The sequence below is a fragment of the Cytobacillus gottheilii genome (genome assembly GCF_001636345.1).
Taxonomy (GTDB): domain Bacteria; phylum Bacillota; class Bacilli; order Bacillales; family Cytobacillaceae; genus Cytobacillus; species Cytobacillus gottheilii.
Genome location: NZ_KV440945.1, coordinates 2,179,014 through 2,409,699, shown reverse-complemented (window position 1 = coordinate 2,409,699; position 230,686 = coordinate 2,179,014). Strand labels below are relative to the sequence as shown.

Annotated in this window: 221 protein-coding genes, 1 other RNA gene, 2 pseudogenes and 7 riboswitches (1 of these 231 running past the window's edge); of the genes and pseudogenes, 68 read left to right on the top strand and 156 right to left on the bottom strand. The window is 37.7% G+C overall.

Annotation, left to right across the window (positions count from 1 at the left end):
- Positions 1-1,006, top strand: partial view of an NAD(P)-dependent oxidoreductase gene (locus A6754_RS11660; protein ID WP_066445501.1) — the 3' portion only. It extends 11 nt beyond the left edge of the window; only the last 1,006 of its 1,017 coding nucleotides appear in the window; its start codon lies beyond the left edge, outside the window; it ends in the stop codon at positions 1,004-1,006.
- Between the two features lie 262 nt (positions 1,007-1,268).
- Here A6754_RS11660 and A6754_RS11655 read toward each other — a convergent pair whose 3' ends face one another.
- The 9 genes and pseudogenes from A6754_RS11655 to A6754_RS11615 form a co-directional block, all read right to left on the bottom strand.
- Entirely contained in the window at positions 1,269-1,994 is a 726-nt protein-coding gene (locus A6754_RS11655; RefSeq protein ID WP_066445499.1) for a response regulator, read from the bottom strand.
- The gene (locus A6754_RS11650; protein WP_082851672.1) at positions 1,991-3,619 is read right to left on the bottom strand and encodes an ATP-binding protein; all 1,629 of its coding nucleotides are present in this window, start codon (positions 3,617-3,619) and stop codon (positions 1,991-1,993) included. Before A6754_RS11650 ends, A6754_RS11655 begins: the two co-directional genes overlap by 4 nt.
- 361 nt (positions 3,620-3,980) lie before the next feature.
- On the bottom strand, positions 3,981-4,730 hold the full coding sequence (nfsA, locus tag A6754_RS11645) for an oxygen-insensitive NADPH nitroreductase (protein WP_066445486.1): 750 nt from the start codon (positions 4,728-4,730) through the stop codon (positions 3,981-3,983).
- Positions 4,731-5,147: 417 nt separating this feature from the next.
- A pseudogene (locus tag A6754_RS11640) lies at positions 5,148-5,456 on the bottom strand (cation diffusion facilitator family transporter); the annotation flags it as partial.
- A gap of 4 nt (positions 5,457-5,460) precedes the next feature.
- Positions 5,461-5,697, bottom strand: a pseudogene (locus A6754_RS11635) (MFS transporter); the annotation flags it as partial.
- Between the two features lie 89 nt (positions 5,698-5,786).
- Positions 5,787-6,749 (bottom strand): sensor histidine kinase, encoded by a 963-nt coding sequence (locus A6754_RS11630; RefSeq protein ID WP_066445480.1) that lies wholly within the window; start codon positions 6,747-6,749, stop codon positions 5,787-5,789.
- 1 nt (position 6,750) lies between these two features.
- Entirely contained in the window at positions 6,751-7,449 is a 699-nt protein-coding gene (locus A6754_RS11625) for a response regulator transcription factor (protein ID WP_066445477.1), read from the bottom strand.
- Between the two features lie 1,276 nt (positions 7,450-8,725).
- The gene (locus A6754_RS11620; protein WP_066445464.1) at positions 8,726-8,944 is read right to left on the bottom strand and encodes a hypothetical protein; all 219 of its coding nucleotides are present in this window, start codon (positions 8,942-8,944) and stop codon (positions 8,726-8,728) included.
- 168 nt (positions 8,945-9,112) lie between these two features.
- The gene (locus A6754_RS11615) at positions 9,113-9,412 is read right to left on the bottom strand and encodes a hypothetical protein (RefSeq protein WP_066445461.1); all 300 of its coding nucleotides are present in this window, start codon (positions 9,410-9,412) and stop codon (positions 9,113-9,115) included.
- Between the two features lie 552 nt (positions 9,413-9,964).
- Here A6754_RS11615 and istA (A6754_RS11610) point away from each other — a divergent pair.
- A complete protein-coding gene (gene istA, locus A6754_RS11610) occupies positions 9,965-11,527 on the top strand; it encodes an IS21 family transposase (RefSeq protein ID WP_016205450.1) in 1,563 nt (520 codons plus the stop codon).
- 2 nt (positions 11,528-11,529) lie between these two features.
- Positions 11,530-12,294 carry an IS21-like element helper ATPase IstB gene (gene istB / locus A6754_RS11605; RefSeq protein ID WP_025909801.1) on the top strand — a complete coding sequence of 255 codons (765 nt, stop codon included), beginning with the start codon at positions 11,530-11,532 and terminating at the stop codon, positions 12,292-12,294.
- 241 nt (positions 12,295-12,535) lie between these two features.
- Here istB (A6754_RS11605) and A6754_RS11600 read toward each other — a convergent pair whose 3' ends face one another.
- From A6754_RS11600 to dapA, 6 genes are all read right to left on the bottom strand, one after another.
- A complete protein-coding gene (locus A6754_RS11600) occupies positions 12,536-12,727 on the bottom strand; it encodes a hypothetical protein (RefSeq protein ID WP_066445458.1) in 192 nt (63 codons plus the stop codon).
- Positions 12,728-13,055: 328 nt separating this feature from the next.
- On the bottom strand, positions 13,056-14,216 hold the full coding sequence (locus A6754_RS11595; protein ID WP_066445455.1) for a glycerate kinase family protein: 1,161 nt from the start codon (positions 14,214-14,216) through the stop codon (positions 13,056-13,058).
- Positions 14,217-14,313: 97 nt separating this feature from the next.
- Entirely contained in the window at positions 14,314-15,663 is a 1,350-nt protein-coding gene (gene gudD / locus A6754_RS11590) for a glucarate dehydratase (RefSeq protein ID WP_066445449.1), read from the bottom strand.
- A 69-nt stretch (positions 15,664-15,732) separates the two neighbouring features.
- On the bottom strand, positions 15,733-16,620 hold the full coding sequence (gene garR / locus A6754_RS11585; protein WP_066445445.1) for a 2-hydroxy-3-oxopropionate reductase: 888 nt from the start codon (positions 16,618-16,620) through the stop codon (positions 15,733-15,735).
- Between the two features lie 76 nt (positions 16,621-16,696).
- Entirely contained in the window at positions 16,697-18,022 is a 1,326-nt protein-coding gene (locus A6754_RS11580) for a gluconate:H+ symporter (protein WP_066445442.1), read from the bottom strand.
- Between the two features lie 31 nt (positions 18,023-18,053).
- The gene (gene dapA, locus A6754_RS11575) at positions 18,054-18,953 is read right to left on the bottom strand and encodes a 4-hydroxy-tetrahydrodipicolinate synthase (RefSeq protein WP_066445438.1); all 900 of its coding nucleotides are present in this window, start codon (positions 18,951-18,953) and stop codon (positions 18,054-18,056) included.
- A gap of 440 nt (positions 18,954-19,393) precedes the next feature.
- Between dapA and A6754_RS11570 the strand changes: the two genes are divergently transcribed.
- Entirely contained in the window at positions 19,394-20,452 is a 1,059-nt protein-coding gene (locus tag A6754_RS11570; protein ID WP_066445436.1) for a CdaR family transcriptional regulator, read from the top strand.
- 103 nt (positions 20,453-20,555) lie between these two features.
- Here the strand turns inward: A6754_RS11570 and A6754_RS11565 are convergent, their stop codons facing one another.
- The gene (locus A6754_RS11565; RefSeq protein WP_066445434.1) at positions 20,556-21,335 is read right to left on the bottom strand and encodes a TIGR03943 family putative permease subunit; all 780 of its coding nucleotides are present in this window, start codon (positions 21,333-21,335) and stop codon (positions 20,556-20,558) included.
- On the bottom strand, positions 21,332-22,345 hold the full coding sequence (locus A6754_RS11560; RefSeq protein ID WP_066445430.1) for a permease: 1,014 nt from the start codon (positions 22,343-22,345) through the stop codon (positions 21,332-21,334). The genes A6754_RS11565 and A6754_RS11560 overlap by 4 nt, the downstream gene beginning before the upstream one ends.
- A 246-nt stretch (positions 22,346-22,591) precedes the next feature.
- Between A6754_RS11560 and A6754_RS11555 the strand changes: the two genes are divergently transcribed.
- From A6754_RS11555 to nrdG, 3 genes are all read left to right on the top strand, one after another.
- Complete coding sequence (locus tag A6754_RS11555) at positions 22,592-23,671, top strand: GGDEF domain-containing protein (protein ID WP_257297446.1); 1,080 nt, start codon at positions 22,592-22,594, stop codon at positions 23,669-23,671.
- Between the two features lie 220 nt (positions 23,672-23,891).
- A complete protein-coding gene (locus A6754_RS11550) occupies positions 23,892-25,766 on the top strand; it encodes an anaerobic ribonucleoside triphosphate reductase (protein ID WP_066451601.1) in 1,875 nt (624 codons plus the stop codon).
- Positions 25,763-26,209 carry an anaerobic ribonucleoside-triphosphate reductase activating protein gene (nrdG, locus tag A6754_RS11545; protein ID WP_066445424.1) on the top strand — a complete coding sequence of 149 codons (447 nt, stop codon included), beginning with the start codon at positions 25,763-25,765 and terminating at the stop codon, positions 26,207-26,209. Before A6754_RS11550 ends, nrdG begins: the two co-directional genes overlap by 4 nt.
- Before the next feature lie 45 nt (positions 26,210-26,254).
- Here the strand turns inward: nrdG and A6754_RS11540 are convergent, their stop codons facing one another.
- From A6754_RS11540 to mmgD, 7 genes are all read right to left on the bottom strand, one after another.
- A complete protein-coding gene (locus A6754_RS11540; protein ID WP_066445420.1) occupies positions 26,255-27,289 on the bottom strand; it encodes an enoyl-CoA hydratase/isomerase family protein in 1,035 nt (344 codons plus the stop codon).
- Positions 27,290-27,490: 201 nt separating this feature from the next.
- A complete protein-coding gene (locus A6754_RS11535) occupies positions 27,491-28,948 on the bottom strand; it encodes a CoA-acylating methylmalonate-semialdehyde dehydrogenase (RefSeq protein ID WP_066445418.1) in 1,458 nt (485 codons plus the stop codon).
- Positions 28,945-29,850, bottom strand: coding sequence for an NAD(P)-dependent oxidoreductase (locus A6754_RS11530; RefSeq protein WP_066445416.1), 906 nt, complete (start codon positions 29,848-29,850; stop codon positions 28,945-28,947). Before A6754_RS11530 ends, A6754_RS11535 begins: the two co-directional genes overlap by 4 nt.
- A 57-nt stretch (positions 29,851-29,907) precedes the next feature.
- Positions 29,908-31,581 carry an acyl-CoA dehydrogenase family protein gene (locus tag A6754_RS11525; protein ID WP_417323559.1) on the bottom strand — a complete coding sequence of 558 codons (1,674 nt, stop codon included), beginning with the start codon at positions 31,579-31,581 and terminating at the stop codon, positions 29,908-29,910.
- A gap of 106 nt (positions 31,582-31,687) precedes the next feature.
- Entirely contained in the window at positions 31,688-32,596 is a 909-nt protein-coding gene (gene prpB, locus A6754_RS11520; protein ID WP_066445411.1) for a methylisocitrate lyase, read from the bottom strand.
- Positions 32,597-32,647: 51 nt separating this feature from the next.
- On the bottom strand, positions 32,648-34,081 hold the full coding sequence (locus A6754_RS11515; RefSeq protein ID WP_371806976.1) for a bifunctional 2-methylcitrate dehydratase/aconitate hydratase: 1,434 nt from the start codon (positions 34,079-34,081) through the stop codon (positions 32,648-32,650).
- 107 nt (positions 34,082-34,188) lie between these two features.
- Positions 34,189-35,307: a citrate synthase gene (gene mmgD / locus A6754_RS11510; protein WP_066445406.1), complete on the bottom strand. Its 1,119-nt coding sequence runs from the start codon at positions 35,305-35,307 to the stop codon at positions 34,189-34,191.
- Positions 35,308-35,831: 524 nt separating this feature from the next.
- Between mmgD and A6754_RS11500 the strand changes: the two genes are divergently transcribed.
- A complete protein-coding gene (locus A6754_RS11500) occupies positions 35,832-36,170 on the top strand; it encodes a DUF3221 domain-containing protein (RefSeq protein ID WP_066445394.1) in 339 nt (112 codons plus the stop codon).
- Positions 36,171-36,305: 135 nt separating this feature from the next.
- On the opposite strand, the gene ssrS is transcribed toward A6754_RS11500, so the two are convergent.
- The 12 genes from ssrS to pcp form a co-directional block, all read right to left on the bottom strand.
- Positions 36,306-36,502: non-coding RNA, 6S RNA (ssrS, locus tag A6754_RS11495), on the bottom strand.
- A 555-nt stretch (positions 36,503-37,057) separates the two neighbouring features.
- The gene (locus A6754_RS11490) at positions 37,058-38,206 is read right to left on the bottom strand and encodes a hypothetical protein (RefSeq protein WP_082851670.1); all 1,149 of its coding nucleotides are present in this window, start codon (positions 38,204-38,206) and stop codon (positions 37,058-37,060) included.
- The gene (locus tag A6754_RS11485; RefSeq protein ID WP_066445392.1) at positions 38,203-39,528 is read right to left on the bottom strand and encodes a F390 synthetase-related protein; all 1,326 of its coding nucleotides are present in this window, start codon (positions 39,526-39,528) and stop codon (positions 38,203-38,205) included. The genes A6754_RS11490 and A6754_RS11485 overlap by 4 nt, the downstream gene beginning before the upstream one ends.
- Positions 39,521-40,372 (bottom strand): MBL fold metallo-hydrolase, encoded by an 852-nt coding sequence (locus A6754_RS11480; RefSeq protein WP_066445390.1) that lies wholly within the window; start codon positions 40,370-40,372, stop codon positions 39,521-39,523. Before A6754_RS11480 ends, A6754_RS11485 begins: the two co-directional genes overlap by 8 nt.
- Complete coding sequence (locus A6754_RS11475) at positions 40,362-41,357, bottom strand: NAD-dependent epimerase/dehydratase family protein (RefSeq protein WP_066445388.1); 996 nt, start codon at positions 41,355-41,357, stop codon at positions 40,362-40,364. Before A6754_RS11475 ends, A6754_RS11480 begins: the two co-directional genes overlap by 11 nt.
- Positions 41,354-42,496 (bottom strand): ATP-grasp domain-containing protein, encoded by a 1,143-nt coding sequence (locus tag A6754_RS11470; RefSeq protein ID WP_066445386.1) that lies wholly within the window; start codon positions 42,494-42,496, stop codon positions 41,354-41,356. The genes A6754_RS11475 and A6754_RS11470 overlap by 4 nt, the downstream gene beginning before the upstream one ends.
- Complete coding sequence (locus A6754_RS11465) at positions 42,486-43,475, bottom strand: beta-ketoacyl-ACP synthase III (protein WP_066445384.1); 990 nt, start codon at positions 43,473-43,475, stop codon at positions 42,486-42,488. Before A6754_RS11465 ends, A6754_RS11470 begins: the two co-directional genes overlap by 11 nt.
- 157 nt (positions 43,476-43,632) lie before the next feature.
- Positions 43,633-44,670: an EAL domain-containing protein gene (locus tag A6754_RS11460; RefSeq protein WP_066445382.1), complete on the bottom strand. Its 1,038-nt coding sequence runs from the start codon at positions 44,668-44,670 to the stop codon at positions 43,633-43,635.
- A gap of 263 nt (positions 44,671-44,933) precedes the next feature.
- Positions 44,934-45,791 carry a 5-oxoprolinase subunit C family protein gene (locus A6754_RS11455; protein WP_066445380.1) on the bottom strand — a complete coding sequence of 286 codons (858 nt, stop codon included), beginning with the start codon at positions 45,789-45,791 and terminating at the stop codon, positions 44,934-44,936.
- Complete coding sequence (locus A6754_RS11450; RefSeq protein WP_066445378.1) at positions 45,788-46,552, bottom strand: LamB/YcsF family protein; 765 nt, start codon at positions 46,550-46,552, stop codon at positions 45,788-45,790. The genes A6754_RS11455 and A6754_RS11450 overlap by 4 nt, the downstream gene beginning before the upstream one ends.
- Positions 46,549-47,322, bottom strand: coding sequence for a 5-oxoprolinase subunit PxpB (gene pxpB, locus A6754_RS11445; RefSeq protein WP_082851669.1), 774 nt, complete (start codon positions 47,320-47,322; stop codon positions 46,549-46,551). Before pxpB ends, A6754_RS11450 begins: the two co-directional genes overlap by 4 nt.
- Positions 47,309-47,926: a pyroglutamyl-peptidase I gene (gene pcp, locus A6754_RS11440; RefSeq protein WP_066445376.1), complete on the bottom strand. Its 618-nt coding sequence runs from the start codon at positions 47,924-47,926 to the stop codon at positions 47,309-47,311. The genes pxpB and pcp overlap by 14 nt, the downstream gene beginning before the upstream one ends.
- A 340-nt stretch (positions 47,927-48,266) precedes the next feature.
- Here pcp and A6754_RS11435 point away from each other — a divergent pair, with 340 nt between their 5' ends.
- Both A6754_RS11435 and A6754_RS22975 read left to right on the top strand, forming a co-directional pair.
- Positions 48,267-49,544, top strand: a complete 1,278-nt coding sequence (locus A6754_RS11435) for an IS110 family RNA-guided transposase (protein WP_066442640.1) — start codon at positions 48,267-48,269, stop codon at positions 49,542-49,544.
- A 388-nt stretch (positions 49,545-49,932) separates the two neighbouring features.
- On the top strand, positions 49,933-50,106 hold the full coding sequence (locus tag A6754_RS22975; protein WP_180320214.1) for an SE1832 family protein: 174 nt from the start codon (positions 49,933-49,935) through the stop codon (positions 50,104-50,106).
- A 339-nt stretch (positions 50,107-50,445) separates the two neighbouring features.
- Here A6754_RS22975 and A6754_RS11430 read toward each other — a convergent pair whose 3' ends face one another.
- The 8 genes from A6754_RS11430 to A6754_RS11395 form a co-directional block, all read right to left on the bottom strand.
- Entirely contained in the window at positions 50,446-51,114 is a 669-nt protein-coding gene (locus tag A6754_RS11430; RefSeq protein ID WP_066445372.1) for an NAD(P)H-binding protein, read from the bottom strand.
- Positions 51,115-51,213: 99 nt separating this feature from the next.
- Positions 51,214-51,978, bottom strand: a complete 765-nt coding sequence (locus A6754_RS11425; protein ID WP_066445369.1) for an SDR family oxidoreductase — start codon at positions 51,976-51,978, stop codon at positions 51,214-51,216.
- Complete coding sequence (locus A6754_RS11420; protein ID WP_066445366.1) at positions 51,978-52,979, bottom strand: ABC transporter substrate-binding protein; 1,002 nt, start codon at positions 52,977-52,979, stop codon at positions 51,978-51,980. Before A6754_RS11420 ends, A6754_RS11425 begins: the two co-directional genes overlap by 1 nt.
- Positions 52,980-53,732 (bottom strand): ABC transporter permease, encoded by a 753-nt coding sequence (locus A6754_RS11415; RefSeq protein WP_066445364.1) that lies wholly within the window; start codon positions 53,730-53,732, stop codon positions 52,980-52,982.
- The gene (locus A6754_RS11410; RefSeq protein ID WP_371806960.1) at positions 53,729-54,484 is read right to left on the bottom strand and encodes an ABC transporter ATP-binding protein; all 756 of its coding nucleotides are present in this window, start codon (positions 54,482-54,484) and stop codon (positions 53,729-53,731) included. Before A6754_RS11410 ends, A6754_RS11415 begins: the two co-directional genes overlap by 4 nt.
- 6 nt (positions 54,485-54,490) lie before the next feature.
- The gene (locus A6754_RS11405; protein ID WP_066445358.1) at positions 54,491-55,939 is read right to left on the bottom strand and encodes an acyl-CoA reductase; all 1,449 of its coding nucleotides are present in this window, start codon (positions 55,937-55,939) and stop codon (positions 54,491-54,493) included.
- Positions 55,939-57,015, bottom strand: a complete 1,077-nt coding sequence (locus tag A6754_RS11400) for a LuxE/PaaK family acyltransferase (RefSeq protein WP_066445352.1) — start codon at positions 57,013-57,015, stop codon at positions 55,939-55,941. Before A6754_RS11400 ends, A6754_RS11405 begins: the two co-directional genes overlap by 1 nt.
- Positions 57,016-57,223: 208 nt before the next feature.
- Positions 57,224-57,332, bottom strand: a riboswitch (TPP riboswitch).
- Between the two features lie 47 nt (positions 57,333-57,379).
- Positions 57,380-58,501, bottom strand: a complete 1,122-nt coding sequence (locus A6754_RS11395) for an NAD(P)/FAD-dependent oxidoreductase (RefSeq protein ID WP_066445350.1) — start codon at positions 58,499-58,501, stop codon at positions 57,380-57,382.
- Positions 58,502-58,737: 236 nt separating this feature from the next.
- Here A6754_RS11395 and A6754_RS11390 point away from each other — a divergent pair, with 236 nt between their 5' ends.
- Entirely contained in the window at positions 58,738-59,229 is a 492-nt protein-coding gene (locus tag A6754_RS11390; RefSeq protein ID WP_156495771.1) for a CBO0543 family protein, read from the top strand.
- A gap of 82 nt (positions 59,230-59,311) precedes the next feature.
- On the opposite strand, the gene A6754_RS11385 is transcribed toward A6754_RS11390, so the two are convergent.
- Positions 59,312-59,800 carry a flavin reductase family protein gene (locus A6754_RS11385; protein ID WP_066445348.1) on the bottom strand — a complete coding sequence of 163 codons (489 nt, stop codon included), beginning with the start codon at positions 59,798-59,800 and terminating at the stop codon, positions 59,312-59,314.
- A 134-nt stretch (positions 59,801-59,934) separates the two neighbouring features.
- Between A6754_RS11385 and A6754_RS11380 the strand changes: the two genes are divergently transcribed.
- Positions 59,935-60,687: a hypothetical protein gene (locus A6754_RS11380; RefSeq protein WP_257297444.1), complete on the top strand. Its 753-nt coding sequence runs from the start codon at positions 59,935-59,937 to the stop codon at positions 60,685-60,687.
- A 19-nt stretch (positions 60,688-60,706) separates the two neighbouring features.
- Positions 60,707-61,594, top strand: a complete 888-nt coding sequence (locus tag A6754_RS11375; RefSeq protein WP_066451595.1) for a TIGR01777 family oxidoreductase — start codon at positions 60,707-60,709, stop codon at positions 61,592-61,594.
- A gap of 37 nt (positions 61,595-61,631) precedes the next feature.
- Here the strand turns inward: A6754_RS11375 and A6754_RS11370 are convergent, their stop codons facing one another.
- Entirely contained in the window at positions 61,632-61,928 is a 297-nt protein-coding gene (locus A6754_RS11370) for a hypothetical protein (RefSeq protein ID WP_066445339.1), read from the bottom strand.
- An 83-nt stretch (positions 61,929-62,011) separates the two neighbouring features.
- Positions 62,012-62,338: a sigma-70 family RNA polymerase sigma factor gene (locus A6754_RS23395; RefSeq protein WP_082851667.1), complete on the bottom strand. Its 327-nt coding sequence runs from the start codon at positions 62,336-62,338 to the stop codon at positions 62,012-62,014.
- Between the two features lie 411 nt (positions 62,339-62,749).
- On the opposite strand from A6754_RS23395, the gene istA (A6754_RS11360) reads away from it, so the two are divergent.
- The gene (istA, locus tag A6754_RS11360; protein WP_066445331.1) at positions 62,750-64,300 is read left to right on the top strand and encodes an IS21 family transposase; all 1,551 of its coding nucleotides are present in this window, start codon (positions 62,750-62,752) and stop codon (positions 64,298-64,300) included.
- A complete protein-coding gene (istB, locus tag A6754_RS11355) occupies positions 64,297-65,046 on the top strand; it encodes an IS21-like element helper ATPase IstB (RefSeq protein WP_180320189.1) in 750 nt (249 codons plus the stop codon). Before istA (A6754_RS11360) ends, istB (A6754_RS11355) begins: the two co-directional genes overlap by 4 nt.
- Before the next feature lie 276 nt (positions 65,047-65,322).
- On the opposite strand, the gene A6754_RS23200 is transcribed toward istB (A6754_RS11355), so the two are convergent.
- The 4 genes from A6754_RS23200 to A6754_RS11335 all read right to left on the bottom strand — a co-directional run bounded on the left by A6754_RS23200 (position 65,323) and on the right by A6754_RS11335 (position 68,326).
- A complete protein-coding gene (locus A6754_RS23200) occupies positions 65,323-65,709 on the bottom strand; it encodes a class I SAM-dependent methyltransferase (RefSeq protein WP_066445329.1) in 387 nt (128 codons plus the stop codon).
- Between the two features lie 30 nt (positions 65,710-65,739).
- Entirely contained in the window at positions 65,740-66,030 is a 291-nt protein-coding gene (locus A6754_RS23195) for a methyltransferase domain-containing protein (RefSeq protein ID WP_066445327.1), read from the bottom strand.
- Positions 66,031-66,375: 345 nt separating this feature from the next.
- A complete protein-coding gene (locus tag A6754_RS11340) occupies positions 66,376-67,047 on the bottom strand; it encodes a serine/threonine protein kinase (RefSeq protein WP_156495769.1) in 672 nt (223 codons plus the stop codon).
- Between the two features lie 739 nt (positions 67,048-67,786).
- Positions 67,787-68,326 (bottom strand): NADPH-dependent FMN reductase, encoded by a 540-nt coding sequence (locus A6754_RS11335; protein ID WP_066445325.1) that lies wholly within the window; start codon positions 68,324-68,326, stop codon positions 67,787-67,789.
- Positions 68,327-68,553: 227 nt separating this feature from the next.
- Between A6754_RS11335 and A6754_RS11330 the strand changes: the two genes are divergently transcribed.
- Positions 68,554-68,874: a winged helix-turn-helix transcriptional regulator gene (locus A6754_RS11330; RefSeq protein WP_066451593.1), complete on the top strand. Its 321-nt coding sequence runs from the start codon at positions 68,554-68,556 to the stop codon at positions 68,872-68,874.
- 67 nt (positions 68,875-68,941) lie between these two features.
- On the opposite strand, the gene A6754_RS11325 is transcribed toward A6754_RS11330, so the two are convergent.
- The 9 genes from A6754_RS11325 to A6754_RS11285 form a co-directional block, all read right to left on the bottom strand.
- On the bottom strand, positions 68,942-69,460 hold the full coding sequence (locus tag A6754_RS11325; RefSeq protein WP_066445318.1) for an RNA polymerase sigma factor: 519 nt from the start codon (positions 69,458-69,460) through the stop codon (positions 68,942-68,944).
- A gap of 16 nt (positions 69,461-69,476) precedes the next feature.
- Positions 69,477-71,717 carry a sensor histidine kinase gene (locus tag A6754_RS11320; protein WP_066445310.1) on the bottom strand — a complete coding sequence of 747 codons (2,241 nt, stop codon included), beginning with the start codon at positions 71,715-71,717 and terminating at the stop codon, positions 69,477-69,479.
- The gene (locus tag A6754_RS11315; protein ID WP_066451591.1) at positions 71,695-72,387 is read right to left on the bottom strand and encodes a response regulator transcription factor; all 693 of its coding nucleotides are present in this window, start codon (positions 72,385-72,387) and stop codon (positions 71,695-71,697) included. The genes A6754_RS11320 and A6754_RS11315 overlap by 23 nt, the downstream gene beginning before the upstream one ends.
- Before the next feature lie 275 nt (positions 72,388-72,662).
- Entirely contained in the window at positions 72,663-73,190 is a 528-nt protein-coding gene (locus A6754_RS11310; protein WP_066445307.1) for a type 1 glutamine amidotransferase domain-containing protein, read from the bottom strand.
- Between the two features lie 106 nt (positions 73,191-73,296).
- Positions 73,297-73,941: a thiamine phosphate synthase gene (thiE, locus tag A6754_RS11305; protein WP_066445304.1), complete on the bottom strand. Its 645-nt coding sequence runs from the start codon at positions 73,939-73,941 to the stop codon at positions 73,297-73,299.
- Complete coding sequence (thiM, locus tag A6754_RS11300; RefSeq protein ID WP_066445302.1) at positions 73,938-74,741, bottom strand: hydroxyethylthiazole kinase; 804 nt, start codon at positions 74,739-74,741, stop codon at positions 73,938-73,940. Before thiM ends, thiE begins: the two co-directional genes overlap by 4 nt.
- Positions 74,729-75,556, bottom strand: a complete 828-nt coding sequence (gene thiD, locus A6754_RS11295; protein ID WP_066445299.1) for a bifunctional hydroxymethylpyrimidine kinase/phosphomethylpyrimidine kinase — start codon at positions 75,554-75,556, stop codon at positions 74,729-74,731. Before thiD ends, thiM begins: the two co-directional genes overlap by 13 nt.
- Positions 75,553-76,047: an energy coupling factor transporter S component ThiW gene (gene thiW / locus A6754_RS11290; protein WP_066451589.1), complete on the bottom strand. Its 495-nt coding sequence runs from the start codon at positions 76,045-76,047 to the stop codon at positions 75,553-75,555. Before thiW ends, thiD begins: the two co-directional genes overlap by 4 nt.
- A gap of 160 nt (positions 76,048-76,207) precedes the next feature.
- A riboswitch (TPP riboswitch) is annotated at positions 76,208-76,297 on the bottom strand.
- A gap of 131 nt (positions 76,298-76,428) precedes the next feature.
- A riboswitch (TPP riboswitch) is annotated at positions 76,429-76,532 on the bottom strand.
- A gap of 50 nt (positions 76,533-76,582) precedes the next feature.
- Positions 76,583-77,497: a CBASS cGAMP-activated phospholipase gene (locus A6754_RS11285; protein WP_066445292.1), complete on the bottom strand. Its 915-nt coding sequence runs from the start codon at positions 77,495-77,497 to the stop codon at positions 76,583-76,585.
- Positions 77,498-77,717: 220 nt separating this feature from the next.
- Here A6754_RS11285 and A6754_RS11280 point away from each other — a divergent pair, with 220 nt between their 5' ends.
- The gene (locus tag A6754_RS11280) at positions 77,718-78,218 is read left to right on the top strand and encodes a shikimate kinase (protein WP_066445290.1); all 501 of its coding nucleotides are present in this window, start codon (positions 77,718-77,720) and stop codon (positions 78,216-78,218) included.
- 50 nt (positions 78,219-78,268) lie between these two features.
- Here the strand turns inward: A6754_RS11280 and A6754_RS11275 are convergent, their stop codons facing one another.
- The 9 genes from A6754_RS11275 to A6754_RS11235 form a co-directional block, all read right to left on the bottom strand.
- Complete coding sequence (locus A6754_RS11275) at positions 78,269-80,122, bottom strand: LTA synthase family protein (RefSeq protein ID WP_066445287.1); 1,854 nt, start codon at positions 80,120-80,122, stop codon at positions 78,269-78,271.
- Positions 80,119-81,723, bottom strand: a complete 1,605-nt coding sequence (locus tag A6754_RS11270; protein WP_066445283.1) for an aminotransferase class V-fold PLP-dependent enzyme — start codon at positions 81,721-81,723, stop codon at positions 80,119-80,121. The genes A6754_RS11275 and A6754_RS11270 overlap by 4 nt, the downstream gene beginning before the upstream one ends.
- Before the next feature lie 694 nt (positions 81,724-82,417).
- A complete protein-coding gene (locus A6754_RS11265) occupies positions 82,418-83,524 on the bottom strand; it encodes a branched-chain amino acid aminotransferase (protein WP_066445275.1) in 1,107 nt (368 codons plus the stop codon).
- Between the two features lie 353 nt (positions 83,525-83,877).
- Positions 83,878-84,477 carry a response regulator transcription factor gene (locus A6754_RS11260; protein ID WP_066445273.1) on the bottom strand — a complete coding sequence of 200 codons (600 nt, stop codon included), beginning with the start codon at positions 84,475-84,477 and terminating at the stop codon, positions 83,878-83,880.
- Positions 84,474-85,613 carry a sensor histidine kinase gene (locus tag A6754_RS11255; protein ID WP_066445270.1) on the bottom strand — a complete coding sequence of 380 codons (1,140 nt, stop codon included), beginning with the start codon at positions 85,611-85,613 and terminating at the stop codon, positions 84,474-84,476. The genes A6754_RS11260 and A6754_RS11255 overlap by 4 nt, the downstream gene beginning before the upstream one ends.
- A 154-nt stretch (positions 85,614-85,767) precedes the next feature.
- Positions 85,768-86,796 (bottom strand): Delta(5) desaturase DesA, encoded by a 1,029-nt coding sequence (desA, locus tag A6754_RS11250; RefSeq protein WP_066445266.1) that lies wholly within the window; start codon positions 86,794-86,796, stop codon positions 85,768-85,770.
- A gap of 100 nt (positions 86,797-86,896) precedes the next feature.
- Positions 86,897-87,475, bottom strand: coding sequence for a hypothetical protein (locus tag A6754_RS11245; protein ID WP_066445264.1), 579 nt, complete (start codon positions 87,473-87,475; stop codon positions 86,897-86,899).
- 18 nt (positions 87,476-87,493) lie between these two features.
- Positions 87,494-88,669, bottom strand: coding sequence for a DEAD/DEAH box helicase (locus tag A6754_RS11240; protein WP_066445260.1), 1,176 nt, complete (start codon positions 88,667-88,669; stop codon positions 87,494-87,496).
- A 145-nt stretch (positions 88,670-88,814) separates the two neighbouring features.
- Positions 88,815-89,546: a DsbA family oxidoreductase gene (locus A6754_RS11235; RefSeq protein WP_066445257.1), complete on the bottom strand. Its 732-nt coding sequence runs from the start codon at positions 89,544-89,546 to the stop codon at positions 88,815-88,817.
- A gap of 212 nt (positions 89,547-89,758) precedes the next feature.
- Here A6754_RS11235 and A6754_RS11230 point away from each other — a divergent pair, with 212 nt between their 5' ends.
- Complete coding sequence (locus A6754_RS11230) at positions 89,759-90,295, top strand: ribonuclease H-like YkuK family protein (RefSeq protein ID WP_066445255.1); 537 nt, start codon at positions 89,759-89,761, stop codon at positions 90,293-90,295.
- A gap of 66 nt (positions 90,296-90,361) precedes the next feature.
- Here A6754_RS11230 and A6754_RS11225 read toward each other — a convergent pair whose 3' ends face one another.
- Positions 90,362-90,823, bottom strand: coding sequence for an SRPBCC family protein (locus tag A6754_RS11225; RefSeq protein ID WP_066445253.1), 462 nt, complete (start codon positions 90,821-90,823; stop codon positions 90,362-90,364).
- Positions 90,824-91,005: 182 nt separating this feature from the next.
- On the opposite strand from A6754_RS11225, the gene A6754_RS11220 reads away from it, so the two are divergent.
- Positions 91,006-92,139: a zinc-dependent alcohol dehydrogenase gene (locus A6754_RS11220; protein ID WP_066445251.1), complete on the top strand. Its 1,134-nt coding sequence runs from the start codon at positions 91,006-91,008 to the stop codon at positions 92,137-92,139.
- Positions 92,140-92,210: 71 nt separating this feature from the next.
- On the opposite strand, the gene A6754_RS11215 is transcribed toward A6754_RS11220, so the two are convergent.
- A complete protein-coding gene (locus tag A6754_RS11215; RefSeq protein WP_066445245.1) occupies positions 92,211-94,784 on the bottom strand; it encodes a helicase-related protein in 2,574 nt (857 codons plus the stop codon).
- A gap of 305 nt (positions 94,785-95,089) precedes the next feature.
- On the opposite strand from A6754_RS11215, the gene A6754_RS11205 reads away from it, so the two are divergent.
- Together A6754_RS11205 and A6754_RS11200 are read left to right on the top strand one after the other, a co-directional pair.
- Positions 95,090-95,623, top strand: a complete 534-nt coding sequence (locus A6754_RS11205) for a YceI family protein (protein WP_066445239.1) — start codon at positions 95,090-95,092, stop codon at positions 95,621-95,623.
- Positions 95,624-96,023: 400 nt separating this feature from the next.
- Positions 96,024-96,287 carry a YpbS family protein gene (locus A6754_RS11200; RefSeq protein WP_066445236.1) on the top strand — a complete coding sequence of 88 codons (264 nt, stop codon included), beginning with the start codon at positions 96,024-96,026 and terminating at the stop codon, positions 96,285-96,287.
- Between the two features lie 7 nt (positions 96,288-96,294).
- Here the strand turns inward: A6754_RS11200 and A6754_RS11195 are convergent, their stop codons facing one another.
- The 10 genes from A6754_RS11195 to A6754_RS11150 all read right to left on the bottom strand — a co-directional run bounded on the left by A6754_RS11195 (position 96,295) and on the right by A6754_RS11150 (position 106,198).
- Entirely contained in the window at positions 96,295-96,642 is a 348-nt protein-coding gene (locus A6754_RS11195; protein ID WP_066445231.1) for an MGMT family protein, read from the bottom strand.
- A gap of 18 nt (positions 96,643-96,660) precedes the next feature.
- The gene (mug, locus tag A6754_RS11190) at positions 96,661-97,176 is read right to left on the bottom strand and encodes a G/U mismatch-specific DNA glycosylase (RefSeq protein ID WP_066445229.1); all 516 of its coding nucleotides are present in this window, start codon (positions 97,174-97,176) and stop codon (positions 96,661-96,663) included.
- Positions 97,177-97,247: 71 nt separating this feature from the next.
- Positions 97,248-97,685, bottom strand: coding sequence for a peptidylprolyl isomerase (locus A6754_RS11185; RefSeq protein WP_066445226.1), 438 nt, complete (start codon positions 97,683-97,685; stop codon positions 97,248-97,250).
- Positions 97,686-98,370: 685 nt separating this feature from the next.
- Positions 98,371-98,892, bottom strand: coding sequence for an HD domain-containing protein (locus tag A6754_RS11180; protein ID WP_066445221.1), 522 nt, complete (start codon positions 98,890-98,892; stop codon positions 98,371-98,373).
- Between the two features lie 44 nt (positions 98,893-98,936).
- On the bottom strand, positions 98,937-99,131 hold the full coding sequence (locus A6754_RS11175) for a hypothetical protein (protein ID WP_066451587.1): 195 nt from the start codon (positions 99,129-99,131) through the stop codon (positions 98,937-98,939).
- Between the two features lie 304 nt (positions 99,132-99,435).
- On the bottom strand, positions 99,436-101,505 hold the full coding sequence (locus tag A6754_RS11170) for a transglycosylase domain-containing protein (RefSeq protein ID WP_066445217.1): 2,070 nt from the start codon (positions 101,503-101,505) through the stop codon (positions 99,436-99,438).
- Between the two features lie 147 nt (positions 101,506-101,652).
- A complete protein-coding gene (locus A6754_RS11165) occupies positions 101,653-102,633 on the bottom strand; it encodes a ring-cleaving dioxygenase (protein ID WP_066445211.1) in 981 nt (326 codons plus the stop codon).
- Between the two features lie 45 nt (positions 102,634-102,678).
- The gene (locus A6754_RS11160) at positions 102,679-104,925 is read right to left on the bottom strand and encodes an AAA domain-containing protein (protein WP_066451586.1); all 2,247 of its coding nucleotides are present in this window, start codon (positions 104,923-104,925) and stop codon (positions 102,679-102,681) included.
- A gap of 71 nt (positions 104,926-104,996) precedes the next feature.
- Positions 104,997-105,575, bottom strand: a complete 579-nt coding sequence (locus tag A6754_RS11155; RefSeq protein ID WP_066445209.1) for a TerD family protein — start codon at positions 105,573-105,575, stop codon at positions 104,997-104,999.
- A 44-nt stretch (positions 105,576-105,619) separates the two neighbouring features.
- Positions 105,620-106,198: a TerD family protein gene (locus A6754_RS11150; protein WP_066445207.1), complete on the bottom strand. Its 579-nt coding sequence runs from the start codon at positions 106,196-106,198 to the stop codon at positions 105,620-105,622.
- 324 nt (positions 106,199-106,522) lie between these two features.
- Here A6754_RS11150 and A6754_RS11145 point away from each other — a divergent pair, with 324 nt between their 5' ends.
- A complete protein-coding gene (locus A6754_RS11145; protein ID WP_066445204.1) occupies positions 106,523-107,308 on the top strand; it encodes a hypothetical protein in 786 nt (261 codons plus the stop codon).
- Between the two features lie 95 nt (positions 107,309-107,403).
- On the opposite strand, the gene A6754_RS11140 is transcribed toward A6754_RS11145, so the two are convergent.
- Both A6754_RS11140 and A6754_RS11135 read right to left on the bottom strand, forming a co-directional pair.
- Entirely contained in the window at positions 107,404-108,132 is a 729-nt protein-coding gene (locus tag A6754_RS11140; RefSeq protein WP_066445202.1) for a LysM peptidoglycan-binding and 3D domain-containing protein, read from the bottom strand.
- 154 nt (positions 108,133-108,286) lie between these two features.
- On the bottom strand, positions 108,287-110,440 hold the full coding sequence (locus A6754_RS11135; protein ID WP_066445200.1) for a PAS domain S-box protein: 2,154 nt from the start codon (positions 110,438-110,440) through the stop codon (positions 108,287-108,289).
- Between the two features lie 217 nt (positions 110,441-110,657).
- On the opposite strand from A6754_RS11135, the gene yhfH reads away from it, so the two are divergent.
- Both yhfH and pepF read left to right on the top strand, forming a co-directional pair.
- Positions 110,658-110,795, top strand: coding sequence for a protein YhfH (yhfH, locus tag A6754_RS22365; RefSeq protein ID WP_082851666.1), 138 nt, complete (start codon positions 110,658-110,660; stop codon positions 110,793-110,795).
- A gap of 408 nt (positions 110,796-111,203) precedes the next feature.
- Positions 111,204-113,015 (top strand): oligoendopeptidase F, encoded by a 1,812-nt coding sequence (gene pepF, locus A6754_RS11130; RefSeq protein ID WP_066445197.1) that lies wholly within the window; start codon positions 111,204-111,206, stop codon positions 113,013-113,015.
- Positions 113,016-113,194: 179 nt separating this feature from the next.
- Here the strand turns inward: pepF and A6754_RS11125 are convergent, their stop codons facing one another.
- The 3 genes from A6754_RS11125 to A6754_RS11115 form a co-directional block, all read right to left on the bottom strand.
- Complete coding sequence (locus tag A6754_RS11125) at positions 113,195-113,389, bottom strand: cold-inducible protein YdjO-related protein (RefSeq protein WP_257297443.1); 195 nt, start codon at positions 113,387-113,389, stop codon at positions 113,195-113,197.
- Positions 113,390-113,474: 85 nt separating this feature from the next.
- Positions 113,475-113,696, bottom strand: coding sequence for a hypothetical protein (locus tag A6754_RS11120; RefSeq protein WP_066445191.1), 222 nt, complete (start codon positions 113,694-113,696; stop codon positions 113,475-113,477).
- 192 nt (positions 113,697-113,888) lie between these two features.
- Positions 113,889-115,067: an MFS transporter gene (locus A6754_RS11115; RefSeq protein WP_066445188.1), complete on the bottom strand. Its 1,179-nt coding sequence runs from the start codon at positions 115,065-115,067 to the stop codon at positions 113,889-113,891.
- 380 nt (positions 115,068-115,447) lie between these two features.
- Between A6754_RS11115 and A6754_RS11110 the strand changes: the two genes are divergently transcribed.
- The 3 genes from A6754_RS11110 to A6754_RS11100 all read left to right on the top strand — a co-directional run bounded on the left by A6754_RS11110 (position 115,448) and on the right by A6754_RS11100 (position 119,408).
- Positions 115,448-116,665, top strand: a complete 1,218-nt coding sequence (locus A6754_RS11110; RefSeq protein ID WP_066445184.1) for a NupC/NupG family nucleoside CNT transporter — start codon at positions 115,448-115,450, stop codon at positions 116,663-116,665.
- 435 nt (positions 116,666-117,100) lie between these two features.
- Complete coding sequence (locus A6754_RS11105; RefSeq protein WP_066445181.1) at positions 117,101-118,585, top strand: aldehyde dehydrogenase family protein; 1,485 nt, start codon at positions 117,101-117,103, stop codon at positions 118,583-118,585.
- Between the two features lie 223 nt (positions 118,586-118,808).
- Positions 118,809-119,408: an SCO family protein gene (locus A6754_RS11100; RefSeq protein ID WP_066445179.1), complete on the top strand. Its 600-nt coding sequence runs from the start codon at positions 118,809-118,811 to the stop codon at positions 119,406-119,408.
- A gap of 155 nt (positions 119,409-119,563) precedes the next feature.
- Here the strand turns inward: A6754_RS11100 and A6754_RS23190 are convergent, their stop codons facing one another.
- Entirely contained in the window at positions 119,564-119,698 is a 135-nt protein-coding gene (locus tag A6754_RS23190; RefSeq protein ID WP_257297442.1) for a hypothetical protein, read from the bottom strand.
- Between the two features lie 245 nt (positions 119,699-119,943).
- Here A6754_RS23190 and A6754_RS11095 point away from each other — a divergent pair, with 245 nt between their 5' ends.
- Positions 119,944-121,563 (top strand): ABC-F family ATP-binding cassette domain-containing protein, encoded by a 1,620-nt coding sequence (locus A6754_RS11095; RefSeq protein WP_066445176.1) that lies wholly within the window; start codon positions 119,944-119,946, stop codon positions 121,561-121,563.
- A gap of 38 nt (positions 121,564-121,601) precedes the next feature.
- On the opposite strand, the gene A6754_RS22360 is transcribed toward A6754_RS11095, so the two are convergent.
- From A6754_RS22360 to A6754_RS11085, 3 genes are all read right to left on the bottom strand, one after another.
- On the bottom strand, positions 121,602-121,730 hold the full coding sequence (locus tag A6754_RS22360; protein ID WP_082851665.1) for a YuzL family protein: 129 nt from the start codon (positions 121,728-121,730) through the stop codon (positions 121,602-121,604).
- 130 nt (positions 121,731-121,860) lie between these two features.
- A complete protein-coding gene (locus tag A6754_RS11090) occupies positions 121,861-123,051 on the bottom strand; it encodes a D-alanyl-D-alanine carboxypeptidase family protein (RefSeq protein WP_066445173.1) in 1,191 nt (396 codons plus the stop codon).
- A gap of 292 nt (positions 123,052-123,343) precedes the next feature.
- Positions 123,344-124,294, bottom strand: a complete 951-nt coding sequence (locus tag A6754_RS11085; RefSeq protein ID WP_066445170.1) for a UCP032817 domain-containing protein — start codon at positions 124,292-124,294, stop codon at positions 123,344-123,346.
- Between the two features lie 234 nt (positions 124,295-124,528).
- Here A6754_RS11085 and A6754_RS11080 point away from each other — a divergent pair, with 234 nt between their 5' ends.
- Positions 124,529-124,981, top strand: a complete 453-nt coding sequence (locus A6754_RS11080) for a cupredoxin domain-containing protein (protein ID WP_066445167.1) — start codon at positions 124,529-124,531, stop codon at positions 124,979-124,981.
- Positions 124,982-125,192: 211 nt separating this feature from the next.
- On the opposite strand, the gene safA is transcribed toward A6754_RS11080, so the two are convergent.
- Complete coding sequence (gene safA / locus A6754_RS11075) at positions 125,193-125,810, bottom strand: SafA/ExsA family spore coat assembly protein (RefSeq protein WP_180320283.1); 618 nt, start codon at positions 125,808-125,810, stop codon at positions 125,193-125,195.
- 317 nt (positions 125,811-126,127) lie between these two features.
- Between safA and pflB the strand changes: the two genes are divergently transcribed.
- A complete protein-coding gene (gene pflB, locus A6754_RS11070) occupies positions 126,128-128,353 on the top strand; it encodes a formate C-acetyltransferase (RefSeq protein WP_066445165.1) in 2,226 nt (741 codons plus the stop codon).
- A 601-nt stretch (positions 128,354-128,954) separates the two neighbouring features.
- Positions 128,955-129,683, top strand: coding sequence for a pyruvate formate-lyase-activating protein (pflA, locus tag A6754_RS11065; RefSeq protein WP_066445162.1), 729 nt, complete (start codon positions 128,955-128,957; stop codon positions 129,681-129,683).
- 104 nt (positions 129,684-129,787) lie between these two features.
- On the opposite strand, the gene A6754_RS11060 is transcribed toward pflA, so the two are convergent.
- The 5 genes from A6754_RS11060 to A6754_RS11040 form a co-directional block, all read right to left on the bottom strand.
- Positions 129,788-130,468, bottom strand: coding sequence for a hypothetical protein (locus A6754_RS11060; RefSeq protein ID WP_066445159.1), 681 nt, complete (start codon positions 130,466-130,468; stop codon positions 129,788-129,790).
- Between the two features lie 381 nt (positions 130,469-130,849).
- Positions 130,850-131,671, bottom strand: coding sequence for an NAD(+) synthase (gene nadE, locus A6754_RS11055; protein WP_066445156.1), 822 nt, complete (start codon positions 131,669-131,671; stop codon positions 130,850-130,852).
- 15 nt (positions 131,672-131,686) lie between these two features.
- Entirely contained in the window at positions 131,687-133,150 is a 1,464-nt protein-coding gene (locus A6754_RS11050) for a nicotinate phosphoribosyltransferase (RefSeq protein ID WP_066445153.1), read from the bottom strand.
- 18 nt (positions 133,151-133,168) lie between these two features.
- Positions 133,169-133,711 (bottom strand): cysteine hydrolase family protein, encoded by a 543-nt coding sequence (locus A6754_RS11045; protein WP_066445151.1) that lies wholly within the window; start codon positions 133,709-133,711, stop codon positions 133,169-133,171.
- A gap of 16 nt (positions 133,712-133,727) precedes the next feature.
- Positions 133,728-134,474: an NUDIX domain-containing protein gene (locus A6754_RS11040; protein ID WP_066451581.1), complete on the bottom strand. Its 747-nt coding sequence runs from the start codon at positions 134,472-134,474 to the stop codon at positions 133,728-133,730.
- Between the two features lie 228 nt (positions 134,475-134,702).
- Between A6754_RS11040 and A6754_RS11035 the strand changes: the two genes are divergently transcribed.
- Both A6754_RS11035 and A6754_RS11030 read left to right on the top strand, forming a co-directional pair.
- Positions 134,703-135,818 (top strand): glycoside hydrolase domain-containing protein, encoded by a 1,116-nt coding sequence (locus tag A6754_RS11035; protein WP_066445149.1) that lies wholly within the window; start codon positions 134,703-134,705, stop codon positions 135,816-135,818.
- 104 nt (positions 135,819-135,922) lie between these two features.
- Complete coding sequence (locus A6754_RS11030; protein WP_066445147.1) at positions 135,923-136,501, top strand: biotin transporter BioY; 579 nt, start codon at positions 135,923-135,925, stop codon at positions 136,499-136,501.
- A 59-nt stretch (positions 136,502-136,560) separates the two neighbouring features.
- Here A6754_RS11030 and cyoE read toward each other — a convergent pair whose 3' ends face one another.
- The 3 genes from cyoE to A6754_RS11015 form a co-directional block, all read right to left on the bottom strand.
- Complete coding sequence (gene cyoE, locus A6754_RS11025) at positions 136,561-137,481, bottom strand: heme o synthase (RefSeq protein WP_066451579.1); 921 nt, start codon at positions 137,479-137,481, stop codon at positions 136,561-136,563.
- A gap of 140 nt (positions 137,482-137,621) precedes the next feature.
- Complete coding sequence (locus tag A6754_RS11020) at positions 137,622-139,640, bottom strand: class I SAM-dependent methyltransferase (protein WP_066445144.1); 2,019 nt, start codon at positions 139,638-139,640, stop codon at positions 137,622-137,624.
- Between the two features lie 45 nt (positions 139,641-139,685).
- Positions 139,686-140,612 carry a lysylphosphatidylglycerol synthase domain-containing protein gene (locus A6754_RS11015; RefSeq protein WP_066445142.1) on the bottom strand — a complete coding sequence of 309 codons (927 nt, stop codon included), beginning with the start codon at positions 140,610-140,612 and terminating at the stop codon, positions 139,686-139,688.
- A 328-nt stretch (positions 140,613-140,940) separates the two neighbouring features.
- On the opposite strand from A6754_RS11015, the gene A6754_RS11010 reads away from it, so the two are divergent.
- Both A6754_RS11010 and yidC read left to right on the top strand, forming a co-directional pair.
- On the top strand, positions 140,941-141,234 hold the full coding sequence (locus A6754_RS11010; protein WP_066445138.1) for a hypothetical protein: 294 nt from the start codon (positions 140,941-140,943) through the stop codon (positions 141,232-141,234).
- A gap of 29 nt (positions 141,235-141,263) precedes the next feature.
- Positions 141,264-142,046, top strand: a complete 783-nt coding sequence (gene yidC / locus A6754_RS11005) for a membrane protein insertase YidC (protein WP_066445136.1) — start codon at positions 141,264-141,266, stop codon at positions 142,044-142,046.
- A gap of 60 nt (positions 142,047-142,106) precedes the next feature.
- On the opposite strand, the gene A6754_RS11000 is transcribed toward yidC, so the two are convergent.
- Both A6754_RS11000 and A6754_RS10995 read right to left on the bottom strand, forming a co-directional pair.
- Positions 142,107-142,463 (bottom strand): fluoride efflux transporter FluC, encoded by a 357-nt coding sequence (locus A6754_RS11000; RefSeq protein WP_066445134.1) that lies wholly within the window; start codon positions 142,461-142,463, stop codon positions 142,107-142,109.
- Positions 142,460-142,843, bottom strand: a complete 384-nt coding sequence (locus tag A6754_RS10995) for a fluoride efflux transporter FluC (protein ID WP_066445132.1) — start codon at positions 142,841-142,843, stop codon at positions 142,460-142,462. The genes A6754_RS11000 and A6754_RS10995 overlap by 4 nt, the downstream gene beginning before the upstream one ends.
- A 115-nt stretch (positions 142,844-142,958) precedes the next feature.
- Here A6754_RS10995 and A6754_RS10990 point away from each other — a divergent pair, with 115 nt between their 5' ends.
- The gene (locus A6754_RS10990) at positions 142,959-143,576 is read left to right on the top strand and encodes a YhcN/YlaJ family sporulation lipoprotein (RefSeq protein ID WP_082851663.1); all 618 of its coding nucleotides are present in this window, start codon (positions 142,959-142,961) and stop codon (positions 143,574-143,576) included.
- 161 nt (positions 143,577-143,737) lie between these two features.
- Here A6754_RS10990 and A6754_RS10985 read toward each other — a convergent pair whose 3' ends face one another.
- From A6754_RS10985 to A6754_RS10965, 6 genes are all read right to left on the bottom strand, one after another.
- Positions 143,738-143,941 carry a DUF6501 family protein gene (locus A6754_RS10985; protein ID WP_066445130.1) on the bottom strand — a complete coding sequence of 68 codons (204 nt, stop codon included), beginning with the start codon at positions 143,939-143,941 and terminating at the stop codon, positions 143,738-143,740.
- 31 nt (positions 143,942-143,972) lie between these two features.
- Complete coding sequence (locus tag A6754_RS10980; protein ID WP_066445125.1) at positions 143,973-144,227, bottom strand: hypothetical protein; 255 nt, start codon at positions 144,225-144,227, stop codon at positions 143,973-143,975.
- A 123-nt stretch (positions 144,228-144,350) separates the two neighbouring features.
- Complete coding sequence (locus A6754_RS10975) at positions 144,351-145,217, bottom strand: gamma-glutamylcyclotransferase (protein WP_066445123.1); 867 nt, start codon at positions 145,215-145,217, stop codon at positions 144,351-144,353.
- A 130-nt stretch (positions 145,218-145,347) separates the two neighbouring features.
- The gene (locus A6754_RS22775; protein ID WP_156495765.1) at positions 145,348-145,518 is read right to left on the bottom strand and encodes a hypothetical protein; all 171 of its coding nucleotides are present in this window, start codon (positions 145,516-145,518) and stop codon (positions 145,348-145,350) included.
- A 125-nt stretch (positions 145,519-145,643) separates the two neighbouring features.
- On the bottom strand, positions 145,644-147,281 hold the full coding sequence (locus A6754_RS10970) for an AMP-binding protein (RefSeq protein WP_180320282.1): 1,638 nt from the start codon (positions 147,279-147,281) through the stop codon (positions 145,644-145,646).
- Positions 147,282-147,510: 229 nt separating this feature from the next.
- The gene (locus A6754_RS10965; RefSeq protein WP_066445117.1) at positions 147,511-148,269 is read right to left on the bottom strand and encodes a VOC family protein; all 759 of its coding nucleotides are present in this window, start codon (positions 148,267-148,269) and stop codon (positions 147,511-147,513) included.
- A gap of 202 nt (positions 148,270-148,471) precedes the next feature.
- Between A6754_RS10965 and sda the strand changes: the two genes are divergently transcribed.
- Both sda and ltrA (A6754_RS10955) read left to right on the top strand, forming a co-directional pair.
- Complete coding sequence (gene sda, locus A6754_RS10960) at positions 148,472-148,594, top strand: sporulation histidine kinase inhibitor Sda (RefSeq protein WP_371806975.1); 123 nt, start codon at positions 148,472-148,474, stop codon at positions 148,592-148,594.
- A gap of 590 nt (positions 148,595-149,184) precedes the next feature.
- The gene (gene ltrA / locus A6754_RS10955; RefSeq protein ID WP_066445113.1) at positions 149,185-150,447 is read left to right on the top strand and encodes a group II intron reverse transcriptase/maturase; all 1,263 of its coding nucleotides are present in this window, start codon (positions 149,185-149,187) and stop codon (positions 150,445-150,447) included.
- Positions 150,448-150,528: 81 nt separating this feature from the next.
- On the opposite strand, the gene A6754_RS22770 is transcribed toward ltrA (A6754_RS10955), so the two are convergent.
- The 5 genes from A6754_RS22770 to A6754_RS10935 all read right to left on the bottom strand — a co-directional run bounded on the left by A6754_RS22770 (position 150,529) and on the right by A6754_RS10935 (position 157,910).
- Positions 150,529-150,672 carry a hypothetical protein gene (locus A6754_RS22770; RefSeq protein WP_156495763.1) on the bottom strand — a complete coding sequence of 48 codons (144 nt, stop codon included), beginning with the start codon at positions 150,670-150,672 and terminating at the stop codon, positions 150,529-150,531.
- A 622-nt stretch (positions 150,673-151,294) separates the two neighbouring features.
- On the bottom strand, positions 151,295-152,557 hold the full coding sequence (ltrA, locus tag A6754_RS10950) for a group II intron reverse transcriptase/maturase (protein ID WP_066445113.1): 1,263 nt from the start codon (positions 152,555-152,557) through the stop codon (positions 151,295-151,297).
- A 581-nt stretch (positions 152,558-153,138) separates the two neighbouring features.
- The gene (gene odhB / locus A6754_RS10945; RefSeq protein WP_066445111.1) at positions 153,139-154,404 is read right to left on the bottom strand and encodes a 2-oxoglutarate dehydrogenase complex dihydrolipoyllysine-residue succinyltransferase; all 1,266 of its coding nucleotides are present in this window, start codon (positions 154,402-154,404) and stop codon (positions 153,139-153,141) included.
- Positions 154,405-154,418: 14 nt separating this feature from the next.
- A complete protein-coding gene (locus tag A6754_RS10940) occupies positions 154,419-157,259 on the bottom strand; it encodes a 2-oxoglutarate dehydrogenase E1 component (RefSeq protein WP_066445109.1) in 2,841 nt (946 codons plus the stop codon).
- Between the two features lie 432 nt (positions 157,260-157,691).
- Positions 157,692-157,910 carry a hypothetical protein gene (locus A6754_RS10935; RefSeq protein ID WP_066445106.1) on the bottom strand — a complete coding sequence of 73 codons (219 nt, stop codon included), beginning with the start codon at positions 157,908-157,910 and terminating at the stop codon, positions 157,692-157,694.
- Between the two features lie 198 nt (positions 157,911-158,108).
- Here A6754_RS10935 and A6754_RS10930 point away from each other — a divergent pair, with 198 nt between their 5' ends.
- The gene (locus tag A6754_RS10930) at positions 158,109-158,288 is read left to right on the top strand and encodes an H-type small acid-soluble spore protein (RefSeq protein WP_066445103.1); all 180 of its coding nucleotides are present in this window, start codon (positions 158,109-158,111) and stop codon (positions 158,286-158,288) included.
- 254 nt (positions 158,289-158,542) lie between these two features.
- On the opposite strand, the gene A6754_RS10925 is transcribed toward A6754_RS10930, so the two are convergent.
- Positions 158,543-158,878, bottom strand: a complete 336-nt coding sequence (locus tag A6754_RS10925; RefSeq protein WP_082851662.1) for a DUF3889 domain-containing protein — start codon at positions 158,876-158,878, stop codon at positions 158,543-158,545.
- Positions 158,862-159,005 carry a hypothetical protein gene (locus tag A6754_RS22970; protein WP_180320213.1) on the bottom strand — a complete coding sequence of 48 codons (144 nt, stop codon included), beginning with the start codon at positions 159,003-159,005 and terminating at the stop codon, positions 158,862-158,864. The genes A6754_RS10925 and A6754_RS22970 overlap by 17 nt, the downstream gene beginning before the upstream one ends.
- A gap of 162 nt (positions 159,006-159,167) precedes the next feature.
- On the opposite strand from A6754_RS22970, the gene A6754_RS10920 reads away from it, so the two are divergent.
- Positions 159,168-159,476 carry a hypothetical protein gene (locus A6754_RS10920; RefSeq protein WP_066445102.1) on the top strand — a complete coding sequence of 103 codons (309 nt, stop codon included), beginning with the start codon at positions 159,168-159,170 and terminating at the stop codon, positions 159,474-159,476.
- A 185-nt stretch (positions 159,477-159,661) separates the two neighbouring features.
- Here the strand turns inward: A6754_RS10920 and A6754_RS10915 are convergent, their stop codons facing one another.
- Complete coding sequence (locus tag A6754_RS10915; protein ID WP_066445099.1) at positions 159,662-160,231, bottom strand: hypothetical protein; 570 nt, start codon at positions 160,229-160,231, stop codon at positions 159,662-159,664.
- Positions 160,232-160,364: 133 nt separating this feature from the next.
- On the opposite strand from A6754_RS10915, the gene A6754_RS10910 reads away from it, so the two are divergent.
- From A6754_RS10910 to A6754_RS10890, 5 genes are all read left to right on the top strand, one after another.
- The gene (locus A6754_RS10910) at positions 160,365-160,556 is read left to right on the top strand and encodes a hypothetical protein (protein WP_066445097.1); all 192 of its coding nucleotides are present in this window, start codon (positions 160,365-160,367) and stop codon (positions 160,554-160,556) included.
- 155 nt (positions 160,557-160,711) lie between these two features.
- A riboswitch (SAM riboswitch) is annotated at positions 160,712-160,809 on the top strand.
- 72 nt (positions 160,810-160,881) lie between these two features.
- A riboswitch (SAM riboswitch) is annotated at positions 160,882-160,988 on the top strand.
- A 126-nt stretch (positions 160,989-161,114) separates the two neighbouring features.
- Positions 161,115-162,146, top strand: a complete 1,032-nt coding sequence (locus A6754_RS10905) for a methionine ABC transporter ATP-binding protein (protein ID WP_066445095.1) — start codon at positions 161,115-161,117, stop codon at positions 162,144-162,146.
- Positions 162,136-162,786 (top strand): methionine ABC transporter permease, encoded by a 651-nt coding sequence (locus A6754_RS10900; RefSeq protein WP_066445092.1) that lies wholly within the window; start codon positions 162,136-162,138, stop codon positions 162,784-162,786. Before A6754_RS10905 ends, A6754_RS10900 begins: the two co-directional genes overlap by 11 nt.
- Before the next feature lie 18 nt (positions 162,787-162,804).
- Positions 162,805-163,620, top strand: coding sequence for a MetQ/NlpA family ABC transporter substrate-binding protein (locus tag A6754_RS10895; protein WP_066445089.1), 816 nt, complete (start codon positions 162,805-162,807; stop codon positions 163,618-163,620).
- A gap of 71 nt (positions 163,621-163,691) precedes the next feature.
- On the top strand, positions 163,692-164,903 hold the full coding sequence (locus tag A6754_RS10890; protein ID WP_066445086.1) for a M20 family metallopeptidase: 1,212 nt from the start codon (positions 163,692-163,694) through the stop codon (positions 164,901-164,903).
- A gap of 101 nt (positions 164,904-165,004) precedes the next feature.
- On the opposite strand, the gene A6754_RS10885 is transcribed toward A6754_RS10890, so the two are convergent.
- The 4 genes from A6754_RS10885 to A6754_RS23185 form a co-directional block, all read right to left on the bottom strand.
- Complete coding sequence (locus A6754_RS10885; protein WP_180320212.1) at positions 165,005-165,580, bottom strand: glycerol-3-phosphate acyltransferase; 576 nt, start codon at positions 165,578-165,580, stop codon at positions 165,005-165,007.
- Positions 165,581-165,650: 70 nt separating this feature from the next.
- Positions 165,651-166,802 carry an acyl-CoA dehydrogenase family protein gene (locus A6754_RS10880; protein ID WP_066445082.1) on the bottom strand — a complete coding sequence of 384 codons (1,152 nt, stop codon included), beginning with the start codon at positions 166,800-166,802 and terminating at the stop codon, positions 165,651-165,653.
- Positions 166,803-166,968: 166 nt separating this feature from the next.
- Positions 166,969-169,134, bottom strand: coding sequence for a beta-propeller domain-containing protein (locus A6754_RS10875; RefSeq protein ID WP_066445077.1), 2,166 nt, complete (start codon positions 169,132-169,134; stop codon positions 166,969-166,971).
- Between the two features lie 205 nt (positions 169,135-169,339).
- Entirely contained in the window at positions 169,340-169,468 is a 129-nt protein-coding gene (locus A6754_RS23185) for a hypothetical protein (protein ID WP_257297441.1), read from the bottom strand.
- 476 nt (positions 169,469-169,944) lie between these two features.
- Here A6754_RS23185 and qoxA point away from each other — a divergent pair, with 476 nt between their 5' ends.
- The 4 genes from qoxA to qoxD all read left to right on the top strand — a co-directional run bounded on the left by qoxA (position 169,945) and on the right by qoxD (position 173,776).
- Positions 169,945-170,883: a cytochrome aa3 quinol oxidase subunit II gene (qoxA, locus tag A6754_RS10870; RefSeq protein ID WP_066445073.1), complete on the top strand. Its 939-nt coding sequence runs from the start codon at positions 169,945-169,947 to the stop codon at positions 170,881-170,883.
- A gap of 64 nt (positions 170,884-170,947) precedes the next feature.
- Entirely contained in the window at positions 170,948-172,897 is a 1,950-nt protein-coding gene (gene qoxB, locus A6754_RS10865; RefSeq protein WP_066445071.1) for a cytochrome aa3 quinol oxidase subunit I, read from the top strand.
- Positions 172,894-173,490, top strand: a complete 597-nt coding sequence (gene qoxC, locus A6754_RS10860) for a cytochrome aa3 quinol oxidase subunit III (RefSeq protein ID WP_066445068.1) — start codon at positions 172,894-172,896, stop codon at positions 173,488-173,490. Before qoxB ends, qoxC begins: the two co-directional genes overlap by 4 nt.
- Before the next feature lies 1 nt (position 173,491).
- Positions 173,492-173,776, top strand: a complete 285-nt coding sequence (qoxD, locus tag A6754_RS10855; RefSeq protein ID WP_066445065.1) for a cytochrome aa3 quinol oxidase subunit IV — start codon at positions 173,492-173,494, stop codon at positions 173,774-173,776.
- A gap of 39 nt (positions 173,777-173,815) precedes the next feature.
- Here the strand turns inward: qoxD and A6754_RS10850 are convergent, their stop codons facing one another.
- Positions 173,816-174,058 carry a hypothetical protein gene (locus tag A6754_RS10850; protein ID WP_066445063.1) on the bottom strand — a complete coding sequence of 81 codons (243 nt, stop codon included), beginning with the start codon at positions 174,056-174,058 and terminating at the stop codon, positions 173,816-173,818.
- A gap of 276 nt (positions 174,059-174,334) precedes the next feature.
- Here A6754_RS10850 and A6754_RS10845 point away from each other — a divergent pair, with 276 nt between their 5' ends.
- Both A6754_RS10845 and A6754_RS10840 read left to right on the top strand, forming a co-directional pair.
- Positions 174,335-176,074 carry an AAA family ATPase gene (locus A6754_RS10845; protein WP_066445061.1) on the top strand — a complete coding sequence of 580 codons (1,740 nt, stop codon included), beginning with the start codon at positions 174,335-174,337 and terminating at the stop codon, positions 176,072-176,074.
- Between the two features lie 920 nt (positions 176,075-176,994).
- The gene (locus A6754_RS10840; RefSeq protein ID WP_082851661.1) at positions 176,995-178,314 is read left to right on the top strand and encodes an ATP-binding protein; all 1,320 of its coding nucleotides are present in this window, start codon (positions 176,995-176,997) and stop codon (positions 178,312-178,314) included.
- Between the two features lie 288 nt (positions 178,315-178,602).
- Here A6754_RS10840 and A6754_RS10835 read toward each other — a convergent pair whose 3' ends face one another.
- The 7 genes from A6754_RS10835 to A6754_RS10805 form a co-directional block, all read right to left on the bottom strand.
- Positions 178,603-179,379 carry a divergent polysaccharide deacetylase family protein gene (locus A6754_RS10835; RefSeq protein ID WP_066445057.1) on the bottom strand — a complete coding sequence of 259 codons (777 nt, stop codon included), beginning with the start codon at positions 179,377-179,379 and terminating at the stop codon, positions 178,603-178,605.
- A gap of 55 nt (positions 179,380-179,434) precedes the next feature.
- Positions 179,435-180,544, bottom strand: coding sequence for an o-succinylbenzoate synthase (gene menC / locus A6754_RS10830; protein ID WP_066445054.1), 1,110 nt, complete (start codon positions 180,542-180,544; stop codon positions 179,435-179,437).
- Between the two features lie 18 nt (positions 180,545-180,562).
- The gene (locus A6754_RS10825) at positions 180,563-181,699 is read right to left on the bottom strand and encodes a M20 peptidase aminoacylase family protein (protein ID WP_066445051.1); all 1,137 of its coding nucleotides are present in this window, start codon (positions 181,697-181,699) and stop codon (positions 180,563-180,565) included.
- Between the two features lie 81 nt (positions 181,700-181,780).
- The gene (locus tag A6754_RS10820) at positions 181,781-182,860 is read right to left on the bottom strand and encodes an ABC transporter substrate-binding protein (RefSeq protein WP_066445050.1); all 1,080 of its coding nucleotides are present in this window, start codon (positions 182,858-182,860) and stop codon (positions 181,781-181,783) included.
- On the bottom strand, positions 182,857-183,660 hold the full coding sequence (locus A6754_RS10815) for an ABC transporter permease (protein WP_066445048.1): 804 nt from the start codon (positions 183,658-183,660) through the stop codon (positions 182,857-182,859). Before A6754_RS10815 ends, A6754_RS10820 begins: the two co-directional genes overlap by 4 nt.
- A 1-nt stretch (position 183,661) precedes the next feature.
- Positions 183,662-184,465 carry an ABC transporter permease gene (locus A6754_RS10810; RefSeq protein WP_066445045.1) on the bottom strand — a complete coding sequence of 268 codons (804 nt, stop codon included), beginning with the start codon at positions 184,463-184,465 and terminating at the stop codon, positions 183,662-183,664.
- The gene (locus A6754_RS10805; protein ID WP_066445041.1) at positions 184,462-185,562 is read right to left on the bottom strand and encodes an ABC transporter ATP-binding protein; all 1,101 of its coding nucleotides are present in this window, start codon (positions 185,560-185,562) and stop codon (positions 184,462-184,464) included. The genes A6754_RS10810 and A6754_RS10805 overlap by 4 nt, the downstream gene beginning before the upstream one ends.
- A gap of 682 nt (positions 185,563-186,244) precedes the next feature.
- Here A6754_RS10805 and A6754_RS10800 point away from each other — a divergent pair.
- On the top strand, positions 186,245-187,273 hold the full coding sequence (locus A6754_RS10800; protein WP_066445038.1) for an AI-2E family transporter: 1,029 nt from the start codon (positions 186,245-186,247) through the stop codon (positions 187,271-187,273).
- A 92-nt stretch (positions 187,274-187,365) separates the two neighbouring features.
- On the opposite strand, the gene A6754_RS10795 is transcribed toward A6754_RS10800, so the two are convergent.
- From A6754_RS10795 to A6754_RS10770, 6 genes are all read right to left on the bottom strand, one after another.
- Positions 187,366-187,800, bottom strand: coding sequence for an RDD family protein (locus tag A6754_RS10795; protein ID WP_066445035.1), 435 nt, complete (start codon positions 187,798-187,800; stop codon positions 187,366-187,368).
- A gap of 406 nt (positions 187,801-188,206) precedes the next feature.
- Complete coding sequence (locus tag A6754_RS10790; RefSeq protein WP_066445033.1) at positions 188,207-188,575, bottom strand: DUF4363 family protein; 369 nt, start codon at positions 188,573-188,575, stop codon at positions 188,207-188,209.
- A gap of 1 nt (position 188,576) precedes the next feature.
- The gene (locus A6754_RS10785; RefSeq protein WP_066445030.1) at positions 188,577-189,305 is read right to left on the bottom strand and encodes a DUF421 domain-containing protein; all 729 of its coding nucleotides are present in this window, start codon (positions 189,303-189,305) and stop codon (positions 188,577-188,579) included.
- Positions 189,306-189,459: 154 nt separating this feature from the next.
- A complete protein-coding gene (locus A6754_RS10780; protein WP_066445028.1) occupies positions 189,460-189,762 on the bottom strand; it encodes a DUF3817 domain-containing protein in 303 nt (100 codons plus the stop codon).
- A gap of 118 nt (positions 189,763-189,880) precedes the next feature.
- Positions 189,881-190,633, bottom strand: coding sequence for an exodeoxyribonuclease III (locus A6754_RS10775; protein ID WP_066445026.1), 753 nt, complete (start codon positions 190,631-190,633; stop codon positions 189,881-189,883).
- Between the two features lie 27 nt (positions 190,634-190,660).
- Entirely contained in the window at positions 190,661-190,945 is a 285-nt protein-coding gene (locus tag A6754_RS10770) for a hypothetical protein (RefSeq protein WP_066445024.1), read from the bottom strand.
- Between the two features lie 199 nt (positions 190,946-191,144).
- Between A6754_RS10770 and A6754_RS10765 the strand changes: the two genes are divergently transcribed.
- Positions 191,145-191,588 (top strand): OsmC family protein, encoded by a 444-nt coding sequence (locus A6754_RS10765; protein WP_066445019.1) that lies wholly within the window; start codon positions 191,145-191,147, stop codon positions 191,586-191,588.
- A 69-nt stretch (positions 191,589-191,657) separates the two neighbouring features.
- Here the strand turns inward: A6754_RS10765 and A6754_RS10760 are convergent, their stop codons facing one another.
- The 5 genes from A6754_RS10760 to mtnK form a co-directional block, all read right to left on the bottom strand.
- The gene (locus tag A6754_RS10760) at positions 191,658-192,647 is read right to left on the bottom strand and encodes an ABC transporter permease (protein WP_066445016.1); all 990 of its coding nucleotides are present in this window, start codon (positions 192,645-192,647) and stop codon (positions 191,658-191,660) included.
- Positions 192,616-194,160, bottom strand: a complete 1,545-nt coding sequence (locus tag A6754_RS10755) for a sugar ABC transporter ATP-binding protein (protein ID WP_306806924.1) — start codon at positions 194,158-194,160, stop codon at positions 192,616-192,618. The genes A6754_RS10760 and A6754_RS10755 overlap by 32 nt, the downstream gene beginning before the upstream one ends.
- Positions 194,161-194,247: 87 nt before the next feature.
- On the bottom strand, positions 194,248-195,330 hold the full coding sequence (locus A6754_RS10750; RefSeq protein ID WP_066445014.1) for a sugar ABC transporter substrate-binding protein: 1,083 nt from the start codon (positions 195,328-195,330) through the stop codon (positions 194,248-194,250).
- Positions 195,327-196,388, bottom strand: coding sequence for an S-methyl-5-thioribose-1-phosphate isomerase (gene mtnA / locus A6754_RS10745; protein ID WP_066445012.1), 1,062 nt, complete (start codon positions 196,386-196,388; stop codon positions 195,327-195,329). The genes A6754_RS10750 and mtnA overlap by 4 nt, the downstream gene beginning before the upstream one ends.
- Positions 196,385-197,575, bottom strand: a complete 1,191-nt coding sequence (gene mtnK, locus A6754_RS10740) for an S-methyl-5-thioribose kinase (RefSeq protein WP_066445009.1) — start codon at positions 197,573-197,575, stop codon at positions 196,385-196,387. The genes mtnA and mtnK overlap by 4 nt, the downstream gene beginning before the upstream one ends.
- A gap of 109 nt (positions 197,576-197,684) precedes the next feature.
- Positions 197,685-197,833, bottom strand: a riboswitch (SAM riboswitch).
- Between the two features lie 331 nt (positions 197,834-198,164).
- Positions 198,165-198,269: riboswitch (SAM riboswitch) on the top strand.
- Between the two features lie 110 nt (positions 198,270-198,379).
- Here mtnK and A6754_RS10735 point away from each other — a divergent pair.
- Genes A6754_RS10735 through mtnD form a run of 4 tightly spaced genes read left to right on the top strand, consistent with a single transcriptional unit; the run spans position 198,380 to position 201,418 of the window.
- Positions 198,380-199,600 (top strand): 2,3-diketo-5-methylthiopentyl-1-phosphate enolase, encoded by a 1,221-nt coding sequence (locus tag A6754_RS10735; protein WP_066445008.1) that lies wholly within the window; start codon positions 198,380-198,382, stop codon positions 199,598-199,600.
- A 2-nt stretch (positions 199,601-199,602) separates the two neighbouring features.
- A complete protein-coding gene (locus A6754_RS10730) occupies positions 199,603-200,265 on the top strand; it encodes a 2-hydroxy-3-keto-5-methylthiopentenyl-1-phosphate phosphatase (RefSeq protein ID WP_306806923.1) in 663 nt (220 codons plus the stop codon).
- Entirely contained in the window at positions 200,262-200,885 is a 624-nt protein-coding gene (locus tag A6754_RS10725; RefSeq protein ID WP_066445004.1) for a methylthioribulose 1-phosphate dehydratase, read from the top strand. Before A6754_RS10730 ends, A6754_RS10725 begins: the two co-directional genes overlap by 4 nt.
- Positions 200,885-201,418: an acireductone dioxygenase gene (gene mtnD, locus A6754_RS10720; protein WP_066444998.1), complete on the top strand. Its 534-nt coding sequence runs from the start codon at positions 200,885-200,887 to the stop codon at positions 201,416-201,418. Before A6754_RS10725 ends, mtnD begins: the two co-directional genes overlap by 1 nt.
- 55 nt (positions 201,419-201,473) lie before the next feature.
- Here mtnD and A6754_RS10715 read toward each other — a convergent pair whose 3' ends face one another.
- Together A6754_RS10715 and A6754_RS10710 are read right to left on the bottom strand one after the other, a co-directional pair.
- A complete protein-coding gene (locus A6754_RS10715; RefSeq protein WP_066444995.1) occupies positions 201,474-202,250 on the bottom strand; it encodes a Cof-type HAD-IIB family hydrolase in 777 nt (258 codons plus the stop codon).
- A gap of 116 nt (positions 202,251-202,366) precedes the next feature.
- Entirely contained in the window at positions 202,367-203,113 is a 747-nt protein-coding gene (locus tag A6754_RS10710) for an AAA family ATPase (RefSeq protein ID WP_066444992.1), read from the bottom strand.
- Between the two features lie 179 nt (positions 203,114-203,292).
- Here A6754_RS10710 and A6754_RS10705 point away from each other — a divergent pair, with 179 nt between their 5' ends.
- The 4 genes from A6754_RS10705 (at position 203,293) to A6754_RS10695 (ending at position 206,109) form a co-directional block, all read left to right on the top strand.
- A complete protein-coding gene (locus A6754_RS10705; protein WP_066444989.1) occupies positions 203,293-204,351 on the top strand; it encodes an AbrB family transcriptional regulator in 1,059 nt (352 codons plus the stop codon).
- A 283-nt stretch (positions 204,352-204,634) separates the two neighbouring features.
- On the top strand, positions 204,635-205,546 hold the full coding sequence (locus A6754_RS10700) for a MerR family transcriptional regulator (protein ID WP_066444987.1): 912 nt from the start codon (positions 204,635-204,637) through the stop codon (positions 205,544-205,546).
- A 153-nt stretch (positions 205,547-205,699) separates the two neighbouring features.
- Positions 205,700-205,855 carry a hypothetical protein gene (locus A6754_RS22765; protein WP_156495761.1) on the top strand — a complete coding sequence of 52 codons (156 nt, stop codon included), beginning with the start codon at positions 205,700-205,702 and terminating at the stop codon, positions 205,853-205,855.
- An 11-nt stretch (positions 205,856-205,866) separates the two neighbouring features.
- A complete protein-coding gene (locus A6754_RS10695; protein ID WP_066444985.1) occupies positions 205,867-206,109 on the top strand; it encodes an MBL fold metallo-hydrolase in 243 nt (80 codons plus the stop codon).
- Here A6754_RS10695 and speD read toward each other — a convergent pair.
- Entirely contained in the window at positions 206,106-206,912 is an 807-nt protein-coding gene (gene speD / locus A6754_RS10690) for an adenosylmethionine decarboxylase (RefSeq protein WP_066451569.1), read from the bottom strand. The genes A6754_RS10695 and speD overlap by 4 nt on opposite strands.
- Positions 206,913-207,115: 203 nt before the next feature.
- On the opposite strand from speD, the gene A6754_RS10685 reads away from it, so the two are divergent.
- A complete protein-coding gene (locus A6754_RS10685; RefSeq protein WP_066444982.1) occupies positions 207,116-208,255 on the top strand; it encodes a CAP domain-containing protein in 1,140 nt (379 codons plus the stop codon).
- A gap of 131 nt (positions 208,256-208,386) precedes the next feature.
- Here the strand turns inward: A6754_RS10685 and A6754_RS10680 are convergent, their stop codons facing one another.
- Entirely contained in the window at positions 208,387-209,622 is a 1,236-nt protein-coding gene (locus A6754_RS10680) for a hemolysin family protein (RefSeq protein ID WP_066444979.1), read from the bottom strand.
- Between the two features lie 320 nt (positions 209,623-209,942).
- Here A6754_RS10680 and A6754_RS10675 point away from each other — a divergent pair, with 320 nt between their 5' ends.
- Both A6754_RS10675 and A6754_RS10670 read left to right on the top strand, forming a co-directional pair.
- Positions 209,943-210,779, top strand: a complete 837-nt coding sequence (locus A6754_RS10675) for an undecaprenyl-diphosphate phosphatase (protein ID WP_066444976.1) — start codon at positions 209,943-209,945, stop codon at positions 210,777-210,779.
- A 214-nt stretch (positions 210,780-210,993) separates the two neighbouring features.
- Positions 210,994-212,004 carry an LLM class flavin-dependent oxidoreductase gene (locus tag A6754_RS10670; protein ID WP_066444974.1) on the top strand — a complete coding sequence of 337 codons (1,011 nt, stop codon included), beginning with the start codon at positions 210,994-210,996 and terminating at the stop codon, positions 212,002-212,004.
- 92 nt (positions 212,005-212,096) lie between these two features.
- Here A6754_RS10670 and A6754_RS10665 read toward each other — a convergent pair whose 3' ends face one another.
- On the bottom strand, positions 212,097-212,675 hold the full coding sequence (locus A6754_RS10665) for a DUF1836 domain-containing protein (protein ID WP_066444968.1): 579 nt from the start codon (positions 212,673-212,675) through the stop codon (positions 212,097-212,099).
- A 151-nt stretch (positions 212,676-212,826) separates the two neighbouring features.
- On the opposite strand from A6754_RS10665, the gene trhA reads away from it, so the two are divergent.
- On the top strand, positions 212,827-213,474 hold the full coding sequence (gene trhA / locus A6754_RS10660) for a PAQR family membrane homeostasis protein TrhA (RefSeq protein WP_066444963.1): 648 nt from the start codon (positions 212,827-212,829) through the stop codon (positions 213,472-213,474).
- Positions 213,475-213,570: 96 nt separating this feature from the next.
- On the opposite strand, the gene A6754_RS22760 is transcribed toward trhA, so the two are convergent.
- Positions 213,571-213,744, bottom strand: coding sequence for a hypothetical protein (locus tag A6754_RS22760; protein ID WP_156495759.1), 174 nt, complete (start codon positions 213,742-213,744; stop codon positions 213,571-213,573).
- A 193-nt stretch (positions 213,745-213,937) separates the two neighbouring features.
- On the opposite strand from A6754_RS22760, the gene A6754_RS10655 reads away from it, so the two are divergent.
- Positions 213,938-214,822, top strand: coding sequence for an SDR family oxidoreductase (locus tag A6754_RS10655; RefSeq protein ID WP_066451567.1), 885 nt, complete (start codon positions 213,938-213,940; stop codon positions 214,820-214,822).
- Positions 214,823-214,929: 107 nt separating this feature from the next.
- On the opposite strand, the gene A6754_RS10650 is transcribed toward A6754_RS10655, so the two are convergent.
- A complete protein-coding gene (locus tag A6754_RS10650; protein WP_066444960.1) occupies positions 214,930-215,826 on the bottom strand; it encodes a TetR/AcrR family transcriptional regulator in 897 nt (298 codons plus the stop codon).
- A 118-nt stretch (positions 215,827-215,944) separates the two neighbouring features.
- Entirely contained in the window at positions 215,945-216,205 is a 261-nt protein-coding gene (locus A6754_RS10645) for a hypothetical protein (protein WP_066444958.1), read from the bottom strand.
- Between the two features lie 443 nt (positions 216,206-216,648).
- Here A6754_RS10645 and A6754_RS10640 point away from each other — a divergent pair, with 443 nt between their 5' ends.
- Positions 216,649-217,677 (top strand): DUF1646 family protein, encoded by a 1,029-nt coding sequence (locus tag A6754_RS10640; RefSeq protein WP_066444956.1) that lies wholly within the window; start codon positions 216,649-216,651, stop codon positions 217,675-217,677.
- A gap of 234 nt (positions 217,678-217,911) precedes the next feature.
- Here the strand turns inward: A6754_RS10640 and A6754_RS10635 are convergent, their stop codons facing one another.
- The 6 genes from A6754_RS10635 to A6754_RS10610 all read right to left on the bottom strand — a co-directional run bounded on the left by A6754_RS10635 (position 217,912) and on the right by A6754_RS10610 (position 224,215).
- Complete coding sequence (locus A6754_RS10635; RefSeq protein ID WP_066444951.1) at positions 217,912-218,910, bottom strand: Gfo/Idh/MocA family protein; 999 nt, start codon at positions 218,908-218,910, stop codon at positions 217,912-217,914.
- A 186-nt stretch (positions 218,911-219,096) separates the two neighbouring features.
- The gene (locus A6754_RS10630; protein ID WP_066444948.1) at positions 219,097-220,176 is read right to left on the bottom strand and encodes a Ger(x)C family spore germination protein; all 1,080 of its coding nucleotides are present in this window, start codon (positions 220,174-220,176) and stop codon (positions 219,097-219,099) included.
- Positions 220,173-221,258 carry a GerAB/ArcD/ProY family transporter gene (locus A6754_RS10625; RefSeq protein WP_066444945.1) on the bottom strand — a complete coding sequence of 362 codons (1,086 nt, stop codon included), beginning with the start codon at positions 221,256-221,258 and terminating at the stop codon, positions 220,173-220,175. The genes A6754_RS10630 and A6754_RS10625 overlap by 4 nt, the downstream gene beginning before the upstream one ends.
- 30 nt (positions 221,259-221,288) lie before the next feature.
- Positions 221,289-222,776, bottom strand: coding sequence for a spore germination protein (locus A6754_RS10620; protein WP_066444941.1), 1,488 nt, complete (start codon positions 222,774-222,776; stop codon positions 221,289-221,291).
- A 120-nt stretch (positions 222,777-222,896) separates the two neighbouring features.
- Positions 222,897-223,925 carry a DmpA family aminopeptidase gene (locus tag A6754_RS10615; protein WP_066451565.1) on the bottom strand — a complete coding sequence of 343 codons (1,029 nt, stop codon included), beginning with the start codon at positions 223,923-223,925 and terminating at the stop codon, positions 222,897-222,899.
- Positions 223,926-224,008: 83 nt separating this feature from the next.
- On the bottom strand, positions 224,009-224,215 hold the full coding sequence (locus A6754_RS10610; protein ID WP_066444934.1) for an IDEAL domain-containing protein: 207 nt from the start codon (positions 224,213-224,215) through the stop codon (positions 224,009-224,011).
- Between the two features lie 236 nt (positions 224,216-224,451).
- Between A6754_RS10610 and A6754_RS10605 the strand changes: the two genes are divergently transcribed.
- Positions 224,452-225,639 (top strand): MFS transporter, encoded by a 1,188-nt coding sequence (locus A6754_RS10605; RefSeq protein ID WP_066444931.1) that lies wholly within the window; start codon positions 224,452-224,454, stop codon positions 225,637-225,639.
- A gap of 129 nt (positions 225,640-225,768) precedes the next feature.
- Here the strand turns inward: A6754_RS10605 and A6754_RS10600 are convergent, their stop codons facing one another.
- The 4 genes from A6754_RS10600 to A6754_RS10585 form a co-directional block, all read right to left on the bottom strand.
- A complete protein-coding gene (locus tag A6754_RS10600) occupies positions 225,769-226,251 on the bottom strand; it encodes a GNAT family N-acetyltransferase (RefSeq protein ID WP_066444928.1) in 483 nt (160 codons plus the stop codon).
- A 319-nt stretch (positions 226,252-226,570) separates the two neighbouring features.
- Positions 226,571-228,448 (bottom strand): molecular chaperone HtpG, encoded by a 1,878-nt coding sequence (gene htpG, locus A6754_RS10595; protein ID WP_066444925.1) that lies wholly within the window; start codon positions 228,446-228,448, stop codon positions 226,571-226,573.
- Positions 228,449-228,778: 330 nt separating this feature from the next.
- The gene (locus tag A6754_RS10590) at positions 228,779-230,305 is read right to left on the bottom strand and encodes a solute symporter family protein (RefSeq protein WP_066444922.1); all 1,527 of its coding nucleotides are present in this window, start codon (positions 230,303-230,305) and stop codon (positions 228,779-228,781) included.
- Positions 230,302-230,652, bottom strand: coding sequence for a DUF485 domain-containing protein (locus A6754_RS10585; RefSeq protein WP_180320211.1), 351 nt, complete (start codon positions 230,650-230,652; stop codon positions 230,302-230,304). The genes A6754_RS10590 and A6754_RS10585 overlap by 4 nt, the downstream gene beginning before the upstream one ends.
- Between the last annotated feature and the right edge of the window lie 34 nt (positions 230,653-230,686).

Genomic DNA, 230,686 nt, shown 5'->3' with positions numbered 1-230,686 from the left:
AGTTGTTTGCTACGGTGTTCGTGAAAATGAGGTAGAATATTTCAATAAATTAAATAAGTATAATTTTGATTTAACGCTTGTTCCTGAACTGCTTACTCATGAGAATATTGACACAGCTCAAGGAAAGGATGCAGTCTTATTAAGAGCAAATTGTAAGGCAGACAGACAAAATATCGAGAAAATGAAAAGTTTTGGTGTTAAATATTTGTTTACTCGTACTGTAGGCTATAGTCATATCGATCTTCAAGCTGCAGCAGAACACAATTTACCGGTAGCATATGTACCTTCTTATTCACCAAATGCAATTGCTGAGCTGGCACTGACATTGGCTATGACATTATTAAGAAATACTGCTCATACAATTGAAAAAACTTCAAATAACGATTTTACTGTAGATACGAATATGTTCAGTAAAGAAATACGGAATTGCACAGTTGGAATGCTGGGCTTGGGCAAGATTGGTTTAACAGAAGCCAAATTGTTTAAAGGTCTAGGAGCTAAGGTTGTAGGATATGATGTATTTCAAAGTGAGGAAGCTAAGAAAACTGTTACCTTCTTAGAATTAGACGAATTATTATCAGTAAGCGATATTGTCAGTATTCATATTCCGTATATTGCAGGTCAAAATGGAAAAATGATTAATCATGATTTCTTGAACAAGATGAAGGATAAATCAATTCTCATAAATACTGCTCGTGGAGAATTGCAAGATAATGAAGCAATTTTAGAAGCATTAAAAAGTGGAAAGCTGCACGGCTTTGCTACTGACGTTTTTGAAAACGAAGAGAAAATCTTTTTTAAGAAATTTGACAATGATAATACAGATTTAGATTTTACTGTTAAAGAGTTAACTAGTTTATATCCAAGGGTCCTTGTTACCCCACACATTGGTTCTTACACAGATGAAGCATTAACAAACATGATTGAAACAAGCTACCTTAACTTTCATGAAATGATAACAACAGGGCAGACTAAAAACCTTGTGGAAATATCTGCAGTAAAATAAAAATTTCATTTAATTTAGGTAAACACTTATAATTAGGGTATAGGTATTACCTGAAATTAACTTGGCAGAAATCCATCAGAACTAGAGTTAACCCTAAATATTTTAAGCTGTAAATCTATTATCTAAAACAGCCGAACGCTCATGAAAATGTAACACCCCGTAAATGTTAGACACCAAACTAACATTTACGGGGTGTTTTTTAAAGGCAAGTTCAACTTGGCAGAGACAATAGATTTGTTATTAAGAAACTAGAAAAAAATACCTACTTATATGGTAAAATCAAATGTTCTCTATCAAAGTTAATAGAAAACACTGTGATTGGACGTCCAACCGTTAAATATTTTAACTCTTCAGTTAAATACCCTATTTCAGTTAGAAACTGTAAATATTTCTTTGTAGAAATTCTCGATAAACCAACTTGTTTCGCAATGTCGTCTGTAGAAAAGGTCTCATTATATTCCTTCATAGCTGCCAATACCTTTTTCATGGTAAGTCTTGATACTCCTTTTGGTAAGCTTGGTGGTCCTATGTTTTGATAACCAGCTGTATGAGAAGTGATTTCTCCATCTCCAATCAAGATTTGGTCCAGCATCGCTTGGTCAGTTTTTTTATGTTTGGTGATTAAATCATGGTATTGAAAAAACTTTTCGATCGCTAAGCTGAATCGCTTATACGTAAATGGCTTGATCAAAAAGTCAATGACACCGAAATCTAGCGCCTTCTTAATTGTTGCCATATCATGTGCTGCTGTAATCATAATAATGGGGATCGAAATTCCTTTTTGTCTAATGTCATGTAAGAAATCTATACCTGTCTCACCGTAAAGGTATACATCTAAAAGAATTAAATCTGGTATTTGCTTGTTAAGAATATTCCATAATTCCGGGATACTTTTAACGGAGGCAATAATCTCAAACTCAAACCGTTCCAAGTATTGATGGTTTATGTCTGAAACCATCGGGTCATCTTCTACAATAATAGCCTTCATTCTTGCCCACGTCCTTTTCGGTCATAGGGAACTTCAAGGCGGAAAACAGTTCCCACATCTACTATGGATTGAAGATCTACAATACCATTGTATTGTTTCACAATTGAACGTACAGCATCTAGACCATATCCTCTTGAACCGCCTTTTGTTGAAAATCCTCGTTCAAAAATTAAATCCATCAGTTCTTCACTAATGCCAACACCTGTGTCTTGTACTTCAATGATTATGACATTTTCATCTTCATTGTATCGAAGAAAAAAGTTAACTTGTTTATTTTTTGAATCAATTACAGCCTCCTTGGCATTATCTATTAAAACACCAATGGATAAAAGGAGATCATGGAGCATTTCCCCCATTTTCATATCAGCAAATAAACAATCTGGATCAATTTGTAAATTTACTCCTTGTTCTTTCAGTTCGCTCACTTTACCTAGTAAAAAGCCGGCAATTGCTGCACATTTAATTTTTTCAGTCACAAAACCGATTTCTCTATGATAATCAGCATCTAAAATTTGAATAAAACGAGTGACATCTTCATACTTTCTTAATTCAATCAAACCAAGAATTGTATGCAATTGATTCATAAATTTATGATTTTGAGCTCTCAGTGAATCAATATATTGTTCAGTACCACTTAACTCACGAATCAATTGCTGCATTTCTGATTGATCTCTAAGTGTGGCGACCGCTCCATAAACAGAATCTTTTATATACACTTGGCTAATATTCACAATAAATTCAAACTGATTAACAACTATAACTTGATTCAATACGGGTTGTCCTGATTCAAATACTTTTTTAAAGAAGACTTCAAAAATATCTGGATCCAGCTCACCACCTCCTATTGAATCTCCCGAAAATTCAGCGAGTTTCATTAATTTAATAAAATTCTTATTAGAAAGCAGAACTTTCCCTTCTGGAGTTACAGCTATAATACCCTCATTGACAGAGTCTATGATAATGTCTCGTTCCATTATATTTGCTACAATTTCCCTAGGTTCAAGGCCTAATAAAATATTCTTTAACTGCTGTGCCAAATAAATGGCTCCAATTAGGCCAACACACAAACCAATACTTAATCCAAAGTAGAGCCGTTTTTGTGCATCCCAAAGCTCCTGATTGACATTTTCTTGAATTATACCAGCACATACTACTCCTATTTGCTCTCCATCTTCATTCAATATCGGTGTAAAAAAACGGGTTCCTTCTCCTAAGATACCTACATTTCTAGAAAAATGCTCTTTTCCATTTAATGCCTTACTGGCATCCTCTGTATTTGAAAACTGCTTGCCAATATAATCTTCATCTGGATGTGAATAGCGAATAAGATCATTATCCAGCACCACAACAAAACTTAAATCAGTATCTTCAACAATTTGAGATGCATATCTTTGAATGTCAGAATCAGAAGACGGTTCAGTTAATCCATTTATTACTCTAGTATCTTTTGCAACAACTCTCGTAATATTTCTAATCTCCTCTGTCAAAACTTCACGCTCTCGGTCTGTAATATAATAATGAAGAAAAAGTGCCGATGAAACCAAGGACGCTAATACTGATATTAAAACCAGTAAGATCGTTAATTTTTTCAGTGAAAGCTTTGATATCCATTTATTATCTTTCATTAGCATGACCTCTTTTTGGGAGATGGTATTTCACACTTATTAACTATATCTATATTTGAATACTGAAACAACAGTTGTTATATATCTTTCAATAAAGAGTGAAATTTTTATGAACTTTTCAAAAACAGCAGAATGGAATAAAACTTTTAAAAAGAGTCAACTATTATTGGAATTTATTATTATCGTTTAAATAAGTTTTTATCCAGTTTATCAATATATTTTTATACAACTCAAACTTTTGAATGTATTCTAACTTCATTAAATTATCTTGTGAAAACCAATCAAACCAAAAGACTGCTGTATGTGCTAGCAGTCTTTTGGTTTGATTAAAGTAACTATTATTATTGAATACTCTTATTGTCTATTTCAAATCAAAGCCTTGCTTATTCACAAATTCCTTCATATACATTCTTGTTTGCTTTTCAAGCATTTGAGCCATTTGACTTGACCACGTATCAGATCTCTTGCCATTTGTACGTTTATTATAGTAATCAGAAATAAATTCGTCATAAATGGATAGCTGTTCTTTATAAGATGCAAGATCTTGATTATATTCATTTTCATGATAAACATGCTCATAAGGCAAACGCTGTTTTTTATCATTTTCTTGCATTGGGTAGCCAATCGTCATTCCGAATAAAGGAATGACACGTTTTGGCGTTTTCAATAATTCTGTTACAGCTTCTAAATTATTGCGGATCCCCCCGATGTAGCATATGCCAAGACCCATTGACTCAGCAGCAATTGCTGCATTTTGGGCGGCTAAAGCCGTATCAATTAAAGCTACCATGAACTTTTCGGTACTTTCTAGAGAAGGTAAAACTTCTTTCCCCTCTATTTCACCAATTAATTCATGACGAAAAAGGTCAGCACAAAAAACAAAAAAGTGACCATTCTTAGCTACATATTCTTGTCCACCTGTTAATTCTGCCAGTTTGTCTTTTTTTTGTTGATCAGTCACTCCAATAATAGAGTATGCTTGTATAAAGCTTGAAGTGGCGGCAGACTGAGCAGAAGTAACGATCGCTTCAATTTGCTCAGCAGATAGTGCCCTGTCTTCAAAAAGTCGAACTGAACGGTGGTTTTTAAGCAATTTAATGGTTTCGTTCATAATCATTTTCCTCTCTAAAATTAAATGACTAGATTCAGAGATATAATTTTCTGCTTACCGACTGGAGAATTTAAAGGGCATCCTTATATTAAGTGCAATTTCACATAATCCTAAATTATCCAAATAGTCAAATCTCTAATATTCTAATTGTATATCATTTTGTTATGATGCAAAATACTCCCGCGGTATTTGTTCAAAAATTGACATATTTCTATTTAGGATGACTTTGGTTCGTTATTTGCCATGACAACATTATTTGAGTTCATATAAGAATTCTGCAAGTAATTGCCCTCCATTATTCTACTATTAAATCAAAAGTCTGAAAGTTCAAAGTTTATTCAAGAAAGCAATTTTTTTGTTCATAAAAACAGCGGTATGTATGATATATTAACCTTTATTATATTGTTGAAGGGGAATAACAATGAATTTCATAGAAAAGTTTCTTCCCTTAATTTCTTTAATACCTTTGACGCCGTCAACTTTTAAAATCTCTTCTTTATAAAAATTCAGCTTATCTTCATCAAATCCATCAGACAATTCATGTGTCGCCTGTTTAAATATAGCCCAAACTGTTTTACATATTAATAGTCCTACGATGAAGGCTGTTACTGGGTCTAGCCAAGGCATTTTTAACTGGGAGCCGAAGATGCCAATCGCCGTTCCAATACTCACCCATGCATCTGATATATTATCTTACGCTGCCGACATCACAGCAGAGCTTTTGATTCCCTAATCCATAAATGATGATTTTCCGTCTTCCGTATTGATCGGCCCACTTTCCCGCTAATGGAGAAAACAATAATTGCGAACCAGCAAAAAATGCGATCAGCAGCCCTGCTGCCGTTCCACCCTGATGAATGGAATGCAAGTATTCTGGCAAAATCGGAATAATGATTCCAAAGCTTGCATTTGCAATAAACATATTAAACATTAAAATAACCAGTTTTCTCTGCGCATCTCCAGACATACAAACTGCCCCTTTCTGTGTATCCTGATTACAGTGTAAGGAGCAAAGTTTCTTTTTCCATTCGTTAATTCTTAAGAATTTCTTAAGTTTTAAAATGACTGATTAAAATGATGCTGAACTTCCGATCGTTTGACTGAGAAGGAAAAGACTGTTTTTTTCCAAGGTTGGCTTGTGATTTGAATGGTGCCTCCCAATTTTTCTACGAGACGCTTGGTTATCGTGAGTCCAAGGCCGCTGCCTTGATACGACTTATTCCGTGAATCCTCGAGCGTATACATCCTTTCAAAAACCATGTCCTGGAACGGCTCTTTAATGCCTTTGCCTTTATCCCATACATCGATATAAATATCGTCTGGTGTTTGTCTGATCTCTAATCCAACAGCCATCCCATCCCCGCCATGTGTGATGGCATTTGATATAAGATTATTTAAGACCCGTTTCAATGCTTCTTCATTCCCCATCACATATATCGGCTGCTCTGGAATTTCAAAATGAACTTCAATGCCTTTTTTGCTGAAGATATCATAATATTCCAGCAGACTTTTCTGGCAGATATCATTTAATTTAATGTTTGTGATCGGAATCTCCTTATCTCCTGACTCTAATTTGGCTAAATCGAAAAATTTATCAATAAGGGTAATGACCTCAACAGATTTATTATGAATTTTCGCCAGCAGCACGTTCCGTTCTGCCGGATCCAATTCAGCATCCATTTGTACCATTTCCACATACCCTAACGTCACCGTTAAAGGCGTTTTTAAATCATGCGAGATATTCGAAATCATTTTTTTCATCGACGATTTGGTGCTCGTATAATTAGCTAAAGCAGTTTTATGCTTTTCTAACAACTCATTTAAACCCATCGTTAGCTCGATCAATTGCTGATCATCTGTAAAAAGCAGCAGCACTTCATCTGATGATGATTCGCTGATGATTCCGCGCAATTTCTTATGCAGCTCCTGCAATTGTTTAGTACGTTTTTTGTTTAAATGGTATTGAAATAAAATCATACCTGTTAAAACGACAGTCGTAAGGATGAACAAAATGATCATGTTAATGACTCACCCATTTGTAACCAATTCCCCATAATGTTTGTAAATATTTCGGATTAGAGGGCTCTTCTTCAACTTTTTCTCTTAATCTCCGAATATGGCCATTTATCACATTATCATTGCCAAGATAGTGTTCCTGCCAAACAAGGCTATACAAATCATCTTTCGTAAAAACACGGTTTTGGTTTGTGAGAAACAGCTTCAGCAGCTCAAACTCCTTGGATGTCAGTTTAATTTCTTCGTTTTCCTTATGTACAGAATAATTATTTAAATCCGCCGTAAAAAGTCCAAAAGACACGACTTGATTATATATTGGTTCTGAATTGCCGGCATATTTTGTTACCCTTCGAATGCTTGATTTAATTCTTGCTGAAAATTCAACAAGCGAAAAGGGTTTTGCCAGATAATCATCAGCACCAAATCCCAATCCCAAAGCTTTATCCACATCCGTATCTTTAGCAGAAATGATTAAAATGGGTACAGTGCTTCTCTCCCGGATCATTTTAATCGCTTCAATTCCATCCAATTTCGGCATCATAATATCAATCACAATTAAATCTATCTCTTCCTTCTGAAAAAGGGCCAGTCCCTCTTCTCCATTAAAAGCGGTCAATACAAAATACCCTTCCTTCAATAAAAATTTTTCTAACATTTCACTGATCGAAGGGTCATCATCAATAAGCAATATGCGGTGTGACATTTTATCCTCCCTTGTTCACTTCTGTTTTTTTGAGCAAACGATTCAGCTGGTTCGGCTGAAAAAAAGCCGAACTATACAAAAAGTATAATTAGGCTCTTTTTGTTATTATACTAAAGACCGCATTCTTTAAATCGGTTTATCATGTTTCCCTCTTAAAAAACCACCATCAATAAATCTCAGCCAAATGATATGGTCAAATCGCCAAAAGCCAATGGGTATCCTTGCATCTCTCATCAAACTAAAACCAAATAGGAATAAGATAATTTTTAAAATGACCGGTTTTTATGTAAAAGAAGGTAGATGACTGTGATTAAAAGAAGACCAGGTGTAAACCGAATTGAATATTCAAAGATTTGTTCCCTATCGTTCCCCTTTTAGGCATGCCCACCTATTACTTTGAAAATGGATGTATGCATTCAACCCAGGCTATAGAAATGGTCTACTCTCCGAACACAAATAAAACGATAAAAGTAACGAAAAAGATAACAAGAAACAAAGCTAACGCATATAAAATGAAGGTTATTTCCTTTTCAAATTCGGTTCCAAAACAAACAATCCTTTCTTTATGATCAGTAAAAGTAACTCTTAGTAGATTTTTTGTTCTTCATTACTACTACCTTATCATGATACATGGCGAATCTTTTGAAAAAATTCGGCTTGTCCACTTCTTCAAAATGCCGATTCCATTTAAACATTTTAAAGAAAATCTTTATAGTAGATTTATAGTGTGATTTCTCAATATGCAATTTCTTCCGCAAAAACCTTTTCATGATTCGGTACGTTCGTGTTGAATATGCTGGTCTAAAAAAACAATAACTTCTGAAAGCTGAAAACTAGGAGAAAACCACTCTTCATTATGAACACCTTCAATGATCCAGCTATCGGAATGAACAATTGTATTTATTAATTCTTCTCTTTCTTTCTCCGTTCTTCTACTATCACCTGACTTATTTCTGATCCAAACTACCTTATCTAACTCGTAGTTCGGAATATTGTACTTTAATGATATTTCTTTGGCTAAAGTAGTTTTTCCGCTGGCTACTGAACCAATAATATGTATTTTTGGGGTATAGGCTTTTTCAACTCACTCCCACCTTAAAACGGTATATATTTACATATTCTATATTTAGGGAAGTTTTCCTCTTACTATGATATTTTTTGTGTATGCTTGATAAAGAGATGTAAAAACATTTTATTCCCACGTTTATTAAGATAGTATTCTAACAGCAAATCTACTCTGTTGCGTACAGCTGGATTAAAATAGTTATGTTTCTCCTCATGACAACTCCATATAACTGAACTGAGTAAATGCATCATCATGTGCTGCTTGCTGCACTTTCATTTTCTTTTTGCGCATTAGGTCCTTTACCTCTTTTATTGTAAGCTTAAAAGCGGTTCCACCATTTTTAGTAATTTTTCTGTCATTTTTCCAAAGAATGAAAAAAACCTTATTTCTAAGGCTTTCTAGTTTAACTACTATTGGGTCACTCATCATAAAACAAGCTGCCGTCCCTTTGACGTTCAGCAGCTTTGTTTATTCTGCATACTTATTTTCCGTTATATTAGATTAATGCATTCCATGAATGCTTGCTAATTCTAACGGATCTGCATGTTAAGTGACTTTATTCCATGAATTATTAATTTATTTCTTCTATAGAAATTTTCACCAACTCCATTTAGAGCTTGTCAAAAATTCAATAAAAGTCATTTTTTCTGCTGCCAGTAATTCATCTGTACATGCTGAACTTGAACTGTAGCTTTTATCGTGTAGTTCCTTATACGTTGTTTCTTCAAGATAGTTCGTAGCACCTGATTCTTCAAAACACGGCGGTGCAATATATGTACCCGTATTATGATCGATAATCATTCTTGTATCACCAGGAGGATTAAAGGTAAACGGAATATAAAATAAGATTACAATTGCTAAAACTAAAATAATACTGATTATCCTTATAATTTTCATTATCTATTCCCTTCAAAGCTATTAGTATCGTTTACTTATAAGAATTTGCTAAGGCCATAATATCTCTGTTCATAAGGAACATTATGAATTTCCCCTCCTGTCTGCCCCACTATAAACTCGCAATATAATGAGAAAAGCTGGATTGACCGCAGCAAAGATCACTTACAATCTGAGAAACTGTTTTTGCTTTGTCTTTAACCTTGCATATTCTCAACTCTTATATTAGAAATAACTAATATATGTGTCAATTGTGAGTACGCAAAAGAATAATTTATTATGAAAAGCTTTGCTGCCATGTTCTGCAGCAAAGCTTTTCTAAGTTATGGTGGAACGGGGCTAAATAACAATCCTTTTTTAAAAATTTTATCAAGCTTTTTTTCTAAGCAACATTCACTTTTGTTAAAAATCAACTTTAGTGTGACTGCTAGAATAAAGTGTACAGTTTTTGCTTGATAAGATGAAACGCTTATTTACCCAAATATACCAGCAAAAAATATCAACCTATCACTGTAAAATGATCATAGTTCATACTTGCAGTGGAGGTTAGCGAAGGTGGATAAGTGGGAAATGTACATGGAGATAAAGCAATTATTAAAGCAAGGATTTAGTCAGACAAAGATAGCTGAAAAGTTAGGGGTTTCTCGAACAACTGTTTACAGGCACTTAAAGAGATCTCCTTCGGAGATGGCGGAATGGGTTGATTCTCTTCAGTATAAAAAGAAAAAATTAGATCCATATAAAGAACTGATTTTATCTTGGTTGAGAATGCATCCGGATATGTCAGCAGCACAAGTTTATGATTGGCTTTTAGAGAAATATAAAGATCTAACTGTTGGAGAAAGTACAGTAAGAACATATGTAAAAGCATTAAGAGAAGAATACAAAATAAATAAGGAAACATCTCCTCGAATGTATGAGGCAATTCCTGATCCCCCAATGGGAGAACAAATGCAAGTAGATTTTGGTCATACGAGACAAAAAACTGTTGATAATAAGGAAGCCAAACTCAACTTTATAGCTTTTGTCTTATCACATTCTAGACAAAAGTATAAAGAGTGGTTGGATAGACCATTTACAACACGGGATGTTATACAAGCCCATGAGAACGCGTTTAAATGGTATGGAGGAATGACCAATGAGATCGTTTATGACCAAGATAGTTTAATTGTTGTTAGCGAAAATGGTGGAGATCTAATTTTAACTAAAGAATTTCAGCAGTATAGAGAATCCAGAGGAATAAACCTTCGGGTTTGTAGAAAAGCTGACCCTGAGAGTAAGGGAAGAATAGAAAATGTAGTTGGATTTATCAAACAAAACTATGCCAAACATAGAGTGTTTCATAACATCGACTCTTGGAATGAGCAAGGATGGGAATGGCTGAACAGAACGGGTAACTATAAAATACACAATACAACAAAAAAGAGACCATTCGAAGTGTTCCTCCTGGAAAAGCAACACTTAAAACCAGTCTCCCAAAATATAGATATTCAAAATAACTATGAGATAAGTATAGCAAGATGTGTTCATAAGGACAATACTATTCGTTACCAATCTAATCGGTACTCTCTTCCACTTGGAACTTATAACAAATATGAAAAAGTATGTATCAAGGAAACGGAGACTAAAGAATTAGTTATTTATATACCTGATACTGGCGAAATTATTGCAAAACATTCAATTCCCGAAGGGAAAGGGATGTTAATAAAAGATAAAAAACATAGTAGGGATCGTACAAAAGGTGTTGGAGCATTCATTAATACAGTGGCTGAGAGATTTGAAGATAAAGAACTAGCCTTTAAATATTTAGAGAAGGTTAGGGAAAAAAATCCTCGTTACATTAAAGACCAGTTGCAAATCATCTTGCGCGAAACAAAAGGTATCGATAACGAAGTACTGACTAAAGCGTTAGCAGAGTGTTTAAAAAGGAAATTATACAGTGCAACTGATTTTGGCGATATCATTGCATATGTGAAACGTCAGCGCCAGGTACATGAAACAGTTATTGATAAAAAGAAAGAAGTTAAGACTTTGAACAGGCTATCAGAATGGGTTTTAGAAACAGAAGCATACAAAAGAAAAGTAGATACTTACACGGTTTTAATGGAGGTTGAATAGCGATGAGCCAAATCCAACAATTACAAGACATAATGAAAGGGTTAAGACTCGTTGAAACTGCCAAGCATCTCCCCCATTTGATCAGAGAAGCTGAGCAAAAAGACCTTTCATTTACTCAATTCCTGTTAGATGTCACTTCTTATGAGCAAACTCGAAGAGAAGAAAAGCAACTAAACAACCGATTAAAGTGGGCAACTTTTCCTTTCAGCAAAACACTTGAGGAGTTTAATTTAAAAGAACAAAAGTCTTTAAGCAACAAACAACTAAATAGATTAAAAGATTTAACTTGGATAGAACAGCTGTACAATTTGATTTTATTAGGGCCACCAGGTGTAGGTAAAACTCACCTGGCCGTAGGCCTAGGAATAGAGGCTATTAACCAAGGGTATAAAGCGATATTCACATCAATGGGAGATTTAATTCATAACCTGAAAACAGAAGAAATCACACGAAAGTCAAAAGCAAGAATGAAAAGAATTAGAGAGGCTGATTTAGTCATAATAGATGACTTAATGTTTATGGCAATGGATCAACAAGAAGCTAATATGTTCTTTCATTTAATTAATGACTTGTATAATCAGTCTTCCATTATCTTGACCTCTAATAAGGCACCAAAAGAATGGGGAGAATTATTGGGTGATCAAGCTATAACAACAGCAATTCTAGATAGGATTCTTCACCGAGTAGAAATCATTCATTTAAATGAAGATAGTTATCGTATGAAGCATCGTTCTACCATATTTGGGGAACAAAGTGTTTCAAAATAACGAGCAAAAATTGTTTCATTCTACTTGACGGTCACATTTAGTCAATATGTATAAAATAATTAATTAAATTGTAGCGTTTTTGATTTATAAAAGAGCCAATTTGTTTATAAATTTGCCATATGAACATATTAAATCTTATTAGTATTCTTCGTGAATATCACTACTGCAATTAACTTAAAACACCATTACCTGGAGTTTAGGTAAATGGTGCTTTTTATTTATATCTAATTTAAAAGTTCTCTTAATAAAACCTAATATATACGCCTAAAGCAATCAATGATACGACTATTACAACTGCATAAATGATCGTCAGATTGGCTGTATTCCTTTTAGTTGATTGACGATAATTCTCATCACTTTTTCTTGTTAAAATTAAGGTTCCAATTAATGAAAGAACTAATATTAAAATAACAATTGCAATTAAAAATTCCATATCCCACCTCTTTATAATTACTATACCATTTACTCTGAGCGATTTGTATTCCCTTTCATGGAATCTCAGGTTCTTTAAAGAGTTGGATGCTGAAAATCTCTTTGACTTTTTGCTTATCTGGCGTAAGCAGCCTGCAGAAATTCTCATGTATTTAATGTGTTTATTGAAGAATCTTATCATTTCAAGGGGAATTTCAAGCTGAAGTGTTAGAGTTAAAGATTGATAACAAAATAAAAAAGCCTAATTTTAGCTTAGGCTTTTACACTTTTTATTTTAGATATTCATGTTACATATATTATATAAGGCTACCTTGTCGCCTTGGCTTTGGTTAGCCAATGATTGTTTCGTTCGTTTCTGCCTGAAGTTTATTTATTAAACGACAGATGTTTTCTACTGTAAAAGTCAGATTCTTTTCTCCTTCTTTTAAAGCTTCTTCTAATTGAACCGCACCTTTTAATATACCAAAAATGGAAGTAAATCCTGTATCATAAAGAGGTTCCACCCCTTCACCAATTTTACCTGCTACAGCAAAGACTGGAATATTATATTTTTTTGCAATAGTTGCGACTCCATATGGTGTTTTCCCGAATATGGTTTGAGAATCAATACTTCCTTCACCAGTAAAGACATAGTCTGCGTCTTTTATATGCTCTTCTAACCCCGTATATTCTATAACGAGTTCAATGCCTTTTTTTAATCTGGCATTTAAAAAAGCTAATAGTCCACCACCTAGGCCACCTGCTGCACCTGCTCCTTCCATATGAGCAATATCCAGATTAAGTTCCCTTTTCACTAGCTCTGCAAAATGAGCAAGGTTTCGGTCTAGAATTTCAACTGTTTCTGGTGTTGCTCCTTTTTGAGGTCCAAAAATAGCAGATGCCCCATTAGATCCAATTAACGGATTACTTACATCACAAGCCACATCAATCTGAACTTCTTTTATTCTGCTGTCTAATCCACTGATATCAATTTCAGCTAATAGGTCAAGTGCACCGCCGCCGTATGGCAGCTCTTTGCCATTTTGATCTTTAAAAGAAACACCTAATGCCTGCAGCATTCCTGCACCCGCATCGTTTGTTGCACTGCCGCCAATTCCTATTAAAATTCTCTTTACTCCTGAGTCAAGGGCATGCTTGATCAGCTGTCCTGTTCCATATGTTGTTGTAATTAAAGGATCTCGCTCTTGCGATGAAATTAATTCTATTCCACTCGCACTTGCCATCTCGATCACGGCAATTTCACCATGGTCAATGATTCCATATTCAGCTGTTACCGCTTCACCTAATGGACCTACCACTTCAACTTTCACGATATCTCCATCTGACATCGATGTTAGTGACTCAACCGTCCCTTCTCCTCCATCAGCCATAGGAACAATTGTACATACTGCGTCAGGAAAAATTGCGTGTATTCCTGATTCAATCGCAGTAGCAGCTTTTTTCGCCGACATACTTTCTTTGAATGAGTCAGGTGCTATTACAAACTTCATAATCATCGTTCCTTTACATAGAAATCGTTCCTGTTTCTATCATTTTTTTATTTGCTTAAATGGAAGAAGGATGACCTAAGCCATCCATCTTCATATACTAGCGCACAAGGCAAGGGCGCTTATTGTCAAATTTCCAATTAGGGATATAGAATTGCATTCCGACTGAATCGTCACGGGAATTTAATCCCATGTTATGATAAAGTTCATTTGCTTTTAAAATTTGGTCCATATCCACTTCAACACCTAGGCCCGATTTATCTGGAATTGTTAAATAGCCATCTTCAATTTTATATGGATCCTTTGTTAAGCGCTCAATTCCTTCTTGCCAGATCCAGTGAGTATCAATAGCAGTTATTTCACCAGGAGCAGCTGCTGCAGCTTGTGTGAACATTGCTAAGGAGATATCAAAGTGATTGTTTGAGTGTGAACCCCATGTTAATCCCCACTCATGGCACATTTGCGCTACACGTACAGAACCCTGCATGGTCCAGAAATGCGGATCTGCAAGTGGAATATCCACTGACTGAAGGGAGATCGTATGACCCATTTGTCTCCAGTCTGTTGCGATCATATTCGTTGCTGTTGGAAGACCTGTTTGTCTTTTGAATTCAGCCATAACTTCTCTTCCTGAATAACCATTTTCAGCACCACATGGATCTTCAGCATATGCTAATATTCCGTGCATATCCTTACATAATGAAACTGCTTCTTTTAATGACCATGCTCCATTTGGATCCAGTGTAATTCTTGCATCAGGGAAGCGCTCTTTTAATGCTTTAATTGCTTTAATTTCTTCTTTTCCTTCAAGTACCCCGCCTTTAAGCTTGAAATCCTTGAAGCCATATAATTCCTGAGACGCTTCAGCTAGTTTTACGATTGCTTCTGGTGTTAATGCTTCTTCATGGCGAATACGGTACCATTCGTTTTCAGCATTTTCATTGCTGTAATAAGGTAAATCAGTTCTATTACGGTCTCCAATATAGAATAAATATCCTAATGTTTTTACTTTATCACGCTGCTGGCCTTCACCTAAAAGTGCTGCAGCAGGTACATTTAAGTGTTTTCCTAAAAGATCTAATAAAGCAGCTTCAATGGCTGTAACAGCGTGAATGGTGATCCGAAGATCAAATGTTTGCAAGCCGCGTCCGCCTGAATCACGATTTGCGAATTCTTTTCTGACATCATTTAAAATTTTATTATAGTTTCCAATAGAAGCTCCAATTACAAATTTCTTGGCGTCTTCTAATGTTGTTGTGATGCTTTCGCCCCCAGGTACTTCTCCAACACCGGTATTACCATTGCTATCCTTTAATATTACTATATTTCTTGTAAAATAGGCACCGTGTGCACCGCTTAGATTGAACAGCATACTATCTCGGCCAGCTACAGGATACACTTCCATTGCTGTTACGACAGGTGTTAATGCAGTTTCTTTTAATGTATTCATGTTCACCGCTCCAATTTGATTTATTAGGGTGCAGGGAAACTTTCATCTCCCTGCCCATATTTAGATGTATTATTTGCTTACTTCAGTGTTAGCCAATTTTTCATAGTATTTTAATAGACTGCTATGGTCTTCCATTTCGAATCCATCTTGTTTTAATGTATACATCATTTCAAGCACTGCTGCTGTTAGTGGCGCTGGAGAACCATATTCATGGCTTGTTTCCATTGCATTTGTTAAGTCTTTAATATGCAGATTGATGCGGAATCCTGGGTTAAAGTTGCGGTCCAGCATCATTGGCGCTTTTGCATCCAATACTGTACTGCCTGCTAATCCGCCGCGGATCGCCTGATACACTGCTTCAGGATTTACACCGGCTTTGTGAGCTAATACGAATGCTTCTGATACAGCTGCAATGTTTAAAGCAACAATCACTTGGTTTGCAAGCTTTGTCACATTTCCTGCTCCAACTTCGCCAACATGTACAACAGATCCAGCCATTGCTTCTAATATTTCTTTAACATCTTCAAAAACTTCTTTATTACCGCCAACCATAACGGAAATCGTTCCATCAATTGCTTTTGGCTCTCCGCCGCTAACTGGTGCGTCCAGCATTTGCACCCCTTTTTCAACTAGTTCTTTATTTATTTCCTGAGAAGCTTTCGGAGCAATTGAGCTCATATCGACAAAGATCAGACCATCACGAGCACCTTCTATTAAGCCGTTTTCTGCTAAAGCAACTTGTTTCACGTTTGGAGAATTTGGAAGCATCGTAATGACTACATCTACTTTTTCAGCAATTTCTTTCGGAGTGGACGCTGATTCAGCACCTAGTGATTCTAATTCTTTTACTGCATCTTTATTAAAGTCACTTACAACTAGCTGATAACCAGCTTTTATTAAGTTTTTACTCATAGGTTTTCCCATAATTCCTAGTCCGATGAATCCTACTTTTTTCATTGTTCAATCACTCCTACTATTTTTTAAAAGATTTATATTTAAAGAGCTATTCCTAACTCCTTAAAACGATTTAATGTTATCCAACAAATAGATTTAAGATTAGTACGCCAATCAAACCTAGGATGGCAAGAGCTGTTGTATAGGTTGTTCTTGATTTCAAGGCGTCTACTAATGATAAGTTTAGGTACTCCTTATACATCCAGAATCCTGGATCATTTACATGTGAGAAGGCTACGCTTCCGCTTGTTACTGCAAGAACCATTAATTCCATGCTAATGCCAGACGCCTGAGCGATTGGCAGCACGATACCTGATGCTGTCATAACAGCTACAGTTGCTGACCCTAATGCTATCCGTAAGATGACTGCGATTAGCCAAGCGAGGATAATCGGTGATATATCCCAGCCGCTGGTGATCTGCTGGATATAATCAGATACACCGCTTTCTACTAATATTTCTTTAAATGCTCCGCCTGCACCGATTACAAGAATGATCATCCCCATCGGTTTAATAGCATTGGAACACGAATTCATAACATCTTTTAAACTTCTGCCGATTTTAGGTCCTAATAGATAGAATGATAGAAGCAATGCCAGCAATAATGCGATAGGTGCTGATCCAAAAAATTCCATATAGTGTCTAAAAGTGTTTCCTTCCGGTAAGAAAATTTCAGCAATAGCCAATATTGCCATCAAGAATACAGGGATTAAAGTCGCTGAAACACTTGCAAAAAAGCCTGGCATTTCTTCTTCTGTAAACATCTTTGTTGTTACTAACCCTTCAGGTATGCTCGGATTCATGCTTCTAACGAATGGAAGTCTAGGCCAAAGCAGGGCAATAGCTGTTCCAACTGGGATGGCAATCATTAATCCATAAAGCAGTGTGACTCCTTGACTGGCTCCAAAAACGCCTGCTACAGCTGCTGGACCTGGATGCGGCGGCAGGAAGCTGTGCGTTGTAGAAAGTCCCACAACTGTTGGCAGCGCAACCCAGAGCAGGTTTAATTTCGTTTGCCTTGCAATTGTGAAGACCAAAGGAATCAGCAGTACGAAAGCTACTTCGAAGAACATGGTGATTCCTAAAATATAAGCTGCAATGAGCATAGCGATTTGTACTCGTTTCACGCCCATTTTATCGATCAAAGTATTGGCAATTTTCTGAGCTGCTCCAGCATCCGCCATAACATTACCAAGCATAGCTCCAAAACCTAGAATCAAAATCAATTCATCAATTTGACCGCCGATCCCATGAGTCATTGATTCGAGTATGTGATTCAAATCCATTCCCTGCAGTAAACCAACTAATATAGCTGCTAACAATAAAGCGATAAATCCATTCATTTTTAAAGGAATCATCAAAATAAGGATTAAAACAACACCAAGTGCCGCATAGAGTAATGGCATGGCTAATTCCCTACCTTTCTAGGTTTGTTTGTTAGTTAAAAGAGTTATATAGCTCTAAATCTTTTAAAACGTTTTCTAAAATCAGCTTGCTCTCAGGACTCATTTCTGCTGCTGGTGCAAAGGCATAGCCTACATCGATGCCAACCATTCTTAACCCTTCTTTTAAAACAACCGGGAATGTAGCTTTATCTACTGCTAAGCGCAATGGAGAAAGTTTAAATTGTAATTCCAATGACTTCTTATAATCCTTTTCAATAAAAGCATTGTAAATGTCGGCAACCAATCTTGGAGCTATATTCGCTGTACTGGCGATTGCACCGGTTGCACCATGACATAATCCAGCGTAGATCAGTGTGTCGCGCCCTGCTAAAACTGAGAAAGAATCTCGATCCGTTACTCTTAAATACTCAATCATTTTTGTCATATCTCCGCTGCTGTCCTTTATTCCGACGATATTGTCAATCTTGCTCAGCTCTGCACAAGTGTTCACGTCAATCTTCACTTGTGTGCGTCCTTCATTCCCATATAGGATTACTGGCAAGTCAGTTGATTTAGCAATTGCAGCAAAGTGAGCAGTTAGTTCCTGCTGATTTGGTGTCATAAAGTAAGGTGTTAAAACGGACAAAGCAGCTACGCCGCCTACGTCTTTTGCCATTTGAGCAGTATCAATACAATCTCTTGTTGTAATTTCACTTGCTCCGCAATAAATCGGTACTCTTCCGGCTGTGTGTTCCACTGTGAGCTCTAAGACTCTGCGTTTTTGTTCTTTTGTAAGACCGTAAATCTCACCGCTGCTGCCTAGAACAAATAGTCCATGGACTCCTTCTTGGATTGTATAATCAATTACTTTCTTTAGAGAATCCTCCATAATATTTCCGTTTTTATCTAGCGGTGTAACAAGTGCTGGCAGTACTCCTTTTGCTTCGAACATGTTAGTTCCCCCTTTTTGGAATTGGATAGGTCTAATGTTGTTGAATTTTGAGAATTGCAGATGGCTGCTTCTCATTGTTGCTGAGCTTTTCTTACATTATCTAGATATTGTTCAAGTTCCTTACAACCTTTGAGAAATATTTCACAAGTTCATTGTAAACGATTACTAATTAAACTTCTTTAGGTAATCGTCTGAATTTTTTCGGTGTTTTTTATGCATTTGCCTAAAAATTACAGATGTATATATTCTCTTGTATTTTGTCAACTTCAAACAGGTGACCATATTATTACGAATTAACGAACTTATTGATTTGAAGCCATTCGGAAGGAAGCCGCTTACAAAATTTACATTATACTAAATATATAGAGTTCCACCTTCTATTCCTAACCGGACAGGATATTTAGGCAAATTCACATATATTTGTACAAGGAGATGTTTGTATGCGAATTGATAATGTGCTAGCTCAAAAAATATCAGATAAAGTTATGACGGTTATTCCATATAATGTGAACATTATGAATGAAGAAGGATTAATAATCGGAAGCGGTGAAAAGGAAAGAATAAATACCTATCATGAAGGAGCCATTAACTCTATTGAACAAAGCAGGATGATTACAATTTATAAAACAGATCACTCCAGTAAACCTGGTGTCAATATCCCTATATATTTTAGAAATAGAATCATTGGGGTTATTGGAATAAGCGGAGATCCTAAAATCGTCGGTTCATTTGCTGAACTTGTTCGAGTTACGGCTGAGCTGCTGATCAACCAGGAGTTTCTATTTTATGAAAGAAGAATTAAAGAACAGATGAAAGAGGAATTTTTATATCAATGGGTCTTTCGTCAGGATGATTACGATGAATCATTTACCAGCAATGCGGAAACCTTTGGCATTGTTCTTAATATCCCGAGAATGGCGATTATTGTTAAAAGGAAACAAGTAAGAGAAATGACTTTAACAGAACAAGAGTATTCTCTCAGATATAATCAGCATATGGTTTTATACATTGTGCCGGAAAATAGCGACTTTATCAGAAGATTAGAAGCCAGCAATTTAGCTAAGGGAACACTAGTTGGGATAGGAGGTTCATATACTCATTTAGCGAAATCAATTCAAGAGGCTCAGCGGGCGATTGAAATTGCCGATAAAATGGGATTGTCAATAATCTACTGTTATTATAACGAAGTTCAATTTATTGATTACCTCACAAATCGAGATGGTGACCTCCATCATATCGTTACGATTATTGAGAAAATGAACAATAGCACAAAAGGCAAAGAACTGATCGAGACCCTGCTGAGTTATGTAAAGCATAACGGCGACATGAATGAAATTGCAGCAGACCTTCATATCCACAGAAATACTCTAAGCTATCGTCTGCAGAAGATTGAAACACTGACCGAGAAAAATCCAAAACATTTCATCGAATTATTTGAGCTTTTTACTGGGTATATTTTATATAAATTTCTGTCAGATTCGGGTAATACCAGCGATTAGATACCTTTTTGTTCTTCTCTCTCAATTTTACAGCTGAAATAAAAGCGGTTTGTTATAAACGCTTCAAGAGGTACATTCTTATAAAGAAACATTATTCCTAGAATCATTCATATAAAAATACTTCCTGAGGCGTTTCTATTTTATTAATCGATGATATACTGATGACCGGCATCATAATCCCGTCCATACTTCCCTTCTGAATGGTCCCTTCAAGATCGTACCACTCCCCTGTCGGCAGTTTCTGCACTTCCCCTTCCAGCATATATCCATATACACTGGAGTCAGCCACACAGCATGTCATAGACTGCCTGGCAATGACCGCTTCATCTTCGTTAAATTCACTTTCCCGATAAATAAATCCTTGAATCTGAATGCTAACTCCTATTAGTTGATCCAATTCTGAGTTCATTGCTTGCATCACTTTAAAGTAGTTATCATCATTTACGGTAATCCGTTTTGTCTCTTCATTGTAAATTTCACTCAGAAGCACCTCATCAGCAAAGTCTGGTGAAACAGAGCTGATGATTCCCCTGTTTGCAAGTGAAGCTGCGTTTAATTGAAAGTCTTCTGTTACAAAAGAAAGAATAATAGATGCCAAAAACACACCATATACTGGATACTCCTTCCATGAACTTTTATGAGAGTCAACGGACAAGCAATAACAGTCTGCCATTTCTTCTTTATTTGAACGAAAAAGCCGATACATTCCTAATAACAGTAAGACAATAAAGGCAAAAAGGACAAACGGCATCATCTTTGGTGCCATAATATAAGCCATGTTCCCAGTTAGATACAACTTGAATATAACAAGACTTATGGATATTAATATAATCCCCTGTAACTGCATCCGAAAAGAAACAGCCAAACGTACTTCAGAATTCATACCAGCCCCTCCTTTAAAAATACACCTGCCAGCATACACAATAAAAAGACAACCACAGTTACAATTAAAATAAAAAAGAGAACAAATTTCGTTTTAAAACTAGCAAGCATCACGAGAGTATTTTTTAAATCAAGCATAGGTCCGAAGACGAGAAAAGCAAGAATAGAATGCTGAGGCACGACATGCTGAAACGCTGCCGCAACAAAAGCATCAGCTTCAGAGCACAGAGATAACAAGTACGCCAGTCCCATCATTAGTGCTGTTCCAATGACTGGATCTGAGCTTGCTTCTATTAAAGAACCGCGGTTAAGATATACTTGTGCAGCAGTAGCCAAGAGCCCGCCAAGAATGAAGTATTTACCCACTAAGAAAAACTCATCAATACTATGGTTCACCATAGAGTTGAATCTTGAATAATTATGATGATGGTGCGCTGGTGCGGTGAAATCGTTTGTATGCTTACGTAAAATGCTTGAACCAGTGAAAAATACATATATGATGAGGGCAACCGTAAAGGAAACCGCAATACATAATGCCATTCTGCCGATATAAATGGCAGGATCGTTTTGAAATGCAAAAAAAGTGGAACCAAACACAACGAAATTAAGAATAGGAGCAGCTGTTAAAATAGCCATACCAGCATGAAGCGGAACCCCTTTCTGTATAAGCCGGCGGACAACAGGGATTATGGCACATTCACATACTGGTGTAATAGCAGCAATTAGAATAGCAGTGATTACAGCCATTACAGGGTGCTTAGGTATCCATCTTTTGATATAGTCTTCGGAAATATACTCGTGAATAATTGAAGAAAAAATAACTCCGATCAAAAGAAATGGAATAGCCTCCAGGAAGATTCCCATAAAAATGACGAAGATTGATTTAAACTCCCCTTCAAGAATATCCCCATGAAAGAAAAAGCCCTCAAGATCTCCAAAAAAGAATAGAGACAACATAAAAAATAGTAGGATTGTTACTAATAAACTCCGCATATTAGAGATTACACTCATTAATATCTCTCCTAAATCGTAATTACTTCGAATGATTTACTATTACTCTATGTAATCTATTTGAGTTTCATTCACAAAATGATAGATTTGGATTTTAGTTCTTTTGCTTTTTAATCTGTTCGCTTTCATATAAAAGAAAAAGGCTCATTTGGTGCTAAAAGGAAATCTTTCTAGTAATTATTTGAAGATTGCTTAGACCCGTATTTTTTCAGTTGTGAATGTGGTATGTTACTCTGGGTGATACCTATGATGATCATAAAAGAATTTATAGCTAATTTAGCTTTACTGGGCACATTGCTTTTTCTATATTCTCAAGTAATCATGAAAAAGCCGCTTCAATTGCATTCATCTGCGAAAACGAAACTAATTGCAGGTATCTGCGGCGGTTTTGTTAGTATTGTATTAATGCTGTTCAGCATCAATATTGGTGATTTACTCGTAGACTTACGTTTTATACCGACACTGCTGCTTGCTTTTTACGGAGGAGCATTTCCAGCGCTGATATCCATGGCAATGACCATTATATTCCGGTTCATTCTATCAGCCGAAATTATATCTTTGTATGCATTGATTATTAGTGTGACTGGCACCTTGTTTGCCATCTTTTTTTCAAGAGTAAAATTTTCCGCTAAAATTAGAATTTTTTCCATCTACACATTTAACAACATCATTTTTTCAATCTTTTTTGTTTATCTAAGTGAAGATCCAGCTATTATAATGGAAGTACTTACTTTATATTGGCTGATTTCATATATCTCCACTTTTTTAACGTTTTATCTAATACGATATATCCGTGAAAGCCAAGCTCTGTTTGCAAAGTATAAGAATGATTCTTTAACAGATAGTCTTACAGGTTTAAACAATGTTCGTAAGTTTGATGAAGAGTTCAATAGATTTGTGCATGATGTTAAAAATAGTGATCAGCAGCTTTCTCTTCTTTATATAGATATAGATTATTTCAAGAAAATTAACGACACATATGGACATAAAGAAGGCGACATCGTTTTAATTGAACTTGGGGCAAGGCTTCAGAAAGCGACCAGAAATTTTGATATCGTCAGCAGAAATGGCGGAGAGGAATTTACCGTTTTACTTTTGGATTGCCCTGCTGCCAGAGCTGTTGAAATTGCAGAACGCATTCGAGACAGCGTAGAAAAGGATGCCTTTCTATTAAGCACTGGCAAGTCTATTTATATTACTGTTTCAGTCGGTGTAGCGAGCTATAGAGAAACAACTGAAAACCCAGCTATGTTAATTGATGATGCGGACTCTGCACTTTACCTAGCCAAACACTTGGGCCGTAACAGAGTATGTGTGGCATCATAAAGCAATGATTCTATTAAGATTCCTTAAATATAAGGGATCTTTTTGTTTAATTTATTCTTGAAATATTCTCCTCCAAAAATAGTAATTGTCACAAAATGTTCTAACCTTTACCGATTCACAGCTAGAATTAAACGGTATATTACTATATATAGATTCAAATAAATACAACCAAAGCATATATAGTATTGGAGGAGTAAAGAAATTGAAACAATCGATTTTGATGAATTCCGACCCATTTGAACAATATGAACAATTGGCTCTTTCTTTTGAGGATATTGTTACTACTAAAAAACAAGATTTAATACAAGAAAATGCAAACATGGATGGCCGAAGTCCATGTGGAATGATGAATAAGTTTGCCAGCGAAGCATCTAAATTTTATACAAAAACAGAGCTTTTAAGTGATGAAGCTAAACAGGCAATGAAGGATAACTTTATTTACCCTCACGACCTTGATTATTATGCGACCGGCACAACAACCTGTGCACAAATACCGCTCGGCAAGCTCTTGCAAACTGGCTTTCATACTGGCCATGGCTTTATGAGAACACCCAGTGATATTACGAGTGCCATGGCACTGGCCACGATCGTTTTCCAATCCAATCAGAATATGCAGCATGGCGGTCAGTCCGTTCCTGCCGTTGATTTCGATCTGGCTCCTTTTGTCAAAAGAACCTATTTAAAAATACTTAAACGCTTAAACAGCTATCCGCTGCAATGGACAAATGAAGAAAAGAGCAAGCAGGCATGGGCTGAAACGGAGCGGGCAACTTATCAAGCGTGTGAAGCATTTATACATAATTTAAATAGCATGCATAGCCGCGGGGGCGGTCAGACTCCTTTTACTTCAATTAATTATGGAACAGACACATCAAAAGAAGGACGATTGCTAATCAAAAATCTGCTGCTTGCCACCCAGGCAGGCCTTGGAAAAGGCGAAACACCTATCTTCCCTATTCAAGTGTTTAAAATGAAAAAAGGCGTTAATTACTTTGCTGATGATCCTAATTATGATTTATATCAATTGGCTTTAGAAACAACTGCAAAACGTTTATTCCCTAATTTTTCTTTTATTGATTCACCGTTCAATCTTGCCCATTATAACGGAACTCCTGAATCGGAAGTTTCCTATATGGGCTGCAGAACGAGAGTTATGAGCAATCGGCATGGTGAGGAAAACAGTGTCGGCAGAGGAAACTTATCTTTTACGAGTGTCAATCTAGTCAAGCTTGCTCTCACTTCCAGCAGCATTGCTGAGTTTTATCACTTATTAAACGAATATAGTGAAATAATCATCCGTCAGCTCTACGATCGTTATTTATTTCAGGCTAAAAAGCAGGCAAGGGATTTTACTTTCCTCTATTCTCAAGGTGTTTGGCTTGGAGGCGAACAATTGAAGCCAGATGACACATTAGAAGTAATCTTGAAACAAGGCACTTTATCGCTCGGTTTTATCGGTTTGGCAGAATGTTTAAAAGCTTTAACAGGAAATCATCATGGTGAAGACGAGGAAAGCTGGAAACTTGGCTATGAAATTATTCAATTTTTGCGAAATAAGATGGATGATGCAGCCGAAAGATATGATATGAATTATAGTTTAATTGCTACACCTGCTGAAGGGCTAAGCGGCAAATTTGTACAGCAGGATCAGCTTCTATTTGGCGAGATAAAAGATATAACTGACCGGGCCTATTACACCAATTCCTTTCATATTCCCGTTCATTATTCTATCAGGGCAATCGATAAAATTAGGTTAGAAGGTCCCTTCCATGAACTGTGCAATGCTGGCCATATTTCTTATATTGAGCTTGATGGTGACGTAAGGCGAAATGTAACTGCTTTAGATAGGCTTGTGAAAGCGATGGCAGAACATCATATCGGTTATGGCAGCATTAATCATCCAGTGGATCATTGCAAAGTCTGCGGATATAATGGGTTAATTGATGAAGAATGTCCGAGCTGTAAAAGCACTGATGAGGGTGACTTTCATCGTATTCGCAGGATAACTGGTTATTTAGTTGGTGATATGAGCAAGTGGAATAGTGCAAAAATGGAAGAAGAACGAGATCGAGTGAAGCACGGGGCAAACAAATGAAGGTGATGAATATTTTGCATGATTCAGTCGTGGATGGTGAAGGGCTGCGGACCATCATTTTCTTTGCTGGATGTCCCCATCAATGCCCTGGCTGTCATAATCCCAGCAGCTGGCATATGCAAAACGGAACAGATATGAATGTTGAAGAAGTTGTCCAGGAAGCAATGAATCCGTTAACAGATATCACATTAAGCGGTGGTGATCCTTTTTTTCAGGCTAAAGAAGTTAAGCTTGTAGCGAAAACACTTAAAAGTCTTGGTAAGCATATTTGGGCATATACTGGCTATACACTTGCTGAGATTCAGGAAAAAGGAAGCAGCGACCAGCAGGAATTATTGTCCTATTGTGATGTATTGGTCGATGGCCGATTTATTATCGGACAGAAAGACTCCACACTTCCATTTAGAGGGAGTGCAAACCAAACGATCCATTACTTAACATAATAAAAGGATAGTGGCGTTCCATTTGGACGCCACTTTATTATTTATCTATAGGGTAAAGAAACTCTTAACGAATTGCTCTGAAACATCTTCCAGCTTCTTATACTGATATTGAGGATTACGATCCTTATCAATCATTACCGAACGGATTCCTTCATAAAAATCACGATGCTTTAAAAAGTTTAATGCCAGTACATAATCTGTTTCAAAACATTCCCGGACTGTTTTTACTTTGCCATCTCTTAATTGCTTTAAGCTCACCTTTAATGATACAGGTGACTTCGACATTAGTAACTTTAACGTATCTGCCGCAAATTCACTAGAGGCATTTTCTAATGAAGATATGATCTCTTCAACAGTGTCATAGCGGAAATGAGAATTAATCTCTTCTTCCATTTCTTTCAGAAGGCTTCTTTCTGCAGGTGTCTTGCTGTATTTCTTGATCATCTCTCCAACTTGAGATGCTTCCTCCCATTCAAATGCTTCAATTTCCTGTAAAAATAGAGGAATGTCATCACTGGATATATATTCTTCACCTGCATGAATATGTAATACATCAGCGCCATTAATCGTTGAGCCTGTTAAAGCAAGATATGCCCCGATCTGACCTGGCGCTTTATTTAGAAAATAGGCGGCAGCAACGTCAGGGAAAAAGCCAATATTCATCTCAGGCATAGCCCATTTTGTCCGTTCCGTCACAATACGATGTGAAGCCCCACTAGAAAGCCCTACACCGCCGCCCATCACAATGCCGTCTAATATCGCTATAATCGGTTTTTCAAATTCATAGATAAAGAGATCAAGCATATACTCCAATTCAAAAAAGTGGCATGCACGTTCAAAAGCGATTTCACTTGATTGTGCTTCATTTAGAGTCTTAATATCCCCTCCCGCACAAAAACCTTTCGCTCCTTCCCCTTTCATGACAATTACTTTGATTGAGTCATCCGATTGCCACTTTGTTAATTTCTCACTTATGATCGAAATCATTTCACAGGAAAGCGAATTAATGGCTTTAGGACGGTTGAGTGTTAAAGTTGCTACGCCATTTCCCTTCACTTCCGCAATTACAACGTCTGTCATTGGAATCCTCCTCATATAATGCTTTACATGTTTTCATTGTTCTATGGATGTTCAGCCTGGTTTCATCTTAACATGCTTCATAACTGATGACTCTCTTCGAAACCATATGTTCATATTTTATTAACAATAAGTCTTAGCAATAAATTCCCCTGAAAAAGTCCAGGGGAATTTATGATTATTACAGGTTCAATTTGACTGCTATTAAAACCACCGCTCCGTAACCACTTTTTTTCTCGTATAAAACTGTACTCCATCCTTGCCGTTTGTACCTAGATCTCCATAGAAAGATGCCTTGTTGCCTGCAAATGAGAAAAAGGCCATAGGTGCTGGTACATTGACGTTAACACCGATCATGCCGGCATCGATAGAGTTGCGGAAGATTTGTGCACTTTTTCCGCTTGAAGTATAAATAACTGCACCATTTGCAAACTTTGATTGATTTGTCAGTTCTATTCCTTCTTGTAAATCTTTTATTCTGACAATGCTTAACACAGGAGCAAAAATTTCATCCTGCCATATTTTCATATCTTTTGTGACATGATCAAATAGCGTTGCACCAACATAATAGCCTTCTTCTTTTTTGCTGTCTTCCCTGCCATCGACTAGAAGCTTAGCTCCTTCGGATACTCCGCTATAAATATAGCTTAAAACTCGTTCTTTATGCGATTCGCGAATAAGAGGGCCAACAAAATGCTCCTCATTTGTCCCTTCTCCTGCTGTTAATTTCCGTGTTTCTTCTGTTAGTAGAGCAACAAATTCATCCGCAATATCCTCGGTGACCGCGACAACAGAACATGCCATACAGCGTTCACCGCTGCTGCCGAATGCTGCACCAATCACACCTTGAACGGTTTTCTCCAGGTTGCAGTCACCTAAAACCACGCCATGGTTTTTAGCACCTGCCAATGCCTGCACTCTCTTTCCATTCGCTGATCCTTTTTCATACACATATTTTGCAACAGGTTCAGAGCCGACAAATGAAACCGCCGCAATTTGCGGATGGTCCAGTATGCCGTTGACCACGTCTTTACCGCCATGAACTAAATTTAAGACGCCCTTTGGGAAGCCGGATGCATAAAATAAATCTACTAATCTTTCAGCAAGAATCGGTGTACGCTCTGATACTTTTAAGACAAATGTATTTCCGCACGCGATCGCAAGCGGGTACATCCATAATGGCACCATCATCGGGAAATTAAAAGGCGTGATTCCTGCGACAACACCAAGCGGGTAGCGCCAAATCGAGCCATCAATTCCTTCTGCAATGTTCGGAAGTGCATCTCCCATCATCAGATTAGGTGCAGAGACAGCAAGCTCTACCACTTCAATGCCGCGCTGAACTTCTCCTCTTGCATCCTTGAGTGTTTTTCCATTTTCAGCGGTAATAATCTGTGCAAGCTCCTCTTTATGTGTTTGCAGCAGCTCCAAATATTTATATAAATAGCGAGCTCGATTCGGAACGGGCACCTTTGACCAAGAGGTATAAGCAGCTTGAGCTGCTTCCACGGCACGATTTACATCTTCCTCCGTTGAAAGTGGCACATACGCAATAATTTTACCAGTAGCCGGATTGGGCACAGATTCTGTTGCTTCACCTAAAGACTCTACCCATTCTCCATTAATATGATTTTTCATTTTTTTAACATCTGTATGAATCATACGAGCCGTTCCTCCTCTTTGTTTGTATTATTGCGATCCTGAATCATTTTATAAACAATGGACATATCAAGATCTCCATACCCCTCAGCATCTGCTTTTTGATAGTTTGCCAGCAGCGTTTTAGAAATTGGCAGTTCGACTTGCTGCTGCTCAGAAAGCTCCATCGCAAATTGTAAATCCTTAATCAGCAGTTTTAGAGTAAAGCCAGGATTATAATCATCCTTAGCAATAAAAGATTCGTAATTTCGTTCGTATATACGGCTCTGGCCATAACTTACATTTAATACTTCAAAAAGCTGTCCTAAATCTAGTCCGCTTTTCTCAGCAAGCGTTAACGCTTCTGCCACACCCCAAGTGTAATAGCCAATCAGCAAATTGTTCATCAGCTTTGTGATGGTTCCACTATCTACTTTTTCACTAATATGAAAAATATTTTCTCCCATTGCTTCCATGACAGGCAATGCCTGGTCGAACACCGTCTTTGAACCGCCTGCCATAAAAGTTAGTGTCTTATTGACAGCACCGACGACCCCTCCGCTCACTGGTGCAGCTATAAATTGGCCGCCATTCTCTTTTATGGCCTTTTCTATTTTTTGATGAAGCTCCGGTGAAATTGTACTTGTATCAATTAAAATACATTTATTTGAGCTCTGTTCAATAAGTCCATGTTTGCCAAAATACACGGACTCAGCAGCCTTATTTGAAGGAAGACTAGTAAAGATGACTTCACAAATTCCTGTCAATTCTTCAGCTGGTGTACCAATCTTGCCGCCAAGCTTTTGAAAAGCTTCTTCTGCTTTTTCGTTAATATCAGAACCATATACGATATAGCCAGCCTTTAATAAATTGGCACTCATCGGCAGACCCATATTTCCCAATCCAATAAATCCTATTTTTTTCATATAAAAACCTCCATCCTTAAAAAGCTTAGAAGCTATGAATGTTAAGCTGCTAGTTTACTATACGGTAAAATATTGACCCTTTTGCAGGATTGCTTGAGCGATTTTTCTTTTCTTTATTAGCGTTTGGCTTCTGATTGGCACATAAATGGATGAGACTTCATTCAATTTTTCTTCTCTCTCCATCTCATTTTCATATAAACAGGCAATCATCACTGCTGCACCAGAAGCAATTTTATAAAAGCCTTCTTCACAAATCGTTTCTGATAATAGCTGTATAACTTCATGATCTGGATGTTTAAGACTTCTTTTATAGCAAGAATCCATCACATATAGTTCACTTGTCACATCAGCCAGTATTCTCATCAGCTCTTGTTCAATATTTTTAGGCTGACGTTTCTGGGTAAGCGCTTTCAAAATTTTGTCGAATAATTCAGCAGCGCCGACTAAATAACCTTCTTGTCGAGTCAATTGCTCTTTCTTATTTAAATCTTTAATAGAGCTCGGCAAAGAAGTTCTTTTTAATGCATTCTTCGCAATGGTTAGCCTGTTGATTTCATTCGTACCTTCAAAAATGCGGCTAATTCTTGCATCACGATAAAGTGCTTCAACCGTATAGTCTTTCATATAGCCATTGCCGCCATGTATCTGGACAGCTTCATCCACGTTACTAGCCAATGCCTCAGAACCAAACACTTTACAGATCGAAGCCTCTAGTGCAAAAGCAGAAACAAGCGAATTAAAGCCTTCAGTTGAATCTTTGCTATTTAAAACTTCATCAATATAGCCTGCTGTCCGATATGAAATACTTTCTGCACCAAAAATAGCAAGCGCCATATTGGCCAGTTTTTCTTGGATCATATGAAACTCGCTAATGCTCTTCCCAAACTGCTGCCGCTCCTCCGCATAATGAATGGCCAGCTGAAGTGCTTGTTTTGCTGTCCCAATGTTGGCAAAGGACAGTTTTAAGCGTGCTAAATTCAGAATGTTTAATGCTACAAGATGACCTTTACCTATATCGCCGAGTACATTTTCAGAAGGAACAGGACAATCTGCCAAAATCAAGGTAGCTGTAGAAGATCCTTTGATTCCCATCTTTTCTTCTTCAGCACCAATCGAAACGCCTTTAAAATCTCTGTCGACAATAAATGCGGTCATGCCTTGATCGGATTTCGCAAATACGAGAAAAACATCTGCAACATTGGCATTTGTAATCCATTGTTTTTCCCCATTAATAACCCAGCTGCCGTCGTCTAACTGTTTTGCTGTTGTTTTAGCGTTTAAAGCATCAGAGCCTGCATTTGATTCTGTCAGTGCATATGCGCCAATCCATTCACCTGAACCGAGTTTTAGCAAATACTTTTGCTTTTGCTCCTCAGTTCCATAGTATATATAAGGCAGTGTGCCAACACCGGCATGAATGTTAAACGAAACACTGAATGATCCTGCCCATCCCAGCTTTTCAGCGACAACGCCAGAAATACTTTTATCTAATTGAAAGCCGCCATAATCTTCAGGGATTTCAATACTTAATAAACCAAGTTCACCGGCCTTACGGAATAAATTCACTACTTCAGCATGCTGCTGTTTTTCAATATCACCCAATTTAGGCTTCACTTCAGTTTTTACAAAAAGCTCTGCCGTTTTTGCAATTAAAACATCGTCATCTGTAAAGTCTTCTGGGGTGAAAGGAGCAGTAATGCTGTCGTAAAAAAGATAAGGATTTTGTGACATCGTATTTGCTTTCTCCATCCTCATGAACCTCCCATCAGGAAAGAGAGATGAGAAAAACCGCTGAAAAGGTATTCTCATTTCTCCTCTTATTCATTTCAAGACTATGTTACTGTCCTTTATTTAAAACTGTTTTGGCCATTTTATTGTCCATCTCTTCAAATTTATAATAAGAAATCGTCTCATATAATTCGCTTCGAGTCTGCATATTTTCGAGAGCTTCTTTCTGACTTCCGGTATTTTTTATAAGGGAAAAAACACTCTCGTATGCTTTAGCTGCCACCCGTAAAGAGGTAACAGGGTAAATCACCATTTTATAGCCCATCTGTGCAAATTCTTCTGCTGAATAATATGGTGTTTTTCCAAATTCGGTCATATTGGCAAGCAGCGGTACTGACAGCTGTGCCGCAAACTGTCTAAACTCTTCTTCTGATTGCAAGGCTTCTGGAAAAATAGCATCTGCTCCTGCCTCTGCATATGCTTTTGCACGCTCCAATGCGGCAGCCATTCCCTCCACACCGCGTGCATCTGTTCTGGCAACCACATAAAGGGTTGGTGCTGTTTCCTTAATCACTTTGATCTTTTGCACCATTTCCTCTGTTGTTGTCAATTGTTTTCCATTAAGATGTCCGCACTTCTTAGGGAGCTGCTGATCTTCTATTTGCACAGCAGCGACATGGGATTCTGCCATTTCTCTTGCCGTTCTAGCTGTATTTAAAACGCCGCCAAACCCAGTGTCGATATCTACTAGCAACGGCAGATTTGTTGCCCGTATAATATCTCTTGCTCTGTCCGCTACTTCAGTAGAAGTGACAATTCCTAAATCGGGCAGTCCTTTACTCGCGGTATAGGCTGCTCCAGATAAGTAAAGAGCATTAAATCCAGTATTTTTTGCAATTAACGCAGCCATTGCATCATGTGCACCGGGAATTTGCACGATATTTGCGTTGTCAACAAGCTTGCGAAAAGCATCCGCCAGCTCTGCTTGTGTTAAAGGCTGATCTACAATCCACGCCATGTTCTGTCCTCCTTTTACACTATTTTTCTTTCAATCTCTCATCAATTTATTTTATCGGACAAATAGCTCAACAAATTCATTGACGGTCATTTTTGCAAGAGATGACTTGTCAAAACACGCCTTTTCAATCTTTTCCTGCTGCTCTTCACTGTAATAAGACTTTAAATTGTCAGTGAACTTTTGAATGACCTTTGGAAGTGCTTCCTCTCTGCGGAAACGATGTCCTAATGGATATTCACTAGTCAGTTTTTCTGTCGCAGTTCCATCTTTAAAGTGAACCTGCACCGAATTAGCGATTGAGCGCTTGTTCGGATCTAAGTAATCAACACTGAATTGCTTATCCTCTGTGACAACCATTTTGTCTCTAAGCTGATCAACCTCAGGCTCAGCGGCTGTCGCATCTTCGTAATATTCTGCGGTAATATGTCCTTTTAACAAGCCGATTGCCGTAATATATTGCAGACAGTGATCACGGTCAGCAGGATTATAAAGCGGTCCTTTTTTATCAATAATGCGGATTGCTGATTCATGTGTAATAATATCGATCTTATCAATTTCGTCTAAACGATCCTTCACAAGCGGATGCAGCTTCACTGCACATTCTGCAGCTGTTTGCGCATGGAATTCTGCCGGGAATGAAACCTTAAACAATACATGCTCCATTACATAGGACTCCAGCTCACGGGCAAGTGTTAATTCTTTCGTGTTAAAAAGAACATCTTGGAACCCCCAGCCTGGTGCGGATAATGCCGATGGATAGCCCATTTCACCTTTTTTCGCCATAAGAGCAAAATGAACGCCCCGGCTTGTTGCATCTCCTGCAGCCCATGATTTTCTTGATCCCGTATTTGGTGCATGACGATAGGTTCTAAGAGCAGAGTTATCAATCCAGGCATTTGATAGCGCGTTGATAATCTCCTGTCTTGTACAGCCAATCATTTTCGCAGCAACAGCCGTTGTAGCAATTTTCACGAATAGAACATGATCAAGTCCGACGCGATTCAAACTATTTTCCAGAGCAAGAACACCTTGGATTTCATGTGCTTTGATCATCATTTCTAATACATCTTGAACGGTAAATGGCTCTTTTCCTTCTGAGATATTAACTCTGCTCAAATAATCGGCAACAGCAAGTATGCCTCCTAGGTTATCGGATGGATGTCCCCACTCTGCCGCAAGCCATGTATCGTTATAGTCCAGCCATCTGATCATACAGCCAATATTAAACGCACCACTAACGGGATCTAGTACATATGAAGTTCCCGGTACTCTTGTGCCATTCGGAACAACTGTCCCCGGTACGACTGGCCCCAGAAGTTTCGTGCACTCCTGATAATTGAGAGCAAGGATTCCGCAGCCCAATGTATCAAGCAACACATAATGTGCCGTCTGGTAAGCTTCTTCACTCGTAATCTCTTTATCAATCACATAATCAGCAATTTGCTCCAGCAAACGATCGGTTTTCGTTTCATTTGTCACTTTTATCACTAGTCATCTTTCCTTTCATATTCATTTCAGCTATAGTTAAAAGGTGTGTTTGGCAGAACACGCACTTTTTCGGCGGACGGCGTTTAAACAACTCCCCAGTTGTTTTATTGATTTAACAGATGCCGTTCGCCTACATAATGAACTCTTGGTCTGAATAATTTATTGTTTTCATGCTGCTCAATTACATGTGCACATAATCCTACAGTTCTTGAGCTAAAAAAGATCGGTGTATATAGAGGGATTGGAATACCAAGCATCCAATATACCGGTGCCGCATAATAATCAAGATTTGGGAAAATTCCTTTTTCCCGCTCCATTACTTTTTCCCCGGCCTCACACATCTGATATAAAAGGTCATTGCCTTGTTCATCACAAAGCTCTTTTAACGCTTTTTTCATAAGCAATGCCCGCGGATCCATCTTTTTCATATACACTCGATGGCCAAAGCCCATAATTTTCTCTTTCTTTTCCAGTTTTGACTGAAGCAGTGCTTCAAATTCAGCTGGTGTTTTAGCGTCTAGCAGCATATACATAACTGCTTCATTGGCGCCGCCATGCAAGTTTCCTTTCAGTGAGGACACCGCACCAGTCAGGGCACCGTATAAATCTGATTTAGTGGAAGCTATGACTCTGGCAGTAAATGTGGAGTTTGGCATTTCATGCTCACTATAGAGGACAAGTGATTGATCAAAAATGCGTTCTTCAAGTGATGTAGGTACTTTTCCTGTCAGCATATAATAAAAGTTTGCACTATATGACAATTCTTCAAGCGGTGCAATCGGTTCCTTCTTCTGAAGAATGTGATAGCTGTTCGCTACTATGTTTGGCATATGGCCAAGCAATTTATAAGCTTTTCTTTTATTCGCTTCTGCTGAAGAATCGTCTATCTCACGATCAAAGCCGGCTAAAGCTGAGATTCCCGTTCGAAGTCCATCCATCGGGTGCGTTTCATGAGGTAATAGCTTGAAAATACCGTTGATCTCAGAGGGAATTTGATATTCATCCTGCAGCTGTTTGGCTAGCTTTACTTTATCCGCAGGACTAGGCAGTGCATCTTCTAATAATAAATGAACAATATCCAGATATTCTTTTGACTCTGAAAGCTGTATTAAATCATAGCCTTTAATGACAATTTCTCCTAACTTCGTATCAAGTAGAGAAATACGTGTTTCTGCTGCTGCAACACCGTCTAAACCTGGAGAGTAGATAACTTCATTGCTCATATTTCATCCTCCATTCCCTATATCGTTTTAGTGAAAGCCCTTACAAAATTATTTAAAAAAATAGTTTTTTCTACAATATTTTCAGTTTTCACTCTGATGTTTTCACCATTGATTACAGGTTAAAAACATACTTAAACAAGGTAATAAAGTGTTTTAATGACTAATGCACATCCCTCCTAGCTTATGTATGGACAGATCATAAAGCTTGAGTATGCAGAATAATAAGGATTATCTTACCTATTATTCAATTTTCCATTTTAAAGATACCAAATAATTTAAAAATTTACAATTGTTTTTGTTGGGTAAAAATTCTATTTACTTTTTCGATTGATATGGAGCTGCTGCTATAGAAGTTAAACTCTAGACGCTTTTTAAATCCTTTCCAGCCGAGATTACTGCTATTCAATACAAGTTTTTTTATGGCTATAACATTCTTATCATAAAATTTATTTGAACTTTGAATCTGAAACATTTCCAGTACCCTTACCGTCTAATGATATAAATAGTGTCAAGGAGCAGATTTAATGAAGAAACCCATTATCTCTTTATTAATTATAGTTACAGCTTTATTCTTAATCTGGTTCTTTAATTTAAGGACTACAGAAGGCTATGTCATAAGCCCTGCAGATTCAAGCATTTTGGTCGCCGAATCTGCTTCAGCACCTGAAATCAAAGCGAAAACTCAATCTGAACTAGATGAATTTTATCTATTCGAAGGTTCTTCTTATGATATACCGGCATTAAATAAATTTATCAAATCAGAATATAAAACCGGACAAAAAGTTAAAATTTATTGGCATGGAAGTGTGATGGAATCTGCTCCTAGTCAAATTAAAGGCACCTTCCTCATTATTAAAAAATAGTCATTTGCAGTCTTTAATGTGTCACCATATGATTCAGAGAAAATAAGTATTAAAATTCTTTCCGCTAACAAAATCACTAGCTTGAGACAACAAAAAACTCAGTTCCCAAATTGAGAACTGAGTTCCATTTACAATTAGAAAGCCGCCTTTGCCGTAATAAAGTATAAGAAAGTTTTAAACCACCACTTCTCAAAGTGGGTGTTCGCAAAAACGATCCTGCATGTCCTCCTTGTCTTATAGACAGAGGCTTGTCATTCCTGTTTTGATTTTAAACTCCCTATTACAGCTTAAAGGTTAAAACTTAATTATGATTACGTACAATGCAGCTTAGTTCTTATCATATAGCATGCAGAGAGAAATATCAATGGAAAAATAAGTATTTAGGCGGTTTTTGTTATTTAGATATAACGATTTCTTGTAAGGCTCTTATTATCTTACCTCTGTGTTCTGATTCCCCCAAATCCTGCGGTCGACTGGTTTCGGGAATTACAATGTTATTCTGATTCCTGAAATCCTAGCGGGGAACTGGTTTCGAGATTTACATTGATGTTCTGATTCCTGAAATCCTTGCATGGAACTGGTTTCGAGATTTACATTGATGTTCTGATTCCTGAAATCCTTGCATGGAACTGGTTTCGGGAATTACATTGACGTTCTGATTCCTGAAATCCTTGCATGGAACTGGTTTCGGGAATTACATTGACGTTTTGATTCCTGAAATCCTTGCATGGAACTGGTTTCGGGAATTACATTGATGTGCTGATTCCTGAAATCCTTGCATGGAATTGGTTTCGGGATTTACAATGTTATTCTAATTCCTGAAATCCTAGCGGGGAACTGGTTTCGGGAATACCAGAGTTCCAACAAAAATCCTCCGATCTCCTACCTTAAAACTTTCTTTTTTTCGCCAGTGGTTCCACAAATCGGTCCATCACCCATTTTACAAGCATCCACGACCATTTTCGGCTAAAGGACAAATGTTTCTGATAAATGACATTGTATTCGATATACTGTTTTGCTCCGCGTTTCCTTTTAAATTCACTTGCACCAGCACTTCTGTGTCCGATATATCCGTGATCGAGGATCTCTTTTGTGATCAAATATGAAAGTATTCGATATAAGCCTAGTTGTTTACCTATTTTTGTGTTGTATCCCAAAATAGGTGTTGTCAATACAGAATGAACCGTAAAATAGCCTATGACCCCTACGACATCCTCATTTTTAATCCATTTAAAATGCATCAAGTTTTTCTTCATAATTTCGTTAAAATATCTCATATTAAATTGCGGATTATGCTGGGAGTATTTCTGAATATACAGCTGACGATAAAGTTCATAAGCGCAAGATGCATACCTTTCTATATTCCTAGGCGTCTCTTCCACCAGCAGCATATGCTTGGCAAACAATGAGGCATCTTGCCGCAGCAACTTTTTCTCTTTTCCTGTTAAGTTGCTTCCAGCGTCTTCATTCAGCAAATAAATCGAACGAGACATGATTTTTCTATAACCCGCTTCACGAAAATCTCTCATCATAGAAAGATGCAGCTTATTATTAAGAGAGCGGAACATGATGGTATGCTCTGGAAAAGCTTCTGTTAAACACGCCGTTAGATCTTTCATTTGCTGTGATGTAAGCTGGGCAGAATATAAGTTAGTCGATAACAGCCAATTGTTCACAATCACCACTTTATTAAACGAGCTTTTTCGAAGACAAAATCCTAATAGGCTGATGATTTTTTCAAAAATATATTCTAATGGCTTATTGCCTAGCTCCCAAAGCTCTTCCTTGGCATAAGAAATATAATGTGTATAAGGAGAACATACATACGAATTTTCATATTGGCTATCATTTTTGGTGATCGGTAAAAGCAGGTGATCTATTCTAATAAAATATAAATCTGTTTTCACATTTTCAATATATTGTTGAACCCCATCTCTTACAAGATGTTCAAAATATGCCTGTATGTAAGCGCCATTGTCGATTTCACTCCAAGGGATCTGGTCAAATGAATGTTGATCATAAAGGTATACGATCATGGTTTTTCTTGCAGTCTGCTTTCAATTCGTTTGCGCTTAATATGAGAAGGGGTTTCATCATACATTTGGAAAATTAGCTGTGGACGATGAAGGTGCAATGTATCATATAACCTCCATATATGTTTCTTTACTTCTTGCTCCATTTCCGTTTGATCATCTTTACCCTTAATCAAGATGATGATTTTATCCAAGTGCGACTGCACCATTTTATATTCAGTGATCTGCTCGTGTGCTGTCATAACGGCTCTTCTTAAAAAGTCTGGAAAGATCGGCAGCTTCTCTCCGCTCTCTGTGTGAATTCCGTAAAAAAGATCATCACTGCGACCATCTATTCGCTCAACGGCCATAAATGGAGATCCGCACGAACAGGCTGTTTTCTTTTCAACTAATAAATCATTAAGCTGATAGCGAATAATCGGCTGAGATGTTCTTGTGAAATCGGTAATGACTGGCATGAACATGCCTTTTTCTTTATCTACATACTGTTTATGTATACAAACAAGATCTTCATTGAAATGAATGGTTCCATGACTGCATGTGGCTGCCAAAAAGCCTTCTGTACATTGATAAACATTATGAAGCTTTTGCTGAAATACTTTTTCAATATAACGCTGATCAATCTCTTCAAGTACTTCTGCAACAGATATGATTTTCTGAGGAGTTATTTCCACTTCATTTTGCTTCTGCCAGTCAGCTATCATTCTTAACATCGATGGTGGTCCAACAACAATGGAAGGTTTTAAATCATTTAATCTCTTTTGATGTGATTCTAAGGAATCCAAAAGGTCAAAAAAATGAAAAGAGATTCGTCCTTCTCCTGCTGCCTCATATAAATTGTTGTTTGCTCTTAGGAAAAAAGCGATTGTATGCTTTCTAAAAATGGAGGAAGGCAGCAATTTTGCGAGAATCGTCCCACTCCAAATCGCTCTTTCCTGATCAGAAATTAAAAATATTCCCCTGTTTCCGCTAGTACCAGAGGATAACCCGATGGAAACATCGCGAATTTTCGGTGAGAAGTTTCTCGTCTCTTCTGCCTCCATTGCAACTTTAAACGCTTCGTTCGCACGAATATTGACCGTATTAAATGTATCAAAATGTTCCATCATGATCGTTTTATCTATAATCGGCAGTTCATCCCACCGATGTTCATTTATTTCTTTTTGGTACGGCTTCAGTAAATCAGCATAAAACGGTGAATTTTGCTGGACGTATTCCAGGTGAGATTTGATCTTGCTATGTTGGTATGCCAATAAATCGGTTCTAGAACGAAAGGTTCTTCTTTTTGTTTTTATGTACTGCATTAGAATTTTCCATTTACTCATAGATTTCACCTTTTTGTACTTTGTTCCATGTCACCTGACAATGTGTTGGCAGTATTTCAATCCCAGGATGAGTATGCATTAAGGAATGCAGCCGCTGGATATGATGAACATACGCTCGTTTATCCGCAATCAATAGATTAGCAATCACATGCGGGTAAACTAGTTTTTCATACGCAATGCTGCTCCATACTGCATCAGCGCATAGAAATAAAACTTTACCGCTTTTTAAGGTTATAAATACGCCAAACTGACCGATGGCATGTCCAGTTAAGTCAACTGCAACGATCGTGTCGTCATCTGTGAAAACAGTATATCCTTCATGAAAATCTCCTCTGTTCGATAACTCCACTTGGCGTTCATCATCAATAAATCGGGATCTGCTATTAAAATCTGCAGGAAGTAAATCAAGCAGGCAGCCTTTCGTTAAAGCTCGAAGCTTACTGTTATACTCAACATCTTCATATCCTTTTCGAAAGGTGACAATCTCAGCATGAGGAAAATCCTTTAATCCGGCTGTATGATCTCCATGAAAATGCGAAAGGATGATCGTTGTTATCTCTTCTGCTTTTATTCCATCCTTGGCAAGCTGATGGACAATCGCCTGTTCTTCAGTAAAAAAAACAGGCGTCAGCTTTCTGTAGATCGAATAAGGAAATTTTTCAGTTTCGGTCAAAAATCGTTGTGCATAGCCTGTATCAAATAAAATATATCCTTTTGTTTGATGTTTAATAAGCGCTACGGTTGCGGGAAATTTGACAGGTTTGAGACTACCCTTTGGATTGACGATTTTTTCAGGATGTGTGCAATAACCGCATTCGTATAATTTAACCCATTCAATTGCCATTGTTTTCTTTCCACCATTCTGTAAAATGAAGCATGCCTTCTTCAACGCTGACCCGAGGCTGATACCCTAATTCTGCTTTTGCTTTCTCAATATTCAGTGTCTGGCTTTTTGAAAGCACGCTTACCGTATATCTTGTTAAAACAGGTTCACGTCCGCGCAGGAAATGTTTGAAAACGAACTCGAGCCCTTTCGCTATCGTAAATGCTGTTTTTTCGGATATTTTTTTATAACGGACTGGCTTTCCAAGCTGGTCCATTACTTTCTCAACTATTCCATATAAATCAACATTAACACCATTTGTAATATTGTACTTTTGGCCAAGCGTATGATTGCCTGAACTCATGCACAAAAGCAGAGCATCGACGACATTTTCAACATAAGTGACGTCCACCTCTACCTTTTCATTCCCGATTTTCGGAAGTGCACCCTTTTCGCAAACCCTTATAAGCCGTGGCAGGATCGCTTGATCTCCAGGTCCAAAGATCGCTCTTGGTCTGATGGTAATGACAGGTAAGCCATTCCGAAAGGCCTCATCAACCTCTTTTTCTGCTAAAAATTTGGTTTGTGCATATTCATTCACAAATGTAGGCGGGAGAACATCGTCTTCTTTTACATTCTTTCTTTCATCATAATAAAAATAGATACTAGGTGTGGAGACATGAATCAGGCGTTTAATTCCATGCATTTGACAAGCTTCAATGATATGCTTTGTTCCCATGACATTTGCTTGATAAAAGTCTTCATATTTTCCCCATGGTGACGATAGCGCACCACAATGGAATACATAATCTGCGTTTTGACAAGCATCAAGCACATCCTGGCGATTCGAAAGTTCTACCTGCTTAAACAATATGCCGCTTCTTTGTAAATTTCTTCCCGCTTGTTCATTTCGGCCAAGCCCGATTACATCATGTCCCATTTGTGCTAATCTCACTGCAAGCTTTTGACCAAGAAATCCTGTCGCACCTGTTACGACCATCTTCAAAACTCTTCACCATCCCAGCAAATATCGAGAGTTGATTGTGTAAGTATACTTACTGAATTCTTTCTGCTTTGTCTCCATATATTGATTAAACTAATAGATTGATAGAATAAAGGCTTTATATCCTTCATGTTAAAAATAATATCACGAGAGGTAAACATAATTTTAAGCCATTCTTTCGTTTTTTTGGTTTTTCTGATATTTGAATAACCATATAAGAGCATGGCAGCACTGATCATATAATGTATTTCTTTCCTTGGATAAAGCATTTCACTATGTTTGGATTGCAAGTGCTCAATGAGCTCTGTCCCAAATAAATGAATACCGCTTGTAGTGCGGGGATTGCATTCAATAGGGATGGCTTGATCGCTTTCATTTACGATAAAATCAAAAGAGATTTGCCCTGAATATTGCAATGTTTTGACTATTTTCAGTACAAAATCCTCGATGTCAGGCCTAGGCACATGCTGAAAATGGAGAGATGCCCCTTCGCCTGCTGTGTATTCTGCTTTATAAACAGAATGTGCGAGAACTTCTCCCTTTAAAGCAATTGAGTATGAACAATACTGAACCCCTGTCAGTCTTTCCTGTATAATCCATTCAGAAGTATCCTCAAACAACTCTGACGGAATGCTTTCCATTCGATCTCCATACATTATATGATCTGAAAAACGGGTGAATTTGCGCTTTAAAATAAAACCATTCGGCATTTTGCTATAATCTTCAACTGCATCTTTAGATAACTCATTAGTTTTTGGAACTGGCATGATACAGCTTTCTGCAAGTTGGATAAATGTATATTTATTATGCAGAAGTTCTAACTGCTTAAAATCCCCTGCAAAAACAGGACAGGTAAGATGTTCTGCTTTTTTAGATAAATAAAATGTTTCCTCGCAGGTTGGAATAATAAGGTCAATGTTATAGGTACAGATCATTTCATTGAGTTTATCAATATAAGAATCCGTTGCAAATTTAGCTGAAGGCAGAAGGATAAATTTCTCGATCGAATTTGAAGCTTTTGTAAGTGAGAAAGGATCACTATCAGCTCCAAACACCTTCACACCAGCATTATATAATAATCTGCATATATGAAGAGCACCCGGTGACCTTGCTCCAGTAACAAGCACAGACTTAAAATTCAAGAACCATTCCTCCAATGCTCAGACCAGCAGAAGTTCCCAGCAGCAAAATTCGATCACCTCTTTGAATTCGTTTTTCTTTTATTGCTTCATATAAGGCAAGAGGGATAGAAGCAGAAATCATATTTCCATAGTTTTCAATAATACTCATAAAACGAGGTTCTTCGACATTCAGCTTTTTGCGGATAATCTTCATCGCTGCCCAGCTTGCCTGATGAGGGATGACCATATTGATATCCTTCATCCCCAGCCCGGTTCCGCTAAATAACTTTTCTATAAAGGGATTCATCAATTTTGACGACATTCTAAAAATAGCTTTGCCGTCCATATCAAATAAATAATCTGCCTTTGTCTCTTCACTATAATGGCGTGGATGTACCTTGGTTCCGCCTCCGCGAATCTCAGAAAAAGCAGCACCCGCACTATATGTTTCCATTCTTGATGTCAATATACATGAAGAACCCTCACTTTTCGTGATGATGGCTGCGGTTGCTCCATCACCGAAAAGCACACTGCTTTCATCCTGGCGCCAGTTTAAGCCAACTGAGGAAATTTCAGAATTTATGATTAGAACATTTTTATATTTTCCTGCATCAATCATATAGCTGATCACATCAAGAGCAGCTACAAATCCTAAACAAGTAGAATTTATATCAAAAGCCGGTACACCCGAATGTTCTAATCCCAGCTCCTTTTGAATAAGAGCGGCATTACATGGAATTGCTTGTTCCATCGTGCCGCTCCCGCTTACAATACAATCTATATCATCCAAGCTCATGCCTGCATGTTTAAGTGCCATTTTCGCCGCCTCTGCTCCCATAAATGAAGCAGTTTCATCTATAATAAAATGTCGCTGTTTGACACCAGATTTCGCTTCACTCCAGCCAGGGGCTGCACCAATCAGCATATCAATTTCAGAAGCTGTTACAATTCTTTTAGGCAAATAGATGCCTATTCCTGTTATTTTCACTTTTCTTGCCATTTTCTTTTACACCTCAAACATATAATTACTTAAAAAGTAACATATTACATTCTAATATTCTATCAAATTTTTTATTATTGACTAGCTTAATAAAAATAAAAAATGCTTTTATGGCATAAAAAAACTGCAGCGTATGTTCATACACTGCAGCATACTATTAGCTTGCTTTTAATTCTTGAATGGGTTTTGGCACAGGCTTTGAGAAGTAGTATCCCTGAAAAAGTTCATAGCCAAGTGCTTGCAGATAAAGGAAATCCTCCTCAGTTTCTACTCCTTCAGCGAGTGCCACACCACCTATCTCCTGAGTAATGTCCAAAACGGACTTTGCCATTTCTTGTTTTTCAGGATCAGTGCTTACACCGTTCGAAAATTCCAGCGCTAATTTAACAAAGTCAGGTTTAAGTTCTCTAATTTTATTAATGCCATTATAACCTACACCAACATCATCTAATGCATATTGAAAACCATGCTTACGGTAATACTCTAATATCCGCTTTAGATGTGCAATGTTTTTAACTTCATCTGTTTCTACAACTTCAAATACAATTTGCGAAGACTTGATGCCTTTTTTTTCAATCAGCTCAAGCGTGCTTTTCAGGCAATGCTCAGGCGAATAGATTGCAGTTGGCAAAAAGTTTATAAAAATCAGCTGATCCTTTTCAACTTCTCCCGCATTACTGACCGAATTGATTCTGCAAGCATGGTCTAGTGCAAAGAGTCGATTTCTCACTCGAGCTGCTTCAAACATATGAAAAGGAGAAATCAGCTTTCCCTCTTCAGACAGCCCTCTTGACAATAATTCTTGCCCTACAATCTTTACCAGCCCGTTTTCGACCGTAACAATTGGCTGGTAATGAGTGGTTAAACTCTTATTGATGATGATTTCATCTACCCAGCTGGCTTCTCTTAAAGGCTGAAACTCTCGTGCATTTTTTAATGAATGCAATGCCTTTAAAGGATCCAGGCGATCAGATTGTACGGCAAAAATAGTATCCATGTTTAAATGTGCCTCTGCATAATCAAGAAAGTCAAAGAAAAGTGATTCTAAAACCCATACAAGTCTTTGGTTAATGACATGTCCGTCGTGCATGTCATTTTCTGCAGAAAGATATTGAATTATTTTGTCTGCTTGATTTTCATCTGAAAAATATACTGTGTAACCAAATGCTTTTGGATGGCAAATATCACAGCTCATGATCCACACCCCACATAGCTTTAGTTCCTTTAGTATATATGATCTATTTCAATTTTACTATTTATAAACCCGAAATAAATGATTAAATATACATTGAAGTTTATTCCATTCTTGCCAAATACTATATTTCACTAATAATTATAGATAATAAGAAGCTGTTTAATAGTAAAAACATCACGTGATCTAACGTTCTCTTCCTATCTTTTTGCGATTACTGCCGGCCGTCATTATTAGCCAGACTGAAAACAGCTATTTGCTTTGTCCTATTTAAAAGCGAACCTAACCTTGCCGCCGATCGGAAGCTGTGCCAGCTTCCATAAATCCTCCTCCGCAACTTTTCCAATTGTCGTATAACCACCTATTGTTTGTGCATCTGCCATCAGAATAATGGGCTGACCGCTGCTTGGAACCTGAATGGTTCCAAATTGGACAGCTTCTGACAAAATATCATGACCATGTTTGCTAACCATAGCTGGTCCTGATAAAAAATATCCCATACGATCGCCTGTTTTTAAGACATACTCCACACTTTCAAAAGCTTGTCTACAGCTTTTTTCAAACATTTGAAGATGAGGACTTTTCCAAATCTTCACCTTAATTTCTGATTCATAAACAGGAATTTCAGATTGTACTAACCCTCGCTCGCCACTTTTACTAGCTGGTCCGGCTGCATAAAGAATCATTCCTTTTGAAAGGGCTGATCCAAGTTGTCCTTTTGGAAATACGGATGAACTATTAAAATATTGAGGTGCACTAAAACCTGTTTCAGAAAACAGATAACTAATCTTCGAGTCTTTGTTTCCACTAGCTTTTATAATCTGCCCCTTTCTAGCAGTGAATGTTTTCCACATTGGGATTGGAACTCCATCTAAAGTCGCGCTTACTTCCCTCCCGGTAAAAAGCAATCGATGATCTGCAAGCACTTCCAGCTCTAAGCCCATAAATAATATCTCAATGGCTGCTGCATTTGGATCATTTTTCATAATATAATTGCCTAAGGAAAAAGCCTTCTGATCAAGAGCTCCTGAGATCGGAATTCCAAATTTCTGATGCCCTTTACGGCCTAAATCCTGAAAGGAACAGTAAATGCCAGATTTTCTGACCTTAAGGATAGGAATCATTTCATATCGCCTGCCGAAAGGACTGAAATCCCCTCTTTTTCTAACTCAGCACGGATAAAACGAGTAATCGCAGCCGCTTTTTGTCCGTCTCCATGAATGCAAATGGTTTCTGCATTCAAAGAGATCCAGCTGCCAGATAGCGTACGGACTCTTTTATGAATGACGATATTTTTGACTTGCTCCAGTATTAGATCACGGTCGGTTAAGACCGATTGCGGTGTACTGCGTGGAGTCAAATAGCCATCTTCAGTATAAGTGCGGTCGGCAAATGCTTCTGCAGCAGTTTTTAAGCCAGCGTTCTCAGCCTGTATAAGCAGTTGACTGCCTGCCAATCCAAAAAGAATGGCATTCGGCGCAGCATCATATGTTGCTTCAGCAATTGCTTTTGCTGTTTGTGCATCACTTGCACCTTTATTATAAAGTGCTCCATGCGGCTTAACATGCTGAAGAGAAATCCCATTCACATCACAAAACACTTTTAATGCACCGATTTGATAAACAACACAGTTATATATTTCGGAGGGAGTCATTTCAATATTTCGTCTCCCAAACCCTTGAATGTCCTGATAACCTGGGTGTGCACCAACCGCCACTCCTCTTTCTGCTGCCAATTTGACAGAAGAGAACATTACGTTATAGTCACCTGCATGAAAGCCGCAGGCAATATTAGCAGAAGTAATACTCTGAAACAATTCATTATCTTCACCCATTTTATATAAACCGTAGCTTTCGCCAACATCTGCATTTATATCTATTCTCATTGTTCACCTCTATTATCTTCAGCTGATATTCTTGTTACCCAATGCTGTATATCATCTGGATTTTGTTCTAAATCTCTTTTAATCTCCCAAAACTGTTTCACTGAGATTGCTTGAAACCTAACGATATCACCAGCTTTGCATAGGAAAGGGATTTTGCGTTTAGGCTGATAGAGTGAGAGAGGGGTGCGGCCAATAATATTCCAGCCTCCAGGTGAACTTACTGGATATACACCTGTTTGGGCACCGCCAATGCCAACAGTCCCTTCTCCTAATCTCTCTCTTGGCACCTCTAAGCGAGGAGTCGCTAAACGTGGATGCAAACCGCCTAAATAGGGAAATCCCGGCAAAAATCCGATGGCATGGACAGCATAGGCTGGTGCTGTATGAAGGTTAATCATTTCGTTATGTGTCAAACTTGTATGTTTCATCACTTTTTGTATATCAAGAGCAAATTCTTCCTCATAGCACACAGGAATTTGAATATGATTATAGGGTTGATCTTTATTTGTTTTTAAATCAATTTCATTCCAGTTTTCAAGTAATTTATGTGCCCATTCAATAGGTGATATTGTGTTCGAATGAAAATATACATGTACGGTTGTGTAGCTCGGTACCACATCTTCAATTTCAAACTTTCCGTATGTTCGAATAAGTTGACCAAATACTTTTATTTGCTGAAAAGTCTCATCCGAGATCTCTTCACCAAAAGAAAAGCGGATGCTCCTCTCTCCTGTCTGCATGACCGCGGGTATGATCTTATGATCTATCATTTTCCGAAAGCACCTCAATACAAATACGGATTCCTTTTAGTAAGTCTTCATGTGACATGCTTGGGATTTTGCCGTGCACTACTGCTAATTCATGTGAAGCAGGTATATGAATAAAACCAGCTTTCATGTCAGCATCCTGTTTCTTTGCATAATGCAAAGCTTGATACATGATGTGATTACATAGATATGTTCCAGCAGAATTCGAAATTTCAGCAGGCAGTCCACTGCTTTGCAGGCTATTAATCATGTTTCTTATGGGGAGTGTTGTAAAATAGCCGTCTTCTCCTTCGTCAATGATTCGCTCATCCTCCAGTTTATTTCCGCTGTTATCTGATTCACCATCATTTATATTAATGGCTATTCGCTCTGGCGTTATTTTATAGCGTCCACCAGCTAACCCCAGTGAAATAACAGTATCAGGCTTATATTTTTCTATGTAAGACAGAAGTTTCTGGCCGGCAATACGAAAATCTACTGGCAATATTTCCGAGTGGATCTCATAGTCACCAATACTTTGTCCATTTAATTCAGCAGCTATTTTCATAGTTGGATTTATTTTAAATTGTAAAAACGGCTCGAAGCCTGTGAGTAAGAGTTTTTTCATTTTGCAGCAGCCCCTTCATTCTTCTATTTATATTTCTTCTTATCACATTTTGCATCTGATAAACATTTGCTGATTAGTGATGTTTCGCTTTACCACATAATAGCACAATTAGCAGATTGAATACTCTCGTTATTCGCAAATCACTGAAAAAGCAGTCAATTTGATTTTTGTTTTAACGATTCATTTTTTATAAACTAGTTTTATAAGTTTTAATAAGGAGCATTCCTGTTAGAAGGATTTTCGGGGACTTGAACAAAAAAGAGCCCTCTTGGTATGATTCGGGGTGTCAAATCGTGTGGCGAAATGACCCCTAACTTAGGTAACCAAGGAGGACTCCAAAATGGATTTTAAACAAAATCAGAAAATAAATCAAGTCACCGAAAAAACACTCGTAGTCGGAATCGACATTGCCAAGCGAAAACATTTTGCTTGCTTTGTAGATGATCGTGGACGGGTACTACAAAAATCTTTCTCGGTATTACAATCTAGTGATGGTTTCTTGAGTTTTTATCAACGTATTTTGGCTGCAATGAAAGAATACGAAAAAACGGAAGTCATTGTCGGGATTGAACCTACAGGCCATTACTGGCTTAATTTAGCCTATTTCCTCGAGGATCGGGGGATTCCCCTGGCTATGACCAACCCTATGCACGTCAAACGGTCAAAGGAGTTGGATGACAATTTACCAACCAAACATGACCGCAAAGATGCTTTAGTGATCGCTCGTCTTGTTAAAGATGGACGCTTTAGTTATCCGCGAATCTTGAAAGACGTGGAGGCAGAACTTCGTGTTGGGTCAACGTTTAAAAGTAAGTTGACAGAGGAACTTGGAGCTGTTAAAAACATGATGATTCGCTGGTTAGATCGCTATTTTCCTGAGTTCACCCAGGTCTTTCCGTCATTCGGAAAGATGGCAATGGCAGTACTAGAGTGTACCCCATTTCCTAGTGATCTTCACCAGAAACATCCCGATGAAGTATTAGCACTTTACCGCCAGGTTGATGGGCTCAAATCTCCCCAACGACCGAAAGCAATTCGCCTTATTGAAGTCGCTGCTAATTCCATCGGAGTAACAGAGGGACGTGAAATGGCCCGTATTGAAATCGCCACACTCGTTCGTCGTTACAACCAATTGGAACAAGAAATTGAAAGTATTACACAGCACTTAGTTGAGCTCGTTCAAACATCTGTAGAGTACGAATGGCTCTCAACGGTTCAAGGACTTGGTGATACCACAATTGTCGATTTGTTAGCTGAAATCGGTAGCTTTTCACACTATGAAGATCCACGCCAAATCATTAAACTCGCGGGATTAACATTACGTGAAAATTCCTCCGGTCAGCACAAAGGACAAAAACGCATCTCCAAACGGGGCAGAAGAAAGCTACGCGCCCTCCTTTTCCGAGTGATGATGCCAATGATTCGCCATAATGAAGCCTTTCGAAAGCTACATGAGTATTACACAAACCGTAAGGTTAATCCGTTACGTAAGAAGCAATCCATCGTGGTTCTATGCGGAAAACTATTAAAAGTGTTACATGGGATCAGTACCAAGCACAAAGCATTTGACGCACAGCGAATGATGAAGGATATTCCTAGTCTCGCAGAGGCTATGTAAAGTTCTACATCCCCTTAACAGACCTAGACAACAGGATGACACGGAGAAGCTGGCATTATTTTTTCCATTCGACCTCGAGTCCCTAAAGGAGCTTCGCTAGCCTCTGCCTTATGACTAGACCGAACGAAGGAATGTAGGCACTTAGATGCCCAGAGACATGGGAGGGTACGTCATCATAAGCTACGCAGAGATCCATTGTGCATCACATATTTTCCTAGCACTACTTACCATCATTATCCAGTAGTGACCGCGTAGCGTACCCATACGTTGGAATAGTTTCACATATTATTAAAATTTTGTTAGAAGACGTGTCGAAAAATATTTTTTTGACACCCCACCAACGGGTCAAACCGTTGATAAATCAACATTTATAGAGGGAGGAATTAAAATGACTGATAAACAAATAGAAACAAAAATCGCAGAATTAAAAATGGAATATATGCGTCTCCAGGATGATGTAGAAAAACTGGAATCATTTGGACGTTCAACCACTGCACAGGAAGAAAAAATGAAAATGATTGAAGAGGAACTGCAGTCTTATCATCGGATGAAGGCAGAGTAAATCATTATTTGAGATAATAAAGAAGCTGGGACATGGGATATAATTATTTAACACTCTCATAGAACCGAATGGTTAGGAAGTCATCTTTCTAATCATTCGGTTTTTTTTACGATTATAAATGTATTTATTAGCATGAGTGAAATGGAGCGGAGGACCCTTGACTCCTGTGGGCAATAGAGGAAAAGGTGAGACCCCGCAGGAGCTTGCTCCGAGGAGGCTCAGCTTCCTCCCCACGGAAAGCGAGGGTCCGCAGCGCAATGGAACGGACTTGTTTAAATACCCAAACCAAGATATTGAATATTCGTGTTTTAGAAAGATTAATTTCGTTTTTTCCCAGCATCAAGTGTTTTTCATCGAAAGTTCATATAACTCTTGAGATGAATATGTTTTTGTTCCATTGCGATCCAATTGAGCAATATTATACATGGCCACAGCTACATTATGTGCTTTTATTCCGATCGAACTTAGCTTTGATGATGAAAACATTTTAGATAAGAGTTTATATACAGTGATTGCTGCACCTTCTCCTAATCTGAATTCTTCCCGTTCTCCAACAAGCAATGCGGGATGAATGATGGAAAAGGCGGGTAAGTCCAATTCCTTGATTTTTTGTTCAAGCTCTCCTTTCATTCGCGAATAAAAAATTCTGGAATTTGGGTTGGCATTCATTGAACTAATCAAGATAAAATGCTGTGCTCCTTGTCTGTGTGCCAGCTTAGCCATTGCAGCAGGATATTCAACATCAATCTTATACATTGCTTCTTGTGTCTTTGCTTTTTTAATCGTTGTACCTAAACAGCAAAATATATCTTCTGCTTTAAATAGTTCCTCATAAGCATGCAAGTTGTTAAAATCGCAAACGACTTCGACTAATTTGTCATTTTGTATTTCCAGCGGTCTGCGCACCAGAGCAACTACCTTCTCGTATGCATTTTCATTTAAAAGCAGCTGAAGCAGTTCTCTTCCTACTAAACCAGTTGCACCAGCGATTACGGCTGTTTTAGGCATATAAAAGTCTCCGTTCCTTTTTTCTTATAGCTATTATAAAGGCTTCACGAAACAGAGTCTAATTTTTAGCAGAGTACAGTTTATAAAATAGCTAGACGTCTATTTCATCACCAATCCGCCATCAACCATTAAAGTCTGACCTGTTATAAATGAACTCATATCTGATGCTAAAAATAAGACTGGTCCGGCAATATCCTCTGGCTTCGCCAATCTGCGCAATGGTGTTTGGGAGATGATGCTGTCCTTTAAATCTTGTTTAGTGTGCTTCGTTGCATCGGTAGGATACACAAGACCTGGCGCTACACAATTTACACGGATCCCAAACCTTCCAAGATCAGCTGCCAGGTTTTTTGAATACCCTGCTAATGCGGATTTACCAGTATTATAGTCATGGTATGGAACAACTGGCCGTTCAATTAGATTGGTAGTGATATTAATAATACTGCCTTTACTTTGGGTTTTCATAATAGGAATAACAGCCTGACACATATTGTATGCAGACTGCAGCGAGCCGTCTATCTGCTCCTGGTACTCCGGCCACGATAATTCTCCTGCTGGTTTACGGTTTTCAGCATCAAAAATATAGGATTTAAAAGCATTATTGACCAGTACATCAATACTCCCTGCTTCCATAGCCTCTTCAATCATCTCTTGCACTGCAAGTTCGTTGGTAACATCACCTTGAATTGGCCAGCCTTCACCACCTAAATCAGAACATTCCTTTGCTACCCTTTCGGCCGCTTCACGATTTTGCAGATAATTGATAATGACTAGAGCACCTTCTTTTGCAAAGGCACGAGCAATACTTGCACCGATTCCTCTGCTGGCTCCAGTTACGAGAACCACTTTTCCATCCATCAGCATCAGTTTTCACGCTCCTCATAGAGAAGATCATCTATAACCTCATTCATATCGAGCTTCTTTTTTATTAGCCCAAGCTCAAAATAAGTGTCTGCTGCATCCTGTAATACTTCTGGATCAACTTCCCCCAGCCGATAATCGTCTTCCTTATATATACTAGATTTATTTCGCAATTTAATGATTTCCAGATTCATAGCTGTATCCTGTCCGTCAATTGCATACTCGGCGGCCAGTTCTGCTGCTTCATTAGGGTTTTCAATCATCCATTCCGCACTCTCTTTATAGGATTGCAAAAACGCCTTAAGCAATGCTTCATTTTCTTTATAATATTTCTCTGTTACAACAAAAACATCACTTGGCATATTAAGATAGTCCTTCACCTCTATGACATCCACTTCTCCAAGCCCCTTCTGCTGACCAGTATAAAGACCCGTATCGGTAGCGGCAGTTGCATCCACTTGCCCCTGTATCAGCGGAGCAAAATTTAATAATCCTGTTTCTACTATTTTTACGTCGTTTTCCTTCAGCCCTGCCTGATGAAGAGCAATCAGCAAATTTTGCCGCGTTCCGCTGGACAAACTATATACACCTATTGTCTTTCCTTTTAAATCTTCCGGACGTGTCAGATTATTTTCTTTTAGTGATACAATGTTGAAAACATTTTGAGGATAAATATTATATATAACCTTTAGCTTTTCACCTTGATCCAAGGCAAAAAATAATGATCCAGGATCAGTAAAAGCGATATCTGCATTTCCGGAAAGGATGTTTTTAATTGCATCTCCTCCCCCGTTCCCCGGAATAATCTCAACTTCTAAGCCTTTTTTGGAAAAGAATCCTTTTTCCTCATCTACAAGTAAATTTGTTTGCTCTGTAATCAGCTTGCTCCAATTAGCTATGGTTATTTTTTCTGTTTCCTTATTATTACCTGCATCTTCACTGGAACTGCTGCAAGCGAAAAGTATAAAGGACGTACACAGAATCATGCAGACTATTTTTCTCATTTATCTTTGTCTCCTTATATATTTAGCGAAGTATTTATTTTCAATTAAATTGACAGTCTGATATAACATCATACCGAGTGCTGTGAGCAAAATAAGACTGGAAAACATAAGCGGGGTATCCATCATTCCCTGTGAAGCAATAATGACAGCACCAAGTCCCTCACTGCCTCCAATAAATTCTCCTACCACAGCTCCAACCAATGCCAGCACAACACCTACACGAAAACCGGCAATAATAGCTGGAATGCCCGCAGGAATTTTTAATTGAAAGAGGATTTGCCATTTGTTTGCACCAAGCATTCTAAACAAATCTAACTGCTGTTTATTGCTATACTTTAAACCTGTCATCGTGTTTTCTAATATAGGAAAAAAACAAACTAAAGCAGTGATTACGACCTTTGATGTCATGCCAAATCCAAACCATAAAATGAATAAGGGAGCTAAAGCCAGCTTCGGCACTGCCTGGCTGGCAATTAAATAAGGAGTTAATACTTTGCGAAAAAAGACTGACTCTCCCATCACGATTCCAGCTGTTAATCCAAAAAGTCCTCCAAGTAAAAGACCTAACAGTACTTCTGAAATCGTTATCCCTATGTGAGGAAGAAAATATCCGCTCGTTAGATGCAGCCATAAAGTCTCCAAAATGATCATAGGCGAAGGCAAAACGAGCTGTGACATTCTCTGTGCTGCAAGCTCCCAGATAATCAGCAGCACAATAAAGATTCCGATTGATACACCAGCATGTCTGTTCATATATGTTTACTCCCCAAAACATCTCTTATCTTTTTGCTGTATGTATTAAAAGAAACACTATAACGGGTATGTTCCAGACGGGGTCTTTCCAAGTTTATTATGGTATCAAAAATGATTTTGCCCCTGTCCATCACCGCTATACGATCGGCTAAAAACACAGCTTCAGAAATATCATGTGTAATAAATAAAACGGTTGTTTCCTGTTCCTTGCACAATTGAAGGAGATCGTGCTGCAGTTCTTCCCTTGTAATGGCATCTAAAGCAGCAAAAGGTTCATCTAAAAAGAGAATAATCGGTTTATGAATTAGAGCCCTTGCAATAGCAACCCTGCTTTGCTGACCGCCTGATAGTTCAGAAGGAAATTTGTGGATATGCTCTGCTAAACCGACTTGAGCTAATAGGTTATTGGCCTCGAGTTGATCTTGCTCTTTGATTTTTCTTTTCAATTTAATAGGCAGTAGAACATTTTCGATGGCCGTTTTCCACTCAAGCAATGTGGGTGATTGAAATACAAAACCATATTCATTCGATGGTTTTGTTACCTTCTTATTATTAATCATGATCTGTCCATCTTCACCCTGCAGTAAACCAGCAGCAAGTTTTAGTAAGGTTGTTTTTCCGCAGCCGCTCCTGCCAAGCAGACAGTGAAACTCTCCCTTTTCAATTTGCCATGAGACGTGATCTATAATGTTTCGCTGCTGACCGTAAGAAAAACGAACATTTTGAATCTCTAAAAAACCCAACAAGATCACTCTCCTTTAATTTGAATAAGCAGAAAGCGGCTCAGCCAACTCTAATGTGCTTGCTTCAATATCAGTCATCTTCACTAAATCTGCTAAACTAAAGCCGCCATCCTGGTGCCAGCCTGCTTCTGGGGAGGTCATCCTGCCAATCCCCGTCATTCTTGTAACCCCATGAAGCGATAGTTTTTGACTCCACAGAAAGACATTTTCCGGAGAGGTACTCATACCTGCTGTCTGCAGCCATTTTTTATAATGCTTAATCTTTTCTAACACCTCGTCAATTTCATCAAAAGCAAATACTTGAATAGACCTGTTTAAAACACTTGGCAGGAATTCACTTGAATGATCTTTATAAATGACAATCCATCTTCCGTTTTCATCAGAGATTATTTCTTTATTTTCCTCTGCAAACAAGCTCATTTCTTCTCTTTGCTGATTGCGAATGAAAGAAGCAGACTCTTCTATTGACAGTTCTCTGCGCGGGAACCGGATTTCCAGCGCGGACAGCTCGTGAGCAAGATATTTCGCAAATTCACCAGGTGTAATCAGCCCGCCTTTTTGAACAAAAATTGCTTGAGGTGAATAGCAGCCTTGCTGATCATAGCGAATGAGATCCAGTGCAGCCAAATGACTCGTTTCTACTGCTTTTTGCATATGAAGACTTTCTTTCCCGATAATCGAGAAACTGATTTTATGACCATGGGAAATGAGCTTGCTTGTAACCGGTACTCTCTGTTTAATAGATGCAAGGCTTTGATCACTTCCATAAGCAATGATCGTCTCACATCCTTCAAAAAAAAGAGCCTCCCTTTCTTCATCTCCGCCTTTCCATGTCACAATGGCAAAGCAATTCTTTATCTTTGGTTCTACCTCTGCTAGAATGTCCGCAAATAATCCGGCAAATAGCGGCTCTTCACTTGCTGTTTTTCCAACGCTTCCAGACTTGACGAGCAACGCTGAAATAAAGCTCCATAGTGGAAGGCCAGGAACATTTCCAGCCCAAATATGCCCGGTAACATCTGCTCCTACTGCTTTTGAATAGCCGCCTTTCACCAAAGGCTGAAAATCATCCAGGAGCTGCGGATTTCCGAAGTCCTCCACCAGAAAACGCTGAAGCTCGTGTTTTCGAAACCGCTGCAAAAATGTGGTTAAACCTGTACGGATGATTTCCTGATCATATCCTGTAATGATTGGCAGCCAAGTCTCCGCTAATCTCCGCTGTTTTGATTGACGATCTAGTAATATATGAATCGCTTGATCAATAATAGCTACCAGCTCTGATACTGAAAAGCTCTTTAAAATGTGGGCATTAGCTTTCACGATCGACATGATCTTCGATAACTGCTGCGGAGAAAGCTGAGGTACTTTCACTTTTGCAGTTAGTCCGTTATAAGAATAGATAATTTCCCTATATTCAATGGTTTCATTGTTCATTTCAGGCAAATAGCCAGCAGTGATTTCCATTATGATTCCTCCTTCGCATATCGGAGAAATTCATCGACTGCAAGTGAGCATCCTTTTTGCTCAGAGCCTTGGACCCTGCCTAAAAGCTGAAATCCTTTGTCAGTCTCTACACCTAAATCCTCTGTTAAAATGCTGAGTGCAGAATTAAAATTAGCTAGGTCATAATGAACAAGCACACCATTTTCTCCAAATGGCATATCTAATCCAGTTAAGGGATTTATAACTCTAGTACGGATCCAATGTGGTCCTGATTTTACAGATGGAATTTCTTCATTGCCGTCATCATAAAACTGTGTGCTTAACTCTGTCATGCCGTACATATTGATGCAATCTGATTTCTCGATACCTAAGTGTGTTTTTAATGCTGTATAGAATTCCCCTGTCTCCACATGTCTGGACTGGTTTTTATAACCACCTGTATCTAAAATCCTGCTGCCTTTTGGAAGTTTAAAATATAGCTGTTTTTCCTGTAAATAATCGATTAGATGAACAAAACTAAAGCTTGCACCTAATAAGGCATATGCCTCTCCTGACTGTTGCGCGGTTTTTAATTCTTCAAGCAGCAACTCAAAATTGATACCATTACCAGACAATGTATACTTGCTTTCTGGAGTGCCAAAAAACGCTTTAGCCAGAAATAAGTACCGTGCTAGTGAGGAATTGGGCATTTCCTCATGATCAGGAAACAAAATTCCCATCTTTATCGCTTTTTGCTCTTTCATGAATCTCTTTTTAAAATTTGTAATCATCGATGAATCAAACACTGTCAGTGTTGGGTGATAATGCTTTCCTTTTATGTGTTTAGTTGTACCGCTCGTCATAAAAGTAGCTTCAGCTTGCTCTGTAGATATACAGGATAGCGGCACATCTTTAAAAGCCTGAATCGGCACAGAAGGGATGTCTCTCCAATTTTTAACATTTCGAGGTGTTTTTCTTTTTTGCTTGCTAAAACGCTGAAATGGCAGATTATGCTCAAACTGATATCGGAACAGCTGCAGTGCAAGCTCATTAAAATCATGAGAATGTTCGTCGTGAATAAATTGTTGAATGGAAGCTATTAACTCTTTTTGGGTCATATTCGATTCCAGCCTTTCTATAATCAGTGGCCTGAATACGATAATGCCCGCAGTCAACTAGATTGGGGGATGGTGTAATAAGTGAAGGATATTTTAAAAAGCAATGCAGGACATAGTGATCACCTTTAATACTCTAAGTGAACAGTCCATGATTTCCTTTTAAAAAAATGATATAAAAAAATACACTTCGCGCCAGCAAAGTGTATAGTTATACCCTAATCACATTTCCTACGCTGGCATTATCCAACAGGTTCAAACGGTCTATGACAGTTAGTCATACTCTCAGCCTGATTCCACAGGCTCCCGTATTTATTCAATTCGTAACTAGTTTAGCAATTATTAGAGCTATTGTAAACGCTTTTTATTACTTCGTTTTAATAGCGGTACTTACATCATAATCCTCCAGGTTCACTTCCGCTTCTTCTCCAAGAGCTATTTGTGCTAATAATTTTCCTACGTAAGGACCAGCTGTCAGCCCTGAGGCTCCTAAGCCATTAGCAGTAAGAATTCCTTTAAATTCAGGGATCCGCCCAAATACTGGTAAAAATCCAGGCGTGTGCGGACGAAATCCTACCTTTACTTCAGTAAGCTCAGCATCCTCAAGACTTGGTGCGATTTGCAGTGCTTTCGTTAAGATGTCGTGAACCCCTCCTGCGGTCACCCGCAGTTCTAAAGTTTCCAAATCTTCATGTGTGGCACCTGCCACAATCTTACCGTTTTCGAATGCAAGCATGTATTGGTTGTTTGGCGGCATAATCACTGGCCAATCTCCTGTACGTTCATCCTGGAGCTTTAAATGAATGATTTGCGCTTTTTGAGCAAACACTTGAAAATCAATTTGCAGCGGTGACAACAATTCTTTTGCCCATACACCAGGTACAGCAATCACTTCGTCTGCCAGTATATGTTCTCCATTTACCTCTGCACCAATCACTTTCTGATCCTCTGACAGCAAACGCGCAGAACCATTAATAATTCGCGCTCCATTTTTTTGGGCTGCATTGACCAAAGAAAGCCGGAGTCTGCCGCCGTTGACTCGTGCTCCTCCGCTTACATGCACAGCTTCATATTGATCACTTAACGGCGGAAACAATTCCTTTTGTTTAATGGCATTAATTTCAGTAATGTCACCGATTTCCGGTGCTTCTTCTCTTTTCAGAAAAGCTCTTTCTTTTAACTTTAATAGCTTGTTGTTCTCAGATTGAAGAGCAATTGCTCCTACCTTTTTATATCCCGTATTCTTTTCTCCGTCTTCATCGAGCATCTTAATTAATTCGGCATAATAGTTCGCACCATTCTTCACGAGTGTATACCATGGCTTATTTCTCCTCTGTGAAAGCCATGGACAGACGATTCCGGCAGCAGCATCTGTTGCCTGCCCCTTATCATAGCGATCAATTAAGATTACTTCTGTACCTTTACGGGCAAGATGATAAGCAGCGGAAGCACCGAGAATGCCTGCGCCAATTACGATAATTTTTTTCATTTAATTACACACCTTTATTTTATAACAGCTAATGTATTTCCTTTTATGTATATATAGAGATTTTTTGTTTTATCTTACAAAAGTTTTGCTGATGGGGCAATGTTATATTGTTCACAATGTGATTTCCAGATACTCTTATGATGAATGTAATATGCATTCAAATTACAAATACCCTGTAAAAATGTATACATAAAACAAGACTTCATAACCATTCTATAGGTATAGAGGTGAAGATCTTGAAACATAAATTAGATAAAACAGTTGAAATTTCAGCTTGGATTGTTATGTCCATTTTATTAATGATATTTGTACCAAAGAACAGAATTCGCGAAGCACATGTTTCCTTTTTGTTTAAACAGACAATTACATGGCTATTTGGACTTCTCGTCGTTGAAAAAGGATTGATCTCCTACCCTTATCGGCTATTTTTCAAAAAAGCGAATAAGTCAAGTTTTACATTTGAATATTTTGTCTATCCTGCCTTATGTTCATTATTTAATCTGCATTATCCTGAGAAAAGAAATAAATTATATAAATTTTGTTATTATACCTTATATTCGGCATCCATAACAGTTTTTGAAGCAATTGCGATAAAGTACACAAATTTAATTAGATACAAAAAATGGTCTTGGTATTGGAGTTTTATAACAATGTGGTTCACATTCTACCTTTCTAGACTTTATCATAGATGGGTATTTAAATTAAAACAGGAAAACGAAAATGAATAATTCTTTACTTCATTTTTCTTTTGTAAATTCAATTCAGCTAACAAAGAGACCAAATCAATGATTTGGTCTCTAAAAATTTAGCTTATTCATAAAACTCAGCAGGAATCTTTCCAAACTTGCGATTATGATAAAGCAGCGGTTCTTTTTTACGGCTATCAATGTCAGTAACTTCCCCAATTAAAATGGTATGATCTCCTGCTTCAACACTCTTAAATGTTTTACATTGCATAACACCCAAAGCACCCTCGATGATCGGCAATCCTTGTTGTGATAGTTTCCATTCGCAGTTGGCAAATCGATCAATACCCTTGCTTGCAAATAATGCACATAGCTCTCCCTGATCTTCCGCTAATACATGAACAGCAAATTTGCCTGATTCCTTAAACACATCATGTGAAGAAACCTTATGATCAATAGACCAAAGGATCATCAGCGGGTCCAATGATACGGACGCAAATGAATTTACTGTTAACCCAAGTGGTGTACCGCTCTCGTCAACTGTTGTTATAACTGTAACTCCAGTTGGATAGTTGCCCATTACTTCTTTAAATTTAGCTGTATCTGCACTCATCCTGCTCCGCCTTTCCGAACATATTCACCTTTAGTATATCCGAATATATTCCCTGAAATGATTCGAAATTACTTCTTTTCTAGTATAGAATATACTATAAAGCATAAGGAATGAAAGCGAGGGAACTTGAAAAGATGAGTGAATTAAAAACAATCGTTCCTCCAAAAGGCGATTATATTCAATTTGAAAATACAGATGAATATACAGAAAAAGTGAAAGAATGGGGCTTGCCAGCCTCTAAAAGTGAATATTGGTACAAAGATCGAAAACAGCAGTCCATTGTAACCATTAAGGGCTATGAGGTATACGGTCAAGATCATTCAGGAAATACCATCATTATTGAATTTGAAGATGGCAGCTTAGGCTGCATCCATCCTGCCTTCTTAAAAGAGATGCAGGCCGCAAGCTTTGGAAAAATCTATTTATCTGATGCCGGTGAAGCTCCTCAGGCTCCTGCTTCAATTCAAAGTGAGAAAAAAGAGCAAGAACCTGCAGCAGCCAAAAAAACTGTAACGAAAAAAGAAACCAAAAAACCGAAGAAAGAAAGTCCAAAAAAGGTTGTTCTGCCAGAAGATAAAGTTCACTTTACGGCACAGGTTAAGCAATTTGCGTTAAGCTGGAATCATTTTAATGAAGAAAATGATGAAGTGGTGGTTCTTGAGAATGTAACGATTCAACAGGAAGAAAAGATTGAAGTAGGACTTGCCTGGTGTTCACATTCTAAAACTTTAAAGAAATGGGAGCTTTCTCCCGGTGAACAGCTCGAATTTGACGGAAAAATCGTCAAGAAAAAGCTGCCTCAAGGCAAGGACGCAGAAGAAGAATTTTTAATAGATGAAGCAGTCCCTTATAAAATCAACAATCCATCCAAAATACAAAAAAGCTAAAGATTGGGGAGTGGAGAAATTGAAAAAGGTTGTCTTAGCTGGAGGAACAGGTTTTGTTGGCACTTATTTTCAACAAAAATTTCAAGAACTCGGTTATGAAGTCATCATCATTGCCAGAACTGCCCCTGCTATTGCCTGGAATCATGAAAAAGACATCATTTCCGCGTTAGAAGGCGCAGAAATGCTCATTAATTTAGCTGGAAAATCGGTGAACTGCCGCTACAATGAGAAAAATAAAAAAGAAATATTTACCTCCAGAACGGAGACAACAAATATATTAGGGAAAGCCCTGCAGGCATGTGAAAATCCCCCAGAGCTATGGATCAATTCGAGCACTGCAACCATCTACCGTCATGCTGAAGACCGGCCCATGACCGAAGCAGAAGGTGAAATCGGCTCTGGCTTTTCAGTAAATGTAGCCACATCTTGGGAAGATGCCTTTTTCTCTTTCCAGTTGCCAAAAACGAGACAAGCAGCCCTAAGAATTGCGATCGTGCTCGGACCTGACGGCGGTGTTATGACACCTTATGTAAATCTGGTGAAATTTGGTCTTGGCGGCAAGCAGGGATCCGGCAGCCAAATGTTCAGCTGGATTCACATTGAAGACCTTTTTCAAATAACTCTTTTCTTAAAAGACAATAAACACCTGGAAGGAGTTTTTAACTGTTCTGCTCCCCACCCAGTAAAAAACATAGAGCAGATGCGATTAATAAGGGCACATATGAAAAAAAGCTTTGGTCTTCCGGCTTTTAAATGGATGCTTGAACTTGGTGCTGTTTTTATAGGAACAGAAACTGAGCTAGTCTTAAAAAGCCGCTGGGTAGTGCCCGAAAGACTGGTTCAATCAGGATTTGATTTTCAATATAAAACCTTAGATGAAGCCTTAAGAGCTATTATAGTAAACTGATGAACACTGCTACCTCTCTAAATAAGAGAGGTGGTTTTTATTTTCGACAGATTTCGAGGAATTCCGGGGCGTCACTGTGACACAATCGATCCTGCTGTTCTTCCCATGATTTCCTCTTCTCTTCACTATTAAAATTAGAATCTAATTCACCTTTTCCTTTCCCATAGGAGATCGTTAAGTTTGAGGGTTGATCATTTTGAGCAGGAAGCATCGTAATAGCAGAAAATAGAATGTCAAACCCTTCTATTTCCGGAATGACAATGGGCTCTCCGTAAATAAGTTCAGCTTTCTCTTCAATGGAAGCTGTTTGATTTTCCGACTCAGATATGAACAAACTTAGAAGAATACCTGTTAAAAAAACGAGAAATAATACTGCAGCAGCTGGTAAAAGGATTTTAAAATGTTTCTTTTCTTTCTTTATCTGTTTTGATTTTTTGAAATCACTTCTGCAAACTGTTCTATTTCAGTCTGAGTCATATCCAGCTCGTTAAACACATGTGTATTAAGAGCTTTTTGAATGTGAGTCATTTGAACCTTTCGGTGATGCCAGCTTTTTAAATAATCCTTTGATTTGTTGACTGCTATCTTAAGCAGCCAATTCTTAATGGAACCCTTACCTCGAAAAGTATGAAAGTTATTATAAGCTGTTAGAAAAACTTCTTGAGTGATATCTTCCATTGTGTGTTGGTTTTTTACATATGAGAAAACGATCTTTCTAATATCATTTACATATAGTTCTACAATGCTATTGAACTCACTAGCAAGCTCTCGTTTCTATCTAGATCCACAGACTTCCCTCCTTTTCATGAATGCTTATATAAAGACGATTAACCTGAGCAGCAGGGTTCACAATTTATACGATCTAAATCACAGAACTACACTGCTATAGAAGAATTGTTTTCTCTAAATCTTTTCCTAATTATATAAATACCCAGCATAAAAAGAGCAGCTAAAAATAGCTGCCCCCTCGGAGATTACTTCGAAATAATAAATACTGATTACGGCCAATGAAATGTACCACTAATGACAATCTATTTACCACCTAGTGACAAGAAATGTACCAGCAAATGACAAGCTGTTTACCACTACATTGCCTTCTGTATAATTATTGAGCTCACCTATTGGTGTGTCATTATTATTCAGGCGGTTTTTTGTATGATTCATTATCGAAAGATATGGGAATTACAGAATGAGGGTTTTAGCCTTAGAGGTATTGCCTCAAGTACTGGCCATTCTCGTCAAAAAGTAACAGAGATCATCACCCTTGCCGAAAAGAAGGGCCTAGTCTGTCCGTTAGAGGAGGAAATGACGGATAAATGGATTGAAGAATTTCTTTTTCCTCAGAAATCATTGGAGGCTTCAGGTCGGCATCCCTTGAATTTTGACTATATTCATGAGGAGTTGGCGAAGCCCAATGTGACGCTGTCACTTCTCCACCATGAATATGAAGCTGAATGTAGAGCGAATCAAAAGATCCCATACTCTTATCGAAGTTTCTTACGTCATTACAGTAATTATGCAGATAAATACAAAGCTACTTTGCGCATTCGCAGAAAACCAGGTGAAATCATGGAAGTCGATTGGGCGGGCTCCACAGCATTCATCATTGATAGAGATACTGGAGAAAAGGTAAAAGCCTATGTGTTCGTTGCGACCTTGCCGTGCAGCCAGTTATCATACGCAGAAGCAAGCCTGTCTATGGACTCTCATTCATGGATCACACTTCACAATAATGCCTATAGGTATTTCGGTGGTACGACTCAAATTGTCGTTCCAGACAACCTAAAAACAAGCGTTACTAAGCATACAACCCGCGAATTGATCTTAAATCCTGCTTATAAAGAGATGGCGGACTACTACAATACTGTTGTCATGCCAGCGAGGGTTCGTACCCCTAAAGATAAAGCCAGTGTAGAAGGGTCGGTTGGAGTGATTTCTACTTGGATAATCGCAGCATTAAGAAACATGCATTGCTTTACTATTGATGAATTGAACGAAGAGGTTAGGAAGAGATTAGACGAATTTAATAAAAGACCCTTTACTCGAAAAAAAGGGTCGCGTTTGTCTGCATTTGAAGAAGAAGAGAAATTTGCCCTTTCTCCCCTTCCGATAGAACCTTATAAAATGTCTGAATGGAAAAAGACAACTGTAGCACCTGACTATCATGTTTCCTTCGATAGCATGTTTTATTCCGTACCATACGAATATATCAATCGAGAAGTCGAAGTGAGAGTGTCTGATAAACTCTTAGAGGTGTTTTTTAACCATATGAGAATAGCCTCTCATAAACGATTATATGGTAAATTTGGTCAAACTACCACTGTTCACGATCATATGCCAGATAATCACAAGTTATTCGTTGATCAAACCCCAGAAGCTGCGATTGAATGGGCAGAAAACATTGGAGAATCAACGTTAAGTGTAATTCAATATCTTCTAGATACTTCACAAACAGAGAAGCTAGCCCTACAATCTATATTTTCTTTGAAGAAGTTTGAGCGTCGATACACGAAATATGAGATTGAACGTGCTTGTAAGATGGTAATCTCAATGACTAAAAGACCAACGGTCAAAAGTATTCAAACGCTACTGAAGACTAACAAGAAGAATGACGCAGAGCAAGAATTAAAACGGAAAACAGAAATCAACACAAATAATTTTGGCTTTACACGTGGAGCTTCTTACTATGGGGGAACGGATAAATGATGAATGAACAAACATTAACCAAATTAATCGAGATGAAATTAAGTGGAATGGCAGAAGCCTATAAGGAACAAGCAGCGAATAAAGAATTTCAAAAAATGACTTTTGAAGATCGATTTAGTTTACTTGTCGATTTAGAACATGCCCGCCGAAAGAGTAATAAACTTCAACGGTTAATCAAAATGGCGACTTTTTTTAATTCCAATGCATGTATTGAAGACCTTGAATATCATGAAGATCGAAGGCTAAACAAAGAACTGATTTTGAAGTTGGCTAGTTGTAATTATATACTTGATAGTCACAACATTATATTAAAAGGACCTACTGGTTCAGGAAAGTCATTCTTAGCTACTGCCTTCGGAGTATCTGCCTGTCGCCAGTTTTTCAACGTTAAATATATTCGATTACCAGAATTACTGGATGAGCTGTCACTCGCTAAATTAGCAGCCGACGGAAGTTATCGGAAGAGCATAAAGAAATATACAAAAGTCGACCTCCTTATCCTAGATGAGTGGCTATTAACAGATTTAACAACGGATGAAGCAGCAATCCTCTTGGAAATTACAGAAGCTCGTCATAAGGTTGGCTCCACTATATTCTGTTCACAGATTGATCCTAGTGGATGGCATTTAAAGCTAGGAAATGAAACGATTGCGGAAGCAATCTTAGATCGTATTATTCATGACTCCTATCAAATTCTACTAGATGGAGAAGTTTCTATGCGTGAGCGTCATGGGTTAGGCAGGTAACCTTAATATGGCCACATAAACCACTAGGGAGATTCAGAAGATTGAAGAATACTATTATTGGGTGGGTTACAAAACCTGGATTCCTTTCCCAAAGGAACTAAATGAAATGCTTTTAGAGGTATACGTCGAGGAACCTATTCCTTATAGCTGGACTGAGGAAGATATATTTGAAGGGACTAGAATGATAATCTTCGATTACTTCAGTAACCAATCTAAATAGTTAATTAATAATAAAAGCCCTATCAGATTACTAGAATGTTAATCTGTAGGGCTTTTTTATCCATTGGTAAACATGTGGCGGAGAGTGGTAAATTCCTTGGCGGAGAGTGGTAAAAAAGATGGCGAGGGTGGTAAAATCTCTTGGCTGTATTCAAATACACCACCACAGTGAGAAATGGGTACGAATTCGCATTTGCATATATGCTCCAGCGGTGTTTTGATTTCGTTATACACAAAATAAAATTCATCATCATCCCAGTTCAGCTGATTGTCCTGCTTGCATTGCTCCAGTTCTGCCCTGCTGGCAAAAGCAATGTCACCTATTAAGATCTTGCCGTCATCAGTCAGAACAGAAAGCAAGTCCGTTATAAAACTGATTTTTTCATTGTCTGTCAGGTGGTGAAGCGTGTAAGTGCTGACAATGAAATCATATTCATTTCTCATTTTCTCTCTAGGAAGACCCTTTGAAATATCTCACTCTATGAATGTAGCGGCTGGCATTTTTGATCGAGCAATTGAAATCATTTTTGCTGAAAAGTCGATTCCATCAATTAAATGATCATAATCATATAGTTTACTAGAAAGTACGCCTGTACCCATACCAATATCTAAAACTTTTGCATGTTTAAGCTGCATAATTTCATTAAAAATAGCGTTTAGTATCTTTTTGTAGCCTGCAAAAGGATACTGATTGTTTTCTTCACTAATTTGAACAGTTTTGTCGTACTGATCCGCCCATAAATCGAATCCGTGATTATTTAACATGAATGCTCCTCCAAGTTATAAAGTTACTTTCCGAGCATTCCTTATGAATTACTCGAAAAGCCTGCCCCTTAATTTCATGTTTAACTTTATTCCGATATCATGTACCATAAAAAACCCCACCTTTCTTTAATAGTATTATATTAACATAAAATTCAAATAATTCCCTCTAAAAGTTTACAGCTTCTTGACTAATCAGCAGGATTGAATTTACTATATTTAACAGTTTAACACACATAGATTATTTGCTATCTTGTTTCAAATAATCTATGTAAAAAAGCATCAATACGTTAATATCGATGCTTTTCTATTAATATCATACACTCTATTATTTATTATTAACCAACCCTATTTCATAAAATTAAGCTTTTGAACTAATTTCAGAAAGTCATCAAAGAAAGGAAAATATTTATTTTGCTGGTGATACCATTTTCGGACAGTTTCCACGACCCAAAACGGAACCGATTTTCCATCGATTAGATGATAATATTCTTCATATCCTTTTTTTAGATGTTCCCATCTTAAATCATTACCAGATTGAATATATTCGGATACATCTAAAATCTTTCCTCTACCATTCTGCAGCAATATATTTTTCAAATGAATATCTCGAGGATTCAGCCCTTTACTTCGAACAAAATCTCTGGCACTTTCAACATCCTCTACAACTTGGTTAGGGATATGAATACCCTGGAGGACACAATCATATAGTGTTTTACCATCTTCATAACTTAAAACAATGAAAAACTCCCCAGAACCATAATAAGTAGAGAAAAATGGAGATTCTCCTATCTGTTCATAAACACCTGCTTCTGCCTTAACTTTATCAATTTTATCCTTTGCATAAACCTTATATGCATAATGGGGTGCATCTAAAAATTGAAAAACGGCAGCATCTGTTCCGACTCCGATGCACTTTAAACCCTCTACTTGTCCGATAATCGTTACTGGTTCATTATTTGGATTTGATAAAACTGAAATTTTAGAAAGTGAATCAATCGCAATCTCCCATTGTGCCACACCAATCTCTCCCTTGACTGGCTGGTGCACTCGTAAATCAATATTTATAAAAAATGCTCTTCAGAAGAGAAGTGCCTTGCAGCTAGTCTTTTATTCTACCATAAGAAGTATTATTGTATTCGAAAAACGCACTACAACTCCTTTATACAATATATGTAGAATATCCATGATTTTAGAATGCTGCGATAGCTTAACTTATTTAAATCATTTAGTTGATATATTTTGAGTTTAAATTGTTTGATGATATTTATCAGAGGAACAATTGATTGTTTACCCTCTTACTCTCTATAGAATGATAAAGTAACAAACAATGGCGGCAATGACAAGCAAACCGCCTAAAGCCAGACTGCCGTAAATTATTCTATACCATATTTCATCCCCATTATTCTTGCCTCTCCATAATATTATCTCATTCTTCATACCATCACTTATGGACTGATTATGTATACGGATAGAATCGAATTAAGATTCATATATATTTAATACTATGATTATTTATACTCTGCTGTTCTGGTGGATCAGATTTCTTTTCTTTCAGAGAGTTTTTAACACTTACCCTAAACGAAATTCTTGGAAAAAGGCTATTACAGTTACCTTTGCGCAAAGTCTTACTATCCTAATTTTCTTCCCAGTTTTATTACATTATCTGCTGAATTAATCCTACAAAGTGTTGTTAAGCGAACAAAAAAGCAAGGGAAACTTCTCCCTTGCTTTTTCCTCTTGTGCTATTAAAAGTATTTTATCGTAATGTTTTAAGAGCCCCGCTCCAAGCATTCACTTGATCCAGCATGGTATTCACATTGTCAAGATGAAGATCTGCTGGTTTGAATTCACTGAAGTTCTCAAAATCTGTAAATAGGGACAATGTTGGATGTGTGCGAACATCGGCAACATGAAGTTCAGCTAGAATACCACGCAAATGTTCTGCTGCACGAGCTCCACCTGTTGATCCATAGCTTACAATACCTGCTGCTTTGTTATGCCATTCATCACGCGCTAAGTCTAAGGCATTTTTAAGAGCACCTGTAATGCTGTGGTTGTATTCTTGAACAATAAATACAAATCCATCTAGGCTAGTCAGTTTTTCCGACCATTTTTTAATGCCTTCTGCTTCACTAGTGGTACCTAAAAACGGCAGGTTGAAATCTGCAATATCTACAATTTCATATTCTGCATCACTGCGCTGATCAGCAATCCCTTTAACCCATTCACCAACCTGCGGACTTACTCTTCCTTCACGAGTACTGCCTAATATTATTCCAATTTTTAAATTTGCCATTTTTATTTCCTCCCTTTTTTAAACGATAAAAACTCATGCTGGATATCCGTTACATAGATGTAAGTAACTGCTGAATAAAAGATATTTCAATTCTTTCTATCAATAAGTTACTTTATGTAACCAAGTATATTTTATCAATTCACTATTGTCAAGTTACTTTATTATCTAATGTAATTTTATTTCTGTTTTTTTAATGGTATAATAAAGCTATAAGGAGTGAACGAATGATGAAAGAAACTGACATTTGTCCTCGCTTTGAAAAAGCCATTTCAATTTTAAGCCAACGCTGGACGGCTCTGTTAATACATCAGCTTCTCACTGGTCCAAAACGGTTTGGATCGATTCAAACATCTGTAGGCATTAGCGGAAAAGTTTTATCAGAGCGGTTAAAAGAAATGGAAAAGCAAGGAATTATTAAACGAAAAGTCATCCCTGAAACCCCGGTGATTATTGAGTACTCTTTAACAGAGAAAGGCATTTCGTTAGAGCCTGTCTTACGCGAGGTTGAAAAATGGTCACAAGAATGGATTTCAGCGGATGAAACATAATCCATTTACCTCTTAATTGAAGAGATAAACATAAACACAAAAAAAAGAGGGGATCCCCTCTTTTTTTTTAGGCTGTTTCTAACCTGTTGACTAGAATCTTTAGCTTTTGTCTAGCCCGATACAAGCGAGTTTTTACGGTATTCTGATTTATATGCAGGATATCAGCGATTTCTTGTTCTTTCAACCCTTTTTGAAGCTTTAATAGCAGAATGGTTTGGTAATGTGCTGAAAGCTGATGAATAGCCTTATATAAATTCTGATTAAATAATGATGCCTCTACATCCTTTTCGACAACATTATGATCCGTCTGCAGCGAACTTGCTTTAAGGTGAATATGCTCCATAGACATTACATTGCTTTTTTTCTCTTTTCGGATTATATCAATCGCAGTTCTTGCAGCAATCACAGATAACCAAGCCCCTATCTTTTTTGAATCTTCAACACATTGTATTTTCTTAATCGCCTTGATATATGTTTCATGCACAGCATCCTCAGCCAGCTGCTGATCTTTAGTGATTCGATAGGCAACGTGATAGAGCCGATGAAAATAACGTTCATATAATTCATTGAAATAATCTTCGTCCATAATGGTCCCTACTTTTTTATATATTTACTTTTTGAAGCACTATGCTAACTTTAAATAAATCACCATCTGTATCAATGACTAATTCTCCGTCATGCAAATCTATGATTGATTTTGCAATGGCAAGTCCTAATCCTGAACCTTCCGTATGCCGTGAAGTATCTCCTCTTTTAAAACGCTCAAATAATTCTTCACTTTCATCGTTTAATTCATATTTTGAGATATTTTTAAATATAATCTGAGCCTGTTGACTTTCTTCTATGAGCGATATATAAACGCGTGAATGCTCAAGAGAGTATTTCAATATATTTGATATTAAATTATCGAAAACTCGCCAGACTTTTTGCCCGTCTACTAGCACAAATACGGGGCTTTCCGTGACCGATAGTCTGAACTGGAGGTTAGAATTCTGTATATCTGTATCATACTCGGCAATCGCCTGATGAAGCAGCTGTACTAAATCTCCCTTTTCTTTAGAAAGCTCGACGTTTCCGCTTGCCATCTTAGAGACTTCGAATAAATCCTCAATTAAGCCTTTTAGTCTCTTTGATTTTTGATCAATAATGTCAAGATACGAGTCACGCTCTTGGTCTGATAGCTGTTGTGACTTTAGCAGTTCTGTATAATTGATGATGGACGTTAAAGGCGTTCTTAAATCATGTGAAACGTTCGTAATAAGCTCTGTTTTTAGCCGTTCACTTTTGGCTTGTTCCTTTTGCGATGCTTTTACAATCTGTCTAAGCGCATTCAAATCCTTCGCCATGTTTGCCAAATCTATTTGTTCAGGAATATGTAAATCTTCCCCAAGCTTTCCTTGTGCCAGCTCGTTTGTTTTTTTGGCAAGCTGCTGAAGCGTACCGACATTCCTCACAAACATGATGATCGCTGGTATGCATACAATTCCTAATAGAAGAAGATATATGATGATAAAAAGAGGATGAATCATCATCGTAAAAGCACATAGACCAGTAAAGAAAATACTTCCGAGCAGCAGCATGACTTGTGTTCCCAGCGGTTGTTCTAAGAAGGCACCTTTAATATTTCCCCTAAGATTCTTGAACCCTCTGCGGCATATAGAAAGAAGCCGGTAGCTGATCCCTTTTTTCCAGTCATCCGCAATCGCAGCAGGATCAGTCAGCACGCCAAAGAGAAAAACGGATTGAATAATGGCGAGTGAAAAACAAATATAATAGCCTAAGAAGGATACAATTAATTCGTTTAGAAAATAGCTATCATCTAATAGGTAGCGAGTACTATGATGGATAAAGTCCAGTGACATAAATGCACCGATAAAAGCTAGAATACAAAGGATCACACGAGTGTCGATTGGGAATTTTTCATAGTAGTGCTTTATTTGATGAATTTCTGCGGTAATAAGCTTCGATTTTTTGATTATTACGATTGATAGAATCAGCAGAATAAGACTTGTTGCAGCCAGTAAAATAAACAGAATCTGCAAATCTTCATATTTATGCATTTCATTGATATATTGACTTTGATCTGGCAAAGAACGGGCTAAAGCAATTTTTCCATTGAATTCGCTGTAGTCAACCTGTTCTAGCTCTCTTGGCAGCTCTCCAAGCGGCAGCATATAATAGTCTGACATCACATCACCAATTGTATAATCAGTGAAAAAGTATGTATGTTCACTAGTAAAATAAGTATCCGCTGTCTCTTCAGCTTCTAAATTGGTATACGTTTTTCCTGTAACAGTGTTTTCAAAGTAATAGGTAAATGTTTTAGCAGAATCAGTAAAATGTTCCTTAAAGCTCTCTTTTTCTTGATAAAATTGTTCGAGTTTTGCTTCTTTTTCAGCCTTTACCTTTGGTATAACATATTCATCGCTTTCGAAGTTTTGGGTGATATCTTTTATCTTATTGTCTCTTTCTTCAATATACGCATCGGCAGCCTTCTGATTATTTGAATTTAATGCCGTTTGAATACGCTCTTCATATTGCATCGTAATATTATCAATTTGTTCCTGCAGCTCTCCGTATCTGTATCGATGTTCCTCTATGTCTTCTTTAGAGACCATAATATTTTCTTTTGCTTCTTCAAGTGTGAGATTGTTTAATTCATATATATTTAGTAGAGCTGCAAACTCGCCCAAATCCATTTGAAATTCATCGGTTTGAAAATAATTGTCTTTATGAAAGAATTCATTGGAATACAATATAGCAGTGAATAATCCGCTCGTTCCATAAGCTAGCAGTATGGAGCAAATAAAGATAAGGAACTTACCTTTCCATTTTGTAGCCAATGCCCCACACCACCTTTAAATATCTTGGATTTTTCGGATCAATTTCAATCTTTTCACGAATTTTACGAATATGTACAGCAACCGTATTTTCTGCGTTAAAACAAGGTTCTTTCCATACTTTTTCATAGATTTCATTAATCGAAAAAACGGTGCCTGCATTTGTTATCAGCAGCTCTGTTATTTTATATTCGATTGGTGTCAGCTTTATGGACTCCCCATTCAAACAGACTTCCTTTGCAGCTGTATTTAATGTCAATCCGTTTAGGTTAATCTCTTTTTTTGCTCCTTCAAAATTCCCAAAGGTTACATATCTGCGCAGCTGGGATTTTACGCGTGCAACTAGCTCCATTGGATTAAAAGGCTTGGTGACATAATCATCTGCACCTACCTGCAGTCCTAAGATTTTGTCTGTATCCTCACTTTTCGCACTTAAGATAATAATCGGGATATTCTTTTCTTCTCTAATTTTATATGTTGCTCCAATTCCATCTAATCTTGGCATCATGACATCCAAGATTATAAGGTGGATTTCGCTGTGCTGAAGTACTTCTAATGCTTCCACTCCATCGCTTGCTTTTACCACCGTAATGCCTTCATTTTTTAAATAAATTTCAATTGCATCGCGGATTTCCTTCTCATCATCCACAACCAGCACATTATACTTTGCCATCATTCTGCCCTGCCTTCTTCCTGCTCACTACTTTAATTAATTTCTATCTTACTAGAAAAATCTTAACAAATGGATAGCAAAAATCTTAAGAATTTCTTAAAAAAACGATGAAACGAATTTCCTTGGCCTTTCATGTAAATTGAGAGAACACCTATTCACCTGCTCAAACGTTTGAACCCTGCCAATGCTACCGTATTTTCCACAAAAAAAGCCTGTTCCTCTAATTAGGAACAGACCTTACATGTAAGTCATATATGATTGAATGTACGTTAGGATTATTTTTGTTCTGCTAATACATCCGCAAATGCCTTAACATAAGGAGGCAAGTCTGGCGGTCTGCGGCTGGACACAATATGGCCGTCCGTAACGACTGCCTCATCACTCCATATAGCACCAGCATTTGTCATATCATCTTTGATTCCAGGTGTGCTGGTGACCTTTTTTCCTTGTAAGATGTTTGCTGAAATAAGCACCCAGCCAGCATGACAAATTTGTCCGATAGGCTTTTTCTTTTCATCCATATGCTGAACCATCTTCAGCACTTCCGGATAACGTCTTAGCTTGTCTGGCGCCCATCCTCCGGGAACCAGAATAGCATCATAATCCTCCGCATTGATATCCGTAAAAGCATATGCCGATTGCGCGGGGACGCCATATTTTCCAATATACTGTTTATTTGCCTCTTGCCCGACTAAATCAACAGTTGCTCCCTCTTCTTGAAGCCGTAAAATCGGATACCATAGCTCTAGATCCTCAAATTCATTCTCAACAAGTGCTATGACTTTTTTATCCTTCAATCTCATTTATATCCCTCCATACAATTGATAGCCTCTAGTATACAGGAATCAATGGACAAAGAGCCAGAGGAACGGTTTCTACTGACTCAATATTCCTTATCAGTTATGCTTCTCAAATTATTCCCTCTTTAGATCCTTTTCTGCCGAGCAGCAATGCTCCAAACTGTTCCGCTGCTTCACGTGGAGAAGGTGCATTCATGATCGCTGAAACGATTGCAGCTCCTGCAAGGTTTATATGGTTGAGCTGGGGGATGTTCCCATGATTGATGCCTCCGATTGCAACAGCAGGAATCGTGACAGATTGAACTGTTTTTTCAAGCATGCCTGGAGGAAGGACTGTTGCATCTCCTTTTGAAGCAGTTGGAAATGCAGCGCCAACACCTACATAGTCTGCCCCATCTCTCTGTGCTGCCTGTGCTTCTTCTGGATTTGAAACAGAAACACCTATAATCATGGAATCTGGCACAATTGCTCTTATCGCTTTTAAAGGGAGATCTGTTTGGCCCACATGTATGCCTGCCGCATGAACAGCTAAAGCTACATCAACTCGATCGTTTATAATGAGAGGAACATCGTACTGATCTAAAAGCCTTTTTAACTTTAAGGCTTTTTCGAAAAATAGTTTGCCTTCACTCGTTTTCTCACGAAGCTGCACAATGGTTGCACCGCCCTTAACGGCTTCTTCTACAATATAAAGCAAATCTTTTAAATCACGGGACTCCTCTGTTACCAAATAAACGCTATAATCCATTTTCATCGCAATATAACCTCTCTCTCCCAGACAGTTTCATTCATGGTGAAGATTTCATCCATTAACTTTACTTTAAACGTGCCAATGCCTTCACCGTCTGAAATTTTCCTTCTCGCTCGCTCTCCAGCAAGGCTCATAATGCCCATTCCAACAACTGCTGCAGAGAAATAATCCTCAGAAACACCTGCACAAGAAGCAATTAGAGCGGTTGTCATGCATCCAGTGCCAGTCACAGCTGTTAACCAAATATCACCATTCTCGATTTCTGCCACTCTAGTTCCATCTGATATGGCATCATGTTTACCGCTTATGACAATAACTGCATTCAGCTTCTCAGCAGCCAGCTTTGCTAATTCAGTATGAGTTAAGGATAATTCACCAGCATCAACACCTCGGGTATTCGCCTGATCGCCAATAAGTGCGTAAACCTCCGTTCCATTCCCTCTTACAATATCCACCTTCACTTTTTTCATATAATCCATTGCCTTTTGGGTTCTATATGGAGTAGCGCCTACTCCAACCGGATCAAAAACGACTGGAATCCCTTTTCTGTTTGCTGCCTTTCCTGCCAGCACCATGGATTCGTACATATCGGCTGTAATGGTACCAAAATTAATCACTAGAGCATCTGCAAGTCCAGCCATCGCTTCAACTTCTTCTATACTTGTAGCCATTACAGGAGATGCACCAATTGCCAATGTTGCATTCGCACAATCGTTAATGGTTACATTATTCGTAATTTGATGGATTAAAGGTTTCCCAGTTTCCAAGTCTCTGAAAATTTGATTCACGCTCAGTTGCTCCATGTCTTCTCTGCCTCCTGATACATTTTTGCTTTTCTGTATAAATCATAAAAATGGTTTGTTGGGCCATGACCGTTGCCAATATCAAGGCTATGCTCAATTGCCATATGTATATATGATTTTCCTCGCTTCACCGCTTCAAGCATATCAAACCCGCGAGCAAGGTTAGCAGCAATTGCCGAAGAAAGAGTACACCCTGTTCCATGTGTATTTTTTGTCTCAATTCTCGTGCCGCTAATCCAATGAAAATTGGTTCCATCATAGTACAAATCATCTGGATCCCCTTCCATATGCCCTCCCTTTAACAACACCGATCTGGCACCAAGTTGTGTCATATCCATACATGCTTTCTCCATGTCTTTCTTGTTTGAAATAGGATAACCAAGAATGACCTCTGCTTCTGGGATATTAGGGGTTATAATAGTTGCGAGCGGAAGCATGTGATCTATTAAAGAAGTCACTGCTTCTTGTCTCAGCAAATGATGCCCGCCTTTTGAAACCATGACTGGGTCAAGCACAATATGAGACGGCGCATATTTTTGCAGGCCTTGCGTTACCGTTTTAATTGTGTCTGCAGATGAAAGCATCCCGATTTTTACGGCATCAACCGTAATATCATCAAATACAGCTTCTATTTGATCTCTGATAATATTCACATCTATATCCTGTACAGAACGAACTTCCTGTGTATTTTGAGCTGTAATAGCAGTAATAACGGACATCCCAAAAACGCCATTTGCGCTAAATGATTTTAAGTCCGCTTGAATACCGGCACCTCCGCCTGAATCTGAGCCTGCAATCGTCAATGCTGTTTTCATTGTAAAATGCCTCCTAATGCTTTATTTTTCACCATTACTTTCAATAATCCGTAACCCATCAAAGCACCTGTAAAGCTGCTGAAGATAAATGCAGGCACAAACCCAAATAGCGCTGCTTCCTGTCCAAGGAAAAGGACAGAAATCGGATAGGTCGCCATTGCACCTAATATGCCTGTTCCAACCACTTCACCTGCTGCTGCAAAACTGAGTTTACGAGTTTTGGAGAAAAGAATTGCTGCTAAAAAGGCACCAATCATACTGCCTGGATAAGCAAAAATACTGCCTGTTCCCAGCATATTTCTTAAAGTTGATGAAAGAAAAGCTTGAATAACTGCATACCATGGGCCAAGCAAAACAGCCGAGAGCACATTAGCAAAATGCTGAATAGGAAAGATTTTTGCAAATCCTACCGGTATGTAAATAAGACTGCTGGAAACCGTCGTAATAGCTGCAATAAATGCAGTAATGGTTAGTTTTTTTGTACTGTTCATCATTTTTTATTTCCCCCTTAATATTTAATAAGTGCGAATCCTCATATTATATAAGCCAATCTCTTCCCTCCCGGCAGCACACTTTGTGAATGAATACGGCTTATTCCTCAATATAAAAAACCGCTCCTATAGCAGAAGCGGTTAACAAACAGCACATGTGCACTTATGTTAACTGCTTCCCTACGCTAGTTCTAACTAGATCAGGTTCAAAGGGTTCTTCTCAGCCAATTTGGCGCCCCCAGCAGATTTTTAATTTTCAAGTTTGTTTTACACCATATCAAGATATTCCGATTTCTGTTCCATTGGCTTAAAGGAATGATTCCATAGAGACAAAAAGCCGCTCATGAAAACACGAGCGGCGAATATGTATAGATCAGCAGAATATAATCTATAGCACTTCCCTACGCCAGTGTTAACAGGATCAGGTTCAGAGGGTTTGGCATTACTGCCATCTCAGTCTTAAAAAGACACCCCTAGTGTAAGAAGTATTCATTTTTCAACACTATCATAACATTTTTGTATTATTTTGCAAACGTTATGTCTTTTTTAGAAATTCCTCAATATCCTTTTTTTGCTCCTCATATAGCTTTTCTCCCATAAGAGCCAGTTCATGTGAAAATGTCACATCATCAAATGGCATTTCTTTTTCCAGCTCGGCATTCAGACGTAAATATTGGTCATGCAGCAAATGCCGGCAATGATATGAGATGGCTTCTGAAGAAATATGAAGCGCAAGATCAAGAAGTTTTGGTGTCATCCTAAAAGAGGGAAATTGAAAAGGCAGCCAGCTTTGAGCACCCCATTCTCTGCCTTCCTCTTCCTGAAAAGGAATAGATTGCAGTCCAGTCCCAATCGATAAAACATGGATATCTTCAAGTTTTTGATGAAAAAAACTGAGTGCCTCTGTGATTGTAACCAATGTTGGATTATTTGCCCATAAGCCGCCATCAATGGCTAAAAGTTTATTTTGCATTTCATTAGGGGGAAAATAAACCGGTGCAGAACAGGATGAAAGCACGGCATCCCACAGTTTAATCTCTTCCTTTTTCTCTCCAGGATTGCGTACATGTGAGCGATGAACATACGGCTTTCCTTTATGAATATCGACCGCTGGTAAAAGCAATGGCTTTTCCACTTCACATAGCAATGTCTCTCCGTAGGCATCTTGTAAATATTGTCGTAAATGATGGTTTGTATAAATGCTTTTAAATAAACCAACTGTAGCATGTCTTTCAAAGATCTTTTCACCATGCTGTAGATAAATATCATAAACATCTTCCATTTCTTTACCTACAGATGCAGCAGCTGCAATAATGGCACCTGTACTGGTTCCAGCAAAGACATCAAAGAGATCAGCAATCTTACATTTATATTGTTTTTCAATATTTTTTAAGACGGTGACCGCCAAAATACCCCGTATTCCGCCGCCATCAATAGCTAAAATTTTCACATACTCACCTATATATTCGTTTCTTATAATGTTCCCTGATGATCCCTATCTATACAGATATTGATAAATACTTTGAGCGTTTTCTTTAGGTATCTACATACAAGCTTCATTATATTCGAAAGATAAAAAGGAGTTATCACACTATTTAATTTTTACAGCAAATTATTTCTATATTATAATTCTCTTAAAATGCAAAAGGAAATGGGGATCATCGCTTAATATGCATAAAAAAATTATCTTAACAGGTTTTATGGGCTCTGGTAAGACAACTGTGGGACAACTAATTGCCAAAGAGCTAAAAGTTCCTTTTATTGATGTCGATGAAGAAATAGAAAAATGGTATGGTCTAAAAACGACTGAGATTTTTCAGCAATTTGGAGAACAGGAATTCCGCCGTACTGAACTTGATCAAGTAAAAAGAATTTGCAGCAATACAGAAATTCAAGTCGTTTCATTAGGTGGAGGTGCCTTTCTGCAGGAAGAAATCAGGAATACTTGCATGGAAAATGGAACGGTCTTTTACCTTTCCGTTTCTTGGGACGTTTGGAAGCAGAGACTGGATTCTTTAGTGCCTTCAAGACCACTTCTGCAGGGAAAAACAGAAAATGAAATTCACCGCATTTTCACAGACCGGCAAAAAATATATAACACTTATCATTTTAAAATAAAAGCAGACAATGGAGCAGAACAAACAGCAAAAGAGATCCTTCAAGAAGTGTAAACGGCTGAAAATAAAAAGGAGAATCGTTCAAAAACGATCCTCCTTTTTATTTATAAATCTAAAAACCTCAATAAATCTCCATTTAAAATTTCATCTGACATATTTAGCTCATCTCTTACCTTTTCTAAATTAGAATTACAGGCACCTTCTTCAGCTTCTTCACCACTTTTTTTATCATAGCAGACATTATTGATATAAATATGCTGATCAGACACATAAGATCCGTCACGGAAAATGACAGGCTGATCATGATCACGCGTCATTAAATTCTGGCCGAATGAAGGTGTGTCAACATCCGTAATACCTAATAGCGATAGCAGAGTCGGACGGATATCGATCTCCCCGCCAATATTTGAAAACACCTTACCTGCTTGGCCTGGCACATGGATAATGACCGGCACTTTTTGCAGTTCAACATGGTGGACGGGTGATGGCTCGAGATCAAGCAATTCTAATACGCCATCTTCATATTTTTCAGATATCCCGTAATGATCGCCATATAAGACAAATACTGTATCCTCATATAACCCTAATTCTTTGAACTGATCGAAAAGCCTTCTGATCGCTTCATCCTGATAGCGCACCGTTGTCACATAGCGGTTAACAACATCTTGAGAAGTTGCTGCTTCAGATATTAATTGATCTTCTTCATCAAGCAAAAATGGAAAATGATTAGTTAATGTGATTAGTCTTGTATAAAACGGCTGAGGCAGTTCAGAAATATATTCTGCACTTTGTTCAAAGAAAGGGATATCCTTCAAGCCATAATTAACTGAATTCTCTTCATTTACTTCATAATCCACTTTAGAGAAAAAGCGATCATATCCGAGTTCATTATACATATTTTCGCGGTTCCAAAAATCAGCATCATTTCCATGCAGGACGGCACTGTAATACCCTCCATTGTCTTTTAAGATTTTAGGCAGTGCATTAAATACATTTGATGGTTTTCTTACAAAGACAGAACCGCTTGATAATGGATATAAGGATGTATCAACCATGAACTCAGAATCAGATGTTTTGCCTTGTGCCGTTTGGTCATAGATTGAATTGAAATAGTAACTTTCGTTTATTAGTTCATTCAGAAAGGGAGTGATTTCTTCGCCATTTACTTGTTGATTAATAACAAAATTCTGTGTAGATTCCATGCTAATTAATACAACATTCTTTCCCTCGGCTATTCCTTGCACACTTGTTTCTTCATCTTCTTTTGCATCTGTATAATTTACTGCCGCGATTGTATCTGTTTCAGTTGCAAGTACTTTTTTTAATGGTGAAAAAGCAGCATACGATATATCAAATAGATGATAATTATAAGGGCCGATTGATTTTACCATCTGTTCCCTGTCATATGCTGTTGAAAAAAGATACGGTGATTTTAACAGAGCCAATCCCGCAGTAACAACAAACAATACAGTTCCTGCAACTACAAACTTCTTTATAAAGGGCCATTGAATGGAATCGGTATTCTTCATTTTAATCGCCAAAAGAATGATGACAGCCAGATCAGCAAATAAAAGGAGATCCCAAAAACTCATTAGTTCAAGTGTACTTGGTCCGAGGCCGCCTACATTTTTAAACTGAAATAGAATAGGGACTGTTACAAAATCAGTATAAAATCGGTAATACAGCAAATCACCATATAATAGCCCCGTTATAATGATATTAATGGCAATAAATATCGCCTTATTAAATCTCTTTCTAAAAAGGAGACAAACTGACAATATTAAAACTAAGGATCCGATTGGGTTCAATAAAATTAATAGAATATCTGCCGCTGATTGAATATGAAAGTTAAAACCAATCAGTGAAACAATCACCGTTTTCAGCCATAAAACGATAAGAGCAAAGAGTACTAACTTCTGAGGATTAACCGTTAAACGTAACTTCTCTTTTATTTTCATCCGATCTCATGCCTTACTGAAGTGATAAAGAAATATTCCTGGATTAATGTTTTTATTGCTCTTAACGCATAAGTACGATTATGTTTACCCATTATAGCTACCTGAACCCAATTTCTATCAAGTAAATATTTACTCTCATAACTTATCAATATCATTTTCTTTTTCAGACGATCTCCGAATTCCTGTGAAGAGATCCCCGCGGGCATCTCTATGGTGATTACATGTGGCGAATATTCCTCATCTCCCAGCACTGGCAGACCCGATTGTATCAATTTACCTTTTATCTCATTTCCAAGTACCGTATTTTCATAGCCTGTATGATGATGTAAGGCTGTTTCAAGTGCAAATAACAAGTTAGAAGAATGTGTAAATGGCACATCAGACATTGCATACAATCCTAAATCTAAATAACGGGGAATGGACGCATCCGGCCGAATGTTTTCTCTATGTAAAATAATACCTATTCCTGGATATGATCCTAATCCCTTCCCACTTACAGCAGTAGCAAGATATATGTCCTTCAAGTTTACTGGAATGGTTCCAACACTGCTGCAGCTATCAACACATAGCTCTGTTCCAACCTTTTTGCACAATTCCTGAATAGCATTTATATCATATAAATATCCTGTAGATGTTTCACAATGAACGGTCCATACCCAACTGATTTCACTGTTCGCTTTTACCTTTTCTTCGATTTCACTAAGATCAATATTCACATTCCATTCTTTTTTAATGGTTTCAAAAGTCAGCCCCATCCTGCTTGCATGTTCGATCAAACGATAGCCAAATTCTCCATTTGCCAATATCAATCCTGTGCCAGGCATCCTACTTAGCTGAGCTGCAACAATATCATTAGCAAGTGTACCTGTTCCCACTACAATCTCAGCATGATTAGCATTCGTTAGTTGGCACATTGTTCTGCTCACACGATGAATGGCGTCCATAAATTCACGATCTCGGTGTGACAGCGGAATTCTATTCAAATGGGCGGTAACTTCCTCATCCATTGGGACTGGTCCAGGCAGAAATGTATATGGTTCAGGGTTTTTCTTTTTCATAAGCTCTTTAAATGCCAATGTATTCTCTTCAAAACGCTCCTTCGTCAGATACATCGGCTGAAAACGTGCATCTGCCTCCCCAACTTCCGGACCAAAACTAGTAAAACCGATCCGTTTATAGAGCTTTGTTTGTCTAAGAGTACCTGAAATAAGAGCAAGATTATAATGATTTTCTAAGCAATAACTCACCAGCAATTCACAAAGCTGAAAAAATACGAATGTGCTTCGGTATTTTTCTTTTACTGAAAGCAGTCTGATTTCACAGGGTCTTGCTTCTTTTGGCAAATATGAATCAATATCTGGAAGCTTATGATCGAGCGAAAACGGCCGTTTTGCACGAACAGCAATCATCCCTACCACTTCAGCTCCGTCTTTTGCGATAATATATGTATTTTCTTCATCAAATTTATCAATTAATCTTTTCTCTGTATTTTCTTGGTGCTGCGGTATTTCTTCAACAAATGTCTGGTAATTCAACTCATATATTTGTTTGTATTCATCTGCCTCTGCAGCTACCTTATAAATGAGTGAGATGTCTTTCATGGTTATCCTCCTACGTTTGAAGCTACTAATGGTGTTTCGCTGCCATGTCTTTACCTTTTCTCAGCTGAAATTGCTATATGAAAATACTCAATATTTATATATTTTTCATATATATGAATATACTATTATATAAAAACAATAGCAATATCTGTAAAACTTCTGCTTAGTAAACGCTCTTTTTTGCTTTTAATCCACTTATTCCTTTAAATGTTTCTCAACTATGATAATATGGCAGAATTCTATCTATTATAATAAACGAATGGAAGTGTATAAAAGTTTCAAAATACACTTTTTTTCACCAATTTATCTTACATTATTATTAACGAACTACCCTTAAACAAATAGAAAGCAAACCAAATACGGGAGAAAGATACTAAAAAGAGGATGGGACAAAACGAAATTAATATTTCTAAAACACGAATATTCAATATCTAGGTTTCGGTATTTAATCAAGACCGTTCCATTGCGCTGCGGACCCTCGCTTTCCGCGAGGAGCAAGCTGAGCCTCCTCGTCACTTCGTCCTGCGGGGTCTCACCCTTTGCTCTGCAGCCCGCAGGAGTAGGGCCCTCCGCTCCATTTCACTCATGTAAATAAAATATATTTTAAAAAAACCGAATGATTAGAAAGATGACCTTCCTAACCATTCGGTTCAATAGGTGTGTTATATACTTATGTCCCACACTCTTACATTTTTTAGTTTACGGCTGTTGCTTTTTTAGAAGAGTTATATGCTGGTGTAGTCCATCCAAATGGATCAGGGACGGTCCCTTTTTGAATACCTGTTAAAGTTTCATATAGTTGCTTGGCGATTTTTCCGGTTTTATGATCATTGATCACAATCTTTTCGTCCTGCCAGAAAAATTCGCCGATTGGTGAAATAACTGCTGCAGTCCCTGTCCCGAATGCCTCTTCCAGTTTGCCTTGCTTATGGGCTTCAAAGATCTCATCAATAGATACTTTTCTTTCCGTCAGCGGCAAATTCCAATGCTTAATAAGCTGGATAACTGAATTTCTGGTGATTCCTTCTAAAATGCTTCCGTTTAATTCAGGGGTTACAATCTCACCGTCTATCTTAAAGAAAATGTTCATGCTTCCTACTTCTTCAATATATTTATGCTCATTGCCATCAAGCCAAAGAACTTGTGAATAGCCTAATCCTTCTGCTGATTCTTGCGCTTTAAGGCTTGCAGCATAATTCCCGCCTGTTTTCGCATTACCTGTTCCACCTTTTACAGCACGAACAAACTCACTTTGTACTGCAATTTTAACTGGATTGATTCCTTCCTTATAATAAGCGCCTACCGGAGACATAATGATATAAAATTGATATGCTTTCGAAGGAGCAACTCCAAGGAAAGGTTCTGTTGAAATGATGAACGGGCGAATATACAATGAAGTTCCCTCACCATTTGGCACCCATTCATGATCAATCTGTATTAATCTTTTTAGGGCTTCCACTGCAAATTCTTCATCGATCTGAGGAATACAGAGCCTGTTATTAGAACGATTCAGCCTCTTCATATTATCTGACGGTCTAAACAGCAGCACGTCTCCATCTGTACTCAAATAAGATTTTAAACCTTCAAAAACACTTTGGCCATAATGGAAAACCATTGCTGATGGATCGAGCTGCAGCGGCTGATAAGGAATAATTCGGGCATCATGCCAGCCAAGACCTTCCTTATAATCCATTACAAACATGTGGTCTGTAAAATTCCTTCCAAATTGCAGCTTATCAAATGGTGGTTTCTCTTTACTATTCGATGTTAAATGAACCTTGATTTGATCATAATCATTCATCAGCACTCAGTCTCCCTGTTTTGGAATAATTGTTTTCTTACAACAAATTCACTTTAACGCATAAAAGCATTTAATAAATAAAGCATATTGATTTTTTAAAATATTATGAACCTACTTTTCACAAAAGTCAACAGCGTATTTAGTTAATTTTTTTGATTAAATTAGAGTTTTACAAAGGGTGATAGGATTTGAGGCGCAATTAGTGGTTAAGTATCTAGACCCATTAAAAAAATTGCTGTTCCTATTTCCTGCTCTATAAATCAGCCAATAGCATCGGAACAAAAAAACCGACTGATTAGAAGATTCATATCCTAACCAGTCAGTTCTATTGTCATGTTAAATACTTTATAAACTTATTTAAACCAGCCTTTTTTCTTTGATTGCGTGATTGCCTCAATGCGGTTGGTCACTTCTAATTTTTCCATAATGGCTGAAATATAATTTCTGACTGTGCCGGTTTTAATGTTCAGATTGCTGGCAATCTCTTTTGTGTTTTTTCCTTCTGCAATCAGCTCAAGCACATCTTTTTCCCGATCTGTCAGGGGATTTTCCTCACTATAAAGATCTTCCATTAATTCTGGAGCATACAAACGTTTGCCGGCCATAACGCTGCGGATTGAGTCTGCCAGTTCTTCGCTTGGACTATCTTTTAATAAATAGCCGCCGACACCAGCTTTTACCGCCCTCTGAAAATAACCAGTGCGTGCAAAGGTCGTTAAAATGATGACCTTACAATCTAAGTCTCTAATTTCCTCTGCCGCTTCTAATCCATTTTTTTCAGGCATTTCAATATCCATGATGCACACATCCGGTTTCAGTTTATGAACGAGGGAGACTGCTTCAGCACCATTGTTTGCCTTGCCGACCACTTCCATATCTTCCTCTAAACTTAACAGTGATCCTAGCGCACCGAGCATCATACGCTGGTCTTCTGCAATGACTATGGTAATCATATTTCTTTTCCCTCCTGTTCAACTGCCCGTAAAACGGTTGGTACACTCATGGTCACGGTTGTGCCAGCATTGGAGTGGATGTCAAGCGTACCATTTACAAAATCAAGTCTTTCTTTCATGCCAATCAGTCCATTGCCTTTTGTTTCATGTTCAGTTGGATCAAAACCAACCCCATTGTCTTCGACGATAATTTTTATTTCTTTTTCGGTTTGTATAATCTTAATCTTACAATAACTAGCTTTGCTGTGCTTGACTACATTCGTCACCGCTTCTTTTAAACACATGCTTAGTATATTTTCAATAAACAGTGAAACATTGACGACCTTAAGCGCGTCGCTTCCAATGTATTCAATCTCAGCCGCTTTTAATAATTGTTTAACGCTTACCAGCTCTTCTTTTAACCTGATGCCTCGCATTTGCGAAACCATTTTCCGCACTTCATTTAATGCTGTTCTTGCTGTCTGCTGCACATCCTTAAGCTCTTCACGGGCCTGCTCAGGATTTTTATAAATCAGTCTGCGTGCCAGATCGCTCTTTAATCCAATGAGAGATAGTTTCTGTCCTAGAGTATCATGGAGATCTCGGGCAATGCGCTGCCGTTCTTCCTGCTTGACCAAATCTGAAATTCTTTTATTCGCATACGCAAGCTCCCGTTCAAGCTTTTCTTGTTTATGCTTATTAGAAATCGTGAACGGAAGCAAAATGACACTTATCCATATGATGATGATAAATGGAAGCTGAGTTAAAAAGAGCTGTTCACCAATCACAATATTAAAATTTATAGCAGCTGTTGTCACAACCAGATGTGCAACATAAATTGTATAAAATGCAACCTTGTTCTTTATATTTCCATTATAGCTGGCAATAAAAATAGCAAAATAAATATAATGAAATAAAATTGCCATGGTCATTGAGATCGCAATTAAAATTGAGGACCATAAATACACCGGCCATCGGTCAGAAATAAAGGCAAATCGATACACAATAAAAAAAGTAATCGTTAATAAAATTCCCACTGCAATTTCATATGTTGACGAAGATTGGAAAATAAAATAAAAAGGAAGAATGCTTAATAGAATCCAAATGTATGGAGAGATTCCTGGATTTTTTAAAAATGCAATATACTTTTTCGCCATAATATCCCTCAAATTTACTGATAATGTCTGTCTTTGATTTCTGCAAGAGAATTGAAAAATGGAGAAGCTTTAACAATTAAACATGATGCAGCTGCTGCACTGCTTCAATGGATAAAATAGAACTCCTTTGCAAAAAACAAAGGAGTTTTTACTTTTATGCCTTATCTGTTACAACTGTATTGCTCTTTTGAATATATTTTTTCACTGCTTTATAGCCAACAAAGTTTTTATTTTCTTCGTCCCATAGTTTAAAGCGTAGAGATTCCAGACTTTTGGCCATCGTAATGGTTGGAGCATGCTGCAGTGCCTCAGATTCATTATGCGCCTCTTCTAAAAGGTAATTGGGCACTCTTGGACTCAAATGATGCACATGGTGGAAACCAATGTTTCCAGTCAGCCATTGCAGTATTTTGGGAAGTTTGTAATAAGAACTTCCTTCAACCGCCGCCTTAACATACTCCCACTCTGAATCTACTTCAAAGTATGATTGTTCAAATGTATGCTGAATGTAGAACAGCCAGATCCCTGCAGATCCTGAGAGAAGAAAGATTGGCAGCTGAACCAGCAGAAAAGCTTCCCAGCCGATTAACCAGCACAATCCGCTATATAGAGCTGCTATTGAAATATTCGTTATATATGTGTTAAGTCGCTCTTTCCATTTTGCATCCTTACGGTTAAAGCGATTGATAATTAAAAATTGATAAATAGGTCCTAATCCAAACATAATGAATGGATTACGATAAAGCCTGTACCCTACCTTTGTCCAGAACGGTGCGTCTATATATTCTTGAACCGTTAAAACCCATATGTCTCCGGTTCCGCGCTTATCAAGGTTGCTGCTTGTCGCATGGTGGATAGAGTGATCACGCTGCCATTGGGTAAACGGGAATAGCGTTATAATACCGGCAATGGTACCGATAATTTTATTGGCTTTTCTGCTTTTAAAAAACGAATTGTGACAGCAATCATGAAAGATAATGAAAATCCGGACTAAAAATCCTGATGCAATGACAGATAGAGCCAAAGTTAGAAGGTATGATACCTCTAAACTTAAATAGGCTGCATACCATAATGCAAAAAAAGGAACTAAAGTGTTAATTAATTGTCTAATGCTTGCGTTTCTATTGGCCTTTTCAAATGGCGCCATTTCTTTTTTTAAGCTAGTGAGCAGCTGTTTTGTCATGAATTCATTTCCTTTCATGTGTTTATATATCTATCATAAGAAAACGATATCAATCCGAAAAGACATAGCTGTCATACACGTTACATGATAAATGTCATGGTCACCTGTTATTTTCTAAATCAACAACCATTTTAAATAGAAACTGATAGCTATGTGAAAGTACTTCCTCAATCGTCATATCTTCTGAAAATCCATTGAGATAGCTGATCGGCAAATTGATATCCCATAATCCATCATTTCCATTAAAAAGAATTGAATACTTTGCTTCTGGAGGGAATTTTTCAGATAGTATTTTTCGAAGGTGATCTCCATACTTTTTTTGCTTTTTCAGACCAAATATAATGTCATATGTATGAAAGACATCGTTTTCTTCAAGTATTATTCCTTCAATTCCTATGTTTTCAAACCACTTTGATTCCATATATAAAAATTCCTGCTGATTTGATCGTAAATAAGAGATCTTATCTTGTAAAAAAGAAGCTGTTTCTTCACCTAAAAACTCTTCTGTTTCTTTGTTTCCTCGTTCAATGTACAGATCAGTCCATCTTTGCTGTGATGGCAGAACTTCATTGATTTCTTCTGCGGAAATCAGGCTGTTTGCGATTGCATACTCTTTTTCCTCATTAAATAGCTTAATTGGCTGTTGTTCTAAAAGTTTCTTTATTTCTGCAGTAAGCATTTTGCACCTCTTCTATTATTATTTTCTATGTTTTCCATATCTTTTTTTCGAATGATGTTCTCTGTTTTGTTGCGGCTGTTGTGGTTCCATTGTCCTTTTGGAGAGATTAGCAGATAAATCATTTTCAATCTGTTCAAGTTTGGACGTTTCCGCTCTAGTATATAATGTGATCGCCAACCCTCTCATGCCAGCTCTTCCAGTCCTGCCAATGCGGTGAATATAGCTGTCTGTATCAAGTGGAATGTCATAATTAAAAACATGTGTAACACCTTCGACATCGAGTCCGCGGGCTGCGACATCTGTTGCTATTAAAAGTTGAAACTCATTCTCTCGGAACGCTCTCATCGTTTCTTCCCGCTTTGCCTGGGAAAGGCCGCCGTGCAGCTCAGCACATGAAAATCCTTTTTCCATTAAAGATTGATATAATTTCGTCACTCTCCTTTTGGTTCTGCAAAAGATAATCGCTAAGAATGGACGATGTGTACGCAAAATATCAATCAGCGTTTGCTGCTTGGCACGATCAGTTGTATAGTAGGCAAGCTGTTTGATATGTTCAGCTTTTTTATATAATTTTTTCGTTTCGATCAGCCGCGGATCATTCATATATGATGCTGATAGCTTTTTAATATCCTCAGGCATTGTAGCAGAAAAAAGCAGCGTCTGTCGTTTAGCTGTGCACGCAGAGATGATTTTTTCAACTTCATTAAGAAAACCAATATGGAGCATTTGATCTGCTTCGTCAAGGACCAGCATTGATACATGTGATAAATCAATGCTGCCTCTATTCATATGGTCTATGATCCTGCCTGGCGTTCCAACAGCAATATGGACTGAGCTGCTGAGAGATGACAGCTGCTTTTCAACATCCTGACCGCCATAGACCGCCAGCACATTGAGACCTTCCTTAACATGAACCAATTTTTCCAGTTCATCAGTTACTTGAAGAGCGAGCTCTCGAGTGGGTGTAACGATTAAGGCTTGAATGATATTTAAGGCCGGATCCACATGCTCTAAAATAGGCAAAATGAACGCAAATGTTTTCCCTGTTCCTGTCTGTGCTAATGCAACAAGATCGTTTCCTGCAATGATCTGTGGAATCGCTTTGTTTTGAATATCTGTCGGATGAATAAATCCAGCCTGTTCAACAGCTGCTGCAAGGGAAGGAGATAATCCTAATTGATTAAAATTCGGCAAACAAACTTCCTACTTTCTTCTATGTATTCGTTACATATCATGCTTGTAAATACAAAAAAATGCAAGTGCACAAATGAATGATAGAGAGTTGCTTTTTTATATATTAAAAAAAGACTGCCTATATTATGCAGTCTTCAACCATTGCTTAGTTTTCGTCTTTTTCAGGAAGCTCACATTCATCGCCAGAGCAGCTTTCTGACTTCGTTTCAAAGTCAAACGTTTTGAGAACTGGCGTTTCATTTTCTTCTTCCCATACTTTTTTGAGAGCACCTTCAAAGGTCTCCTGTGGCTGCGCACCAGAAATAGCGTATTTATTATTGATAATAAAGAAAGGAACACCAGTGATCTGATATTGCTGTGCCAGTGCTTCATCTATTCTTACATCATTGGCAAATTTAGCTTCATCTGCCAGCACTTCTTTTACTTCATCTCCAGAAAGTCCTGCTTCTTCTGCCACTGCAATAAGTGTTTCATGATCACTTAAGTTTTTGGACTCTGTAAAATACGCCGCAAGCAGCTTTTCCGTTACAACAGCTTCTTTGCCTTTTTCACCAGCAAATTTTGCCAGACGGTGAGCATCGAATGTGTTTGTCGGTTTCATTTCATCAAAAACGAATGTTAAACCTTCTGCAGCTGCCTGCTGTTTCAATCCTTCATTTGTCTGCTTTGCCTGCTGTACTGACATGCCATATTTAGCAGCCAGCATTTCATGTATGTTCTCACCATTATTTGTTTTCGCATTCGGATCTAATTCAAAGCTTTTAAATTCCACTTCGACCTGCTCACTATGTTCAAATGCAGCAATGGCCTTTTCTAATCTTCTTTTTCCTATATAACAGAATGGGCATACAAAATCTGACCATACTTGAATTTTCATTAATAATCATCCTCTCTTGCCATCATCATAGCATATTGTTTAACAGAAACGCTGAATTGATGCTCAACATGCAGGAAATGACCAGGGAACAAAAAGCAGAATATGCCCCCTACAGAAAAAAGTGACAAACTTTCTTGTATACAGCAATATACTGTAACAAGCAAAGACATGAATGTACTGGACGGCCAAAACAAAAAATGAGTGGTGATTGGATGGAAACCGAACAGGAAAACAGCTTTGTTTTTCAAAATCTGCAAGAGACTGCGATGTCATTTGATGATGTTTTTAGTAAAATTATCTCTTTTATGAGACTTGATCCGCGCTCCAGTTTTCGGCTGATGGTTGGAACTGATTCACAAGTCCATCCTGATAAAACCTTGTTTATTACGGGAATTGTCATTCAAAGAGAAGGAAAAGGGGCATGGGCATGCATTAAAAAAATGAGTTTAAAACGAAAAATGCATTCACTTCATGAACGAATTTCGTATGAAACTGCCCTGACAGAAGAAGTTGTGTCTTTATTTACCAATGATAAAAAAATACAATTGGCAGACATTGTGCTCCCTTTTATATATAGCGGCGCATCTTTTGTAATGGAAGGGCATCTTGATATTGGAGCCGGCAAGCGGAACAAAACGAGAGAATATGTACAGGAAATGGTTGCAAGAATTCAATCAGCAGGCTTTGAACCCGTCATAAAGCCCGATGCATTTGTTGCATCGAGCTACGCAAATAAGTATACAAAATAAATCGTACATGGAGCAGGCTGCTAAAGCCTGTTTTATTATTTTTTAAATAAATCCTTGCCCTCTTACTTAATTTCTTTGAATTGGCGCTAATGGCTGTTCTGCCTTTTCAGCAACCGCTTCAGTCAGTTCCTTTGTGATTTCCGGCAAGGAGGATTTCATAATGGAATTAGCCATTTTCGCCATCATTCCTTCTGCTGTTAAGTCCAAAAATCCGGTCATTTCGACTTTCTTACCTTCCGATACTTGCGCAGAGAAATAGCCGCTACCTGATAATTTTTCGTTAATACCAGTAAGTTGAAAGGCTACTTTGTGCGGTTCTGACCATTCTGTAATATCTACTTGTAATTCAATTTTCTTTTTCATTACACCAATATCTGTGTAAAAACTCCATAATGATTGATTGTCATTGACCTTTCTGTGACTAATATATCCTGGAACAAGCGGTGCCCAATTGTCCATTACATGAACAAAATTCCATAATTGCTGAATTGGTAGGTCAACTTCCACTGTATGACTGTAATTTGGCATAGAAGACGCTCCTTTTTTTGAAGTTAAAACTAGCTCATTACCATGTTTATACAGTGCTAGACCAATTCATGCCAACATAATGGCACATAGCAAAAATCATTCCGTCCATGATTCTTCAAGGATTGAAATAGGCCTTTAAACAAATAATAAACAAGAGATATAGAGAAAAAGGAGTGAAATCAGTGAAAGCTGTCACATACCAAGGACCAAATACAATATCAGTTGATCATGTGGAAGACCCAGCTATAACGAAAAAGGATGACATTATTGTAAAAATTACAACAACAGCGATTTGCGGATCAGATTTGCATCTGTATCAAGGAAACTTTCCTTTGCCTCCAGGGTATATCATTGGACATGAGCCGATGGGAATCGTGGAAGAAGTCGGACCAGAAGTGACAAAGGTCAAAAAAGGAGATCGTGTTGTTGTTCCTTTCAATGTTTCCTGCGGAGAATGTCAATATTGCAAAAGTGATGAAACCAGCCAATGTGATAATTCAAATCCACACTATGATTCGGGCGGCTATTTCGGCTATTCAGAAAAATTTGGTGATCACCCAGGAGGCCAAGCGGAATACTTAAAGGTTCCTTTTGGCAACTTTACTCCATTTAAAATCCCTGAATCCTGTGAGCTTGAAGATGAATCCCTTGTATTCTTATCAGATGTTATTCCAACAGCTTATTGGAGTGTCAAGAATGCTGGTGTTAAAAAGGGTGATTCGGTCATTATATTAGGAAGCGGGCCAATCGGCTTAATGGCGCAAAAGTTTGCTTGGCTTGAAGGGGCTTCACGGGTAATCGCCGTTGACCATTTACCCTACCGCCTTCAGCATGCTGCTGCAACGAATAAAGTTGAAACCTTTGATTTTACCGATTATCCAGATATGGGAGAACATTTAAAAGAAATCACAAAAGGCGGAGCAGATGTCGTCATTGATTGTGTTGGCATGGATGGTAAAAAATCACCGCTGGAATATATAGAACAAAAAATGAAGCTTCAAGGCGGGACACTTGGTCCTATTCAAATTGCAACAAAAGCTGTCCGAAAGTCAGGTGTTGTTCAATTGACAGGTGTATATGGAGGAAATTACAATCTCTTTCCGCTTGGAGCTTTTTTCTCGAGAAACGTTACATTAAAAATGGGACAGGCTCCAGTTATACCGATTATGCCCGAGTTATATAAGCAGATTACTGATGGATTGTTTGATCCTACTGAAATAATCACACATAAGATCACATTAGATGATGCTCCTAAAGGCTACAAGGTGTTTAACAATCATGAAGATGATTGTATTAAAGTTGTTTTGAAACCATAACATAAATAAAGACGCAATACATTCACATAACAGGTGTGAATGTATTGCGTCTTTTTTGTTTGCAGATGCTTTTACCTTTTATAGTATCGTTGACGATATGGGCGAGTTTGATGGCAATCATCACAAATTTGAAAATCATGTTCCCAAGGAAGCTGTTTGCCGCATCGTTTACATTTTTTTGTTAAGTTGCGAACATCTGAATTTAGCTTGTCATGAACATGCTGGCTGATTTCTTCCCTTACCCGTTCCCAGTACAGTGCTTCCGTTCTTTGATCGAGCCTGTACAAAAATAACAAATGAAGCCCAATTGCTTTATAACTCAGCTCTAGTTCTTCTAAGTTTTTATTTTTTAAACGCGGCTCTGGCATCTCAGAACCATCGACAATCGCATACATCGTTTCTTCCCAAAGTCTGATTAAGTCTGTCTCTTTTTTTGAAAAAGGCAGATGCAAAAAACCATATAGATCTGTTAAAGGCAGTTTTGCCTCAATCTCGGTACCGCGAACAATACTATATAGCTCCCGTTCTTCATGTAGTGCCGCTTTAACTGTACCTGCCGGACTTTCAAATTTATCCCATAGCTCAAAAAATAAGCCTAGATCGCGGGAATATTTTTGAAAGCGTTCGAAAACGCCCTGTGTAGGAGCGATCGCAAAGGAAAAAACAGGTTCATCTTTCATAAGCAGAAGCTGCCCCATTTCCTTCACGTCTTTGACAAAGCTGACCATTCCTTTATTGTAAAGACCCTTCCTTCCAGCTCTGCCGGCAATTTGCTTCACTTCCTGTGATGTAAGCTGCCTGCGTCTTGTGCCGTCAAATTTCTCATTTTCAAGAAAAACAACGCGGCGGATCGGCAAATTAAGTCCCATTCCAATGGCATCAGTTGAAACAATAACAGTTGTCTGCCCATTGACAAATTGCTGTACTTGCTTTTTTCTTGTTTCTGGCGGCATACTGCCATAGATCATACTGACTGAATGTCCTGCGTTCTGCAGTCTTGAAGCTGTCTCAAGTACTTTTCTTCGTGAAAAGCAAATGAGCGCATCCCCTTTTTTAACAAATTTAAACTGAAACTCTCGATCCTCGACTTGCAGCGGCGTATCCCTGGTATACTCTTTCACAGTGACATCGGAATCTTCGAGCAGCTGAAGCAGCATCGGTTTTGCACTTTTACTGCCGATTATATGAACTTCTTTTGCATTCGCTTTTGTAATCGCTTTGTACCATGAAAAACCGCGATCCTTATCGGTAATCATTTGTGCTTCATCAATCACAATGATGTCATAATATTGTTTTTCATAATACATTTCGACGGTACAAGCCATATGGGCAGCATTGTCTACAATTTTTTCTTCTTCACCCGTTTTTAATGAACATGGTGTACCATCTTGATTTAGCTTTTCAAATACCTCTAATGCTAAAAGGCGAAGCGGAGCTAAATAGATGCCACTATCTTTCTTTTTCATCTCTTCAAGAGCATGATACGTTTTCCCTGTATTTGTGTCACCGATGTGGAGCGTAAATTTCACTGGCCGATCAACTGACGGACTATATTCGGCTCCAAATATATCAGAAAGCATTCTCTCTTCTTCTTCTTTCTTCCTTTTTCGCTCTGCTCGTTCCTCCTGTTCCCGCTTTTTGCGCTCAGCGAGGTGTTCTTCATACAACTGATCATGAACAGACTCTTCAAATGGAAGCTTCGCTAATCCTAAAAGATTTTCTGCATACTCATCTTGAATTAATTCAATAAAATGCTCCGTCAATTCTCCAAACAAATAAGAAACCTTTTTCTTTAAAATACTGCCAGTAAGTGCTTTCTCATAAACATTTTCGTATTGTTCAAAAATGGAATGCGGCATATTTTCCAACAGCATTACCTGCAAGGCTTCTGATAAAAAAGAACGAATAGCTCGTTCATAAATATAAAAGTAGGTTTCATATTCAAAATACCATCTGCCTCTATACATGGTCTTATGAATATTGCCTGTAAGCTCTTCAAAGAAATCTCCCATTTTGCTGAATGGTTCGAAAGAAAATGCACCGATTTCTTCCAGCTGCTCTTCAAGTGCTGTTGTTTCAATTTTTCTATATCGAACCTTTGCTGATACATCATTTAAAAGCTGCTTTGCAATATGATATCTTAGCTTCAGGTAAAGAGATCTTTCATTTTGAATAATCAGACCTTCTGTTAAGTTCTCAATCACCTCATGAAGTTTTTGCTTTTCCATCTCTTTATTGCGGACAGCCTGCTTTAACTTGAATTGTTTTCGAGCGTGATTAAAACGTTCATTCCATTTATCATCCTGATGAGAGAATCCTTCCAGCAGCCATCTTTCAGCATCAAATGGCCGGTAATCACTAATCTCTTTTTTAAAAAGCTGATTGATCAGTTTTTTGTCAGCTGAAACGGTCTCAATGCCCTTCTCTTCTAAATACTGCCGTTTCTTATGTCTGGACATTTTATTGTGCGCCTTATTCACCCAGACATTTTTCCAAATTTGTTCAATATAAATTAAACGATCCTGCATATATTCCTGAAAGGATGGCTGCACACTCCTGCTGCCTAGATAAGCATCCAAATCCTCTAAAATTTTTTCTTTTGTATGTTGAACTGCGTCCTTATGAATATAATCGAGAAACTCCATTTATGTACCCCTTTTATGTAAAATAACGTCTAGTTTTCTTATTGTATCATGATCAATACTTATACATCGCTGTTTATCCTTTATTATGAAGTTACGAAGTGAAAATATCCATAATACACCCCTATTCTCTTTTGAAATGAGTATAAGCTTATCATTTTTTGCAGTAGTATTAATTTTTTGAAAACAACTGTAAAGTTCTGAAAAAAAGAATTGACACCTCATCAAAATCCTCATATAATTTATCTAGAATTAATACATCTTGAATTAAAGATAAATAAATAATAACTATTTGGAGGAGATTTAAAATGGCTAAAACAAAATGGGCTTTAGATCAAACACACAGTGCGGTAGATTTCTCAATCAAACACATGATGATTGCAAATGTTAAAGGTTCTTTCAAAAAGTTTGATGCAGTGATTGAAGCTGATACTACTGATTTAACAACAGCAACGATTGAATTCACAGTAGACCTTGCAAGCATTGATACAAGAAACGAAGACCGTGACAACCACCTTCGTTCAGCTGATTTCTTCGATGTAGAAAATCACCCGGTATTAACGTTTAAAGCAACAAACATCGTAAGCGAGGGTGATGGAGATTATCTAATTACTGGTGATCTTACGTTAAACGGCATTACGAAATCTGAAACATTAAATGCAACTTACGAAGGTTCTGGAAAAGATCCATGGGGAAATGAAAAAGCAGGCTTTAGTGTTGAAGGTGTTCTTAAAAGAAGCGATTATGGTCTAACTTGGAACACAGCATTAGAAACTGGCGGCGTTTTAGTCGGCGATAAAGTAAAAATTCAACTTGAACTTCAAGCAGCAAAAGCTGAATAATTTTCAAACGAAAAAGAGGCTGTGACATAAGTATTTAACACACTCATAGAACCGAATGGTTAGGAAGTTATCTTTCTAATCATTCGGTTTTTTATTTATGATTATAAAATATATTTTATTAACATGAGTGAAATGGAGCGGAGGACCCTCGACTCCTGTGGGCAATAGAGGAAAAGGTGAGACCCCGCAGAAGCTTAGCTTCGAGGAGGCTCAGCTTGTGATCCCACGAAAAAACAGGGTCCGCAGCGCAGTGGAACGGACTTGTTTAAACACCCAAACCAAGATAGTGAATATTCGTGTTTTAGAAAGATTAATTTCGTTTTGTCCCAGCCTCTTTCTTTTATCTGGTCCGCATAGTATGATTGTGTCACTGATACAATGATTCAGGGGGAAAGTATAGATGAGTGTACATAAAGCTATTACTAATCATGTGAAGAAACAAAACAGCAGAATCACAGAGTTTATCAGACTTGATCATGAAAGAGAACGTTATATTGATATTGCTGTTCAAAATTGTCAGGCTGGTAAGGCATTTAGTGTGACTGAAATAAATGCAATCACAGGAAAAATGAACGAATTAGCCAAGCTGGGAGCTGTTCCCCAACGAAAAATTGTCACGGCAGAAATGGTTGAAGAATATGCTGAAAAATTAGGAACATCCTGAAGACTTCTTATTCCCATGGGAAGTCTTCTTTTTCTTTTTCAAAGGCCATTTCACCCGTATATTTATAATGGTTTAAGTCGATCCTCTGATCTTCTTGAATGAAAACACCCTCATTTTCTAACAATTCCTTCTGCCTATTAGCAAGTTCTTGATTATGTAAAACAATTTTCCCTTGCGCATTAACCACTCGATGCCATGGCAGCGAATACTTTTCACTCATAGAATGCAAAATTCGGGCTACTTGTCTTGCTCCCCTTTTGCTGCCTGCAATGGCAGCAATCTGACCATAAGTCATTACACTGCCAGAAGGTATTTCTTTAATAATTTCCAGTACTTTTTCTGTAAAAGGGAGCATACTGAAATACCTCCTCTCTTATTGCTGTAACTCTGTTAATTGTTTATTTACCAGCTTATATATATCGACTATCTCATTGAGTTTCATGCGAACAAGTCCACTAGATGAAGGAGCGACAAAATCAATGATTCCCGGTACAACAGAAGTTTCTTGAATACCCCAAGGAATCTTTTTCTTTTTTGCCAGTTGCTCATATACTCCCTTTCCTACATAACAGGCAATTTTAGGATGGTATGTTTGTAGCTTTTCAGCGAGAAGTAATCGTCCTTCATTGTATTCTTCTTTGGTTATTTCATCTGCAGCCTTTGTTGGACGTGCCACGATATTTGTTAACCCATAGTTTAACTCTAATAATTCCTGATCTTGTTCAGGCAAATATTGATAAGGCGTCAAGCCTGATTCATGAAGGATCTTCCAAAAACGATTGCTGCGGTTCGCGAAATGATGGCCGGTTTCAGATGATTTTATGCTGGGGTTAAAACCAATAAATAACACATCCAAATCCGGGCATATTATATCATTTACTGGCTTCATAGCGCACCTCTTTTTTATTTGTTTAAAAAAACACATAGAAAAAGAGCCGAAGTCGACTCTTTTTCAAATGATTATGCTTCAGTAACGACTACTTTCTCCATTACATCGCCATTATTCATATCTGTTACAGCATCCATACCTGAAGTTACTTTACCAAATACAGTATGCACACCATTTAAGTGCGGCTGTTGCTCATGTACGATAAAGAATTGGCTTCCGCCCGTATCTTTTCCGGCATGTGCCATAGATAAAGAACCAACTTCGTGCTTATGAGGATTTCCTTCTGTTTCACATTTGATTGTGTAGCCAGGTCCGCCAGTTCCTGTTCCGTTAGGGCAGCCACCTTGGCTAACAAATCCAGGAATTACACGGTGGAAAGTTAATCCATCATAGAACCCTTCATTTGCAAGCTTTTCAAAGTTTGCAACCGTTCCAGGTGCTTCATTAGGATATAATTCGAATTCTACTTTTTTACCGTTTTGCAGTTGTATGTATCCTTTTTTAGTCATTAAAAGCATCTCCTTTGTTTAAAATCCTCTTACATATTACCATTAAACTGTACAAGAACAAAATTATTTGCAGTTTAATATAGGAAATGCATGGTTTCAGAATCTTATAAATCAACCAAAGAATTCGAAAAATAATAGTAAGATTAGAATAATAATTCCGTAAAATGATAAATGCAAGAAAACAGTAGTTAGATTGTACTTTAGATTATCAAATGAGATCGCTGATTTTTTCGTTCTGGGCCGCATGCTATCCACCTTCCTTAATTAAATAGTATCCAAAAATGAGATTTAGGACAATATTATTACGACAAAAAGAGGGGATAGCGGCATTATTCTGCTGAAAAGAGGATAAAAGAACTATAAAAACATTCTGTTCCTTTGATAGGCTGAGATAAACGGAATATACAAATCATTAAAGTATAGCAGCCTGTAAATCGAGTCCGTTCCATTGCGCTTCGGTCACTCGCTTTCCACGGGGAGGAAGCTGAGCCTCCTCGTCGCATTCGCTCCTGCGGGGTCTCACCCTTTCCTCTATAGCCCGTTGGAGTCGAGTGCCCTACGCTCCATTTCACTTACAAATAATCGCATATTAATAAGAACCAAAAATCTAATTTCAAAAGGCTTTTATAACTTTATCAGATGAATAGTTGTTTAAACTCTTTTTAGTCTTACGGTTTTTTTCACCTTATTCATTTTGGTTTAGGAACTTCTCAATTCTTTCATCCAATTCCTGCAGGCTTTTAAGGGCGCGGTCGTATTCTAAGGTGCGGTAGTGATGGGCACCGCCTGGTTCTTCATCTAATTCGTCAGCTGTTTTGACAATAGTTTGCAGCGGAGTACGGATCACTTCGCCTCCTGGCATAAATGAGTCAGTGTGAAAAAGGATAGCTAGCGCAATTTCCTTAGCTTTGACCGGATTTTCACCAAGTCGGATAAGCAGTTTATGGGCTCTTTCAGCACCTTTTATGGCGTGAATATCGTTCTTTTTATATAAATCATAATCCCATTTTCCATTTTTGTACCAAGTATAATGGCCAATGTCATGAAGGAAGCCTGCTTTGGCAGCACTGTCTGGATCAACTCCTTGCTCTTTTGCCAGACGAAATGCATGATAACTGACAGCAATAGCATGGGCCAGACCCGAACGTGTTACATATTTTTGTGCAATTCTGTGCTGATAGATCTCAGTTAAGGTAACATCCCTCATGTTCCACTCTCCTTACCATCTAGAAAGATATCGATATCGTCATCTTACATTTTTTTACCCATCTTTTTTTGCTTTAACATAATATCATATGATTTTTCAATGATATCGGTTAGAACGTCTCCTTTATAAACACGTCCAAATTTTGTATTCTCCTGATAATATTCGACGATTTCATCTAACTTATTATTCGTATCTTTTTTTAATCTTACATTTACCTGGATTCTTTGATCTGAACTCATATTTATCACCTCATATAGCATATGATAACATAAATATAGCAAAATGCTAGCAGTTGATAACATGAATATTTCTCTCTTATTTACTAAGTATTCTTGTGTTGTCTCGCATTTTTTCATTCACTCTTCCTTGCATACGCTAAAAGTGTATATAAGACTTTTAAGAGTATTAAAATCAGTCAAATCTGCAGCTAACAAAAAAAACAATAGACTGAAAAGATTTTTTAGGATCTTTGTCTGTCTATTGTTCGTATAATCTCTTAAATGAAATGATAAACTTTCTATAGTTGAGCAAAAAGAATTAATTCTAATTTCCTTTTATTTCTCCCCATTTTTCTTTTAAGAAGTCGCCAAATTGATCTAGTTCTTCTATTCCCTTATTTAAGCTTTCTTTCCATTTTGGCATCTCTTCTTTAAGTTTTCCTTCAATCTTTTCAGCTTGTTCTTTTAACGTTTCTTCGACATCTTTTCGGATTTCTTCTGCGTTCAAACGCTCTTCCGTAAAGTTCTCCATTTCCATATGCTGAACCGATTGCTCCATAATCGCACGGAATACAGGGACTACAGTTTCGGAACTGCTGGTTGATAAATAATGCTCACGATCAGTTTTGTCATAACCGAGCCAGACAGCTCCAACTAAGTTCTTTGTATAGCCGACAAACCACTGATCTTTTGTACCATTAATATCTCCATATGGAAGCTGTGTTGATCCTGTTTTACCGGCAATCTGTACATCATCCATTTTCGTGCCTGTTCCTGTACCCTCATCAACGACCCCTCGGAGCAGAGCCGTCATTTCTTCAGAAACCTTTTTCGATGTTACTTTAACCGTTATTTTTTTTCTTTCGGCAATTACTTTCCCTGTAGGGCCTTCGATCTTCGTAATAAGGTGAGCATGATTTCTTTTTCCTTCATTAGGGAAAGCAGCGTATGCTTCTGCAAGCTTTAACGGGGAAATACCGCTTCGCATGCCGCCTAATCCGATTCCTAAATATTCATCTTCATCTTGCAGGGGAATGCCAAACCGAGTTAAAGCGTCAATTCCCTTTTCTAATCCAATTTCATTTAGAAGCCAGACAGCTGGTGCGTTGATTGATTGCTCTATGGCTTTTCTCATTGTTACTTCTCCAGCATATTGCTTTGAAGCATTTTCAGGCTGATAATCACCGTAAGTTTGAAGCTCATCTTTCAGCATAGATTCTCCTGTGTAGCCTTCCTCCAGAGCAGGTGTATAAACAGCAAGTGGCTTTAATGTTGAACCAGGCTGCATTTTAATATGTGTAGCTCTGTTAAAACCGCGGAATACATGTTCTCCTCTTCCACCTACTAAAGCACGAACTCCTCCTGTTTCAGGATCGAGCAGTACGCCACCGCTTTGAACAATCTCCCCGCTCCTGCCTTGTGGGAATAATGAGTCTCTGCTGTAGACAAGTTCTAACCCAGATTGCAGATTTTGATCCAGTTCTGTATATATTTTATAGCCTCTAGTAAAAATCTCTTCTTGTGTTAAACCATACGTGTGAATCGCCTCATCAAGAACAGCATCGATATAATATGGATATTTACGTTCCATTGCCGTTCCTGATCCTTCTTTTAATACAATTTTTTCTGCTTTTGCATCGCTGAATTCTTGCTCTGTAATATATCCTAATTCGTTCATTTTACTTAATACAACATTTCGCCGTTCCATCGAACGATCATAATTCTTATTCGGATCCAGAACAGATGGTGACTGCAGTAGTCCTGCCAGTACAGCAGCTTCGCTTATGGTAAGTTGTGATGGCTTTTTGCTGAAGTATGTGTTAGCTGCACTGCTGATGCCCCATGCTCCACTGCCAAAGTATACTTGATTCAAATACATTTGCAGGATTTCATCTTTTTCATACTTCTTTTCAATTTCAACGGCTAAGAAAAGCTCCTCAGCCTTGCGGCGATACGTCTGTTCTGTTGTTAAAAGAGCATTTTTCGTTAATTGCTGTGTAAGCGTACTTCCCCCGCCAGTAATTTTTCCTGCAAACAAATTACTGAAAAAGGCCCGTGCGATCCCCTTAACATCAAAACCATTATGCTCATAAAAACGCTCATCCTCAATGGCGATGACTGCATTCATTACATGCTCCGGAATTTCTTCAATTGATACACCTTCTGCACGATTAGAAGCTAATTTTGCTGCTGCATCTCCATCTTTATCATATATAACGGTTGACTGCCTGAGTCCATCCTGCAATGTCTCGACATTTGCTGTCGCAGCTAAAAAAGCAAAGAACAAAATGGTAAACAATATTGCCGATAAACCCAGCAATAAAATGATTTGTGTCAGATGGAACTTTTTCCAATAACGTTTTATATTTTCCCAAATGGGCTGTAATCTGCTCATATCTTTCTCCTTTACAGTACCTTTTGAACTCAATCTTCCTGATGCTAGATACTATTACTATATATTAAACGTAAAATAGAGAGAAAGGTTTCATATATGATCAATAAATCATCAAGTCAATAGGCTGGCAGAATCCATCAGACGTCATTACGATGTTTTAAGTGGAGTTAAATTCGCTTCTATTTCTGCTCTTTTATGTTCCAGATACGGAGGCAGCGCCAGTTTTTCACCAAGCGTATCTAAGTGTTCATCCTGCAAAAATCCAGGTCCATCTGTAGCCAGTTCGAATAAAATCCTATTTTCATCTCGGAAATAAATAGATTTAAAATAATATCTTTCCACGATACCTGAATTGCCAATACGCAATTGCTTTAAATACTCTGCCCACTTACTTAATTCAACCATGTTTTCAACTCTAATGGCAACATGATGCACGCTTCCCCGGCCAGGTCGCTCTTTTGGCATGTCCGGCTGTTCCTCAACATGAATTTCGGCACCTGTTCCTCCTTCACCTGTTGAAAAAACATAGTATGTGGTTGTGCTGCTTCCTTTTACTCTTGTATATTTTCCACTTTCCTTATACTGGAGAACGTTGGTTAAAATATGAGCTGTTTCTTTTATGCTTTTTACTGTCAGTGCAACCGGACCGAGACCAATTATAGCGTGTTCAGCAGGAACTGGACCTTGTCTCCAAGGCTCTCCCCCTTTGACACCTCTATTATTCTCATCTGATACAAGTGATAGCCGCTGTCCTTCATGATCTTCAAAAGCAACGACCTTTCTGCCCGCATATTCAGTGATATCATCATGTTTTACTCCGAATTGAACAAACCGATCGATCCAATAGAAAAGTGCACGGTCATTTGGAACTCTTAGAGCTGTTTCAGAAATACTACTATGTCCTGGATAAGTTCTCCCGGCATTTTTAATTTCAAAGAATGTTAAATCAGTGCCAGGTGATCCGCTCTCATCAGCATAGAACAAATGGTACATTGTTGTATCATCTTGATTTACTGTTTTTTTCACAAGACGCAAACCGAGAATTTCCGTATAAAAATGATAGTTTTTCTGGGCATTTGCTGTTAAAGCTGAGACATGGTGCTGTCCTAGTATTGGTTTTAAGTCCATAGTAATCCCACCGCTTTCAATTTATTTGCCTAGTCTTATTATATCTTACTTCATTGCATTTACTTGAGTCATTAAATAACCAGCCAGCACTTTGGAACGTACTCTTGCGGCTGCGTATGGGGGTTTTGCTCTCATTAAGTCTTCAACTGGCATTCCCAGCCAGACAACCTTCTCATCAAAAATGAGGAATGGAAACGGCAGCGGATTTGGATACTGATCGTTTATCTGTAAAGAATTGATTTTCTGATCAGATAACAAAGTCAATTCGACTCCTTTTCCTCGCTCATTTAGCAGATTGATCCATTCGTCAGGCAATCTATTGCTAGAGGACAGACCAAAAATAATCCCTTTATTTGTTCGCTGAATATCGGTTTTAACAAGATCAAGCCTTCTTGCATGCAGCCATTTTAAATTCATATGCGGAGTTTGAATCCAGGTTCCAATCTGCTGCTGTGAAACTGCTTGGTGGTTCCTTTCTTGATGGGAAACGAGCTTGCGCCATGTTTTTTCTTTTGCTACGGTCTTTTGGACAAATTCTGCATCTGCAATATGAATAAATTTCCCTCTGGATCTTGTAATCGCAACATTTATTAATCTTTCACTATCTTTGCCTGTTAAAAGCATTCCAGGACGAGTATGAGAAAAACTGTCTGTTGAATCAAAAATCATTACATCCTTTTCACTGCCTTGAAAACGATGAACAGTAGCAGCAAGAATATCCGATTTCTCTAATTTCTCACCATAAAATTCATTAAGAAGCTGCTCCATTAGGTTCGCCTGAGAACGATATGGCGTTACATAGCCAATAGATTGAATTCCAGCTGAATATGCTTCATGCAAGACTTGAAAAGATAAAAGCAGCTGCCATAAATTCACTCGTGAGCGAGACGTTCTTTCTGTCATTCCGTATGTCCCTGCACCGGCAGAATTTAGCAGGATAGAGGCATTCTGAGGAAATGGCTGAAGTTCTGCAATGACATTACGCGCTTGTTCAACCCCTGGAAAATCATCCACAAGAGAATGATAGACATGCTTATTTGTGAAGGCAGAAATCTGTGGATGCATCCTTCTCTGTTCTTTTAACAAAAATAGGTGAGGATGCAGCTTACCTTCTCCGATCCAATTTGTCACTTTTGCATGATGGAAAATATCTTCCTTAAGCCACTGATTGACAATGAGACTGTTTGCTGAGGCAATTGGCGGCAGCTGCTTAAAGTCTCCGCATACGATTACTCTTTTTCCTATGGATGCCGCAAAGGCAATTTGCGGGGTATACGCCATACTTGCTTCATCAATGATAATAACGTCAAATTCACTTTCATAAATGCTGGCATCTCTAGCAGCTTTTGAAAGTGTGACACCAACTATTCTTGCTTCTTTTACTAACTTCATTTCCTTCTGACGTATTTTCTCAAGTAGATTTGATAGCTTTTTTTCCACAGCCAGCAATGTATCCGTATCTCTTCCGCTAAATGAGTTTGATAGATCGTGTTTTAATAGCCTTCTTTCCTGTAAAAGCTCTTCCTTCTCTTTTCCAATCTGGTTTTGATCGGCAGACAATAGATGAGCAGCTGTCAGTTCCGGATGTATAGCAAGCGTTTCACCCGTACTCATCCCATAGCGGAGCATGTCACCTTCGTGAAATTTGCCTTTCTTTTTCAAAAAAGCAGCTGTTTCGGCCATTAGAACATCTACTGCCTGATTACTCTGGGCGAGGATTAATACTTTTTGATTCTTTAAATACTTATTGACTGCTGTTCGAGCCAATGTATATGTTTTTCCAGTTCCGGGTGGTCCCCATACGTATGTTACTGGATTATATTTGGAGCGAAGAACAAGTTCATGTACATTTGAGCCAGCCTTTTCAGAAGGATGCTTATCCTCCATATCCGGATTCATGAGACGCTGGACTCTTGCTCGTTTTCTTTTGCTTTTTTTTAATTCTTCAAGCCTTGTATGCAATTCATCTAACAATTCCCATGGATCATAATACAATTGCAGCTGTGATAGTTCATTCCCTAAAAAGGCTTCAAGTGCAAGGATCATATTTTCTCCTTCAGATGAAAGAATCCGTCCTTGCACCTCTCCAGTTCCCCATACAATACGTACTAATGAACCGACCGGGATCTTAATTTGTATTGCCGTTTCAAAGTAATAATTAAATTTTTCCTGTTTAGATAGTAATCTGCCGTTAAAAAGGGTGTACCTTGTGCTTCCTTTTGTTTTTAGAAACATAATCTCTGATTGCAATGCTTTTTGCCATTCTTTTATATATGTTTTAACCGTTGTCATTTTATCCCTCAGTACTGTTACTTTTGAAGTAAAAAAAGAAGAGCGAAATCGCTCTTCTTTTTGATTACATATTATACTTGCAATCCATAGTTTTTGCAAAGTGAGGCAAGACCGCCAGAGAAACCGCTGCCGACGGCATTGAATTTCCAGTCATTGCCGTGACGGTATAATTCACATACTACCACTGCTGTTTCAATAGAGAAATCTTCACCTAAATCAAAACGGAGCAGTTCCTGACCATTTGCTTCATCTACTAAGCGCACAAACGCATTAGAAACTTGTCCAAAGTTTTGTTTTCTTAGTTCAGCATCATGTATGGTAACAGTGATCCCAATACGGTCGACATATGACGGTATAGATGAAAAGTCAACGATCAGCTGCTCATCATCTCCATCTCCCTCACCTGTACGGTTATCGCCTGTATGGATAACGGCGCCGCTTGGATGCTGAAGGTTATTATAAAAGATAAAATCGTGATCATTAACACATTTGTTCTGTGCATCAACGAGGAATGCAGACGCATCAAGGTCAAAATCCTGTCCGCCCTGGTACTTATTTGTATCCCAGCCTAGTCCAATAACTGCTTTAACTAGTCCAGGATTTGTTTTCGTTAAGTCTATTCTCTGTCCTTTTGAAAGCTGAATACCCATTTTTCCTGAGCCGCCTCCTTACTCTTTCTTATAAAAAGCTAAACTTATACTTGTAAACCAAAGTCAGTTGCAATGCGAGCAAGACCGCCTTGGTAGCCTGAACCTACCGCAGAGAATTTCCATTCGCCTGCATGACGATATAATTCACCAACCACAATAGCTGTTTCAATAGAGAAGTCTTCTCCAAGATCATAACGAATGATTTCTTCATTTGATTCTTCATTCACGATTCGTACAAAAGCATTGGAAACTTGTCCAAAATTCTGACCGCGGTTTTCACCGTCATGAATCGTAATAACGAAGGAAATTTTTTCGATTCCCGCTGGTACTGCTGATAAATTTACCTTAACTTGCTCGTCATCGCCATCTCCTTCACCTGTACGGTTGTCTCCAGTATGTACAACGGATCCAGCACCGCCTTCAAGCTGATTGTAGAAGATAAAATCTTTCTCAGAAGCACACTTGTTTGATGAATCCAGGAGAAATACACTTGCATCTAAGTCAAAGTCATTTCCACCGTCATATTTGTTTGTATCCCAGCCAAGACCAACAATTACTTTTGATAGACCTGGATTTGTTTTCGTTAAGTCAACTTTTTGCCCTTTTGATAATGAAATAGCCATTTAAATCATCCTTTCCATGTTATAAGTGAAATTTTAATTTCATAATACATTTTTGCAGACTGTTCTAACTAAGAATCTTAAGCAGCCTAAAGATATTATTGATCTTGTTTGCGGCTATAATCAACTTTCTTGTGCAAACAGTCTTTTTTTACATATGTACACTATTAGTTTAAACGTTATCATTCATTCAGTAAACTGATATGGTCATTAATCTGCAAAATTCTGTCTATTCTTAGGGATCTGCCTATTTTCGCCACATTTTATGGGTAAAACACATATACTGACAATTAACAGGAATAACAAGCATCAATTGGGGTGGTCATTTTGTTAAAAAAAGAAAATCAGGAAGGATCTCTTAAACTATTTACAAATGATGAAGAGCACCTGACTGATAATAATCAAGATTCTTTTCGTCTTAATTATCTGCAGGATCTCTTGAAACAGCAGGCTGTTATAAATGAACAGCTTTCCGATCATAGTCGCACTATGGAGAATAGATTATCTTCCTCTTATCAGGCAATGAATCATCAAGTCCAAATATTAAAAAGCAGTCATCAAGAGCAATATGAAAATGTTTTACATCAGCTGCAGGTACAGGATACATTAATATCTAAATTCATTCTATTTACCGAAAAGCAAGAGAGCAATAATGCCATAATCATGGAGCGCTTATCTTCCTTAGAAGAATCAAACACTATAATCGTTCAACTGCTTCAGCAAGAAGAAGCGCTTCATGAAGAGATGCTAAATCAGCTGCACTATCAGGATGCATCAACTCAAAGCTTAGCACGTAAACTGGATGTTCTGGAAACATTTTCTGAACAGCTGACTGAGAAAATGGCAACTCAGGAATTAGTGAATGAAGAATTAGATAAAAAGATGGATGTTCAAGAAATGTTCCATAACACTGTTATGGAAAGACTTGATCAGCAGGAAGCTTTAACAGATAAAATGATGCGGCAGCTGGATTCTCTTAAATCGGCCATTTATGAAAGAGCATCCTATCTTTCCGAGAAATTTGAAACACAATTCAAACTCATTGCAAAGCCTGTGCAGAGCTTTTTTCTTAAACAAACAGATATGAAAGATGAAGAGCAGAAAAAGATTTAATCATACAAAAAAGCCCAATGCTTATCATTAAATACTGAGCATTGGGCTTATCTATTAAACTTTTAAACATTAGCTTTTACAAACTATGTATTAGTTTAGTCTAAAATTTTTACATTTACTGTTTTTCTTCCCCAGTTAAGTGCATCTTGCTTTTCTGGCATGAATACGTCAATTTTATTGCCTTTAATGGCTCCGCCAGTATCTCCTGCAATTGCTTCGCCATAGCCTTCAACAAATACTCTGCTTCCAAGCGGGATTACAGAAGGATCGACGGCAATGACCTTTTGATTCGGATTTTGTTTTAAATTAATTCCAGTTGCTGTAGTACCAGAACAGCCATTACAGCTTGCTGTATACGCTGTAGCCTCTACTGAAATCTCCTTTACAGCACCCTCACTTGCTGTTTTGACAGGCTTAGATGCTGCTGTCTTAACTGTGCTTCCGCCCTCATTTGCTGCTGAAGCAGTTGACCCAGGGAAAATGACAATCTTTTGACCTAAGACAATGATGTCACCTTTTATTTGATTCCATTCTTTTAATTGCTCAACAGTGACTTCATTCGCTTTGGCTATACTCCAAAGTGTATCTCCTTTTTCCACTGTATATGCTTTCTCTCTATGAATATCCAAAACTTGATTAACGACAATTTTATCAGATGACAGGCTGTTCCAATCCTTAATTTGTTCAACACTGACATCATATTCTCCTGCAAGCTTCCAAAGTGTATCTCCTTTTTGGACGGTCACTTCCTCAGCTTGTACGGCTGCTCCTGCTGTACTGAAAAAAACAGCTGCTGCTGCCATGGTTACGAATGATTTTTTCATGTTGTACCTCCTCGTATAGCTTGTATTCGCTAACGGGAATAATCATAACATGAAAATCGCTCAAAAAAAGAACAGCTGTTTTATAATACAGTTACAGTTATAACAGGAACATAACAGCGAGATGACGAAGAGTTTGAAAATTCAATCAAATTCATTATGCTGTTTTTAATGGAAATACAATATTGAAGGTGGTTCCTTTGTTAAGTTCACTTTCAATATACACCTTGCCATTATGGCTTTCTATTATTTTAAAACTAACCATTAAGCCCAATCCATTTCCATTTTTCTTGGTTGTATAAAATGGATCTCCAATTTTCATCAATTTATCCTGCGGAATTCCCACACCAGTATCCTGAATAGATATGGTCAATTTTTCATCCATATTTTCAATCTTTATCTTAATCGTCCCTCCGCCAGGCATCGCTTCGATTCCATTTTTAATAAAATTTAAAAATACTTGCTTGAGGCGATTTTCATCACATTCAATTTGGATGATAGGTTCCTCCGATTCAAAATGGATATTCACATTCCGTTTTCTGGCTTCAAATTCTAATAAAGAAATGACATTTTCAATGATGGGAATAATGTTTTTTTCTTCTAGTTGAATAGCCTTTGGCTTTGCCAGCACCATAAAATCCTCTACGATCGAATCTACACGGTCAATTTCATCTAAGATAATGTCAATAAACTCTCTGCGTTCATCATTTTGTTCATCTAATAGAAGAAACTCGGCATAACCCTTCATGGATGTAAGAGGATTGCGGATTTCATGTGCAACTCCCGCAGCAAGCTGGCCAACAGCAGCCAGTTTATCTTGCCTATGCAATAATTCTTCTGACTGCTTTCTTTCTGTAATATCATTTCTGATTGCTAAATATTGATATGGTCTTCCAGATTCATTTATAAAGGGGACAATCGTTGTGTCTACCCAATAAAATGAGCCATCCTTCGCCCGATTTCGAATCTCCCCTTTCCATACCTCTCCGCTGCCGATGGTTTTCCAGAGGTCTTTGAAAAATGAAGAAGAATGATAGCCTGAATTCAAAATAGAATGATCCTGTCCGATCAGTTCCTCTCTTGAATACTTTGATATTTCACATAGCTTATCATTTACGGAAAGAATCTTCCCTTTTGCATCCGTAAAAGCGACAATTGAAGACTGATTTAAGGCAAAAGTGATATCACTCACTTCCTTTAAACTTTCTTTCAAATGAATTTCTGCAGTTTTTAAAGGTGTAATGTCAGTACGGATTGCTACATATTGGTATGGTCTCCCATTTGCATTTAAAAAGGGCACGATTGTTGTTTCAACCCAATAAAGACTTCCATCCTTTGCTCTGTTTTGAATTTCCCCTCTCCACGTCTCACCTGCAGAAATAGTAGTCCAAAGATCTTCAAAAAAAGATGATGGATGATAATTAGAATTAAGAATACTATGCGTCTTCCCAATCAATTCTTCTCTTGAATATTTAGAAATCTCAACAAACTTGTCATTTACATATGTTATGACACCTTTTGGATCTGTAATAGCGACAATTGATGATTTGTCTAATGCAGATTGTATATCTGTAAGAAGATGATCGCTGGCAGAGAGTTTTTTATTCGTTACAGAGCTAGAGCCTACCATACCGCCAAGAATGACAAATCCAACAAATGTGAGCAAATAGATGGCATAGGAGCCAGGTTCAATATTTATTAATGGCTGAAATGCAGACTGAATAGAAGAAGCCCTGATCAGCAGTAAATACCCTTCAATATTTGCGCCAGTCATTATAAGGGCACTAACAGGTTTTAACCAGCTGCGATGCCTTTTTGAAACATGCTTTTTGAAGAACAAAAGCCAAAGTGAAAATGAGAATGATAAAAAAATTAACAATACAGAAATCATTAATAGGATCGGATGAAACGTAATTAACTTTCCAATCGCAAACATGCCTGTTATATGAATGGCTAGCACAGCCAAAGTTAAGAAGAATCCGCCAATCAGAATTCTTCGATATGACATCTTTTTATCAATGATATTCAGAAAAGCCAAACCGGTAAAACAAATGCCAAACAGCATAGATAAAATGATAAAAATGATATGATAATTCCCGGATCCTTCAATATTAAGTGCAAGCATTCCAATAAAGTTCATCAGCCAAATACCAATGCCCAATGAAAATGTTCCACCAATAAACAAAAACTTTCTATTGCTTTCTTTAGAATGTATTAAACTGAATAAGTCAAGAGCAGTATAGGTTGCCATAAAGGTTAGGCCAATAGCTACTAATATTAAAATAGGGCTGAAGGAAATAATGTCATTCATTAAAATAAGTCAGACTCCTTTTTCTAAGCTTTCAATATTGATTGTAATGGAAACACATTCTAGATGGAAGAGGATTTTCCAAATGACAAAACAAGCGTCAAAATAATAATTTTCAAAAAAATGAGAAAAAACCCTACACAAGAAAGAAAATTTACAGTATACTGTATCATAACAGGTAATAAACAAAAAATCTGTATTATAAAAAGGAGTGTTTGTTATGATGCAAAGTCCAGTTGAATTCTTCCGGAACCTGCCTAAAAAACAATGCCCAGAATGCGGCCAACCTTTTTCGGAACAAGCTGAATCCTATTTAGTGGAATGCCAGGAATGCACGAATAAACATATTAATAAATAAAGCTTGTCCTTAATTTAATACTCTCCTGAATACTGATTAAAGCAGTTGATTGTATGTTCACCGTTTTTTTAAGCTAGTTTGATTATTAAAGCTGTTAACAATCCTATTTAAGAGGCTGGGACATAAGTATTTAACACTTTCATAGAACCGAATGGTTAAGAAGTCATCTTTCTAATCATTCGGATTTTTTTATGATTATAAAATATATTTTATTAACATGAGTGAAATGGAGCGGGCTAACGTATACTCGCAAACCATGAATATGGATATTCGTGGTTTAGAAATAGTATTTTCATTTTGTGACAGCCTCATTTTTAATTTGATTATTTAGAAAAATCTATAAAAAAGACAATCTTTCATGTATAATAGTTAGAGTATCGAAATAAAAAGGCAAATAGGAGGATTATAATGGAACAAACTATTTCTAAAAGACTTCATCGTTCAGAAGTGCCTGAAAAGCTAACATGGGATTTAACCGCTTTATTTCCTTCTGATGAAAGCTGGCATAAAGCTGTAACAGCCATTGAGAATACTTTACCGGAAGTAACTGCCTATAAAGATAAATTACATGAAAGCAGTGATACTTTATTAGAATGTCTGCTTGCATATGAAAATCTGATGATTTCATTTATACAAGCTGCTACATATGCTTCACTTAAGCAATCAGGCGATGGCACAGATCCAGAAAACCAAGCCAATTCTTCCGTTATCGCTTCATTGCAGGCAAAAGTAAGTGCTAATCTTTCATTCATAGAATCAGAAATTCTACAATACCCTGAAGGAAAAGTTGAAGAGCTTGTTAAAAACGATCCGCGGTTTTTACCTTTTGCTCGTTTTCTTACTGACTTGCTGCAATCGAAAAAGCACCGTTTATCACCAGAAACCGAAGAAGCGTTAGCATCTCTTGGCGAAGTTCATGGTGCTCCATACAGGATATACAATGCTGCGAAGCTAGCTGACATGCCATTTGAAAATTTCACTGATGATGATGGGAATGTTCTTCCCAATTCGTTTGCCCTTTATGAAGATAAATATGAATTTTCACCAAAGGCAGATGTAAGAAGAAATGCTTTTAAAGCTTTTTCATCCACCCTCCATCACTATAAAAATACCTTTGCAGCTGTCTATTCAGCTGAAGTGAAAAAGCAGGTTGCTCTATCTACGTTACGCGGGTACGAGTCTGTTACACAAATGCTACTAGATTCTCAGGATGTTACGGAAGAGATGTATCATAACCAGCTTGACATTATACAGACGGAGCTTGCTCCGCATATGAGGAAATTCGCAAGCCTTAAGAAAAAGATTCTTGGTCTTGAGGAAATGCATTTTGCAGATTTAAAAGCTCCACTTGATCCGGATTTCAATCCAAATACAAGCTACGAAGAAGCTTGTGAAACCATACTTGAATCCTTAAAGGTGATGGGTCCAGAATATAGCGAGATTATGAAAAAAGGATTAACAGAGAGATGGGTTGATTTATCTGATAATATTGGAAAATCAACAGGAGCCTTTTGCTCAAGTCCATACGGAGCACATCCATATATCCTGATGACTTGGACTGATACAATGCGTGGAGCATTTGTCCTTGCTCATGAACTTGGTCATGCCGGACACTTTTATTTGGCGAATAAAGAACAGCGCGTCATGAGTACTAGACCTTCCACTTATTTTGTAGAAGCTCCATCCACATTAAATGAACTATTGCTCGCACAGCATTTAATGTCCAATACAACTGATGTTAAAATGAAAAGATGGGTAATCCTGCAGCTTCTTGGAACGTACTATCACAACTTCGTTACCCATCTGTTAGAAGGAGCATTTCAGCGTAAAATTTATGATTTGGCGGAAAAAGGCATTCCTCTAACAGCTGCAAAATTATGTGCTGAGAAGAAAGCTGTGCTGACTTCCTTCTGGGGAAATGACGTAGTAATTGATGATGATGCAGCCTTAACATGGATGCGTCAGCCTCACTATTACATGGGATTATATCCATATACGTATTCTGCCGGGTTAACTGCTTCAACCGCAATGGCTATTAAAATCCGTGACAATGGATCAAAAGCTGTTGAAAGCTGGTTAAATGTATTAAAAGCTGGCGGAACAAAGAAACCATTAGACCTTCTTCAAATGGCTGGAATTGATATGTCTCAGCCTGAGCCAATTAAAAGTGCTGTTCACTATGTTGGATCACTTATAAAAGAATTAGAAGAAAGTTTCTAATAAGAAGGACACAAAAAACCCTCTCCGTATTCGGAGGGGTTTTTTCCGCTTTATGAAAGGATAAATCAGCAGCAAACCATTTTTTCCACCACATAAAGTGCAAGAGCAACAAGGTCTAATTATTAGATTTGTCTCCTGGAAGGAATTTAAAAGCCGTGAGACCATTAATCTTTTTCTTTTTAATTTTGAATTGCAGGCAGCTCCCTGATTTCCGCAGTTGTCTCATTTCCACATAATGGACATTTTAAATCATCAGAAGCAAAATCCTTACGCATCCAGCCGTTGCAGCTATCAGTTGAACACGAGTACACTTCCGTATCCAGCATTACTATTTCCGGTGTATCATCTTGGCCTTTTCTGTTGAAGAACACCATAACGCCCCCTTTTATTGTTAGTATGGACAAATGAGGGGAAATTATGATAAAAATCCTTTTTTTACTATATTTATTGTTCGTCTAGCTACTCAGTTGCATCGTTTACGGTGTTTGAGTCAAGCTGTTTTGCTTTTATTGATATTGCTATATCAACATCCTCTATATAACCTTGTGAGTTTTCGCTGTCGTACGGAGCAACACTATTTTGTTCATCACCAATTAATCCTGATGAAAAATCATCAAACGGAATATATTCATCTGTTTCAATATGAAAGATTTCTCGCATTGGAATATTTTCATTCTGCATTACTGAATCCTCCCTTCTCCATTTATTGTTAAACATAATTTTGAATAACATACAGAAACGAAGAAAAAACTTGTTTTTCAGATCCAGAAATCAGAGTGAAAGTGATAAGAACAAACTGCATAATTTAAGAGCGAAACTCCGTAATTTTTTTTAGATAATAATAAAAGCCCTCCATAACAGAGGACTTCAACTTTAGCCAGAAGTAACAATGTATTTCTTTTGTTCCGCTTTTTGCATCTGTATCAGACCGATTGTAAGAATAACGCCCAATAACGCTAAAATGGCAAAAAATAAGTAAACATGAAAAATGCTGTACTCTTCAAAAATAATTCCTCCCAAAAACGTACAAAACCAGTTGCCTAACCCATTTCCAATCGCAGAATATAGCGTAATTGCTGTAGCCGTTATGTGTAAAGGTGTTATTTGTCTTAAATATTGGAGTGCAGCAGGAATAAATAAACCGATTGATATCCCTTGAAATACAGCTGTCGCATACACAACCCATAAACTTGGCTCTGTAAAATAAAGAAGCCAGCGGATTAAGGAAACACCAGATGCAAGTAACATGATTCTCAGTAAACCAAGTCTTTGAATCAGTCCCCCAGCAGCTTTCATAAAGGGAGCTTCCGATAAAACAGCAATTAAAAAGGCTACCCCTATGCCCGTATAGGTCCCTCCGCTTCCTTCAATAAAAAGACCAAAATACGTATTGTTGGCTAGATTAGGTCCAAAAATCAAAAACGTAACGATCAGGAAAAGCAGAAATTTTTTCATGGTCAGAATCTCTTTTACGCCCAGCAGCAGATTGGGCTTCTGCGTCTTTTTTTCCGTTGGCATCTTCCACGCTAAAAGGGAAGCAAGCACCAGTGCTGAAAAAAAGGAAATAAAAATAACCTGGTTATTCCATTCTGAAAGTCTGCCCATGATAAAGACAGCAAGTCCGAAACCCAAAGATCCAAACAAACGAATATTCCCGTAATTGTAACCGACTTTGCTTGTGTAGCTAATAGAAATACTATCTGAAACTGGGATGATTGCACTCTGAAAAATGGCCACAAGAACCGCAATAAAAAAGATCGCAGTATATCCGCTAAAAGCTATATATCCTAAAGCAAAGCTCCCTGCGATAAAAGTAGTAAGAGTCAGAATTTTAATTGGCGCGTTTGTTTTATCAGAAATCATCCCCCATAACGGCTGAAAAAAGATCATTACAACGGGATTTATCGACATAATGAGGCCAATTTGATATCCATTTAAGTTTTCTGCTTCACTTAAATAAACGCTTAATAACGGCATCATGCTTCCAACCGCAAAGAAGGTAAGCAAGTAAAATCCCTGCATGGTTATAATTGTTTTTCTTATTGATGTCATAGTCAATCACCATTTCTTTAAAAATTCGTATAAGTTCCATTTAGCTGCCCTAATTTAGCATAAAATCTATTTTAGCACTATTTAATATGCAAAAGAGAGTAGTTTAACCATTTTTATGCTGATTGCACTTGAAATTCTTTTGAAAAAGGTCATTGTTATGATGTATTGGAATGCTTCAACTATTATTCATATCCTCCCTATTCCGTATTTCTATTCTATAATTTTAAAAAAAATAAAAATAACTCTTTACTGAAAACGGATTCATGTTACAATATTAAACGAACAAGTTGGATGTCAGACGTCTGTTCTCCAAGCAAACGTTTACAGTTAACTTGTACAAGTCTATACAACTACGAATCTATCAATTGAGGTGTTAAACAATGAATATTATTTGGGGATTATTTGGGATATTTACGATTTTCATGATTGCCTTTTTAATGTCAGAAAACCGTAAAGCCATTAATGTCCGTACCATTATTGGCGGTCTTCTCATCCAATTTATATTTGCTTTTCTTGTACTAAAATGGGATCTAGGCAAATCTGCACTTGAAAAAGTAACATATGCAGTCAATGATGTAGTCGGCTATGCAAATGAAGGAATTAACTTTCTTTTTGGCGGATTTTTTCAAGAAGGAACGAATATAGGATCAGTTTTTGCTTTTCAGGTTCTTCCAGTCGTCATTTTCTTTTCATCGCTAATTTCTGTCCTCTATTATACAGGGATTATGCAGGTCGTTATTAAGTTTATCGGTGGCGGTCTTTCCAAACTGCTTGGCACAAGCAAGGCAGAATCCATCTCAGCTGCTGCTAATATTTTCGTCGGACAAACCGAAGCTCCTTTAATCGTTCGCCCTTTTATTAATAGAATGACAAAATCAGAGCTTTTTGCTGTCATGACCGGCGGACTTGCTTCTGTAGCAGGTTCTGTCTTAATCGGTTATTCATTGCTTGGTGTCCCTTTAGAATATTTACTGGCAGCCAGCTTTATGGCAGCACCTGCTGGTTTAATTATGGCTAAAATGATGATTCCTGAAACGGAAAAATCTGAAACTACAGATGACATTACAATTGAAAAAGATACTGATTCTGTAAATGTTGTAGATGCAGCCGCTAAAGGAGCAAGTGTCGGTTTACAGCTTGCTTTGAATATCGGAGCTATGTTATTGGCATTTATAGCTTTAGTCGCATTAATTAATGGTTTATTCGGCTTTGTTGGCGGCCTATTTGGATATGAAAACCTAACAATTGAAATGCTTTTAGGTTACATATTTTCTCCTCTGGCTTTTGCCATCGGTGTTCCATGGGCTGAAGCCGTTCAGGCTGGCGGCTACATTGGCCAGAAGCTTGTGTTAAATGAATTTGTTGCATATTCTGATTTTGCACCTGAAATCGGCAATTTATCTGAGAAGACATCTCTAATTATTAGCTTTGCACTTTGCGGCTTTGCTAATATTTCTTCAATGGCAATTCTGCTAGGCGGACTTGGAAATCTGGCTCCTGATAGAAGAAATGATATTGCTAAGCTTGGATTGAAAGCTGTTATTGCTGGAGCTCTCGCTTCACTCTTAAGTGCTGCGATTGCTGGAATGCTATTTTAATAAATATGAGTCTAAGTCTTACTTTTCTTAGCCATTAATAGACCCGAACTATTAACAGATATTTGCCCCTTTTATCTGTTTAATGGTTCGGGTCTTTTTGTGCGCTTTGCTTACAAAATTTAGATTTGCAGAAACGGAACGGAGCACCTCGATTCTGGAAAGAACTAGAAGAAAGATTGCGCATTTAGGAAGCGAGAATCCGGCGTAATAGAACGAACAGCGCATATTATGATCATTCGTCTTTTCACTTGATTATTTATAATTGTCCCTACCTCATCTTCTAATCTATTTGTAAATAGTAGATTATGTCAAAATTTATCAGAATTTTTATACTATTCTTTATTGAAAGTTTATTGGTAGAAATGATAACATATTTATGTAAGCGTTTCCTTTTTTGTTTTACCTACTTTATTAATGATTTAGGAGGAATTGCAGATGAGTCAATTAACGGCAGCATTAAAAGAAAAAGTTGAGAGATTCCTATCAGGGAAAAAGAAACTTTATATCAATGGACAATTCGTAGAAAGTAAATTTGAGAAAACCTTTGAAACTTTTAACCCGGCAACTGGTGAAGTTCTTGCACACGTATATGAAGCCACATCAGAAGATATAGACCTGGCAGTTCAGGCGGCCCGTCGAGCGTTTGATGAAGGAAGCTGGTCTAAACTGACTGCTGCAGAAAGAAGCCGTCTTATGTATAAACTGGCTGATTTAATGGAAGAAAACAGTGAAGAACTTGCCCAATTAGAAACGCTTGATAACGGGAAACCGATTCGGGAAACCTCTGCCGCAGACATTCCTCTTGCCATTGAGCATATGCGCTATTATGCAGGCTGGTCTACTAAGATCACTGGCCAAACCATTCCTGTTAACGGTTCTTACTTTAACTATACTAGACATGAAGCTGTAGGGGTTGTCGGTCAGATAATTCCTTGGAACTTCCCTCTTCTAATGGCAATGTGGAAGCTTGGTGCTGCCTTGGCAACAGGATGTTCAGTTGTGCTGAAGCCTGCTGAGCAGACTCCATTGACCGCTCTCTATTTGGCTGAATTAATTGATGAAGCAGGCTTTCCTGAAGGAGCAATAAATATTGTTCCTGGATTTGGAGAAACAGCTGGACAGCCGCTTGTAGATCACCCTCTTGTTGATAAAATTGCTTTTACCGGTTCGACAGAAGTAGGAAAAATGATTATGAAAAATGCTTCAAAAACATTGAAACGAGTTACGTTAGAGCTTGGAGGCAAATCACCGAACATCATTCTGCCTGATGCAGATTTAACGAAAGCTATTCCTGGTGCTCTAAATGGGGTTATGTTTAATCAGGGACAAGTTTGCTGTGCTGGTTCTCGTGTGTTTATTCAGAAGAAACATTACGACAACGTCGTTTCTGATATGGCCAGCCATGCTCAATCAATTAAACAAGGGGCTGGCTTGCACAGTGACACGGAAATTGGACCGCTTGTTTCAACCGAGCAGCAAAAACGTGTTCTTGGCTATATCGAAAAAGGAGTAAACGAAGGTGCTGAATTGCTTGTAGGCGGAAATAAACCTCAGGAACAAGGCTACTTTGTCTCTCCTACCATTTTCGCTAACGTCAATGATGACATGACTATTGCCAAAGAAGAAATTTTTGGACCTGTCATTTCAGCAATGCCTTACGACGATTTAGATGAATTAATTGCCCGTGCAAACAAGAGTGAATATGGTCTTGCAGCTGGAGTTTGGACGCAGGATATTAAGAACGGTCATTATATTGCAAACCGCTTGCGTGCTGGTACAGTCTGGGTAAATTGCTACAACGTTTTTGATGCTGCATCTCCATTTGGCGGCTATAAACAATCCGGTATGGGCCGTGAAATGGGCTCCTATGCACTGGATAATTACACAGAAGTCAAAAGTGTATGGATTAATATGAATTAATTCTAACAAAACCGGGAAGAACTCTTTCCCGGTTTTAAATATGCCAAAATTGAACGAAATACATCTTGGTGTCGTTCACATTCCTCACTCCCCCTTCCACCTATCAATAATCGAATATAAACAAAGTGACATTTCACACATTTGTCACTTTATTAGCGTGTTCACATATTATCCATAGGAATATTTTACGGTATTCATTATCTTAATAGTGGGAGGGGAAATCATGAAAAAGATCTATATCATTTGCAGTTTAATTGTGGCAGTGGGGATTACTGCAGGGATTTCATTTTTTATCATTCGTGATCATATGGCGACAATTCCAGAAAATACAACCCTTGTGACCATGAATGGAGAAACATATGATTTTGCTCAGTCGGAAAAGAAATTAAAGCTAGTGGAATTCATGTATACTCATTGCCCTGATATTTGTCCGACGACAACGCAAAAAATGAATTTATTAAAAAGTGACTTACAAAAAGAAGGTGTTTTTGGGGAGAATGTACAGTTTCTAACCATTACGATAGACCCCTATCGTGACACTCCTGAAATCATGAAAAATTATATGAATACTTTTGAAATTGAAGATGATGGTAATTGGATTATGCTTACTGGCGATCAAGATGGTATGAAGCAAGATCAGCAAGAAATACTTGATCTGGCAAATACCTTCAAATTCCAATACCGAGATCCGGGAGATGGTTTTTTTGTACATAGCACATTTGTATATCTATTAGACGAGAATAATCGTTATATTAAGAAATTTCCAATGGGAGAAGAATTCAGCAAAGAAGAAGTTTACAATAAAATTATGAATGAAATCTGAATATGACCTTTATCAAACAAAAAAGCGGATGCTTATGCACTCGCTTTTTTATATTTATATGTAGTTTCTCATGACGCCGCTAAATAAAAGCTTCATTCGGCGCCAAGCTTAAATGGAGCCAGCTCCAGCTTTTGTCACCCATACAAGATCTATGTTTAATTCGTGGCAGTAGGCAATGTTTTACTTGCATGTAAGGACAAAATTGCTTGAGTTCTTGGCTTTGTAAAGCTAACTTTAATTCCCGACTTTTTTAATCGATTAACTAATTCTACCAGCTGCTTTTTGGCCATTTGACATACTCTCCTTCTTACCTGCCGTTTATAAATTCATTGTACAGGATAAATATGAAAAAACTATGAACAATTTTAAAAAAATTGTTCTTTTTTATGATTTTCTTTTTTACTATTTTCCCTGCAGCAGTTCTTGTAAACGTTCTGCATTAACTAATTCTCTGCGTTTTCGTTAATTCCTTTATAATCTGCACTGTAAATGTTATAATTCTAGAGATTATGTACATTTGGAGGAATTTAAATAAATGTTAAGTGTTAGCAATGTCAGTCTTCGTTATGGAGATCGTAAGCTTTTTGAAGACGTTAATATTAAATTTACACCTGGGAACTGCTACGGCTTGATCGGAGCAAATGGTGCGGGAAAATCTACCTTTTTAAAAATTGTTTCTGGTGAGATTGAATCCCAAACTGGTCAGGTTTCATTGGGACCAGGCGAACGTCTGGCAGTTTTGAAGCAAAACCATTTTGAATACGAAGAACACGAAGTTTTAAAAACCGTTATTATGGGTCATGCTCGCTTATATGAAGTTATGCAAGAGAAGGACGCAATTTACATGAAAGCTGACTTTACAGACGAGGATGGTATGAAAGCAGCTGAACTTGAAGGTGAATTCGCTGAACTTAATGGATGGGAAGCAGAGTCTGAAGCAGCTATTTTGCTAAAAGGATTAGGTATTGAAGAAGATCTTCATACGAAAACAATGGCTGATCTCTCTGGTTCTGAAAAGGTGAAAGTTCTTCTTGCTCAAGCTCTATTTGGTAAACCAGATGTACTACTTCTTGATGAGCCGACAAACCATTTGGATATTAAGGCGATACAATGGCTTGAAGAGTTCTTAATTAATTTTGAGAATACTGTTATCGTTGTCTCTCATGACCGTCACTTCTTAAATAAAGTTTGTACGCATATTGCCGATTTAGATTTCGGAAAAATTCAAATCTATGTAGGGAACTATGATTTCTGGTACGAATCTAGCCAGCTTGCACAGAGAATGGCTTCTGATGCAAACAAAAAGAAGGAAGAAAAAATAAAAGAACTGCAAAACTTTATTGCTCGTTTCAGCGCTAATGCTTCAAAATCGAAACAAGCTACTTCCCGTAAGAAGCTGTTAGATAAAATTACATTAGATGATATTAGACCATCATCCCGCCGTTATCCTTTTGTAGGTTTCACACCTGACCGTGAAATCGGGAACGACCTTCTTCGTGTTGATGGAATCAGCAAAACGATTGATGGTGTCAAAGTACTTGATAATATTAGCTTTATTATGAATAAAGACGATAAAATTGCCTTAGTCGGCACAAACGAATTAGCAAAAACAACCCTCTTTAAAATCCTTGCAGGAGAAATCGAGCCTGATGAAGGTACTTTCAAGTGGGGTGTTACTACATCACAATCTTATTTTCCTAGCGATAACTCGAAGTATTTTGAAAATAGTGATGTGAATCTTGTTGATTGGCTGCGTCAATTTTCGCCTAACGATCAAAGCGAAAGCTTCCTGCGCGGTTTCTTAGGCAGAATGCTCTTTTCTGGGGAAGAAGTTTTGAAAAACGCAAATGTTCTTTCCGGAGGAGAAAAAGTTCGTTGTATGCTCTCAAAAATGATGCTTAGCGGCTCTAATGTCCTGATGCTTGATGAGCCGACAAACCACCTTGACTTAGAATCCATTACTGCATTAAATAATGGGTTAATTAATTTTAAGGGATCAATGATCTTTGCTTCGCATGACCATCAATTTATTCAGACCATTGCTAATCGTATTATTGAATTAACTCCTTCTGGAATCATCGACAAGCAAATGACTTACGATGAATATCTTGAAGATCATGATTTGCAGAAAAAGGTAGCTGGAATGTATAAATAATACCGAAGGAGTCAGCAAATAGGCTGACTCCTTTTTTTTCAATGCTTTTTTGTTTTATGACGGGCTGATGATAAACTAATGCCTGATTCTGACTGTGTCGTGCCCTGCCCTTTTACTTCAGGAGCACCTAATCCGGTCTTTGATGGATCCTTCTTTCGCTTTCCCATTTCTAACACCTCCATTCTTATAGTTCTTCTATGGCTCTTTTTTATTCTTCAAAAGAAATTCTGGCATCCTGCTTCAAAAAATAAAAAAAGAGAATTGCTCATAAAAGCAATTCTCGCCAGACTATAGTTCCTAAAGTCTTTTTAATTTACGAACGCCGACTATAATCATTACAAGAATTCCAGCAGCTAAAAATGCATTCACAACCCAGTTTTTATTATCCTCGCTTTTTTCTTCAGCTAGAGGAGGCGCTGCACTTTTTAAATGCTGTGATATATTCTCTTCTGAAGGTTTACGGTGAAGCTGAATGGACTGCACATACGTACGATCCTCATTAAAAAATTGCAACTCTCCATTATCTGATAACTCTTCCCTATACTCATTGTTGGATGGAACGGTAACTTCAATTGTTTGTCCATTTGTTGTATAGACATTTTCTTTATCCTGATAGACTTCATTTTTATCGATACGTTCATGGACATAGGTATTAAATCCATAATCAAAAATCTTTATTGTGTCTTGATAGATATCACGCTTGAAATCGGCTTTTAGGGCAATAGCGGTTAAATTTAATGACCCGTTAGAGGCAGTTGTAGCCAGCGTTTGCTTTGATTCATTTACAAATCCAGTTTTTCCGCCTGTCACCCATTCGTATGGATACTGACCTAGAAGCATTAAATGGTGCGTATATAAAGTAGTATCCCACGATTCTCCCAGCCACTTCAATTCTGTTTCACCAAAAATGGCTCGAAAGGTTTCATTTTGCATTGCATAATTCGTAATTAAAGCTAAATCTTCTGCAGTTGTATAATGATCATCGCTGTATAAACCATGAGGGTTAGTAAAATGAGTGTTTTTCACTCCTATTTTTTCTTCTAAGAATTCATTTAAATGTTTTGAAAATTGATCGATATTTCCGTCAGTGTATTCAGCAATTGTCCATGCTGCATCATTTCCCGAGTTAATTAGCATTCCCTGAAGCAGTTTCAAAAGAGAAACCTGCTCTCCTTCTTCTAAATAAACACGAGTACCAACAACATTTCTTGCAGCCTCACTAACAGTCACAATATCTGATAAATCTCCTTTTTCGAGTGCGTAGATCGCAGTAGCTATTTTCGTTAAGCTCGCAGGAGCCATTTTTTCCTGTGCATTTTTCTCATAGAGGATTGCACCTGTATCTGAATCCATTAAAATAGCGGCTTCGCTGACGATTTCAGGATGCCCTTCTTTTTTTTCTTCAGAAATTTCATTTTCAGCGTAAGTGTAAGTTGAAAAAGGAATCATAATTAAAGATATTAGAACAAATAATATTAGTTTCTTCACAAATAAACACATCCAATACTTAGCCTTTAACCTTTATAGATTGTACCAAAATATTGTCTGTGATTTATAAATGAAATTAAATTGTTAATAAAATGAAATGTTTCTTCCTTTTTTTGAAAAAAATGAGAATTAGTAAGTTTAATGTCCTATTTGAAGTCTCTGCATCTAATTCTTTTTACTTAGATTCTTACCATAAAAGAGATACCTCCGCATATTATATTTGATTACAATTAAAAAAACCTGTCTAATGACAGGAATTTTAATATTGGCATCTGGTCAGTGTTATAGCTTATTAACTGCTGCACCCTCCGCCGCCGCAGCTCGAACAGCTTGAACCTCCACCGCTATCTGAATCTGATGAACTGCTGCACCCAAACCCGGAGCAGGATGATCCTCCTCCTGCATAGTGATCCTTCGTCATTTCTTTCGGCATGTATTCATGCATATGATCTTCAAAAAGATCAGGTTCGTATAGAGAATAAAAGATAATCGCACTCGAAGCATACATATATACTTGAGATTTGTCCGTCCCTTTTTCAAGGGTCAATAAATCTCCATTGTTCATTAAACGATTCGCTTCATTCATTTCATCTTTCATCTTGTGAATTAGATACATTTTTACATCCATGTATTCTTTGCCTGTATTAAAATATTTTTCAAGCAACGCTTCTTCATCCTTATTGCGAAAATCACTAAGAATTTCTTTTTTCATTGGATGTTTAAGAAATGCTCCCCAAATGATCTTACTGTTTTCTTCTACGTTAAATAAACTTAAATAGACCCAATCAAAAAATGCACGTTCTCCAGGAATTGGAGCAGTATTTAAGTTTGGCGCATGGTGTAAATATCCTCCAAAGAACGAATTGCAAAATTGCTGATACTCTCTTGTAAACATCAGCATTTCATGCCAGACCTCATCAGCCTTTGCACTGAACATTGGAACAGATTTTAAAATGGCATTCATGACAAAATACCTTTTCAGCTCATAAATTGCCCAGTCAACCTGAAGAGAAGTCGTTTTTGGAAACTCTCTTAATACTCTGTTAAGCACATTGTCTTCATAGGAAAATGGCAGTGACTGCTCAAGTTTTTCTTCAATTGGCATTGCAGCTGTTATTTGCAGGCCTAAATCATCTGGTACTGGTGTTTTCTTTAAAGTCCCAATTCGTTTTTTAGGTCTGTTTGCTGCTGTAAGGATCACAGCTAAGAAGATCATTATAAAAATAACAATAAAAAATTCCATGCCTCTCCCCCATTTCTTTAGAAAAACATCAAAATTAAAGGAACTGGTATTTAACCATAAGTTATATTTAAATTTTTACACTTCTCCCTCTTTTTGTCTACATGGAAATCACTATGTTCATGTTAAAAAAATGTTTTCTAGATTTTCTAAAAAAAAACATGAAAATAGACAAGTTTGCCTGTCTATTTCGCATACCTTTATAATGGACAAACTATTTGAGGGGGAGAAAAAGGAATGACATTTTTTGTATTAAAAAAGAGAACAATTATCTTGTTTTTGGCTGTGTTAACTGTAGTTGCAAGTGCAGCAGCAGTTATTTACACAAGATCTGAAAATGTTACTGCATTCAGTCCTGCTGCAGGTGAGAATGTCAGAGACATTCACATGGTAACAGGCGAATTTACAACAAACATTGCTGATGGAAAAGAGATGGAAGTTTACCGCTGGGATCCCGGTACCATATTTGTTGAAAAAGGCGAAAATGTAAATTTGAAAATTTTAGGTGTTAATGGAAGTGAGCATCCATTTTACATTGAAGGTACAGACATAAAAGGTGTTGTTAAAAAAGGAGAGGAAACCGTAGTACCATTAAATTTTGCAAAAGAAGGAACATATAAGCTCATTTGTAATGTTCATTCCCACCATGAAAATCATGGTACGATGATTGCATATATCGTGGTAGATTAAAAAATTGACAGATTGTAATATTTTATCAAGTTACCTTATTAAGACAAAACCAGAAAGAAAACGGCTTAGTTTGATTCCACATACATTTTCACATCAATTACCTGCTTCGCATAATCATTCTCAGCTGCTCATTTCCAACTATTTAATATGCAAAAAAGGATGTCCTAAATTTAGATTGGACATCCTTTTTAATGGATAAATACTTATCTTTTTATTTTGAAATAAACATCTGTGTCCAGTAATGGCCATATGATCCGCCTTTTACGTAACCAACACCCATTTGCGTGTAGCTTGAAGAAAGAATATTTTTACGGTGCCCTTCACTATTCATCCACGCAGTCACAACTGCTTGGGCTGAAGTTTGACCTGCAGCTATATTTTCACCAGCTGTTTTATACGTGATTCCAAAGTTTTTAATCATTTGGAATGGTGTACCATACGTTGGTGAATTATGGTCAAAGTAATTCTTATTAATCATATCTTGAGATTTGTATCTAGCAACTCTTGCAAGCTCCCAATTTGATGTTAATGGTTTTAAACCATATTTGACTCTTTCTTGATTTACCAGCTTTAAAACTTCTTCTTCAATCGTTAATGTAGAAGCTGATAAAGATGGTATATTAAGCTTTTGACCAGGATATATCATATTAGGATTTGAAACAGATGGATTTGCACTTATAATCTCAGAAACTCCAACCTGATATTTTAACGCAATTTTCCACATCGTGTCTCCTGTCTGAACACTGTGTACAGACGCTGCAGATGCTGAGGTATAAATTCCAAAGACTAGAGTAACAGACAACATGAAAGTTAGAAGTAGTTTTTTCATAGTCTTAATTAAAACAGATAACTTGCTAATTAAATAGAGGTAAATGTTGCCGAAGTTGCCTAAATTCATTAAAGTCCCCCATAGATTACTATATATAACAGTTCATGTTTTATGACCTATTAATATAATACAGTTATCTATTTACCACTACGTTCATAGTGTAAAATAAATAAAAAATCTATATTTACCAAGTGTTCACAATACGTTCATAATTATTGTGATTGTTTTCACAATAAATCTGTTATACTCAAATTGTAGTTAAGTTGTACCAACTGTTATAAGATATTTAAAATCATTTTTACAGAGGTGACTTGATAATGAAACAATGGAATGGTTTTACTGACGGCAAATGGAATAAAGAAGTAAATGTCCGCGATTTTATTCTTCAGAATTTTAAGCCTTATGATGGAGATGAGTCATTCTTAGTCGGTTCAACTGATGGAACTGACCGATTATGGGAACAAGTTATGGATCTTACAAAGCAGGAGAGAGAAAATGGCGGTGTCCTTGACATGGATACTGAAATTGTTTCAACGATTACTTCACATGGACCTGGCTATTTAAACAAGGATTTAGAAAAGGTAGTTGGTGTACAAACTGATAAACCTTTCAAACGTTCCCTGCAGCCATTTGGCGGTGTCCGCATGGCTGTGCAAGCTTGTGAATCATATGGATTTGAAGCAAGCAAAGAAATGGAAAAAATCTTTACAGAATTCCGTAAAACACACAACCAAGGTGTATTTGATGCTTATTCAGATGAAATGAAATTAGCTAGAAAAGCGGCAATTATTACCGGACTTCCAGATGCTTATGGCCGCGGCAGAATCATTGGTGACTATAGACGCGTAGCTTTATATGGAGTTAACCGCTTAATTCAAGCTAAGAAAGAAGATATCAAAAATTCAAGCAGCGTAATGTCTGAAGAAACAATTCGTCTTCGCGAGGAGCTTTCAGAGCAAGTGCGGGCTCTCAATGAATTAAAACAACTTGCTGCAAGCTATGGCTTTGACATTTCAGAACCTGCAAACAATGCGGCAGAAGCATTCCAATGGCTATACTTTGGTTACCTGGCTGCCATTAAAGAACAAAATGGTGCGGCAATGAGCCTTGGACGTGTATCTACATTCCTTGATATTTATATAGAAAGAGATATCGAGAATGGTACCCTTACTGAAGTTGAAGCACAAGAAATTGTTGATCATTTCATCATGAAGCTTCGTTTAGTAAAATTTGCACGTACACCTGATTATAACGACCTATTCAGCGGAGACCCTACTTGGGTGACTGAATCAATCGGCGGTATGGCAATTGACGGCCGTCCGCTCGTAACAAAAAACTCATTCCGCTTCCTTCATACATTAAAGAACCTTGGACCAGCACCAGAGCCAAATTTAACGGTTCTATGGTCCAAAGATCTTCCTGAAGGATTTAAGAAATATTGTGCGATGATGTCAATTGATACGAGTTCTATCCAATACGAAAATGATGACATCATGCGACCAGAGTATGGTGATGATTATGGAATTGCCTGCTGTGTATCTGCAATGGAAATCGGCAAACAAATGCAATTCTTCGGAGCACGCGCCAACCTTGCAAAAGCATTATTATATGCGATTAACGGCGGCGTAGATGAAAAACTGAAAATCCAGGTAGCTCCTACCTTCTCTCCGATTACTTCTGATGTACTTGATTATGAAGAAGTAATGCAAAAGTTTGATAATGTTATGGAGTGGCTCGCAGGATTATATATCAACACATTAAATGTAATTCACTACATGCATGACAAATACAGCTATGAGCGAATTGAAATGGCATTACATGATACAGAAATTCTTCGCACGATGGCAACAGGTATCGCTGGATTGAGTGTTGTAGCTGACTCATTAAGTGCCATCAAACACGCAAAAGTAAAAGTAATCCGTGATGAAAACGGAGTTGCTGTTGATTTTGAAACAGAAGGTGAATATCCGCAATATGGAAACAACGATGATCGTGTAGACAGCATCGCGGTTGATATTGTTGAAACATTTATGACAAAGCTTCGCAAACACCAGACATACCGCAATTCATTGCATACCATGTCAATCTTAACCATTACTTCTAACGTCGTTTATGGTAAGAAAACTGGCAACACACCTGATGGCCGCCGTGCTGGTGAACCATTTGCACCTGGTGCAAACCCAATGCATGGCCGTGACCGTAAAGGAACACTTGCTTCCTTATCATCTGTAGCAAAGCTCCCTTACGATTACGCACAGGATGGTATTTCTAATACCTTCTCAATCGTCCCTAAAGCTCTTGGTAAAGATGATGAGTCAAGAAAAAGCAACCTTGTTTCCATCCTTGATGGGTATTCCATTAAAGAAGGCCACCATTTAAATGTTAACGTATTTAACAGAGAAACACTTTTAGACGCTATGGAACACCCTGAAGAATACCCGCAGCTAACCATTCGTGTCTCAGGATACGCAGTAAACTTTATTAAACTAACAAAAGAACAGCAACTAGACGTAATCAACAGAACCTTCCACGAAACAATGTAACAAGAAAAGCGAAAGCGCCTTGCTCAGCCCCGACAAGCATAAGGCAAGACAGACGGAAGGTCGTTCTTTGACCTTTTGACTGGATTGACTTATGACCTCGAGGGGCTAGGCGCTGCAGCTAGACAACATGAAAAGCGGAAGGCGCTCGCCCAGGGACGACAAGCTTAAGACAAGATGGCTAGAAGGTTGTTCTTTAACCTTCTGGACAGATTGGCTTAAGACCTCGAGTCCCTAGCGCCTGCAGCTAGACAAACAGAAAAGCGAAAGCGCCTTGCTCAGCCCCGACAAGCATAAGGCAAGACAGACGGAAGGTCGTTCTTTGACCTTTTGACTGGATTGACTTATGACCTCGAGGGGCTAGGCGCTGCAGCTAGACAACAATAAATGCGGAAGGCGCTCGCCCAGGGACGACAAGCTTAAGTCGAGCCAGGCGGAAGGTCGTTCTTTGACCTTTTGACTGGATTGACTTATGACCTCGAGGGGCTAGGCGCTGCAGCTAGACAAACAGAAAAGCGGAAGCGCTCGACCTTCTTACAATGAGAAATCAGCTTCGCCTGATTTCTCCCCTTCTATACTCTTGAATCATGAAAGGAAGATCACAATGAACGGAAATATACATTCTATTGAAACCTTTGGAACAGTTGATGGACCAGGCATTCGATATGTCATTTTTACGCAGGGGTGCCTTCTGCGCTGCCAATTCTGTCATAACGCAGATACTTGGGAGATTGGCACAGGTAAACAAATGTCTGTTTCCGAAATCATTGCTGATTTAAAGACATACCTTCCTTTCATTGAATCATCAGGCGGAGGTATTACAGTCAGCGGTGGAGAACCTTTATTGCAGCTGCCCTTTTTAATCGAATTATTCAAGGAATGCAAGAAGCTTGGTATCCATACTACTATTGACTCTTCAGGAGGATGCTATTCCACCTCCCCTCATTTCCAGAATCAATTAAAAGAAGTACTGAAATACACAGATTTAATATTGCTTGATCTTAAGCATATTGATAAAGACAAACATAAGAAATTAACTGGATTAACAAACGAGCATATTTTGTCATTTGCCAAATTTTTATCAGAGCAACAGATCCCTGTTTGGGTTCGGCATGTACTTGTTCCAACAATATCAGATTCTGAAGAAGATTTGCTCAATTTAGGCCGCTTTATTAGCACTTTAAATAACGTTAAAAAGGTAGAAGTATTGCCTTATCATAAACTTGGTGTTTATAAATGGGAAGCTCTTGGATTAGACTACCCTTTAAAGGATATTGAACCACCAAGCGAAGAAGTAGCTGAGTGGGCTTATCAGCTATTAACATCACAATAATACGAAAAAGCATTCCTCTTGATCAGGAATGCTTTTTTCATACATGTATGAGTGATTAGTGTATATTTCATTTACTGTCCATTGTACAGAAAACAACAACATAATTAATGATTAATAATTAGTCTGCCGTTTTTATATTCAATATGATAACCTGTATATTCATCAAAGTTAACAGTAATGCTGGCACCTGTACGAATAGCTAGATTAATATTATCTTCCAACCCTTTGTCCTTATAAAAACTGTGTTTTTGAATGGCAAAGCTTTTATACTCCGGATCAATAGACAAACTGCCGGTTGAAAACCCACCGATTGGCTCGCCATTCTTAATCAGTGTAAATACATCAGAATTTTTAATACCATACAAGGATGCATCAATGTTTGCAGCAGCATCGATTAAATCTGCAAGATTACTATATTTTGTTTTATCTTCAATTAAATGATAGGTATCCCCTTCTGGAGATACAATTGTCTCAGGATCCTCATTTTTGTCTTCCGTCTTTCCTTCTTGCTTTTCATCATTAGCTGGCTCGGTTTCAGATTGATGATCAACTTCTTCTTTTACTGGTTCTTCTGTTTCACTAGGATCTTCCCTATTTAACTCATTATTAGATTCAGTTTCTTCCTCTTCAGTTTCAGTTACAGCATCCTGACTGTCACTTTTAATCTCCTCATTTACTTGCTCTTCGTTTGCAGAAGCATCATCTGGTCTGCCTTCATAATAAAAAGCTCCTGCAGCAGAAAAGAACAAAGCCGCTACTAAAGTATAAATCCATTTTTTCTTCAAATCATTCACTCCTTTTTGTTGCTTTCATTTGTTTACTTATTAGACGATGCAAAAAACATAAAAGTTGATAATTTATTTAAAAATATTTCAAAAATGTTACAAAATGATTTCAATATCTATCTATCTTTCTACATTTGACGTAATATTTGATGAAAAGTTACAGATATTTCACTTTAACCTGAATTCTTTGTCTTAAACCTATTTCATTAGGAGTTTAGATTCACCAATCAAAAATAGGACTTTTTTAAAGTACTTTTTAAAAAGGAGATGATAAGCAATCATAGAAAAAAGGACAAAAAAACCCAAACGATTTGATGGAATTAAAGACTCTCTCCAATTCGTTTGGGTTTTGCAATTACATTAAATAATATGTCACAGAATTTACTTCCACCACGTATCAAACATAGATGCTGGCACTTGTCGCTTATGTTCTGTCATCACATAGCGTTTTTCAATTTTTTCAGCAACATCTGCTGGAACTGTTTTGCCTTCCAAATAGTCGTCCAGCTGATCATAAGAAATTCCAAGCTCTGTTTCATCTGCCTGGCCGGGCTTTTGATCAAGTAAATCTGCTGTTGGAACCTTTAAATAAATTCTCTCTTCTGCCCCAAGCTCTTGAAGCAGCTGTTTTCCTTGCCGTTTGGATAAACCTGTTAATGGCAGAACGTCCGCACCGCCATCACCATATTTAGTAAAGAACCCAGTTACCGCTTCTGCAGCATGATCTGTTCCAATGACAAGCAGGTTTTTTTGTCCGCCAAAAACATATTGTGCGATCATTCTCATTCTTGCCTTTACATTTCCTTTATGATAATCCTTGAGTTCATCTCCGGCTCCAGACGTGTCATAGGTTTCTTTAACTGCATCCACGGCTGTTTTAATATTAAATGAAAATTCTTGATCTGCCTTAATAAAATCCAAGGCACACTGTGCATCATCTTCATCCAGTTGTGTACCATAAGGCAGTCTGATTGCTGCAAATGTTGCATCATATCCTTCTGAGCGCAATTCCTCTACAGCTAATTGAGCAAGGCGTCCAGCTAATGAAGAATCCTGTCCACCGCTAATGCCCAGCACATAGCCTTTTGCGTTTGTTTTTTTCAGGTAATCCTTTAGAAACTGAATACGATTTGTTATCTCTTCTTTTGGGTCAATTTCTGATTTTACATTTAATGCGGAAATAATTTCAGACTGCAAGCTCATTTTACAGCATCCTCTCTATTTTTCATTTTGTTTAACTTTCTCTTTAATAGTGGCAATATGATTCATTTTGTTTTCCCAGCAAGCAGGACTTAAATCAACAGGGTACTCTTCAGGATTTAATGCTCGGCGATATTCATCCCAAAGCAGGCTGAGATTTGCTTTTACTTTTTGCTGAATTTTATCAATCTCCGGCTTTTGATAAGTCAGTTCGCCATTACTGAAAACTTGCACATGAAGTTCTTTTGCCTCAAAATTTGTCACAAATTTACTAATATACGTGTGGACTGGATGGAACATTTTTAACCGTTCCTCCTGCTGAGGATCTTCATAATCTAGGGCAATATAATCGCCTTCTGATTTATCATTTGCCTTATTGATTATACGGTAAACTTTTTTAAGTCCTGGTGTTGATACTTTTTCAGGATTCGCACTAATTTTAATGGTATCGGTCATTTCTCCGTCTCTTTCAATACTGACTAGTTTATATACCGCTCCCAGTGCTGGCTGGTCATAGCCAGTAATTAGCTTCGTCCCGATTCCCCATATATCAATTTTAGCACCTTGGGCCTTTAAGTTCATAATGGTATACTCATCAAGATCATTAGAAGCAATGATTTTTGTATCAGTGAACCCAGCATCATCAAGCATTTTGCGTGCTTCCTTTGACAGATACGCTAAGTCACCGCTATCAAGCCGAATTCCTTTAAATCGGATCTTATCTCCAAGCTCTTTTGCCACTTTAATTGCATTAGGCACTCCTGAACGGAGGGTGTTATAAGTGTCGACTAGAAATACACAATCTGTATGGCTTTCTGCATATTTATGAAAAGCCTTATATTCATCTCCATATGCTTGAACTAGGGCATGGGCATGCGTACCAGCTACTGGTATTCCGAATTTCTTTCCGGCCCTTACATTTGATGTAGCCTGAAATCCGCCAATAAAAGCTGCTCTAGTGCCCCAAATCGCAGCATCAAGTTCTTGGGCGCGGCGTGAACCATATTCCATGGCAACTTCATCACCAACAACCTCTTTAATTCTTGCCGCTTTTGTAGCGATCAATGTTTGATAGTTAACAATGTTTAACAGGGCTGTTTCAATCAATTGTGCTTCTGCTAGTGATGCCTCCACCCTTAAAATCGGCACATTACCGAAAACCAATTCTCCTTCTTCCATACAGTTAACTGTACCTGTAAAACGCAATTCACTTAAATACGCAAGAAAATCCTCTGGATAGTTCAATGTTTCACGTAAAAATTGAATATCACTTGTTGTAAATGAAAAACCTTGCAGGTATTCAATCACTCTCTCTAAACCTGCAAAAATTCCATATCCATTTCCAAAAGGCAGCTTGCGAAAAAAGAGATCAAAAACAGCCTTATTTTCATGAATGCCGTCCTGCCAATAAGTGAAAGCCATATTGATTTGGTAAAGATCTGTGTGAAGTCCTAAGCTATCATCTTCAAAAATTGTACCCATGGTGACTCACCTTCTCCTTTAGATTATGTTTGCATTTAAAGTATTTTTAAAATGGGAAAGTGCCCACTCATGTCCTATTTCATTAAAACTTGCAACTGCATCACTATGAATATTGATTTTAAATCCTTTGTTATATGCATCAACAGCAGTATGAAGCACACAAATATCTGTACAGACCCCAACAAGAAGCAGCTCTTGAATACCTCTTTCGCGAAGCAGCAACTCAATGTTGGTTCCGGCAAATGCGCTGTATCGTGTTTTATCTTTCCATATTACATGGTTTTCCAATTTATATTTATCATACACATCTGCAAGCTTCCCATATAAATTTCTTCCTTCAGTTCCAGCTATATTGTGCGGAGGATATAATGCAGTTTCTGGGTGAAAAGGATCTCCTTCGTGATGCAAATCGATGGCAAAAAAGACTGGATCTCCTGCATTTATAAACTCTTCCGTTAATGAAGTGATTTTATCTTCAATCTTGATGGCAGGTTCTCCGCATGGCAATGCACCTGTAACAAAATCATTTGTGTAGTCAATGACTATTAAAGCTTTCTTCACACTGATTCCTCCTTCATTAATATCTTGCGGTATAGATTGGATTTACGATATCCATATCAATAAAGCGATAGAGCTTTGTTCCTTTTTTGGATGTCCGCTGTGTTGTTTTTCCATCTGCTAATTCAATAAACGGCAATGTTTTAATCTTTCTTGCAAAAGATTGCTCATTCAAAATGGCAGAATCCTCTGTGACGGTTGAGAGCACAGCTTGAAGCTCTGAATATGTGAACTCATCTGGCAGAAAGTTTTTAGCTGCGGTTGTCTGAAGCATAACCTTGGTAACCATTTCAAGTGCTTGTTTGATTATTTCCTGGTGATCAAAAGCTAATTCCGATTGCAGCACATCGGCAACTGAAAAAAGGGCAACATCTGCTGCATCATCATTTGCTTGACGGCTTTTTAATAAGTGTTCAGGCACTAGAGCGTAGAAGGCATTTGAAAGAATCCAGCCGCGCGGATCCCTTCCAGGCTGATCAAACACTCCAAAATGCTTCATATGAATATTTTGAATGCCTGTCTCTTCCATTAATTCTCTTTCAGCGGCTTCCAGTCCATTTTCACTATCTTTGACGAAACCGCCAGGAAGTGCCCACTTTCCTGCCTCAATATTTTCTGTTCCTTCAGCAGTCAATTCACTGCGCTTTATAAGCATGATTTTCAATGACATAACAGGAGGTTTAAAAGCCTCTCTTTTTTCAGTGACAATCGTGAAAACAGCAATATCAGCCGTATAGCCATCAGGTGTACGATATTTTTGGTTCATATCCAATTGTTAAAACGTCACCACCTTTTATATTTAACAAAATGTTAATTGTTAATTTTATTATATGCAATCTTCTCCAAGAAAGAAAGTCTTTTACTTTATTTTCCCTATTTTTTTTCTCTTACTCACTAATTTTTGCTTTTTCACGCCTCCCTCTCATTGTGCATAGGATGTATGGATCTTACCCACAAAGTATTGACAACTATATGCCGAAGGAGGCAAGGAACATTGAATCGAAAAAAATGGCTATCTTATGCCATCACAGCATTTGCTGCAGCGGTAGTGTCTATATTTCTATTTTCTTTTATTGATAGTAAGGAAGATCACCCAAGCGGAGAAACGCATGCCAATGAAACCGGGGAATCCGAACCAGCTAGCGGCGGAGAAAACGGTGTTATAAATAATGTTGAAAATGATGTTAATAGCGATAAAGCAAATATTAATAATTCGATAGATAATCAAATAGAAAACGGAAACAATAATTCAATTGATAACAATATAACTAACAATATTAACGTTAATGTCGACGTAAACGTTCAAAATGATATTACAAACAATACTGATGGTGCATCATCCAATCAAGATCAAAGCACTGATGAGAGTAATGATGCTGAAAATGACCAGAATTCTAGTGAAGAAAGTTCGAATCAAAGCAGCAGCGATCAAAATGCCAGCGGTAACGGAAACGGAAGTGAAGAAGTCGTTTGGGGTGTAGACTCGGCAAGTCTAACCACAAACGACTTGCTTTCCTGTGTACGTGAAAATTTTGGTGATCCAGCAATCTGGGGCCGATATTTAGGGGAAAAGGAAGGTGTATCTGCTGGTATTACCCCTGAAGAAATTGAACTTCTTCATACTGAAGGAATTGAAATCCTAATTATATGGAATCATTTCACCAATGCCACAGGCTACGAAAATGGGCAAAACGAAGCTAGACAAGCAATTGAAGAAGCAAGGCAGCTTGGAATACCAGAAGGAGTTGCCATTTTTGCGGATATTGAACCAAATTATCCGGTAGATAGTGAATTTATTCGCGGTTATTATGAGGGAATAAGTGAATCTTCTTATGTTCCTGGTGTGTACGGGGTATTTGATTCAGAACGAGCATTATTTACAGAATATGCTGCAGCGGCTGAAAATCATTCTGACTTGCAGAATGATATGATTATTTGGACCGCCTCTCCACAGGTAGGGATTACGACGAAGGAAAATGCGCCAGCATATAATCCAGAAGCTCCTGAAGGTTCACAAATCTATGGATGGCAATATGGTCTTGACGCTCAAACATGCAATATTGATACAAACTTATTCCGTGGTGCTTTAAGCGATTATTTATGGAGTTAAATAGTAAACTTAATATAAAAATTAGTTGACTAAAAACCATCCTTTTCTTTATAATGTAAACTAACAAAGAAAGATAGTTTACATATTTAGAAAGGGAGATACATATGAACAGCGAACAAATTAAACTTAGATCAATGATTGTTACCGCTCTATTTGCGGCAGTGATCGGTGTGATGGCACAGATGGTCATTCCTATTCCTCCCGTACCGATTACAGGCCAGACACTGGCAATCGGACTTGCTGCAACTATTTTAGGGGCAAAATATGGCACTTTTTCTGTTCTTTTATATTTAATGATTGGCGCTGCTGGTGTCCCTGTCTTTGCGGAATTTTCAGGTGGGCTTTCTACCATTGTTGGACCAACTGGCGGATATTTAATTGGCTTCATTCCTGCCGTTTTTATAATGGGCTTTTATATGGAGAAAACCGCTTTTACCTTTTTACAGGCAATGATCGCCAATACAATCGGTATGCTGATCGCACTTATTTTCGGTACAGTATGGCTAAAGATTGCTGCTGATATGTCCTGGCTTGCTGCTATTGCCGGCGGATTTACACCATTCATCATTGTTGGTCTTATTAAAGCCGCAATGGCTGCATGGATTGGTGTTTTAGTAAGGAAACGGCTGCAATCTGCCAAGCTTTTACTGCCTACAGAGTATACAGCGAAGAAATCAGCTTAAATAAAACACAAAGTAAGCCAAAGCGTTCTTCAGACGCCTTGGCTTCTTTTTATTTCTGCCTATAAATTAAAGATCGTGCCTACTAGCGAGTAGACTATGACTGTTGAAAAAAGAATGGTCATATGCAAAAGCGAATAGATAAACATTGTTTTTGCCCATTTTTCCGGATCCATTTTATGATATCCGTAAATACTTAAAGCCAGCCATCCGCCTCCAAGCAGAAAAGAAACAAGTGTTAAACCCATGCTTAAAGAGCTAAAAAGAAAGCTTGTTAAGATCAATAAAACCAGATAAAAATTCGTTTGCCAATATGTCCGTTTTATCCCTTTTACAACAGGAAGCATAGGCACACCAGCACGTTTATATTCATCATGTCTGCGAATGCCAATTGCGTAAAAATGCGGCATTTGCCAAATAATCGTAATAATAAATAATCCTAATACCGCTGGATGGGTAATTTCAGGATTAATAGCAGCCCAGCCAATCAATGGAGGTGTAGCTCCAGACAGACTCCCGATTTCCGTATTATAGACGGTTCTTCTCTTGCTCCACATGGTGTATGGCACCACATATAAGAACAAGCCCGCAAAACCGATGATGGAAGCTAATGGTGAGGCTAATGCTAGCGAAATAATTCCTGCGATTGTCATAATGATTGCCAGCCATAATGCTTTAGAAAATGTTATTTCATTTGTAACAGTTGGTCTTTGCTTTGTTCTTTCCATTACAGCATCAATATCCCGGTCATACAGGTTATTAAATGCACCAGCTGCTCCCATCACTAAAATTGAACCAATAAGGGCAAAAAATATATTCGGGATTTGATCTATAAGATCTAAATCATACGTGTATATTGCCAATGTAAGTCCAGCAAACATAGGAATTAGATTCGATTTTATAATTCCTGTTTTAACTGTTGCAGCTAAAATTTTTGTCATTGGTTGTTTCTGTATTGTTATCTCTTCATGTTTATTTGCCATTACCACATATTCTTTCCTTTACATGTAATCACTATATATAAGGATTGTATCATACATTCTAAGCAGTCTGAGGAAAATATGCCTATAAGACAAAAATCATCTAGCTTCACAGAACCATTTAGGCAATACCCCTTAATTCCCTAGTTATAATTAGTTTCTCTCTTTTCAATAACGATCAAGCATGTACTATCTGGTAAAGCAACTTCTCTTCCAAACTCATCCATATACAGTATTTTCTCACCTAAATGAACGGGGTATCCTTCCTGCAAATAATGCTTTAAACAAATAATCTTTGCCTCTTCCCCTAGTGTTTTCTTAATAAATTCATCATATTCTGCCGGTGTAAAGTAGCCAAATTGCTCCTGCACTTCATGTGCAAAGGCTTCTGGTCCCCATGTTAGTGTGTACAATGCCTCCATGCTATCGTTAATCAGCATTTTCACTTCATCTTCCGCTATTATTTCATAAGTAATTTTTCTGCCTTTAAATTCTTTTGCATATTGTTCTAAATAGGTCATCCATTTCTCATCCTTAAAACGGATTCTTCTGAATTCATCTTTATTCTCCGACATGATCCCATCTCTTATAATAATTCTTCCCCCTGGCTTTAAAACTGAGAATGCACTTTGCAGGGCCTCACCAATTACCTCATGGTTAAACCTGCGGCCCTTGAACGGGATATAAGAAAATAGTTCATGTAAAATCGAAGAAAAGATAATCGTATCAACAGATTCAGCAGAAAATGTATCTGCTAACTGAAGTGCATCACCCTTCATGACATGCCATGTGTGCTGCTCTTCATCCTTTTTCTTCAGCAGATTTTCGATCACATTTTCAGCAATATCAATACCTATAATATCTTTATTCGTTGTCTCTCTTTCAATCATATCAAGCATTATGCCGCCGCCTGGACCGATATCGACTATTTTGTTTCCTTTTAAATAATCGAGAATGATCCGCTTATCATCTGCTGCTTTGTTCATACCTTCTAAATATTCCTGTTCATTGTGAAAGCGGTCATACGCATCTCTTCTTAGGCCAAAAAAGTCAAATAACATGATGGTTGCTCTGGAATGCATCAAATCCACTTTTTCTGCCTCTACGCAAAAACGGATTAAAGCTTCGCCAACATCAGAAAATGCAAAGGAAATGAAGGCGCACTGTGCCTCTTTATCATAATCCATCTTAAATGACACATGTGTCTCATCTGGTTTCATGGATTGACGATATTCCAGCAAATATTTCTCAATAACTCGTTTTCGATAAATATTTGTATGTTTAATCCCTTTATAGTCATAATGCATTTGCACCATAAATTCTCCAAAATGAATATGCCTTATCTGTAAAGAAGCTGTATGATCTGCAGCTAATTCCATAATAGTGAATATATCTAAAAGAGAAAAATCATGTAAGGCAGCTGCAGCATACCAAATATCAGCATGTTCAATTAACGCTTCAATAGAAGGGTTCATCTCTCCCTCGATATACTTGCCTTCTGTTAACCTGAAGAGACGTTCTCTGGAGGTTTGCTTTATTTCTCCATCTATTATATGGTCAATGATCTCTGCTGCTTCATCTTTTACTTCACTCCATATTTTTTCAGACACCGCCCTGATAATACACTCATTTAACATCATAAGCATTTCTCTTATTTGTTTGTCATGATAAAACTTCTTTAAGCTAACAATTAATTTTATTGAGGATTGAAGCCGGGACTCCCCTCTTATGTATTGACCAATTAATCCATGTGTGAAAATCAGCTGAAAAGTCAGATCCTTTCGTTCAGGATTTTCATAAAAAACAAGATCGTTAAAGATATGAGCAGATGCTTCATTGTGAATTTGAAGCTGATAGCCCTGATCACTCCATCTTTTCCTTTGACTGTAACTGCCGCCTTTTGAAATTTCACTATAAGCCAGAACTGTAGATAGCATGTAATAAATTTCATCCCGCTCACCTTTTATTTCCTCAAGAATAGCAAGAGTACGATAAACATAATCAAAAAGGTGAGATGAACTCATATGATTCACAGCTTCGACTGACTCATAATTTTGCGTGATCTCTTCTGCTGAAACAATCATATCAAGCCAATCGGGCAATACTCCCGTATGTTCATTATTTTTGTAAGCATGTATAATTTCAAAATGAGTTTGATGCAAAACAATTCCCCCAATGCTTTTATTAACCTTCTATTTATGTTAACTCTATAAATAATTCTTTCGCTGATTCCGAAATAGTTCATTCAAAACAAATGGAGTACTTAGAATGGCAGGAAACAAATAATAACTTAACCGGTAAAATAAAAGAATTAATAAACACAATTCCGCTTGAACTCCATAAAATTCCATCCCTATTAAAAAAACAAAATCGAATGATCCTATTCCACCTGGAATCATGCTGATAATTCCAACACATGAAGATAAAATCACAATAGGTAAAATAGAAAGAAGTGAAATATGCACACCCAAAATATTGGATATTCCCCAAATACAGATCACTACAAAGAGCCATTCGAAGAAAGAGATCAGTAAAAGCTCTCCAAGATAAGACTTTTTAACGTTTTCAAGATTCCATGTACTCTTACGAAGAGAGAAAATAACAAACAATATTGGTGTATAGGCTGCCACAGCAATGACCGCAATTTTTGCCATTTTCATTTCATTTAAAAAACGGCCGTCAAATAAGATAATTAAAAAAGATAAAATAGATAGACCGGTTAAATAAAATAATGACAGCTTGGCAATAATTTTAATATATGGAACGTCATTTTGAACATAGCGCCGAAAATACATTGAACGTAATGTTGCTCCTGCAACACCGCCAAATCCCACTAAATTCGAATATCCATTAGCGGATAACGACATCCAAAACAGTTTCCTATTTGAGATTTCGATCTTGAATAACTTTACAAGAATAACATCATAATAATACATAGGAAAAAGTGCAATGAGACCGAGAATAAAGATATAAATAATATGCTGAACAGACAGCCTGTCCATATACAAATTTAACAAACTCCAATTAAAATCCTTCATAATCCCCTGAGCTTCATAATAAATGATCCCCAAGATCACCAGCGGAATAATCACTTTTGCTATTGTTACAACGTGTTTCTTTTTAATAATAGACAAATTACTCCTCCAATTCTTCCTAGTGAACTTTCCGTCAAATAATTGCAATAAGGAAAGTCAGCCATTTAATGATATAAGGAAAACTTCCCCAATAGCAACCCTAAAAAAGGAATAAACTGATCCTTCCTAAACTGTATTGCTTTACATCTCACAGATAGCTTTTTTGTAACTGACTTTCTTTATGCACAATATAAACTCACTTATAATGGCGATCTTGCCAATCGTGTCAGCTATATCGCTTCTTGCTCCTGCCATTGTGGTTAGAGGAAAATTGCTGTATAATTTGTGATATAACAAACAAATGGTGTGAGAAAAAAGAGGTGAATAAATGACGGATTTTATATTAGAAATTAGCAACAACTATGCACATTACACATTATATGCTAGTTTATTCATCGTCTTTACTGCTAAATTTGCATGGGTTTGGAATACAGAATCCATTCATTTGAAGCCCAATAAATATCAGAAGCAGTTTTCACTTCATATAGAGGATTATATTTTAAAAATTAGTGACTCTTTAAATGTAAACTTTGAATTGCGGTTCCTATTTGTTTGTATCCGCAGAAAAGAAGCACCAAATGACGATACAGCATCACACCTCCCTATCTGTTTCAATCACTAAAATGAAAAACAGAAGGGAATTGAACATACTTGAAATTAAACAAAAAGCTTTTAATGTTTACGATGATTATTTTATCAGCAGCACTGCTTGCAGGCTGTCAATCGCAGGGAAGTGACGGAGGTTTCTTCCATACCGTCTTTGTTAACCCATTTGCTGTTTCCATTCATTATGTTGGCATGTTTTTTAATGATAATTTTGGGATTGCTATTATCATTATTACATTAGCAGTTAGGCTGTTATTAATGCCGCTGATGATGAAACAATATAAGAACCAGCAGGTTATGAAAGAAAAAATGGACCTTCTGAAGCCTGAAATGGAAAAGATTCAAAAGAAGTTAAAAGAAACAAAGAACCAGAAAGAACAGCAAAAGCTTCAGCAAGAGATGATGGGGCTTTACCAAAAGCATGGAGTCAACCCGCTTAACATTGGCTGTCTGCCTATGCTTATTCAAACGCCAATATTAATGGGCTTTTATTATGCTATTCGAGGATCAGAGGAAATTGCCACACATTCTTTTCTTTGGTTTAACCTTGGAGAGTCAGATATATGGATTACAGTATTAGCTGGTATTGTCTACTTTCTGCAATTCAAGCTTACTCAAACAAGTTTGCCTGCTGCTCAGCAGCAGCAAATGAAATTTATGGGATTGCTTTCTCCAATCATGATCGTGTTTATTTCGTTAAATGCACCTGCTGCTCTGCCGCTTTACTGGACGGTTGGAGGCATTTTCTTAATGTTCCAATCCTGGTTAGGACGCAAGCTATATCAGCAGAAGAAAGAACCATCTGGTCTAGTTAATAATGAAGCATAAACAAAAAGCGCAGAGTGATTCTGCGCTTTTTTGCTGCGATTGTATATTTCAGCTTCTCTTCTAACCAGCCATGATTAGCAGCATCCCAGTAAACGCACAACAGATGCCACCAAAGTAGCTGATACTCAAGTAGAAGAAAAAAGAAGCATAATCTTTATGTTTAAACATGTTTACAAGCTCAATCGAAAGTGTTGAGAAAGTGGTAAATCCCCCCAAAAACCCTATTGCAGATAAGGCATAGAGATCCCCTTTCAAACCGCTGCCTGCAAGCAAGCCCAATAAAAAGGACCCAATCAAATTAACCGAAAGTGTGCCATATGGGATTCTGCTATTGGTTCTGCTTGAAAAGAATATAGACACCCAATACCGGCAAACAGCCCCTAAAAAACCACCTGCAGCAACTAAAAGGATGGTCATGAATGAGTCTCCTCCTTGCGCTTTACTACAAATTTCAATCCCAGAGCAGCTGCCAAAATCCCTCCAAGTGCGCAAGAGAAAATATAAATAAATGCAATTAATTGTTCTCCTTCAGATATTAACCTTGCTGTTTCAGCACTCACTGCTGACAAGGTTGTAAAAGAACCAATAGCTCCAGTTCCTAAGAGAAGCTGATGGTGCCGGTTTATCTTTAACCTTGCCGAATTTGTAACAAGTATGCCTAATAGGAATGAACCTAACATATTGGTTAAAAAAGTAGCAAATGGAAATGAATGAACTGTACTAAATGGCAATGACGCAATAAAAAAGCGCATTACACTTCCAATCATTCCGCCAACGCCAACATATATATACGTCAATACTAAAAACTCCTTACTATATCCCGATTGCCTTTAACTCCCACTTTAACATCTTACATAACTAAATGTATTTTACACATTCTAAAAAAGATAATGAAGAGAAGGAGTGATCCAGTTGATAAACAAAAAAGCACTAATTGGGACAGCTTTTGCAGCCATTATGCTATCAGCATGTGGTGCCAATAACAACAACCTCAATGATACTGCATTTGATGATAGAAACCTAAACGAACCCCTTCGTGTAAATTATGAAAATAATGACCGAATGAACAGAACAAATGAAAATAATGGCAATACACGATCCTATAATATAAATAATAATGGCAATCAAGAGCTTAACGACTACCGTTTAAATGGCGGCGATAGAGTTAACAATGCCGATGATGAAATCAACCGATCTATGAAGGTTGCTGATCGTGTAGCGGACAAAATTACAGATATGCAGGAAGTTGATCGCGCCAATGTCATTGTCACAGATAATAACGCCTATGTTGCAGCTTCACTTGAGGATGTCAGGAACCTAGAGACAAGAGGTACACTGGAAAATAAAATTTCTGATCAAGTTAAGTCGGTTGACCAGGATATCAATAATGTATATGTATCATTTGATCCAGATTTTAATAATCGTATGACAACCTACGCTGATGATATCCGCAATGGGGAACCAGCAGAAGGATTCTTTGATGAATTTAACGAAATGGTGCGCAGAATTTTTCCAACTCAAAATGACTGACCATCTATAGCACCATTCATTTTCCCATGATAAAAGGCAAGCTGAAGTTTTGCAGCTTGCCTTTTCTTATCATTTTAAAATAGAGATGTATATCATAACCAGATGGTTGTGTGCCACTATGTACTAAAAACAAGTACAAGCCTGCATTTTATAATCACTCATTACATCTCTTCAAAGTAATCTTTATAAAAACCGCTAACTTTTCCGGAGTTATCAACGAGGAAATAGAACTCCTCCGTTTCGTTTTTAACATCATACGTTTTTCCAGCTGTTAAGGCTCTGTTCACAATATATTTGGCTGCATTTGTATGAACACATTTTACTTTTTTAAGTGTAGGTTTTTCATTCCATGTTTGATGAATCATTGTATGACACTCCTTCATATTCCATTCTCTCTTAGTATAAAGAATATGAATCATTATCTGCAAGCTGATTTTGCGGTTGTAGAGTCTTTTGAGGCATTATTTTCATCTTTTTGCGAATAGATTGGATCTTATTTTCCTCAAATGTATACATTTCACCTGTTAACACATGTTTAAGAGTAATATATGTTATATTCTGTATGCGATCGACTCTAATGAATTCCATATTTTCATATTGCTGATGGTTGTATTCAATTTCAATTAATCCGATATCTGCAATAGTATTCATTAAATGACCTTCTTTCTAAGCTGTTGGCATCTATCTTTACCACCAGCTCAGCATGTATTAAACATTTTGCACACTGATTTTGCATGATGTGCATGTACATTTTGAATGAATAACTATGGTTTATTAAATGTCTAAACCTAAGCCTTTTAACTGCTCCTCCAGCTGTGCAAAATACTTTTCACTAAGCCTCCCTTTTGCTCCTCTCAGTATTTCTGCTGCGTAATGAAGAGGTGGTGCTATTTCTTCTTTTTTGTTGTAAACATGGAAGGTTAAGACATTTGTAATTCTCCTTCCATCGAACAAGTCTATGTCGACGAAAACCGGTCGATACCATCCCCCATAAAACCCTTCTCTCTGGAACAAATATTCAACACCATCATAGGGAATCTCATATAAAATACCTTCCGTTTCACCGCCATTTTCCACTATATCTGCTCTTCCTCCATCAACACCTGGAAATACATATTTCATTGAATATCCTTTTAACATACCAACTCCCCGAATGGTGCGGAAATATTGATCTGCTTTTGCTGCCTTAAAACGTTCCATATCCATGCAAGAACCATAAGCAAAATAAAATATTTTGTCTGGTTTCCTCTCCAATAGTCTATTTAGCTTCCAATCACCATGAACGATTGGCTTAACTAAAAGATCATCTCGATTAGATACATAAACAAATGCATGTTCTATGCCTGAATCTGTATGGATTTCTTGTTCTATTCGGTTATATAAATTATCCGGATCACCAGGTATATAATCTTCCAGCTCGTCCAGCTCTTTAAATTGCTCAGGATTGATTTCATATAGCTCGCCATATACCTTATTTTCTAAATGTGATCCCTTCATTGTCGGATAGCCTAACCCAGTATCAAATAACTCTCCATATACCCATGCCTGCTGAGCAAGGCATCTGCTGTCATCTAATAGAAAATGATTTTGTTCGTGCTTTCTCAAGGTTCCATAAACAAACAGTTTGTATTTATCACTCACAAATATAGCCCCCTTACCTTCTTCTCTTTACCTTATTCTCCAGCGTAAAAACAAAATCCTTTTAAAATATCCGCTGTTTAAAGGGGCAGAAATGAAGGTTCAGGAGCTTAATAGACAAAATTGTATTGATCTACTGAGCCATTAAGCACTTACATTGACAATAGTCAATTTTTTTTATAATAGGCAGTTTACAAAATGCAGGTTTCTTCACTTTATTTAAATGAATGTTATCGAGAATGCCCTTTAGTTCTTCTTCTCTTTCTTTTTTAAGCATTTCCATTGTAAAGATATCAATATTCATTGTGGTTGCTCCTTTCTTGCCTCAACACCTTCCATTTCATTATAGTAACGATACATCCTGTTCACATTGGCACGAAGAATGAACATTCATACATCTTTTGGGTGAGGTGAAAGGAACCTATAATGTTATAAATTTTGATGTGTCTTCTTTTCAATAGATTGCTCTCTGAGCTTATATTTTTGAATTTTACCTGAAGCAGTCATTGGATAAGATTCTGTAAATTCAATATAACGCGGAATCTTGTGGCGAGAGATACGGCCAGCACAAAAAGAACGTAATAACTCTTCATTGAGATTGGCATTCTCTTTGAGGATGATCCACGCCGCTACTTCTTCTCCATATACTGCATCTGGCACGCCAACTACTTGCACATCCAAGATGGCGGGATGAGTATATAAAAATTCTTCAATCTCACGCGGATAAATATTTTCACCGCCACGAATAATCATATCCTTAAGTCTCCCGGTTATTTTACAATATCCGTTCTCATCCATAACAGCCAAGTCTCCAGTATGAAGCCAGCCTTCTTCATCAATGGCATTCTTGGTGGCTTCTGGGTTTTTATAATAACCCTTCATTACATGATATCCTCTTGTACAAAGTTCTCCCTGCATGCCAATTGGCAATTCTTTGCTGGTACCTGGTTCTGTAATTTTCACTTCAACCATGGGCAATGCTCTTCCTACCGTTTCAACTCTTAGTTCAAGTGGATCATTGGCTCTTGTTTGCGTAATTACAGGGGAGGATTCAGTCTGTCCATAACAAATGGTAATCTCAGCTGCACCCATTTTATGAATAACATCCTTCATCACTTCAATGGGACAGTTTGAGCCGGCCATAACGCCTGTTCTTAATGAGCTAAGATCATAAGTGGCAAAATGAGGGTCATTTAATTCCGCAATAAACATTGTCGGCACTCCATGCAAAGCTGTACACTTCTCTTTCTCTACCGTTTTCAATACCTCTGCAGCATTAAATTCTTGAACTGGCACCATGGCAGCACCTACAGAAACACTCGCAAGTGTGCCAATCACACATCCAAAACAATGAAAAAACGGCACAGGTATACACAATTTATCATCTTCTGTAAGCTTCATACAGCCTGCGATTTGAAAAGCGTTGTTTATAATATTTGAATGGGTAAGCATTACTCCTTTTGGAAATCCTGTTGTACCAGATGTATATTGCATATTAATGACATCATCACTTTGAAGGCTTTTCTGACGCTCCTCCAACTCTTCATCTGTAACAGCTATGCCCATCTCTATTACTTCATTCCACTTGTATGTACCAGGATAGTTATTTTCTCCTATTACAATCACATTCTTTAAATATGGAAATCTCTCAATCATTAGGTTTCCTTTTTCTGCATCTGCCAATTCAGGAACAAGCTCATATAACATCTCAATATATGAGGTATCCCGATATGTTTCCATTAATATTAGTGTTGAGGTATCTGATTGCTTCAGCAAATATTCAAGCTCAGCTTTTCGGTAATTTGTATTTACCGTAATCAACACAGCCCCCATTTTCCCGGTTGCAAACTGAGTCGTTACCCATTCGGGAATATTACTGGACCAAACTGCAAGATGATCACCTTTATTAATTCCAAGCTTCATGAATCCCTTTGCAGCTTTATTACATGATTCATTGAATTGTTGGTAGGTAAGTCGTAAATTTCGATCAGAATAAATTAGGGCTTGCTTTTCTGGATACAGCGCAGCCTTCTCCTCAAGCAATTGCCCTACTGTTTTGTTCATCAATCCGTTCATATACCCAGCCCTTTCTTTCAATAATTTGTTTATTAAAGCGCTTTCATATTATAATATCAAAAAATTTATAATATTCAATATTTATTATACTTTCTTTGCACTTATATTCTTAATAGATTTTAAAATATCTTATACTACACAAATTATATAAATAAAAAAAATGAAGCTTTATATTCACTTCATTTTTTTGAAACCATTTATAATGGATGCCAATTACGGCTTATTCATATACTACTCCGTTTACATAAAGTGGTCCGTTTTTGAGTGGAGGACTTATTTTGATTTTACATTCTTTTATCAACGATTCTTGACCATCTTCTGAAAACAGTTGAATTTTAGTCTTTCCAGCTGTTATCTGTGTGATTTGCATAGCATCATTTATGACCATTTTTTCTTGAAATAAAGGACTCAAAGAGCGTGCTGCTTGTTTATAATCAGGTACCGGCCATTGTATCAACTCAATATAACTATTTTCAAGTGTTGGGTGAATAAACCCTGAATTCTTTAATTCTGCTAATCTAATATCATCATTCTCGGCCCATTCGATGAAAAATGGAAATGGTATAGAAGGATCCGTCTCCTCAATAAAAAGCATCTTCCATTGTATTCGTTTTCCATCATCACGTACTCTGCTGCCATCAAATATAGGCAGTGTTTTAAGGTCTTGATTGTGCAGGTGCTGCTGCAGATTATTAATATTATCTGTTCTAAAGCAAATCTGCCCAATGCCTTCTTTCTTTTTTATTTTCTCTCTAAGATGTTTTACTAAAGGATTATCACTTTCTGCTGCAATTTCATCATGTTCAATTGCAAAGAATTCAATATATGAGGATGCCGTATACAGAAGACTATTGTATGTTCCCCAACTTTGATGGCTTCCTCCTGCTACAGCATGTATTCCTTTATTCTGAAACGTATCTACAATATTCTGTGGTGTTTCTGCTATAAAATGAACGACATGATCTAATGTAATATTCACATTTAGTCCCCCTCTATTTAAAACATAATCCTTATTTTATCATTCTTAAGGCAAGCAGGATAGGATCCTGGAAATAGTGGTAATTCATTCCTTTTGTAAATTTTACGAACATATTGCTTTTCAAATCTTAACACATCCTTTACAATGAACAAAAGATAGAAAATTCAATCCATTTAACCAGGAGGTATGCACATTGAAAATTATGAGTAATGAACAGTTGGTCGTCTCGTATCGTGATGCATTAAAGTCAGGGTCTGAAGAGGAATGGATTAGAATGTTAAAGTCAGAAATTCAAAGACGCGGATTAAAGCCATTTAAAGATTAATAATACGAAAAGAACGGAAGATCCTCTTCCGTTCTTTTTTATTGTGTGCCCGGCATGGGTGCAGGCTCTAGGGTGCGAGTCCCGAACGGCGAAGGCAGTAGTAGCCGTAGCTTAAGACAAGGATATGCGGGGTGACCCTCCTATCTGAAGGAAGTCGGCGGCAAACTTCCGCTCTGAGGAACACGAATCTCATATGAGGCTAGATGACATTGGGTGAGTCTGCAATACAAGACAAAGTCCATACTGCCAAAGGTGTCACATAGTAAATGAGGCGGAGACATGGAAGGAAAGTCTGTACTCTTACCCGGGGAGAACCTGTCGATATGCCGTACTCATGCGGTAAGCCTATCCGTGAGGATAAGTTGAACGACAGGCGTCAGCAGAAGCCATAGTACTTATTCGCTTAAGAGGATAAGGAAGGGCTGAACCGGTTATGGAAAATAGGAACTAGGCGTATCTTTCCATTCGATGAAACAGAAAACATAGTACCTGTTTAATGAAAGAAACGGTGAATCCGCGGGGGTCATTAAACAGGGTGGAGAATGAAAAGGACACAAACAGAACACCTATTTACGCGGGAGGTTATATCAATGTTAATGGAACGAATCATGTCACGGGAAAACCTACTTAATGCGATTAAAAGAGTAGAAAAGAATAAGGGAAAACATGGAGTGGACGAAATGCCCGTCACTGCTCTTCGTGGACATATTATGCTCAACTGGAGCGAACTGCGAAAATCCCTCTTCGAGGGAACCTATATCCCATCCCCCGTCCGTCGAGTCGAAATCCCGAAACCAGACGGCAAAGGGAAGAGGAAACTGGGAATCCCAACCGTGACAGACCGTTTCATTCAACAAGCAATCACCCAAGTGCTTACCAGAATGTATGACCCTAGTTTCTCTGAATGTAGCTTCGGCTTTCGCCCTAACAGGCGAGCGCACCAGGCTGTTAAATTAGCCCAAAGCTATATAGAAGAGGGTTATCGATGGGTAGTCGACATTGACCTTGAAAAGTTCTTTGACAAGGTTAACCACGATAGATTAATGAGTAAATTAGCCATGAGGATAAAGGATAATACTCTCCTCAAACTAATAAGACGGTTCTTAACCTCTGGTGTTATGGAAGGCGGACTTGTCAGTCCTAACCTTGAGGGGACACCGCAAGGTGGACCTTTAAGCCCTTTACTTTCGAATATTGTGTTGGATGAACTGGATAAAGAACTGGAGCGCAGAGGACATCGCTTTGTCCGCTACGCCGATGATTGTAATATCTATGTGAAATCTAAAAGAGCTGGAGAAAGAGTTATGAAGGCAATGACCCATTTTATCGAGAGGAATCTTAAACTGAAGGTTAACAAGGATAAAAGTGCTGTAGACCGCCCTTGGAAAAGGAAATTTCTTGGGTTCAGTTTTACAAGTAATCTAAAACCGAAGGTGAGAATATCTCCCCAATCAGTTAAACGGTTTAAAGATAAAATAAGAAAGCTTACAAGCAGACGAAGGTCAATTGCCATGGAAGATAGGATTCATAACCTTAACCAATATCTAGTGGGATGGGTTAATTATTATCATTTAGCAGATACCCGTTCAGTAATCGCAAAACTCGAAGGATGGCTTAATCGAAGGTTAAGAATGATTCGATGGAAGGAATGGAAACTTCCCCAAACGAAGGTCAAGAAACTTATTAAACTAGGTGTTTCGAAAGGGAAAGCATATGAATGGGGAAATACAAGAAAGGCTTATTGGAGGATATCCAAAAGTCCAATTCTTCATAAAACATTAGGGAAAGCCTACTGGCTTTCCCTTGGGTTAAAAAGTATTTCTGCTAGATATGACTTACAGCGTTCGACTTAATCGGAACCGCCGTATACGGAACCGTACGTACGGTGGTGTGAGAGGGATAAATGGAGGTTAATCGCCTCCCCCTATCTCAATTCATATTTGGTCATTCTCTCTCTTTTTCTTGTTTAATGAGATATGATTTAAACTTGCAATTGAATCCAGGTCTTCTTTTGTTAAAATTCCCGCTTTTTGAAGCAGTGTACTGTATAGTACGACCTTCTCTTTCCTTCCTTTCATGATCACCACTCCTGCTTTTACTCCATTTTATGCACAACAACCAAAATGTTTCCTTAATGCAACATTTTCAAACCTCATTGATCCTTTATGTAAAACCCATTTTACTGGTTTGATGTCCAGATGGTGTACTCATACTCTAACTGAGAAGGTTTCGGTCCTGATCAGGTGTCTCACACGTTTATGTTTCATTTAACAGGCAAAGTAATTAATTAATTAGATTTTCCAAGTCTATAGGTTTATAAATCTCTCATAAATAGACGGAAGAATTCCGCTTAAATCGTAAAATTGCTGAATTTGTGCTTAAATAAACGGAGAAACTCCGACTAACTGACCGAAAAACTTGTAAATCAGCGATTTTATTCAACATAGTCGGAAAAACTCCGCTTATTTCGCAATAAAATAGCTTAATTTTGGAAATAAGGGTAAAATCTCCGCTTATTTTCACCGCTTCCTCAATTGCAAAACAAGAATAAAATCAGATAACTATTTCCCCTCTTTATAGTGATGACCAAGAACAACAATCGCTCAGTAAAGAGCCTAAATTGAGATAGGGGGAGGCGATTAACCTCCATTTATCCCTCTCACACCACCGTACGTACGGTTCCGTATACGGCGGTTCCGATTAAGTCGAACGCTGTAAGTCATATCTAGCAGAAATACTTTTTAACCCAAGGGAAAGCCAGTAGGCTTTCCCTAATGTTTTATGAAGAATTGGACTTTTGGATATCCTCCAATAAGCCTTTCTTGTATTTCCCCATTCATATGCTTTCCCTTTCGAAACACCTAGTTTAATAAGTTTCTTGACCTTCGTTTGGGGAAGTTTCCATTCCTTCCATCGAATCATTCTTAACCTTCGATTAAGCCATCCTTCGAGTTTTGCGATTACTGAACGGGTATCTGCTAAATGATAATAATTAACCCATCCCACTAGATATTGGTTAAGGTTATGAATCCTATCTTCCATGGCAATTGACCTTCGTCTGCTTGTAAGCTTTCTTATTTTATCTTTAAACCGTTTAACTGATTGGGGAGATATTCTCACCTTCGGTTTTAGATTACTTGTAAAACTGAACCCAAGAAATTTCCTTTTCCAAGGGCGGTCTACAGCACTTTTATCCTTGTTAACCTTCAGTTTAAGATTCCTCTCGATAAAATGGGTCATTGCCTTCATAACTCTTTCTCCAGCTCTTTTAGATTTCACATAGATATTACAATCATCGGCGTAGCGGACAAAGCGATGTCCTCTGCGCTCCAGTTCTTTATCCAGTTCATCCAACACAATATTCGAAAGTAAAGGGCTTAAAGGTCCACCTTGCGGTGTCCCCTCAAGGTTAGGACTGACAAGTCCGCCTTCCATAACACCAGAGGTTAAGAACCGTCTTATTAGTTTGAGGAGAGTATTATCCTTTATCCTCATGGCTAATTTACTCATTAATCTATCGTGGTTAACCTTGTCAAAGAACTTTTCAAGGTCAATGTCGACTACCCATCGATAACCCTCTTCTATATAGCTTTGGGCTAATTTAACAGCCTGGTGCGCTCGCCTGTTAGGGCGAAAGCCGAAGCTACATTCAGAGAAACTAGGGTCATACATTCTGGTAAGCACTTGGGTGATTGCTTGTTGAATGAAACGGTCTGTCACGGTTGGGATTCCCAGTTTCCTCTTCCCTTTGCCGTCTGGTTTCGGGATTTCGACTCGACGGACGGGGGATGGGATATAGGTTCCCTCGAAGAGGGATTTTCGCAGTTCGCTCCAGTTGAGCATAATATGTCCACGAAGAGCAGTGACGGGCATTTCGTCCACTCCATGTTTTCCCTTATTCTTTTCTACTCTTTTAATCGCATTAAGTAGGTTTTCCCGTGACATGATTCGTTCCATTAACATTGATATAACCTCCCGCGTAAATAGGTGTTCTGTTTGTGTCCTTTTCATTCTCCACCCTGTTTAATGACCCCCGCGGATTCACCGTTTCTTTCATTAAACAGGTACTATGTTTTCTGTTTCATCGAATGGAAAGATACGCCTAGTTCCTATTTTCCATAACCGGTTCAGCCCTTCCTTATCCTCTTAAGCGAATAAGTACTATGGCTTCTGCTGACGCCTGTCGTTCAACTTATCCTCACGGATAGGCTTACCGCATGAGTACGGCATATCGACAGGTTCTCCCCGGGTAAGAGTACAGACTTTCCTTCCATGTCTCCGCCTCATTTACTATGTGACACCTTTGGCAGTATGGACTTTGTCTTGTATTGCAGACTCACCCAATGTCATCTAGCCTCATATGAGATTCGTGTTCCTCAGAGCGGAAGTTTGCCGCCGACTTCCTTCAGATAGGAGGGTCACCCCGCATATCCTTGTCTTAAGCTACGGCTACTACTGCCTTCGCCGTTCGGGACTCGCACCCTAGAGCCTGCACCCATGCCGGGCACACAATAAAAAACGGAGGCCAATGGCCCCCGTTTCTCTTAAGCTTCAAATAATAAAGATTCAGGATCTTCGATTAGCTCTTTCACACGCTTTAAGAACGTAACCGCTTCTTTTCCGTCAACAATTCGATGATCGTAGGATAATGCAATATACATCATCGGACGGTTTTCCATTCTTTCTGCATCAATCGCAACTGGACGCAATTGGATGGAATGCATTCCTAAAATACCCACTTGCGGTCCATTCAAGATTGGTGTTGACAGTAATGAGCCGAACACACCGCCGTTTGTAATGGTAAAAGTACCACCCTGCAGGTCTGAAATAGCCAATTTATTGTCTCTTGCTTTTTTGCCAAGGCCAACAATATCTTTTTCAATTTCAGCGAAATTTTTACGATCCGCGTCTCTGACAACCGGAACAACTAACCCTTCATCCGTTGAAACAGCAATTCCAATGTCATAGAACTTCTTAAGCACAAGCTCATCGCCTTGAATTTCCGCATTTAGCAGCGGGCTGCGTTTTAAAGCAGCGACAACAGCTTTTGTAAAGAAAGACATGAATCCAAGTTTAACATCATTTTCTTCCTGGAATTTATCTTTGCGTTTTTTACGAAGCTCCATAACGTTAGTCATATCGACTTCATTAAATGTTGTTAGCATTGCAGCTGTTTGCTGAACTTCAACAAGACGTTTTGCGATCGTTTGTCTGCGGCGAGTCATCCGAATCCGTTCAACCGGCTTGCTGTCTGCTGAAGCTGCTGCAGGCTGGGATGGTGCTTTTGGTGCCGGTGCCGGCGCAGCTGGTGCTGATTTTGCTTCTGGATTAAAACCAGATACATCTTGTGCACGCACTCGGCCTAATGGATCTGCTGTTGGCACCTGAGTTAAATCAATTCCTTTTTCTCTGGCCATTTTTCTAGCAGCAGGTGAAGCAATCGGACGCTGTTTACTGGATGCTGAAGCAGGTTCTTCAGCTTTTTCAGCAGCAGCAGGTGCCTTTTGCTCTTCTTCTTTCGGCTGTACAGCCGGTGCTTCGTCAGTTTTTGATGCAGCAGGTGCAGGCGCTTCTCCGCCTTCGCTAACAACAGCAATCGTTTCCCCAACATTTACTGTGTCGCCTTCTTGTGCTTTTAATTCTGATAACACACCGCTGTATTCTGAGATGATTTCCACATTAACCTTATCTGTCTCAAGCTCAACGATATAATCCCCTTTGTTTATTGCATCACCTGGCTGTTTTAACCATTGTGCAACCGTACCTTCCGTAATCGATTCTGCTAATTCAGGAACTTTAATTTCTGCCACCTTAATTTCCTCCCTTATTGCTTACGTGTTAATGCTTCTTCGATTATTCTCGCTTGCTCCATTTTATGCACATTTGGATCTCCCTCAGCAGGTGATGATCTCCGGCGTCTGCCTATGTAACTTACAGCGGATCCTTCAGGTGCGATCTCATTCAGACGAGGTTCAATAAATGTCCATGCCCCCATGTTCTTAGGCTCTTCCTGAACCCAAATGATTTCTTGAAGGTTTGGATAGCGACTCATAATTTCTTTTATTTTTGTTAAAGGGAATGGATAGATTTCTTCAACACGTAAAACATGAAGCCAATCCATATCCTCTTTTTTACTCAGGCTTTCTGCCAGATCAATTGACATTTTTCCTGTTGCTAGAACGATTCTTGTTACGGCCTCATGATTTTCACCTAGTCCGCTTTGTTCAATAACAGACTTAAATTCACCTTCACTCAACTCGATGCCATTTGAAGCAACAAGTGGATTACGAAGCAAACTCTTTGGCGACATGATGACGAGCGGACGAACTTCCTCTTTATTTAAAATAGCCGCTTGTCTTCTTAAGATATGGAAGTATTGAGCTGAAGAAGACAGATTGGCAACAGTCCAGTTATTTTCAGCAGCTAAAATTAAGAAACGCTCTAATCTTGCACTTGAATGCTCTGGTCCCTGACCTTCATATCCGTGAGGAAGGAGCATAACAAGACCAGATTTCTGCCCCCATTTTGCACGGCCCGCAGCAATGAATTGGTCAAACATCACTTGAGCTGAGTTGGCAAAATCTCCATATTGTGCTTCCCACAATACAAGTGTTTCAGGTGCAAAAACATTGTATCCATATTCAAAACCTAGGACAGCCATTTCGGATAATGGACTATTATGGATGGCAAAGGAAGCATTTGCAGACTGCAGCTTATGCAATGGTGAATATGCTTTTCCTGTTGTATGATCATGAAGGACAACATTTCGCTGTGCGAAAGTTCCGCGTTCTGAATCCTGTCCAGTTAAACGAATCGGCGTTCCATCTGCCAGAATGGAAGCATAAGCAAGTGTCTCCGCTAATCCCCAATCAATCTTCCCATTTCCTTCTAAGGCATCTGTACGGCGTTTTAAGATTTTACCCAGCTTGTCAAAAACTTTGAAATCCTGCGGCCATGTTAACAATTCTTCATTCATTTGTTTCAATTTATCAATTGAAACCGCTGTGGAAATAAAAGGAAGCTCTTTATCAACAAATTCAGGAGGATTCATATCCTCGATTTGCACTGTTTTCTTTTTGGCTGGCACTTTTTCATACGCAGCTGTCAGTTTTGCCAGTACTTCGTCTTGAATTCCCTTTACTTCCCCTTCTGAAAGGGAGGATTCTTCTAGAAGCTGTTTTCCATAAAGCTCCTTAACCGTTGGTCTCTGATGGATAATATTATACATCAGCGGATTCGTTGTCATAGGTTCATCCATTTCATTGTGGCCAAAACGGCGATAGCCAATTAAATCAATTAAAAAGTCCTTCTGGAATTTAGCACGGTATTCACATGCCAATCTGGCTGCTGATACAACAGCTTCAGGATCATCTGCATTCACATGAAGAATCGGGATCTCATACCCTTTTGCTAAATCACTCGCATATCTTGTTGAACGTGAATCATGTGATTCTGTTGTAAACCCGATTGTGTTGTTTGCAATTAGATGAATAGACCCGCCTGTATCATACCCTGTCAATTGACCAAGATTTAACGTTTCAGCAACTACACCCTGTCCCGGGAAAGCAGCGTCACCATGTATAATAATGGACAATGCACTGCTGAGATTTACTTTTGGATAACCGGATGCAGAGCGGTCATCTTGAGAAGCTCTAGTGTATCCTTCCACTACAGCACCTACAAATTCAAGGTGACTTGGATTATTTGCCAATGTCAGCCGTGCAACTGTTGTATTCTCAGCTTTAATTTGCTTATCAAGTCCAAGATGATATTTTACATCTCCTGTCCAGCCATAGCTTATGCCAATGGAACCTTCTGAAGGAACTAAATCTTTATTTGGCGCATGCTGAAATTCTGCGAAAATCATTTCGTATGGTTTACCAAGAACATGTGCCAGAACGTTCAAACGTCCGCGATGGGCCATGCCAATATTGATTGTTTTGGCACCATCACCTACTGATTCTGAAACAATTTCATCAAGCAGCGGCACTAGTGTATCCAAACCTTCTACTGAGAAACGTTTCTGACCAACAAAGGTGCGATGAAGAAACTTCTCAAATTCTTCTACCTCTGTTAAACGCTTATAAACCTTTACTTTCTCTTCTTTTAAAAGGGAAGCCCTTACACTATTGCTTTCAACCTTGCGGCGAAGCCATTCTTTTTCGCTGGCATCGTATACATGGTTAAACTCGAAAGCGATTGGTCCCATATAAACTGATTTTAAATAGTCAATAGCTTCTTTCCCATTTCGAAGAGGGATTTGTGCATCTGTGCAAATTACATGTGCAGGCACATTTATCAAATCATTTTCTGTTAAACCGTATGTGTTTAAATCAAATAACGTTTCTTCAACCGGACGGTCATTAAGCGGGAAAATCTTCGCACCCAAGTGACCATAAGAGCGAATATTGTCAGCAAGTTTAATAGCAGCCAGACTCTTTTCCAATTGCCCGGCACTTACTGCAAGCTCTGTGTTTTGTGCAGGTTGAGATAACGTTCCAGTTTCCTGGAATGGTGATCCATTTTCTTCAAAAAACATTCTCATTTCATCGTCTACTGATTGTGGATCTTCTAAGTATTTTTCATAAAGCTCAATTACATAGCCGAGGTTTGGGCCGTGAAAACCAAGACCAAATGGCCCTTCGCCATTAGATGGCTTTTTCATGGAAAATTACCTCCATAACTCTTTTTAAATGTTTTTTATATAATATTAAAATTTTATCCTCATTAAATGGTATTCAGAAACTCCGCTTTAAAAAACACGGAAAAGATTATGAATAATATTATTTTTCAGAGGATAAAACGTTTCCATAGCCATTTTAACACGTTAAAGGCGTAGATACAAAGATAAAAACACGAAAATAGTGGAAAATAAAATATTATTTATTAGAAAAATACTTATATTGAGAAAATGAATTGTCATTCGTTTTTATTTGAATATATTTATAAATTTGAAAACTTATGGTATCCCCTAAAACAAAGAAAACTTGCCAATGGGCAAGCATAAAAATAACGTATTCTGCCTTCAAAGAAAAAGAAGCTCTGTTCCCATCCCTTTAAGGCGACTGTACACAGAATTAAACTGCTATTTTCCAGCTTAGCACATTTCTACTAAATAAAGAGGCTCTACTTTTTTCTGTACAGTCCTGGCAGTCTCTATGATTGATCTTGAATTTCCAGGATCATCAATATGACCGCTGCACATGAAACATTGATTCTGTTTGCATTGATGAGTAACTTCTATCCCATCTTCTGTAGCAATAACCATTGGATCACCCTCACCCATTAATTCCTTAGCATGAAAATGAATTTGCATGTAAAAGCCTCCATCCTTTCTTCAAGCATCAATTTTTTTGCACATAAAACCGTGTAACATTCAAAAACTTATGTTTAATTATAGTATAAAAATTCTGATTTTCACAGGCGTAAAGATACAATTTCTACTAAATTTTTCCGTATAAAATACGCTTGTAATGACAAAATAACCTATATATATGAAATAGGAGGAACATCAGTGAATATTGGGCGTGCCATTGAAATATCTTCTGCTGCAGAAACCTTTAACATCACTTATATGGATGAGCCAGTCATTATCCAACATGTAGATGAAAGCACGAAAACGGCTAGGATCTATTATAAGAAAGAACCCGAGCGTGAACATGAAGTTCCAGTTCTTTATTTAATTGAAGAATGAGAAGTTAAAACAAATCTTGCTGCCTCTTGAGAGAAGGCTTTTGGCGGGACATTGGAGAAACCTCTTTCCATCGCTTCCTGTTGGTTTAAGACCTCTATATCAGTCGCAGCTGGTTTTCAAGCAAACAACAGAACTAACCCGAAAGATTAGACAGCCTTCTAAGAAGACTTCTGCTAATCCTTCGGGTTATTTATTGTTTTTCTTTAACTAAAACCTTTTACGTAACCTTGACCTTAACAGTTTACATAATATTATTATTGTTGAGTCTTTAATACTTGAATATTTTGTAATTTATTCGTATTTTGATCTACTCTAATTTTTATTACAATGCCAAATTCCTCTTGTCCTTTTTTCGCCCACAATTTAAATTGCTCAATTGCCGTCTCACCTTCATCAGTACGTCCCTCATAGCGATAATCGACAATTTGAGCGTCTGGGAATTTTTGTTTCGCAGTTTGCATGGCAAGTCTTCCCCACTGTGCGTAGCCATCTTGAACCACTACGAACTGATGTGCTAACGGCTCTGCAGAATGAATATTAGCAGAAAAGACTAATGAAAAAATCAGAAATAGACTATTTGCCAAAACCATGTTGTTCTGCCTTTCTCAAATGCTCTATTTTAGCCCGCTCTCTTTCTTCATCCACTAAAATATAGGCAATTTGTTCTTCTAATAAATGATGCATAATGTCTTTATCATCCATTCGATTATCTTTCATCGTAAGCCTCCCAACCTTTTTATATTCAGTTTGAAGTTAGCTCTGTTTTTTTATGCGTACCGGCAAAAATATTTACGAATCGCTATTAAAGTATGCAAACATGTTTCTAATCTATGAATTGGTGAAATAGGGTATATATGAACAAAATGGAGATGATCATCTATGCCTGATATTTATAAATGCAAAAATTTCAGCAAGACAGGTAAAATTCAGCTTCCAAGTAAATGGCGAAAAGAGTTCGGCCTGCTGCCCGGCAAGCTTGCTGAACTTACGTATGCAAAGAAACAGGTGGTTATACAAAAAGCGCGGACAGGTACAACAAATAATAAAAGAATTATTACCGAAGGCGGGGCAATATATATTCCGAAAGAGCTGCAGCTGCTGCTCAATGTAGATTGTGAGCATGAATATTGTCTATTCATTGATGCCATAAATGAAGCATTTATACTGCGGGTTCTTGATGCAGACTAATCAAGCTAAGCTCCAGCAGCTTTAATATTTAATAAGCATAGCGGTCCTCTATCAAGAAAAAACCGCACTTATTCAAAGTCTGCATTACGAGTTTGAATAGTGCGGAACTAAATATGTAAGCTGTGTTTCGCTGGAATTTCTAATGATGTCTCAGCCAATTTTGATTGATGAATAGAAATAGGAGCTTAACAAATTCTCTTTCCGATCAATTTTGACAAGGATATACAGAAGTTTGCCCATTCCTTCGGATAAGAATCGTTACCCTTCATTTTGTATATTTTGCCTTTAGTCTCAAGTTTTACATCCCAATACGTATCTTCTAACCTTAAACCATCGTCTTCATAAAATTCTAACCAGTTCCATATGCGGTAACGATACATTTGCCTTTTAAACGCTGCAAGATTCCCTGCTCTTTTAGGAAGTATTTTTGTATTAGAATGCCTGCTCAAATGCCACTCAAAATAATGAAAATGCTGTTGTGCAAAATCTATATTAATTTTATACCAAGGCCCTGGATGACCCCCTAAAGAAACACGCAATCGAATGGGATCTTTATTTGGATCAATCATTATAGATCCATCTTGAACTTTGAATAAATCTTTTTTTCGCGTAATGACTGCCTCTACGTCAGCTATTTGTACACTTTGCCCTATATCTACTTTTCCATTCTTATCATTTATCTCATCACATAATTCAGGCATTGAGATGGGACCTTTATCGTCTATAATATCTAATATCGTATCAAACATACTCAAATCTCTTCCCCCCAAAGCACTCCTTGGTAAATAACTTAATACTATCTTACCTTTTTTTTCTTATGATAAAACCAAAACCTCGCATGGATATTTTACGTATCTGTTAGCAAAGCTAACACAGGGAGGTGTTACAATGGATAACAAAAACATCGGGAATAATAAGCTGCCGTCGTTCACTAAGCTGGATGATCGAATAATTGCAAAGCATTCTTCAAGTCCATCACTAGTCATTCGCACGAATTTAGACGAGAAAGACGCAACAGAACAAAACCCTTATTTTAATGGATCAAATGAAAAAGAAATTAAAGAATATTTCGAGGAATAGGAAATAGAATGAAAGGAATAGTAATGTAACATCCGGAAAGTTTATCACTTACTATTTCAAAATAAAAAATATACTATTTTAAAAAATGTTTGACATCTATGATTTAATGCGTTAAATTAATAATCAAGTTTTAAAAAAACAAAATACGAACACACTTCTTATCAAGAGAGGTTGAGGGACTGGCCCTATGACACCTCGGCAGCGGAATTTAATTCTGTGCCAACTCCAGCAAGCACGGCTTGAAAGATAAGAAGAGGTCATGACGTTTATTATTTATTGCCCTCTTCTTATTTTAGAAGAGGGTTTTTATTTTAACTAAATAATATTCTTATCTAGAGAGGCGGAGGGACTGGCCCTATGACACCTCGGCAGCGGCTTCCTCCTGAGAGGCTGTGCCAAATCCAGCAAGCAGAACAGCTTGGAAGATAAGGAGAACGGATTGCAGTATTTTTTTGCAGGTCTCCTTCTTTCTTTCAAGAAGGAGACTTTTTTATTTTAAAAGGAGCTAAGGCGCTTGCGCTTTTCTTATGAAACACAACGGAAATGGAGATGAAAAGTTTGATTGAATTTCAGCAGCTCAGAAAGGTATACGAAAGTGGCGGACAGCAGGTTGCTGCGCTTAACGGTATCGACCTAAAAATCAATAAAGGAGAAATATTTGGTGTCATCGGTTTTAGCGGTGCAGGTAAAAGCTCGCTCATTCGCTGTGTGAACCTGCTTGAACGTCCGACATCTGGTCATGTCATTGTAGATGGACACGACCTTACTTCTCTGTCTGTCAAAGAGGTCAGAAATGTTAAAAAGAATATCGGCATGATTTTTCAGCATTTTAATCTATTAAACTCTAAAACTGTTTTTGCCAATGTAGCAATGCCGCTTACATTAGTGAATACACCAAAAGACCAAATAAAAAAACGTGTACATGAGCTGCTTGAGTTTGTCGGTTTAGCTGACAAGGCAGATAATTACCCTGATCAGCTTTCAGGCGGACAAAAGCAGCGAATTGGTATTGCGAGAGCCTTAGCAACCCAGCCTTCCATATTGCTATGTGACGAAGCAACATCTGCATTGGACCCGCAGACAACAAGCTCTATTTTGCAGCTCTTGAAAAAAATTAATAAAGAATACAACATTACTATTTTAATCATTACCCATGAAATGTCTGTTATTAGAGAAATATGTGATCGGGTTGCCGTCATCGAAGACGGAAAAATTATTGAAGAAGGAACTGTTTTTGACGTCTTCTCTTCTCCAACTACATCAACAGCCAGAAATTTCGTCAGCACGGTCATGAATGATCAGCTTCCAGAATCGATCAAGGAACTGATTCAGCAGCACGCAGGCATGCAAAAAATATTCCGCATTAACTTTGTCGGAAACAAAGCTGGACAGCCGCTATTATCGGAAATTTCAAAGAAATTTGATATTCATATTAATGTCCTTTTTGGCAATATTACAGAATTGCAGGGAACTCCGTTTGGCAACTTAATTGTAGAGTTCCAGGGTGACGAAAAAGAAATTGCCCGCACCTTAACTTATATCCAAGAAAAGGATATAAGCATTAAGGAGGTGAATGAACATGCTAGCTAATACAGATCAAATTATCGAAGCTCTGATTGAAACGATTCAAATGGTCACTTTTTCACTTTTGTTTTCAACCCTGCTTGGACTGCCTCTTGGAATCTTGCTGGTTGTCACGAGAAAAGGTCATCTGCTTCAAAACTTGCCTGTCTTTAATATTTTAAATGGAATCATTAATATTTTCCGTTCAGTACCATTCATTATTTTATTGGTTGCGCTTATTCCAGTGACAAGGCTAATTGTTGGCACATCCATTGGAACAGCAGCTGCAATTGTACCTCTTGTCTTTTATGCTGGGCCATATATTGCGAGATTGGTAGAGAACTCTTTGTTGGAGGTTGACCCAGGCGTTCTTGAAGCTGCTGAAGCAATGGGCGCTACTCCATGGCAGGTCATTTCTAAGTTTCTGCTACCTGAGGCGCTAAGTTCCCTCGTCCTTGCACTCACCATCGCAACCATCGGGCTTGTTGGGGCAACAGCAATGGCAGGTGCAGTTGGCGCCGGGGGTATTGGCGATTTAGCCATTACATATGGATATCAGCGTTTTGATGAAATTACAATGATGATTACTGTAGCCATTCTCGTGGTCATTGTGCAAGGGTTACAAAGCTTAGGAAATTTTACAGCTAAAAAAATTAGACGAAGATAATTTAGGAGGAAATACATCATGAAAAAACTTATACTATCAAGCATATTATTAGCATTTGCGGGATTTGCAGCAGGCTGCTCCAGCGACAGTTCGGAAACGGTGAAAATCGGAATTAGCGGCACGGATACGAGAACTTGGGATTTTATTGCTGAAAAGGCAGAAAAGGAAGGCATTGACATCGAGATCGTGTCATTCTCTGATTACGTAGCACCAAACACTGCACTTGCAGAAAATGAATTAGATTTAAACGCATTCCAAACGGTTGCCTACTTTGATGTTTTTATTGAAGAGCATAATTTAGACCTTGTTCCAATTGCTACAACGGTTCTGGCTCCAATGGGTATCTATTCTGACCAATTCGAAGACGTTAATGATATTCCTGATGGTGCTAAAATTGCACTTCCGAATGATGCATCAAATCAAGGACGTGCATTAATGCTACTTGAAGATGCCGGACTAATCGGACTGCCAGAAGATTTTGATTCTAACGGCAACTTAACGCAAGTAACCGATAATCCGAAAAACCTTGAATTAGTTGAAATGGTTCCTGCTCAAACTCCAAGAGCATTGCCGGACGTTGCTGCATCTCTTATTAACAATGGAATTGCACGTGATGCAGGACTTACTCCATTGACTGATGCCATCTACCATGAAAGCGAAACGGCAACACCTTACATTAATATTATTGCTGCCAACGAAGAAGACAAAGATAACGAAACATATAAAAGAATTGCCGAGCTTTACCAGGAAGAAGATACTGCAGAATTTATTAAAGAAGAATACGATGGCAACTTAATCCCTACTTTTGTGCCACTTAGCAACATTGGCTGGTAAACCGTCACACTAAAAGTTCATGGAGGTTTTTGCCTTAGCAAGAACCTCCTCCAATATAAGGAGGAAATACAATGAGCACATCTACTCAACCAGCAGCTGTTTTAAAAGAGAAAATTATTCAAAATGTTGAAGACAACAAATCTGTATACATAGAAACAAGTCACAAAATTCATGAGAACCCCGAAATAGGAAACGAAGAATTCTTTGCCTCTTCCCTTTTGACTGAACTGCTTGAAAAAGAAGGTTTCGCTGTGGAAAAGGCCGTTGCAGGGCATGAAACTTCTTTTGTCGCACGCAAAAAAGGCAGCAAACCCGGACCATCAATTGCATTTTTAGCTGAATATGATGCTTTGCCAGGAATTGGTCATGCATGCGGGCACAATATTATTGGCACGACTAGTACAGCTGCAGCTATTGCATTAAGCAAAGTGATTGAAGAAACTGGCGGTGAAGCTGTTGTATTTGGAACACCTGCTGAAGAAGGCGGACCTAACGGCAGTGCGAAAGGAAGCTTTGTAAAACATAATCTAACAGATGGAATAGATGCGGCTTTAATGATTCATCCAAACAGTGAAACACGGTTAACCAGTCCTTCTCTGGCGGTTGATCCGCTTGATTTTGAATATACCGGCAAACCTGCTCATGCTGCTGCTTCCCCGCACGAAGGCATTAATGCACTAGACGCGGTTATTCAATTGTTCAATGGTATTAATGCTTTAAGACAGCAGCTGACAGATGATGTGCGTATACATGGAATTATCACTCATGGCGGAGATGCTCCGAATATTATTCCTGAATATGCTAAAGCAAGATTCTTTATTCGTGCAGCAACAAGAGCAAAATTAAATGAAGTTACTGAAAAAGTAAAAGCAGTTGCAGAAGGAGCAGCATTAGCCACTGGCGCTAAATTAAACGTTATTGCTTTCCAAAATGAAGTTGATAACCTTCTTGCAAACGAAAAGTATGATGAAATTTTTAGAGAAGCTGCTGAAGAATTAGGAGAAACTGTCATGGGCGTACGCGAAGGGCTTGGCTCAACAGATGCAGGAAATATCAGCCAAGTGGTGCCAACCATCCATCCTTATATTAAGATTGGTTCAAGTGACCTTATACCTCATACTGTTCCATTCCGAGAAGCAGCTGCTTCTCCAAAAGGAGATCAGGCTTTGATTACGGGTGCCAAGGCACTTGCTTTAACAGCACTCAAACTGGTAACGGAGCCAGAAACTCTTGCTGCAGTTAAAGCAGAATTTCATGAAAGAAAAGCCTTAGAAAACAAATAATTCTATCTAAATAATGAAAACAAAGATAAACCCGAACGATTGCAGTATTCATCTTCTGTCTAATCGTTCGGGTCTTTTGCTGCTTTAGCTTAAGCTATGTATTAAATGGAAGTGAATTTTTCTATAAAGTAACCTCTTATGTCTTTCTCGTGTGCTAAAATAACGACCAAAATAATAAGGAAAAGCAAGAGAGCTTCTACTAAAGAAATGTGAAAAACAAAATAAGCTGTAAATGGGATAAGTATAAAAGAACCAAGTCCAGCTATCGTAAAACTTTTAGAAAATGGATAAAAGATAATAAAACCTAGAATAATTAGAACCGCCATGAAAGGCTCAATAGCAAGAATTCCTCCTATAAAGGATGAAATGCCTTTTCCGCCTTTAAATTGGAAAAGAATTGGCTTAATATGGCCAATAATAGTCAGCAAAAGTGCAAATAGCGTTTCACTCGGCGATAACTGAAAATAAAAACATACTGCTACAACAATTGCTGCTTTTACTGCATCGCCTAAAAACGTATAAACAAAAGCCTTTTTTCCATACAAACGTCCTGCATTTCGTGCTCCGGGATTTCCAGATCCTGTTCCCCTAATATCCCCTTTTTTAAACAGACTGCTGATTAAAACACCAGTCAAAAGATTTCCAGTAAAATATGCAAACAGATAGATAATGAACACCATAATGTTCTCCTAGCGAAAATATACTTCCCGTATTATAACATGTTCCTTGCCATTATTTTAAAATGTTTTACTTTTTCTGATCAATTGAAAACGCAGCAAGCTGTTCAATGGTCATATCATCCATAGGAGGATTATGCAGACCTGCCCTAACATCCCGGTAGTATCTTTGCAGCGGATTATTTTGTGCCAAACTATGCGCACCGACAATTCTCATAGACAAATCAACAATTTTCAATGCACTATTTGTAGCTTCACGTTTAACAGCTGATAAAATGGGTGTCATTGTATTTCGTTCCTCAGCTTCACTTTCATCCCACCCTTTTGCAGCTCCATACATGAAATAGCGGGACTTCATGATCTCTAGCTCAATCTCACCAAGTTTTTGACGAACATTAGGCAATTCAATAATTGGCCTATTAATACTAGAAGGAGAATATTCCTTTGCAAATTGGATGGAATAAGATTGAGCTGCCCGTGCAATTCCTAGATAACACGCAGGAATATGAAGAAGCCAGCCGTTAGCCTGATTGGGACCCTGCTGCATTTTTTCAACTAGAAAATTACGATCAATGGCTACATCCTGGAAAATAACATCATGACTGCCCGTCCCTCTCATCGCTACGCTATTCCAAGTTTCTTCTATTATAATTCCCTCTTTGTTTGCAGGGATAATAAAGCTTCCAACTTCCTCCGTTTCTGTAATCGTTGCTGTTACGATCATATAATCGAGTACAGGTGACATGGTTGCAAAGCTTTTCCTGCCATTTATGATCCACTTATTATTGTGCTTCTTTGCAGTTGTATGCGGTTTGCCTCCTCGTGTCGGACTGCCTGTTTGCCGCTCGGTTGCCAACGTATTTATAAGGGCACCATTCAAAACTTCACCAGCTAACCATCGAAGAATGCTTTCATCCCATGCTTTTTTCTCGAATAGGTTGTGAACAATCCCCATATGCCATCCAATTGAAAGGGCAGTAGATCCATCTCTTTCTGCTATGGTCTCCTGCAGATGCAGCAGTTCGGTTAATGAGATTCCTTTACCTCCATATTCTGCAGGTACTGTCAATGCAGTATAGCCGGACCTCTTTAACTCAGTCATATTTTCAAAAGGAAACGTTCCTTCCTGGTCATGTATATGTGCCCTTGTTCGAAAGTTTTCAGCTATTTTCTCAAGATAGTGCAAACGCTCTTTGGCATCATTTGTTTGTAAAAAATTCATTATAAATCCCTCTTTTCCTATCGGATTATATAATTATTTTACTGGATTTATTTTCTGATGTGAACTACTGTGACTTCAAGTTTGTTATCAAAGGTTGGTTTGAATTTATTTATGTTAGAATAATTTTAAAAAAGACTGCATGCCAAGATGCAGTCTCGCTTCCTTCCTAGTTGATTTCTACAAAATTTATTCTCCTGTAGGAATCCATATCATACGCTGATATGGCATTTGGGGAAAGTGCGTAGATCACGTTGTTAATATAAACGAGTCTATCAATTGTATCTTCCCATTCTTCGTAAATTGCATCTTGATCCTGATGTGTCACCATCTCTTTTATTGTAAAACCTTTCTCTACATCAATACCATAAATATAAGCACCCTGAAATGTAAATTTACTATCATACTGATTATCTTTCATGTTTTCATATACCGTAATGGGAAATGCGAAAATATCTTTATTTTTATCAAAAAGTAATGCTTTGTGATCATAATTTAAAGGTGAATAGGTTCCTCTGCCGCCAATAATCTCTGTGAATTTTTCCTTCGGATTCTTCATGTCACTCACGTCAAATAGTGAGATTTTAATGCCTTCAGTAAAGACGAGCGGATCGCTTCCGTTTTTGCCTGCTTCAACCCTTGTATCATAACCAAATCCAATTAAATGGTTTTCGTCATAAGGATGTAAATAGTTGCTGAAACCAGGAATCTTCAACTCGCCTAAAACTTTAGGAGACCTTGGGTTACTGCTGTCTATAACAAACAATGGATCTGTTTCTTTAAAGGTAACGATATATATTTTATCACCCATAAATCGAGCAGAATATATTCTTTCTCCTCTCGCTAGGTCCTCAAGATTACCTGTCTCATTTAAGTTTTCGTCTAAAATGTAGAGATTATTAGCTGAAGGGGTGGAATCGTTGAATGTATTCCCTTTTGTTGTTGCTATTCTGAAATAACCATCATGCTCATCCATTGAAAATTGATTCAAAATGGTGCCGTTTATTTCGGCGCTCGCCATCATAACGGCTTTTAGACCTTCAAACTTAAATTTATAAATCGTTGTATCCGGACTAAAATCTTCAAAGCTCTCTTCGCGCAGTGGCATTAATGAATAATCAGCCGAAGCCATATAAAGATAATCTTTTGACATATACATATTGTCACCGCTGCCAATAAAGGAGGATATTACTGCTTCTTTGGTATTTTGGTTCAAATCAAAGACAGCAATATTGGTGAAGTTTTGATCTTTTGATTCTGGTATATAATTGATATTTTTCAAATCCACACGCTCAAAGGATTCCGCTTTTGCAGTATCCTTAAAAATTGGTCGAAGGTCCATATCTGGCTTCTCCTCTAACATCCAAATATCTGGATATTGACTTGTTACCATAAATACTTTTCCTTCCTTCATCCTTGCTGCTGTTAAGGAACCCTCCACTTCAACTTCTCTTATTACTTTTGGTTGTTTTTTATTTTCGATATCATAAACAATTGCTTTTACACTTTGATAATATGCGGGAAAAGAAATGTCTTGAACTTTGTTTTCAGTACCCTTTTTATTTTCTGTATAACTGTGTCCTAAAACAACAAGCTGGTTTTCATGCAGAAACAGAGAATGCGGACTAAAATCATGAGTGAATTTCAGTACAGACATGACTTCCATTTCATTAACTGGATGAGCAGATACAATTTGCACTTCGCCATCTGTTGCCCGGTAAATGTATTGACCATCTGTTTTTACCGAGTCTGCTTCATCAACACCTTCAACTTGGATATTTGTTTCTGAATACTGTCCGCCTTCCCCGCTGCTTTCCATACTGCTGTCCTCTGCAGAACTTGCATCGCTATAAAGTCCAAACCCTTTTGAACGCCCTTTATCTCCTAACAGTGTTAAAAAATGGTCATTTATTTGAGCAACGGATTCAGCTTTTGGCAATGTAAGCTCAACACTAAAAAGCTGTTCTTTTTGAGAAGCTAATCTTCTTCCGTTCACTGATTGAATGTCCTCTGTCAGTAATAGCTTGTATGAACCTGTTCTTGCTTTATAGCCTGATTCGGGAGGTTTAACAATGATGCTCTTTTGATCATCACTTAAGTTTATGTCAATATCTTGTTTCTCACCTTGATCGTTAATGACAGAAACAGTTTGTGAATTAACTGTTTTTTGATCTAACTTTCGTGAAAAATAAATCTTCCATGTTTTATTGCTGAGTACCTCCACATTTTCATTTTCAATCTGGCTGACAACCTTTAGCTGCGTGCTCAGAATAACAGCAGCAATTGCCGCAGGAACAAGCAGCAAAATGCACATAACAAGCCATATTTTTTTCATCGCATTTCCCCCTTTATTCCTTTTGACGAGAACAATTGGAAAATGGTTACAATGAAGCAACAGAATTCTTAGCGGCTTAATTTAGCCTTATATAATTGAATTCCGTGTACTCCCCTTTCTTTTCTGTTACTGCCACCACTATAAAAAAGGAGCTTCGTGATTACCGAAGCTCCTTTCAATAAGAATCCTTAATCCTAAATTTTTATTACCAATCTTGTGTACTTTCAAGCAAAAGATCTATTTCTATATGTCTGATTAGATGAGAAAGATCTTCATCAGCCATATCGGATGTATCATCTAATATTTGGTCTATGTCCGCATTAAAGATTTTCATAATCAGACTCCTTGTAACTTGAATGCTCCATTAAAGAATATTTTGTGACAATAAATTGAACTTTACATTTACAATACAATACGGGGTTAAAGACTTTTTTCTGGGGGTATAGATAGTTGAAAATATTTTACCCAGATATGTACATATTTAAACTGCATTAAAATGAATTTTTATAAGAAATGAATTATAGTAAAAAAACTTTAGTTGCTCTTACAATATGGGTTAAAAGAGCTTATATTACTCTAGGTTTATCGAAAATACTAATAAAAAACAGGAGTTACCAATCATTTACTAGTCTATTTATGAACTTTTTGTGACAAAAACACGTCTCCTAATCATGAACATTTTGTGACACAAATCACAAATGATTGTAATTAACATTATATGAGACTAATATAGAGACTGTTAATGTGAACAATTTATAGTTTAGTAATGATGAAAATTATATTTCATTCATTGATGAAAGGAGCACAATAATGAAACTTAAATCGGCAATCCTCTTTCTAGTTATTACTATTGCCACAGTGCTTACAGGGTGTGAACAATTAATTGTTCTGGATCCAAAAGGCCCGCAAGCAGAAACACAGGCAAATGACATTATCATCTCAGCTAGTATCATGTTATTTATCGTATTGGCTGTGTTTGGTATTTTGGCCTACATGTTAATTAAATACAGAGCTTCAAAGCAAAAAGAAGATTATGAACCGCCGCATATTGAAGGCAGCATACTCGTTGAATCAATTTGTGTTGGTATTCCTGTCCTGATTGTTGCTGTTCTCTCTTTTATGTCTGTGCAAAGCAACTATAAAGTCGAAGCAACTCCAGCGGGATATGAAGATAAAGAACCTTTAGTTGTTTATGCATCATCTTCAGCATGGAAGTGGCATTTCAGCTACCCAGAAGAAGGAATTGAAACGGTAAATTACCTATACATTCCAACTGACCGTGCTCTAGAATTCAAATTATACTCTTTTGGAACAATCAGCAGTTTCTGGATTCCGCAATTAGGCGGACAAAAATATGCTATGTCCGATATGGTTAACACTTTGCACCTTGCTGCAGATGTTCCTGGTGAATATATGGGAAGAAATGCAAACTTTAATGGTAAAGGCTTTGCTGAGAATACATTTAATGTTACAGCAATGCCGCAAAACGAATTTGACGACTGGGTAGAAGAAGTGAAAGATACAGCTTCACCTATTACTGAAGAAAAGTTTGATGAACTACTTGAACCAGGTCATCTTGGTCAATTAACCTTTACCGGTACACATCTTGACTTCCGTCCAGCTCCTGAAGGTGAACATGGCGGACATAATCACGGTTCTTCTAGTAATGAAGACGATTCTGATGAAGAAAATCATGAAGTTCATGATCATGAAGACCACGATCATGAGGAATCTGAACATCATCATTAATAGGCAGATTATATATTTAAAGCTAGTAAACTTGTTTGTTATACGTGAAAGGAGATAAAATCGTATGGAATTCTTTGAACGATTCGCCATACCGCATCCAAGCCCGGCAATATACGCTTCCATGGTCGCTATTGGGTTAACCGTTATTGCCATCATCGCTGGATTAACTTACTTTAAAAAATGGGGTTATTTATGGCGCGAATGGTTAACAACTGTTGACCATAAACGAATCGGTATAATGTATTTAATTTCTGCGCTTCTTATGCTGTTCCGCGGTGGCGCTGATGCGATCATGATGAGAGCTCAGCTGTCAATGCCGGAGAACAAATTATTAGACGCACAGCACTATAATGAAATATTCACAACTCACGGAGTTGTTATGATTATGTTCATGGCAATGCCATTTATTATGGCACTGATGAACTTTGTTGTACCTTTGCAAATTGGTGCGAGAGATGTCGCTTTCCCACGTTTGAATGCTTTAAGTTTTTGGTTATTTTTCATGGGAGCAATGCTCTTTAACATCTCATTCGTAATCGGCGGTTCACCTGACGCAGGCTGGACTTCGTACTTCCCTTTAGCAGGAACCGAGTTTAGTGAGTCAGTCGGGACGAACTATTATATGATTGCCCTGCAAATTGCTGGGATCGGTACTCTGGCAACAGGGATCAACTTTATGACAACAATCTTAAAAATGAGAGCACCTGGCATGACTTTAATGAAAATGCCTATGTTCACATGGTCAGCTTTTATCACAAATATTATTATCGTTTTTGCATTCCCAGTACTAACAGTTGCTCTTGCAATGGGTACACTTGACCGTCTATTCGCTTCTAATTTCTTTACAACGAATAATGGCGGAATGGACATGTTATGGGCCAACCTGTTCTGGGTTTGGGGACATCCTGAAGTATATATTTTAGTATTGCCTGCGTTTGGTATATACAGTGAGATCATTTCAACTTTCGCGCGCAGAAACCTTTACGGCTACAAATCAATGGTCGCATCAATGGTTATTATTTCATTGCTTTCGTTCCTTGTTTGGGTTCACCACTTCTTTACAATGGGTCAAGGCGCGTTTGTTAACAGTATTTTCTCAATTACAACAATGGCCATTGCCGTTCCAACAGGTGTAAAGATCTTTAACTGGCTGTTTACACTCTGGAAAGGAAAAATTGTTATTACGACACCAATGCTTTATTCCCTGCTTTTCATTCCGCTATTTACAATCGGCGGAGTTACAGGAGTAATGCTTGGAATGTCAGCAGCTGACTATCAGTATCACAACACAATGTTCTTAGTTGCTCACTTCCATTTAGTTATTATTCCAGGCGTAGTATTCGCTATGCTTGCAGGTTTAACTTATTACTGGCCAAAAATGTTTGGCTTTATGTTAAACGAAAGACTTGGAAAATTAAGTGCCTGGATTATTTCCATCAGTACACTTGTTGCTTTCATTCCAATGTTCTTCTCTGGTCTGGATGGTCAGGCAAGAAGAATGTACACATATTCTGAACAAGCAGGCTTTACAATGTGGAATATGATTTCTTTTGTTGGAGCAGCCGGCCTTGCAATCGGTTTTGCGTTGATTGTCTATAATATTTACTATAGTATTCGTTACGCTCCAAGAGACATCGGTTCAGATCCATGGGATGCAAGATCACTTGAATGGGCTACACATAGTCCAGTACCGGAATATAACTTTGCAATTGTTCCAAATGTTGATTCAACTGAAGCATTCTGGGATGCTAAAAAGAAAGGCCACAAGCTGTTTAAAGGTGAACTCGAAAAGATTCACATGCCAAACAACAGTCCAATTCCTTTCATCATGAGCAGCATCTTCTTTGTATGGGGCTTCTCATTCGTATTTGCAATGTGGATTCCATTAATTATTGCAACGATCGGAATTTTCGGCTGCATGGCTTATCAGTCATTTGAAAAAGATCATGGCCGCTATATCTCTGTCGAAGAAATAAAAGAAACTGAAGAAAAACTGGGAGGTCCTACCGTATGAAAATAGATCATTCACTCCCTCTTGAATACAGTACACAAGAAAATCAAATGAAGATTTTAGGTTTTTGGATTTTCCTTGGCGCTGAAATCATGCTATTTGCTACACTATTCGCTTCCTATTTTGTTCTAGCACCCAGAACTGGAAGCGGTCCTGCTGGTTCTTCTATTTTTGAATTAACACCAGTGCTGGCTGAAACTATTCTGCTTTTAACAAGCAGTTTCACAATTGGGCTTGCGATTCACGCGATGAGACTGGGAAGAACAAAACCAATGTTAGTCTTCTTTGGAATCACGCTAATTCTTGGTCTTGCGTTTTTAGGTGTTGAGATTTACGAATTTAATCATTATATTCATGTGGGTGCTGCCTTGCAGACAAGTGCATTCACCTCCATCCTTTTAACAACATTAGGGACGCATGGAGCTCACGTAACATTTGGTCTTGTATGGGGTTTATTCATCATGATTCAAATTAAGAAGAATGGTTTAACACCTCAAACTGCTAATAAATCTTTTATATTCTCTCTTTACTGGCACTTCCTGGATGTAGTTTGGATCTTTATTTTCAGCTTCATCTACTTGAAAGGAATGATGTAATATGAAAGAGTTATTTCCTATAAAACAAGTTATGGGCTTTATCTTCTCTCTTGTTTTAACAGCAGTAGCTTTAGCCGTTTATTTCTTTGATATGTCTTTTACTGCGGGAATGACAATCCTGCTTGTCACAGCATTTATACAAGCAGGTCTGCAGCTGGTTATGTTTATGCATGCTGGAGAATCAGAAGACAAAGCTCATATTTACACAAATGTCTATTATGGAATCTTTATTGCCATTGTTACAATACTAGGTACTTTACTGACAATGGTATGGGGTTATGTATAAACTGCAGAAACAAAAAGGAGCGACTAATGTCGCTCCTTTTTATCTTTTGAATAAAAATCCGCGTGGCGTTTTTTCCGATTTTTCTAATGTTTCCTCTGTTGCTACAAAGAATACACCCATTAAGAAAATAAAGATCGCTCCCATTACTGTTCCGATTCCTATTGGGGTAAGAATACTGGAACCGCTTTCAAGGAAACCTATCGTAAATAGAATAATGCCAATTGATAAAATTGAAATTCCACAGTATCTAATTGCCTTTAACATGGTTCGATGTTTACTCATATCCATCACCCTCCTGTACCTCTATAATATTCTTTTGTTCACAAAATTGTCAATTTATTTTCACAAAATGTTCTATATTTATATATTGACTTTTTTCGACCTCATTAAACATCTTTCATTTCATTGGAAAATATAGGCTGAAAACTCAAAATATTTAGCTGAGTGTATATACTCCCTGCATTTAACCAATAATTACCACGTTTAAAAGCATTGTATTGCTAACACTTAGGAGACAAGTAGTCTATAATATATATAGATATATAAGGAGGTATTAGGTTGAAATCACTTTTTAGAAAAGGCTCTTCATTTCTTTGGTTAGCAGCAGCTTCAGTCGTGATTTTAGCATTATTGTTTACTTTCATGAATACGAAAGGTACAGAAACAACAATCCCATTCTCTCAAGTTGAAAATATCATTTCTGCATCAACAAATGAGTCATCCATTAAAGAATATAAAAGTGGAAAATTAATCATCACAGCCGATGATCAAGAATATATTTCACATGTTCCCCCAAATAGTGATATGGTAAACAGCCTTGTTGAAAATTATGACTTACAATACAGCTATTCAGCATCAAACCCTTACACAATTATGATTTTAATTTTTCTAGTCTCCGTTATGGCTGGATTTGGTTTTTACCTTTTCAAATCTGGTAAAGGCGGATTAGGCGCAGCTAACTCAATGAAGCAAAGTGTTTCTAAGCCGAAGGAGCTGCCTACTATTTCCTTAGAAGACGTGGGCGGTATTCAGGAGGAAATGAAAGATGAAATCCTTCAAACACTTGCAACCCTTAAAGACCCTGAAAAAGCATTGCGCCTGGGAATTAAACCGCCAAAAGGCATATTATTATACGGTCCCCCTGGTACAGGAAAAACTTTGCTTGCTCAAGCGATTGCCAAAGAAATTGGCGCTACGTTTTTTAGTACAAGCGGTTCTGCATTTAATGAAATGTTTGTTGGTGTTGGTGCTTCGAGGGTACGCTCCCTTTTTCAAAATGCCAGAAAACAAACTCCTGCAGTCGTATTCATTGATGAAGTAGACTCGCTTGCAGGGAGAAGAAAACAGCATGGCGGTGAAGAAGGAGAAAAGACATTAACTGAATTGCTTGTTCAGTTAGATGGAGGTCTCTCAAACGAAGGGATCCTTTTTATCGCAGCAACGAATAGACGGGATATGTTAGACGAAGCATTTTTGCGGCCTGGCAGAATTGATTTTTCTTTCCATGTTCCTCTCCCAGATACAAAAGGACGTAAAGAAATTATTGATATCCACTCTAAAAACAGGCAGTTAGCTCCTGATGTCGCTGCGTTTTTAGGTCAGCTTGCTGAAAGCACATCTGGTTTCTCTGGCGCTGACTTACATTCTCTTTTTGAAACAGCCAGCCGACGGGCAGCTAAGTCCGGCCAAGAGAATATATCACGTGAGGATCTTGATTTTGCATTAGACAGAACCATTTTAGGAACCAGCAGCCGAGCTTTACAAGATGCCGATACAAAAAGAAGAGTTGCTATTCATGAAACTGGTCATGCTCTTGTCGCTGCCATTACGAAACCCGGTTCAGTTCGTAAGGCTACTATAATCCCGCGCGGTCAGGCGCTTGGATACGTTGCTCCAATTACGAAGGAAATGCAGCTGTCCACTGCTTCAGAGCTTTTAGATCAAGTAGCAATGATCTTAGCCGGCGGAACTGCTGAGAGATTATTATTAGGTGAACACAGTATTGGAGTCAGCGGTGATGTAAAACAAGCTAAATCAATTATTGAGCAAATGGTAGACACCGGTTTGCTAGAAGACGGCTTTACACTCACATTTAGTACGAAGCAAAAAGAAGAAAAAATGCAGGAACTATTTCAGAAAGCTTTATTAAAAGCAGAAACCATTATTAAGAATAATCGTCCTCAATTTGATGAGCTTGTTGAGGCATTACTAAAATATGAAACACTTGAAGGCAATGAGGTTCAAAGAATTGCAGATCATGTCAGCACTGAGCAAACTGAACACTTAGTTATTGTTTAAATGATCTTTAACAAATTCACCAAACCGTCTTTAGCATTGAGAGGTCTCCCTCTATGTGGACCCTAATCCACATAAAGCGGAGGCTTTTTCAATTGGATCTCACCTAATCAGGACAATAATTACTAAATGTTGGATTTAGGAGGTGTGTTTCTCGCCTAATCTGGACACTTGATTCCAGATACTGGATTATAGAGGTGTATTTCTCACCGAATCGAGACACTGTTTACAAAATTCTGGATTATAGAGGTGTGTTTCTCGCCGAATTAGGACAATATTTTCCATATACTGTAATATAGAGGTGTATTTCTCACCGAATTGAGACACCGTTTACAAAATTCTGGATTATAGAAGTGTGTTTCTCGCCGAATTAGGACACTGTTTACCATAAAATGGATTAAAGAGGTGTGTTTCTCACCGAATCGAGACACTGTTTACAAAATTCTGGATAATAGAGGTGTGTTTCTCGCCGAATTAGGACAATATTTTCCATATACTGTAATATAGAGGTGTATTTCTCACCGAATTGAGACACCGTTTACAAAATTCTGGATTATAGGGGTGTGTTTCTCGCCTAATCGAGACACTATTTACCAGATACTGGAGTGAAGGGGGTGTGTTTCTCGCCATCAGGATCCTTTCTTCCATAAAATGGATTAAAGAGGTGTGTTTCTCACCGAATCGAGACCCTGATTTCTAGATACTGGGATATGGAGGTGTATTCAAGTTCCATAGCCTGCCACATATGCAAATACTCATTAGGAGAACCCACTCTATCTCCCCCTTTTCTTAATGATTTGAAGATATCTTCTTAAACTTTCGAATTAATCATATTTAATTTTACATATAAGTGAATCCTACTATTCTACTACAAGGAATAAAATTACATTTTTTTCAATCAGAAACAAGGATTTTACAGATTTATGTCTAATCCAATAAGAGTATATTCTGTAGTCGGAGGTTTTATTGTGTATGAGTTTGTTGCTGAATTAGCCTTACATTTTTTTGTTATGATGATGATTCCGTTAAGCTGCTTTATTTTATATAGAAGGTGCATGGATACTAAAACCACTATTCTCTTTGCGATTGCCAATTTTGCTGCACTATTTTTAACTATGTCATTCCCTGCTAATATTTCAGGGAATATTCATTTTGATTTAAAATTTATTCCCTTATTCATCGTTTTTTTCTATATACGCCCTGCTATTGGAATCTTGTTTGTTGTATTTATTATTTTATTTAAATCCTTGGTTAATCCAAGTGAAGTGCTTTTTTTACTTTTAAACTATGGAATTGCTTCAGTCATTTTTATAATCATGTCTACTTTTTACAAAAGATTTTCTTTTATGCAAAAAATTATTTTTGGTGCATGTTTTTATATTCCAATTACACTGACAAGATACTTAGCGATTGTCAGATCTGGAGATACGGATGAAATACTGAATTTAATTTGGTTTTCCATTATGTCCGCCATAACATTAACAATGGTTATTTATCTTATCGAATTAAATAACATACAGCTATCTATGATGGCACAGCTGCAAAACTCAGATAAAATGAATGCAATTAGTCAATTAGCTGCTTCTGTAGCACATGAAATTCGTAATCCAATGACTTCTGTAAGAGGCTTTTTGCAGCTCATTAAAAGTGACAATAACCTTACAGAGGAGCAAGGAATGTTTATTTCCATTTCGCTAGAAGAATTAAAGAGAACAGATCAAATTATTAATGATTTTCTTTCTCTCGCACGCCCAGAGACAAAAAGCAATGAACTTATTTCCTTAACCAAAACAATAGAAGAAGTCTTTAGCTTTATGAAACCTTATGCAAATATTTCGAATGTCCTTATCGAATGCGATATTGAACAAGATCTCTTTATATTAGGAAATTCACATGAGATGAAGCAGGTACTCATTAATATAACTAAGAATGGTATAGAAGCGATGCAATCAGGAGGAAGCTTAACTATTAAGGTCTATCAAAGTGATGGAGATGGTGTGGTAGATATTATTGACCAGGGGATTGGTCTTTCAGAGCAGCAGCTCACACAATTAGGACAGCCTTATTATTCAACAAAAACAAAAGGAACTGGTCTAGGACTCATGATTTCCTTTGACATCATTAAACGTATGAATGGGGAATATAAAATTAAAAGCAAAGAGAGATGCGGAACAACATTTTCTTTACTATTTCCACTAGTACCTGCCAAGGATTATCGCGGCATTTCGACAAAAATTAGTTAATATAAAAGAATATGCGACAAATTCGATTCTATTTATTGTTTATTTTACATATAAAAAGGTGTTCATGTACTAAATTGTCTGATTATGCGCTTTCCCGAGAAATAATTTTCAAATTTTCAAAAATATCCTTATGAATGTTGTTCGAAAATACTTAACCTTTAAGCATAATTTATCATAAAACGATCAATCACTGTCTATACTAATTCATGAGCCGTCCACAATCTTTCACGCAGCGACTGCGGGACTAACCAAAGTAATCTGTGGGCGGCTCTTTTTTTGTGCATAAATTTATATCCCTTTATCAATAAGTTCGTATCCGGGAATTAATTCAGATAACCGGACAATATCAGCACTCTGCTGGTAAACAGGAATATATTCCTGCAATACTTCCGCCATTTTTTTCCCGGTTATACCAACATGACCAATCGCAATTAGCTGTTCCCTTTTTACGATCTTCTCTGCTAACATATTTGCCTGTTTTGTTATATGCTGTCTCGTATATATATCATCAAAGAAAATGTTATTTTCTAAATAAGGCACCTCTAATTCTGACGCAATCTTGCCGACTACACTCTTTCCGGTCGTTTTACTATCCAAATAAAATAGCCCGTGTTCCTTGCAAACCTGCAGAACGATTCGCATAATCCGCTCATTCTCTGTCACCTTAGAACCCATGTGGTGATTCATGCCAACAGCATGCGGAACATCTTCAATTGCTTTTTCCACTCTTTTACGAATCTCCTGGTCAGAAAGATCTGTCGTAATAGCTCCAGGACCAAGCCAGCTCTTCTTCCCTTTCTTTGGCTCCATAGGCAAATGCACAATAACTTCATGACCCTTGTTAAAGGCGGTTTCCGCATCTTCTTTTGTTGATTCAAGAAAAGGCATGATGGCAATTGTAAGCGGGACTTTAAGACTTAGGATTTCTTCTGTTCCCTCCATTTTATTACCAAGATCATCAATTACGATTGCTAATTCGTTCTTTTGTTCTTCCGCAGCAACTACTCCCGGAACGATCAGAAAAAAGAGCAGCCCCAATGTTAAACTCATATTTATCTTTTTCATAGAATCACCTCTGATGTTTAGCTTTCCCAAATACCAGAGGAAAATCTCCATATCTTTATTTCGAATATATTGTTTGATTTACTGTGTATTTTTTTATGGTTTCACGATTTGGTTCATAACCTATCCCAATGCTTGACGGGACTTCAATTAACCCATCAACGACAACAACCTCCGGGTTAATAATGTCTTCCTCCCAATAACGTGCAGAACCGGCCGTATCACCTGGCAAGGTGAAATTTTCTAAGGAGCTGAGAGCAATATTAAATGCTCTTCCAATCCCTGCTTCAAGCATGCCTCCACACCAGACAGCAATTCCATTCTCTTTGCAGTATTGATGAATATCTCGTGCTGAACTTAGACCGCCAACTCTGCCAATTTTAATATTTATGATCTGACAGCTCCCAAGCTCTACTGCCTTTTTCACATCATCAAGACTTTGGATGCTTTCATCAAGGCAGATAGGTGTCTTAATTGCTTTCTGCAGCTTAGCATGGTTGATTATATCATCAGCACCTAACGGCTGTTCAATCATTAACAGATTAAACTCATCAAGCTTGCGCAGATGGTCAGTATCCTTTAAAGTGTAGGCTGAGTTTGCATCTGCCATTAATGGAACATCAGGAAAGCGCTCGCGGACTGCTTTTATAATTTCTACATCCATTCCAGGTTTAATTTTAATCTTGATTCTCTTAAAGCCCTCTTCCAGGTAACCTTCAATCTTTTTAAATAGTTCTTCTTTGGATTGCTGGATGCCAATACTTATTCCTGCTTCAATACTCTTCCTGGTGCCTCCAAGTGCATCTGAGAGAGAAAGATACGATCTTTTTGCATATAAATCCCAAACGGCACCCTCGATGGCAGCCTTTGCCATATAATTTCTTCTGATTGGGGAGAATATCACTCCTACTTCATCTGGGTGGCTGATTTCTCTGTTCAATAACAAAGGAATCAAATAATCCTCAAGAATGTGCCAATTTGTTTTAAATGTTTCTTCCGTATAAGTTGGATCAGGCAATGCAACGGATTCACCCCAGCCGCTGTTCCCCTTTCCGTCAATTACCTCAATAACAGCAATATCTTTATCTTGGATCGTTCCAAAACTAGTATGAAATGGTTCACGAAGTCGCATTCGGACGTGATTCATGATGACTTTTGTAATAATCAATTGAAAACACCTCTATTATCAGCTCTGTACTTTATCAATCGTATGAAGAATGGTTCTTGCCAGTATTTCAATCCCTGTAAACATACTATCTTCATTAAACCTCATTTTTGGATGATGCAGTCCTGGCTGCAGATCACATCCTAAGCCAAGCATTGTTGCCTTAAGGTGCGGACGGTTATTTGTATAATGATGGAAGTCCTCACCTCCAGTTGTTACAATGGGAGGCATTAATTTCTCTTTACCTATCGATTCGGCAATCGCTTTTTCCATAATCTTTATTGCTTCTTCACTTTTTGTTGCTGCTGGCATTGTTGCACAAATCTGTGAATCAATTTTCACATTATGAATTAGGCTGATCCCTTCTAAAATCATGTTGATTTTAGTTATCAACTGTTTCATCATTTCATTTGTTTGTGCCCGTAAATCGATTGTAAATGAAGCACGGCCAGGAATTATATTCGCTGAATCTCCTCCAGCATGTAATTTCGTCATTTTAGCCGAATACGGAACTAAAGGGTTAATATGAATATTATTGATTTCATTCACAATAGCAGCTGCAACCTCAATAGCATTTTGTCCCAGATGCGGACGAGCTGCATGAGCATCACTTCCATTGATCTCTCCATTTAGGAACATTGAAGCTCCATGCAGAATTGCTCCGGCTGCAAATCCATCGCTCAATTCTTGAATTGGCCGCAAATGGACGCCATATAAGTAATCAACATCGTCCAATACACCTTGCTCTATCATTTTTAATGCGCCTGTGCCCTTTTCCTCTGCCGGCTGAAATATAAACTTTAATTTGATATTGTCATTATTTAATTTTTCTAATTTTTCCAGCAAGAGAAGTACTCCGATCACCATGGTCATATGGGCATCATGACCACAGGAGTGGTTCGCCTTAAATACACCATCCACTTCTTGCCATAAAGCATCCATATCTGTTCTAACAGCAATACAAGTCCTTCCGCTTCCAACTTCCATAACCAAACCTGTATTTTCCTTAAAATTACTTACTTTATAGCCTCTATCCTTTAAAAAGGCGGTTATAAATTTTGTGGTTTCAACTTCCTGCCAGCTAACTTCAGGATGCTCATGCAAATGCTGAAATATTTCTTTAATCTCATTTCTTAAGTTTTCAAGCTCTTTTATCATTGAACGAACCCACCTTTTTCTCTATACTATCTATATTGTGTTAATAGCCGACCCTATTATTTAGGATCGGCTATCATTTCATTATTTCCTATGCATTTTGAATTCAAGAAACAGATCATTATAGCGAGATAGCAATCTAGGTCCCAGATTTTCATAAACCTCTAATCTGGCTGTCATTTCCTCATCTGGATAGAAGCGCTCGTCTCCTACAATTTCTTCATCAAGCAAAGCAACTGCTGCTTTGTTTGGTGTTGAATATCCAACATATTCGGTATTCTGAGCTGCGTTTTCAGCATCCAGGATAAAGTTCATAAACTGATGTGCACCATCAATATTCTTAGCTGTTTTCGGAATAACCATATTATCAAACCACAGGTTAGAACCCTCTTCAGGCACAACATATTCTAAATTATCTTTCTCCCACATAAGCTCTGCAGCTACACCTGACCAAACAAGGCCAATGCTTGCTTCATCGTTTTCCATCAGCAGTCTGATTTCATCCCCAACGATTGCTTTTATATTTGGTGTTAAGGAGTCCAATTTTTCTTTTGCTTCCATCAAATGGTCATCATTTTTATCATTTAATGAATAATGCAGGCTATTTAAGCCCATACCCATGATTTCCCTGGCACCATCGATAAGAAGGATTTCATTTTTTAAACGCGGATCCCACAGATCATTCCAGCTTGTAAGAGTCATTCCTTTCTCTTCAAGCATATCTGTATTATACACAATTCCTACTGTGCCCCAGAAATATGGAATAGAATACTCATTGCCAGGGTCGAAAGAAAGATCCATAAAACGTTCATCTATATTTTTTAAGTTTGGAATCTTACTATGATCCACAGGCAAAAGCAAATCTTCTTCTTTCATTTTTTCAATCGTATATTCAGAAGGAACAGCAATATCGTAAGTAGTACCGCCCTGCTGAATCTTTGTTAGCATGGCCTCATTGGAATCAAACGTCTCATATATTACTTTAATGCCTGTTTCTTCTCCAAACTTGTCGATCAGCTCAGCATCAATATAATCTCCCCAGTTAAAAACAGTCAGTACATTCCCTTCCGTTAAACCTTGTGCAGAATTTAATCGATTAACGATATATAACAGTATAAATGAAATCGCAAGTACCGCAACAAAAGCTCTAACTAGCTGTTTCACTGTCTCACCCCCATACCGCGAGGCTTTTCACTTTTTTTCGTAATAAAGTAATAGCCAACTACAAGAAGCATGGTGAAAACAAATAATAAAGCAGAAAGTGCATTAATATTTAGAGATACACCTCGTCTTGCCAATGAATATATTTCCACAGATAGAGTTGTAAATCCGTTTCCTGTAACGAAAAAGGTAACCGCAAAATCATCTAAAGAATACGTCAATGCCATAAAGAACCCTGCAAAAATACCTGGTGTAATGTATGGCAGAATGACCTTAGTCAGAACATCAAATCGACTTGCTCCAAGATCTAATGCAGCATAAATCATCGATTCACTCATTTCTTCCAGTTTTGGCAGCACCATTAAAACAACAATTGGCACACTAAATGCAATATGCGCAAGAAGAACTGAAATGAACCCGAGTTTAATGCCGATCATAGTAAAGAGGATCAGGAACGAAGCACCAATGATAACGTCAGGACTAACAATTAATACATTGTTTAAAGAAAGAAGTGTATTTTTAACTCTTCTTTTTCTTGCATATAAAATAGCTAAAGCACCTGCGACACCAAGAATGGTAGACACGGTAGCTGACAATAATGCAATTATGACAGTATTTAATACAATTGTAAGCAACCTGGTATCCTGGAATAACTCCCTGTACCAGTTAAGTGTAAAGCCTTCAAATTGGTACATGGTCCCACCGCTGTTAAACGAGTAGAAAATTAAATAGAAAATAGGTCCATACAAAATGAAAAAAATTAAAACCAAATACACTTTTGATAAGATTGAATTCTTTTTCATTTTAGAGTACCCCCTTTTTCCTAGTACCCGTAAAGATCATAATGAGCACCATAGCCAAAATTAAAAACACAGCAATGGTTGACCCCATGCCCCAGTCTTGCGTTACAAGGAAATGCTGTTCTATCGCAGTTCCAAGCGTAATGACACGGTTTCCTGCAATCAGTCTAGTCAGCATGAATAGTGATAGTGCAGGAATAAAGACGATTTGGCAGCCTGCTTTTACTCCATCTAATGTTAATGGGAAAATAACACGTGTAAATGTTGTCCATTGTGAGGCACCAAGATCACTTGATGCATACAGCAAAGATGGATTTAATTCATCCAGCGCATTAAAAATCGGCAAGATCATGAATGGCAGGAATATATATACCGAAACGAAAATAAAACTAAAGTCAGTAAAGAGTATTTGCTGGCTTCCAATTCCAATCACTTCTAAGATACTGTTTGCTGCCCCATATGTTCCAAAGATCCCTAAGAAAGCATAAGCTTTCAAAAGAAGATTGATCCAGGAAGGAACAATAATTAACAGCAGCCAAAGCTGCTTATGCTTTGTCTTAGTCAGTAAATAGGCAGTTGGATATGCGATTAATAAAGTAAATAAAGTGATAAGGAACGCATACCAAAATGAACTGAAGGTCATTTTTAAGTAGACTGGCGTAAAGAATTTCTGATAGTTAGAAAGCGTAAATTCTCCTTCTATATTGAAAAAAGAATAATATAAGACCAGAAACAGAGGTGCAATGACAAACAGTGCGATCCAAATCACATAAGGAATCAGGTAGAAATTACGTGATCTGTTCTTCATCCGTTTACCTCTTCGTAAGCTTCCAGACGCTTATCAAATTCTTCTTCTGTTTCACCATGTCTCATGACATGAATGGCCTCTGGTTCAAAAAATAACCCTATTTCCTCTCCAACAATGGCCTTCTTTGTTGAATGAACAAGCCATTCGTTTCCTTCTGAATCATAGCAGCTGATTTCGTAGTGTACACCTCTAAATAACTGTGAATCAACTTTAACCTGCAGCTTCCCTTTTTCCGGGAGTGTGATCTCAAGATCCTCTGGTCTGATGACAACATCAACATCTTCCGATTTATTAAACCCAGCATCCACACAATCGAAGGTTTTTCCAGTGAATTTTACAACATAGTCTTCCAGCATTGTTCCGGAGACGATGTTCGATTCCCCAATAAAGTCTGCAACAAACCGGTTAATTGGTTCATCATAAATATCTGTAGGTGTGCCGCTTTGCTCAATTTTACCGCCATTAAGAACAAATATTTCATCAGACATAGCCAATGCTTCTTCTTGGTCATGAGTTACAAAAATGAAGGTAATGCCTAAGTTCCGCTGTAATTCGCGCAGCTCATACTGCATTTCCGTTCTAAGCTTCAAATCAAGTGCTGAGAGTGGTTCATCCAGAAGGATCACTTCGGGCTCATTTACGATAGCACGCGCGATGGCAACACGCTGCCGCTGACCGCCTGACATTTCTTTAATTTCGCGATTCTCATAGCCTTCTAAGTTGACGAACTTTAAAGCTTCTTTTACTTTACGTGTAATTTCATCATTTTTGATTTTCTTAATTCTTAATCCAAACGCTATATTCTCAAACACATTTAAATGTGGAAATAAAGCATAGTCCTGAAAAACAGTATTAACTTGACGTTTATTTGCAGGCAAATTGTTAATAACCTTGCCATTAAAATAAATATTGCCTTTTGTTGGCTCAATAAAGCCGGCAATTAGCTTAAGAACAGTTGTTTTTCCACAGCCAGACGGACCAAGCAGTGTATAAAACTTTCCTTTTTCAATTTCAAAAGACACATCCTGCAGAACAGGAGAATCGTCATCATACTGTTTTGTCACATGTTCAAAACGAATTATCGTATTCTCTCCCATTTATTTCTCCTTTTTATATAAATAATTCATGATTGCTGTTTCTTCAATAAATGACAATGTTCAACAATCATACTAATATCATATTTTAGTTTAATAAAGCGTTAATATCAATAAGGATCGTAAAAAACTTGACAAATAATTGATTATTATTTAATATCGCAAACTATGTCACTTATAATGAGATTTTTTAAATGATTTCCACTCCTGGGTACTCGCTTTCCGGCGAGGCTGGTGCTGAGCCTACTCGCCTCTTGCGTGCTCGCCTCCCACTCGTCTCCGCAGCAGTATCGCACCCTTCCGTTCCAATTAACAGCCAGATTGCTAAAAGATTCTGTTAACTAACAATTGTAAGCAGCAAGCTTTTTAAAATAAACTCATCTATAAAAAAAATACACTTCACCTTTAAACTAGTTCAAAGATTACTCTAGCGATGTTTCATGAATTCATTTCATCTAGCTTTGTCGTTCATGTATTTAGTACTAATTCTCTAGTTTTTTTTTCTGACATCACACTTTTGCATTTGAAAACAATTAAAAATAATATAAAATAATATTAACAATCTTTATATTGTTGAGACATCTCTTGAGAAGTAATGAGCAAGTTGTGCTATGATGAATAAAAAGATAACACTTTCATAACTTTTAAAAGGGGATCTTATCTGCACTGGGGGAAAACAACATTAATGAATACATTTAAAGCATGGGTTGAGAATAACGGGTTGAAAAGGTTTATCATATTTGGCATTCTTGTTGTTGCTTTGTTTTTACTAAAAAGCATGATTAATGTCATATTGCTTACGTTTATACTCTCGTTTCTTATGGACAGATTAGTGAATTTAGTTCAGAAAAGAGTAAATATCAACCGTACTGTTACAGTTTTAATACTTTATATGTCCATTATCGGACTGCTTTCAGTCGGTATTGTTAAATACCTGCCTGTAATCATCTTTGAGATTTCTCAGCTTGTTAATCAGCTTGAGCTGTTCTTTACTCAAAAGCATGATAATCCAATTTTGAACTACTTAACAGAAATGCTGGCCAGAAACGAAATTACAAGCTATCTGGAACAAGGATTTACCTTCTTGCTGAAGTACTTCTCTGACGTTAGCAAAATTGGAATGCACATCATGATTTCATTAATTTTAAGCTTATTCTTCCTAATAGAAAAGCCAAAACTAGTCCAGTTTACAAAGAAGTTTAAGAGCAGCAAAGTAAGCGCATTTTATAATGAAATTGCTTTTTTTGGTTCAAAATTTGTCAAAACGTTTGGTAAAGTAATTGAGGCCCAATTTATTATTGCAACTGTAAACTGTGTACTTACTACTTTTGCACTTTGGATTATGGATTTTCCACATCTAATGGGCTTGTCCATTTTAATCTTCTTCCTTGGATTAATCCCAGTTGCAGGAGTGATCATATCTTTATTCCCGCTATGTACGATTGCTTACACGGTTGGCGGAATTATGCATGTGATCTATATCTTGATCGTCATTATGATTATCCATGCGATTGAAGCTTATATTTTAAACCCTAAGCTTATGTCATCAAAAACAGATTTACCTGTTTTTTATACATTTATCGTACTGATCTTCTCTGAGCATTTCTTTGGTGTCTGGGGACTGATTGTCGGAATTCCGGTATTTGTATTCTTGTTAGATGTTTTAGAAGTTCAAGAAGTGCGAGATAAAAAACCTCCAAAAATCGTACAGTGATGATTGATTAGGTTCAAAACAAAAAGCCAGATAGATAACACCATTAGATGGTCGTTACTATCTGGCTTTTTCTTATTATCAATTCTTTAATGTCAATAATTGTTGCGAGCTACATATGTGCCTGCGATTAAATCATGCAAACCTCGTTTTTGTTTCCCTGCCCCTACCATGATTGCGCTGACAATCATCGAAATCCTAAATGTGACCATAGAAAGCAGATATAATCCTATCACTTCACGTAAAATCATCGTAAGCAATGTCAGCTTTTTTCCATCTATTCGTTTTATTCGTATTCCGCAAATTCTTTTTCCAATAACATATCCGCCCCATAACACTGGCACAATCGTTAAATAAGCTTCATTGAGAAGTGTATATACCCATGTATCCATCCACTCCGTGTTAATGTCTCCTGTTATTAAGAAGAAAATTATTGCAATTGGAATATGAATAATTAGACCATCAAGAAGTACAGCTCCAAGTCTGATCCAAAATCCAGCATGTTCTCTAAAATCATGTTCGTCATTCATTATGTTTCACCAACCCCAGTTATAATGACCTACCCTCTACTTCTAACTTAAGTATCAATTGATCAGCTCGTAATCAATTCGACAAAAATTATCAATGTCCTTTATTTTTATTTTTCATGGACATTTAGTTTTTTCATAAATAATATATGATTACTGGTCCCAACAAATAACTTTATCAGAATTCTTTCCTATTTTTAACCTGCAGAATGAGCTTTTTACTTTTTAAAGGACTTTCATTTTTTCTGAAAAACAAAAAGGCCCAGTGAAATTCTGTTTAATTACAGAGATCTCCAGGCTTTTATCTTGCCTTGCAACAAATGAAATCAGTACATTCTAACTCGCAGTAATTCAAAATTGCTTTAATGCTTTATGTTTTTCGCTATATTTTAAGAAGACAGCAATCAACTCAATTCCCTAAGCCTTCCCATAAGTTCCTTGCTTCACTCAATTCAGCCAAAGCACCGCCTTGTCCGTGAGCCTGAATATATCCTTCTGTTTTTTTTATACAAGTCGTAAAGGAATCAAGCTCGTCTCTCTCAACACTATATTGTATTCTCTTTTGTACTTTGCTGTATGCTTCTTCTAGATTTTTTAGTTCTGCTGATGCTATATCCCATTGTTCAGAAACAATATTTGACTCAATCGCTTCTATATAAAATAAAATGTCTTCCTCTTTAGAAAATGGCTGCTTTAATATAATACCTGACTGCATAATAGCAATAAAGAAGAGGAGAATGACTACTGGTATCAGTTTATATAAAATAAAATGTTTCATTTCATTGAAGTCCTTCATAATCACTTATATCTGTAAAATGCTGAAAATGATCCCGATAGCCGTCAATAAAAAACGCACCAGATGGATCAAGGATGGCAAGAAATATTTCTGAGGCATCCTTATAACCATGTTCTTTCACTTTTTCTTCCAGCCATTTCTTTGAATGATTCACAGCCTGCAGATTATTTTCAATGATAACACCATCATAAATTAACTCCGTACCTAATCCTTTATAACGGGGTTTCAAGTGAACAGCCTCTGCAGTCAGCGGCATATATTCTGCTTTTTTCATTACCGAGATTTGTCCATCTTTCTCGATAATCGCATACTCAACCTCCTCGAGATTAAATACACCTTTCTCCCTTAGTTGCTCTTGTAAATCAGAAATTCGATATCTAAGTTTTTTCATCACTCCGTCCATTATCTTACCATTCATAATAACGATGGCTGGTTCCCCGTCTAAATAAACAGAGGCTTTTCTCCATTTTAAAGTGACGACTTGCAGGATGAACACCATAAAGGTCCAAGTAATAAGTCCAATCCAATGCGGCCAAGCTTCACTCGTTAAGTCTGTCGTCAGGTTTGCCGCTATTGAGCCGATTGTTATGCCTAATATATAATCAAAGAAAGTAATTTGGCTCACTTGCTGTTTGCCGAGAAAACGGGCGAATATCAACAGGGAACCAAACGCAATAATTGATCTCACCGCTACGACAGCTGCTTCATTCATTCTATCCACTCCATATATTGGATATAGATATTATAAGTCATTACTTTATATTCCATTCTCTTAATTCAACGATTGTGTATAGTAAAGAAGGTTTTTTGCGAAGAAGGGGATCTAAAAATATAAAAACCACAGTTAACTACTGTGGCAAGAGGATTTACTGATGATGATAAGAGGATTTAACTAAATAACGATCTAAAATAAAATTTCCGAATGGTATAAATGCTACCGCTACCGAACTAAAAACCCAAATAAATGACCATTTTATTTTTATTGTTACAAAAGCAATAACAAAAAGATATAAAATAAAGAAAAGGCCATGTAATGAACCGGCAATCCGCACTGCCTCTGGAATTCCAGCAGCGTACTTTAAAGGCATCGCAATGAATAACAAAACTAACAAGGAAGCGCCTTCAATAAATCCCATTAAACGAAATTGACCAATTGTATCTTTAATCATCATTTCATTCTCCTTATATATCATATTCTATAGCGTGTTTTAATAGTCGGTTCACTTGGTGTATGTACTATAATCATTAACAGTGGAAAGACGCTTCCTGAAACGTCTTTCCCTTTATTTAAGATAATTCCAACATGATGGGACAATGGTCACTGCCCATAATATCGCAATGTATATCAGCATCTATAATTTGCTCTTTAAGGCTATCAGATACTAAAAAATAATCAATACGCCAGCCAATATTGCGTTCTCTTACTTTCGCCATGTAGGACCACCATGTGTATGCTCCTTCTTTGTCAGGATACATATATCGAAAAGAATCAACAAATCCACTTGAAAGTAAGTTTGTCATCTTACTTCGTTCCTCTGCGGTAAACCCGGAGTTGCCATGATTCGATTTTGCGTTTTTTAAATCGATCTCTGCATGTGCAACATTTAAATCACCACAATACACAACAGGTTTGACTGAATTTAACTCTATTAAATATTTGCGAATTTCTTCTTCCCACTCAAGTCTATATGAAAGCCGTGTTAAATCTCTTTTAGAATTTGGCGTGTACACATTGACAAGATAAAAATCTTTAAATTCGAGGGTAATGATTCGTCCTTCCTCTTCAGAAACGTTTTCACCAACCCCATAAGAAACGGATAACGGCTTTTCTTTTGTAAAGACAGCAGTTCCTGAGTATCCTTTTCTTTCTGCATAATTCCAATATTGATGATATCCTTCTAGCTGCAGTTCAATCTGACCGTCCTGCAGTTTAGACTCCTGAATGCAAAAAATATCAGCATCCACATTTTGAAAATAATCTAGAAAACCTTTTTTAACACATGCTCTTATTCCATTTACGTTCCAAGAAACCAATTTCATGCTGTTAATAACTCCTTACTGTGCAGCTTATTTGAAGAAAACAACGGATAGATATACTAGAGCCGGAATAAAGATAATCATGCCATAATAATAAAAAAAAGGGATGCTCCGGTCCCGCTCACCGGCAGCCTTAGCAAAAATCCATTCCAAAGCTCGCGTTAATAAAAAAACCATAACAATAAATAAAACCGTTTGTACCCTGCTGAGATCTAATAAATTTGGAATTAGAATAGCAAAAAAGAAACCAATACAAACAGCAATAAATTCTGTTAAAGTATTTCTTGTTTTAAACAACCAATCTACTAAATTCACACGATCCTCCTAAATAACTTAACGATGTATAAAAATAGTTTACATGATAAAGAGCATTTTTAAAAGGTTAGCATTTATAATAAATTCATTAGGCTGCTCTAATCATACAATTTTTTTCTGCACCTTCTTTTTGATATGATAATATCTACTGAAGAATCACTGTCTATATTATGAGTGGTGTTTGAAAGGAGAAGATGTAATGCTTCATGAATTTCATTTACATACAAATTGGCCAGGAACGAGGAATGACATCGGAGATTTAACAACAAAAGGGTTAACCACCAAAATTTCTATACCGCCAGAAATGGATGGACCAGGTATAGGAACAAATCCGGATGAAATGCTCCTTGGAGCTGCAGCTACATGCTATATCATTACATTAGCCGCCATGCTGGAGCGAAGCAAAATCAATAAGAAGATGCTTTCAATGGACTCAGTTGGCATGGTGGAAGTAGAAAAGGGGATTATTACCTATAAAAAGATTATTCATAAGCCGGTGCTGGTATTAGAGTCAGATGCACCGGATAAACAAAGATTATTAGCAGAAAAACTCGCACATAAAGCGGAGTCTTCCTGTATGATTTCAAGGGCTTTGAAAGGCAATGTAGAAATCGAGTTAGAGCTAACCATTAGAATTGCATAGTATAATTCACTCAAAAAAAAGCGAAAAATGCTGCAAGCAGGCATTTTTCGCTTTCTATTTTTCTATTTATTATGCAGCTGTCCGCTTCTTTGCATACACATACGTGACAGCAAGCGCCAATACAAGGACACTGCCTTTAATAATATCGAATGCATAGTAAGGAAGATTTAAGATGGTCAGTCCATTTAAGAGAATTCCAATAACAGCAGCTCCAAAAAAGGTCCCAAGTGCATTTGGTTTACCTGCTCCTAACACCGAATATCCTACAAACACTGCTGCCACAGCTTCCATTAATAGAGGGGCACCAGCATCAATCTGACCAGATCCTACTCGAGCTGTAAATAGAATACCAGCAATTGAAGCAAAAATTCCGGACACAACATATGCAGCCAGTTTTACCCTACGAACCTTTACCCCTGACAACGTTGCTGCTTCTTCATTTGAGCCAGTCATATAAAAAATCCGGCCCCATCTCGTATGATTTAAGAATAAATAAGCTGAAGCGATCAGTCCTATCATAAGCCAAACTGGCACAGGAAGCCCCGCTACCTTGCCTTGCCCAATCCAAAGGAAGGCTTCTGAAAGTTCTCCAATAGCCGTTCCTCCAGAAGTGAGCGGCATATGATTATAAATAGAGTACCCTTCTGTATAGGTGCGATGCAGCCCGGCCACGATATACATGGTACTAAGTGTGGCAAGCAAGTCCGGAATCCCTATGACCACAATTAAAAGAGTGTTAAATAACCCAACTAATGCCCCAACTGCTATTGGCAAAATAAGAACAAGCCATAACGGCATATCATACCACACCATTAATGAGGCTGTTATAACGGTAGACAATGACATAGTGGAACCAACCGACAAATCAAATCCATTCACAACTAATGTAAAGGTCACTCCGAGCGCCAGAACGGTTACAATGGATATAGATCTTAAAATATCTGTAAAATTTCCGTAAGATAAAAAAGCAGGACTAATTATGCTAAAGTATATAATAATGAAAATAAGTAAAAGAATGGCTCCATATTTAAATAGAAATTGTATGCTCTTTTCTTTCATCTATTAGCTCTTCCCTTCCCCCGCTGGCATACAGCAGCACTTTTTCCTGTGTTGCTTGTGACCGTGAAAACTCCTTCACAAATGCCCCATCATACATAACGAGCACCCGATCACAGATGGCCAGTAATTCATGAATTTCACTCGAAAAATAAATGATTCCTTTTCCTTCCTCAGCAAGCTGATGAATCAAACTAAAAATTTCTCCTTTTGCCCCAATATCTACGCCTTTAGTAGGCTCATCAAATAAATAGATTTCAGCCTGAACAGACATCCATTTCCCAATTGCAATTTTTTGCTGATTGCCTCCGCTCAAATGGTGTAATCGTGTTTCTGTGCTGCCTGTTTTCACATTTAATGCTGATATTACTGAGCTGGCAAATGCTGATTCTTTCGCTCTCTGTAAAATTGAGCCTCTTGAAAATCTTTTTAGATTTGGAAAAGTAGTATTTATACGAAGTGACTCTTGTATAAACAAGCCTTCCTTCCGTCGCTCCTCTGGCACAAGCACAATACCTGATGTGATCGCATCTTGCGGATGTTTGATATTCAATTTCCTGCCAGACTTTCTTAACATTCCGTTCTTTAACGGTGATGCGCCGGCTATCGCTTTGGCCAGCTCTGATTTCCCAGCACCAACTAAACCTGCTATTCCTAACACTTCTCCCTTTGAAACAGTAAAAGACAAATCCCGGAGCTTTCTTCCATCAGAAATTCTTTCTGCCTCAAGCAAACAATCTCCAATTGATTTACCCTTTGTCTCTGCAAATTGTTCTAATACTTTTCCAAGCATAACTTCTACTACCTGCGCTTGAGACATCGTTTTTGTTAGTCCAGAGGTTATATTCCTGCCTTCCTTCATGACTGTTATCCGATCACTGATCTTAAACACTTCCGGCAATCGATGCGAAATATAAATACAGCCTACTCCTTGTTCTTTTAAGTGAGAGATGATATGAAATAAGCGATCTGCTTCGAAGACAGATAAGGGAGCAGTCGGCTCATCAAAAATAATAATCTTTGCTTGTGAAATCATAGCCCTGGCAATTAACACCAGCTGTTTTTCAGCCAATGAGAGCTCGAATGCCGGCCGCTCTACATCAATTGTATCTGCTTGCAGCTGTGTTAAAACCAGCTTCGCTTCTTTATGCAGCTTCTTTTTCGAAACCCACATACTTTTTTCAGCTGCGAAGGTATCAAGCAAGATATTTTCAGCAACAGATAAATCAGGAACAATGGCAGTATCTACTTCCTGATACACACAAAAGACACCATGGTCTTTTGCAGATTTAGGATGTTTAAAAACAACAGCTTGGTCATGCAGTAAAATGTCTCCAGCATCAGGCTCATAAACACCAGACAAGATTTTCATCAGAGTGCTTTTACCCGCTCCATTAGCACCCAGGAGAGCATGAACCTCACCCTTTCTCAAATCAAAGGAGGCTTTATCTAAAGCTTTTGATTTTCCGAAGGTTTTCTCAATATGATTCATTCTCAGTATTTGTTCGTTTGCCAAAGTATTTCACCTCTGCATGTAAGGAGCTGCCTACATGTTATTTTCATAGACAGCTCAGATTTAAATAGAAAGATAGTTTGTAACTATTTATTTGCCTTCCAGTTCTTTAAGATCAGCTGTGTAGCCTTGATCACTTACTCCCCAGCCATCAATATACTCGTGCAGTTCTCCAGTTGTAATAGAATGATCAGGCAGTTTGCTTTTTTCAACAAATACAGGATCTAAAATGATTTTGTCTTCTGGTGATTCTCCATTGATTTTCTGATATAAATAGCGGACTTGAATACGTCCAATATCCTTTGGATCAACAGCTGCTGTTGCTGCCCATGGGCTATTTTCTGCTTGAATCATCTGCAGGTCCTCATCACTCATGTCGATGCCATAAACTTTAATGTCCGTGCGACCTGCCTGTTCAAGCGCACGAACGGCTCCTTTGGCAAATTCATCCCAGGCAGCCCACACTGCTGTGATATCTCCTTCATTTGGAAACTGCTTTAGTATTGCTTCCATTTGTGATTGAGTGTCCAGCGCTGTATTGGCAGTTGCAGCACCAAATGATGCAACTTCTTTTATGTCCGGGTTGCTTTGCATAAATTGTTCATAAGCAATTTGCCGGCGTTCCATTGGAGCAAAGCCTGCTACCCATATTTTTACGATATTCGCCTTTCCTCCAGCATCTTCTGCAAGCTTATTTAATGTCATTTCAGCCATTTGCTCATCACCCTGCTGTAAGACAGGAACTCCCTCAACCTCTACGTCAGCATCAAAAACGACTACAGGAATATTTGCTTCCTCTGCCTTTTCAATGCCTGCAGTCAAGGCTTCTTTTGTACCGTGATCAATTAAGATCCCATCAAATTTTTGGTTGATTGCTGCATCCAAATTAGAAGCCATTTTCGCCAAATCACCTTCAGAAGTAAAAACGGTCACATCTCCTCCGAATTTTTCTGCCTGCTCTTTTACACCTTCAATGTATTGAGCTGAAAATGTTCCTAAATTGATTTGCATAATGAGAGCTATTTTTTTATTGGCTAGAGGATGCTCTTTTTCATCTGCAGAAACCTCTCCTCCTGCAGGCTCACTTGCGCTTTCCCCTTTGGGCTGACACCCTGTTAATAAGACAAGTAGTGAAATAATTGTTATAAACACCAGTGTTAAAGGTTTTTTCATTGTGATACTTCCTCTCCAATTTGCTCACCAAGGGTATTGTGAATGTTTTTTTGATAATCAGGATAGATAATCCCTTTTTCTGTTATAATCCCCGTTATGTATTCATTAGGGGTCACATCAAATGCAGGGTTATATACCAGCGTTCCTTCTGGCGCAATTCTGCTTTCTCCAATATGAGTTATTTCTTTCTCATCTCTTTCTTCAATTGGAATTTGTGTACCGTCTGCAAGATTTAAGTCAAACGTTGATGATGGCGCAGCAATAAAGAACGGAATTTTAAAAGCTTTTGCTAAAATAGCCAATCCCAATGTACCGATTTTATTGGCACTGTCTCCATTTGCTGCTATACGATCAGCACCTGCAATGATGGCCTGCACTCCTTTTGCCTGAATTGTGTGAGCGGCCATGCCATCTGTAATTAATGTCACCTCTACCCCTGATTGCTGAAGCTCCCAAACCGTTAGACGGGATCCTTGAAATACGGGTCTTGTTTCACATGCATAAACATGAAACTCCTTGCCAATTTCTGCGCCTAAATGAAAAGGTGCCAGTGCTGTTCCATATTTTGCTGTGGCAATAGAACCTGCATTGCAAATGGTCATAACATTTCTGTAATCACCAAGTACAGACAGTGCATATTCACCAATCTTCCGGCAATGTTCCTCATCCTCTTTGTGAATAGCTATTGCTTCAGCTAAAAGGATCGCCTTTGCTTCCTCCACTGTTTTCGCAGTCTCTGCTTTTTTCATTAGTCTTTCAAGAGCCCAAAATAAATTCACAGCAGTTGGCCGGGAACCTGCTAAGTAAATGTATTGTTCATGAAGCTCCTGTTGAAAGTCCTCTAACTTTTCTGCTGAGAATTGACTTGCTCCGATTGCCAAACCATAAGCAGCTGTGATTCCGATGGCAGGTGCTCCTCGAACCTTTAAACTGATAATCGCATCAAAAACTGCTTCTATTGTGTCTAAATGTATATATTCAATAACATGCGGCAGCTTTTGCTGATTTAAAATGGTTAGCTGATCTTGATTCCAAAGAATTGAAACTGGAATTGTCATGATATTTCCTCCTCCAATCTGCCAATGAGATCTGTAATAGAAGTCCATTGGCTTCTGTTTAAGATGAGTGTCGTTCCAAGTTCAATCGCCCTTTTCTTAAACAAAATTCTTTGATCTTTAGGCTCAATTCCATCCAGGTCTTTTACATGAGATAGTCCGATTGTTCTGCGGATCAGTTCACAGCCTGCGAACCCTAAAGTATCCCTGAAAACTTTTTGTAAAAAATCCTCTTTCACTCCTTCTGTTTTAGAAAAAGGTTCAATATTATGACTTTCCCATAATTCAGAAAACGTGGAATAAAAAACATCCCAAGTCGTTTTTATGTGAGTATGAATCATGTCTCTTTTTACACCTGTTCTGACAATAGACTGAAATAGTAAGTTGCCGATAAACTGGCCGACATCAAAACCAATAGGACCATAAAAAGCAAATTCCGGATCAATGACCTTTGTTTCTGCAGGGCCCGCAAAAATACTGCCCGTATGCAAATCTCCGTGTAAAAGGGATTCTGCTTCTGTTACAAATGACCTTTTCAATTTAGCTGCTTCAACCTTTAGTTCTGTGTTTTTCCATAGTTCGTAAACTAATTCAGCAAGCTCCGGTTCATAATCATTCGAATCATGGTTAAAGAATGGATCTGTAAAAACCAAGTCCTCCGTGATTTTGCATAGTTCCGGGTTTGAAAATTGTGCTGCAAGACGTTTCTTTTCAAAAGGATGAAGTGCAAAATCAGAGGTGAAAAAAAGTGTCTTTGCTAAATATTCTCCAATATCCTGTGATAGATTAGGATACTCAGCTCCGTTGATCAGTCCAATTCTAGCTATTTCTAAATGTGATAAATCCTCTATAACGGTAATGGCTAAATGTTCATCTGCTGCAAACACTTTTGGAACTAGATGGGGCACATATTCACCATGTTTTTTTAAAGCGTTTGCTTCGATCGTTGACCGCTTAATCGTCAGCGGCCAGCTTTCTCCTACAACTTTTGCATATGGAAGTGCCTGTTTAATAATGACACTTGAGCCTGTTATCCTATCACTTATCTTGAAGACATAATTTAAGTTCCCATCACCTATTTCAATGCAAGATAACGATGCTTGTTCAGGAAAAAGGTTCAGTTCTTTTGCTAAATGAATTGCTGTATCCTCTGTTAAGCTTTCGTATGATTGTTTTGCTAATATGGCCATGCTGCCACTCCTCTCAATATAATTGCTGAGTTTTATGAAGCCGGCATTTTTTTCGCAAAATTAAAAATGCCTCCTTCATCAGAAAGAGGCAATCGAAATTATCTATCGCCTCTTATCTCTCAGAAAGATTTCTCTCTGAATGGAATTAGCACCGTGCCCTCTGGCGCGTATTTAACTGCGCCTCGTCTCACAACGATATTACGGTCGGTTGCTGGGCTTCATCGGGCCAAATTTCCCTCCGCCAGCTCTGGATAAGAGTGTAAATCACATATTCAAGTTGTTTACTTGAGGAAAATGTTAGCACCACTTTTCTGAATATGTCAAATGTTTTTTTATTTACTAAGCCACATATGTTTGAAAAATAACTTCTGCATACAATATATTGATCATTTTTCAGCTGCATCCTCCATACTATGTATCTTAAACAGCTACCCTAAAAGGCACTAGCGTTGTTTAACTTATTCTCAAGAATAATTTCAGTTTTCAATCGTATAATCTGATAACCTCAATTTAAAAAATTCATAATTGACAGAATGAATTGGTGATGTAATAATACGGGATATATTCAGTCAATTTATAAAATTTCATTTTCTTATCAAGAGCAGGTGGAGGGACGAGCCCGATGATACCCGGCAACCGATCCAAATGAATGGACACGGTGCTAATTCTTGCAGCAAAAGCTGGAAGATAAGAAGCTGTTAATACTTTTATTAACCTCTTCTTATGTGAAGAGGTTTTTTGCTTTACAGCTATTATCCTATGCTGCACAAAACCCTATAATCAAAGTGTTTAGGAGAGATTTATATGAGTGAAATCATTGCTACCTATCAAATATACGGAAAGCCCGGAAAACTGGAATCTAAACTTGAAAGTATTGCCCTTGGATTAACTGTAGGATCTTGGACAGATCTTCCCGCCGTCGATCAGGAACAGTTAAGAAAACATAAAGGCAGAGTTGTGTCAGTGAGAGAATTTTATGATGATGAGCACCCTTCCCGCTTTGGTGAAGTAAGGGCAGAAGGAAAAATTGCTTATCCTTCCGCCAACTTTACCGCTGATTTGCCTGCCATTTTAACAACTGTTTTTGGCAAGCTCTCTTTAGACGGAGAAATAAAACTTTTGGACCTTGAGTTTGATTCAGATATAACAGCTCACTTTCCTGGTCCCCGCTTTGGAATTTCCCAGATAAGAGAGTCGCTTGGAGTATTTGATCGGCCACTTGTCATGAGTATTTTTAAAGGAGTTATTGGCAGGGATTTACCTTTTTTAAATGAACAGCTGAAAAATCAAGCATTAGGCGGAGTAGATCTTGTAAAAGATGATGAAATCTTATTTGAGAACGAGCTTACTCCTTTTAATGAACGCATTGTGTCATCGAGAGAAATTTTGCAGAATGTTTACGAGGAAACTGGACACCGAACTCTATATGCAGTCAACTTAACTGGGCGGACATCTAAGTTGCGTGACCAAGCCAGAAAGGCAAAGGAGCTCGGAGCAGATGCACTTCTTTTTAATGTTCATACATATGGGCTGGATGTACTCCAGGAATTAGCTGAAGACGATGAAATTGCCTTGCCTTTAATGGCACACCCTGCGTTTAGCGGAGCATTCATTTCTTCAGACTTCTATGGATTGTCAAGTTCATTAGCGCTTGGAAAACTAGTCCGCTATGCAGGAGCAGATTTTTCCTTATTCCCTTCCCCATATGGAAGTGTTGCAATGCCCCGAGACGAAACCTTAAGGATCGCTCAGGCATTGCGGGAGGAATCTTCCTTGGCGGCAGCATTTCCAGTACCATCTGCGGGCATTCACCCCGGTTTAGTGCCTAAGCTAATCAATGATTTTGGAACAGATTGCATTATCAATGCCGGCGGAGGAGTACACGGCCATCCCCAGGGCGCCATTGGAGGAGGTAAAGCATTCCGGCAAGCTGTCGACGCAGTATTAAAAGGCATTACACTTGAGGAGGCAGCATCTCAGCATAAAGAATTAAAATCGGCTTTAGACTTATGGGGAGTTGTATGAGTGTGAATCCAATTATATTTTGCGATTTTGACGGCACGATTACTGAAAGTGACAATATTATTATGATTATGGAAAAGTTCGCTTCTGCTGAAGCGAATGAAATCAAAAATGCCATCTTAAACGAGGAGCTATCCATCCAGGAAGGTGTCAAACAATTATTTTCACTGCTGCCCTCCTCTCTTAAAGATGAAATTATTTCTTATGTTTTAGAAAATGCAAAAATTCGTGAAGGCTTTGGTGAATTTATTTCATTTACTCAAAAACACGATATTCCGTTATACATTGTCAGCGGGGGAATTGATTTCTTCATACATCCTGTATTAGAACCCTATGGACCTTTTGAGAACATATTTTGCAATCATGCAGAGTTTTCGGGTGAGAAGATTAACATCGTTTATCCTCATTCATGTGATGATTTATGTTCTTCCCAAGGATGCGGATGCTGCAAGCCATCGATTATTCGTTCACTTTCAGATCAAGACATGGAAACAATTGTGATCGGAGATTCAATTACCGATTTGCAGGCAGCAAAGTTGGCAAACCATGTATTCGCCAGAGACTTACTTATCAAAAAATGTGAACAATATGACATTCCTTACCAGTCATTCCATAACTTCTACGACATTATTAATAAATTAGAAGAAATGATTGAGGTAAAAATATGAACCTATATGAACAAAAGTGGAATGAATTAGCAGACATAAAAGATGAATTGGCTCAAAGAGATTGGTTTATGGGCACAAGCGGAAATTTAGCCATAAAAGTAAGTGATACTTCTTCACATTTTTATGTAACTGCAAGCGGTAAAGATAAAAAACAAAGAACGAATGAGGATTTTTTACTGGTCAACTTAGAAGGTCGGCCAATTGGAGATACAAACTTAAAACCTTCTGCTGAAACATTGCTCCATTCTGCTATATACCGTCAAAGTAATGCCGGCTGCAGCCTGCACGTACATACTGTGGCTAACAATGTGATCTCAGAACTTTATGGAGAGAATGGCCAAGTGGAATTTCAGCATCAAGAGCTAATTAAGGCTTTTGATTTATGGGAAGAAGATGCCGTTCTTACCATCCCTATTATCAAAAACTATGCCTCTATCCCGCGTTTAGCTGAAGCATTTAAGGAACATATAAACAGTAATAAAGGAGCTGTTCTAATCCGTAATCATGGCATCACCGTTTGGGGCAGGAATGGATTTGAGGCAAAAAAATTATTGGAAGCAAGTGAATTTTTATTTCAATATAAATTAAAACTTTTACAATTGACGGGAGGAAAAAATTAATGGCTACTATTCAATTTCAAAATTCAGAGGAAGTTATTTTAGAGCAAGCAGAGGTTGCGGCATTTTTAGAAAGTCAGGAAGTTATCTATGAAAATTGGAATATGGCTAAACTGGATGGTGAATTACATGAAAAATTCACTCTATCAGATGATGATAAACAGTCGATCCTTGACGCTTTTCATGATGAAATTAAAGAGATTTCTGAAAAACGGGGATATAAAGCTGCGGACATCATTTCACTATCTGAAAACACTCCAAATTTAGAAGAGCTGTTAACAAATTTCCAGAGAGAGCATCATCATACAGATGATGAAGTTCGTTTTATTGTGAGTGGCCATGGAGTCTTTGTTATTCAGGGAAAAGACAGCCGTTTTTTTGAAGTCCATTTAAATCCTGGTGATTTGATTTCTGTACCTGAAAATACTAGACATTACTTCACGTTAGCTGATGATCGTAAGGTTGTGGCAATCCGACTTTTCATTACCCAAGAAGGCTGGGTGCCAGTTTATGAGAAAGACGAAGCAAAAGCTTAAGTGTTAAAACAAAAACCAACAGGCCCAATTTGGTCTGTTGGTTTTTTACTGTACATTATGATGAAAATACTTCAACAGGTTTGCCTAGCGCCCACTTACGAATCGCTTTGGCAACTCCATCATGATTATGATGTTCTGTTACTGCATCTGCTGTTTGCTTAAGAATCTCTTGAGCATTGCCCATGGCTACGCCCCAGCCGGATTCTTTAATCATGGCAATATCATTTAAGCTATCCCCGCATGCCATGACATTGTCAATGGAAACGCCAAGTTTTTCACATACAGCCTTTATCCCCATCGCTTTGTTGATTCCAAGTGCATTTACTTCTAAATTGGTTAAGCTTGAATTTGTAACTTCAAGAGCACCTTTTTCGGATAATTGTATTTTTATTTCTTCTCTAATATGGTCATCCTCAATATCAAAGCCAAATTTCAGCCAATTAATCTCTAACAGGTTATCAGGCATTTCATTATGCCAAACCCCTTCACAGCCAATTGCCCAAAACTTTGTGCTGTGTGTTTTTGATAATTCCCACATCCATTGAACTAATTCAGCATCTACATTATTTCTTTGTACCAGCTCTCCAGACGGCCCCCAAATTTCACTGCCATTTACCGTAACTAAATAGGAATTCAGCTGCAGGGATTTTGCGTATTCATTGCAGGATAATTTAGATCTTCCAGTACTCAGGATAATATGTATCCCTTTTTTCTTAGCTTCTGCTATGGCAGCCCTATTTTCAGGAGAAACTTCTCCATCACTATTCAGCAGTGTGCCATCCATATCAAGGGCGATTAATTTAATTTCTGGTGTGTTTTTAGAACCCAACATGTCTTAGCATACCTCCCTTTTCTACACCTATTATAAAAGGAAAGGTCAACATTTTTCTAAGAATCAGCTTTTTTTTACATTATTTACAAAAAAATCAGAAAAGAATAATATAAAATTTACATATCTTCATCATATTCTTCTTTAAACAGCTCAAGTAAAAAGCGATCGCGATTATCCAAGAAATACTTTGTTATTTGAAAATGATCGGTATCTTCATAGGCAACCTTCCTAATTTCCCCGTCATCAAAACTAAAAATATCTGCATCTGGATAACCCAGAAGAATGGGTGAATGTGTTGCAATGATAAATTGACAATCTTCTGTTTTCGTTAAATCATGAATGATTCGCAAAAATGCCAGCTGCCTTGCAGGTGATAAAGCGGCCTCTGGTTCGTCTAACAAATAGAGTGCCTCTCCATTGAAACGATGCTGGAATAAGGTTAAGAACGATTCACCATGTGATTGATGATGAAGAGATTTCCCCCCATATTGGTTATATATCATTGGATGCTCTTTTGCTAACTGATCAATATGTGAAGCAAACTGATAAAAAGATTCAGCACGCAAAAAAAATCCATTGGTCGCTTTAGGCATCCAAGACAAACGAATATTCTCCCCAAGTGCAGATTCAGCTTGATCGACATCAAATAAATTATTTCTGCCTCCGCCCGCTGTGTTAAATTCACATTTATCTGCAATAGCTTCAAGAAGTGTCGATTTACCTGATCCATTCTCACCAACGAAAAAAGTAACTCTTTTCTCTAACTGCAGTTCTTTGAAGTTTTTTATGGATGGAATCGTAAATGGATATTTACTTAAATCATCATCTGCTCCAAAAATCAGTGAAACCCGCTTTAAAAACATTATCCTATTCTCCCCCGCTTAAAATAATCGTTCTCAGTATGAATGTTCATCTAATTATTCTCTATGTACCATTTCATTATATCAATGATGGCAGGGAATGAAGCAAGTAAAGCGGCAATATGTTAAAATAGTAACATATTTTTCGAGACTTGAAATAAATGTAGGTAAGAAGGTTTGTTATGAATAGCATTAAGAGCAAAAATATCATTTTAACACTAAGCTTAGCTGTCCTGGGAGCTCTGCTCTTCTCATTTATTGGCATACCTGTTCCATGGCTGCTTGGTCCTTTAGCTGCCACTTTGCTCTTTTCTTCTTTTAGTAAGGTAACTCCTGTTTTTCCAGCGAAGTTTCGGGATATTAGCATCATGATTATCGGCTATTCAATGGGGCTTTCGTTTACTAAGGAGAGTATGATCCAGATGGGGACCAGCTTGCCGTATATGCTGACATTCACGGTTGTTTTGATCCTTTTTTGCGGCTTTACTGCCAAACTCATCTCAAAAATGACCGGGATTGATTATCCTTCTATTTTAGTTGGAAGCATACCGGGAGGCTTATCGCAAATACTCGTATTTGCTGAAGAGGTAAAGGGTATTGATCTTACAGTAGTCACCTTTTTACAAGTAACAAGAGTGATCATGATCGTTGTTACTGTCCCTTTCCTGCTCTTTGGGCCATTATTTCACCAAAATGCTGCTGAAAGCTATTCTGCTTTAAGCTCCAGTGGAATGGATAACTATTTACCCTTGCTTATATACATTCCTGCAGCGATTCTTTTTACACTTTTAGGCAAGCGAATAAAATCCCCAACCCCTTATTTGCTTGGTCCTCTTGCAGCAACCGCCTTATTAGGATTAACCGGTCTCGAAGGCCCTAGTATTCCTGCGATTGTTTTAGATCTCGCTCAGCTTTCAATCGGCTGTTATGTGGGCATGCTAATGAAGCCGAAACATTTAGAAAATAAGCGGAAAATTTTCATTCTGGCAATCATCAGCAGTATCGTGCTAATTGGCGGCTCTTTATTAATGAGTTTCGGATTAAGGCAAATCCTGCCGCTCTCTGCACCAACAAGCTTTCTAAGCCTTGCACCAGGCGGGATGGACCAGATGGCGATCATGGCACATGAAGTCAACGCAGATCTTTCAACTGTAACAAGCTATCAGCTCTTTCGCATATTTTTTATATACTTTATTATTCCGCCTTTTTTGAAGTGGTTGTTTCGAAGGCTGTCACAGTGACACCCCGGAATTCCTCGTATTTTGTCGAATATCCACGCTCTTTGTTGGATGCAAATTAAGCTGCCGATTATGGCAGCTTTTTTCGTTTGTTTCGGACACTGAATTCCTTTTTTCACCAGTTTTTCGTTCTTCTTGCTGAATTTCGTCTTGTTTTTAGAGGTTTTGTCGTCATGCAGGAAAAAGACAATAGAGTTGCTGAATAAGTTAACGTATAAAACGGGAATTCGGAATCAGGTTCCGAATCATTCATACTATCTATCTAACATTGAAAGGGCGAAAACCTATGACTAACCAATTTACTAAAGCATATACGATTAATGAGGTTTCAAAACAAATTGGAGTACCTGCTGGTACACTAAGACAGTGGGAAAAAGACCTAAAAGGGTTATTACAGATTCCCCGCTCCAAAAATGGGGCACGGTTTTATACCGATCATGAAATAAAACTGCTGACGAAAATTAAAGAAATGCGTGATAATAATTTGAGTCAAAAAATGATCCATCAGCTGTTACACGCCCACCTTCAGCTCGAAGCAAGCAAATCAGATGAAATAAAAGAGTCTGAAAATCAAATAACAGCCATTGAAAAAGAAACAGAGCAAGCAAGCCCCCCTTCCATTGAAGAATTTAAAACAGAACTATTAAGTGAAATAAAAAACGAAATCGTCATGAGTATCCGCAAGGAAGTGGTTGATGAGGTCAAAAGAGAAATTTCAAAAGGCGCTCTTTATACGGTAAAAAACCTCTCAGATTCCATTTATAAATCCAGTGAAAAAACGAAGGCTGAGATCCATTCTCTCTCCGATCGGATTCAACAGTCTTCGGAACAAACCTCCGAAGTAGTCGGAACGTTGTCTAAACGGGTTTCGAGAGCTTCGAAACGTCATTCCGAACACTTTCATGCATTGACAAAAAGAATATCTGAATCATCCGAAGCCTCCTCTGAGGAATTTAAAACAATGATTCACTATATATCCAGTTCAGCTGAAGTGACGAGCGGTGAAATGAGCACATTAATTGAAACATTAAATGCAGATCGGGAAATATACATAGAGTCAATCCAAAAAGAACGAGTAATGTACTGGCAGCAAGTTCGTGAAAGAGAAGATCGTTTTCAAAACTTCATTGAATCTTTTCGAAAAACTGCTGCAGCTGAAGAAGCTCCTCAAAAAAATTGGTGGCAATTTTGGAAATAACCGTTACTCTTACATGTTTTAGCGAAAAAAGGGTAATTGCTAATAATATACAATCCCTTTTGCACGGGTTTCATCAAAAAATTTTAAAGTGCTGGTTTGTATCGCTGGCTGTTCACACAATAGGATTAATTCAGAATGGGAAGGTGATCGCAAATGTCCACACAAAAAAAATCAGCTGATAAATATTCTTCTAAGCAAAAAGATCGTTTTCAGCTGGATGAGCTGCAGAAGAAAATGGACGCGGTTAAAATGAAGCTTGAGCAGCTTGAATATAAAATTAACGAATTAATGTCAAATGATATTAAATAGCTGTAAACCAAATGGGTGTAGTCCAAGTTGAAACAGCCTTTGATCAGTTCGCGGATCGTGATCGAGATTATAGCATGCTCATTGACGCAGGTGACTTCACAGGAGACGAAGTAATAGAATATCTGCAAATCCTGAGTATGAATATGATTGATATCGTTATTTACACACATCCGGATACAGACCATATCGGACAAATGGCAATAGGAATAAAATCAAAAAAAACGAGCGGTCCAAGCTGGACCGTTCGTTTTTAAAGTATATTTTTTCCATAGAATATCTCATCCATCTCTGTCTGCAGACGTTCTGTAATTTCTTTTTCTTCTTGGTCTGTAAGCTTGTCCTTAGTATATCCGAATAAATAATTGTTCAAGTCGAAATCTCTAATCTTGCATTTTGTATGAAAGGTGTGCGCTTGATATATATTTACATCGATCATATCAAATTCTTCCTTAACTTCTTCAGGGATATAGTTTTGGATCGAGCTAATATCATGATCAATATATAGCTTCTGACCATCCTTATCCCTAGTAAACCCACGCACTCGATAGTCAATCGTCATGATATCTGTATCAAAGGAATGAATTAAAAAGTTTAAAGCCTTCAATGGAGAAATTTCTCCACACGTTGATACATCGATATCTGCCCGGAAGGTACTAATTCCTTCATCAGGGTGATATTCAGGATATGTATGAACCGTAATATGACTTTTATCAAGCTGCATGACAACAGAATCTGGCAGCGGCCCAGGGGACTCGTCAAAAGATTCAGTTGGAACCTCTACAACCGGCCCTTCTGAAACTAGTACTGTCACACTAGCTCCCTGTGGAACATAATCCTGCTGAGCAACATTTAGCACATGTGCACCGATAATATCGGATACAGTTTTTAAAATATAGGTTAATCTTTCTGCATTATATTGCTCATCAATATATTCAATGTATGCTTCTCTTTCCTCTTTGGTTTTCGTATAACAAATATCATACATGTTGAAGCTTAATGATTTTGTTAAATTATTAAATCCATGCAATTCAATTCTTTGTTCTGGTGTCAGTTTCATTTTATCCCTCTCTTCATTCATAACAGGTTTCTTCTTTCTCTTATGTTACCCATTTAAATGCTGAAAAAACAAAAGGTTCATGACTGTGTTTTAAATTCTTTCGATTAAGGGTAAAAAAGGAAGGAGGAAAAACGTCTAAATCCTCTTGTATAACGACAATTTACATGATGTAATGAATTAATCATTTCTAAGCAGGTGAACAAGTGCGTAAATTAATTCTATTAACTATTTTTGTTGCTGTTTTGTATACAGCTTGGCCGACACTCACAAATGAATCTGAGCAACAAGCAGATGCCTCTGTTCTGGAAAATCTAAAGAATGATTTCTTTGCAATAAAAGAAAATGAAGAAGTCTCCTCGTTTTTCAGTTCATTCTTACAAAATGCAGAGGATCTCTTCAGCGATATTGTTGCTTCACTCAAGGACATCTCCGATCAAGAACAGGAGCAAGAAGCACTGCCAGTTGATAAACCCGATCTAAACGCACCAGATGCTGAAGCTTTTTCGATCCTGAATCTAGAGATCGGTGATTCCCGATCACAAATTGAAAATAATTTGGGCAAACCACAGCGGACGACAACAAACGAGTATGGTCAAGAATGGCACACCTACCATGACAATTACCACAACTTTGTAATGGTTACTTATCTGGATGATGCCGCTGCAGGATTATACTCAAACCAAGATGTCATCTCTTCAACCTATGACATTGCATTTGGTACTGCGGAACAAGAGGTTCTTGAACAGTTAGGAACTCCATTATCGAAAATAAGAAAAGGTTTTACCTACTATCAATTTGAGGAAAACCGTGACTATGATATTTTTGAATTAAATGACAGCTATGTTACCGTTTTTTATGATCAGCATAATGATGATAAGGTTAAAGCACTGCAAATCATTAGTCATTCTCTCGAATCTGAAAAGGACGGCTTTTATGGTGAACCGAATGAAGAATTAATGGTTGGTTTTGAATATCAGTTGTTTGATATCACGAATGCAGAAAGAGTGAGCAGAGGAATTAATGCACTAACATGGGATGACCATGTAAAAGAAACAGCTCGTAAACATAGTGATGATATGGCCGAGAATAATTATTTTGACCATAACAATTTAGAAGGGCAATCTCCATTTGATCGAATGAAAGAGGATCAACTTGTCTTCCGGATTGCTGGTGAAAATCTTGCATCAGGTCAATTCAGCAGCATATTTGCACATGAAGGGTTAATGAACTCACTAGGACATAGAGAGAATATCCTTCGTGAAGACTATGAATATCTAGGTGTAGGAGTATCTTTTAATGAGAATCTTCAGCCGTATTACACAGAAAACTTCTATACGGATTAACTTAAAATGTTGTTTCAGTTTGGAGGAATTCTTTAGAGAATTCCTCCTTTTATATGGGAATGAATTTCCGATCAAACCCAACAGCAACAAAAAAAGAGACAGCTATTATATAAACAGCTGCTCTTTTAGGTTTATTTTGCCGGTACCTTCTTTTCAATCTTAACCTGGTCAATTCGATTATCTATAACAGTTAAAATTTCAAACTCCAAGTGCTGATAATCGAACTTCTCACCTTCTTCGGGAAAATAACCTAGTTCTTTCAGCAAGAAACCTGCTAGGATGTCCTCGTCCTCTGGAATTCTGCTTTTAAACACATCATTAATGCGTCTAATCGCCAATTTGGCATTACAGATAATATGAGTATCTGTTAATTCATCAATTAAAATAGTTGCATCTTCATCCGTTTCATCTTCGATTTCCTGTCCAAGCATCGCTTCAATTATATCCTCATGGCTGATAATTCCGCGGGTACCGCCGTATTCATCCAACACAATCGCCATATGCTTACGCTCTTTTGTCATCAGTTTAAAGACTTTTTCAATCGAGTGGAATTCATAAACAAAAAGCGGTTCATTATCTGTATAGTCATGAAGTGTTTTGCCGTCCTCTACAGACCAGGATAATAAATATTTTGAATGAAACACACCGATAATATTATCCATATTTTCTTTATAAACCGGATATCTTGTGTAATGATTGTTTAGCACAATATCCCGGGCTGAATCAAACTCTGAATCATATGGAATGCCTATGATATCCATCCTGGGAGTTTTAAGAGCGTCTCTTACATCCAGACTGTAAAAATCAATAACCCCTTTAATGGTTTGTGTTTCTTCGTTCTTAAAGGTCCCTTCTACAGTTGCAATGTCTACCATTGTGATCAAATCTTCTCTTGAAACTGAAACTGCATCAGGATCTTCTTTTGAAACTAACCTTATCACCATTCTTGTGAATCTTGAAAGCAAGAATGTCAAAGGTTTTAAGACAATCATTAAGATTCTGATTACTGGATATACAATAAAAGCAACTCGGTCTGCCAGAGATGCAGCAATCGACTTTGGCAGAACTTCAGCAAAAATAATAAGCGCAACTGTTAGAATCCCTGTTGCAATTCCGACATTAAAATTATATTCAATCGCAATGACAGTAACTAAAGTCGGAAGCATAATATTGGCAATATTATTACCAATAAGAATTGCTGTAATAAGCTCATCTGGCTTAGACACTGTCTCGAGCAGCTTTGCAGCTTTCGTATCATTATTTTCAGCACGTGTTTTTAATTTCATTTTGTTGACTGCAGTTAATGCGGTTTCACTTCCGGATAAGAAGAAAGACATTAACATGAAAAATATTATTGCAATAACCAAGAACTCTTCCCCATTTCAATCAATTTTATTGTTTGTTACCCTTCTTTTTTAATATAATAACCTTTTTCTTTCACCAATTTCCAATAATTACACTGCAAAGTACTGTTAATCAACAGTACACTATGTGATATATTCCTACTATATTTTATTCTTACCTTTAAAAAACAAAATACTCATTCCTTCTTTATCACTGAAGTTTACAGATCATCCCATTCATCAAAAAAATATTATTTAAAAAAACTTTATAATGTTGAAGGGAATTAGGCAGCTTTCTTCGTCTATAAATGTGGCAAGAATCATTATAAAAGGAGCAAAGAAAAATGGAATTTGATTTATTAACAATCTTAAAAGCAATTATCTTAGGAATTGTAGAAGGTTTAACAGAATTTGCACCTGTCTCTTCAACAGGACATATGATCATCGTGGATGATATGTGGCTGCAGACTGAATCTTTTTTATCAAAATATACGGCCAATACCTTTAAAGTGGTCATTCAGTTAGGTTCGATTTTAGCAGTTGTTATTATTTTTAAAGATCGCTTTATTGATATGCTTGGATTATCAAAGAAAAAAGCGGAAGCAGCGGCAGATCGTAATCGACTAAGGCTCTCTACAGTGATTGTTGGTTTAATACCGGCTGGAATATTAGGGGTTTTATTTGAGGATTATATTGATGAGCATTTGTTTACAACAAAGACGGTTGTAATTGGTCTGATTATTGGGGCATTATTTATGATTGCTGCTGATTTATTATCATCTAAAAAGCCAAAGGTTAACACAGTTGAGGAGATTACATATAAACAGGCCTTCTCGATTGGTCTAATACAGTGTTTTTCACTATGGCCTGGTTTTTCACGTTCTGGTTCTACCATTTCAGGCGGTGTAATATTGGGATTAAGCCATCGTGCTGCAGCTGATTTTACCTTTATAATGGCCGTGCCCATTATGGCTGGTGCAAGCTTTTTATCCCTGTTAAAAAATTGGCAGTACTTTACCATTGATGCTCTGCCCTTTTTTATTGCTGGCTTCATTAGTGCCTTTCTTTTTGCACTGTTATCCATTAAATTCTTTTTGAAGCTCATTAACAAAATTAAACTGATTCCATTCGCTATTTATCGTATTGTTTTAGCATTGGTTATTTACTTTATTTTTCTCTAGGCCAGAACATGTTTTCTATTAGATCTCGTATTAATACCCTTTTGAATGTAACCAATATTCCAGCACTCTCAGACAGCTAGTATTTAGGAGTACTTGTAAGCTAAATAAAGATATTTTATGTATCTCCTCCTTATTAAGCATTTTTTTTGGTCATAGCGTACACAATTGTTAGAATGTATGTACCTACAATAATTCAGAAAGAAGCTGAGAGCAGATGACAAACGTAAAATATTCTGTATTGGATTTAGCGCCTGTCGTTGAAAATAGTACAGTCCAAGACTCTTTAATGAATACATTAGACTTAGCACAGCATGCAGAAAAATGGGGTTATGAGCGTTTCTGGCTAGCTGAACATCATAATATGCCAGGCATCGCAAGTTCTGCAACATCTGTCGTAATTGGCCATGTTGCTGCTGGAACTTCAACTATTAGAGTAGGATCCGGCGGAATTATGCTGCCCAATCATGCTCCATTAGTCATTGCAGAACAATTTGGTACACTAGAGTCACTTTTCCCCAATCGAATTGATCTTGGATTAGGCCGTGCGCCGGGTACAGACCAGGTAACGGCAATGGCTTTAAGACGGGATCGCCGCAGCGATGGGAATGACTTTCCTGAACAGCTGGAGGAATTGAGAGCCTATTTTGATCCTTCTTTAAGTAAACATACTCCGGCAGTACATGCCGTCCCTGGTGAAGGACTTTCCATACCAATTTGGCTGCTCGGATCAAGCGGTTTTAGTGCTCAGCTTGCGGGTCAGCTAGGATTGCCTTTCTCGTTTGCAAGCCATTTTTCACCTGAGAATACAATACCGGCTATTAATTTATACAGAAGAAGCTTTACTCCATCCTCTGTCTTAAGTGAGCCTTATGTGATGGTTGGTGTGAATGTTATTGCAGCAGACGAAGAACAACAGGCTAAAAGAATAGCTACATCTATGCAGCAATCTTTTCTTGGTTTAATTCGAAATGAACGCGGAAAATTAAGAGCACCAATCGATGAGATTGAATCTGTTTGCACGCCTTATGAAAAGGCTATTCTTGATAAGCAGTTAGGTGGCTCAATTGTTGGTGATGCTTCTACTGTTGAAGAAAAATTAACTGCATTTATTTCAGAAACTGGCGCTGATGAGATTATTGTCAATGCACAAATCTTTGATCATACAGACCGATTGCGTTCCTATGAGATCGTTTCAGAAGTAATGAAGCAGCACAACGCAAAATAAATTTGCAAACAAAAAGGCTATTCCAGTTCTGTTATGGACTGGAATAGCCTTTTTCATTATCTGAGACGGTGTATATGTAAGTTTATAACGATTTACTTTTCTTGTTTGGAGGATAATTCATCTACTAATCTTTCAGCCAATCGTCTATAAAGGTTACTCATTTGTACAATTGATGTGATGAGAAGAATTTGCTGCAGCTCTTCCTCACTTTCATGACAAGAGTGCGCTATTTGATCACGAGCTTCTTCCTGCTTTAATTCCGCATGACTTTGAAAATCGGTAATGTTTTGATTAAAGATTTTGAGGTAACTATTATAAAAGCCTTCTAATTCGAAATCTGAATCGTCTTCTCTTTTATTTAAGCCATCCAGCGTTGTTTTAATATCATTAATGGATAATCCACCTTTTAATTGATAGATTAAGCTGATCAAGATGATATGTTCCTTGGAATATTTTTTGTTTTTTACTGGAAAAAACAACTTTCCCTTAGCATAATTATTAATCATCGTTTTTGTTAGGACTTTCTCATCTTCATTGCGTTTAGCTTCTGCATATTTATTTTCAAAGAGCTGAATGACCTGATCCATATATAAATCGATCTGCGGAATTTCCTCTAATGATATATACTTCTCCAGCGCCATCTTCCTTACTATCTCATTCATTTCCTTCATTTGTTTAACCCTCTATTTCGATGTATTATATCGTTCATATTACTTTAAATTTTTCAGTATGTAAATGTTGACTACATATCAAAATACGTATATCATTATATGTAGTTATCGATACTACATATAATTGTTTTAAAAGAAGGAGGATGCAAAAATGACATCTTATATTCGTGAACCTATTAACGGACTTACCCACCTTGCCGGTGCAATCCTTTCTTTTATTGCCTTAATCGCTATGGTAATAAAAGCATCAATGACAACTACTTCAGCAATTGCGATTACTGCTGTCATCATTTTTGGAATTAGTATGATTTTGCTGTATTCCGCTTCAGCGACCTATCATATGGTCATCGCAAAAGACCGAGTGATCGCTTTTCTTAGAAGACTGGATCATTCTATGATCTTCGTATTAATTGCCGGCTCCTATACTCCTTTTTGTTTAATTAGTTTAAACGGAGTTACCGGATGGGTGCTGTTTACGATTGTATCCGTTATTGCCGTATTGGGTATTGTCTTTAAAATGGTATGGTTTAATTGCCCGCGCTGGTTATCGACTGCCCTGTATATTGGTATGGGATGGATCATTATTTTTGCGTTTGCACCTTTAAGTGAAACGTTAAGCACAGCGGGTGTTTTCCTATTAATCTTTGGTGGTGTATTATACACGATTGGCGGAGTCATTTATGCCGTTAAGCCAAAATTCCTAGAGTTTAAACATTTAGGTTTTCATGAGATCTTTCACATTTTTATTATGCTTGGAACAACCGCTCATTTCTTAAGCGTGTTTATGTACGTTTTGTAAAGTATTAGATCTTCTCCATATGTTTCGTAAATATAAAAGAGGGAATCCAGCAGCCTTGGATTCCCTTTTTCGTTTCCTAAATTGATAAATATAATCTTAAATCTTTGTAAAATATGGTTCATATCTTGGATTTGCATAGAAAGGCGGTCTTGGGCCAATCATGGCCAGGTTAAATGGCGTCTCATTATCAGCATAAAAAACTTCCTCTTTTTCATTTGATTCGTCGATCAGTAAGTATTTCACTTCTAAATTCACATAATAAGGCAACATCCTTCACATCTCCTCTCTTACATCCAGTCTTGAGCACTATATGCAAATCCACCTATTATTGAGCAAGTCTCCTTTACTGCAACACATAGGCACAAATTAGGCATATGCATCATAAGTTAATCTGACTGCAGGAAAAGGAGGCTTTACCGTGCCTAATAACGATTATGAAAAACTAGGTAAGCAAGAATACCCTATGTATCCGAATTTCGGAAAAATTACAAGATATGAGGAAGTACCGCTCGCAGTACCAGAGCAGCGTCAATACCGGCAGCCTGGTGAAGAAGGCTTAATGGTGCCAAAACCGATCATTGAAAATCCAAATTATACTGGAAGCGGAAAACTTAACGGTAAAACAGCTTTAATCACTGGCGGAGACAGCGGAATGGGAGCAGCCGCAGCCATTGCGTTTGCTAAAGAAGGTGCTGACGTTGCAATCGCCTACTTGGATGAACATGATGACGCTAATCGAACGAAAAGACGAATTGAGGCGATTGGCAAACGCTGTCTACTATTGCCGGGTGATCTGCGAGAAAAACAACAATGCATAAAAATTGTAGAAGATACGGTAGCCGAGTTCGGGAAGCTGGATATTTTATGCAATCATGTCGGCATTCAATTTCATCAAAATAGTTTAATGGATATCAGCGATGAACAGTTTGATGATACATTTAAAGTGAATATTTATTCTCATTTTTATACGACTCGTGCAGCACTGAAATACTTAAAGGCAGGCAGCACTATTATCAATACAGCCTCCATTGTAGCTTATGAAGGCAATGATTTGCTGATTGATTATACAGCTACAAAAGCAGCCAATGTGGGATTTACCCGTGCACTGGCGAATAACTTAGTAAAGGAAGGCATTCGTGTTAATGCACTGGCTCCGGGTAAGGTATGGACACCACTCATCCCATCTAGTTTTTCGGCTGATCAAGTAGCACTGGCTGGAAATCCAATGAACAGAATGGGTCAGCCATTTGAACTAGCTCCTGCATTTGTTTTTCTAGCCTCTGATGATTCCCGCTTTATGACGGGGCAAACCTTGCATGTGAACGGCGGACAATGGACTTCCTCCTAAAAAGGACAAATAAATATAATAAAAAAACCAGCACAACATCTGCTGGTTTTTTATGTGTTCTATGAAGGATTATAATCATTGAATACGTAATCAATGTGTAGTTCAAGTCAATGAATATTCTGCCTGATGACATCCATATATCTTTGAAAATAAACATTCTGCGCTATTACCTCATTAGCCGATATTGAATCCAGTGCACTTTCAATTACAAAATGCCTTACCTTCTTTACTTCAAATAATTCCTCTTTAATAAATTCAATCAGCTCTGTCAGCCGATCCTTTTCTTCAGCACTAAAATGGGAATTATGGATAATATTTTGAAGCTGTGCATGAAGCAAATCAATACGTTCATTTAGTTCCAGCTCTTCCTGTGAATGTGTCGGCAGCCATTTATTTATAATCGCAGGATCCAGCAGCTGTGCTTCATGAAGTGATACTTCCTCGACCATATATAAGATTCGATTCACACTATATTCGATTACTTTTTCAATATGGTCGTTATCTGCTTCTTCATCTAATCTGTTATATTGAATATTTTGATGGACGATTCCTAAAAACATGACTGCACAATCAAGTAAATATGGCTTTTTATCTTCGCCGCAAATATCACTGAATCGTTTCATTAACCAGCGTATCTCCATTACTTGGCGATGCTTAATAAAACGGACAAGATCGGCATCCTTACTTGCAAATATTTCACGATATAAATTCAAGAGCTTATTTCGTTTATTATTCTTCATTTGAATAACCACTTGCTTGCAAAATACCTCTTTATTCTTCAAATCCTCTCCTATAAGCATGGCACTTCGTTCGTCTTCAAGTTTTTCATGAAGCCATTTTATAATCTCAATTAATAATTCGCTTTTAGAGGAAAAATAATTATAAAAAGTACCTTTAGAAATCCTGCTGCTTTCTAATATTTCTTGTATAGAAGTTGCTTGAAAGCCTTTTTCAATAAAGAGATGATGAGCTATATCCATAACATGAAGCTTTCTCTTATTCAAAAAACATCACCTTTTCAACGAAATTCATACCCTTTATTTTACCGCAGTGAGAGACTATTGCACAAACAAAAATTTATGAAGCTAATATAAAGAAAACCTAAGCTTTAGGCAGCATAGGTTAACTGAATGAACTAAAAATAAAAGCTATGAGGACTGAAAAAAATATGACGATCAAAATCATGATCATTACGAAGATGATAATAAGAATCCAGCCAATCACCTTTTTTCCTGTCTGTACAAAATAAATACCTAAAGCCAATATTCCGAAGAAAAAGCCAAAAATCCCCCATAAAACAGGACTTTTCCCGTATTTTGGCGCGTTAAGAGCTAGAAAGATAGCGATTGCTACATGCCCTAAAAAAGATATTAAAATTTCCATATATAAAAACTCCTCTTTGTATGACAAACCATTATAAATATTATACAAGGACTTTTCACTATATGACAATAATATTCAGTATCCCTATTCAAATCTTCGTACCCTTTAAGCAGAACAGGAGCAGAAAGTAGTAAATTTATTAGAGAAAAATTCCTAATTTTGTTACACACTAGGTAAAGAATATAAATATAATAAAAAAACACACTGAGCAGAAAGGGGCCTCCACTGCACAAACTGGAAGCTATTCAATCTCAACAGAAGAAGGTATTGAACGCCAAACACCGAAGCTGGCGATGAAAGAGCCAGAATTTAATATTAACGGTACAGCTCTTAACAGTATATAAACGAACAAAATGAACTAGTTGTAAAGTTTGTCCAATTTAAAACATATATATCAAATATCCGCGTACACGTGTGGAAATACAAATAATTGGAGTTTGATTATGTTTTTTGGATTGCTCATTATTTTTGCGCTCGTTATGTTATTACCGTTTACTGTAAGAGTCGTTGAGGAAAACTTAGAATTTTTCTTGTTCTTGATGGGATTACTGGCAGCTTTCGTGAGCGGAGTGTTTGACGGCGCCCTTTTCGTTAAGGCTGCTAGTGATCCAATTAATATTGCCATTGCCGTATTTATTGCTGGGTTGTTATTTAAATGGCTGCAGGTGCCTCTGGAAAAATCAATCATCCGTTTTAGTCAGAAAATGCCGTTCCGCTTATTTGCTGCAAGTGTTGTGGTCTTACTTGGCATTATTTCCAGCTTTATAACAGCTATTATTGCTGCATTAGTTCTTGTCGTTGTTGTAAGTGCGCTGAAGCTTGATAGAGCTTCTGAAGTTAGATTTGTTGTACTGGCATGTTTTGCGATTGGATCTGGGGCAGCCTTAACTCCTATTGGCGAACCATTAGCAACGATTGCTGTGAGTAAATTAAAGGGTGACTTTTTCTTATTGTTTTCCTTAATTGGACCTCAGGTGATCGCTGTTATTATCTTCTTTGCCTTTCTGACCATTCTATTTGTTCATCCCCCAGCGGATGGAAAAGCTTCATTCAGCAAGAGACCGAACTCAGAAAACTATGAAGAGATATTTGTTCGAGCATTAAAGATCTACTTTTTTGTCATGGGTTTAACCTTCCTTGGTGCAGGTTTTGAACCGTTAATCAATCACTATTTACTTAATCTTGATCCCTATTATTTGTATTGGATTAATATTATTTCCGCTCTCCTGGATAATGCCACACTTGCTGCTGCTGAAATTAGTTCTTCCATGTCACAGTTTACCGTGCAAATGATCTTAATGGGGCTATTATTAAGCGGAGGCATGCTGATACCTGGAAATATTCCTAATATCATCTCTGCCGGCAAATTGCAGATTACTAGCAAGGAATGGGCTAAATTTGGACTGCCTGTAGGATTTGCTGCAATGCTCGGATTCTTTATATTTGTCCTAATAACTGCAGCAGCAACATAGAAAAGTATGTTAGCATAGAAAAACAGCTTCATAGACTTATCAATTTATTAGATCGCTATTTTAGCAGTCTTACCTAATTCATAAAAAAAACCCAAACGATTAGAAGGACGAAAAATGCAACGTCTTTTAATCATTTGGGTTTTCCATTTAAGCCGCCTCTATATTGCAGGTTTTTATTCTGATATTTAAGGCTCTGCATTACCTTCTGAACATCGGCAAGACCATTGCTTATCGTCAGCTATTTATTGCCTTCTCGTCTGCTGGGAAAACAATACCCATTTGCTTTCTGGCCTCATCCATGATTTCCAACACTTCAAGAGATGTTTTGAATGAATTAATTTTAGATTCTGTTTCCCCATTTTTAATCAGGTCAATGAATGCTTTTGTTTCATAATACATAGGATCAAATGATTGTGATACCGTTAGATCTTCTGCTTCGCTGCCTCTAAGTACAATTCCAGCCTTTTGAGGTGAACTGATTCGATCAATCATAATGCTGCCTTTCTCTCCTTGTATTTCAGCAGGCAGATTAGAATCAGCAATCTTTGAAAAGAAGACAACTGCCTCTTTATCTTCATACTTCATGATAATGCTGCCTTGACCATCAACTCCGGTATCTAGCTTTATACAGGAAGCCTGTATTTCTTTTGGCTTTCCAAACAATCTAACAAGAGGATAGATGGTATATACGCCAATGTCCATTAAAGAACCGTTCGAAAATGCTGGATTAAAAGCATTTAGAACTTGACCATTTTTATATGCATCGTACCTTGATGAGTATTGGCAATAGCTGGCGAAATATTTACGAACTTGTCCAATTCTTTCTAAATGCTTTTCTACCTCGTTGAAAACAGGCATATATGTAGATTTCATCGCTTCCATAAGCAGCACGTTATTTTCTTTTGCGGCTTGAACCATCTGTTTAAACTCAATCGCATTGGATGCAATGGGCTTTTCACATAAAACATGTTTTTGATGGTTTAAGAAAAGAATGGCCTGCTCAGCATGCAATGAATTGGGAGTAGCTATGTATACAGCATCAATTTCGTCGCTTTTTGCCATTTCCTCCAGATCTGTAAAAATCGTGCTTACATGATACTGATTTGCAAATGTCTTAGCCTTTTCTTCCGTTCTAGAATAAACTGCTTGCAATTTAAAATCCTGAATCTCGCTAGCTGCCTTTAAAAAGCTTTCAGTAATCCAGTTCGTTCCTATCACACCGAATTTAATCATAATCCACCCTCCAAATGTATGTGCAATCTTTTGTTTTCACTTAATTGAACTAATAATATCGTAACACATTACCATATATACATTTTAGTGGAAGAATGATCTGTCATCAAGGTTTTAAGGATGATGCACTGATGTGCCAGCAAGCTCGATCTAAATTTTGGTAAATAATAATCTTTTCTAATGCACCTACTCTAATACACCAGTTTCTGTTATGTTGACCTCAGGCACGATATGAATGGAAATCTCAGGATAAAGATCATCCCATTTTTTCACATCCCAATTTCGGCTTCTCGTTCTAACTTCTTCACCAACTCCCAGCGGATCAATACCTAATTCTTGAAATTGCTTAACTAGTGCATCTCCTCTTTCTTTTATATCCTTCTCAAAAGCCTTTTCAATTTGCTGCTTTTTGATTTTCTTTAATCCACCATCAATATATTCACGAATATACGCTTTTATCTTTAAGTGAATAGTAATATCACTCATCTCCATTGGGTTAGAGACTTTATAATTTAACGTTGTTCCCATCGATGAAATAGATACTTTTTCATGATCATTAATTTCCAGCGAAAAAGAATCTCTCTTGCTTTTATGCTCCATTAGTACTCTTAAAAGCGAGAAATCTTTTTCATCAACATGTCCAACCAGACGGTCGCTATCAAATAATCCAATTGCCTTCAATGTCAATTCATCCTCCGATAGGCCAATTATTGGCGCAATAGGATCCAGTCCTTCAGCATAGTTGCCATACATAAAAAGATGAAGATTTGTTTTTGGAATAACACCAGCTTCCATATTTTGTTCAATTAAGTCTGATAAAAAAATGCCATTATCTGTTTCACCGTATTGCTGTTCTAAAATCTCTTTCGTACTGCCATCAGCTACTCCAATCATCACGTTAGATCCAACAGAAGGATCCCTGGTAAGAGAATCTAAAATAAGAGAAATACCTTTTTCTGCCAATTCTCTACTATATAGAGCTACTTCAAGTTTTCCGCTTACCAATGGTTTTTCTGATTTCAAGTTCAGTTTATCTCGTACTTCTTTACTTAAATTATCGGTAGTTGTCAGAGTCTTATTTTTCACTCCGCCCCCACTTTCGTATACTGGATATACAACAGTAACTTCATATTGATCTTCATCTACTAAATCATAGCCCGTTGCAGAAGAAAGCTGGATTTCATCGAGAATTTGCGTATCAATATTCATACAGCCATTTAGAAAAACAATAACAGCAAGCAAAAAGAGCTGAAAGATTTTCTTCATTTCTTCTTCTCCTTCAGTTTATTCCAAACAAAAGAATATGCACTTAAAACTGGGATGTAAACAAATAGCAAGAATAGGCCAAGTTTAGCTGATACATTATTCATCATGTCTATTCTTTCTCTGCCACTCATGAAAATGGTTAAAATGTATACGATTAATAAAATAATGAGCAGTACCTTTTTTTGTTTAATGTTTACTACTTTCCCGATCCCTTCCGCTGCCGCCCAAACCAATAAGCAGATATTCGGTAAAATCATTAGCACCCATGATGTAATTCCGATATATTCAAACCTTTCTACAAAAGGCAGTTCAACAATTTTCCAGAGTGATAAAGTAGCCCATATGTGATGACTTAACTGCTTTTCACTAAAATACCCTATAGTAATAACCATTAGAAATAAATAGATGAGGCAGGTAAGGATGTTCCCAAAATGAGCCCATTTTTGCGAGCTTTTTGCATTTTTTATATAAGGGTAATACATGAGCAAGCTTGAAAATCCCAGGTAACTTAACGACATATCCCTCGTCGCAAGACCCATTTCTTTTATTGAATGATTCCAGATGGGCAGCAGATTGCGCAAGTGAGTATGCTCGAGAGGAAATAAAAAAGTCAAATATAAATACATAGGGATAATGGTTCCTAATACACATATACCCGCAACTACTCGGAATCCTCCTGTTAAGCAATAGTAGGTGAGCAAAATAAAAATAAAGGCAAATACATAAATATTAATTGTCGAGAACACCCAGACTTCCACAATTTCCACAAAGCTGCTCAAAACAGTAACTGTTAACAAGATCCAATTCATTATCCATATTAGTCCAAATAATGAACCAATATATTTGCCAAATAGTTTTTTCTGAATCTGTATAATGTCCATTTGGTGGCGGTTTAATAGCGTGTACAGTATAAATATTACTGCACTGACGATTATTGCAGCGGCTATAACAGCAATCCAGCTGTCATTTCCTCCTGATTTAATCACAATCCGCTGAAAACCTAAGATCCCCACTCCAACTTGAATCGCATGTATTAAAAAGAAAACTAGAAAAGGCGAAACTTGTTCTTCCTTTTGTACCATAACAATCGCTCATTTCTCATAAATTCAATTTCACTCGTTTTTGTGTTTTGCTTCTGATTGATTAAATTTCACCGTATCTTCTGTCTGCGCCTGGATTGGTCGCTTGGATTGATACTTAAAAGGCAAGCGGATGAGTGCATCCTTCAAATCAAATACGCGCAATGGGAAAAGAGGTTCAAGAAAAGGTCTTCCTAATGAGGAAAGGCGCAGAAGATGGATCAGTAAAAAACAAAAACTGATAGCAACGCCAATCAGACCTATATAATGGGACATGAGCAGAAAGGGAAATCGTATTAATCGAATTGTGTTGCCCATTTGATAGACAGGGGTAGTGAATGAAGCCAAGGCTGCTAAAGCAACTATAATTAGCAGTACATTACTTGTTAATCCCGCTTCTACAGAGGCTGTACCAATGACGATCCCGCCAACGATACCAATTGTTTGACCTACCTTTGTCGGCAGCCTTGCACCTGCCTCACGAAGTAATTCAATCGCCAATTCAAGTATAAGAGCTTCCAGTATGGGAGGAAGCGGGATAGCGGTTCGTGATGTTACAAGTGTACTAACCATATCCTTAGGGATAAGCTCATAATGGTATGTTAAAACGGCTACATACAAGGGTGTAACCAAGATAGAGAATAAAACGGCAAAAAAGCGGACTAATCTAAAAAATGATGCCACTAGCCAGTTTAAATAGTAATCCTCAAATGCTGAGAAAAATTCAAAAATGGTTGTAGGTCCAATTAAGGCATGCGGAGCCCCGTCCACTATGATGGCAACTTTCCCCTCTCCTAATACGGCTGCAATCCGGTCTGGCCGTTCTGTATCGATAAATTGAGGAAAGGGAGAATGCTGATTATCCTGAATAAGCTGGGTTAAATAAGAACTATCAGCAATTTGATCTATATTCAAATCTTCTATACGCTGAAGAACCGTATTATAATTTTCTTTGTTGGCAATGCCCTCAATATATAATACGCCCACCTTCGTTTTTGAGAGTCTTCCTACTGTTCTCTCCTTGACAACTAAATTAGAAATTGGCAATCTTTTTCTAATCAAATGAATGTTCGTCTGATAGCTTTCCACAAAAGATTCTTTAGGACCAACCACGCTGAATTCAACCTCTGGCGGAGCTACCTGTCTCTCCTTTGCAGACTTAGCTTTTACAAGACAAAACTGCTTGTTACTTATACTGTTATGAATACAAACAGATCCTTGAAGCAAAGCATCCTGAATAAGCGTTACATCTTCGGATATTTTAAGATCTTCAAAAGGAAGCAAGGCGGTCAATTCCTCAATACTTACTGCTTTTTGAACATTGTGAAGAATATCTTTGTGTAATATATCCGCCTCTGTAAGTGTTTCATAAAATCCAATACAAAAGGTTACATGTCTATTTGTTACAAACGACTGTTTAAAATCATCTGATGCGCTTAAATCATTAAATACCGTTTGAATGGTTTCTGCAGCTTTTTTATTCTCTGCTGAAGTTTTATCCTTTTTTCTTGTTCTGAACATATATTCACACCCCAGAAAGAGAATGTTAGCAGTAATGCCATTATTTACATTCGTTAGTATGAGATAAAAACAATAAAAAAAAACCGGAAAAATCAGCAGATTTTCCGGTAAAAAGATACTTTATTTATCAATTATTGATTTAACAGCTCTGCCATTCCTGCCAATCGTTGTTTTTGCTTTTAACAATGAAGAAACAATTGCTTCCTCAACCATATCAGCGGTAGCAGCAAAGATATCGTCCATAATCCCTTGTTCTTCACGAATGCTTAGCCCTTGGTCGATAAAAGAATCGGCAGAGAAGTGGGGCACTTTATTAGCTGTTGAAAAGGCAATGACAATATCTCCGCTTCCATGGCTTATATGACTCCCCGTCCTGCTCAGCCCTACAGTGCTCCTTTTGGCAACTCGTTTAAGTTGTCTGTCGCTTAATGGTACATCTGTCGCAATGACAATTATAATGGAACCATCCTCAGGTTTATGAATTGAATCTTGATTTATATCATTTATGTATTTACTATAATGAAAATCTCTAGGGTTACCAAAATTACTTAACACGAGACAGCCTAACATAAAATCTTGATCACTTGTATAAGGAATCCTCCTGGAAGCAGTGCCAATCCCTCCTTTGTACCCAAAACAAACCATCCCCTTGCCTGCCCCGATTGCGCCCTCTTCACATACATCACTTGCCTCCTCAATTGCAGCTATGGCATGATGCGGTTTTACCGGTAATAATCGAATTGAATTCAAATAGCTGTCGTTACATTCACCTGTAATAATATTAATTGTTCCTGTTGTATCACCTATCTCCTCGTTTTGCTGCAGCATATATTGTAATGTTCCTTGTGTTACAGCTGGAACACCGAATGTATTTGTCAGCATAATAGGCGATTCCAATAATCCAAGCTCATTAAGCTGTACAAGTCCTGTTGTTTTACCGAAACCGTTTATAATATAACTTGCAGCGATTACTTTTTCTTTAAAAAGATTGCCGCTATGCGGCAAAATGGCCGTCACTCCTGTACAGGCGAATTCATTGGAGGACTCATACTGCTCGTCAATGGTCACGTGCCCGACCTTTACTCCCTCCACATCTGTTATGCAGTTTTTCGCCCCGCTATTATACCTTCCAATTTTAATGGTACTCATCCTTTTTCCCCTTTTATCAGTTTGAAGTAATTCACCACACACAGAAAAACAGCCCCCTATAAAGCAAGGGCTGTTTGAATAAATTAATTTAATTGTTCTGTCAGGTCATTTAATTCTTCTGTCAATTTCATGAATAATGCCTGGTCGCGAATTTCGAGGGTCTTATCAATTTCATTGCGAAGCTTTTGGATTTTATACGTCAGCAATGCTTCATTTAACACCTTTTCCGCTAGGTGTGAGACCATGTTTTCCTCAGACTGATGCGGTGAATAGAGCGTGTGCTTTTCCATTTGAAATCAACCCCTTGACTTTTTTCAATTATAGCAAAAGTTTTCTGATTTTTCAATTCTTTTTTCTTCCTGTATTTATAAGTTACCACAGCAGCCTTGTACTTAAACATTTAGAATAATCAAGGATATTTTTGGCTTTTTGATAGGCTTTTCTATCAGTTTCCTGTACAATAGTGTTTGTTGTATTTAGGAAAGCTAAATATATTAAATAGATATTTCCAATAGGAGGAGTATGTATGGGGCAATCAAAACAAGCAGAACATGCAGGCACACAAGGAAAGCCCGAGAAAATCTGGACTAAAGACTTTATATTTATTTGTCTGGCCAATTTCTTTGTATTCCTCGGATTTCAAATGACATTGCCAACATTGCCGCTATTTGTTGAAGAGTTAGGCGGAAATGATCAGCTTATAGGAATTGTTGTAGGCATATTTACTTTCTCTGCTTTATTGCTGAGACCTTATGCTGGTCATGCTTTAGAAACAAAAGGAAGAAGATATGTTTATATAATTGGTCTAGCTATTTTTGTTTTATCTGTTGGATCATTTGGTTTTGCAGCAAGCTTAACTCTTTTGCTCGTCATTCGGATCATTCAAGGAATAGGCTGGGGGTTTTCCACCACTGCTTCTGGAACGATCGCAACAGATATCATACCTGCTAAACGCCGTGGTGAAGGAATGGGGTATTATGGTCTGTCCGGTAATATCGCCCTTGCCTTTGGACCGACGTTAGGACTGGCATTTGTAGGTGTTTTATCATTTCAGCAATTATTTCTAATTTGCGGTGCTTTAGGGTTAACTGCACTGCTACTCGCAGGTAATATTAATTACAAAAAAGTGGAAGAGCAGCCTGTTACTGAAAAAAGAAAATGGGATGTATATGAAAAGAGTGCACTGCAGCCTTCATTGTTATTATTCTTTATTACAGTGACTTTCGGCGGCATCGCTTCGTTTTTGCCAATCTATGCAGCACAAAGCAATGTGACTGGGATTGAGTGGTATTTCCTGCTGTATGCAGTGGCATTGCTAGTAAGCAGAACATTTGCAGGCAGATTATATGATCAAAAAGGGCATCGGGCTGTATTTATTCCAGGAGCACTGCTGATTATTGCGGCAATGGGCTTACTTGCATGGCTGCCAAATAGTCTTATTCTATATGCAGCTGCTGTTTTATATGGTTTAGGTTTTGGCACCGTTCAGCCAGCACTTCAAGCATGGTCTGTTAAGGAAGCACCAGCAAATCGCAGAGGCATGGCAAATGCTACATTCTTTTCCTTTTTTGATTTGGGTGTGGGAATTGGTGCCATAACGTTTGGTCAAGTGGCACACTGGCTTGGTTACAGCAGTATTTATGTTGTGTCCGCTATATCTGTTTTTATATCACTACTTCTATATATCAGCTTTATTGTGAGGAAAACAGCCTAATAAATTTAGTAAAGTGGCGTCTGCAACTGACGCCACTTTTTTGTATTGTATTTTAAAGGATGAAAAAATAATAGGTTATGACTTGGTTTTAATTATATATAGAAATTTTATAAGTTCTTCAGTAATTAATTATTCGATCGTATCATTCTTAATCATTGTTACAAATAGTCCATTGTCCGTATTAAAGAATCTTTCCATTTCAAAGCCAAGTTTTTTATACAGTTTAATAGCTCTCTTATTGAAATGAGCAACCGTTAACCTTAACGGCAAACAAGGATTGGCACGCTGTATAAAATCCAAAATCAGTGTACAAAAGGCTGTTCCATAACCATGCCCAGTTAGATCTGGCTTCATTCCCAATCCTACATCCACACAGTTATCTGTATATGCATTAGCCTGGTGACCTGCAGGAACCTTTGCAGCATTGCCTACACAAAAAAATCCGTATAATTCATCAGTATTATTCACAACAACAAAATAAGTGCCATCTAATAGCTCTTCTAACTGACCTTCCTCTTGCTCAATATTATAAAAATCATATGGTTTTTCGTAGCTCCATTCTAATATCTCTTTGGCATATCCCTCCGTCATGCTGCGTATAAGTAAATTCATCTGTCATTTACTCCCCTTTACAAAAGCTGTCTCAAAAGAGTGCCATATCTTCACTGCCATTCTTCTCTTCATATTTTAGCTTCATTTCTTAGATCTTCACACTATTTTAATCCACTTTTTAGTCAATTCAAACTATTGGCTCATCTGACTTTAAACCATACTCATTTTCAGGGTAAAAAGTCTTATGAATTCTGACCTTTACATACTATCCACTCACTCACAAAAAACCCGAACCATTAAACAGATCAAAATACCTGCTAATAATTCGGGCTACTTATTGACTTAAACATATAGTCTAATTTTCTTGCCAGTGTGCTATTTAAATCATTACCTTACAGATATTGTTGGTAAATTCCACTGGATCTTCAATTGGCAAGCCTTCAATAAGTAAGGCTTGATGATAAAGAAGGTTTGTATACAATGCCAGTTTTTCTTGATCTTGGCTAAATGCCTGCTGCAGTGCGTTCATTACCTCATGGTTCGGATTAATTTCCAATACCTTTTCAGCTTGTACATTTTGGTTGTCCGGCATCATGCTAAGGACTTTTTCCATTTCAATCGTTACTTCTCCATCAGCAGTGAGGCAGACTGGATGTGTTCTTAATCTTTTAGATAGACGGACATCCTTTACCTTTCCTTCCAGCAATTGCTTCATTTTTTCGAAAAGATCTGCGTATTGCTGGTTATTTTCCTCATTGTCATCCTGCTCGTCCTCTTCAATCCCAAGATCTGCACTGGATACAGACTTAAATTCCTTTTCTTTATAGGTCATTAGCATTTTAATCGCAAATTCATCCACGTCATCAGTGAAATATAAAATTTCATAGCCTTTATCGGCTACAAGCTCTGTTTGCGGTAATCTGCTAATGCGTTCATTTGTCGCACCTGTAGCATAATAGATGTATTTTTGATCTTCAGGCATTCTGGCTATATATTCATCCAATGTAACGAGCTTCTTTTCTTTAGAAGAATAGAACATTAACAAATCTTGCAATGCTTCCTTGTTAGCACCAAAATCATTGTATACGCCAAATTTTAGCTGGCGGCCAAATGACTGATAAAATTTTTCATATTTCTCCCGGTCATTCTTTAAAAGACTTTGCAGTTCACTTTTAATTTTTTTACTGATATTTTTGGCAATCAGCTTTAACTGGCGATCCTGCTGAAGCATTTCACGTGAGATATTTAAAGAAAGATCCTCAGAATCGACCAGCCCTTTAACAAATCCAAAATGGTCCGGGAGCAGATCTGAACACTTATCCATAATCAATACACCGCTGGAATATAACTCAAGACCTTTTTCAAATTCCTTTGAATAATAGTCAAATGGAACGGTTTCAGGAATATATAAAATAGCATTATATCTGATTGTTCCATCAACGTTAATATGGATGGATTTTAGCGGCTGATCAAACCCATATCGCTTTTCATGATAAAAAGATTCATAATCTTCTTCTGTTAACTCACTTTTATTCTTTTTCCAGATTGGAACCATACTATTAATGGTTTCTTCTATTGTTTCATCTTCGTATTCATCCTCAGTGCCTTCCTTGAGGGTACTTTTGACTGTATCCATTTTGATTGGATAACGAATAAAGTCTGAATATTTCTTTATGATAGATTGCAGTCGATATGTTTCTAAGTAGTCATCGTAATTTTCTTCTTCGGCATTATCTTTAATAGTTAAGATAACCTCTGTTCCTACATCTTCTTTTGTCCAAGGCTCGATTGTATACCCATCTGCACCCTCAGATGTCCATTTATACGCCACGTCACTATTCAGAGATTTTGTAATCACCGTAACAGTATCTGCAACCATAAACGCAGCATAAAAGCCAACTCCAAATTGGCCGATAATATCAAAACCATCTTTGATTTCATTTTCAGACTTAAATGCTAAGGAGCCGCTTTTAGCAATCACACCTAAGTTATTTTCAAGTTCGTCTTTTGTCATTCCTATTCCAGTATCACGAATCGTTAATGTACGATCTTCCTTATTAGGAGTTACTTTTATGTAATAGCTGTCTTTATTAAATGTTAGATTTTCATCTGTTAGAGCTTTATAGTAAATCTTATCAATCGCATCACTTGCATTTGAAATCAATTCTCGCAGAAAAACTTCCTTTTGAGAATAAATAGAATTAACCATCATTTCTAAAAGACGTTTAGACTCTGCCTGGAATTGCATTTTTTCCATTATAATCTCCCCTTTCTCATTCTATGTTAGCACTCTAAAAGTAAGAGTGCTAACATAAATTATTTATCATACTTATTTAAGGTAAGTCAATAGCGTTTCACTAATTTTAGGAAATTACATCTAAAGCGGAAAGAGGCTAAAACAAAACTAAAATAACCACCTTATAACAAAGACCGTTCCATTGCGCTGCGGTCCCTTCGCTCCATTTCACTCAAGTAAATATAATATATTTTATAATTATAAATAAAAACCGAATAATTAGAAAGATCATCTTCCTAGTCATTCGGTTCAATAAGAGTATTAAATAATTATGACCCAATCTCTTTTTACTTATTTTAATCCTGTATTAGCCTTTACCATGACTTCTGCATATTTCTTCTCATCTCGCTTATTGGAGACTATCGTGCCAATGTAAGCTCCGAGAAAACCTGCTGGTATGGATACAATAGCAGGATTTGTTAATGGGAAAATTGGTTCTCCTGTAAGAATCGCAGCCCCAGCTTCTGGACTTAAAACACTTGGGCTAATCGCAACAAGCACTAACGCTGTGATTAATCCAGTGATTACTCCAGTCATGGCACCTGCAGTGTTAAACCTCTTCCAATAAATCGTAAAGATGATCACTGGCAAGTTCGCACTTGCTGCTACACAGAACGCCAATGAAACAAGGAAAGCAACATTCATCTTTTGAGCAAATAGTGCCAGTAAAATAGATAAAACGGATACCGCAACAGACGCATATCTGGCAGCTAGCATTTGCTCTTTTTCCGTAATCTTGCCCTTCTTAACAATCTGTCCGTAAATATCATGTGCAAAAGCTGAGGCACCTGATAATACTAATCCTGCAACTACTGCTAATATCGTGGCAAATGCAACAGCTGCGACAAAACTCATAAGCAGATCGCCGCCAAGTGCCTGCGCAAGCAGTGGTGCTGCCATATTTCCAGCCGAATTGGCTGCCATAATGTCTGTTGAACCTACAAACGCTGCTGCTCCAAAACCTAGGAAAATGGTTAAAATGTAAAAAATACCGATTACCCATGTAGCCGTTACAACAGAGCTTCTTGCTGTTCTAGCATCTTTTACGGTGAAGAATCTCATTAAGATATGAGGCAAACCAGCCGTACCCAATACAAGTGCTGCCATCATTGAAATCGTGTCTAAGGAATTCGTATATCTGACTCCAGGATTTAAGTAGCTCTCCCCATGCTCTGTTAGCGTTTTCATTTGTTCGAACATAGAAAATATGTTGAAATTGAATTCGGCTAATACAAGAACCGAAATAATAACAGTACCAAGCATAAGCAAAACTGCTTTAATAATCTGCACCCAGCTGGTTGCTGTCATTCCGCCGAATAAAACATATGTGGTCATCATAACGCCAACCAACAATACCGCTATCCAATAGTCAATGCCTAACAGTAATTGTATAAGTGCACCTGCGCCAACAAGCTGCGCGATCATATAAAAAATAACGATAGTAATTGTGCTTAATGCTGCTACTCCGCGTACCTTTTTTTGATCAAAACGCGCATTGATCATATCCGCAATTGTGTATTTCCCCAAGTTGCGCAGAGGTTCTGCCACAATATATAAAACAACTAAATAGGCAACTAAATAGCCAATTGAATAAAAGAAACCGTCAAAACCAAACAAGGCAATTGCTCCAGCGATCCCCAGAAAAGATGCTGCAGATAAATAATCACCTGCAATAGCAAGCCCATTCTGCCAGCCTGTCAGGCCACCTCCAGCCGTATAAAATTCACTTGTTGTATTTGTCCTCTTGGCAGCCCAATAAGTAATCACTAGCGTCACAGCAACGATTAAAACAAATAAGCTTAATCCAATCGTACTCATATTGTTTGATCTCCCTTATCTGTATACTGATCAACAATTTCATCTGCCTTCTGGTCAAAACCTGCAGCTTTTCTTACATAAATCATACATAAAGCCCATGTCATAATGAATTGTGCAAAAGCGTAAACCCATGTCCATGTGATTGAACCGATGGCTGGCTGATTCAGTATTGTCGTATAAGATGTCAAGATCGGCAAAGTAAAATAAAAGACTAAAAAGAATATGGTCATTGGGACGAGGAATTTTTTCTTTTGCTTTATAAGCTGCTTAAATTCTGAACTATTGGCAATTTGGTTATAGTTTATATGTTCTTCATTTTTTTGCAGCTCTTTAGCCGTATTTTCCATTTTCGTTTCACCACTCCTTTTATCTGAAATATAT

Excerpts from the sequence above, each read along its gene's own strand:
- A6754_RS11465 (WP_066445384.1), bottom strand. The coding sequence starts at position 43,475 with ATGGCAAGAAAAGTGAAAATAACAGGAATAGGCATCTATTTGCCTAAA.
- A6754_RS11650 (WP_082851672.1), bottom strand. The coding sequence starts at position 3,619 with ATGAAAGATAATAAATGGATATCAAAGCTTTCACTGAAAAAATTAACG.
- A6754_RS11030 (WP_066445147.1), top strand. The coding sequence starts at position 135,923 with ATGAACAGCGAACAAATTAAACTTAGATCAATGATTGTTACCGCTCTA.
- mtnD (WP_066444998.1), top strand. The coding sequence starts at position 200,885 with ATGGCTACTATTCAATTTCAAAATTCAGAGGAAGTTATTTTAGAGCAA.
- thiM (WP_066445302.1), bottom strand. The coding sequence starts at position 74,741 with ATGGAGCAACTGAGCGTGAATCAAATTTTCAGAGACTTGGAAACTGGG.
- A6754_RS11525 (WP_417323559.1), bottom strand. The coding sequence starts at position 31,581 with ATGTCACAAAATCCTTATCTTTTTTACGACAGCATTACTGCTCCTTTC.
- garR (WP_066445445.1), bottom strand. The coding sequence starts at position 16,620 with ATGAAAAAAGTAGGATTCATCGGACTAGGAATTATGGGAAAACCTATG.
- A6754_RS11170 (WP_066445217.1), bottom strand. The coding sequence starts at position 101,505 with ATGAGCAGATTACAGCCCATTTGGGAAAATATAAAACGTTATTGGAAA.
- A6754_RS11530 (WP_066445416.1), bottom strand. The coding sequence starts at position 29,850 with ATGAAAAAAATAGGATTTATTGGATTGGGAAATATGGGTCTGCCGATG.
- A6754_RS11265 (WP_066445275.1), bottom strand. The coding sequence starts at position 83,524 with ATGAATGATTATGATCAAATCAAGGTTCATTTAACATCGAATAGTAAA.
- A6754_RS10980 (WP_066445125.1), bottom strand. The coding sequence starts at position 144,227 with ATGAATACTATTGCAGATATCGGATTAATTGAAATTGAATACAACCAT.
- A6754_RS11225 (WP_066445253.1), bottom strand. The coding sequence starts at position 90,823 with ATGCCAAATTACAGTCATACAGTGGAAGTTGACCTACCAATTCAGCAA.
- A6754_RS11570 (WP_066445436.1), top strand. The coding sequence starts at position 19,394 with ATGCGAATTGATAATGTGCTAGCTCAAAAAATATCAGATAAAGTTATG.
- mug (WP_066445229.1), bottom strand. The coding sequence starts at position 97,176 with ATGAAGCCAGTAAATGATATAATATGCCCGGATTTGGATGTGTTATTT.
- A6754_RS11125 (WP_257297443.1), bottom strand. The coding sequence starts at position 113,389 with ATGGTGTTCTTCAACAGAAAAGGCCAAGATGATACACCGGAAATAGTA.
- A6754_RS10590 (WP_066444922.1), bottom strand. The coding sequence starts at position 230,305 with ATGAGTACGATTGGATTAAGCTTATTTGTTTTAATCGTTGCTGTGACG.
- A6754_RS10620 (WP_066444941.1), bottom strand. The coding sequence starts at position 222,776 with ATGTTCAGAACAAGAAAAAAGGATAAAACTTCAGCAGAGAATAAAAAA.
- A6754_RS11150 (WP_066445207.1), bottom strand. The coding sequence starts at position 106,198 with ATGGCTATTTCATTATCAAAAGGGCAAAAAGTTGACTTAACGAAAACA.
- A6754_RS10810 (WP_066445045.1), bottom strand. The coding sequence starts at position 184,465 with ATGAAGAACAGATCACGTAATTTCTACCTGATTCCTTATGTGATTTGG.
- A6754_RS10735 (WP_066445008.1), top strand. The coding sequence starts at position 198,380 with ATGAGTGAAATCATTGCTACCTATCAAATATACGGAAAGCCCGGAAAA.
- A6754_RS10800 (WP_066445038.1), top strand. The coding sequence starts at position 186,245 with ATGAATACATTTAAAGCATGGGTTGAGAATAACGGGTTGAAAAGGTTT.
- A6754_RS11415 (WP_066445364.1), bottom strand. The coding sequence starts at position 53,732 with ATGAACAGACATGCTGGTGTATCAATCGGAATCTTTATTGTGCTGCTG.
- A6754_RS10790 (WP_066445033.1), bottom strand. The coding sequence starts at position 188,575 with ATGAAACATTTTATTTTATATAAACTGATACCAGTAGTCATTCTCCTC.
- prpB (WP_066445411.1), bottom strand. The coding sequence starts at position 32,596 with ATGGCGTGGATTGTAGATCAGCCTTTAACACAAGCAGAGCTGGCGGAT.
- A6754_RS11315 (WP_066451591.1), bottom strand. The coding sequence starts at position 72,387 with ATGGCAAAGTATAATGTGCTGGTTGTGGATGATGAGAAGGAAATCCGC.
- A6754_RS10695 (WP_066444985.1), top strand. The coding sequence starts at position 205,867 with ATGGGTGTAGTCCAAGTTGAAACAGCCTTTGATCAGTTCGCGGATCGT.
- A6754_RS10910 (WP_066445097.1), top strand. The coding sequence starts at position 160,365 with ATGGATAACAAAAACATCGGGAATAATAAGCTGCCGTCGTTCACTAAG.
- A6754_RS11080 (WP_066445167.1), top strand. The coding sequence starts at position 124,529 with ATGACATTTTTTGTATTAAAAAAGAGAACAATTATCTTGTTTTTGGCT.
- A6754_RS11255 (WP_066445270.1), bottom strand. The coding sequence starts at position 85,613 with ATGGCGAAAAAGTATATTGCATTTTTAAAAAATCCAGGAATCTCTCCA.
- A6754_RS23200 (WP_066445329.1), bottom strand. The coding sequence starts at position 65,709 with ATGAGAAATGAATATGATTTCATTGTCAGCACTTACACGCTTCACCAC.
- A6754_RS10935 (WP_066445106.1), bottom strand. The coding sequence starts at position 157,910 with ATGCAAATTCATTTTCATGCTAAGGAATTAATGGGTGAGGGTGATCCA.
- A6754_RS11230 (WP_066445255.1), top strand. The coding sequence starts at position 89,759 with ATGGAAACCGAACAGGAAAACAGCTTTGTTTTTCAAAATCTGCAAGAG.
- A6754_RS11565 (WP_066445434.1), bottom strand. The coding sequence starts at position 21,335 with ATGAATTCTGAAGTACGTTTGGCTGTTTCTTTTCGGATGCAGTTACAG.
- A6754_RS11550 (WP_066451601.1), top strand. The coding sequence starts at position 23,892 with ATGAATTCCGACCCATTTGAACAATATGAACAATTGGCTCTTTCTTTT.
- yhfH (WP_082851666.1), top strand. The coding sequence starts at position 110,658 with ATGATGCAAAGTCCAGTTGAATTCTTCCGGAACCTGCCTAAAAAACAA.
- A6754_RS11335 (WP_066445325.1), bottom strand. The coding sequence starts at position 68,326 with ATGGCAAATTTAAAAATTGGAATAATATTAGGCAGTACTCGTGAAGGA.
- A6754_RS11385 (WP_066445348.1), bottom strand. The coding sequence starts at position 59,800 with ATGAGTGCAGATACAGCTAAATTTAAAGAAGTAATGGGCAACTATCCA.
- ltrA (WP_066445113.1), bottom strand. The coding sequence starts at position 152,557 with ATGTTAATGGAACGAATCATGTCACGGGAAAACCTACTTAATGCGATT.
- A6754_RS11630 (WP_066445480.1), bottom strand. The coding sequence starts at position 6,749 with ATGATCATTTTGTTCATCCTTACGACTGTCGTTTTAACAGGTATGATT.
- A6754_RS10780 (WP_066445028.1), bottom strand. The coding sequence starts at position 189,762 with ATGATTAAAGATACAATTGGTCAATTTCGTTTAATGGGATTTATTGAA.
- istB (WP_180320189.1), top strand. The coding sequence starts at position 64,297 with ATGATGAATGAACAAACATTAACCAAATTAATCGAGATGAAATTAAGT.
- A6754_RS10640 (WP_066444956.1), top strand. The coding sequence starts at position 216,649 with ATGTTTTTTGGATTGCTCATTATTTTTGCGCTCGTTATGTTATTACCG.
- nadE (WP_066445156.1), bottom strand. The coding sequence starts at position 131,671 with ATGAGCTTGCAGTCTGAAATTATTTCCGCATTAAATGTAAAATCAGAA.
- A6754_RS10900 (WP_066445092.1), top strand. The coding sequence starts at position 162,136 with ATGCTAGCTAATACAGATCAAATTATCGAAGCTCTGATTGAAACGATT.
- A6754_RS11115 (WP_066445188.1), bottom strand. The coding sequence starts at position 115,067 with ATGACATCAATAAGAAAAACAATTATAACCATGCAGGGATTTTACTTG.
- A6754_RS10725 (WP_066445004.1), top strand. The coding sequence starts at position 200,262 with ATGAACCTATATGAACAAAAGTGGAATGAATTAGCAGACATAAAAGAT.
- htpG (WP_066444925.1), bottom strand. The coding sequence starts at position 228,448 with ATGGAAAAAATGCAATTCCAGGCAGAGTCTAAACGTCTTTTAGAAATG.
- A6754_RS11330 (WP_066451593.1), top strand. The coding sequence starts at position 68,554 with ATGAAAGAAACTGACATTTGTCCTCGCTTTGAAAAAGCCATTTCAATT.
- A6754_RS22970 (WP_180320213.1), bottom strand. The coding sequence starts at position 159,005 with ATGAAAGATAATCGAATGGATGATAAAGACATTATGCATCATTTATTA.
- A6754_RS10875 (WP_066445077.1), bottom strand. The coding sequence starts at position 169,134 with ATGAAAAAAATATGGCTTGTTATGTGCATTTTGCTGCTTGTTCCTGCG.
- A6754_RS10895 (WP_066445089.1), top strand. The coding sequence starts at position 162,805 with ATGAAAAAACTTATACTATCAAGCATATTATTAGCATTTGCGGGATTT.
- A6754_RS11600 (WP_066445458.1), bottom strand. The coding sequence starts at position 12,727 with ATGGAATTTTTAATTGCAATTGTTATTTTAATATTAGTTCTTTCATTA.
- pflA (WP_066445162.1), top strand. The coding sequence starts at position 128,955 with ATGAACGGAAATATACATTCTATTGAAACCTTTGGAACAGTTGATGGA.
- A6754_RS11460 (WP_066445382.1), bottom strand. The coding sequence starts at position 44,670 with ATGAGCTGTGATATTTGCCATCCAAAAGCATTTGGTTACACAGTATAT.
- A6754_RS10775 (WP_066445026.1), bottom strand. The coding sequence starts at position 190,633 with ATGAAATTGGTTTCTTGGAACGTAAATGGAATAAGAGCATGTGTTAAA.
- A6754_RS10815 (WP_066445048.1), bottom strand. The coding sequence starts at position 183,660 with ATGAAAAAGAATTCAATCTTATCAAAAGTGTATTTGGTTTTAATTTTT.
- A6754_RS11100 (WP_066445179.1), top strand. The coding sequence starts at position 118,809 with ATGAAAAAGATCTATATCATTTGCAGTTTAATTGTGGCAGTGGGGATT.
- A6754_RS10760 (WP_066445016.1), bottom strand. The coding sequence starts at position 192,647 with ATGAAAGAAAAGAGCATACAATTTCTATTTAAATATGGAGCCATTCTT.
- A6754_RS22975 (WP_180320214.1), top strand. The coding sequence starts at position 49,933 with ATGACTGATAAACAAATAGAAACAAAAATCGCAGAATTAAAAATGGAA.
- A6754_RS11555 (WP_257297446.1), top strand. The coding sequence starts at position 22,592 with ATGATGATCATAAAAGAATTTATAGCTAATTTAGCTTTACTGGGCACA.
- ltrA (WP_066445113.1), top strand. The coding sequence starts at position 149,185 with ATGTTAATGGAACGAATCATGTCACGGGAAAACCTACTTAATGCGATT.
- A6754_RS10880 (WP_066445082.1), bottom strand. The coding sequence starts at position 166,802 with ATGAATTTTTTACAAACAAATGATGCCAAAGAGCGTTTGCACTATCTT.
- A6754_RS11380 (WP_257297444.1), top strand. The coding sequence starts at position 59,935 with ATGAGTGAATTAAAAACAATCGTTCCTCCAAAAGGCGATTATATTCAA.
- A6754_RS11110 (WP_066445184.1), top strand. The coding sequence starts at position 115,448 with ATGAATATTATTTGGGGATTATTTGGGATATTTACGATTTTCATGATT.
- A6754_RS11535 (WP_066445418.1), bottom strand. The coding sequence starts at position 28,948 with ATGATTCATACAGATGTTAAAAAAATGAAAAATCATATTAATGGAGAA.
- A6754_RS11400 (WP_066445352.1), bottom strand. The coding sequence starts at position 57,015 with ATGACCCAAAAAGAGTTAATAGCTTCCATTCAACAATTTATTCACGAC.
- speD (WP_066451569.1), bottom strand. The coding sequence starts at position 206,912 with ATGAAACTGACACCAGAACAAAGAATTGAATTGCATGGATTTAATAAT.
- A6754_RS10850 (WP_066445063.1), bottom strand. The coding sequence starts at position 174,058 with ATGAGTAAACATCGAACCATGTTAAAGGCAATTAGATACTGTGGAATT.
- A6754_RS10705 (WP_066444989.1), top strand. The coding sequence starts at position 203,293 with ATGAATAGCATTAAGAGCAAAAATATCATTTTAACACTAAGCTTAGCT.
- A6754_RS11615 (WP_066445461.1), bottom strand. The coding sequence starts at position 9,412 with ATGAAAATTATAAGGATAATCAGTATTATTTTAGTTTTAGCAATTGTA.
- A6754_RS23190 (WP_257297442.1), bottom strand. The coding sequence starts at position 119,698 with ATGGCCAAAAAGCAGCTGGTAGAATTAGTTAATCGATTAAAAAAGTCG.
- A6754_RS11490 (WP_082851670.1), bottom strand. The coding sequence starts at position 38,206 with ATGATCGTATACCTTTATGATCAACATTCATTTGACCAGATCCCTTGG.
- A6754_RS11095 (WP_066445176.1), top strand. The coding sequence starts at position 119,944 with ATGTTAAGTGTTAGCAATGTCAGTCTTCGTTATGGAGATCGTAAGCTT.
- A6754_RS11120 (WP_066445191.1), bottom strand. The coding sequence starts at position 113,696 with ATGCAGAATGAAAATATTCCAATGCGAGAAATCTTTCATATTGAAACA.
- A6754_RS10835 (WP_066445057.1), bottom strand. The coding sequence starts at position 179,379 with ATGAAAAAGATAAATATGAGTTTAACATTGGGGCTGCTCTTTTTTCTG.
- A6754_RS11425 (WP_066445369.1), bottom strand. The coding sequence starts at position 51,978 with ATGCTGATGGATGGAAAAGTGGTTCTCGTAACTGGAGCCAGCAGAGGA.
- A6754_RS10840 (WP_082851661.1), top strand. The coding sequence starts at position 176,995 with ATGTCTAATCCAATAAGAGTATATTCTGTAGTCGGAGGTTTTATTGTG.
- mtnA (WP_066445012.1), bottom strand. The coding sequence starts at position 196,388 with ATGACAATTCCAGTTTCAATTCTTTGGAATCAAGATCAGCTAACCATT.
- cyoE (WP_066451579.1), bottom strand. The coding sequence starts at position 137,481 with ATGGCAAATAAACATGAAGAGATAACAATACAGAAACAACCAATGACA.
- qoxD (WP_066445065.1), top strand. The coding sequence starts at position 173,492 with ATGAAAGAGTTATTTCCTATAAAACAAGTTATGGGCTTTATCTTCTCT.
- A6754_RS10645 (WP_066444958.1), bottom strand. The coding sequence starts at position 216,205 with ATGGAAATTTTAATATCTTTTTTAGGGCATGTAGCAATCGCTATCTTT.
- A6754_RS10615 (WP_066451565.1), bottom strand. The coding sequence starts at position 223,925 with ATGAGTACCATTAAAATTGGAAGGTATAATAGCGGGGCGAAAAACTGC.
- A6754_RS11325 (WP_066445318.1), bottom strand. The coding sequence starts at position 69,460 with ATGGACGAAGATTATTTCAATGAATTATATGAACGTTATTTTCATCGG.
- desA (WP_066445266.1), bottom strand. The coding sequence starts at position 86,796 with ATGACAAAACAGCTGCTCACTAGCTTAAAAAAAGAAATGGCGCCATTT.
- A6754_RS11405 (WP_066445358.1), bottom strand. The coding sequence starts at position 55,939 with ATGGAAATCACTGCTGGCTATTTGCCTGAAATGAACAATGAAACCATT.
- A6754_RS11175 (WP_066451587.1), bottom strand. The coding sequence starts at position 99,131 with ATGAGTTCAGATCAAAGAATCCAGGTAAATGTAAGATTAAAAAAAGAT.
- A6754_RS11430 (WP_066445372.1), bottom strand. The coding sequence starts at position 51,114 with ATGCCTAAAACAGCCGTAATCGCTGGTGCAACTGGTTTAGTAGGAAGA.
- A6754_RS11620 (WP_066445464.1), bottom strand. The coding sequence starts at position 8,944 with ATGATGAGTGACCCAATAGTAGTTAAACTAGAAAGCCTTAGAAATAAG.
- dapA (WP_066445438.1), bottom strand. The coding sequence starts at position 18,953 with ATGTTCGAAGCAAAAGGAGTACTGCCAGCACTTGTTACACCGCTAGAT.
- safA (WP_180320283.1), bottom strand. The coding sequence starts at position 125,810 with ATGAAAAAACTACTTCTAACTTTCATGTTGTCTGTTACTCTAGTCTTT.
- nrdG (WP_066445424.1), top strand. The coding sequence starts at position 25,763 with ATGAAGGTGATGAATATTTTGCATGATTCAGTCGTGGATGGTGAAGGG.
- nfsA (WP_066445486.1), bottom strand. The coding sequence starts at position 4,730 with ATGAACGAAACCATTAAATTGCTTAAAAACCACCGTTCAGTTCGACTT.
- A6754_RS11420 (WP_066445366.1), bottom strand. The coding sequence starts at position 52,979 with ATGAGAAAAATAGTCTGCATGATTCTGTGTACGTCCTTTATACTTTTC.
- A6754_RS11085 (WP_066445170.1), bottom strand. The coding sequence starts at position 124,294 with ATGGAATTTTTTATTGTTATTTTTATAATGATCTTCTTAGCTGTGATC.
- mmgD (WP_066445406.1), bottom strand. The coding sequence starts at position 35,307 with ATGAGCAATGAAGTTATCTACTCTCCAGGTTTAGACGGTGTTGCAGCA.
- trhA (WP_066444963.1), top strand. The coding sequence starts at position 212,827 with ATGACATCTTATATTCGTGAACCTATTAACGGACTTACCCACCTTGCC.
- istB (WP_025909801.1), top strand. The coding sequence starts at position 11,530 with ATGAGCCAAATCCAACAATTACAAGACATAATGAAAGGGTTAAGACTC.
- A6754_RS11480 (WP_066445390.1), bottom strand. The coding sequence starts at position 40,372 with ATGGCAATTGAATGGGTTAAATTATACGAATGCGGTTATTGCACACAT.
- A6754_RS11595 (WP_066445455.1), bottom strand. The coding sequence starts at position 14,216 with ATGAAGTTTGTAATAGCACCTGACTCATTCAAAGAAAGTATGTCGGCG.
- A6754_RS22765 (WP_156495761.1), top strand. The coding sequence starts at position 205,700 with ATGTCCACACAAAAAAAATCAGCTGATAAATATTCTTCTAAGCAAAAA.
- A6754_RS11000 (WP_066445134.1), bottom strand. The coding sequence starts at position 142,463 with ATGACCATCCTTTTAGTTGCTGCAGGTGGTTTTTTAGGGGCTGTTTGC.
- A6754_RS23185 (WP_257297441.1), bottom strand. The coding sequence starts at position 169,468 with ATGAAAATCTTTAATGCGGACATAGACCAAATATTAGATGATACATCC.
- A6754_RS10670 (WP_066444974.1), top strand. The coding sequence starts at position 210,994 with ATGACAAACGTAAAATATTCTGTATTGGATTTAGCGCCTGTCGTTGAA.
- A6754_RS11280 (WP_066445290.1), top strand. The coding sequence starts at position 77,718 with ATGCATAAAAAAATTATCTTAACAGGTTTTATGGGCTCTGGTAAGACA.
- pepF (WP_066445197.1), top strand. The coding sequence starts at position 111,204 with ATGGAACAAACTATTTCTAAAAGACTTCATCGTTCAGAAGTGCCTGAA.
- A6754_RS10585 (WP_180320211.1), bottom strand. The coding sequence starts at position 230,652 with ATGGAAAATACGGCTAAAGAGCTGCAAAAAAATGAAGAACATATAAAC.
- A6754_RS10785 (WP_066445030.1), bottom strand. The coding sequence starts at position 189,305 with ATGAATGAAGCAGCTGTCGTAGCGGTGAGATCAATTATTGCGTTTGGT.
- A6754_RS10715 (WP_066444995.1), bottom strand. The coding sequence starts at position 202,250 with ATGTTGGGTTCTAAAAACACACCAGAAATTAAATTAATCGCCCTTGAT.
- A6754_RS11200 (WP_066445236.1), top strand. The coding sequence starts at position 96,024 with ATGAGTGTACATAAAGCTATTACTAATCATGTGAAGAAACAAAACAGC.
- A6754_RS11235 (WP_066445257.1), bottom strand. The coding sequence starts at position 89,546 with ATGAAAATTCAAGTATGGTCAGATTTTGTATGCCCATTCTGTTATATA.
- A6754_RS11450 (WP_066445378.1), bottom strand. The coding sequence starts at position 46,552 with ATGAGAATAGATATAAATGCAGATGTTGGCGAAAGCTACGGTTTATAT.
- A6754_RS10635 (WP_066444951.1), bottom strand. The coding sequence starts at position 218,910 with ATGATTAAATTCGGTGTGATAGGAACGAACTGGATTACTGAAAGCTTT.
- qoxB (WP_066445071.1), top strand. The coding sequence starts at position 170,948 with ATGGAATTCTTTGAACGATTCGCCATACCGCATCCAAGCCCGGCAATA.
- A6754_RS10665 (WP_066444968.1), bottom strand. The coding sequence starts at position 212,675 with ATGAAGGAAATGAATGAGATAGTAAGGAAGATGGCGCTGGAGAAGTAT.
- A6754_RS11185 (WP_066445226.1), bottom strand. The coding sequence starts at position 97,685 with ATGACTAAAAAAGGATACATACAACTGCAAAACGGTAAAAAAGTAGAA.
- A6754_RS11540 (WP_066445420.1), bottom strand. The coding sequence starts at position 27,289 with ATGACAGACGTTGTAATTGCGGAAGTGAAGGGAAATGGCGTAGCAACT.
- A6754_RS11165 (WP_066445211.1), bottom strand. The coding sequence starts at position 102,633 with ATGGACTTAAAACCAATACTAGGACAGCACCATGTCTCAGCTTTAACA.
- A6754_RS11310 (WP_066445307.1), bottom strand. The coding sequence starts at position 73,190 with ATGAGATTGAAGGATAAAAAAGTCATAGCACTTGTTGAGAATGAATTT.
- A6754_RS10700 (WP_066444987.1), top strand. The coding sequence starts at position 204,635 with ATGACTAACCAATTTACTAAAGCATATACGATTAATGAGGTTTCAAAA.
- A6754_RS11215 (WP_066445245.1), bottom strand. The coding sequence starts at position 94,784 with ATGGAGTTTCTCGATTATATTCATAAGGACGCAGTTCAACATACAAAA.
- A6754_RS11500 (WP_066445394.1), top strand. The coding sequence starts at position 35,832 with ATGAAGAAACCCATTATCTCTTTATTAATTATAGTTACAGCTTTATTC.
- A6754_RS11050 (WP_066445153.1), bottom strand. The coding sequence starts at position 133,150 with ATGGGTACAATTTTTGAAGATGATAGCTTAGGACTTCACACAGATCTT.
- A6754_RS11275 (WP_066445287.1), bottom strand. The coding sequence starts at position 80,122 with ATGAAAATAAAAGAGAAGTTACGTTTAACGGTTAATCCTCAGAAGTTA.
- A6754_RS11205 (WP_066445239.1), top strand. The coding sequence starts at position 95,090 with ATGGCTAAAACAAAATGGGCTTTAGATCAAACACACAGTGCGGTAGAT.
- pflB (WP_066445165.1), top strand. The coding sequence starts at position 126,128 with ATGAAACAATGGAATGGTTTTACTGACGGCAAATGGAATAAAGAAGTA.
- mtnK (WP_066445009.1), bottom strand. The coding sequence starts at position 197,575 with ATGGCCATATTAGCAAAACAATCATACGAAAGCTTAACAGAGGATACA.
- A6754_RS10805 (WP_066445041.1), bottom strand. The coding sequence starts at position 185,562 with ATGGGAGAGAATACGATAATTCGTTTTGAACATGTGACAAAACAGTAT.
- thiW (WP_066451589.1), bottom strand. The coding sequence starts at position 76,047 with ATGAACAGTACAAAAAAACTAACCATTACTGCATTTATTGCAGCTATT.
- qoxA (WP_066445073.1), top strand. The coding sequence starts at position 169,945 with ATGAAACTTAAATCGGCAATCCTCTTTCTAGTTATTACTATTGCCACA.
- A6754_RS11260 (WP_066445273.1), bottom strand. The coding sequence starts at position 84,477 with ATGATTACCATAGTCATTGCAGAAGACCAGCGTATGATGCTCGGTGCG.
- pxpB (WP_082851669.1), bottom strand. The coding sequence starts at position 47,322 with ATGATAGATCATAAGATCATACCCGCGGTCATGCAGACAGGAGAGAGG.
- A6754_RS10920 (WP_066445102.1), top strand. The coding sequence starts at position 159,168 with ATGCCTGATATTTATAAATGCAAAAATTTCAGCAAGACAGGTAAAATT.
- A6754_RS10610 (WP_066444934.1), bottom strand. The coding sequence starts at position 224,215 with ATGGAAAAGCACACGCTCTATTCACCGCATCAGTCTGAGGAAAACATG.
- thiD (WP_066445299.1), bottom strand. The coding sequence starts at position 75,556 with ATGAAAACAGCATTGACGATTGCAGGCTCAGATTCAGGCGGAGGTGCC.
- A6754_RS10940 (WP_066445109.1), bottom strand. The coding sequence starts at position 157,259 with ATGAAAAAGCCATCTAATGGCGAAGGGCCATTTGGTCTTGGTTTTCAC.
- A6754_RS10925 (WP_082851662.1), bottom strand. The coding sequence starts at position 158,878 with ATGGTTTTGGCAAATAGTCTATTTCTGATTTTTTCATTAGTCTTTTCT.
- A6754_RS11435 (WP_066442640.1), top strand. The coding sequence starts at position 48,267 with ATGGATTTTAAACAAAATCAGAAAATAAATCAAGTCACCGAAAAAACA.
- A6754_RS11655 (WP_066445499.1), bottom strand. The coding sequence starts at position 1,994 with ATGAAGGCTATTATTGTAGAAGATGACCCGATGGTTTCAGACATAAAC.
- A6754_RS22770 (WP_156495763.1), bottom strand. The coding sequence starts at position 150,672 with ATGAAAGGAAGGAAAGAGAAGGTCGTACTATACAGTACACTGCTTCAA.
- A6754_RS10655 (WP_066451567.1), top strand. The coding sequence starts at position 213,938 with ATGTATCCGAATTTCGGAAAAATTACAAGATATGAGGAAGTACCGCTC.
- A6754_RS10795 (WP_066445035.1), bottom strand. The coding sequence starts at position 187,800 with ATGAATGACGAACATGATTTTAGAGAACATGCTGGATTTTGGATCAGA.
- A6754_RS11180 (WP_066445221.1), bottom strand. The coding sequence starts at position 98,892 with ATGAGGGATGTTACCTTAACTGAGATCTATCAGCACAGAATTGCACAA.
- A6754_RS22760 (WP_156495759.1), bottom strand. The coding sequence starts at position 213,744 with ATGTTGCCTTATTATGTGAATTTAGAAGTGAAATACTTACTGATCGAC.
- A6754_RS11245 (WP_066445264.1), bottom strand. The coding sequence starts at position 87,475 with ATGCTTACTGCAGAAATAAAGAAACTTTTAGAACAACAGCCAATTAAG.
- A6754_RS11010 (WP_066445138.1), top strand. The coding sequence starts at position 140,941 with ATGACGGATTTTATATTAGAAATTAGCAACAACTATGCACATTACACA.
- istA (WP_066445331.1), top strand. The coding sequence starts at position 62,750 with ATGATTCATTATCGAAAGATATGGGAATTACAGAATGAGGGTTTTAGC.
- A6754_RS10605 (WP_066444931.1), top strand. The coding sequence starts at position 224,452 with ATGGGGCAATCAAAACAAGCAGAACATGCAGGCACACAAGGAAAGCCC.
- A6754_RS11160 (WP_066451586.1), bottom strand. The coding sequence starts at position 104,925 with ATGACAACGGTTAAAACATATATAAAAGAATGGCAAAAAGCATTGCAA.
- A6754_RS10750 (WP_066445014.1), bottom strand. The coding sequence starts at position 195,330 with ATGAAAAAACCTTTAACACTGGTGTTTATAACAATTATTTCACTACTT.
- A6754_RS10675 (WP_066444976.1), top strand. The coding sequence starts at position 209,943 with ATGGAATTTGATTTATTAACAATCTTAAAAGCAATTATCTTAGGAATT.
- A6754_RS10630 (WP_066444948.1), bottom strand. The coding sequence starts at position 220,176 with ATGAAGAAAATCTTTCAGCTCTTTTTGCTTGCTGTTATTGTTTTTCTA.
- A6754_RS11155 (WP_066445209.1), bottom strand. The coding sequence starts at position 105,575 with ATGGGTATTCAGCTTTCAAAAGGACAGAGAATAGACTTAACGAAAACA.
- A6754_RS11485 (WP_066445392.1), bottom strand. The coding sequence starts at position 39,528 with ATGAGTAAATGGAAAATTCTAATGCAGTACATAAAAACAAAAAGAAGA.
- A6754_RS11395 (WP_066445350.1), bottom strand. The coding sequence starts at position 58,501 with ATGAAAAAAATTATCGTAATTGGCGCAGGCATTCTCGGTGCTTCCGCT.
- A6754_RS10625 (WP_066444945.1), bottom strand. The coding sequence starts at position 221,258 with ATGGTACAAAAGGAAGAACAAGTTTCGCCTTTTCTAGTTTTCTTTTTA.
- A6754_RS10985 (WP_066445130.1), bottom strand. The coding sequence starts at position 143,941 with ATGATTCATCAAACATGGAATGAAAAACCTACACTTAAAAAAGTAAAA.
- A6754_RS11040 (WP_066451581.1), bottom strand. The coding sequence starts at position 134,474 with ATGAACCAAAAATATCGTACACCTGATGGCTATACGGCTGATATTGCT.
- A6754_RS10765 (WP_066445019.1), top strand. The coding sequence starts at position 191,145 with ATGCTTCATGAATTTCATTTACATACAAATTGGCCAGGAACGAGGAAT.
- sda (WP_371806975.1), top strand. The coding sequence starts at position 148,472 with ATGAGTAATGAACAGTTGGTCGTCTCGTATCGTGATGCATTAAAGTCA.
- A6754_RS10600 (WP_066444928.1), bottom strand. The coding sequence starts at position 226,251 with ATGAATTTACTTATACGCAGCATGACGGAGGGATATGCCAAAGAGATA.
- A6754_RS11135 (WP_066445200.1), bottom strand. The coding sequence starts at position 110,440 with ATGAATGACATTATTTCCTTCAGCCCTATTTTAATATTAGTAGCTATT.
- A6754_RS11140 (WP_066445202.1), bottom strand. The coding sequence starts at position 108,132 with ATGAAAAAATCATTCGTAACCATGGCAGCAGCAGCTGTTTTTTTCAGT.
- A6754_RS22775 (WP_156495765.1), bottom strand. The coding sequence starts at position 145,518 with ATGAATATTGATATCTTTACAATGGAAATGCTTAAAAAAGAAAGAGAA.
- gudD (WP_066445449.1), bottom strand. The coding sequence starts at position 15,663 with ATGAATACATTAAAAGAAACTGCATTAACACCTGTCGTAACAGCAATG.
- pcp (WP_066445376.1), bottom strand. The coding sequence starts at position 47,926 with ATGAAAAAACTCTTACTCACAGGCTTCGAGCCGTTTTTACAATTTAAA.
- A6754_RS11580 (WP_066445442.1), bottom strand. The coding sequence starts at position 18,022 with ATGCCATTACTCTATGCGGCACTTGGTGTTGTTTTAATCCTTATTTTG.
- A6754_RS22360 (WP_082851665.1), bottom strand. The coding sequence starts at position 121,730 with ATGGGAAAGCGAAAGAAGGATCCATCAAAGACCGGATTAGGTGCTCCT.
- A6754_RS10890 (WP_066445086.1), top strand. The coding sequence starts at position 163,692 with ATGAGCACATCTACTCAACCAGCAGCTGTTTTAAAAGAGAAAATTATT.
- A6754_RS23195 (WP_066445327.1), bottom strand. The coding sequence starts at position 66,030 with ATGTTAAATAATCACGGATTCGATTTATGGGCGGATCAGTACGACAAA.
- A6754_RS10825 (WP_066445051.1), bottom strand. The coding sequence starts at position 181,699 with ATGATAAAAGAGCTTGAAAACTTAAGAAATGAGATTAAAGAAATATTT.
- A6754_RS11455 (WP_066445380.1), bottom strand. The coding sequence starts at position 45,791 with ATGATTCCTATCCTTAAGGTCAGAAAATCTGGCATTTACTGTTCCTTT.
- A6754_RS11195 (WP_066445231.1), bottom strand. The coding sequence starts at position 96,642 with ATGCTCCCTTTTACAGAAAAAGTACTGGAAATTATTAAAGAAATACCT.
- A6754_RS11270 (WP_066445283.1), bottom strand. The coding sequence starts at position 81,723 with ATGAAAGACATCTCACTCATTTATAAGGTAGCTGCAGAGGCAGATGAA.
- qoxC (WP_066445068.1), top strand. The coding sequence starts at position 172,894 with ATGAAAATAGATCATTCACTCCCTCTTGAATACAGTACACAAGAAAAT.
- A6754_RS11625 (WP_066445477.1), bottom strand. The coding sequence starts at position 7,449 with ATGTCACACCGCATATTGCTTATTGATGATGACCCTTCGATCAGTGAA.
- A6754_RS11560 (WP_066445430.1), bottom strand. The coding sequence starts at position 22,345 with ATGAGTGTAATCTCTAATATGCGGAGTTTATTAGTAACAATCCTACTA.
- thiE (WP_066445304.1), bottom strand. The coding sequence starts at position 73,941 with ATGAAAATGGATTATAGCGTTTATTTGGTAACAGAGGAGTCCCGTGAT.
- A6754_RS10710 (WP_066444992.1), bottom strand. The coding sequence starts at position 203,113 with ATGTTTTTAAAGCGGGTTTCACTGATTTTTGGAGCAGATGATGATTTA.
- A6754_RS11105 (WP_066445181.1), top strand. The coding sequence starts at position 117,101 with ATGAGTCAATTAACGGCAGCATTAAAAGAAAAAGTTGAGAGATTCCTA.